Origin of the sequence: Rathayibacter sp. VKM Ac-2879, assembly GCF_015351245.1 — a bacterium.
Lineage (GTDB): Bacteria > Actinomycetota > Actinomycetes > Actinomycetales > Microbacteriaceae > Rathayibacter.
Genome location: NZ_JADKSO010000001.1, coordinates 113873 through 336487 on the forward strand (window position 1 = coordinate 113873; position 222615 = coordinate 336487).

The window sequence follows — 222615 nt, forward strand, 5'->3', positions numbered from 1 at the left end:
AGTGACCACCTGCCACCGCCGAAGGCCCGACTTCGCCGATTCGTCGCCGCTCCCGACGGCGAGGGAGTCGGCGGCCCCGAACAGCAGCGCCGCGCGGCAGGCGTTCTCGACGGCCTGGTAGATGTCCCAGTCGGTCGTGGTGCGCACGCCGACCACTGTGACGTCGAGGAGGGCGCGGGCCTCGGCGAGCATCTCCTCCGTCGGGGGCACGGAGGTGGCGATCACCCCGGTGCCGTCGGGCAGCACGCGCCAGGGCACCCAGCCCGCGCCGATGAGGGTTTCGGCGCCGATCCGGGCGAGCAGCTCGGCGGCAGGCGGCTCCTCGACGAGATCGAGCATCGGGGCGTCCCACTGTTCGGCGAGCGCCGCATACATCTCGCGGCGGGTGACAGCCTGGTCGATGATGAGGTGCCGACCGAGCAGGCCGCCCTCGCGCGCCTGGCGAGCGAGGGCCGTGTCGAGCTGCTCCTGCGTGACGAGGCCGCGGTCGAGGAGGATCTCGCCGACGCGCGCCGTTCGGGTGGTGCCCATGCTCAGCCTCCGAGCCGCTCGTAGATGACGTAGAGACCCTGGCGGAACACCGGGCGGTAGCGCGTGTCGAAGGAGGAGTCGCGCGTGATCGCGTCGTAGACCAGGTCGGCGACTCCCGTCTCGCTGAGCTCGGGGGCGTCGGCGGTCGTCACGAACACCCACTTGTCGTGCGTGTAGGGCGCGGCGAGGGCCTCATCGAAGAGCTCGCCGGCCGAGCGGTTGTCGTACTCGGCCAGCGGGATGCCGATCTCGGGGAGCAGGGCGTTGCCGGCGGCGCTCTCGTCGATGAGGATGCCGCCTCCGTCGTAGTGGTCGTGGAGGAAGCGGGCGGCGGCCGTGGCGCCCGACGCCTCCTTGAGCGCGACATAGCCCGTGGCCTCAGCGATCACGGCGTTGCGGTTGAGGTCCTGCGCCCACCAGGCCGTCTGAGCGGCGAGCAGCGCCACGACCATGCCGAGAGCGGCGACTCCCCAGCGTGGGATGCGCCGCAAGGCGTCGACCAGCACCGCCGCGAGCACCGCCAAGAACGGCAGCACCGAGAGCGCGTAGCGGTTGTTCCACCAGTTCGTGGGCAGGGTGTGGTCGTTGTTCATGTGGGTCTGGCCGAGGTAGAGGCTGAGCAGCGAGAACGCGTAGGAGACGATCATGAGCCAGATCACGAGGGCGTCGTCGGAGATGCCACGACGCCACGCGAGCACGAGGGCGCCGCCGATCCCGAGAGCCACGGTGAGCAGTCCCGAGGTCTCGAGCACGGCCCAGTTGTACGACCAGAGCGTCAGCCCCGCGTTGCCCTGGTAGGCGAGCAGCCCCGCATCGGCCACCGCCTTCTGCAGGTTGGCGGCCGAGTACTGCCCGTTCATGAACTCGAGCGGGTTGGCGTAGACGGCGTAGTTGTAGACGAGCCACCAGAGGATGGCGATCAGCGGGAGGATCCCGAACGCCGCGGCCATCTTGACCGCGTAGACGATCGAGCGTTTGCGCCGCCACGCCACGATCAGGACGACCAGGGTCCCGCCGACCACGAGAACCCAGCCCTCATAGCGTGAGAGGGTCGCGGCGGCGGCAGGAAGCCCCGAGAACACCATCATCTCGCCGGCGCTGAGCGAGCGACGGCTGGTGATCCAGTGCGCCAGCCCCGCGAAGCAAGCGACCATCGTGACGATGAGCACCGGCTCCGTCATCGCGGTCGTGAACGCGTACAGCACGCCCGGATTCGCCAGCACGAGCAGCACCGCGGTGATCCGGCCCGCGCGGAGGTGCCCCACGCGCGCCGAGATCCGGTAGACGCCGCACGCGGTGCCGGCGAGACAGATCATCCCGAGCAGCCCCGCGGCCCAGCCGGTGTGCCAGAGCCAGAGCGACTGGGCGAACGGGATGAGCACGAGGCTCGGGACGGGCAGCCACACCGTGCCGAGCTGGCTGAACCCTGGGGCCTTCGAGTCGACGATGCGCCGCGAGATCGAGAGGTGGCTCTGCGTGTCGGCGTAGGCGAGGTTGATGCCGGAGGAGGTGGTCACCAGGCAGGCGACGAAGCCCACTGTCAGCGCCAGGACGAGCACGACCACCGTGCCGGGAACCTGGCGGCCGGTCACCGGCTCTCCGAGCGCCTCCCACGCACGCCGCCACCAGCGACGGCGGGAGGTGGTGGAGGCGCGGCGCGGCGGCGCGGCGAGCGCGGCGGTCATCGCGGGGTGTCGGGGGAGGGGGAGGTCGGCGGCTGGTCGGCGTCGGCCGCGGGGTCCGCGTCGGCCGCGGGGTCCGCGCCTGGCTCTTCGGCGGCGGCGCGCTCCTGGGCGTCGACGTACGCGGCCACCCGGCGCGAACGCCTCCGTCGTGCCAGCGCGCCGAGCAGGATGAGCCCCCCGATCACCACGACGGCGACCACGAACCAGATCGCCTGGGAGGAGTAGTCGTCCTTCACCTGTGCCTGGGGGGTGATCTCGTTGCTGTCGATCTGCACCGGATCCTTGGCGGCGGAACCGCTGACCGCGAGGTTCCCCGAGAGCACCGTCCATCCTTCTCGGCCTGCGTAGCGGGCGATCGACGCCTGAAGGGCGGACGAGTCGGTCGCGCCCTGATCGGGGCTCCACCCGCCGAGCAGCACGAGGTCGCGGCCATCGGTCGAGAAGGCTTCGAGGGCCGCGTAGGGCGCTTGCGTGCCGACCCCGTAGTCGAGGCGGGAGGAGTCGATCGCGGTGAACGGGGCGAGGCGCAGCGGGGTGCGCAGGGCCTCCGCCTCGTTCTCGCCGGCGCCGACGACCAGGCCCGAGCGGTCCGAGCCGATGAAGTCATCGAGGCCCACGACCGAGACCGCGAGGGGGTGGGAGTCGACCCGCTGCAGCGCCGCAATCAGCTCGCCCGCGCTGCGCAGCGCGTCGGCGCCCGTCGCCGAGGAGCCGAAGGCGACGAGCAGCTCGCCTCCGAACGCCTGCGGGAAGCGCCCGAAGCCGGGTGCGGCCGACTCGCCGCGCACGCCCGTGACGCGGGAGGAGCCTCCGTCGACGAAGAACTCGATCGGCACAGAGTCGGCCGAGCCGATGCACAGGCCGTCGCTCGCCCGCACCGCCGAGAGGCGCACCGAGAGTCCGTTCGAGGAGGCGAGTTGTCCCGTGGGCACCGAGAGTTCGAGGTCGACGGCGGTGTCCGTGCCGAGCACGGTCGAGCCGATCAGGAAATCGTTCCAGTAGACGTTCGCGGTCGCGGTGATGCCCTGCGGGACGGCCGAGTGTGTGCCGAGGAGGTGCAGCGCGACCGACGAGACGGGGCCGCCGAAGGCCGACTGGGTGATGGTGGTGAAGCTGGCGGACGAACCGGTGCTCGAGAGCGCGATCCGATCGGCGCCGAAGTCGGCCAGCGAGTGCTCGAGCGAGCTCGAGGGGATCACCTTCTGCGAGAGACCGGTGGTGGTGGCGCTCGAGGCCAGGCCCGCGTATTCGCTGCCGAGCGCGGCGCCGGCGGGAGCGAGGCCCGCCTCCGCTCCGGTGAGGGTGAGGACCGGCACGCCTCCGTCGTCACTGATCGACGTGACGACATCGCCGTCGCCCGTCTCGAACCGGACGATGCGACCGGTCGCCGCGTCGAGCGCGGGGCGGCCCTCGGTCGCGCTCTGCTCGCTCACGGCGAGGTCGACGCCGGAGGGGTAGCGCGAGGCGAGCGAGGCGGTGGCCGCCAATCCCGCGGCCCGCAGCGCATCGTCGGCGCCGTCGGGCACGACGATCGACACGGCGGTGACGGCGTCGGCGAAGAAGTCGCCCACGGTGGTCGGAGGGGTGGGCGAGCCCTCGCCGATCACGCCAAAGCTCGAGAGGGTGAGCGAGCGGCCGGCGACCTCGCAGAGCGCGCCGGTGCCGGTGGTGCCGCCGGTGAGCTGGAAGCCGAGCGCGAGGACTCCATCGACGACGTCTCCGGCCTGCACCGGGATGTCGAGAGTCGTGGCGGTGCCCTCAGCGCTCAGCACGGTGCGCCCCGAGACGACGACGGAGAGCGAGCCCGCGAGGGCGGCATCGGCGCGGACCGAGGCGAGCACTCGCGTCGGCGTGGTCCCGGCGGCGATGGGGAGGGTGAGGTAGCGGATCGACGCGCCGGCGGTGACGGTGAGGGAGGCGTCGCTCGTCGCGGCCTGCACGACCGCACCGGTCGCCGGGTCGATGACGTCGGCGGCTGCCGCTCCCTGCGCCGAGGCGAGGGCGAGGCCGAGGCACAGCACTCCGGTGACGGCGGCGCTGAACGGACGGAGGAGGGAGGAGTGCATCAGGCGATGCTCCGATCGGCGAACGGGAGCGCCGGGACGATGCCGGGCTCGAAGACCAAGAACCGAACGGTCGCCGCTCCCTCGGCGAGGCCGGGCGAGCGGTACGCAGCGGAGCCCGTTCTCAGCTCAGTCTAAGGAGGCGATCGCGGACGATCCGGTGGTGTGCAATCGGTGTTCCGCCCCCGTTCGAGTGTCAGGACGACCGAACAGGTATCCCTGGACATCGGTCACGCCCAGCTCGCCGAGAATCGCCACGGTGGCGTCGTCCTCTGCTCCTTCGACGATCACGCGGATGCCGACCGCGACCGCGAAACCCTGGAGCGCTCGCACGATCTCTTGCTTGCGCTGCTCCGTCGCGAGGTCGGCGAGGAGCGTGCGATCGAGCTTGAGGATGTCGAGCGGAAAAGTGGCGACGGCCGCGACCGAGGTGCCTTTCGCGCCGTAGTCGTCGAGAGCGATCAGCAGACCGGCGTCGCGCAGGCGCTGAGCCTGATCGCGGAGCGAGTCGTCGGCCTCGTCGACGGAGCGCTCGTTGAGCTCGACGCACACGCGGATCTCCGGGAACCGCTCCGGGAGTCCGGCGAAGTAGCCGCCCAGCCGCTCGACCGCGAGCTGCTCGAGGTCGACGTTGACGGCCATGCAGTCGATGCCCGGCACCCAGGCACGGAAGCTCACCGCGGCGTGCATCGCCTTCTCGACGACCTGCATCGTGAGCTCGTCGAGCAGGCCGAGCTCGCGCACCGCCGACACGAGGGCGGGAGGGTCGATGGAGCCGAGCGCCGGGTCTTCGAGGCGTACGAGCGCCTCGAAGGCCCAGATCCGGCCGGACGAGAGCTCGACCACGGGCTGGAACGCGACATCGAGCGACTCCTCGCGCACCGCCCGGGCGGCGGCCGCCCGAAGCGGGTCCCGGACGACGGAGGTGACGTCGAGAGCGCTCGCCCGCTCGCGCCCGGAGCGGCTCCTCGTCCGCTTGAGCGCGAGCATGCTGCGATCGGCCTCGATCACGATCGTCGACGGGTCCGCCTCCTCGTGCGCCGAGAACGCGACTCCCACGCTCACCACCGGAGCGAGGGTGTCGCCCTCGACGGTCTCGGGCGCACTGATCATCTCGACGAGCAGTTGGGCGCGCCGTCGGGCGTCGTCGGCCGAGCGCAGACCGCGCAGGATCACGACGAACTCGTCACCGCCCACTCGCGCCGCGAACCCGCCGTCCGCGTCGACCGCCTCGCCGAGACGCCTACCGACCATGCGCAGCATCTTGTCGCCGACGTGGTGTCCGCGACCGTCGTTGAGGTCCTTGAAGTCGTCGAGGTCGAGGAACAGCACCGCGATCCCCTCGAACGGACGCCGGTCGCGGTTGGCGACGGCGAGCGCCGACTGGAACGCCCTCCGGTTGGGCAGTCCCGTCAAGGCGTCACGGTCGACGTAGCGGCGCAGCGACTCCACATCGTCGCGCGCGCTCAGGGTGTCGGTGCCCATGTGCGCGAGCGCGTCGAGGATCTGCTCGTCCTCGGTGTCGAACGGCACGGCGCTCATCCGCTGGGAGGCGACGAGGTAGCGGCTCCTGCCACCCGGCAGCAGCAGCGCCGAGCCGATCTCGTTGCCCGAGGCCGGCTCGTCGCGCACCTCGAGCACGTCGGCGGCGATGGAGGTGCGCGCGTGCGCGACCAGCGCCCGCTCCGCCTCCGAGACGCCTCCCCAGGGCAGCTCGAGCGCTGCGTCGAGCACACCCGCCAGCCGGCGCCGCACGCGCCGCACCTCGATCCGCTTCGCGACACTGAACACGAGGGCGCCCGCGACCAGCACGAGCATCGGGCTCTGCTCGAGCCCCGGAGTCGCCGCCATCGCCGGCACGACGGCGCTGTCGAGGAACCACAGCGCGGTGGCGAAGAGCCACAGCAGGAGGAACAGAGCGGCCACACGGCGCGGGACGAGCGCGCCGGTCCCCACCTCCCCGTCGAGGCCCCAGCGCCCCCGCTGGCGCACGAAGTCGACGGCCAGCACGAAGGCCAGGAACGCGGCCGTCGCGAGGAGGAGCGCCACGGGAACCCACACCACCCCGCGCAGAGCGTCGTAGAGGACGAGATACGCGAACGTCGCGAGGGAGCCGAGCCCCGTGATGTAGCCGGCGACCGCCGCGTTGCGCGTCTTCACGAGCTGGACGAGGAGCGTCGCAGCCGTCCAGATCCCGAGGACCCGCAGAGGGTCGGCGTCGGGGGAGACGATCACCACGAGAGCGACGCCGACGCCCGAGAGCGGCATCCCCGAGCGACGCCCCAGCTCGATGCGGAAGGAGGCGGTCAGCGCCACGGCCACGCCGAAGGCGACGACGTACGCCCAGCTCTGCGGAGGCTCCGCGATCAGCAGCACAGCGGAGCGCGCGATCACGGCGAGCGCGACCAGGCTGAGCACACCCGCGAAGACCACATCGAGGACGTCGAGTCCGTGCGAACGCTGCATGGGGGCATGCTAGAGGTCCCCTCGGCCGGCGCCCGCGTGTCCGCTGCTCCCGAGAGGGGGGGAGCCGACGATCTGTGCCGCACCAAGGCCCCTGTTCGGAGGTCGGTGTGAGCGCCTCCGAGAGCCGACCGTGAGCGCATGCCCCTCTTCACCGCCGTCGCCGCAGAGCTCACCCGCCGCAGCCTCTTCGCCACTCCCCTTGGCGCGACCCTGCTCACCTCCTCCCCCGCCCCGTCCGACCCGGTGCCGATGTCGGCCGTCGGCTCCCCCGGCGGTGTCGCCGCGCTCGACGCGACCGGCTCGATCCCCCTCCCGCAACTGCCGGACGAGGTGCTCACCGACACCGGCGAGCGACCCGTCGCCAAGGGCGAGCTGGTCTACAACGTGCACGACTACGGAGCGACCGGCGACGGCACGACCGATGACCTGCCGGCCATCGACGCCGCGATCGACGCAGCCGTCGCCTCGTTCGGAGGCGTCGTCTACTTCCCGCGAGGCATCTACCGCATCGCCGGCTCGATCGGCCGCGCGTCGGGACTCTCGAGCGTCGTCTTCCGCGGCGCAGGCGAGCTCTCGACCCGGGTGCAGTCGCTGACGAACGCTCCCGTCGTCAGCGGCGCTTTCACCTCCTGCCGTCTCGACAATCTGATCCTCGATGCGAACGGCCTGGGCTCGCCCTGCATCTCGGCGCACCTCGACAAGTCGGTGCTCGACTCCCTTCAGCTCTACGGCTGGACCGACTACGGCATGCGCTTGAACGACGGCACCTTCGGCGACCTGGGGCTGCTCAACCGCATCCAGCGCTGCAGCATCGACCAGTGCACGGGGACCGGAATCTGGGCGAGCTACCGGATGATCGACTCCTGGATCGTCGAGAACAACGTCGGCGCCAGCTACGCCGACATCTCGGTCGAGGGCGGCCCGTTGCGCATCCTCGGGAACCATCTCGACGGCTCGCCCCAGCTCAATATCGAGCTCCGCGGCAATCGGAGGATCACGATCGCGAACAACATCATGGAGGGCGCGCGCCGCCAGTCTCTCGTGTACACGATGCCGCCGTGGCTCGACGAGGACCTCGCGCAGATCCAGATCGTGGGCAACGCGATCAGCAACGGAGGAAAAGGCGCGGCGAATACCTACCCCGCCATCCAGATCCTCGGAGTCTCGCCGAGCGCGCGCACCGCCGGCTTCAGCGTCACCGGCAACATCTTCGCCTGCGAGGACGACGGCGCCGGCTGGACGCACTGCGTGGAGGCGGTGAACGCGCGGGCGGTCTCGGTGCTCGGCAACCAGTGGGCGACCGGGCATCTGAGCGCGCACCCGGTGCGCGCCGTGGGCAGCACTGCCTACGAGGTGATCGGGAACCACGGCGACAACGCGGTGACGACGGTCTGACCCGGGGAGCGGAGGTCGGCCGTCGCGCTAGCGTCGAGGCGTGACCCTGCTGCGACGCGAGCTCGACCGGAGCATCCTCCGCCTGGCCGTGCCCGCGCTGGGCGCTCTCGTCGCCGAGCCGCTGTTCCTGCTCACCGACTCGGCGCTGGTCGGGCATCTGGGTGCCGTGCCCCTCGCGGGGCTCGCTCTCGGCGGGGCGGTTCTGCAGACCGTCGTCGGCCTGATGGTCTTCCTCGCCTACAGCACGACGCCCCGCGTCGGACGGGCGCTGGGCGAGGGCGACGAGCGCCGTGCGGTGGCGGCGGGGATCGACGGCGGCTGGCTCGCGCTGCTGCTCGGCGCGGCGATCGCCGTCGTCGGCGCCGCCGTCGCTCCCTCCGTCATCTCGCTGTTCGGGGCGGAGGCGGCGGTCGCGGAGGCGGGCACACGCTACCTCGCGGTCAGCATGGCCGGGATCCCTGCGATGCTCGGCGTCTTCGCGCTCACCGGGCTGCTCCGCGGCTTCCAGGACACCCGCACCCCGCTGGTGATCGCGGCGGCCGGCTTCACGCTGAATGCGGGGCTGAATGCGGCCCTGATCTACGTCGCCGGCCTGGGGATAACCGGGTCGGCTCTGGGGACGGTGCTTGCGCAGTGGGCGATGTTCGCCGCCTACGCGGTCGTCACGCTCCGGCTCGCCCGGCGGGTGGGGGCGCCGGTGCGACCGCATCGCGCGGGGCTGCGCTCCTCGGCCGGGTCAGGCGGGTGGATGCTCGTGCGCACCGCGAGCCTTCGGGCGGCGATCGTGCTCGCCGTCGCGACGGCGACGTCGCTCGGGGCGGAGGAGCTCGGCGCGTTCCAGGTGGCGATGACGCTCTTCTCGACGGTTGCCTTCGCGCTCGACGCTGTGGCGATCGCAGCGCAGGCGCTCCTCGGGCGCCTCCTCGGCGAGGGCGACCACGAGCGAGCGCGTGCCGTGACGAAACGGTGCGTGACCTGGGGAATCGGCGCGGGAATCGTCCTCGGAGCCGTCGTAACCGGACTGAGTGGTGTCTTGCCTCTCGTCTTCACGAGCGATCCGGAGGTGGTGCGTCTGCTGCCCCCGACCCTCGCGGTGGTCGGCCTCACGGCCCCGCTCGGCGGCTTCGTGTTCGTGCTCGACGGCGTGCTGATCGGCGCGGGCGATGGCCGCTATCTCGCACTCAGCGGTCTCGTGAACCTCGCGATCTTCGCCCCGCTGGCCCTTGCGGCGCCGCTCGCGCCGCCCGAGTGGCGCCTCCTCGCCCTGTGGCTGACCTTCGCCGTGGGGTTCCTCGGCGCCCGGGCGCTCACCCTCGGCCTGCGCGTGCGCAGCGACGCGTGGCTGCGCTGAACCTCGTCCCGAGGCCTCTGCGCCTGTGGACAGACCTGGGGACAACTCCGGCTCGCGTCGCGCCTCAGCGCGGCGGCGCGCTCGTGTTGCCGCGGTGGAAGACGGCCTCGAAGCACACCGGCTCGGCCTCGTCGCCCGCGAGCAGCACGATCACCGCTCGCCCCGCCGCACGGCCCTTCTCGACCGCCGGCTGCACCATCGTCGTGAGGTCGTAGCCGCTCGCGAGGCCCGGCACCTGCACCCCGTCGAAGCCGACCACCGAGAGGTCGTCGGGAACCCGCAGCCCGAGCTGCTCGGCCGCGAGCACGACTCCCGCCGCCAGCAAATCGCTCTGCGCGACGATCGCGGTCGGAGGCTCGGCCACCCCGAGCAGCGCCAGGCCCGCGGCGAGACCCTCGTCGACCGCGCTCGCCGCCGCCGTGACCGCCACCACCGGGCCGAAGACGTCGCGCACTCCCCGCAGCCGATCGACCGCCGTGATGCTCGAGCTCGCTTCCCACTCTTCGGGCAGCACTCCGCGCGGACGATCCTTCGCGAACGGGAGCGTGACCGCCGCGACCCGGCGATGGCCCAGTTCGTGCAGGTGCTCGGCCAGCGTGCGGCTCGCCTCCCGGTTGTCGAGCGAGACGACGGCCGCCCCGAGGTCCGAGAGGCCTTCGACCACCACCACCGGCACCCCTCTGCGCTTCAGCACCGCGACGGAGTCGTCGACCGAGGGGCTGCAGCCCACCAGGACCATGGCGTCGACCGGAGCCGTCGCGAGCAGGCCCGAGCCCCCCTCCGTGTCGGTGAGGAGGAGGATGCCGGCGTCGACACCGCCGAGCACGTCGGCGATGCCGTCGAGCATCGCGATCTTGATCGGGTCGCGGAAGGCGTGCAGGACCCGCTCGTCCACGACGACTCCGACGATGCCCGAGCGACCCCGGCGCAGCGACTGCGCACGAGGATCCGGGCCCGCGTAGTCGAGCTCGGCGGCCGCACGTAGCACGCGCTCGCGCGTCTCGGGTGAGATGGGTCCCCCGCTGAAGGCGAGGGAGGCGGTCGACGGCGAGACGCCGGCACGGGCGGCGACGCGCGCGAGGGTCGGTCGCAGAGCCTGGAGGGCATGCGGCGGGCGAGGGTCCGGAGCGTCCACGGCCGGCACGTCGTCAGGCTCTGCGTCCACGGTTTCTCCTCGTCGGGCGACCACGTCGGCGGCCTCGTGGCGCGCGGGCGCCTTGACCGCCTCCGGCGTTCTGGATAGCTTAGACCGACGTCGGTCGAATCGATTCGACCCTCTCTTCGCCCCCGTGCCCCGAGGGAGGAGCGATTGCGTCGCGCCCATCCAGGAAGCCCCGTCATGACCTCCACCACCGCGCTGACCCGCGCCCAGCTCGTCGCCTGGCGCAATGCCGTCTTCACGATCTTCGTGCTCAGCGGGATCTCGATAGCGACCTGGATCTCGCGCACCCCCGCGATCCGCGACGAGCTGCAGCTCACGACAGCGGGAGTCGGGCTGCTCATCCTCGCGATGTCGATCGGGGCGATCGTCGGCCTCGCGCTCTCCACGCCGATCCTGGGAGCGCTCGGCGCGCGCCGCGGGATGGCCGCGGGGCTCGTGGTGAGCGCCTCCGGGCTCGCGATCCTCGGCCTCGCGGCCGACACGGTCGGCGTGCTGCCGCTCGCCTTCGCCGGCATGGTCCTCCTCGGCTTCGGCAATGGTGCCGTCGACGTCATGATGAACGTCGAAGGCGCCGCCAACGAGGCCGCGTTCGGCACCACCCTGCTCCCCCTCTTCCACGCCTTCTTCAGTCTCGGCACGGTCGCGGGCGCGCTGATGGGCGCGGGTGCCTCCGCCCTCGCGATCCCTGTCGCGGCACACCTCGGCGTCGTCGGAGCGATCATCGCCGTCACGGCCGTGGTCGCTATCCGTTTCGTGCCGCTGCGGGAGGAGCTCGACACCTCGGGCGTCTCGGTGGCGCGCCCCCCGGTGCGCGAACGCGTCGCCGCCTCCCTCGGTGTCTGGCGCGACGGGCGACTCGTGCTCATCGGCATCATCATGCTCGGGATGGCCTTCGCGGAGGGCTCGGCGAACGACTGGCTGACCCTCGCGATGGTCGACGGGCATGGCACCGACAAGACCACCGCGGCCATCGTCTTCGGCGTGTTCGTCGCCGCGATGACGATCGGCCGCGTGATCGGCGGCCCCGTGCTCGACCGGTTCGGCCGCGTGCCCGTGCTGCGGGCCTCGGCGCTGCTCGCCGTCGTCGGAATCCTGCTCTTCGTGCTCGGGCCGATCGACGCGCTCGTCATCGTCGGAGCGGTCGCCTGGGGGCTCGGCTGCTCGCTCGGCTTCCCCGTCGGCATGTCCGCCGCGGCGGAGGGACCCCACTCGGCAGCACGCGTCAGCGCGGTCGCCATGCTCGGCTACGTCGCTTTCCTCGTCGGACCTCCCGCGATCGGCTTCCTCGGCGAGCACTTCGGCATCCTGAACGCACTGTTCCTGGTGCTCGCGCTGGTCGTGGTCGCCGGCATCGCCTCCCCGGCCGCTCGCAGCACCCGCCTCGACGCCCGCGACGAGACTGCCGCCGCCTAGACGGCGCCCGCGCCGGAGGACGCGCCGTCTATCCTCGTCGGGTGCGTCTCGTCATCGCGCGCTGCTCCGTCGACTACACCGGCCGTCTCAGCGCCCACCTCCCGCTCGCCACGCGTCTGCTCCTCGTGAAGGCCGATGGCAGTGTCCTCGTGCATTCCGACGGCGGCTCCTACAAGCCGCTCAACTGGATGAGCCCGCCCTGCACCCTCACCACCGCTGTGCCCGACGAAGCGGCCCTGGAGGCAGGCGTGATCGAGCAGTGGACGGTCGCGCATCGCAAGACCGGCGACGCCCTCGTCGTCTCGATCCACGAAGTGCTCCACGATTCAGCCCATGAACTCGGCGTCGATCCCGGCCTCGTGAAAGACGGCGTCGAAGCGCATCTCCAGCGACTGCTCGCCGAACAGATCGACCTTCTCGGAGACGGGCACACGCTCGTTCGTCGGGAGTACATGACCGCCATCGGACCGGTCGACATCCTGGCACGGGATTCCTCCGGCGCCGCGGTCGCCGTCGAGATCAAACGTCGCGGAGAGATCGACGGAGTCGAGCAGCTCACCCGCTATCTGGAGCTGATGAATCGCGATCCGCACCTGTTCCCGGTCACGGGAGTGTTCGCCGCACAGGAGATCAAACCGCAGGCCAGGACGCTGGCTCAGGATCGCGGGATCCGCTGCGTGATACTCGACTACGAGGCGATGCGCGGGGTCGACGATTCTCATACGCGGCTGTTCTGACGGGCCGAGTAAGGGCGCCGTCTCGTCGTCTAGGCCACGACGGGGGAATGCCCGCGACGGACGCTCGATGAGCGCCGACGCGGACGAGGGCCTCGCACCTCTCGCGGACATGCTCCGCGGGGAACCTCGGACTGCGATGGCGGCGTGCGCCGGCATTGCCGAGGCGGGGCGGAGCCCTATCGATTCTCGACAGAGTCGATATCGACAGAGCCCCGAAGTGCGCGAGTGGCGCGAGCCCTCATTTCCCGGTGCGCGCCTTCTCGGCGCGCGAAGGGCCTTAGTGCGCGGCCTGGTACGCCGAGAGAACCTCCGACGGGATCCGACCGCGGTCGGACACCGGGTGGCCGTTGGCGTTTGCCCAGGCACGGACCGCCTTGAGGTGCTTCGGGTCGCTCTTCGGCGCGGCGGCCGAGGTAGCGGCAGCCGGACGCGAGCCGACGCGTCGTGCGCTCGAGACGAACTTCTCGAGAGCCGAGTTCAGTTCGGCGATGTTGGCCGGGCCGAGATCGATCTCGTAATTGGCACCCTCGATGCTGAAGCGGACGGTGCCGCCCTCACTCGAGTCGATAGGCGTTCCGTCGATGTCGTCGACAAGCGTGATCTTCTGAGCCACTTTTCCTCCTGTAGTCATGGGGACTGCAGAAGACATTACTACCTGCGCGAGCGAAGAGGCACCATTCACGGACAGATGTGACGTATTCTTGCCGGATCTTCGGCGATCGCTCGAGCGAATGCCTCCCCGGAGACCGGGTGAATAGCGATTTCTTCGACAAGCGTTGCGTCCGAACGAGCAGAGGATGATGCCTGCCCCTGGCGCGGAAAAGGTCAGAACACTCGCAGAGGATTCCCTGTCGGGTGGCCGTCGAAGGCCTCCACGGCACTTCGGATCCGCTCGTTCTTCCCCGTTCCCCACATCTTCTCCTCCCCCTGCGTCCCGGTGCTCGCGCCCGCTCGGCGTTGGCTAGCGTGGAGGCATGGCACGACGAGGCACTCCCCCCGCACGCCCGCTGCGCCCCGGCCCGTACCGCAACACCGCAGCGCGGGAGGCGCTCGAGGCGCTGGTCGCCGCGCCGAGCGTCGAGCGCATCGAACGCCTCCTGGCGGCGTGCCTCGAGGGCTCACTGGTCGTCGACGTCACCGGCTCTCAGCCGGGACGCGCGCCGCACGTGCGCACGGTGGCGACGACCACGGGCGAGCCCGTCCTCCCGCTCTTCACCTCGACGGACGAGCTTCGCGCCGCGGTGCCGCGCCAGCAGCACCCGCGGGTACAGATGCTGGTGCTGCCCGGGCCCGACGCCTTCGCCCTCATCGACACGGCCGACTTCGTCGCCGTGCAGCTCGATGCGGGATCCATCGCGCAGGTCGTCACACGCCGGTTCGTCGAGGAGGCGCTCGCCCGCAGGAGCCTGCTCGGCGGGCCTCCCGCCGCAGCCGGGGCCGACGCGCCTCCGGCACCCTGACCCGGCGGACCTCACGACCCCCGAACGCCCGTAGAGTGTCAGACCCGACCCTGTCGGGTCGCCCGCCCCACGGAGTTCAGGAGCCGCCATGTCCCACACGACCCCCGCCCCCACGGGCACCGGCGAGCGCTCCCGCACGTGGTCCTGCATCCTGTTCGACCTCGACGGCACGATCACCGACTCCGCTCCTGGCATCACCGCGACGCTCGTCGACACCTTCGTCGAGCTCGGTCGCCCCGTCCCGACGCCGGTCGAGCTGCTCGCCTACGTCGGTCCGCCACTGCTCGACGCCTTCCGCGCCCTCGGAGGCATGAGCGTCGAGGAGGCGCAGGATGCGCTGGTCGTCTACCGCCGGCGCTACAACGCGGGCGGCCTGTTCGACTCCTCCGTCTACCCCGGACTGCCCGAGGTGTTGGCGCGCATCGCCGAAGCCGGCGTGCCGCTGTCGCTCGCGACGTCGAAGCCGGAATCGGCGGCCACGCGCATCCTCGAGCACTACGGGCTCGCGCACTACTTCACGGTGATCTGCGGCGCCTCCGAGGACGAGGTGCGCAGCGCGAAGGCCGATGTCGTCGAGGAGGCTCTGCGCCGACTTCGCGAGCTCGGGGTCGATCTGTCCACGCCGGTCATGGTCGGCGATCGCGAGCACGATGTGCACGGCGCCGCAGCGCACGGAGTGCCGACGATCATGGTCGAGTGGGGCTACGGATCGCCGCTCGAGGCCGTCGGCACGATCGCGCTGGTCTCTGGGGCCGCCGAACTCGCGGATCTCCTGCTCCCCTGACCTGCGTACGATGAGCGCATGACTGGTCTGGGCGTCGTCCTCTCGTTGGTGCTGTTTCTGGGCGGAATCCTCGTCCTCGGCAATTCGTTCCTGCTGCCCGACATCGCGGGGTTCCTCTTCTTCGGCGGCATCGTGATGATCTCGCTCTCGCTCGCCGTCGCGTTCCACCTCCTGCCGAAGTCGCAGTAGTCACCGCGGCACTGCGCGCGACCCGGCTAGCCCAGGGTGCTCGCGTCGAGGTTGATCACGGCGTTGATGTAGACCGCCTCGCCCGCGCCCGCGACCGTCGGATTCATCCGTAGCAGCTGCTGGACGGGGATCCCGAAGCGCTGGGCGATGTCGAAGAACGTGTCCCCCTGCACCACCGTGTAGCTGACGATGTCACCCGCGCCGTTCAGCGTGGGAGTGCCGTTCGCTCCGGGAACGGCACCGCTGTCGCTTGCGAACGCCGTCTGCGGGATGTCCGGAGTCGCGTTCGGCGTGAAGGTCACGGTCGCCTCAGGGACGGGTGCGAAGACCGTGGCCGTGGCCTGGGGCAGCGCCGCGGTGACCGTCGGATCGGGAGTGGGCGTCGCGGGAGCCGAGGCGAAGACGGTGACCGTCACGGTCGGTGCTGGAGCGGGAGCCGCGCACGCCGACAGGCTCGACGCGAGGAGGAGCGCTGCGGCGCCTCCGATGAACCGTGCGCGCATGTCCCCGCCTCTCTGCACCGATCCCCGGGCGTCTCGGAGAACACACTAGGAGACGCAGCAGACCCGAGTGGCCCTTGGTCCTCTCGGGCCGGCGCGCTCAGGCGGGCGGCTCCGACAGGACGCGCAAGCCGCCTCCACTGTTCGCAGCGTCCATCAGGAGCTCCACCCACGTCGGGTTGATCGTGGGCTGCCTGCTCCCGGCGAAGTGGAACTGCAGCGCGATGTTGGGGTTCATCCAGAAGGAATGCCGACCCCGCGCGCCCTCCGGCATCGAATCGAGGGTGAGGCTGAAGCGCTCGTCGCGCCGGAACTTCGCGTAGATCACGATCTGGAGATGGGCGAGGGTCCGGTCCTCGATCTCGATCACAGCCGGCGGCGTGCCGTAGAGGAACTGACCCATGTCTCCACCCTATCCGCGGAGGAGTCAATTACTAGAGAAGCTAGCTAATTCTCCGGATCATCGACGTCCGCGGCGATCTCGTCGACGGCGGCGCTCATCCGGCGGAGGAAGGTGACGACGATCTCGGCCTCGGAGGCGTCCAGATCCTCGGCGATCTCGAGCATCCGACGGTGCATCGCCTGGAGTGTCTCGCGCACCTCCCGGTCGCTGTCGACCGTCGCCTCGACGACGATCCCGCGGCGGTCGGTCGGGTGGGGCTTGCGCACCAGATGGCCGCTCCGCACGAGGCGGTCGATCAGCACGGTCGTCGAGGCCGACGAGATCGAGAGGTGCGTGGCGAGGTCCTTGCCACTGACGAGAGCACCCTCGCGCTGCCGGCGGAGGAGGTACTGGATCGCGACGAGGTCGGTCTCGCCCATCGCCATCTTCTCGCGGGTGCGTCGACGCATCGACATCTCCGAGACGCGGTAGCCGCGCATGGCGCCGAGCACCTCGACGGCGCGCCGAGTGGAGGAGTCGTCGGGGTACCAGTAGCCCCCGCCGCGGGAGGCGGTGGTCTCGGTCATCTCGCCATCCTAGACACTCTCGTGACAAGGCCCTCTAGCCAGGAGAGCCCGCCTACGCTGGACCGGTGACTGCCACCCTCGTCGCGAAGGGCCTCTCGGGAGGCTACGCGCACCGCACCCTGTTCGACAGGCTCGACCTGACGGTCGCTCCCGGAGACGTCGTCGGGGTCGTTGGAGCGAACGGCGCGGGCAAGACGACCCTCCTGCGCATCCTCGCCGGCGACATCCCTGCGCTCGAAGGGAGCGTCGTACTCGCCCCGGGGGACGCCTTCGTGGGATGGCTGCCCCAGGAGCACGAACGCCGCGAGGGCGAGACCGTGGCGGGATACATCGCCCGCCGCAGCGGCTGCGCCGACGCCTCGTCGGAGCTCGACGCCGCCGCCTCCGCGCTCGCCGAGCCCGACCCCGACGGCTCGATCGCCGACCGGTACGCCCTCGCACTCGACCGCTGGCTCGCGAGCGGTGCGGCAGACCTCGACGAGCGGACGCCGATCGTGCTCGCCGAGCTCGGGCTCGCGCACGGCGCAGCGGTCGCCGCCTCCTCCTCGATGACCGCGCTCTCGGGCGGCCAGGCCGCGCGGGTCGGCCTCGCCGCCCTGCTGCTCTCGCGCTTCGACGTCGTGCTGCTCGACGAGCCGACCAACGACCTCGACCTCGACGGGCTCGAACGGCTCGAGGCCTTCGTCCGCGGGCTGCGCGGAGGCGTTGTGCTGGTCAGTCACGACCGGGAGTTCCTCGCCCGCAGCGTCACGCGCGTACTCGAACTCGACCTGGCCCAGGGCACGAACACGGTCTACGGAGGCGGGTACGAGGCATATCTGGAGGAGCGCGACACGGCCCGCCGCCAGCGCCGCGAGAAATACGAGGACTTCGCCGAGCAGAAGGCCGATCTCGTGTCGCGCGCCCGCACTCAGCGCGAATGGTCGAGCCAAGGGGTCCGCAACGCGATGAAGAAGGCGCCCGACAACGACAAGATCCGCCGCAAGGCCTCGGCGGAGTCGAGCGAGAAGCAGGCGCAGAAGGTGCGTCAGATGGAGAGCCGCATCGCACGCCTCGAGGAGGTGGAGGAGCCGCGCAAGGAGTGGCAGCTCGCCTTCACGATCGGCAGCGCGCCCCGCTCGAGCTCGGTCGTCTCGACCCTCAACGCGGCCGTCGCCCGTCGGGGCACGTTCACGCTCGGACCGGTATCGCTCCAGGTCGACGCGGGCGACCGCATCGGCATCGTCGGCCCGAACGGGGCGGGCAAGTCCACGCTGCTCTCGCTGCTCCTCGGCCGCGTCGAACCGGAGGAGGGAGGCGCCGCGCTGGGCGCAAGCGTCGCGATCGGCGAGATCGACCAGGCCCGCGCGATGCTCGCCTCCGATGTGCCGCTCGCCGACGCCTTCGAGGCTCTCGTGCCCGAGTGGCCGACCGCGGAGGTCCGCACGCTGCTGGCGAAGTTCGGGCTGAAAGCCGAGCATGTGAGCCGCCGCGTCGGCGAGCTCTCGCCCGGCGAGCGCACGCGCGCGGCGTTGGCGCTGCTCCAGGCGCGCGGCACGAACCTCCTCGTGCTGGACGAGCCGACGAACCACCTCGACCTGGCCGCGATCGAGCAGCTCGAGCAGGCGCTCGAGGCGTACGAGGGCACGCTGCTGCTGGTCACCCACGACCGGCGGATGCTCGACACCGTGCAGCTGACGCGGCGCTGGTGCGTCGAGGGCGGCGTGGTCACGGAGGAGTAGTTCCGGGGCTTCGACTCCGCGAGACTCGTCGTGCTGACAGGCCGAGCACGACAACGCGCGGGAGTGGCGGAACGAAAACGAGCCGAGATCAGAGCCCCGCGGCTTGCGCCTGCAGAAGCGCGCGCGTGCGGTCGTTGCCCGCGAGGGAGGCTGCCACAGCGAACTCGGCGCGAGCCTCCTCACCCCGCCCCAGCCGCAGCAACAGCTCGGCGCGCACGCTCGGCAGCAGGTGCGACCCCCGCAGGGCGCCGTCGGACGACAGCCGGTCGACGATCAGAAGCGCCGAGGCGGGGCCGGTCGCCATCGACACGGCGACCGCGCGGTTGAGCTCGACGACGGGACTCGGCGCGACCCTCCCCAGCACCTCGTAGAGCAGCACGATCCGCTCCCAGTCGGTCTCGGCGACGCTCGGAGCGACGGCGTGGCACTCGGCGATCGCGGCCTGTAATCCGTAGGCGCCACGACCTCGGCCGACGCGATCGGCGCGGAGGAGCGCCGCCCGCCCGCGCTCGATCTGCGCCCGATCCCAGCGGGTGCGGTCCTGGTCCTCCAACAGCACGGGACTGCCGTCGGGCGCCGTGCGGGCCGCGAAGCGCGAAGCCTGCACCTCCATCAGCGCGAGCAGGCCGAGCACCTCCGGCTCGCGCGGCAGAAGACCCGCCAGCACGCGGCCGAGGCGCAGCGCCTCGTTCGCGACCTCGACACGCAGCCACCGGTCGCCCGACGTGGCGGCGTACCCCTCGGTGAAGATCAGGTAGACGACTCCGAGCACCGCGTCGAGCCGCGCCTTCCACTCCGGGGGATCAGGTACCTCGAACGGCACTCCCGCCGCCGCGAGGGACTTCTTGGCGCGGACGATCCGCTGCTGCACCGTCGCGACGGGAACCAGGAACATCCGCGCGATCGCTTCCGTGCCGAGCCCGCCGACCATGCGCAGCGTGAGCGCGATACTCGCCTCCCTCGACAGCACCGGATGGCATGCGGTGAACACCAGTCGCAGCACGTCGTCGTCGATCGGCTCCCAGGCCTCGTCGATGCCCTGCTCGAGGTCGTGGGCGAGGAGGCGGTACCGCTCGTCGAGCGCGGCCCGCCGCCGCCAGCCGTCGATGGCGCGGCGCTGCGCGACCGCGGTCAGCCAGGCCCCGGGGTTGCGGGGGACCCCCGCCTCCGGCCACTGCCGAAGCGCTTCGACGAGAGCGTCCTGCGCGAGGTCCTCCGCGAGCCCGATGTCGCCCGTGACGCGGGCGAGGGTCGCCACGATGCGTGCGCTCTCGATGCGCCACACCGCGGCGACGCTCGCCCGGATGTCGTCCATCAGTCGCGGGCGGCCTGTTCCTCGCGCCAGCCCGCCTCCTTCTGCACGAACTCGTTGTCGGCGAAGTCGGCGAAGTCGCTCTCGTCCGTGACCCGGCGCACCTCGAGCTTGCTGCCGGGGGCGAGCGGGCAGCGCAGCGCCCACTCCCTCGCCTCCTCCTTCGAGGAGACCTGGATCATCCAGAAGCCGTTGAACAGCTCGTGGGTCTCGCCGTAGGGGCCGTCGGTGACAGCCGGGGGCTCGGAGGCGAAGTCGACGACGAAGCCGGTGGTCGCGACGTCGTCGGCGAGGCCGTCGCCCGCGAGCAGGATGCCGGCCTTCATCATCGACTCGTTGTACTGGCCCATCTTCGTGATGATCTCGTCGAAGGGGATCGCGGCGTACGCCTCTTTGGCAGCGTCGGTCGCGCGCATGATCAGCATGTACTTCATGGGGTTCTCCGTCTGGTCGGTGGGGCGCTCGGTGCGCCCTCCTACTCTGGCGTCGAACGGCGGAGGGCGATATCGACATCCGAGGGCACAGGGGGTGTGTCGGACACGAACGACGACCGCCGCACCTTGCCGGCGTCGTTCCGCAGCGGCTCCCGCACGAGGCGCACCGACCGCAGCCGGCGCTCGCTGCCGAGCCGGGCGTTCACGGAGGCGAGGAGCGCGTCGGCATCGACCGTCGCCTCGCCGATGTCGACGACCGCCTCGATGGCGCGGCCCAGCTCGATGTCGGGCACGCCGAAGGCGACCGCCTCGCGGACCCCGGGGTGAGCCTCAAGAGCGCGCTCGATCTCGACGGGCAAGACGGTGACACCGCCTCGCACGATCAGGTCATCGGCCCGGTCGAGCACCCACAGCCATCCGTCGGCGTCGACGCGGCCCCTATCGCCGAGGGTGTCCCACCCCTCTGGGGTCCGCGACGACGAGCCGCCGAGGTACCGGTACGCGGGCTCGTCGCCGCGATGCATCCAGATACGGCCGGCCTCGCCCGGCCCGGCCTGCGAGCCGTCGTCGCGCAGGATGCGGACCGCCGTGCCTCCGATCGGGCGGCCGACGCTGCCGGGCCGCTCGAGCCATTCGTCGCCGCGGATCATCGTGAGGCCGTTCGACTCGCTGCCGGCGTAGACCTCGAGGACCCGTTCTGCTCCGAGCCAGTCCATCAGCGCCCGCTTGTCTTCGGGAGCGCACGGCGCGCCCAGGTGCAGCACCGCCTCCAGCGAGGAGACATCGGTGCGGGCGCGCAGAGGCGAGCTCAGGAGGCGGCGGATCGTCGTCGGCACGAGCAGCGTCCAGGTCACCCGGTGACACTCGATCGCCTCGAGCACCCGGCTCGCCTCGAACCTCGGCAGAATCACGAGAGTCTGCCCCGTCATCAGCCCGCGAAACGCGTAGGTGAACGTGGCCGAGTGCATCAGAGGGCCGCTCACGAGCTGCACCCCCTCGCGCGGCAGAAACGCGGCGACGGGAGCCTCGGGGTCGAGCAGCGCCGGTCCGCTCGCGAGCACCACCTTCGGTCGACCAGTGCTGCCGGACGAGGTGGGCGCCTTCCACGAGGACGCCCACCGGTCCTCCACGAGAGACTCGGGCACCCGCTGGTCCGGGCGCCAGTCGCCGGCGCGCCACGGCACCCGGTCGGAGGCGGCGCCCACCACGAGCGCGGGCGCAGCGATCTGCTCGACCGCGGCCCGCTCCTCCGCGGACAGCTGCGTCGATACCGGCTGCGGGATCGCACCGGCCTTCCAGATCGCGGCGCAGACGACGACGGCGTCGAGGGAGTTCGGCAACGAGACCGTGACGAGGTCGTCGGTGCCGACGCCGAGATCGCGGTAGGCACGGGCGAGACGGTTGCTCTCGCGGTCGAGCTCGACCGCGGTCAGTGCGCCCTCGTCGGCGAACGCCACGACACGGTCGGGATCCGCCTCGGCGAGGCCCGTCAGAATGCGCGAGATCGAGCGCCGGGTCACGAGTGGAGGCCGGGGTCGGCGCCGAGGAGGCGTCCATAGAACCGCACATGCTGCGCCGCCACGTCGTCCCACGAGTGCGAGAACGCCAGCTCCCGCCCCGCCGCCGAGCCGCCCCCGCCGTCCAGCGCCGCCTCGAGCGCGTCCGCGAAAGACTCCGGATCGCTCCCGTACCGCACCGTGTCGCCGAAGACCTCCCGGATCACCGGCAGCTCGCGTGCCACGACGGGTACCCCCGCGGCGAGCGCCTCCATCGCCGCAAGGCCGAACCCCTCCTTGACCGACACGAAACCCAGGGCGGAGGCCCCCGCGACGAGTGCGGCGAGCCGCTCCTCCGGGATCGTGCCGAGGATCAGCGGATCGGCACCGAGCGACACCGCTCGGCGGTCGAACTCGGCCCTGTAGTCGCGGTAGTCGAAGAGCGTCTCTCCCCCACCGAACACCAGTGCGACGTCGTGCCCGCGATCGCGGAGGATCGCCCACGCCTCCAGCAGGTCGGTGCTGCCCTTGCGCGGCTCGATGCCGCCCAGCGCGAGCACATAGCGGCCGAGCTGCGATCGCCACTGCGAGGTCAGCGGGTCGCTTGCCGCGGCGGCGAACCGGGCCGCGTCCACGCCGTTCGGGATCACGGTGGGCAGACGCCCCCAGCCCTCGCGCACCTCCTCGGCCACCGCCGCCGAGACGCACAGCAGCGCTCGCGGCAGGCGTACCGCCCGGTCGTGGCAGGCGCGCAGTTCGGGAGTCGTGAAGTCGTCGAGATGATGGACGGTGCGCACCGGAGACAGCCCCGCCGTGAGCGCCGCGTTGGCCGAGATGCAGTCCTGCGCGTGCACCACGTCGGCGTCGAGCCCGCGCAGGGCCGCGCCCATGACGGCGATCGAGCGCACGATCCTGGCGCCGACCGCCTCCCCCTCGCGACTCTCGAACGGCACCACCCGGACCGTCACGGTGGGATCGACGGCCCGGAAGAAGGAGGCGTCGCCGTCACGCGCCAGCGTCCACACCTCGACGCCGTGCCCGGCGGCAGCGAGAGCGTCGGCGAGGGCGAGGGTGTGCACCACTCCTCCGCGCGGGCGCGTGGAGTAGGTCAGCAATGCGATCCGCATCTCAGCTCCGGTAGGCGTGGCCCGCGCGGTCGCGGAGGTGGTTCATCGTGCGCCGCGCCCGCGCCACCGAGGCGCCGATGTCGGCGGAGGCGAGCGCGAGCCCGCCCTTCGCCCAGGTCTTCGCGACGATCTCACCGGCCGGGTCGACGACCTTGGCCTGGCCGAGGAACCTCAGTCCGCCGAGCACGCCCGTCTGGTTCGACGAGACGAGGTAGACCTGGTTCTCGGCCGCTCGGGCGCAGTCGTAGAGGTCGAACAGGTGGGCTTGGCGGTCATTGCGGATGCGATCGGAGCGGTCGGTGACGCTCGCGGGCCACGCGCTCAGACACGCGAGCACCTCGGCTCCGTCGAGGGCGAGCGAGCGCGCCGACTCGGGGAACGTCTTATCGAAGTCGATCAGCATGCCGAGCCTCCCGACCGGAGTGTCGAAGGAGGTGAAGTCGGAGCCCGGCAGATACGCCTCCGACTCGCCCAACGGGAGGTGCACCTTGCGGTGGGTGCCGATGACGGCGCCTCCGTGCACGCAGACGGCCGTGTTGTAGCGCAGTTCCCGGCCGCCCTCGTGGGCACGCTCGGCGATCCCGAAGCAGACCGTCATGTCTCCGGCCAGCTCGGCGACCCTCGCCACCTCGGGTCCGTCGAGCTCGACGCTCGGCGGCAGGTCGTCGGGACCCGGGTGGTGCATGTCGAGGAGGTAGCCGCCGAGCGTGGCGTCGGGCAGCACGAGCAGGTCGACGGAGCGATCGCGCGCCTGGGCGATGATGCCGGGGAGCTTGGCGAGGGTGCGCTCGAGATCGCGCCCGAAGTGCGCCGCGACCGCACCCATCACCGTCTCCGCCATGCGCCGAGGCTATCCGGCGAGGTCCGACTCGCGCTCCCGCGTGAAGCGATGCGCTTCCCGCACGCGACGGACCTCCTCCGCGAGATGTGCCGCGTCGCGGGCGATCGCCTCGAAACGACCGGATCCCCAGGTGTGCAGCCAGGGCAGCCCGAGGAACGAGAGCCCCGGGGTGCTCGTGACTCCGCGCTGGTGCGTCGGGTGGCCCGCCCCGTCGAAGACGCCGACCTCGACCCAGCGGTAGTCGGAGCGGAAGCCGACCGCCCAGATCACGCTGGTCACGCCCGCCTCGGCGAGGTCGAGCCGCTCGTTCTCGGCCTCGGGCCGCCAAACGGGCTCGTAGCGGGCCTCGACGGGTGCCTCGATCCCGTGAGCGGCGATGTACCGGTCGATGTCGTCCTTGATCGACTCCGCGACCGAATCGGCGTAGTCGAGCGACGCCTCCGCGGTGGGGGTGAAGCGAAGACGTGCCCCCTCCGCCTCCGCGAGCCGGCCGTAGAGGTGCATGCCCTCCCGGGCGAAGGCTCGCAGATCGATGTCGCGCCCGCCTCCTCGGCCCGTCACGTAGTGGTTCGTCGACTCCCGCTTGGTGAGACCGCCGACCTGGGCGTGGACGGGGACGTCGTAGACGCCCATGTCCTGCAGCCAGGCGACGCAGTCGCGACCGCGGTAGAACCTTGCGACGCGGGGCGCGCTGCCGAGGGCGAGGTGCACGTCGCGGCCGGCGAGGAACAGGTCTTCGGCGATCTGCGCGCCCGACTGCCCGCTGCCCACCACGAGCACGCCACCGGGAGGGAGCGCCTCGGCCGAGCGGTAGTCGGCCGAGTGGAGCTGCACCATGTCGAGCGGGAGGCGGGAGGCGACCGCCGGCAGCACCGGCCGGTGGTAGCCGCCGGTCGCCACGACGACCTGGTCGGCCGTGATGGCACCGGCGCTGGTGACCAGCTCGAAGCCTCCGCCGGCCCTCTCGCGCAGACGGGTGACTTCCACGTGCTCGGCGACGGGAGCGTCGAAGGTGGTGGCGTAGCGCCGCACCCAGGCGTGCACCTCGTCGCGGGTCATGAACCCGTCCGGGTCGGGGCCGTCGTAGGGGTAGCCCGGCAGACGGCACTGCCAGTTGGGCGTGACGAGAGTGAAGGCGTCCCAGCGGCGGTCGATCCAGTCGTGCCCGATCGTGGTGCGCTCGAGGACGACGTGGTCGGTGCCGTCGTCGGTGAGGAGGCGGCTGAGCGAGAGCCCGGCCTGACCGCCTCCGATGATCGCGACCTCGACGTGCCGCCCGGGGCTGATCTCGGCGCTCATCGCGGCACCTCCGGCAGGGGCGGGTCCATCGCCAGCACGCGCACCAGGCCGCCGTCGAAGCGGCGCGAGGTCTCGACGATCTCGCTCTGCTGCTGCATCGCCGAGGTGCAGACGAAGCCGAACCGTTCGCGCACCCGATCGGAGGCGAGGCTCAGGGCCTCGCTCGAGCGCGAGACGAAGTCGGCGACCGGGTACTGCGCTCCGGCCTTGAGGTAGTCGTGCATCACAAGGCTCGGCGAGTAGCAGCGCTCCTCGGAGCCGTCGGGCCAGCGCACGTGGAAGGTCATCTCAGGCATCGACCAGGCCTCCGTTCCAGATGCGGTCGATGTCGTAGGCGTCGGGTCGGCGGTCGCGGAGGTGGAACATCCCGCCGCGCATCGCCTCGAAGGTGCCACGCACATCGATGTCGGCGACGGCCATCCCTGCTCCGAGCAGCGTCGTCGCGAGGATGTTGCCTCCCGGGTCGACCACCTTGGCGTTGCCGACGTACCGCAACGAGCCGAAGGTGCCCGACTGGTTCGACGCGAGCCAGAACACCTGATTGTCGAGGGCCCGCGCGATGTCGAACTGATTGAAGCGGTACGTCCAGCGATCGTCCTGCAGGTTCTCGGCGGTCGCCGTGCGCGCCGCAGGCCAGGCGGAGAGCGAGGCGATGATCTCGGCGCCGTCGAGGGCCATCGAGCGCGCCGCCTCCGGAAACGCCTTGTCGTAGCAGATCTGCAGCCCGACGCGACCGACGGGGGTGTCGAAGGCGCCGTACCCGGGCCCTGCCGAGTACGACATGTGCTCGCCCAGCGGCTGATGCACCTTGCGGTAGCTGCCGTAGACCTGACCGCCATCGAGAAGGGCGGCCGCGTTGTAACGCGTCTCGCCGTCGTCGTCGAGCTCGCAAAAGCCGATGGCGACCATCAGGTCGCCGACGATCTCCTGCACTCGACGCAGCTCCGGTCCGTCGAGCCGGATGGCCGGCGGGAGCGACCGCGACGTGGTCTTGACGGTGTCACCGTGGTTGCCGAGCGAGGAGAGGTATCCGCCGATCGCGGCCTCGGGGAGCACGAGGAACTCGATTCCCCGCTCGCGAGCCTCCTGCGCCAGCGAGGCGATGAGCGCGTAGTTCTGATCGAGGTCGCGAGTGAAGTTCGCCGCGACCGATCCGACGAGGGTCATCGACGCCCCCTACAGGTTGTAGGTGGAGTTGATGATGGCGCCCTTGCGGGCGTAATGGATGAGCGCGTCCTGCACGTCGAGGGGGTGGCAGGGGATGCACCCCTCGATGAGGTCCTCCTCGCGCAGGCCGTGCAGCGCCATGCCGAAGCGACAGACGAAGACGCGGTTGCCCTCGCCGATGAAGGTCTCGATGGCGTTGTTGAGGTTCTGCTCGCCCGGGAATCCGGAGTCGCCGACGGTCGGGAAGCCGCGGGTCGCCATCGCGTTGATGGTGCCGGGTCCGTAGAAGTAGAGAGCCGACTCGTAGCCCTTGCGGGCCGCCCGAGTGGCCTGCAGCACGGCGACGAAGCTGACCGAGGACTCGTGCGCGATGCCGTGGACGAGCGTGAGATAGGACTCCCCCTCCTCGGCCTGATAGTCGGGGAACACCTTGGTCGAGCCGTAGAGATTGCTGCCCTTGGGAAGCGACGGGTGGGCGATCTCGGATCGCGACTTCTCGATGTTGGCGGTGACCTGGTCTTCGATCTCCTGCGAAACGGGCATGTGCTTCCTCCTGGTTGCGGGTACGCCGAATGAGCTCGACGAGCGATGTGCGGAGCTTCCGGGGGCGTTGAGACGACGCGGGATGAGGGCCGCCGGATGCAGCGGTGGTGCCGAGTGGAACGACCTCAGTCAAGCCGATGGTGTGTTTCGAAGTGGTTTCGGGCGGAAGAAGCCTGTGTGACAGCCGTTCCGTAACGAGACCGCTTCGGGCTCGTCATCGACTCGAAACACTCGTGTCGTTGACTCGGGGGCGAGACGAACGCATCGACATCCCGGCCGCGTGCTGCGCGGCCCGTCAGGCCCGCCCTCGGCGAGCCACGAAGGAGTCATCCGTGACCGATCTCGGGATCCCCACGCTCCGCACTCGCGTCGACCTCGCCCTGAAGGGCATCCACGTCGAGGCTCCCGTCCACCGCGAGGCCGGTGCCGGACCGAGCGACGACGGACACGTCGTCCTCGGCGGTCTCGGCGCCGCGATCCCCGTCAACCCGACGAGCCCGTATGTCGTGCGCGGCGACCGGCTGCTCCTCGAGGGCGCCGACATCGGCCTCGACGTCACGCCGGTGCGCCGCCCTCGCTTCTACGATCTCGAGACCGCCGACGGCGTCTCCTACGAGAAGATCGCCCGCCTGCACGGGCGTGACATCCTCGCGACCACCGTCGTGCAGACATGCATGCGCTACGACGAGGCCGAACGCTGTCGCTTCTGCGCCATCGAGGCGTCGCTCGAGGCCGGGTCGACCATCGCGGTGAAGACCCCGGCGCAGCTCGCCGAGGTCGCGGAGGCCGCGGCGCGGCTCGACGGGATACGCCAGATGGTGATGACCACCGGTACCTCCAAGGGGCGCGACCGCGGGGCGACCCATCTCGCGCGCTGCGTCCGTGCGGTGCTCGACGCGGTGCCTGGGCTGCCGATCCAGGTGCAGTGCGAGCCTCCGTCGGACGTGTCGGCGCTGCAGGCCTTGAAGGATGCCGGTGCCGTGTCGATCGGCATCCACGTCGAGTCGATGGACGACGACGTGCGCCGCCGCTGGACCCCCGGCAAGGCGCGGGTGACACTCGACGAGTACCGCTGGGCGTGGCGGGAGGCGGTGCGGATCTTCGGCCGCAACCAGGTCTCGACCTACCTCCTCGTCGGCCTCGGTGAAGACCCGGACGAGCTCGTCGCGAGCGCGCAAGAGCTGATCGAGATGGGCGTGTACCCGTTCGTCGTTCCGTTCCGGCCGCTGCGAGGGACGCTCGCGACCGACGTCGACCATGCGCTGCCTCCGGCCGGCTCGCTGCTCGAGAGCGTCAGCGCGCAGGTCGCTTCGCTGCTCATCGCGGCGGGGATGCTCAGCAGCGGTCAGAGCGCCGGCTGTGCCGCCTGCGGCGCGTGTGGAGTGCTCAAGACGGCTGGTGCGTGATGCAGCTCTCGATCCTCGAGGGGACGCGACGGGCGGCACCCTTCACCGTGACGCTCGCCGGAGAGCGCGAGATCGCGGCCTACCTGGCCTTGCGGCGCGAGGTGTTCGTGGCCGAGCAGGGCTTGTTCGCGGGCAGTGACGCCGACGACTCCGACGACGACCCGCGCCGCCTCGTGCTGGTCGCGGTGACGGCCGAGGGCGACGTGCTCGGAGGCGTGCGGCTCGCGCCGGTCGAACGCGGTCGCGATCTCGGCTGGTGGACGGGCAGCCGGCTCGTCGTGTCCCGCGCGGCCCGCGGTGGCGCGGGCATCGGCGCGGCGCTGGTCCGCGCGGCGTGCGCCGAGGCGGAGACGCGTGGAGTCCTGCGCTTCGAGGCCTCGGTGCAGACGCGCAACGAAGTGCTGTTCCGGCGGCTCGGCTGGGACCGCATCGGCGAGGTGACCGTCGCCGGCGCTCCCCACGTGCGCATGCGATGGCCGATCGACCGCCTCGATCGCGCGGCCAGATCGGCCAAGGCGGCGCTCGGCTCGCTGCTTGCTCCGTTCGCCGCGCGCGGCGGTCTCGGCGGCGCGGGCTTCGTGGGTGATGACGGCGCACCCGTGCCCGGTACCCACCTCATCGCCGTGTGTGACGCGATCGTCCCGTCCATGGTCGAGCGGTATCCAGAATGGGCAGGGTGGTGCTCGGTCCTCGTCAACGTCAACGACCTCACGGCGATGGGGGCGAGCGGAGTCGGGCTGGTCGATGCGATCGGGGCGCGCGACGCCTCCTTCGCCGCCCGCGTCGTGGAGGGAATCGCCTCGGCGGCGCAGGCCTGGGGGCTACCGGTGCTCGGCGGCCATACGCAGCTCGGCGTTCCGGCCGCGCTCAGCGTGACGGGGCTCGGACGCACGGACTCTCCCGTCCCCGGCGCCGCGACGGTCGGCGACGAGCTGTCCGTGACCGCCGATCTCTCCGGTGGCTGGCGGCCCGGCTTCGCCGGGACGCAGTGGGACTCGACCTCGAGGCGTCGCAGCGATGAGCTGCGGGCGATGGCCGACTCCGTGGGTTTCGCGCGGCCCCGGGCGGCGAAGGACGTCAGCATGGCGGGGCTCGTCGGCACGGTCGGCATGCTCGCCGAAGCGAGCGGAGGAGGCGCGGTGCTCGACCTCGCGGCCGTCCCGACTCCGAGGGCCGCAGCAACCGCCGACTGGCTGGCATGCTTCCCGGGCTTCGCGATGATCACCGCCGATCGACCGGGCGAGAGCCGCATGGGAACCCCGATGACGTCGACAGCGGCGGTCGGACGGGTCGTGGCCGAGCCGGGTGTGCGCCTCCGGTGGCCCGACGGCGTCGAGACGGTCGCGATCGCGGGCGCCGTGACAGGCCTCGGCGCGGCCTGACCCGGCAGATCCGTGGGTGGTATCGAAGAGCTACTTCCCCGACCATCACAGCGGCCCAGGGCTCGTGCTCACGGTGCGCTCCTTGCTCTGTACAGGGCGACGCTGATCTCTTCGAGAGTCGCGAATAGCGGTAGCTCCTCCTTCAGGCCGCTCCCCGCCGTCCCACGTAGGGATGAATCACCGGATGCCGTCGCGGCGCAGTTGGACGTCTACCTGGTCGCCCAGGCCCTTGCCGAGGACCTTTCGAAATGCTGCGCGCAGCGGCATCATGTGCACTCCGCCACCCACGGGAAGCATTGTCGCGGCGTACGGGTGGCCGTCCACGGTTCCCTCGACCTTCACGGCCTTGCCTGTTCCGAAGTAATCAGCTGAGCCTGGCATGTGCACGCTGAGCCAGCCGCTGTTGCTGTCCGCGATGATCGGCGCCGAGAAACGGGCCTCTTTGGACTGCGAGTTCGCGTCGTCGTCGGGCATTGTCGTTCTCCTCAGGTCGTCCGGTTGTCGGTCAGTCGCGCGTTGCGAGTTTTTCCATGAAGGCGGGCGCTCCAGTGCCGAGCAGCTCACCTGCCTCGAGTGAGCGGCCAGAAACCGCAAGTAGCAACGTCAGAGCGTTACCTCGGACTTCGAGTCCCGTACCAGACGAGAAGTCGGAGTCGACGGCGACCAGACAAAAGCCTTGTGCGCGCTCTCGGCCGCCCCCCATAGAGACGGATGTCTTGAGCTGGTAGCGCAGGGCCGTGACGACGTGAGCGATCGGGTACTCGCGGTGCAGACCCAGTGGCCGGCGGACGTCCTCGCCGTGCACGATGGCTTCCACGAGACGAGTCGCCGGCGGTGCTGGCGGCGTCTTCGTCTCCCCGACGACCCGATCGAACTCGGCCAGCGTCTCCTCCGGACTCGCTCGACGCTCACGCGCGACCCCAACCGCATTGTCACGATCGAAATCGAACCGCGCCGCTATCAGACGCCGAACGAACCCCACTCGCGTCGTCTTCGCGGCGTCGATGAGGTGAGCGACGACATCATGGATGTCCCACCCCGGGCAGAGAGATTGCTCTGCCCACCGATGCGTCGGCTCCGATGCGAGGTCCGCGCTCAGGGCGCGTCGTTCCTCATGCACAGCCGACCACACCGCAGCCCATTTCTGAGAAGACACACAGCTACAGAACCACACACGTGATCGCCGCGCCTGCCCCACTTCGCGTCGCGGCCGTAACATCCCGCTAGAGAATCTTTTTCAGGTTCGCGGAACTCCTGTCGTGACAAATCCCGCAAACGTGCGGTGGCTGCGCTCCCTCACGTCGCACCGGCAACGCCCGCCGGGTTGCACTCCACGGGTACGCCGGCTCGCGTAGCCCGAGCGTTGCGAGCGCGGTCGCTGCGGCGGTGATCGATCCCACGTCCCCGTGCGCGGAGAATCACGGACGGATTCTTCTGCGACTCTGTCCAACGGATCTCTGGGTCCAACGGATCTCTGGGTGGCCGCGCAGGGGCCGGCGCTGAGGCTGCATCCGGTGTCCACGCCGATCAGCGACGTCGCTGGATTTCTCCCGTTGCGGCCGTGCGGATCTTCACCGGCAAGACCTCCCGCGCAATGGGCTCAGCGACCGGTAGCGCGTCGAGCAGCGCGCGCACCACTGCGGCGGAGCGGTCGGCGGCGTCGTCGACGTGCGCCTCGAACTCGCCCGGAGCGCAGAGGTCCGAGATGCCGCGCACCGAGACGAAGGGCAGCCCGTGCACGTGAGCGGTCTGCGCGAGCGCCACCGACTCCATGTCGGTCGCGAGTGCTCCTGGGAAGTCGCTCCGCACACGCTCGACGTGCGCGCTCGAGACGAAGGTGTCGCTCGAAACGATCAACCCGCGACGCACCGTCACCTCTGACCCGTCGGGCAGGGTCGCCACGAGCCCGTCGACGAGCGCCGGCGCGTACCCCGGGTAGCGAGGCAGCATCCCCGGCACCTGGCCGAGCGCATAGCCGAAGGCGCGAGCGTCGGCGTCGGTCTGGACGTACTCGCCACCCACCACCACGTCGCCCACACGCACCTCGGTGCCGAGACCACCGGCCGTCCCTGCGCTGACGATCAGCGGGGCCGCGTCGCCCGCACGGAGGATCGCGGCGGTCACTCCGCCGGCCGCGTTGATCAGGCCGATCCCGGTGCGCACGAGCAACACCGAACGACCGTCGAGCTCGATCTCCCACTGTCGGGCCTGCCCCACGGTGCGCTGTTCGGAGGCGACGCTCGCGGCGGCGAGGAACGGCGCCGCCTCCTCGTCCATCGCGACCAGCACGATCGCGTCGACGCCCCTCACGCGGTGACCGTCTCCCACTCCGCGCGCCGCGCGAGGAACGCGCGCGCCGCCTCCTGTGCCCCCTCGAGGGAGTGGTTCGCGCCCCAGCCGCACTGGGTCTCGTTCGCGGCGGGGACCTCGTCGGCCTCCGTGATGTCCGCGAGCGTCGCCTCGATCAGATCGAGCACCTCGGCGAGCTCCGGCTCCCCCGAGAGGATCAGGTAGAAGCCGGTCTGGCAGCCCATCGGCGAGAAGTCGACCACGCGGTCGGAGTGGTTGCGCGACTTCTCGGCGAAGAGGTGCTCGAGAGAGTGCACGGTGGGCATCTCGAGGTGGGCGCGGTTGGGCTGGGTGAAGCGCACGTCGTACTTGACGAGGTGATCGCCCGCCGGGAGGGTCTTCGCGTCGGCGAGTCGCACATACGGCGCGGCGACGGTGCGGTGGTCGAGGTTGAACGACTCCACGTTCATGCGCGGCTGATCCACGGTGGTCTCCTTCGCTGAGGTCGCCTCCATTGTCCTCCGCCTGGTCACTCCCCCGGTACGAAGCGGTACCCCATGCCCGCCTCCGTCAAGAGGTAGCGCGGGCGCGCGGGATCGGGCTCGAGCTTCTTGCGCAGCTGCGCGACGTACAGGCGGAGGTACCCCGTGTCGGTCACGTGCGCCGGCCCCCAGATCTCGGCGAGGAGCGAGCGGCGGGTGACGAGCTTGCCCGCATTGCGGATCAGGATCTCGAGCACCTGCCACTCGGTCGGCGTGAGCCGCACGGAGGCGCCGTCGCGCGTCGCGCTCTTGGCCACCAGATCGACCGTCACCTCCCCGATCACCACGAGAGGCTCGCCGTCCGCGGGCTGCACGCGTCGCGACAAAGCACGGATCCGCGCGAGCACCTCGTCCATCGAGAACGGCTTGGTGACGTAGTCGTCGGCGCCCGCATCGAGCGCGCCCACCTTGTCGGCTGCTCCCGTGCGCCCCGACACCACGAGGATCGGCGCGCTCGTCCAGCCGCGCAGACCGTGGATCACCTCGACGCCGTCCAGGCGCGGCATGCCGAGGTCGATCATGTACAGGTCCGGCCGCTCGTCCACCGCGCGGTTGATCGCCTCCGTTCCATCTCCTGCAGTGACCACGTCGTAGCCGCGCGCGGTCAGCGTGATCCGCAGGGCGCGGAGGATCTGCGGGTCGTCGTCGGCGATCAGGATCTTCATGCGTCTCCTCGGGAATCCGTGGCGCGGTCGGGTGCGATCCCCTCGGGGGCGCCGGCCAACGGCAGCGTCACCACCATGGTCAGCCCCCCGCCCGGAGTGTCCTCCGCCTCGAGGGTGCCACCCATCCCCTCCGTGAAGCCCTTCGAGAGCGCGAGGCCCAGCCCGAGCCCGGTGAGGTTGTCGTCGTCGCCGAGCCGCTGGAACGGCACGAAGATCTCGGCACGCCGCTCGGGCGCGACCCCCGGGCCGTGATCGACGATGCGGAGCTGCGCGGAGCCTCCGAAGACGCTGCTCGCCACCCGCACCCGCGTCCCGGCAGGCGCGTAACGCACGGCATTGGCGAGAACGTTCACCACCACGCGCTGCAGCAGCACGGCGTCGGCGAGGAGGGACGGGCCGTCGAGATCGAGGTCGAGGTCGACCTCTGCGGGCCCGAGCCCGAGCTCGTCGAGCGCGGGCAGGACCACGTCCACCGCGTCGAGCGGAGCGAGCGACACGGCGAGCGCCCCCGCCTCCAGCCGTGTCACGTCGAGCAGATCGGTGACGAGCGCGGCGAGCACCGTGAGGCTCTCGTCGGCCGTGGCGAGCAGCTCGTCGCGGTCTCGGTCGCTCCACACGACGTCGGGTGAGCGCAGTCCGCTGACCGCTGCCGTCGCCGCGGCAAGCGGGCGTCGCAGATCGTGGCTCACCGCCGAGAGCAGAGCGCTGCGCACTCGATCGGTCTCGGCGAGCGGCGCCAGCGAACTCGCCGTCTCGCTCAGCGCAGCGTTCTCGAGCACCGAGCCCAGCTGCGCCGCGACCACCTGCAACAGGCGCCGTTCGCTGCCCTCGAGCTCACGGCCGTGCAGCTCCAGCACCGCTCCCTCGCCCACCGCGATCCGCGCGGGCTCCCCGTCAGGACCAGGCTCGCCGTCCGAGGCGATCACCTCGCCGTCGCGGAGCAGCCGCACCCCGGTCAGCCCGAACGCCTCCCGCGAACGTTCGAGGATCACCTGGAGCGCCCCCTGCCCGCGGATGACCCCGCCCGCGATCGTCGCCAACAGCTCCGACTCCGCCCCCGCGCGCTTCGCGGCCCGCGCGCGCCGGGCAGCCCGGTCCACCACGGCGCTCACCAGTGCCGCGTTGAGCACGTACAGCACCAGGGCCAGCGCGTGCAGCGGCTCATCGACGGTGATCGTGTAGAGCGGATGGACGAAGAAGAAGTCGAGGGTGAGCCCCGAGAGCACCGCCGCGAACAGCGCGGGCCAGAGGCCGCCGACCAGCGCGACCAGCACGACGAGCAGTTGGTACGAGAGCACGTCGCTCGTGATCGACTCGTCGCTGCGGAGGCTCGCGAGCAGCACCGTGACCAGCGGGCCGCCCACCAGCGCGAGCGCCCCGCCCAGGAGGCGGCGGCGGCGCGTCAAGGCGCCGTCGCGTCGCGGCAGCACCGCAGTGCGCCCCGCGGCGGAGTGGCTGACGATGTGCACGTCGATGTTGCCGGATTCGCGGATGACGGTCGCCCCGATCCCCGGCGTCAACGCGGAGGCGAGGCGGCTGCGCCGGCTCACGCCGATCACGAGCTGGGTGGCGTTGACCGAGCGAGCGAACTCGACGAGCGTCCGCGGCACGTCTTCGCCGACGACCTGGTGGTACGTGCCGCCGAGGGTCTCGACCAGCGCGCGCTGCGTCTCGAGAACGTGCGGTCGCGGGGTGCGCAACCCGTCCGGGGTCACCACGTGCACGGCGAGCAGCTCGCCCCCGGAGGCGCGTGCCGCGATCCGCGCACCCCGCCTCAGCAGCGTCTCGCCCTCGGGTCCGCCCGTGAGGGTCACGACCACGCGCTCGCGCGCCTCCCAGGTGCTGTCGATCCCGTGTTCGACCCGGTAGTCGCGCAGTGCGCTGTCGACCTCGTCCGCGAGCCAGAGCAGCGCCAGCTCGCGCAACGCGGTGAGGTTGCCGAGACGGAAGTAGTTCGAGAGCGCGGCGTCGATGCGCTCGGGCGGGTAGATCCGCCCGTCGGCGAGACGGTCGCGCAACGCTTGGGGGGCGAGGTCGACGACCTCGATCTGATCGGCCGCGCGGAGGACCGCGTCGGGCACGGTCTCGCGTTGGGGCGCGCCGGTGATCGCATGCACCACGTCGTTGAGCGATTCGATGTGCTGGATGTTGACGGTCGAGAAGACCGTGATCCCGGCGTCGAGGAGCGCGCGGACATCCTCCCAGCGCTTCGCGTTCCGCGAGTCGGGGGCGTTGGTGTGGGCGAGCTCATCGACCAACGCGACCTCGGGACGCCGGGCGAGGACCGCGTCGAGGTCCATCTCTTCGAGGCGCACTCCGCGATGCTCGACAGTGCGGCGGGGGACGACCTCGAGGCTGCCGATCATGGCGGCGGTCGCCGTTCGGCCGTGCGTCTCGACCACCGCCACCACGACGTCGCGGCCTTCCTCGGCCAGGCGGCGACCCTCCTCGAGCATCGTGTACGTCTTGCCGACGCCGGGCGCTGCCCCGAGGAGCACGCGGAGGCGGCCCTTGCTCATGCGGCGGCCCTCACCTTCGGCTCGCGGGACCCGCTCTGGCCCGCGGGAGGCTCCGGAGAGCCGATCGCGAGTCTACGAGCCGGAGGCCGTGCCGAGGCCGTCACAGCCGCGCCAGCGCCAGGTTGAGCTCGAGCACGTCGACCGTCGGCTCGCCCAGGTAGCCGAGCGGCCGCCCCTCGGTGTGCGCCTCGACCAGCGCCCGCACGGCGCCCTCGTCGAGTCCGCGCGCGGCGGCGACCCTCCGCACCTGCAGCAGGGCATAGGCCGGGCTGATGTCGGGGTCGAGCCCCGAGCCGGAGGCGGTGAGGGCGTCTGCGGGCACCGCGGCCGGGTCGACCCCCTCGAAGGCGGCGATCGCGGCACGGCGCTCCTGAATGGTGGCGAGGAGCGTCGGGTTGTCGGGCCCGAGGTTGCTGCCTCCCGAGGAGCCGGCGTCGTAGCCGGCACCGGCGGCGGAGGGTCGCGACTGGAACCACTGCGGGAGCGGCGCGCCGTCGGCGTCGGCGAACGACTGCCCGATGAGCGAGGACCCCACCACCTCGCCGCCGTCACGCAGGAGCGACCCGTTCGCCTGCGCCGGGAAGGCGAGCTGCCCGACTCCCAGAACGGCCAGCGGATACGCCAGGCCCAGCAACGCGGTCAGCGCGATCATCGCGCGCACAGCGACCCCGTACGGACGGACACTCGACATGATCTTCTTCTCTCTCTGATGACTCTGACGTCTGACGGTCCTGACGCGGCCCCGGCGCCTCCGCGAGAGACCAGGGCGTGCACGACACGCCTGTGGGGTAGACCGAGGGCGGTCAGAACCCGGGGATGCCCGCGACCAGCAGGTCGATGAGCTTGATGCCGACGAACGGCGCGATCACGCCGCCCAGGCCGTAGACCAGCAGGTTCCGGCTGAGGATCTGAGCGGCGGCGACGGGACGGTAGGCGACTCCCCGCAGCGCGAGCGGGATGAGCACGACGATCACGAGCGCGTTGAACACGATCGCCGAGAGGATCGCCGAGGCCGGCGAGTGCAGCTGCATGACATTGAGCACCGCGAGCCCCGGGAACACGCCCGCGAACATCGCCGGGATGATCGCGAAGTACTTCGCCACGTCGTTCGCGATCGAGAACGTGGTCAGCGCCCCGCGCGTGATGAGCAGCTGCTTGCCGATCCGCACGATGTCGATGAGCTTCGTCGGGTCGGAGTCGAGGTCGACCATGTTGCCGGCCTCCTTCGCCGCCGAGGTGCCCGTGTTCATCGCCACGCCCACGTCCGCCTGCGCGAGCGCCGGAGCGTCGTTCGTCCCGTCGCCGGTCATCGCGACGAGCGCGCCGCCCTCCTGCTCTCGGCGGATCAGCGCCAGCTTGTCCTCGGGAGTCGCCTCGGCGAGGAAGTCGTCGACGCCCGCCTCCGCCGCGATCGCCTTCGCGGTGAGCGGGTTGTCGCCGGTGATCATGACCGTGCGGATCCCCATCGCCCGCAACTCCGCGAAGCGCCCGGCCAGGCCGTCCTTCACCACGTCCTTCAGGTGCACGACGCCCAGGAGGCGCGCCCCGGCGCGGTCCTTCACCGCGACCACCAGCGGCGTCCCTCCACTGGCCGATACCGCGCCGACGATCCCCTCGAGCCGCGCGACGACCGCCGCGGGCAACGGCCCCTCCTCCTCGACCCAGGAGCGCACGGCCGAGCCGGCGCCCTTGCGGATCGAGGAGCCGTCGGGCAGGTCGAGCCCACTCATCCGGGTCTGCGCCGTGAAGGGCACGACGACCGCAGGTGCCGGCTCGGCAGCGGGGTGCCCCTGGTGCGCGGCGAGGTCGACGATCGAGCGCCCCTCCGGTGTCGGGTCGCTGAGCGAGGAGGCGGCCGCCGCGTCCACGAGGTCGCCGTCGGCCACTCCGTCCAGCGGCACGAAGGCCACCGCCCGGCGGTTGCCGTAGGTGATGGTGCCCGTCTTGTCGAGCAACAGCGTCGTCACGTCGCCCGCCGCCTCCACCGCACGGCCCGACATCGCGAGCACATTGCGCTGCACGAGTCGGTCCATTCCGGCGATGCCGATCGCCGAGAGGAGGGCACCGATGGTCGTGGGGATGAGGCAGACCAGCAGAGCGACCAGCACCGGCACGCTCACGGAGGCGCCGACGGAGGAGGCGATCGGGTTGAGCGTCAGCACGACGATCACGAACACGATCGACAGGCTCGCGAGGAGGATGTCGAGCGCGATCTCGTTCGGCGTCTTCTGCCGTGACGCGCCCTCGACGAGGCCGATCATCCGGTCCACGAACGTCTCGCCCGGCTTCGAGGTGATCCGCACGACGATCCGGTCCGAAAGCACCCGGGTGCCGCCGGTGACCCCGCTGCGGTCGCCTCCGCTATCACGCACCACCGGGGCCGACTCGCCGGTGATGGCCGACTCGTCGAGCGAGGCGATGCCCCAGACGATGTCGCCGTCGCCGGGCACGAGGTCGCCCGCCTCAGCGACCACCACGTCTCCGAGACGCAGATCGGACGAGGGAACCTCGACGAGCCGCGCCGACGCGGCGGAGGGGTCGGCCGCGTCGTAGTCCGCCACGCGGCGGGCAGGAGTGCTGGTGCGGGTGGCGCGGAGGCTCTCGGCCTGCGCCTTCCCGCGCCCCTCGGCCACCGCCTCCGCGAGGTTCGCGAAGACGACGGTCAGCCAGAGCCAGCCCGCGATGGCCGCGGTGAAGCTCACCGGCACCGGCGAGCCGCCAGACGGCTCTGGGCCGCCGAGGAACGGCTCCGCGATGGCGAGCACCGTCGTCAGGGCGGCGCCGACCTCGACCAGCAGCATCACGGGATTGCGCCACAGGAGGCGCGGGTCGAGCTTGCGCAGCGCCCCGGGCAGCGCGGCTGCGAGCTGGCGCGGGCCGAGCGCCGGCTTCGGTGGGCGGGCCGTCGCCGTCGGCGCCTCGGTGAGTGTCATGGTCATGGGAGTCACAGCCCTTCCGCCAGGGGACCCAGCGCGAGTACGGGGAAGTAGGTCAGCGCGGTCACGACGACCGTCACGCCTACGAGGAGGCCGACGAACTGCGGCCGGGAGGTCGGGAGCGTGCCGGCGCTCACAGGCATCGGCGTCTGCGCCGCGAGCGAGCCGGCGAGCGCCAGCACGAGCACGATCGGCAAGAAACGGCCGAGCAGCATCGCGACTCCGAGGGAGGTGTTGAGCCACGGCGTGTTCGCAGCGAGCCCGGCGAAGGCCGATCCGTTGTTGTTCGCGGCGGAGGTGAAGGCGTAGAGCACCTCCGAGAGGCCGTGCAGTCCCGGGTTGGCGATCGACGTGCTCTCGACGTCCTCGCGCACCGCGGGGAGGGCGAAGCTCAGGGCGGTCCCGGCGAGCACGAGCGTCGGCGTCACCAGGATGTACAGGCTTGCGAGCTTGATCTCGCGAGGGCCGAGCTTCTTGCCCAGGTACTCCGGCGTGCGGCCGACGAGCAGCCCGCCGACGAACACCGCCAGGACCGCCAGCACGAGCATCCCGTACAGGCCCGAGCCGACACCGCCTGGGGCGACCTCGCCGAGCATCATGTTCAGCATCGGCATCATCCCGCCGAGTGGGGTGAAGGAGTCGTGCATCGCGTTCACCGCGCCGGTGGACGTGAGCGTGCTCGCCGTGGCGAACAGGGTCGAGCCAGCGATGCCGAAGCGCGTCTCCTTGCCCTCCATCGCCGCTCCCGCGGCCTGCACGGCCGAGCCTCCGCCGGCCGCCTCCAGCGCAGTGAGGGCCGCGAGCGAGACGACGAAGATCGTCGCCATCGCCGCGAGGATCGCGCGGCCCTGGCGGACATCGCCGACCATGCGCCCGAAGGTACGCGGCAGCGAGAACGGGATCGCCAGGATCAGCACGAGCTGCAGCAGATTCACCCACGCCGAGGGGTTCTCGAAAGGGTGCGCGGAGTTGGCGTTGAAGTAGCCTCCGCCGTTGGTGCCGAGCAGCTTGATCGCCTCCTGCGAGGCCACCATCCCGCCGGGGATGCTCTGCGTGCCACCCGCGAGCGTCGTGGCGGTCGACGGGTCGTTCAGGTTCTGGATGACGCCGCCCGCGATCAACACGACCGCGGCCAGGAGCGAGAGGGGCAGGAGGAGGCGGAGCGTCCCGCGCACGAGGTCGACCCAGAAGTTGCCGATCGTGCCGGAGGAGCGCCGCGCGAAGCCGCGGATCAGCGCCACGGCGACCGCGAGACCCACGGCGGCCGAGACGAAGTTCTGCACCGCGAGCCCGCCCACCTGCACCGCGTAGCCGAGGGTGAGCTCGGGCGAGTACGACTGCCAGTTGGTGTTGGTGACGAAGGAGATCGCCGTCGTGAAGGCGAGGCCCTCTGGCACGGCGGGGAGGCCGAGCGAGCCCGGCAGGAACGCCTGGAGGCGCTGCATCCCGTAGAGCAGGAGCACGCCGACCAGCGAGAAGGCGAGCACCGCCCGCACATACGCCCGCCAGCTCTGCTCGCCGTGCGGGTCGACTCCGATGAGGCGGTAGAGGCCGCGTTCGACGGCGAGGTCTCTCGAGGAGGAGTAGAGGCGCGCCATGTAGTCGCCCAGCGGACGGTAGAGCAGCGCGACCGCAAGACCGACGGTCGCGACCTGGAGGACGGCGAGGAGGGCGTCCATCAGAAGCGCTCCGGCCGGATCAGCGCGACGACGAGGTAGACGACCGCGGCGACCGCGAGCGCAGCCGCGAGGGCGTCGAGGACGATCATCGGCCGGCCTCCTTGCTGCGGGGATCGGCGGCGGGCGGGCCGCCGAGCCGTTCCACTCCCTTGGCCGCGAGGCCGAGGAGCAGGAACAGGGCGAGCACGCCGAGGAGGTAGGCGAGGTCGAGCACGGGAGACTCCATCCGGAAACTGACGACGCCCGAGCCGGGCGCCTGCCGAGAAGCGGCACGAGACCCGATGCAACACCCGCCGGAGTCCTGGGACGACGGCCCTCACACTTCTCCTACGCCCCCCGCCCGAGTCCTCACGCTTCTCTCACGGCCGCTCCGACGCGGCGCCGCGGAGGGGCCGGCGCGGCGGGTCCGGGTGGGGCTCGCGGTCGAGGCTGGAACTCGTCGGCGCCGTGGAGCTACCCTGGCGTCGCGCCCTCGCCGCCCGTGCCTGAGCTGCACACGCCACGCCTCGCATCGACGAAAGGACGACCATGGCCGACTGGAACGACACGATCATCGAGGAGTTCCGCGCGAACGGCGGAACGGTGACGACGGCCGGCTTCGGGCGGAATCTCGTCCTCGTCCACCACTTCGGGGCCCGTTCGGGCGAGGAGCGCGTCACGCCTCTGATGGCGTTGCGCCCCTCCGACGACGTCTGGCTGATCGCCGCCTCGGCTGCCGGCGCTCCGAAGCACCCGGCCTGGTTCCACAACCTCGTCGCGCGTCCCGAGATCAGCATCGAGACGCCGGATGACGGCACCGTCGACGTGCGCGCCCGGGTCCTGACCGGCGACGAGCGCGACGCCGGATGGGCGCGCTTCACCGAAGCCTCCGACGGCTTCCGCGAGTACGAGAAGCGCACGACCCGCGTCATCCCCGTCGTCGAGCTCCGCCCCCGCTGACCGCCCGCCCCGCCAACCCCCCGCGAGATGCCACTTATGCACGCGACACGCCGAGGGAGGCGCGCATAAGTGGCATCTCGCGGGGGGCACAGCACCAACGACGAAGCCCCCGACCGGGATCCGATCGGGGGCTGCCTGGTGCGCGAGGGGGGAGTTGAACCCCCACGCCCTTTCGGGCACACGGACCTGAACCGTGCGCGTCTGCCTATTCCGCCACTCGCGCTCACCAACGGCACCACAGCACCGAGGAGAAAGCCTAGCACCCCGGGCCGCAGCGCAGAAACCGCCCCTCACCGGCTCACGCTGCGACAGGCCGGCGCGCGCCGCGACACCGCAGGCCGTCGAACGCGGCGACGGACGCACGCCCCGATCCGACGTGCCGCCGAGCCCCGCCCGACACGGCAAGAGCCGCCGGAAGCCGCGAAAGCCGCCCGGAGGACGACGCATCCAGACCATCCCAGTAACATGCCCGTAGCCGTGCGCGGCGCAGAGACAGGAAGCGGCGACGGACGCGCAGACACCACGATCCGTGCTCGACCGCCGAGAGGGCCCCGACTCCACCGCCGGACGGGCCTCCACCGCCGAAAGAGGGCAGAACGGAAGATCGGAAGACTGTGGGCATACTGGACAACTTCGAGAGGGGACTCGAGCGCGTCGTCAACGGCGCGTTCGCGCGGACCTTCAAGTCGGGGCTGCAGCCGGTCGAGCTCGCGTCCGCCCTCAAGCGCGAACTCGACACCACGGCCGCCGTCGTGTCGCGCGAGCGCATCCTCGTGCCCAATCATCTCGTCCTGCGGATGTCCGCCTCCGACCTCGATCGCATGGAGCGTCTCGGCACCACCCTGATCGACGAGCTGACCACCGTCGCGACCGAGCACGCCACCAAGCAGGGCTTCCGCTTCCCCGGACCGGTCGAGATCACCCTCGCCCTCGACGAGTCGCTCGGCGACGGGATGGTCGAGGTCGACTCCCGCAGCGTGAAGGGCACGGTCGTCTCCACCCCCGTCCTCGACATCGACGGCAAGCGCTACCCCCTCACCGCGTCGCGAACCGTCATCGGCCGCGGGAGCGACGCAGACATCACGGTCGACGACTCCGGTACCTCTCGCAAGCACGTCGAGATCCTCTGGGACGGCACGCGTGCCCAGGTGCGCGACCTCGGGTCGACCAACGGTTCGAAGCTCGACGGCAAGCGCGTGACGCAGGCGCCGCTCGCGCCGGAGCAGACCATCACCATCGGTCGCACGTCGATCGTGTATCGCGTCGTCCAGGGCGCAGCCCCGGCGCGAAACGACCGCCCGTCCGGCAGAGCCGCCGGGCGCTCCTCCGAGGGATTCTGGGACGACCGGCTATGAGCGAGCTCACTCTCTTCCTCCTGCGCATCGCGTTCCTCGCGCTGCTGTGGTTCTTCGTGTTCGGCATCGTCTACGCGCTCCGCACCGATCTGTTCGGCCAGCGGGTGCGCAAGCTGCCCTCGGGTGCGCAGGCCGCCCCCGAGGCACCGTTCGTCACGGCGGCCCAACCCGTCGTTGCGCCGCCGCAGGCCCCCGCGCCCGCCGTAGCCCCCTCTGCCCGCAAGGCGAGGGAGGCACGGGAGGAGCACGCCGGCGCCGGGGCGACCGTCCACACCGCGCAGCGCCTCGTCATCACCTCGGGGCCCAAGCGCGGGACCGAGCTCGAGCTCTCGGGCGAGCCCCTGACGATCGGCCGCTCTTCGGAGTCGACTCTCGTCATCCGCGACGACTACACCTCCACCCATCACGCGCGTCTGCTGCTCTGGAACGACGAGTGGATGGTCCAGGACCTCGACTCCACGAACGGCACGTTCCTCGACGGCAGGCGCGTCGGGGCACCGACCAAGGTCCCGCTCGACACCCCGGTCAAGGTCGGCACGACCACGTTCGAACTGCGGCGGTCGTAGCGCGTGGCCCCCACCCGGGAGAGCGCCCCCGGCACCGGCGCTGCGCGTGAGAGCGCCGCCGTCTCGCACGTCGGCCGCATCCGCTCCAACAACCAGGACTCCGGCTACGCGGGCCGGCAGCTGTTCGTGGTCGCCGACGGCATGGGCGGCCACGCGGGCGGTGACGTCGCCTCCTCCATCGCCATCAAGCGGATCGCCGAGGCCGACCGGGATTACGCGTCCACGTACGAGGCCGAGGAGGAGCTCAAGCGCACGCTCCTCGAGGCGAACGCCCTGCTCGCCGAGGCGGTCGTCGACCACCCCGAGTTGACGGGCATGGGTACCACCGTGAGCGCCATCGCGCGGGTCGGCCAGTCGGTGGCGATCGCACACATCGGCGATTCCCGGATCTACGTGCTCCGCGATGGCAAGCTCGAGCAGGTCACCACCGACCACACCTTCGTGCAGCGCCTCGTCGAGTCGGGCCGCATCACCGAGGAGGAGGCGATGACGCACCCGCGCCGTTCCGTCCTCATGCGGGTGCTCGGCGACGTGCACGCGAATCCCGAGATCGACACGTTGACGCTCGAGACGGAGCCGAACGACCGCTGGCTGATCTGCTCAGACGGGCTGTCCGGGGTGGTCCCGCACGACGAGATCCTCCGTGAGCTCAGCCGCGACGAGTCTGCTCAGCAGGTGGCCGATCGGCTGATCCGCGACAGCCTCGCGCACGGAGCGCCCGACAACGTCACCGTCGTCATCCTCGACGTGCCCGGCGAGGGCGACACCGCACAGATACTGGCTCCCGTGGCGGAGCCGGTGATCGTCGGGTCCGCGGCAGCCGACTCCACGATGGGCGACGACCCGCAGAGCCGCACGCGCATTCCCGGGCTGCGGCTGCATTCGCGCGCGCCCGCCGCGCAGGGGCCCACCCACTTCGAGCCCGCCTCGGAGGACTACCTCGACGAGCTGATCGAGGAGGACCGTCGCCGCCACCTGCGCCGGCGGATCACCTGGCTGGTGGGCCTCTCGCTCGTGCTCATCGTCGGATTCCTCGGGGTGCTGTTCGCGTACGACTGGACCCAGTCCCGCTATTACGTCGGCACCGACGGCAAGACGGTCATCATCTACCAGGGCATCCAGCAGTCGGTCGGCCCCCTCTCGCTCTCGGAGGTGAAGGAGAACACGGGCATCCCCATCGACTCCCTCCGCGAGTATGACGTCGAGCAGCTCGAGCAGACGATCAACGCCGACTCCTATCCCGCCGCCGTCGACATTGTCGAGCGCCTCACCGACGCACAGGGAGCACCGTGACCGACACCGCACGCACCTCCACCCGTCCGGCCGCCGAACGTCCCCGCTTCTTCCGGCAGAAGCTCCGCAACCTCGAGCTCCTGCTGCTGATCGGCGCGTGCCTCATCGACGCCTCGGCGATCGTGCTGGTGCAGCTGGGCGCGCTCGGCGCCGTCGACACGACCCTCGTCTCCCTGGGCGCCGGCCTGTCGGGGCTCGTGCTCGCCGTCCACGTGGTGTTGCGTTTCGTCGCGGCCGAAGCCGACCCCTTCCTCCTCCCGATCGCCACGGTCCTCAACGGGCTCGGCGTGGCCGAGATCTACCGCATCGACATCGCCGACGGCGCGACCGGCTGGGACTCGGTCGCCGTTCGGCAGATCTTCTGGAGCGGTCTCGCCGTCGTGGCGGCGATCGTCGTGCTGCTCGTGATCCGCAACCACCGGGTGCTGTTCCGATACACCTACGTCGCCGGCTTCGCGGCCATCGTCCTCCTTCTCCTTCCCCTGCTGCCCTTCATCGGGAGAGAGGTCAGCGGCGCGCGAGTCTGGATCGGCATCGGCGATGTCGCCAGCTTCCAACCGGGCGAGATCGCCAAGATCGCCCTCGCGGTGTTCTTCGCCGGCTATCTGGTGCGCAACCGCGACTCCCTCTCGATGGTCGGGCGCACCGTGCTCGGGATGCGCTTCCCGCGGCTGCGCGATCTCGGCCCGATCCTCGTGGTCTGGCTCGTCACGATGGGTGTCATCGTGTTCCAGCGCGATCTGGGCACCGCACTGCTCTACTTCGGCCTGTTCCTCGTGATGCTCTACGTCGCGACCGGGCGCACCGGCTGGGTGCTCATCGGCGTCGGTCTCTTCCTCGGCGGTGCGCTCGTCGCCAGTCAGACCCTCGACTACGTCGGCAACCGTTTCGCGAACTGGCTCGATGCGTTCAGTTCCGCCCGCTTCACCGCCGACCCCGGAGGCAGCTATCAGCTCGTGCAGGGCATCTTCGGCCTCGCGCACGGCGGCCTGTTGGGCACGGGGTTCGGCCAGGGGATGCCGGACGTCACGCCGGTCCCGCAGTCCGACTACATCATCGCCAGCCTGGGCGAGGAGCTCGGGCTTGCGGGGCTGTTCGCGATCTTCGGGCTCTACCTCCTGCTCGTGTCGCGCGGCTTCCGCATCGGCTTCGCGGGGCAGGACGACTTCGGGCGTCTGCTGGGCGTCGGTCTCTCGTTCGTCATCGCTCTGCAGTGCTTCATCGTCATCGGAGGCGTCACTCGCGTGATCCCGCTCACGGGCCTCACGACGCCGTTCCTCGCCGCCGGTGGCTCCTCTCTCGTGGCCAACTGGATGATCGTGGCGGTGCTCCTGCGCCTGTCCGACACAGTCCGCAATCAGCCTCGTCTGGTGGTGTGATCCGTCGATGAACCGAGAACTCAAACGCGTGAGCTTCGTCGTCCTGACGATGTTCGTGGCGCTCTTCCTGTCCACGACCACGATCCAGGTGCTTCAAGCCGATGCACTGTCGGACGACTCCCGCAACACCCGTACCCTCTACGAGAGCTTCTCGACCGAGCGCGGAGCGATCCTGGTCGGCGGGCAGCCGATCGCCTCCTCGACGCCGTCGAACGATCTCTACAAGTTCCAGCGGCAGTACGCCGACGGCCCGCTCTACTCGGCCGTCACCGGATACTTCACGCTCAACCAGGGCACGACCGGCATCGAGCGCTCGCTCAACGACTACCTTTCGGGCACGTCCAACTCGCAGTTCTTCAACGAGATCGACAACCTCGTCACGGGTCAAGACCCGAAGGGCGCCTCCGTCGAGCTCTCGATCGACCCGGTGGCGCAGAAGGCCGCATACGACGCGCTCGGCAGCTACACGGGAGCGGTCGTCGTCACGGAGCCGGCGACCGGCCGCATCCTCGCGATGGTCTCGAAGCCCGCCTTCGACCCGAGTTCGCTCGCCTCCCACAACAGCGACGACGTGTTGGCCGCCTACCGGTCCCTCGATGCCGACCCGGCGCAGCCGCTCGTCAACCGCGCCATCGGCGGGACTCTGAACCCTCCGGGCTCTGTCTTCAAGCTCGTGGTGGCCTCGGCGGCGATCGAGTCCGGCCGGTTCACCCCCGACTCGAGCTTCCCCAACGTCGAGGCGTTCACGCTCCCGGGGTCGACGTCGCAGGTCATCAACTCCGGAGGCGGCCTGTGCGGCAGCGGCGACACCGTCACGCTCGCGACCGCGGTCGCCCTCTCGTGCAACGTGCCGATGGCCGAGATGGGTGTGCAGCTGGGCGCCGATGCGATCCGTTCGCAGGCCGAGAAGTTCGGCTTCGACACCGAGATCGACGTCCCGATGTCGGTCGAGGCCAGTACCTACCCCAAGACCCTCGACGATGCCGAGACCGCGCTCACCGCCTTCGGGCAGTTCGAGGTCCGTGCGACGCCGCTGCAGATCGCCATGGTCTCCGCGGCCATCGCCAACGGCGGCGAGGTCATGCAGCCCAACCTGGTCGACGCGATCCGCTCACAAGACCTGAGCGTGCTGCAGCAGTTCCAGAAGAAGTCGCTCGGCCGGGCCATCAGCGCACAGACCGCGGATGCCGTGAAGGCCATGATGGTCGCCAGCGTCCAGAGCGGCGCGGCGACGAATGCAACAATAGGTGGCGTCACAGTGGCCGGTAAGACCGGTACGGCCGAGAACGACGGCGACAACCCTTACACCCTCTGGTTCACCGGATTCGCGCCTGCGCAGGATCCGCAATACGCCATCACCGTGCTCGTGGAGAACGGTGGAGGACTCGGTCAGACCGGGTACGGCAACCTGATTGCCGCACCCATCGGAAAACAGGTACTAGAGGCGGTGCTGAACAAATGAGACCCACGACAGGCCTCACCTTCGGGGGACGCTACGAACTGCAGTCCCGGATCGCCATCGGCGGCATGGGAGAGGTGTGGCAGGCGACGGACCTCGTCATCGGCCGCACGATCGCGATCAAGATCCTGAAGGACGAGTACCTCGGCGACCCGGGCTTCCTCGAGCGCTTCCGCGCCGAGGCCCGCCATGCTGCCCTCGTCAACCACGAGGGGATCGCCAACGTCTACGACTACGGCGAGGAGGATGGCTCCGCGTACCTCGTCATGGAGCTGGTGCCCGGCGAGGCGCTCTCGACCGTGCTCGAGCGTGAGCGCGTGCTCTCGACCGACAAGGTCCTCGACATCGTCGCGCAGACCGCTCTGGCGCTGCACGCCGCACACGCCGCGGGTCTCGTGCATCGCGATGTGAAGCCCGGCAACCTGCTCATCACTCCTGACGGCCGCGTCAAGATCACCGATTTCGGCATCGCGCGCATCGCCGACCAGGTCCCGCTGACGGCGACCGGGCAGGTCATGGGCACGGTCCAGTATCTCTCGCCCGAGCAGGCGAGCGGCCAGCCGGCCTCGCCCGCGACCGACATCTACTCGCTGGGCATCGTCGCGTACGAGTGCCTCGCGGGGCGCCGCCCGTTCACGGGTGAGTCGCAGGTCGCCATCGCGATGGCGCAGATCAACGACACTCCGCCGGAGCTTCCCGTCACCGTCGCGGAGCCGGTGCGCAACCTCGTCTTCTCCTGCATCGCCAAGAAGCCGATCGACCGGCCCGCCACGGCCGCGCACCTCGCTCGCGCCGCGCAAGCGCTACGGGCAGGAGACGTGCGCGGCGCGGCGATCGCGGTCCCCGCCGTCGCGGGAGATCTCGCAGCGACGCAGGCCACGACGGTCCTCCCCTCCCCGGGGGGAGCGACGCAGGCCACGACTCTGCTGCCGTCGAGCACGGCTGTGGCCGCCGCGCCGATCCTCGGCGAGGAGCCGGCGGTCGCCGACGAGCCTCCGCGACGTCGCAGCCCGTGGACGTGGCCGCTGATCGCGCTCATCGTGATCCTCGCGGTCGTCATCGCGGGCACGATCTTCGCGCTCACGACGGGAGGCGAGAGGCAGCCGATCTCGCCCCCGAACACCTCGCAGTCTCCTCGGCCCAGCACCCCCACGCCGGTTCCCACGACGCCTACGCCCACGCCCACGTCGAACACCGTGGTGATCACGGAGTCCGACTACGTCGGGCGGCCCTTCGACGAGGTCGAGGCAGAGCTCAAGGACCTCGGTATGGCGGTGCGCCGCAGCGACGGACCGAGCGCCGCGTCCGGGGACAAGGTCGGCACCGTCGCGGGAGTGAACCCCACGGCGAACGTCGCCAAGGGCACCACCATCGACGTCTCGGTGTACACCGCCGTCGCGACTCCTGATGCGCCCACTGCCGTTCCTACCGTGACCCCTGCCGCCTCCAGCGTTCCTGCGGGAAGCACCTTCACGGTCACGTGGAGCAACTACAACCAGTGCCCGAGCGGCACCTCGGTGACCGGCTATCGGGTGACCGCGTCGGGCGACGGCGCCTCCGTCACGAGCACCAACCCCTCGACCTCGACGACCGCGTCGATCCAGGCGGGCTCCTCGGCCGGCACGATCGAGGTGACCTATACGGTGCTGTGCGGAGAGACGGAGTCGGCGGCCTCGCCGACGCTGTCCGTGACCGTCGCGACCCCGACGCCGACCCCGACGCCGACGCGCTCGAACGGTGCGCCCAGCTCGAGCGGCACGCCGGCGCAATAGAGGCCGCGCATCCCGGTCTGCGGTGTCCCGGGATGCGCCGTGCCCGCCCTCGCGCGCTCCGCGCCGGGAACGCGGGAGGCCCGAAGGTACACTTGCTGTGGCTCTTTGCGGGCCGTGCCACACGAACTACAGGGCGGGAGCGTGCGCGTGACGGAAGAGGGTCGCCTGATCGCGGGACGGTACCAGGTCGGCCCCCGACTCGGTCGCGGCGGGATGTCCGAGGTCTATCTCGGCACCGACACTCGGCTGGGCCGCACGGTCGCGATCAAGGAGCTCAAGCTCTCCCTCTCTTCCGACTCGGCGTTCCGCCTGCGATTCCGACAGGAGGCGCAGGCTGCGTCTCGGATGTCGCACCCGACGATCGTCCGCGTGTTCGACGCCGGCGAAGAGGTCACGGTCGACGACAACGGAGCCGAGTCGCGGCGTCCGTTCATCATCATGGAGCACATCGAGGGTCGTCTCCTCAAGGACATCATCGCGGACGGTCCCGTCGACGTCGACGAGGCCGTCCGCATCACCGAGGGCATCCTCACCGCCCTCGAGTACTCGCACCGGGCGGGAGTCGTGCATCGCGACATCAAACCCGGCAACATCATGCTGACTCCCTCCGGCCAGGTGAAGGTGATGGACTTCGGCATCGCCCGGGCCGTCTCCGACTCTGCCGCGACGGTCGCGCAGACCACGGCGATCCTCGGCACCGCCGCCTACTTCTCGCCCGAGCAGGCCAAGGGCGAGCAGGTCGATGCCAGGAGCGACCTCTACTCGGCCGGGGTCGTGCTCTTCGAACTGCTCACGGGTCGTGCGCCGTTTCGCGGAGACACTCCCGTCGCGGTCGCGTACCAGCACGTCAGCGAGACCCCGCCCGCACCGAGCTCGATTACCCCGGCGGTCTCGCCCGCGCTCGACGCGGTGGTGGCCCGCGCTCTCTCGAAGGACCGTTACGAGCGGTTTCAGGGCGCGGCCGAGTTCCGCGACGATCTGCGCGATGCGGCCGCGGGTCGCCTGCCGGATCATCGGGAGATCGACGAACTGACGACCTCACTGTTCGGCGCGCGCAGCGGCGGGGGCATGAACGACTCCGAGCTCGCGCTGCGGCAGCTCGCCGAGGACAACTCGATCGTGCGGACCCAGCGGCGTCCCCCGATCCTGTGGATCTGGTCGTCGATCGTGGTACTCGCGGTGATCGTAGCCGCCCTGGTGATCTGGGTGCTCACGCTGCAGCCCTCGACCACGCTGCCCACGCAGTCGCGCGAGGTGCCCACGCTGACGTCCGAGAGCTACGAGGCAGCGGAGGCGACGCTCACCGGCCTCGATCTCATCGTGAGCAAGCAAAGCGAGTTCAGCGACTCGGTGCCCGCGGGGCAGGTGACCCGCACCGATCCTGGTCCCGGCACGATCGTGGCGCGCCAGACGACGATTCGCGTCTACGTCTCGCAGGGTATGCAGCCCGTCGCTGTGCCCAAGACGGCCGGCACCCCCCTCGCGGACGCGATCGCGGCGATCACCGGCGCCGGCCTTGTCGAGGGTTCGCAGACCCGACAGAACTCCCCGACGCTGCCGGCCGACGTCGTGATCTCGTCTTCACCCGACGGAGGCGCGCAGGCCGAGCCGCGCAGCTCGGTCGACCTCGTCGTCTCGTCGGGCAAGGTCACGCTGCCCGACCTCGTCGGCCAGTCGCTGAGCACTGCGCTGGCGACCCTCGCCTCCGACAGCCTTCAACTCAAGGGCGTCGAAGCCCCCGATACCCGCTGCGATTCGGTGCGCGCGAACCCGCCGATCACGACGCAGTCGCTGCCCCCGGGAGACGTTCCTCAGGGGTCGACCGTCCAGCTCGGCTACTGCGCGGGCTGATCCTCGTCCTGCGCTTTTCCCGGCAACGAGCGTGAGGCCGGCGCCGTGCGTCTTCAGGCGCGGCGCGCCTGCGCGAGGGCGAAATCGGCGCGCGGAAGAGCCTCGACCACGTGGTCGGGGTGCGCGCCGATGCGTCCACGGATATCGCTGGGCGTGAGTCCTTCGCGGCGCTTCAAGGCACGGCGGAGGTGGTCGGCGGAGGAGAATCCTGAGGCTGCGGCGATCGTGTCGAGCGGCACTTCGCGCGGTCGGCGCCGCAGCAGCTCCACGGCAGTGGCGACCCGAGCCCGCTCGATCTCGCTCGCGACCGTCGTCCCGGCGTCTTCGAAGAGCCGCTGAAGCGACCGGGTCGAGACGTTGACCGCGTCGGCGACGGCCTCGGGAGTGCAGCGCGGTGTGCGGTGTGTGCGGTCGATCACCGTGCGAGCCCTGCCGAGGGCGGCCGCCCGCCCTCCGGTACCGCCCGGCCGGACACTCGCCGCCGCCAGGAAGGCGCTCGTGAGCAGCTGTTTCACGACGTGCGCGAAGTTCGCCACCTCCCACTCGCCCGGGAGCCCCGTTCCCGATTCCGCCGCGAGGGCGAAGGCCGTCGTGAACGCGTAGGCGGCCCGCGTCGAGCGGGCGTCGGGGTCGAGCGCGTAGGCCGGCGCCGTGATGTCGAAGCCGTAGCGACGCATCTCCTCGAGGGACACCGAGACGTGCAGCAGGGTGACCGGGGTCGTCGACTCCGTCGTGAAACTCGTCGTTCCCTGCTGATAGGAGATCGATCCCGGACGCAGGAGGACGGTGCGGTCCGGGGCGACGAGGCGTACGAAGCCATCGATGAGGAAGGTGAAGTTGAGCGCCGACATGTCGTCGGCACCCCATGTCCCACGGACCACGCGGAGCGGGCTGATCGTCATCACGACGGCGCTGAGGTCGCTCGAGCGGAAGCCCGATCCCGTCACCTGCGGCTGCGTACCCGGCTTGACGATGATCCTCGGGCCGAGGGCCTCGAGCTCCCGTATCCCCGAATACTGCCAGCTAACCGACTCAACCACGCGATTCCCCCCGAATGTCGGCAATGCCTCAGCAGGAGCCTCGCTGATGCCCTCCGATTATGCATGGAAAGGTTGCCGCATTCTCCGCCAAAGCTCCGTCAAAACGCGCCACCCGGTCGGGGGGTGTGGAGGAGGTGGGCGTCATGGATGCCCGAAACGGCGGCGATTCCCCCCTTCGGCCGTGAGGGCGGCATCGTATCGATGGCAGGTATCGCGTCCTGTCTGGCACAAAGAAAAGTAACCCGTTTGGGGGTATCTTCTGAGGTGCAGTCCTCACTATCACGAATATGAGTCTCGGCATAACTGCATGAATAGCCGGCCGATATCATCGGCTAATCCGGTGCGTAACTAGAGTGACAATCGCGCCACTCCCTGCTGCACGACAATCGACACCCTTTGTGCTTTTCGACAGTGCTGCATGAGAGCAATCGAGATCCCTTGTGCCTTTCGCACAGTACGGCCCGCCACCCCGGGGCATCGCCGCTGCGTCACCCGCGTGCCGACGCCCGAGCGGTCAGGCTCCGGCCTGTTCGAGCCAGTTCGAGAGGAGGAGGCCGCCTCCCTCGGTCAGCACGGACTCGGGATGGAACTGGACGCCCACGACGGGCGCGCGGCGGTGCCGGAGGCCCATCACCACACCCTCGGAGGTGCGGGCGATGACCTCCAGCTCGTCCGGCAGACTTGCCCGCTCCACCGCGAGGGAGTGGTACCGCATTGCCGCGAAACCCGAGCTGAGTCCGGCGAACAGCGGATCTCCGTCGTGCAGGATCTCGGAGGTGCGACCGTGCATCAGCTCGGGTGCCTGCTCCACCCGCCCACCGAGGGCGTGCGCGATGACCTGATGGCCGAGGCACACCCCGAGCAACGGTCGACCCTCGTCCACGGCGAGCGCGACGAGGGCGAGCGACGTCGCCACCTCCTCCGGACGGCCCGGTCCGGGCGAGAGCAGGATCGCATCGCTCGACCGAGCCGCGGTCACTGCCTCCTCGGCAGAGAGCTCTGCACTCTCGACGACCTCGACCTCTGCGCCTCCGGCACGCAGGAGGGCGACGAGCGAGAAGACGAAACTGTCGTAGTTGTCGACCACCAGAACCCGGGTCACGGCACCCTCAGCCCCTCCCCCACTCTCATGGAGCGACGGTGACGTCCCTGTCGAGCACGAGCGACTGCACCCAGGGGAACACCCATTCTGCGAGCGCGGCGAGCACAGCGGCCACGAGCACCAGCACGATCAGCAACCGCACCCACCAGGGTCCGGGAAGGACCCTCCACAACGCTGCATACACGGTCAGCCCTCCTGCGCGAGTGACGAGGCGATCTCGGCCGGCGGGCCGGCCGAGCGGGGCTGCCACGAGTCGAACACTCCGTACGCGATGATGCGCTCGGCCGTCGAGTAGAGCGGATTGCAGCTCGTGAGCGTGATCAGACGATCCCCGGGCGTCGTGTCCGGGCTCCAGGGCACCGGATCGATGACCTGCACGTCGGTCGGTTGCACGTACTCGAGATTGCGGAACCGGTAGGTGTACCAGCCGTCGGCGGTCTCGACGTAGATCGCGTCGCCTAGCTGCAGCTGATCGATGAGGTGCATCCCCCCGCCGTAGGCGCTGCGGTGTGCGGCGAGAGCGAAGTTGCCCACCTGTCCCGGCATCTGAGTGCCCGGGTAGTGACCGATGCTGCCCTCGTCGAGGACATGGGCCGCGTCCGTCCCCTCGGCGATCGTGCGCACCCAGCCTTCGCCGTAGCGCGGGATGTAGAGGTTGCCGAAGGACGTGTCGAGCGCCGACACCGTCGCCACGACCGGATCGCCAGGGGGTGTCGCGGAAGCGGTCGAGGTGGGAGCGGAGAGCTCGGGAGGGCCCCAGCTCTCCCGCAACTCGGACGCCTGCGTGGTCTGTCGACCGGCGATGACCGCATCGTTCCACCACAGCTGCCAGCCGAGAAAGAGCAGCACCAGAACGCCCGCCGTGATGAGCAGCTCGCCCAGAATGCCGAAGAACGAGACTCGTCGGCGGGGTCGACGGCGCCTCGGTCGAGGCCTCAGCGCAGTCTCGGCGCGGGTCTCTTCGGGCATGCGATGAGTCTAAAGGGGGCGTGTGATCCGGAGGCGGTCCTCTGTCGGAGCTGTGGAGAACCTGTCATCCGCGCCGCAGCGAATCCCGAGCTGGCGTTAAAGCCCTTCTCGTGCGGCCGACGCAGCCCCCGGCGCACCCGACCGGAGCCCACGGCCCGCTACAGTGGTCGGCATGGCACGAGCGACGAAGAGCCCGAAGCCCGAGCGCGACGAAGCCCGGGCAGGCGAGAACGCACCGAATCCGGTCTGGTTCAAGCCGGTGATGTTCGGCTTCATGCTGCTCGGCCTGGCCTGGATCATCGTCTTTTACGTCAGTCAGGGCACCCTCCCGGTGCCCGACCTCGGCAACCTCAACATCCTGATCGGCTTCGGCATCGCCTTCATCGGATTCCTGATGACGACGCGCTGGCGCTGACTCCTCTCGTGAACGACGCTCCGTCCGGCTCGCCGGCGGGGCGTTCGTCGTCGGTGGCGCGCTTGCGTGCCGCCGGGTGCGTCTTCGCCGAGGAGGAGGCAGAGCTTCTCGAGGAGGCCAACAGCGACCCGGCTGCTCTCGAGCGCGCGTTGCACCGACGGGAGGCGGGCGAGCCGCTCGAGCAGATCCTCGGCTGGGTCGCCTTCCGCGGCTTGCGCGTGCCTGTCACCCCCGGCGTTTTCGTCCCCCGGGTGCGCACCGGCTTCGTGGTCGACACCGCCCTCTCTCTCCTCTCTGCGCCACCCTTGTCTGCCCGGAGCACGGTGACGGTCCTCGACCTCTGCTGCGGAACCGGCGCGATCGCCTGTGCGCTCGCCCACGAAGCCCCGCATCTGCGACTCCTCGCAGCCGACCTCTCCCCCACAGCCGTCGCGAGCGCCCGGATCGCTCTCTCCGAACTCGCGACGGTCTTCGAAGGCGATCTCTTCTCCGCTCTGCCCCCGCAGGAAAGGGGCCGCCTCGACCTCATCGTCGTGAACGCGCCCTACGTGCCGACCTCAGCGATCGCGCTGATGCCCCCCGAGGCGCGATTGCACGAGCCGATGCTCACTCTCGACGGAGGTGTCGACGGGCTGGATCTGCATCGCCGCATCGCCCTCGAGGCCGCGGCGTGGCTCGCACCCGGCGGCAGCGTGGTGATCGAGACGAGCGATGACCAGGCAGAGGCCAGCGCCTCCGCGTTCGCCGCGTCTGGTTTCTCAACCCATGTGCGTCGCGACGAGGACCTCGACGCGACGGTGGTCGTCGCCGGAACTACACGCCTGTAATTATCCCCACCTGTGGAAACTCCTGTGGAAAGTGGGCACTTGAGAATGTCAACCCGATCTAGGACCACCAGGACGGCTTGGTTCGAGTCCACGTGGTCTGAGGCGGACGAGTCAGGCTTCCCGTTGGCGAAGCGTGGCGGGAAGAATCGGTTCGTGACGAAAGCGGTCGATGTGTTCCCCGAGGTGCCGGCGCGATCGCCGGACGTGGATGATGATTTCGCGTCGGATGTGCTTCGTGATGACGCGTGGGTGAGTGACTATCTTCCTCACTGGACGACTCCAGAACGGTCGCGGGCGCGTTATGAGCTGACGGGTGCGTCGGGTGTTCGCCTGCTGATCGAGGAGGACCAGCGAGACTGGAGGGAGGAAGACGCGCCGGTGCGCGTGTCCAACCTTCAAACAGGTGTGTTCTCGGGGCCGGTCGGCTCGGCGCGCGGAACTCACCGCCATCGTCCTGATGGCCCGCTGGTCCGAACCGAGACTCCGGAGCGACTGTTGTGGGCGCCGACGTCGGGTCGGGTCGATGTGACAGTTAGCGCAAGCACGGACGAGGGCTGCATGCTCGCGGCATGGCTCGTCGGTGCCGAGAACCTTTCACCGGATCACAGCGGAGAGATCTGCATCTTTGAGATCGACGCGACCGCAATCGCGGTCGACCAGTCGCGGGTCCGGTGCGGAGTGAAAGCGCACGGAGATGTGTCGCTTGTCACGGATATGTCCGAGGTCATCATCCCGCTAGACGCGTCCCTTCCTCATACGTGGTCAGTCGTCCGGGGGCCAGAGGGAACGGTGATCGGCTGCGACGGAAAAGTCGTTAAGCGTTCGCGGTTCGCGCCGGACTACCCGGCGCTTTTGATGCTGGACCTGTTCGAGATCGGACCGCGCTCGCTATCCGCGGGCTATCCGAAATCTGCGACCATCCATGCCGTCCGCGGTTGGGGCGATCCGCAGCCTCAGCGCTAGTAACGATGGGGCGGTCGCGAGTTGCTGTTTCGTGTGGGCGAGGCGGTAGGAGTCGGTGCCGGTTTCGATGATGGTGCCGTTGAAGGTGAGCCGGTCAACAATCGCGGCGCAGAGCCTGGGGTCGGTGAAGGTGCGGGTCCAGCCGGAGACGGACTCGTTCGAGGCGATCGTGCGCCGCCGATGCCGGGTTGGCAGTAGAACGCGTCGAACCCGTAGTGCGAGCGGAATAGCACCCAACGCTCGTTCTCGGTCCGGCATCGGTGCTTACAGTGCAGGCCAACCGCGGCCGCGTACCGAGCCCACCCTCGCGCCTCGTAGACATATGCGCGCCCTCGCCGCTTAAAAGTAGTCCTCATGCCTGCTCATCGGCCCAAATGGAACGATCCGGGGATCGTCACGCCTTGCGCCCGGGCGGGAGCTGACCGCCTGCCACGAAATGATTTACGCCGCCGCCGGCGCAAACTGACCTACCGTTGCTAGAGTCCTACATCATGAATCAGTCCCAAAGTCACGGGCGACGGCGAGCGAACATCATCATTTTGGCGCTACTGCTCGTCATCATCACGGGGTACGCTGTTCGTCTCATCGGCTTAGCCATATTCGCAATCGAAGGTGACGTTCCGGCGGCCTCGTCGCTCCACCTGCCTGACGGAAGCACCGTCGTAAGCCAGACAACTGATTGTGCATCTGGAGGATGTTGGGCAAACATTTCAGTACGGCCTCCGGAGGGAATGAATCCCGACGAGCTGTCTCGCGAAATTGGTACGACACCGCGGGCCCAAATCTCCGGAAACCTATGGGACCCGCGGACGATCAACCTAACATCCGAGTCACGTGGACAACTGCTTCATATCTCAGCGGACTTTTGGATGGTGGAACCAAGTCCGTGAAACACGGCCTGACGATTGCGGTCATTTAGGACGGCGGTGCGCCATCGCCAGCGCATGACTACTACGAGTACATAAAAAACAAACAAACAAAGGATTACTGGGGGAGCTTTGAAAAATTTGGGTAAAGCGGTAGCTACGCGTCGCGTAGTTCTTATAGGCGCTTCATTATCAGCCGCAACTCTTTTTGCGCCGTATAGTCTCTCAGAAGAGTTGCTGAAGGTGCCTACCAACCCTGACGTAGCCAAACTACCCACAGAGTCTATCCCGACTACCACTAATCGATATTTTGGGTCTGATTGGAATCAGGAATACGTAGCTGCTTTCCCGAAATCACTACCTCTCGACACCCAGGTACCCAACAAAGTTCTCGAGTTGAGGTGGGATCCTCGACTCTTCGATCTCCGTAATCCCGCTCTTGTCCGGATTGAAGATGACGTTGTAGACCTTCGATTCGAAACGAATTTGGACGGCTCAGCATCTTTTGTCTTGCCCGACGACGCATCGGAAGTAATCTTTCGAGCGCTTCCGATTAGCCTCTATCCGAATGAAAACCTCGATTCCGTCCAAGCTACAGAACTTACACTCCGAAACAACGAAGGAAGCTACGTGCGGACCTGGGCTGACAGTGCAGTCGGTGTCGACTGTTCCGCTTGGGGTGTAGAGGCTTCTGTAAGCTGGATCAGTCACCTCGGCCAAGTTGTTCCCGCGCTTATAAATCTCGTCAGCATCGGTCCCAATCCCGCGCCTTCCGAGATTGTAATGACGCTCAAGTACTCGGACGTTGGAGGCGAACTAGCGCTCCTGGATACCAGCAAAGGTGAACTTTCATCAGCGGAAAGTTCTCTCGAAGCTGATGCGTCCCAGCCAAGTTCGAATGCCGACGACTCGCCACAACAAAGCCTGCCTGAGCTGGTCAACATCGAGACCAGCACTGGTGAAGGTACCCGCGACGTGACCATACGAACGCTCACAGCACTTGAGCCTGACGCCCGACTCGACCTCGTAAGCCCGGTTCAGCTTTCTGACTCAATGCCCGTAGCGTTCTCCACGTTCGTGCCTCGTCTGGTCGTACAACCCACTCCAAACGCAGTTGGAAGACGGCAGTCAGGACGCGACTCTGTCTACCCCGTGACTAGAGCCGGCTCCCAGGAGAGCACGTACGTCGCCGCACCAAGTGCATAACCAACTTTTCATAAAACTAAATGAAACACCAAAGGAGCTGTAATGGGTGATCCGTGGATTGAAGCAACGCAGCAGTGGTATAAAGACACCTACGAATCGAAGCCTGGTTTCGCCTCGCTGGCGGTCGACGGGCGCACGGGCTGGGACACCATCTATGCTCTTACTCGCGCCCTCCAGCACGAACTCGGCCTTTCAAACCTGTCAGACAACTTTGGGGATAGCACTCTCGCCGCGTTGACCGCCTTCGGCACGATATCCGCCTCGAAGCCGACGCCTGGAACACCTTCCAATATTGTCAAAATTGCTCAGGGGGCGCTGTACTGCAAAGGATATAACTCCGATAATGGCAGTCTCTCCGGCCTATGGGGTACCACAACACGGTCCGCAATGAGTGCCCTGCGAAATGACTTGGGCCTCGGGTCGACGTCGTCGGACCTTCCTCCGAAGCTCTTCAAGTTCCTTCTTACAATGGAGGCAACTACTCTGTTGTCCAACGGGAATACGGTAGTTCGTGACGGACAGCGGGCCATGAACGGCCGATACCAGTTGCGAAGAGACTTCTTTTTTGTTGGCGCAGACGGAGTCTTCCTTCGCGACACACACAAAGCTGTCCTCTTCGCCATTCAATATGAACTGGACATGGTCGACGGAGTCGCGAATGGGAATTTCGGGCCTGGAACTCGCTCGGGTCTCCAGACGAAGGCGAATCTGACAGTTGGGTCCGTCGATTCTACGAAAATATTTGTTCGCCTCTTCCACTTGATGCTCAAGGTAAATGGTTATAACTCAACGTGGTCGGGTACCTACAGTTCTGCGACGGCCACGATGGTCAACTCCTTCCAAGCATTCGTTGGTCTTAGCGTTACGGGAACCGCGAACCTTCAAACCTGGTCGGCGTTACTCGTAAGTACCGGAGACCCGGATCGGCCGGGAACAGGATCGGACTGCGTCACAGCTCTTGATGCTGGAAAACTGTCTACTCTCAGGGCGGCTGGTTATCAGTACTTTGGTCGCTATCTCACGAATACGCCTGACCGCGAACCGGATAAAGCATTACGATACGGCGAACCGGCTGCAATTATTGCCGCCGGCGGCAAATTGTTCCCCATCTTTCAGACCGGGGGAGCAGTACCGTCTCACTTCACTTCCATTCGGGGTGCACAAGTTGCGGAGGAGGCCGCCGCAGCTGCTATTGCTTACAGGATCCCGGCAAACACGATCATCTACTTCACGGTTGACTACGATGCGTACGACTGGGAAGTCACGGATAATATCATCCCTTATTTCCAAGCTGTGAAGACATACTTGAGCACCTTCGGTCGAGCCTTCCGCATCGGAGTATACGGGCCGCGCAACGTGTGCAAGCGGGTCAGTGATGCCGGAATCGCCGTCGCAAGTTTTGTATCAGATATGTCGACTGGCTATAGCGGAAACCTTGGCCAAACGATGCCCACAAACTGGTTCTTCGATCAAGTGCAGACCTTGACCGTGGGCACCTCACCGAACGCGATTGAAATCGACAAAAACATTGTCTCATCTCGCGCGTCTGGCGTGAGTGTCCTAGCAGCGGAAACGAATCTCGGCAATGATCCGCTAGTTCCTTCAGCAAAAATGGATGCCTTCGCCGAGTCGTGCTACCAGCACTGCCTCACATGGGCGGATGAGCCGCCGCAGCGAATCATTATGGCCTCGAATAGGGCGGCACTGAAAGCCAGGATAGCGAACCACGACGCACTGATCACCGCACTAGCGTCGTCACACAAGGTCTACAAAGCGCTGATCTTGACCCCGATGATCTGGGAGGGATCTGTAATCAACCCGGCCGACCCTGTGGCCGACACCGCAGTTCGCGCTTATTATGCGTGGAAGGAAGGGAGAGCACCACAACCCCCAGCTCTCAAGGACGATTCCTCCACTGGAGCCTGCCAAATCTTCGCACGCACAGCGATCTCCGCGAGGAACTGGGCTCGATCGAAGAGTCTCCTGTTAGATCGGGCTTACGACGCAACGAAGTGGCAAGACCTGTGGGAAATATGGCAAAAACTCGCTTCGGATGAGGCCTTCAATATTACGACTGCTCTATACGTGATGATGCAAGAGGCCACAAATCGAACGTCGCTTGCTCACACTGAGTTGCGGAAGCTTACGCCGAGTCAAGTCATGAATACTTTGACTGGCTACAACGGGGCGGATGTGTACGGACGAGATAGAAGCTTTCTTTACTACCATGTCCAGCGCGCCCACCAGGGGTTCCGCGTGTAAACCGCCGATTACTCCACTCGCTCGTGCAGCGCTGCGCTCGGCGTCGAACCGAGCCGACAGCTCGCGCGCCTGCGCATCGCGAGCCATCTCCGCGCGCAGTCGAGCGAACTTCTCCCCCATCTGCATCGCGATCGTCAACGCGATCCGAACGTTCTGACCGACCTGCTGGCCGACCTCATCGTCACTCATGACTTCCTCCCCCTGTGCTTCGTGAATCGTCTAGCGGCCGCGGTCGCCGCGGTCCTGACCGGGCCCATCGCGCAGCTCTCGAGCACGCTTCGCGAGCGTTGCTTCCTCGCTCTCCTTCTCCCGCGGAGTGAGCGTGTTCGGGACGGGGCTACCCATTCCGAAGTTGGCCTCGGAGAGCCGGCGGATGTCTTTCAGCTCCTCGGGGAGCGCCTGCCACTTCTGCTCGTTCTCCGCCGCCCGCTGCATCCCGAAGACTCCTTGGTAGCCGTCGCGAACCTGCGACAGCTGTCGGGTGAGCGTCGACGCGAGCTCGGCCGATCGTCGTGCATCTCCAGCAGCCTTGTGAGGGCGCATGATCGCCCGGCTCGTGACAGCGAGCTGACGAAACAGCAGCAGCTCAGCGGCGGCGGTGTTCCTCATCCCAGCCATCGCGAGGATCAGCGCGGTGGACGATGCGCTGGAGGGCATCCCCCCGCGGGCCGGGGCCGGGACTCGTCCGCGCGCAGGTGCGCCGACCGGGCGAGCGATCGCGCGGCATCCGCGAGCGGCCCGGGCGTCGGTTCCATCCGCCGCGACCATGCCGCATAGGCGCCCGCGGTTTCACGGGCGACGTGCGCCCACGTCGCCCGATCGGAGGGGTCCACCGAGTTGATGTAGTCGTGCAGCCGGCTCATGTCCGCCGCATACGACTCGAACAGCTCCGGCGAGGGCGCGGTGACCTCACGGCCCGGCTTGACGGGCTCGTACCGCCACGGATTCTTGGACGTCGCACGCCACTCCCCCGCAGCCTCCGACGCCTTCGCGGGATCATCCGACCAGCCCTCGCGCAGCCGCGGGAGGGTGAGGTCGCGGGCGAGAGTGCCGCCGCCGTGCCAGCGCACGGGCTCGTCCTTCTCGGGACGCAGCGCCACACTGTAGCCCTGCACGACGTCGTTACGTCCGACCGCGAACCGCGGGCGCACCAGCAGCCCTTCTTGGCGCATCCGGCGCACGAACTCGCCCTCGTTCACGCTGCGTAGCCGGGAACCGATCCGTCGGCTTTCATCCGCGATGTCCCACTTCTTCACCCGCTCGTTCAACTCCGCGAGCGAATCGGCGACCGGCATCGGAAGCAGATGCTGACGGCGGAAACGGCCGATATCGCCCTCGATGCCGCCCTTCTCGTGTGCGCCGTCGATGCCGGGTTGGCGGTAGAACGCGTCAAACCCGTAGTGCGAGCGGAATAGCACCCAACGCTCGTTCTCGGTTCGGCGTCGGTGCGTGCCGTAGAGGACCTCGGTGACCGCGGACGTCAGATTGTCGTAACGGATGTGCCGTGTCGGGATCCCGCCGATCTCCTCGAACACGTCAACGTGCCCTCCAGGAACGCTTCTTGCGCCTGCGTCGGATAGATCCGGTGAACGGCCCGCCCGGAGCTGGAGAGGCGTAGCGCGAACATGTAGCACTTCGTTTTCACCCCGGCGAGGACGACATAGACCTCCCCGAAATCGACCTCCGCCTCCGTGCCCGGAGCGTGTTCCTGCGGCACGAACACGTGCGCTCGGCGGCGCTGATCGATCTCCGGCCGGCGCAACCGCACGTAGTCCCAGACCGTGGAATACGACAGGGCGTCAACACCGTGCTCATCGACAAGACGGGCGAGAACCCGACGAGCCGTGTGCCGCTGCTTCACCGGCGCGTCCACGTCCTCCAGCAGCATCGCATCGATCGCAGCCTTGAACTCCTCCAGCCGCGGCGACACCCGCACCGGGGTTTTCCGCGGCGGCGGTTCCGCCTGCGACAACGCCGTCCGAACCACGCCATACCGGGCAGCCAATGCCCGAATCGATGCGCCCTCCACCCGCGCATCCCGCCGGATCTGTGCGAACAACTCCACCCGAGCCCTCAGCCCTGTGCCCTCCGCCGCTGGCTCCAGGCCAGGTGAGGACAACGGTGAAATGGGCTCGAATGAAACCGTCACACCTACCCGGCGAGTCGCCAGGTGGGCTCAGATCAAGCCGTCACAACGGTCTCGAATCAAGCTGTCACAGACAGGCACTCGAGGCCGCTGAGCCCGGTGGTCTCGGCGGTCCGCCTCCGAGTGACGACAGGACGCGGTCCACAGAGATACCGTCCGCGGCAGGGCGGGGCCCCAGGAGAATCACACGGACGTAGTTCTCCCCAGTGTTAACAACTCTGTGGATAACTTCCTCCCCAGACGGCGGGAGGACCGCTGGGAGCGCCCCGCACGACGCCTGCACGGCTTCCGCGGGTCAGCCCAGGACGTATGCCCCGGCCGTGAGAGCGACAAGACCCACCCCGACCAGACCAATGAGGAGGTTCTGCGTCCTCCGCTGCGAGAGCTGGCGCGTCTTGGTGTAGACGAAGCCGATGAGGGCTCCCGCCACGAGACCGCCGACGTGCGCCTGCCAGGCGACGTTCATCCCTGGGAGGAAGCCGATCACCAGGTTCAAGCCCACCAGGACCAGCAGTTGCGAGGCCTGTCCACCCAAGTGGCGGATGATCACGAGGTACGCACCCATCAGACCGAAGATCGCACCGGAGGCGCCGATCACGGAGGTCAGCGGGTCAGCGAGCAGCAGCACGCCGACCGAGCCCGCGAAGCCGCTGAGCAGGAAGAGCGCCAGGTAGCGTCCCCGCCCGAGCATCCGCTCGAGCACCATCCCGAACACCCACAGCGTGTACATGTTGAGCGCGAGATGGAACGGGATCACGACGAAGAGAGAGGTGCTGTGGAGGAACACCGAGGTGAGCATCCGCCACGGCTCGAATCCCGCACCGAAACCGGGGAGAGTGTAGGCCGGTGCGTACAAGAGCTCGGACAGCACGATGTTCCCGACCACGGGCAGGATCTCGAGCACCCACATGAAGACGCAGAGCGCAATGATCGCGTACGTCACTGTCGGCTGGTCGGCGCGCGTCATCGCGCGCACGCGACTAACGAGCGGGCTGCGCGTCCTCGGGGCGGTGGCCCGCTGCTGTGCCATGTCGTCGGGGCAGATCACGCCGACCGGAGCCTGCGTTTGACACTCGCCGCAGATGGTGCGTCCGCACCGCTGGCAGCGCACGAAACTCTGCCGATCGGGGTGGCGATAGCAGGAGTACGCGCTGCTGGGCGGGACCTGGGTCACGGGCGTGCCTCCGGTGAGAACGAGGGCCGGGCCCTCACGGACCCGGCCCTCGAGTGAGTGGTGGACGAGGCGATCAGGCCTCGGTGATCTCGACGCTCTCGATCACGACGTCATCGAGCGGCTTGTCGCGCCCATCGGTCGGGACCGTCGAGAGCGTCTGCACGAGCTTCTTGGACTCGTCGTCGGCGACCGCGCCGAAGATGGTGTGCTTGCCCTGAAGCCAGGTGGTCGGCGCGACGGTGATGAAGAACTGCGAGCCGTTCGTCCCCCGACCGGCCTGCTTGCCGGCGTTGGCCATCGCGAGGATGTAGGGCTGCGTGAAGTCGAGCTCGGGGTTGATCTCGTCGTCGAACTGGTAGCCCGGTCCCCCGATGCCCTGACCGAGCGGGTCGCCGCCCTGGAGCATGAAGTCCGGGATGACACGGTGGAAGACCGTGCCGTCGTAGAGCGGCTCCGTGGTCTTCGCACCGGTGGCCGGATGCGTCCACTCGATCTCGCCGGTCGCGAGACCGACGAAGTTGCGGACCGTCTTGGGAGCGTGGTTCCCGTAGAGGTTGACGACGATGTCGCCCTTGTTGGTATGGAACGTCGCGACTGCGGTGTGCAAAGGCATGCGGGGATTCTCGCACAGCGCGCATGGTGGGCTCCGCAACACCGCGTGTCAATGCGCTGGGTGCGCGATGCGGACCCCGATCGATGAGTGGCAGTATTGAGGAGTTCGCTGCTCGTAGCCGATGGAGGACCAAGTGGGTCTGTCACGTAAGCACAAGAAGGATCTCAAGCGTCTCCGCAAGAACGCCGAGGCGGTCTGGAGCGAGCAGCAGGAGGTTCTGGCGCATGCCGCCTCCGTTCTCGAGAAGAGCCGCCGCCACGCGACGAAGTACGCCAAGAAAGAGGTCGTGCCGCTCGTCAAGGACACGTATCGCTCGCGCGTGAAGCCGGTGTACGACAGCGGCGTGTCCGCGGTCGAGGGTGGCTACTCCTCCGCCCGCGACGCCTACGCCAAGAAGGTGTTGCCGACGGTGCTCGCGCTGGGCGGCACGGCGGCTGCCGCGTTCGAGGCCGCGAAGGACTCGAAGAACCGCGCCAAGCTCGCCGAGATATCGAAGGCACGCTGGGAGGAACTCACCACTCCCCCGAAAAAGAAGAACACGGCGGGCACCGTTTTCGCGATCGGCGCCGCGCTCGTGGCCGTCGGCGGCATCGGCTACGCCGTATGGCAGACGTTCCGCGCCGACGACGAGCTGTGGGTCGCCGAGGATGAGCCGGAGAGCGCCGCGCAGAACGCGGCATCGACCGCCTCCTGACGCACTCGCCTCCTGACGCTCTGATCGAAGGGTCGGGCCCTTACCGGGTCCGGCCCTTCGGCGTGTCCCCGCGACACCGGGCCAGCTAGGCTGCTGCGGTGGACATCCGGGTCGCCGCCTACGGCGTCATCATCGACGGCGACCGCGTGCTGCTTGCGCACTGGAGTCAAGGACCGTGGGCCGCGTGGACCCTCCCCGGTGGGGGCATCGATCGGGGCGAGGCGCCCGCCGATGCAGCGATTCGCGAGATCTTCGAGGAGACGGGTTACGACGCCGAGCTCGATGCCCTCATCGGAGTCGACTCCCACGTGATTCCGGCGCATCGGCGGAGCGATCCCGACGCGGGTCCGCTTCACGCGATCCGCGTCGTCTACCGCGCGCACGTGGTCGGTGGTCAGCTCACTCACGAGCTCGACGGATCCACCGATGCTGCCGCGTGGTTTCCGCTCGCCGAGGTGGAGGAGCTCGAGCGCGTCGAGCTCGTCGACGCGGCGCTCACGATGAACGAGGCATGGCTCCTCCGATGACACTTCAGCGCGAGTCCGCTCCTCGTCCGGACGGTGACTCCGCTGTGATCGTCGAGCTCTACACCTCCGCCTTCTGCGGCGCCTGCCACGCGGCGCGATCCGTACTCGAGCGGGTGGCCGAACTCGTGCCGTCCGTCGAGATCCGCGAACTCGATGTCGCATTCCGACCGGTCGACGCGGAGGCTGCGGGCATCCGCATGACGCCGACTGTCGTGGTTCGCCGAGGGAACGGGGATGTCGTGTTCCGCGCGGAGGGGGCTCCGTCCCTCCCCCAGGCCCTCGCCGCCCTCGCGCTGGCCATGCCGCCCGTGCCGTAGCGTGACCGGAGACGGCCGGGCGCGGAATCGCTTCGTCATCGCGAGCGGTGGGATCGTGATCGCCTCGCTCTCCGCGCTGATCCTCTCGGGCTGCGCCGCCGACGCCGTGACGGAGGCCACTGTCGGGATCGGGCGCGGCGGTCAGCGGGCCGAGGTCATGGGCGTGGTTGCGGTGTGCTCGGGAGTCGTGGACGGGCTCGACCTCTCGGCCGCCGATACGGCTCCGCTGCCGATCGGTGACCGCCTGCGGCATATCACCCGGTGGGTCTCACCCGATCCGGTGACCGATCTCGGGGAGACTGATCTCGCCGGCCCCACGCGGTGGCCCGCCGACACCGAGATCGAGCAGTTCGGCCTGGGCGTGGACTACTCGCTCGCCCCCTATACGACGAATCGCTCGGTGCTCTCGCGGCCCGTCGTCTTCCGAGCCGAACAGTTCGACACGCTCTCGGTTGGCGAGGTCATCGTCGGAGGCATCCGCGATGGCACGTCCGAGACCCTGTCGATCCGGGAGTTCCTCGGCCGTGCCTGCGAGCCCCGGTGAACGGCGACGCCTTCGAGACGCTGCGAGCCACAAAGCGCGCGTTGAGGGATCGGCGGCTGTCGAGTGATGTGTGGAGCCTAGGAGATTCGAACTCCTGACATCCTGCTTGCAAAGCAGGCGCTCTACCAACTGAGCTAAGGCCCCGGGCCGGCGCCGGACGGATCCTGCGCGAAGAGTCGGACGGCCCGCCACCGCGAGGTGTCGGGCCGTTCGGCACGGGTGGGGGTACCAGGACTTGAACCTGGGACCTCTTCATTATCAGTGAAGCGCTCTAACCGCCTGAGCTATACCCCCGAAATGGCCAGATGAGACTCTACCCGACGTCGCGTCAGAAACCCAATCGGCCGAGACGCGGCTACTGATTGGTGAAGCCGACCAGCAGACCACCGGTGATCTTGACGCTGAGGTTGTACAGCAGCGCCACGATCGCCCCGAGCGCCGTGGTCACGATCGTGTTGAGCACGGCCACGACGATCGCGAAGCCCATCACCTGGGGGAGGGAGATGACCGTGTTGAGATCGAACGCCTCCGCACCCGCGATCTCCTGCACCAGACCGTTCACCTGGTTGAACACGCCGGTCTGCGCGAGCACCGTGTAGACGAGGTAGGTGACCACGATCGTGATGATCGCGAGCGTCAGCCCCAGGAGGAACGAGAGCTTCACCGCCGACCAGAAGTCGACGTAGACCAGCTTCAGACGGACCTGCTTCGCCGCCGGGCTCTTCGCGGACTTCTTGGCGAGCTTCTCGGCGACGGTGCTACTCATCTACTGACCCATCCTCCTCCGACACCGGAGTGGACTCGGCCGGCGCCGCGGCGTCGGGATCCTCGTCCTGGGCGTCGAGATTGCGTTCGGTGTTCTTGGCGAGTGCGATGATGCGATCATCCTCGGCGAATCGTGCGAAGACGACCCCCATCGTGTCGCGACCCTTGGCCGGTACCTCGGCCACGGCAGAGCGTACCACCTTGCCGCTGGCCAGGACCACGAGGACCTCGTCGTCCTCTCCGGTGATGATCGCACCCACCAGGTCGCCCCGCTTCTCTTCGAGCTTGGCGACCTTGATGCCCAGACCGCCGCGCCCTTGCAGGCGGTACTGGTCGACGGCCGTGCGCTTGGCGTATCCGCCCTCGGTGACCACGAAGACGAAGCCCTCGTCGGTGACGACGTTGGCGTCGAGGAGGCGATCCTCGCCGCGGAACGACATGCCCATCACCCCCGACGTCGAGCGGCCCATGGGCCGTAGCGCCTGGTCGGTCGCGGTGAACCTGATCGACATGCCTTTGCGCGAGACGAGCAGCACATCGCTGTCCTCCTCGACGAGGAGCGCCGAGACCAGCTCATCGCCCTCGCGAAGCTTGATCGCGATGATGCCCCCGGAGCGGTTGGTGTCGTACTCGGCCAGGGCCGTCTTCTTCACCAGTCCGTCGCGCGTCGCGAGCACGAGATAACGCGCCGCCTCGTAGTCGCGGATGTCGAGGATCTGCGCGATCTGCTCGCCCGGCTCCAACGCGAGCAGGTTGGCGATGTGCTGCCCCTTGGCATCGCGACTCGCCTCTTGGAGCTCGTAGGTCTTCGCACGGTAGACGCGGCCGGTGTTCGTGAAGAAGAGGAGCCAGTGGTGGGTGGTCGTCACGAAGAAGTGCTCAACGATGTCGTCGGCCTTCAGCTGGGCGCCGCGCACTCCGCGACCGCCGCGGTGTTGTGCCCGGTAGGAGTCGCTGCGGGTGCGCTTGAGATAGCCGCCGCGGGTGACCGTGACCACCATCTCCTCCTCGGGGATGAGGTCCTCGACGCTCATGTCGCCGTCGAAGCCGAAGAGGATCTCGGTGCGCCGGTCGTCGCCGAAGCGATCGACGATCTCGTCGAGCTCCTCCGAGATGATCGTGCGCTGACGAGCGGGGCTCGCGAGGATCGACTTGTAGTCCTCGATCTCGGCCTGGATGCGGTCGTGCTCGTCGATGATCTTCTGACGCTCGAGGGCCGCGAGTCGACGCAGCTGCATGTCGAGGATCGCGCGGGACTGCACCTCGTCGATGTCGAGGAGTTCCATGAGGCCGTCGCGCGCCTCCTCCACGGTCGGGGAGCGGCGAATGAGGGCGATGACCTCGTCGAGCGCGTCGAGCGCCTTGAGGTAGCCGCGCAGGATGTGGATCCGCGCCTCCGCCTCGTCGAGCAGGAACTGGGTGCGGCGGACGATGACCTCGACCTGGTGGTCGACCCACGCGCGGATGAAGCCGTCGAGCGAGAGGGTGCGCGGGATGCCGTCGACGATCGCGAGCATGTTCGCGCCGAAGTTCTCTTGCAGGGGGGTGTGCTTGTAGAGGTTGTTGAGCACGACCTTGGCAACGGCGTCGCGCTTGAGGACGATCACGAGGCGCTGGCCGGTACGACCGGAGGTCTCGTCGCGGATGTCGGCGATGCCCGATACCCGGCCGTCCTTGACCAGCTCCGCGATCTTGATCGCGAGGTTGTCGGGGTTCACCTGGTACGGAAGCTCGGTAACGACAAGGCAGGTACGGCCCTGGATCTCTTCGATCGAGACCACCGCACGCATGGTGATCGAGCCACGCCCCGTGCGGTACGCATCCTGGATGCCGCGGACACCGAGGATCTGCGCGCCGGTCGGGAAATCGGGGCCTTTGATGCGCTGGAGCAAAGCCTCGAGAAGCTCCTCGCGCGTCGCCTCCGGGTTCTCGAGCGCCCACTTGGCGCCGGCCGCGACCTCGCGCAGATTGTGCGGAGGGATGTTCGTGGCCATGCCGACCGCGATGCCGACCGAGCCGTTGACCAGCAGATTGGGGAAGCGGGCCGGAAGGATGGCCGGCTCGCGGGTGCGGCCGTCGTAGTTGTCCTGGAAGTCGACGGTGTTCTTGTCGATGTCGCGGACCATCTCGAGGGCGAGCGGAGCCATCTTGGTCTCGGTGTACCGGGGGGCCGCCGCGCCATCGTTGCCGGGCGAGCCGAAATTGCCCTGCCCGAGCGCGAGCGGGTAGCGGAGGCTCCACGGCTGCACGAGGCGCACGAGCGCGTCGTAGATGGCGGAGTCGCCGTGCGGGTGGAACTGGCCCATCACGTCGCCGACAACACGCGAGCACTTCGAGAAAGCCTTGTCGGGGCGGTATCCGCCGTCGTACATGGCGTAGATCACGCGTCGGTGCACGGGCTTCAAGCCGTCGCGGACCTCGGGGAGCGCGCGCCCGACGATGACGCTCATGGCGTAGTCGAGATACGAACGCTGCATCTCGAGCTGCAGATCGACGGGCTCGATCTTGTCGTGGCCGTGGATCACGACGCCGGTCTCGGTGATGATCTCGTCGCCGTCGGCCGGTCCGGTGGGGGTGTCTGCTTCGTCTGCCATGTCTCTGTCTTCTCAGCTCGTCGCGCGCGGACGCGATCCTTCTCGTCGGGTCATCCGGAGGGTCAGATGTCCAAGAACCGGACGTCCTTCGCGTTCTTCTGGATGAAGGAGCGGCGCGACTCGACGTCCTCGCCCATCAGGGTCGAGAAGACCTCGTCGGCGGCGGCCGCGTCATCGAGGGTGACCTGCAGGAGGGTGCGGGTCGCCGGGTCCATCGTGGTCTCCCACAGCTCCTTGTAGTCCATCTCGCCGAGACCCTTGTAGCGCTGGATCCCGTTCTCCTTGGGTATGCGCTTGTTGGTCGCCACGCCGTGGGCGAGCAGCGCGTCGCGCTCACGGTCGCTGTAGACGTACTCGTGGGGCGAGTTCGACCACTTGAGCCGGTACAGCGGCGGTTGCGCGAGATAGACATAGCCGAGGTCGATCAGCGGACGCATGTACCGAAACAGCAGCGTCAGCAGGAGCGTCGTGATGTGCTGGCCGTCGACGTCGGCGTCGGCCATCAGGATGATCTTGTGGTACCTGGCCTTGTCGGGGTTGAAGTCCTCCCCGATGCCGGCGCCGAACGCGGTGATCATCGCCTGGACCTCGTTGTTGCCGAGCGCCCGGTCGAGCCGCGCCTTCTCGACGTTGAGGATCTTGCCGCGCAAGGGGAGGATGGCCTGCATCTCGGGGTTGCGGCCCTGGGCCGCGGACCCTCCCGCCGAGTCGCCCTCGACGATGAAGATCTCCGAGATCGACGGATCCTTCGACTGGCAGTCTTTGAGCTTGCCCGGCATGCCGCCGCCCTCGAGGAGGCCTTTGCGTCGCGCTGTCTCGCGCGCCTTCCGCGCCGCCATGCGGGCAGTGGCGGCCTGGATCGCCTTGCGGATGATGTCTTTCGCCTGGCTCGGATTGCGATCGAACCAGTCGGCGAGCTGCTCGCCGGCCACGCGCTGGACGAACGCCTTGGCCTCGGTGTTGCCGAGCTTGGTCTTGGTCTGTCCCTCGAACTGCGGCTCGCCGAGCTTGATCGAGACGACGGCGGTGAGCCCCTCGCGGATGTCGTCGCCGGAGAGGTTCTCGTCCTTCTCTTTGAGGAGGTTGTTCGCGCGCGCGTAGCGGTTGACGAGCGTCGTCAGTGCCGCACGGAACCCCTCCTCGTGTGTGCCGCCCTCGTGGGTGTTGATCGTGTTCGCGTAGGTGTGGACGCTCTCGGTGTACGCGGTCGTCCACTGCATCGCGACCTCGAGCGAGATGCGACGCTCGGTGTCCTCTGACTCGAAGTCGATGATCTCCGAGTGCACAAGGTCGGACTTCTTGAGCGAGTTGATGTACTCGACGTAGTCGACGAGGCCCTTCTCGTAGTGGAAGACGTCGCTGCGGGCACCTGAGGTCTCGTCTTCTCCCTCGCCGTCGAACTCGACCTCGTTCTCGTCGGTCAGAGCGATGCGGAGGCCCTTGTTGAGGAAGGCCATCTGCTGGAAACGGGCCCGCAGGGTCTCGTAGTCGAACTCGATGGTCTCGAAGATCTCGGCGTTGGGCCAGAAGGTGATGATCGTGCCGGTCTCGTCCGTGGCTTCGCCCTGCTCGAGGGGGGCATCCGGCACACCGTCGCTGAAGCTCATCCGGTAGGCGGCGCCCTGACGCTTGACCTCGACCTCGAGGCGTGTCGAGAGCGCGTTGACGACGGAGGAGCCGACGCCGTGGAGACCGCCGGAGACCGCATAGCCGCCTCCACCGAACTTGCCGCCCGCGTGCAGCACCGTCAGCACGAGCTCGACGGTCGAGATGCCCTCCGTCGGGTGGACGTCGACGGGGATGCCGCGGCCGTTGTCGGCGACGGTGACGCCTCCGTCGGCGAGCATGACGACCTCGATGTTGTCGCAGTAGCCTGCGAGCGCCTCATCGACCGCGTTGTCGACGATCTCGTAGACCAGATGGTGCAGACCACGGGGGCCTGTCGAGCCGATGTACATGCCGGGGCGTTTACGCACCGCTTCGAGGCCCTCAAGGACCTGAATCTGATTGGCACCGTAGTCGCCGGACGACTTCGTCGACATCCCCTGGGAAGGAGCGGCCGTGCCGTTCTCCTCCTGGTCGATCGTTGCGGGTGACGGGGAGTCGTTCGGCTCGGCTGTCATGGCTGTTGAGTTCTCCTCTGACGGTCCGTCGCGGCGCGCGCGGTGGTCTGGAGACCTCCCACGGGGATGCGTCGCTACGATTCGGCGGCCCTCCATTCTATCGCGTGAGGGGGCGGTCGGAGGCGCTGAGAGGCGATCTGCGGCGCGAAAGATCGCCGGTCGACCGAAAATGCGTCGTCAGCCGTAGGTATCGCGCGGACCACGCCCTGGAATCGACCTGGGGCCCTTTTTCCAGTTCGGGACGTCCGGGCCTTGGAAACGGATCGACGCGATGCCCGCCTGGGGGAAGTTGACGGCGATGTGGTTCATGATCTCGACCCGCATCAGTCGCAGCTGGGTCGTCCACGCCGTCGATTCGCAAGCGACCGTGAGCACGCCGTCCGTCACGCCGACTGGAGTGGAGTGCCTCGCGGTCTCCTCGCCGGCGATCGCGGTCCATGACGCCATCAGATCGCCCTGCGCCAGCGGCGCCGTCCACCCGAGCTTCACGGTGAGGGAGTCGAGGACATCGCCGAGGTCGTGCGGGTCGCGACCCGAGCCGAACGGAGCCGCATCACCCTTCGGCTCGGCGCGCTCGACGGTCTTGCGCACACGGCGCGGACCGTCGGCGCCGAACACCTCCTTGAGGTGACGGTACACACGCGCGGCCTCGGACTCGGGGACGGGGGAGCCGCGGCGCCCGGGGTCAGTCATCGCCCTGCCCCGGCGGATCGTCGCCGTCCACGATCCGACCCGCCTCGATCCGCACGGTGTGCGCCGCGAGCGCCTCGGGAACGTCGTCGAACACGGCCGCGGTGATGAGCACCTGCTCGTAGTCGGCGACGACGGAGGCGAGGCGCTCACGCCTCCGCGCATCGAGCTCCGCAAACACGTCGTCGAGGATGAGCACCGGATCGCCCATGGGGGAGTCTCGACGGAGCAGTTCGGCCGCTCCGAGCTTGAGGGCGAGCGCGAACGACCAGCTCTCGCCGTGACTCGCGTAGCCCTTGGCCGGGAGCTCGTTCAGTTCGAACTGCACGTCGTCGCGATGCGGGCCGACCAGGGAGAGCCCGCGATCGAGCTCCCGGCGACGTACGCCCTCCAAGGCGGAGGCGAAGGCCTCGGCCAGACCTTCTCCGGCCGTCGGCGAGGGGGAGGAGACCTCCACAGGCTCGCCCTCGTCGTCGACCGCGCCCTCGATGCTCAGCCGCGAACGCAGGACCGGTCGCTGGTCGGCTCCCGCCACCGCCTCGTACGCCGAGCGAACGGGACCGCTCAGCTCGCCGATCAGCGACAGACGCGACTGGACGATCTCGGTGCCGAGCGCGATCAGCCGCTCGTCCCAGATGTCGAGCGTGCCGAACTTCGCGGGATCGCGGAGACCGCTGGCCCGGGCCGACTTGAGCAGCGACGTGCGCTGACGCAGCACCCGCTCGTAGTCGGCCTGCACGGCACTCATTCGGGGCGAGCGGAGGACCACGAGCTGGTCGAGGAAACGACGCCTCACCGAGGGGTCGCCTCGGATCAGGAGGAGATCCTCCGGCGCGAAGAGAACGCTCGAGAAGAAGCGGGGCAGCTCGCGCGGCTTGATGCCGCCCCGGTTGATCTGCGCCCGGTTGGGGGAGGAGCGGTTGATCTGCACCTCCGCGAGCAGCTCGCGCTCGCCGTTGCGGAGGCGGGCCCGGACCACTGCGCTGTCCCGGCCGGACCGGATCAGCGCCTGGTCGCTGGAGACGCGGTGCGAGCCGAGGGTCGAGAGGTAGCCGAGCGACTCCACCAGGTTGGTCTTGCCCTGCCCGTTGCGCCCGACGAAGAGGTTGGGCCCCGGGACGAGCTCGACGTCGACCGACTCGTAGTTCCGGAAGTCGCTGAGCGCCAGCTGCGTCACCCGCACGTCGCCACCTCCGTCCCTCTCTCAGCCACGACAGTCCGGTGCGGCCGGAAGCCCGCCACCCCGTGAGAGCATTCCCGCTTCACGGCGGCGACGGGTCGCAGTCCATTCCCGATTCTGCGGAACGCTGCCGCCGTGAGGGCTCCCGACGGCAATCCGAGCCGGAGGACTCAGTCGACCGCTTTGACGGAGTGCCCGCCGAACTGGTTGCGCAGCGCCGCGACCGCCTTCATCGCGGGGGAGTCCTCTTGGCGCGAGACGAAGCGCGCGAAGATGGAGGCGCTGATCGTGGGCACCGGGACGGCGTTGTTGATCGCCTCCTCGATGGTCCAGCGGCCTTCACCCGAGTCCTGCACGTAGCCCTCGATGTTCTTGAAGTCCGGGTCCTGCTCGAGCGCACGGACGAGGAGCTCGAGCAGCCAGGAGCGTACGACCGTGCCGCGCTGCCACGCCTTGAACGTGCCGGTGACGTCCTTGATGATGTCGCTGCGGGTCTCGAGGAGCTCGTAGCCCTCGGCGAACGCTTGCATCAGCGCGTACTCGATGCCGTTGTGGACCATCTTCGCGTAGTGGCCGGCGCCGACCTCGCCGACGTGGACGAAGCCCTCCTCACGGGGACCCTCGGGGCGCAGCGCGTCGAACACCGGCATGGCGTAGTCGACGAGTTCCTTCGGACCGCCGACCATGAGGCCATAGCCGTTCTGGAGGCCCCACACGCCGCCGGACACGCCGGCGTCGATGTAGTGGATGCCCTTGGGCTTCAGCAACGCATCGTGCTTGAAGTCCTCAGTGAAGCGCGAGTTGCCGCCGTCGATGACGAGGTCACCCTCGCTGAGCTTCTCGGAGAGATCCTGGATCACCGAGTCGGTGATCTCGCCCGCCGGCACCATCACCCAGACGATGCGGGGCGCGGGGAGGGCTGCCACCATCTCATCGAGAGAGGCCGCGTCGGAGACGTCAGGGTTGCGGTCGTAACCGGTGACCTCGAGTCCCTTCTCGCGGAGGCGGGAGCGCATGTTGTCGCCCATCTTGCCGAGGCCGACGAGTCCGATGTGCATGGGTGAACCTTCCTGGATTCGATGTCCGGCGGGCGGGCGCTCGTCGGGAGCGTAACGATCGCGGCGCTGCGATCCGAGGGCGGTGCTCAGCGCAGCAGCAGGTTGGGCTGGAGCAGGTAGCGGTAGCTGTCGCTGCCGGGCTGGTCGCGCGAGGTCTGCGCCGTGATGAGAACCGGGCCGGGCTTGTTGGGGTTCTCGGTCTTCGTGAACGAGATGCGTACGAACTCCGAGTGCACCGCGGCCAGCCCGTCGAGAAGGAACTGCGGCTTGAGGGAGACCGTCACATCGTCACCGGTCACGATCGCGTCGATGCTCTCGGAGGCCTGCGCCTGCTCGGATCCGATCGCCTCGAGGGTGAGCCCGTCGCTGCTGAAGCTGAAGCGCAGCGCGGCTTCGCGCTCGAGGACGAGCGAGACTCGGCGGGTGGCCTCGATGAGGTCGCTCGTCGCCATCACCGCGTAGTTGTCGACGGTGCCGGGGAAGAGCCGCTTCACGGGAGGGAAGTTGCCCTTGATCAGGAGCGAGGTGACCGTCTTGCGGTCGGCGGTGAACGCGATCAGCTCGCGCTCGTCGCGCTGGGTGATCGACACGGACACCGTGCCGGAGTGGCCGAAGGTCTTGCCGACCTCCTGCAGGGTGCGTGCAGGGACGAGAGCCGTGAGCGGCTGGGCGGGGGCGGCGTTGTCGCCGTTGTCCCACTCGATCTCGCGCACGGCGACGCGGTAGCGGTCGGTCGCGACGAGTCCGAGGGTGTTCTCGGTGATCTCGAGCTGCACGCCGGTGATCACGGGGGTCACGTCGTCGCGGGAGGCTGCGACAGCGACCTGTGAGATGGCGGCCGAGAACGCCTCAGCGGGCACGAGGCCCGTCGCGGCATCGATCTCGGGGATGCTCGGGTATTCCTCGACGGGCATCTGGAGGAGCGTGAAGTGCGCGGATCCGGCCGAGACCGAGACGCGCGACTCCTCCGTCGCGATGCGGACGGGCGCATTGGGCAGACGATTGGCGATGTCGGCGAGGAGGCGCCCCGACACGAGCACAGTGCCAGTCTCTTCGACGTCGGCCGCGATCTGCGTTTGAGCCGAGACTTCGTAGTCGAAGGAGGAGAGTGTCAGGCCTTCCGCGGTCGCCTCGATGAGGACGCCAGACAGAATCGGCAGAGTCGTGCGCTGCGGCAGCAACTTGACCGCGAACGACACCGCCTCGCTGAAGACATCACGGTTGGCTTGGAACCTCACGAGTACACCCCTGACGAGTCGCGGACGAAGACCGTCGCCCATCGTACCCGCCGGTCTCGTTGCTCTCGGAAGCGTGCGGACCGCGCGCGGGCTCGGACCGCTGTGGGGAGGTTGTCGATCGCCCCTTGTTAAAGAGAGAACTGCGTTAACAGTGTTAACACGTGTGGAAACTGTGGAAAACATCGCGGAGCCCTACGGCCAATGGGGATGGCGGGGGTCCTGCCCTGTGGAGGACGTGTGAGCTCGCTCGTGGACGGCCTGTGGAGGGATCAGGATCGCTCCGCTCTCCTCCACAGCTCGGTGCGCTGCCCGCACAGGTCGAGCGCGGTTGTCCACAGTTATCCACAAGTTCCTCACACTGTGGAATTCGACCGATCCGGGGGTTCAGGCGGCGCCTTCCGGGTGCGGCGAAGAGGGTGCGACGCCCGGAGAGCCCGGTCGGCTGAGGGATGCACCGGCCTCATCGCGTGCGGGGGCCGGCTTGTCGTCGTGGGACCGTCACCCCGAGCAATTGCGACGAGAGGCGCCGGCGACGGAGACAGCGGACTGACTCGCTCCCACTGGACTCCCGTCAGCACAGCACCCTGACCACCGAGAGATCATCCCGCGAGGCAAGAATGAGCAGGCGCGCCTTAGCGGTGAGTCTTGATGCGGGTGGTGAGCTCGGTGACCTGGTTGTAGATGCTCCTGCGCTCCTTCATGAGCTCCGAGATCTTCTTGTTCGCGTACATGACCGTCGTGTGGTCGCGGTTGCCGAACAGCTGTCCGATCTTGGGCAGCGAGAGGTTCGTCAGTTCGCGACACAGATACATCGCGATCTGGCGCGCGGTCGCGACGGCCTGCGAGCGGGAGGAGCCGTAGAGGTCGTCGACCGTGAGCTTGAAGTAGTCGGCGGTGTGATTGATGATGTCGACCGGCGAGATGACGTTGTCCTCGTCGAGCGTGATCAGGTCTTTCAACACGGTCTGCACGAGTGACATGTCGACCGGCGTGCGGTTCAGGCTTGCGAAGGCGGTGACGCGGATGAGAGTCCCCTCGAGCTCGCGGATGTTGCTCGACACCTTCGAGGCCATGAACTCGAGGATGTCGTCGGGGACGAGCAGCTTCTCGCTCACGGCCTTCTTGCGGAGGATCGCGATGCGCGTCTCGAGGTCCGGCGCCTGCACGTCCGTGATGAGACCCCACTCGAAGCGCGAGCGCATCCGGTCCTCGAATCCGGTCAGTGCCTTGGGAGGCAGGTCCGAGGTGATCACGACCTGCTTGTTGTGGTCGTGCAGCTGATTGAAGGTGTGGAAGAACGCCTCCTGCGTCTCGGCCTTCCCCTGCAAGAACTGGATGTCGTCGATCAGGAGGATGTCGACGTTGCGGTAGCGCCCGTGGAAGGCATTGCCCCGGTTGTTCGCGATCGAGTTGATGAAGTCGTTGGTGAACTCCTCGCTCGACACGTAGCGGACGCGGATGCCTGGGTAGAGGCTCATCGCGTAGTGGCCGATGGCGTGGAGGAGGTGGGTCTTGCCGAGCCCCGAGTCGCCGTAGACGAAGAGCGGGTTGTAGGCCTTCGCGGGAGCCTCGGCGACGGCGACGGCGGCCGCGTGCGCGAAGCGGTTGGAGCCTCCGATGACGAAGTTGTCGAAGCTGTACTTCGGGTTGAGCCGGGTGTCGGTTGCCGGAACCGTGCGCAACTCCTCGGTGACGCGGCTTGGCGTGACCGTGGCGGAGGAGCCGGTGATCGGCTCGAACGGGTTCGTCGACTCTCCCGGCGAGGGCGAGCTGAGGGGCTCGTGCTCGATGTCGGGGTTCACTACGAACGCGAAGGTCGAGACGCCGAAGGAGGAGTCGAGGGTGCCGATAGCACTGAGCAACGGTACGCGGACGCGCTGCTCGAGCATGCCGCGGGTGAACTCGTTGGGGACCTCGAGATAGAAGGTGCCCGCCATGATCCCCTTGGGCTCGACGAGCGACACGAATCCGTAGAGGGGCGCGGTGATGCGCTCGTCCTGCGAGAGGGCTCCGAGGATCACGTTCCAGGCGTCGACCATCGACGTGTCGTCTGCCATCTGTCTCCGGTCCTCGGTCGCTGCGGTGTCGCTGTCGGTTAGGTGTGTCTGGGGTTGGCTGGCACGGCCGGAGTCGGCTCGACGCGGTGTTGGGTCCTGCTGCCGGCGGGGGCGCCCGAGCGGTGTCTCCGGGCCGGCCTCTCCACAGGTCTTTCCACCGATCACGGTCGATCGCAGTGTGGGCGCGGGAGGGAGAGCATCCGTCCTGTGGATAACTGCGGCTCAACACGGTAACGAACGGAGCCGATGGGAGACAAATCCACCACAGCGACCGCGGCGTGTCAATGCACCGAACTCTGTGTCTTGACCGCAGAATCAGAGTTTGGCCTGCGGCACATTTGACCGGTGAGGGCGAAGGCCGTAGTTTTAGTCAGTTGACGCCTGCCCGGCGTCCTCTGTGCGGCCCTCGCGGGCCGGGCGAAGTCGGAGTCGGGCACCCCTTCTTCCCGGAGGATCCGGAACCCTCGACCGAGTGGTTCGGTTCGCACCGTGGAACACGTACGTGGAGAACGAATCATGAGCAAGCGAACCTTCCAGCCGAACAACCGCCGTCGCGCCAAGGTGCACGGCTTCCGTCTGCGCATGCGCACCCGCGCCGGCCGCGCCATCCTGAGCGCCCGTCGCGCCAAGGGGCGCACCGAGCTGTCCGCGTAGTACAGAGCGATACCCACCAGCGGTGCTGGCCAGAGCCAATCGCATCGTCCACGGGGGCGAGTACCGGACAGTCGTCCGTCGCGGTGTGCGGTCCACGGGACCGCACACCGTCACGTATGTCCGGAGGTCGGCCGCAGCCACCCCCGCGCGGTTCGGGTTCATCGTCGCCAAGACGGTTGGCTCGGCCGTGACCCGCAACACCGTCCGCCGCAGGCTCAAGGCCGTGGCGTTCGAACTGGTCACACAGCTCGACGTCGGCACCGACATCGTCATCCGTGCCCTGCCGAGCAGTGCGGCGGCCCCCTGGAGCGCCTTGCGCCACGAAGTGGCCGCCGCCGTCCTGCGCTCGCGTGACGCGCGGCTGAGCGGGACCGTCTCGTGACGGCCGTCGTTCCTGGGTCGGTTGGCTCGCTCGCGCGGATCGCGCACACGATTCTGCTCATCCCGCGCAATGCCGGCATTCTGCTGCTGATCGTCTATCGCGCCGTGATCTCGCCGCTGTACGGCGATGTCTGCCGGTACTACCCGTCGTGCTCCTCGTACGCGCTCCAGGCGATCCAACTCCACGGGCTCGCTCTGGGCTCCGTTCTCGGGGTTCGACGGCTCCTCCGCTGCCACCCGTGGGCGGCGGGCGGCATCGACGACGTCCCGACCTCGATTCCCCTGCACCGACCGGCTCCCGGTCGGACCCCTGTCGCTATCACGCGATTCGGGTTCGTCGTGAGTCCTCGAAAGGACTGACCCACTCCATGGACCTCCTCGGTACCATCCTCTTGCCCCTCAAATGGGTGGTCGAGCTGCTCCTCGTCGCCTTCCATCAGCTCCTCACGTTCGCGGGTCTCGAAGCGGCGGCGGGCCTCACGTGGGTCCTCTCCATCGTCGGCCTCGTGCTCGTGATTCGTGCCGCCCTGATCCCGATCTTCGTCAAGCAGATCAAGAGCCAGCGCCGGATGCTCGAAGTCGCTCCGCAGCTGAAGAAGATCCAGGACAAGTACAAGGGCAAGCGCGACCAGCTCTCTCGAGAGGCGATGTCGCGCGAGACCATGGAGCTCTACAAGCGCACGGGCACGAACCCGCTCGCCTCCTGCCTTCCGCTTCTGATCCAGATGCCGATCTTCTTCAGCCTGTTCTCGGTGCTGAACGCCGCGCAGCACAGCCAGCGCGGAGTAGGACCTCTCGACGACACTCTTGCCCGCCAGTTCGGCGAGGCCAATCTCTTCGGCGTCGCCCCCTTGCACCAGTCGATTCAGGGCGCGCTCGCCCAGGGCGGCCAGGAGCTCGTCGTCGTGATCGCGGTGACCATGGTGGTCCTCATGACCGCCTCACAGTTCATCACTCAGCTGCAGATCGTCTCGCGCAACATGTCGCCCGAGGCCAAGGCGTCGCCGACGTTCAAGCAGCAGCGGATCCTGCTCTACATCCTCCCTCTCGTGTTCGCCTTCTCGGGCTTCGCCTTCCCCCTCGGCGTCATGTTCTACTGGCTGACCTCGAACGTGTGGACGATGGTCCAGCAGTTCATCGTGATCCGGAACATGCCTACGCCTGGCAGCGAGGCAGCCAAGGCCCGCGAGGAGCGTCTGCGACGCAAGGGCAAGCTGGTCGAGGAGACGAGCGACGCCGGTGAGGTCCTCCTCGTCGAGAAGAAGGCCTCGCAACGCGCGCAGCCGGTCGGCAAGAACCGCTCCAAGAAGCAAGCCGGAAAGAAGTAGACCCCTCATGACCGATCCGATGCAGACTCTCGACACCACCTCGATCCCCGAGACGGAGACGACAATCGACGACTCGTCCGTCTCTCCCGAGTCCTCGCTCGCCCAGCTGGAGGACGAGGGTGACGTCGCAGCCGACTACATCGAGGAGTTCCTCGACATCTGCGATCTCGATGGAGACATCGACATCGAGGTGCGCAACGGGCGCGTCTACCTCTCGGTGACGGCATCGGGTGACTCGAACCTGCGCGTGCTCTCGAAGCCTGACGCCGTGCAGGCTCTTCAGGAGCTGACGCGCCTCGCCGTGCAGACGAAGACGGGTGCGTTCTCGCGCCTGATCCTCGACATCGGTGGCTCGCGCGACGCGCGCGAGGCCGAGCTGGCTCAGTTGGTCGACCGCGCGATCGAGCGCATCGAGCAGGGTGCGACGTCGGCCTCCCTTCCGCCGATGTCGTCCTACGAGCGCAAGCTGGTGCACGACATGGTGGGGGAGCGCGGCTTCGTCTCCGAATCGCGTGGTGAGGCGCGCGAGCGCCACACCGTCATCACCCGCGGCTGAGCCGTGGAGGCGACACTCGAGCAGGAGCCGACCGCCGCCTCCGTCATCGCCGGCGATCGGCTCCCGTTGCTGCGACGTTTCACCGCTGCTCTCGCCGAGCAGGGTGAGGAGCGTGGCCTGATCGGTCCACTCGAACTCCCGCGACTCTGGACCAGGCACGTGCTCAACAGCGCCCTGGTGGCGCCCCTGCTGCGTCCGGGAGTCGTCGGCGATGTGGGAAGTGGGGCGGGGCTTCCCGGGCTCGTGCTGGCGATCCTGCGGCCCGACGTGCAATTCGTGCTCATCGAGCCGATGGAACGTCGCGTGAGCTGGCTCGACGAGCAGATCCAGGCTCTCGATATTGACAATGTCTCAGTTGTTCGTGCGCGCGCCGAGGAGGTGTCGCTGAGCACGCCGCTCGACCAGGTGACCGCTCGCGCGGTGAGCGCCCTGTCGAAGCTCATTCCCTGGACCGCGCCATTGCTTCGTCCGGGTGGAGAGCTGGTGCTGCTCAAGGGCGTCGGCGCCGAGAGGGAGATCGCGGCGGCCGAGAAGCAGATCCGTCGCTTCCGGCTCTCGCCGCCGGAGGTTCTCGTGCTCGGAGAGGGCGTGCTCTCTGAGGTGACGAGGGTCGTCCGAGCTACAGTGGGATGATCGCCACGACGTCGTCCGTGATCTCCGAATCCGCGACCGTCGACTCCTCGGTGCTGCACGCCCGTCCCACCCGCTGAGCGAAGGTTTCACGTGAAACAATCCGATGCCACCGGCCTGTCCGGAGGATTCGACTCCTCGACGCCGCTTGCCCGCGAGATCGCGGATATGACACGGCGTCGTGCGCTCCTCGCCGCACAGGCGCTACCGAAGCCGGAGTCGACTCGCGTCATCACCATCTCGAATCAGAAGGGTGGGGTGGGCAAGACGACCACGACGGTCAATCTGGCCGCGGGGCTCGCGCGGGGCGATGCGAAGGTGCTCGTCATCGATCTCGATCCGCAGGGCAATGCCTCCACGGCGCTCGGCATCGAACATCGTGCCGAGACCGCGAGCGTCTACGACGTCATCGTGAACGACACCCCGCTCGCCGATGTCGTGCAGAGGAGCCCCGAGTTCCCGACGCTGTACGGTGTTCCGGCGACGATCCACTTGGCCGGCGCCGAGATCGAGCTGGTCTCGCTCGTCGCGCGCGAGCAGCGCCTCCGCCGCGCACTCGATCGCATGCTCGAGTCGATGGCGGAGCCCTTCGACTATGTCTTCATCGATTGCCCGCCATCGCTCGGTCTCCTGACGATCAACGCCTTCGTCGCCGCGCGAGAGGTACTGATCCCGATCCAGTGCGAGTACTACGCGCTGGAGGGCCTCAGTCAGCTCCTGAAGAACATCGACCTGATCGAGCGCCATTTGAACCCGAATCTCGGCGTCTCGACGATTCTCCTGACGATGTTCGACGGGCGCACCAATCTGTCGAACCAGGTGGCGGCCGACGTCCGTGAGCATTTCCCGAAGGAGGTGCTGCGGGCCGTGATTCCGCGCAACGTGCGCATCTCGGAGGCACCGAGCTACGGACAGAGCGTGATCAGCTACGATCCGCAGTCGTCGGGCTCGCTCGCCTACCTGGAGGCGGCGGCGGAGATCGCCCGCCGCGGCGCTCCGAAGATGAGTCAGAACGAAGGAGAGGTGCGCTGATGGCCACGAAACGGACAGGTCTCGGCCGGGGTATCGGTGCCCTCATTCCCACCGGTGACGAGGCTCGGTCTCGGCCGGTCGACGTTTTCTTCCCCGACCAGGTCGGCGATGCGGCGCGTTCGGAGGAGCTGTTGGAGGTCCCCGGCGCGCGACTCGCCCGTCTTCCCCTCACGGAGATCGTGCCCAACGCCGCGCAGCCGCGCTCGGTGTTCGACGAGGACGATCTGGCCGAGCTCGTGCACAGCATCCGTGAGTTCGGCGTGCTGCAGCCCGTCGTCGTGCGTCCCGTCACGGGGCGCAAGGGTGCCAAGTATGAGCTCGTGATGGGAGAACGGCGCTTCCGCGCCTCCAAGGCGGCTGGCCTCACCACCATTCCGGCGGTGGTGAAGGATACGGCCGATGAGAACATGCTTCGTGACGCGCTTCTCGAGAATCTTCACCGCGCGGAGCTGAATCCCCTGGAAGAGGCGTCTGCGTACCAGCAGCTTTTGAGTGACTTCGGCATCACTCAGGAGGCTCTCGCAACGCGCCTGGGACGGTCCCGCCCGCAGATCTCGAACACGCTCCGCCTCCTCCGCCTGCCCACCGAGCTGCAGACGCGCGTCGCTGCGGGGGTGTTGAGCGCTGGACATGCGCGAGCAGTCCTCTCTCTCGACGACGAGGAGCTGATGCGTCGGCTTGCCGACAAGATCGTGAACGAGGATCTTTCCGTGCGCGCTGCCGAGGCCGCCGCTGCTCAGCTGAAGGCTCCTCGGGCGACGAAGCGCGGGGAGCTGGAGGAGGAAGGCGGGCACGCCGGTCACCTCGCCTCGATTGCCGAACATCTGGGAGATCGCCTGAACACGCGAGTGAAGGTGACCTTGGGTGCGCGAAAGGGCCAGGTTGTGATCGACTTCGCGACGATTCGCGACCTCAATCGCATCCTCTCAGAATTGGGAGAGCCGAACGAGGTCTCCCTCGCCCCGTAGCCGTTTCACGTGAAACGGCGCGTCACGGTGTCGCGCTTCCTTGCAGTGCGAACATCGTTGTGGGGGAGTCGGGGTGGGGGTGCGCGCGGTGACGTGGGTGGCCCGCGCCGACTTCTCATCGACGTTTCACGTGAAACGGCATGTTCTCACTGAGCAGAGTGGCAACGTGGGGGAATGCCCCGTACTTCAGCTCCGTCAGTCCCTCGTTGGTTCCTCTCGCTTGTGCCCGTGCGGCCCCCGGATTCGGGTTCGCAGACGTCGACGCAGCCTGGGGTGTCATGGCCCACCGAGCGGAGGACATTCGCGGCAGTATTCCCGCGTGGAGGCGGGCGCTGTTTCCGCCCTCCTGATGTCGTTCAGTGCGCACCCCACAGTGATCGGCGCGCAGTCTGATGGTCGATCATCGGTCACCGTGTGAGCACAGACCGTGTACGCTCATACCGTGTGCGGCCTGACCGAGCAGCTCGTCTGCTGGATCTGCGGCGCGCTTGTCCTTACGCTCCAGAGGCCCGAAAAGCCCTCTCCGCACGAGGAAAGCGGATCACCGATGCGTACGGCGAACGACTCGGAATCGGACCACCACATCAATGGGACGTCTTTCTCCCCTGCGCAAGGCGCGCTTCTCGCCGATGTCTTGACGCCGGACCTCCATCGACCTACTGCGCTAGAGCAAACGGATGCCACTGCCCTGACTTACTCGACAACCACGGGGCGTGGGCCGCGCGGGAGACGGCGATGTCAGCGTTTCACGTGAAACGCTCCGCGTCACTCCGCAGCGGCGAGGCGCGCGAGGGTGGAGTAGACGTCTCCGAGATACCGCCCCGACGCCTCGATCGCCTGCGGCACGAGGGAGGTCTCCGTCATCCCGGGAAGCACATTGGCGTCGAAGAACCAGGGGGTTCCGTCGTCGTCGACGATGAAGTCGATGCGAGAGAGGTGACGGAGGCCGAGAAGCTCGTGAATAGCGACGGCGACACGCGAGACCTCGACAAGAGCTTCCTCCGAGACTCGCGCCGGTGTGTAGAAGCGGGTCTCGCCCGCGTTGTAGCGCGCCTCAAAGGTATAGCGACCAGCAACCGGCTCGATCTCGACGGGCGGCAGCGCGAAGGGACCGTCGCCGAGGTCGAGAACGCCCACGGAGATCTCTGTTCCCTGGACCTGCTGCTCGATGAGCACGACATCGCCGTAGGTGTACGCCTCGACCATCGCGCGGGGGAGCTGCTCCGACTCCGCCACAATGCTGACACCCTGGGCGGAACCGCCCTGCGCGGGCTTCACCACCAGTGGCCCGGGGAGGTGGGTTTCGACCTGGGCGAGGATTCCCGCGGCACCGAGCTCGCGGAAGGCCTCGCGGGGAAGCGTCACCGAGCGCGGGGTGGAGTGGCCCGCGCGCGCGGCCAGCGTCTTCGCGGTCGGCTTGAACCAGGCGAGACGTGCAGCGTCGGTCCGCGACCCGACGTAGGCGAGTCCGGCTGCCTCAAGCAGGCCGAGCAGGGCACCATCTTCACCACTCGCCCCGTGGACGGCGGGCCAGACGACGTCGGGTCGATGGTCGAGCAGGGCACTGAGGAGGGAGGCATCGGGCTCATGGAGAGTGACCCGATGCCCCATCGCCGAGAGGCGGTCGGAGACGCGGCGACCGGAGCGGAGCGACACATCCCGCTCGTGACTGATGCCTCCGCTGATGACGACAATGTCGAGGGGGCGGTCGAGCGCGGAGAAATCGGTCATGACCAGGGCTTTCTTGAATCAGCGAAGCGGGAATGACGAGTCAGGAGATGTTCGGGGGAAGAGCGGCGTCGCGTCGACGGGAGTCGACGGGCGTGAGCGAGCCTGTCCCGGCGAAGGTCGACAGCAGATCGATCTCGCCGTTGACCACCGTGGCCAGGCGCCGGATTCCCTCGCCGATCCGTTCGGGAGTGGGGTAGCAGAACGAGAGTCGAATGTTGCTTCGGCCGTCTCCGTTGCCGTAGAAGGCTGTACCGGGCGTGTACGCCACCAGCTCCTTCACGGCGCGCGGGAGCATCGCCTTCGAGTCGAGTCCCTCGGGGAGGGTCAACCACACGTAGAACCCGCCGTTCGGGTTCGTCCATTCGAGTCCGGGTAGGTGGTTCTGCAGGCCGCGAAGCATCGCCTCCTTGCGCTCCCGATAGACGCCTCGGAAGGTGTCGATCTGTGACCGCCAATCCGCGGTCTCGAGGTACTTCGAGATGACGAGCTGACTGAACGAAGACGGGCTCAGGACGGCCGCCTCGTTCGCGAGGATCAACCGCTCTCGGATGGCGTGCGGCGCCAAGGCCCAGCCAACCCGGAAACCGGGGGCGAGTGTCTTCGAGAAGGTGCCGAGATAGATGACACCGTCCTCCTCGAGCGAGCGCATAGCCTTCGGCGGCACATCATCGAAGTAGAGGAGGCCGTAGGGATTGTCCTCGAGGACGAGGATGCCCTCCGCCTTGCAGATCTCGAGAATCTCGACGCGACGCTCCCAGCTGAGGGTCACGCCCGCCGGGTTGTGGAAGGTTGGGATCGTATAGAGGAACTTGATGGTCTTGCCCGCCGCGCGGACGCGGGCAATGTGCTCGCGCAATGCCTCGGGGATCAGACCGTGCTCGTCCATCGGCACGTGTTCGATCTGTGCCTGGTAGGAGCGGAAGATGACCATCGCCGTCACGTAGCTCGGCCCTTCCGAGAGCACGACATCGCCGGGGTCGAGGAAGAGCTTCGAGACGAGTTCGAGCGCGTGCTGCGACCCGGTGGTCACGACGATGTCGTCGGCGCTAGCCGAGATGCCTTCGAGGGCCATGACGTCGAGGATCTGCTCCCGGAGGACCGGAACTCCCTGGCCCGAGCCGTACTGCAAAGCGACCGGGCCCTGCTCCCGCATGACGGAGTCGATCGCGGCGGAGATGAGGTTCGCGGGAAGGGCGGAGACGAACGGCATGCCTCCCGCGAGCGAGACCACTTCGGGTCGCGAGGCCACGGCGAACAGGGCTCGAACCTCGCTGGCGGCCAGGCCGGCCGTGCGCTCCGCATAGGAGTTGTACCAGGGATCGAGGTTTGTGCCGCGGTTGGTCACGATGGTTCCGCTTCGCTTAGTGGACGGGGGACAGACCGGAGACGAACCGGTTCTGCTCACAGTACCGGCCAGGCCTGGGGGGAGGGGAGGGAGCGGAGCGCCACTCGGTGCGCCGTGGCCCGTTTCACGTGAAACATAACGAAGCCCCCGCACCCTTGGGTGCGAGGGCTTCGAGGAAGACGTCGAGCCTCGAGGATGAACTCAGAGGAAGGCGGCCAGGTCGGCTTCAAGGGCGGGCTTTGGCTTGGCGCCGATGACCGTCTTGACGACCTCACCCTTCTGATAGACCTTCATCGCGGGGATCGACGTGATCTGGTACTTCGCGGCGGTCTGCGGGTTCTCGTCGACGTTGAGCTTGACGATCTCGATCTTCTCGCCGTGCTCGGCCGAGATCTGATCGAGGATCGGAGCGACCATGCGGCACGGGCCACACCACTCGGCCCAGAAGTCGACCAGAACGGTCTTCTCGGAGTCGAGGACATCGGACTGGAACGAGGCGTCGGTGACGCTCTTCGCGGTAGACATGGGTGATTCTCCTTCGTGAGCCGGGATGCGGCTGGGTGGGGGCTGTCGGGGGATGGGGGTCAGCTCGGGATGAGCTCGACGTGGGGAACACCCTCCGTCGTCGAGGTGCCGTCGGCGAGGCCGGCGAGGTAGTGTTCGGCGTCGAGCGCGGCGACCGTTCCCGAGGCGGCGGCGGTCACGGCCTGACGGTAGTTCGGGTCGATGACATCGCCTGCGGCGAAGACACCGGGAACCGAGGTCTGCGACGACCGGCCGACGACGGCGATGGTGCCCTCACTCGTGAGGTCGAGCTTGCCGTGCACGATGTGCGTGCGCGGGTCGTTGCCGATCGCGATGAAGAGGCCGTCGAGCTCGAGGCGCGACTCCGTGCCGTCGACCGTGTTGCGCAGCTTCACGCCGTTGACGTGGCTCTCGCCCGTGATGCCGACGACCTCCGAGTTCCAGAGAAACTCGATCTTCTCGTTGTCGAAGGCGCGCTTCTGCATGACCTTCGAGGCCCGCAGCGAGTCCTTGCGGTGGATGATGTAGACCTTCGCGGCGTGCTTGGTCAGGAAGGTCGCCTCCTCCATTGCGGAGTCGCCCCCGCCGACCACGGCGATGGTCTTGCCCTTGAAGAAGAAGCCGTCGCAGGTCGCGCACCACGAGACGCCGTGACCCGAGAGGCGGTCCTCGTCGTGCAGGCCCAGCTTGCGGTAGGCCGATCCCGTCGCGACGACGACCGACTTGGCCTCAATGCTCTCGCCCGAGCCCAGGTGCACGACCTTGGTCTCACCCTCGAGGTCGAGGGAGGTGACGTCGTCGTAGAAGGTTTCTGCGCCGAACTTCTCGGCCTGCGCCTGCATCGCCATCATCAGCTCGGGACCAAGGATCCCGTCGGGGAAGCCGGGGAAGTTCTCGACCTCCGTGGTGTTCATGAGGTCACCGCCGATCTCGACCGAGGAGGCGACCACGACCGGGTTCAGCTCGGCGCGCGCCGCGTAGATGGCCGCGGTCCAGCCCGCGGGCCCGGATCCGATGATGACGATGTCGCGCACGGCAACTCCTCGAGGTCTGTACGAGCGGTGACGGGCAGGGGATGCGGAGCACCGGCCGACTCGGAGCCGGTCGCTCGATGTTCCGCGGCTCCGAGGGCTACAACACATCCTAGGCGGGGGCTATTCCGTGCGGACTGCCATGTGGAGATGGTGGTCAGGCTGGCGGGAAGCGCACGGAACGACGCCCATGTTTCTTTGCTCTGACCAGGTATTCCTCTGTAGAGACGGGCGCAGGATTCGAGGGCGGGTCGAGCCGGCCGGCTCCGCGGCGCGACACCAGCACCGTGGCCCAGGCGACGGAGGCGAACACCGCGGTCATCACGAGCACGTAGACGACCACCGCGAGGGCTCCTCCTGAGATCACGTGCAGCGTCGCATGACGGGGATCAAGGAACGGATAGGGGTACCAGACCTGCTCGTGCTTGAGCTGGTCGTAGACGAGTGGCGCACGGATCTCGGTGTAAACGAACCACGCGACGGGGAACACGAGGATCCAGGGCACGACCGACCACGACAGGCGACGACGGCCCGGAGCCAGCAACCAGTCGAGCACGAGTGCGAGTGGGGCGACCACGTGCATGACCTCGTTCGTCCACTCCTGGCCGGCACCGCCTCCCGTGACCGCGGTGCCACGTAGGAGCAGGTTGTAGACGACTCCGATCACGACCATGTAGCTGACGGTGGCGGCGCGCAGCCAGGCGAGCCAGCGCGGTTCTGGCAGGGTTCCGCGAGCGAGCACGACCGCGCCGATCGACAGCACGACCACGCTCAGGAGACACGCCTCGACGGTGATGTAGCTGAAGAAGTTGACGGCGAGGGTCGTGCGGTCGCGGAAGCGCGCCTCGACCCAGAAGGAATGGGAGTCGAGGAAGCTCACCGTGGTTGCGGCGAGAACGGCGAGGGCGACCAGCGCCCGCACGACGATGAAGGTTGCGCGCATCAGCGTCCGAGGCGGCGCAGGATCGGCGCGGCCAGCGTCCGCAGCTCGGGCACGCGGAAGAACCACAGGATCGTGACGTAGACGATCGCCATCGCGGTTCCCGCGATGACCATCGAGACGATCGCCGGTGCGAGGCCCGAGAGCGGGAACTCGTCGAGTTCGACGAAGAGGACGACCATCACGCCGCCTCCCACGAGTCCTGCCGGCAGCGCGGCGAGGATGTACTGCACGAAGCGGAGAACGACGGAGCTGCCGCCGGTGCCTCCCAAGCGCTCGCGGAGGAGGAAGCACGCGAGGATCGACTGGACGGCGATCCCCATCGACACCGAGATGGCGACCGCCAGAGCGGTCAGAGCGGGCGGCACGAGGAGCGCGACGAGGCACCCGAGCGCGAAGACGGCGGTCTGCACGAGTGTGTAGAAGAACGGTGTGCGACCGTCGTCGAGAGCGTAGAAAGCGCGCTGCACGATCGCCAGAGTCGAGAACAGGGGCAGGACGACCACATAGGCGACGATGATGCCGGCCATTGGGAGGATCGCGCTCTTGTCCCTCGTGAAGACGGCGGCGAATGGGGCAGCACAGACCACGAGGGCGACGGAAGCGAAGACCAGGAACATCCCCACGATGCGGATCGATGCCGAGACGTCGCTCCGGAACTCCGCCATTCGCCCCGCGGCGGCGTGACCGCTCATCCGGGTGAAATAGGCCGTCGCGACCGAAACGGCAATCACCGAATGCGGCAGCATGAACACCAGCCATGCCTTCTGCAGTGCCGTCGCGGAGGCGTTCGAGCCAGACGCCGCGCTCACCGTCGAGTTCTCGATGAAGCCGGCGAGGACCGTGAGCAGGAGCGCGGCGAAGGTCCAGCCGGCGATGCGACCCGCGCGGCCCAGACCCACACCGCGGACGCGGAAGTCGGGCCGATAGCTCAGCCCGACCCGCCTCCAGAAGAGCGTGAGCAGGAGCGCCTGGAGGGCGACCCCGAGCGTGGCGGAGCCCGCGAGCACTGCGATCATGGCCGGTGTCCACTCGCTCGCCGCACGCCTCCCGAAGGCGTCGTTGCCGAAGAGAGCCTGGAACGCCAGGAGGCCCGAGATGGCGACCACGTTGTTCACGACCGGCGTCCAGGTGAAGGGGCCGAAGGATCCGCGCGCGTTGAGCACCTCGCCGAGGATCGTGTAGAGGCCGTAGAAGAAGACCTGGGGCAGGCACCAGTAGGCGAAGGCGACGGCCAGCTGGAACTGTGCAGGGCCGTATCCCGCGGCGTTCAACCGCACCAGGAAGGGGGCGAGGAGGGTTGCGGCCACGGTGGCCACGAGCAGCACCGCGAAGGCGAGGGTGAGTAGCCGGTTGATGTAGGCCCGGCCGCCGTCGGCATGGAGGCCTGCGCGCACGATCTGCGGGACGAGGACCGCGTTGAGGGCGCCTCCCGCGATGATCGCGTAGATCGTGTTCGGCAGGCCGTTGGCGACGGTGAAGGCGTCGGCGCCCTGACCGATGAGGCCGATGGTCTGGGTGAAGACGATCGACATCACGAAGCCGAGCACCCGCGAGACCATCGTGCCCGAGGCGAGAACCGCGCTCGCGCGCCCGAGGGAGAAGCTAGCCACGCGGAGGGTTCCGTTCGTCGAGGGCGGGCTGGACGGCGAGTGGGGCGTTCGGGTCCTCCTCCTCGACCTCCTCGCCCCGGCGCTTGCGGCGGATGTTGCGAAGAATCCCGACGCCGAACACGAGGACGAGAAGGATGCCGAACGCGAGGGTGCCCACCGTCTCCCAGTCGGCGCGGACACTGGTCCGGATGCTCGTCACGGCACCGACCGGGGTGCCGTCGAGGGCGGTGATCTGCATCCGAAGATCGGTCTCGCCGTTGCCGACGCGCGCCTTCACGGGGATGGCCACGCGACCCTGGGAGCGGGCGTCGATGGAGGTCGGCTCGATCGACGCCTCGTCGATGTCGAGCACGGCGTTCGACGTCGACGCGTCGATCCTGACGGCGACGGGCCACGGAAGGTCGTTGCGCACATAGACGGGGATGCTCGAATCGTGCGAGAGCTGCAAGACGCTGTCCGAGCTCTCGATGCTGACGGAGGAGAGGGTGGAGTCGGCGAGCGCGCGGCTCGTGGTCACCGCGTCGCTCCAGCCGGAGTCATCGCCCTGCCAGGTCACGGCGAGGAGCGCCAGGAGGTCGTTGCGGCGCTTGCCGCTGAGCAACTCGGGCCGCGTGAGCACGGCCGAGAACGCCTCCACCTGTGCCGCAGCGGTCAGCAGCTCGGAGACGTGCTCGAGCCGCTGGGCAGACTCGGGTGAGTCGACCACGGTCACGCCGGAGGTCGCCGGGGCCGCGAGTGCCGAGGAGAGGGTGGTGCCGTGCGCCCAGGGGAGGCTCTCGATGGCGTCGAGAGTCTGCGCCAGCCGGGTGCCGTTGATGGCCGAGCCGCGATCGAGCGCCAGCACGACGTCTGGCGTCTCGTCGTCGCGCTGCACCCGAGCGAGGACAGCGCTGATGGTGGTCATGCTGGCGCGCCATTCGGAGTCGCCCGTGGCGCTCGCCGCGGCGTCCAGCTCGCTCGAGAGAGTGCTGTCGGCGACGATTACGTCGCGACCGGCGACATTCGTCCGCGTGGCCGTCGACACCGTCTCGGGCAGGGCGAGGTTGGCGGATGAGACGACCGTGCGGTTCATGCCGCTCGCCGCATAGGTTTCCAGATCGGCGGCGCGTACCGTGCGATCCGCGGGCCACGCGAGGTTCCCGAGGGCCGCTGACCAATCGAGGGCGACGAGGGAGGCCGTGGTGGGGCGGTCGGGCTGCGCCTGTGCCGGGTCGGTCGGTGCGGCGGTGCTCGCGGGTGCCGCGAAAAGGGAATCGTCGATGCCGTACTCGAAGGAGGTCGGCGTGAGCAGGGTCGACAGGCCCGACTGCGCCTGCGCCGCGACGTCGGCGTCTGCGTAGGGGAGGGGGAATAGCTCGTTGGGTACGGCCTGGAGGCGGTCGAGCCAGGAGCGTGCCGACTCGGGGGCCGAGCCGCCGAGAATCCGGATCGAGGCGAGGATGCGCGGGTCTACTCCGATGGCCACGGCGCGACCGGACACCGCGTCCAGCTGGCGGGAGAGGGTCCCCGACGAGCGGGTGTAATCCTGCAGCGCGTCGGCCGACAGAAGGCCGTCGGCCGTATCGGGGACCGTGAGAGGGACGAGGACGCTGACACCGGTCTCGCGGGTTACAGGCGCGCCGTCGGTCAGCTCGACGGCCGCGCGTGCTGTGGCGACGACTCCGCCCGGACTCGTCACCGTCACGGTGAGAGCGTGGGTGCCGAGCGCCCACGAGGCGGTCGAGAACGGGATCTCGGCGGCGGGCACCGTCAGCCCGAGCTGGGCCGAGCTCGACGGGAGCAGGCGGATGTCGGCTCCCTCACCGATCGGCGAGCCGTCGAAATCGAGGGTGCCGTCGAGCCACGTCTGCAGCTCGGGCCGGGAGTCCAACGTGTCGGTCTCGATGGCGACCTGCACGCGGGCGCCATCGATCTCGGTGGTCGTGCCGTTGCGGACGGAGATCGAGAGCTGGAGATCTTGACCCGAGAGGAGGACTCCGTCGTTCGCGACCCCGACCGTCGCGGTGACCGTCCCGGAGGCGGGGTCGGCAGAATGCGCGACCGAGATCAGAGGTGCTGCCATCGCGGGAGCGGCACCGGCCGGCGCGGCGAGCAGCGCAAGGCAGAGCAGCGCGCCTCCGAGGGGGCGGAGACGGTGCGCGCCCGGACGCCGGAAGGGGCGGTCGGGAAGGATGGGGTCGTGCCGGCGCATCGAACTCACTCGGCCTCCATGCGGGTGATTCTACGGGGACGCCTCCCCGCGCCTGCCGGTGCATCGGCTGGGTGCGGGACGAGAGCGCGGCCAGGCCGCTGGCGCGCTCCGGGCCCCGACACCCCTCGCGACTAAGATCGGCCCAATGCACAGCGTCCAGACCGCCCTCGAGACACTCCGTACTCTTGCGGCGACTCCGGCCGTGGCGCGGCTCGCGGCGGCGTTCGCTACGAGCGGCCACGAGCTCGCGCTGGTCGGCGGTCCGGTCCGCGACGCGTTCCTCGGCCACGGCGTGCACGACCTCGACTTCACCACCTCTGCGCGGCCCGACGACGTCGTGCGGATCGTGGCTCCGATCGCCGAGGCGCACTGGGACATCGGACGCGCCTTCGGCACCATCGGTGCGCGCGTGGCGGGCGAGACGGTCGAGATCACGACCTACCGCAGCGACAGCTACGACGGGGTGAGCCGCAAGCCGGAGGTCGAGTTCGGGGAGTCGCTGGAGGGCGATCTCGTCCGCCGCGACTTCACGGTCAACGCGATGGCGCTTCGGCTCCCCGAGATCGTGCTCGTGGATCCCTCCGGCGGGGTCGAGGATCTGCTGGCGGGTCGTCTGCGCACCCCTTCCGAGGCCGACGTCTCCTTCGGCGACGATCCGCTTCGCATGCTGCGCGCGGCACGCTTCACCTCGCAGCTCGGGTTCCGCACGACCGACGAGGTCGAGTGGGCCATGGCCGAGCTCGCCGGCCGCCTCCTCGACGTGTCGGCCGAGCGGGTGCAGGAGGAGTTGCGCAAACTGCTCTCGACGGCTGCCCCGCGCGCCGGGCTCGAGTTGCTGGTCGACACCGGCCTGGCCGGTTACATCCTCCCGGAACTGCCCGCGCTCCGTCTCGAGCAGGACGAGCACCACCACCACAAGGACGTCTACGTGCACAGCCTGACGGTGCTCGAGCAGGCGATCGCGCTGGAGGCGGAGCGGAACCCGGGAGCGGCGCCGGACGTCACCCTCCGTCTCGCCGCGCTCCTGCACGACATCGGCAAGCCCGCCACGCGGCGGCTCGAACCTGGCGGAACGGTCAGCTTCCACCACCACGATCTGGTCGGGTCGAAACTGGCGGCGAAGCGGATGCGCGCGCTGAAGTTCGACAAGCAGACGACCTCGGACGTCGCACGGCTCATCGAACTGCACCTGAGGTTCTTCGGCTACACCGACGGCGCGTGGAGCGACTCCGCCGTGCGTCGCTACGTCACCGACGCGGGACCTCTGCTCGAGCGGCTCCACATCCTCACCCGTGCAGACGTGACCACTCGGAACAAGCGCAAGGCCGAGCGGCTGGCGCACGCCTACGACGACCTGGAAGCGCGGATCGCCGAGCTCGCCGAGAAGGAGGAGCTCGCGTCCAAGCGGCCCGACCTCGACGGCACACGCATCATGGAGATCCTCGGGTTGCGGCCCGGCCCCGAGGTGGGGGCGGCGTACCGGTTCCTGCTCGAGCTGCGACTCGAGGAGGGACCGCTGGGCGAGGACGTTGCGACGCAGCGGCTCCGCGAGTGGTGGGCGTCGCGCTCCCAGGAGTCAACCGACTGATCGCGAACGAGATCGGCTCCACCAGCATCCCGCAGGTGACTCGTGCCTCGACATCTCGTCGGTCTCGAGATAGTCCCCGTGAAGCGGAGGGTGGCTGGTAGGGTGGGCAAGTTGTCCACGACCAGACGCACTCGCGTCCGCGGGAGTGGGCAGATGCTACATACCCTCCTGTCACGGAAATACCGTGGCCGTTCAGTCCGAAGGAGGTGGGTTAGTGACGCATCAGTACGAACTCATGGTGATCCTGGATCCGGAGATCGATGAGCGCACCGTCGCTCCGAGTCTCGACAAGTTCCTCAACGTCATCCGAACCGATGGGGGAACCATCGACAAGGTCGACGTCTGGGGCCGTCGTCGCCTGGCGTACGAGATCAACAAGAAGTCCGAGGGCATCTACGCCGTCGTCGACTTCACGTCGACCTCGACCGCGGCGAACGAGCTCGACCGTCAGCTGAAGCTGTCCGAGGCCGTCATGCGCACCAAGGTGCTGCGGGCTGAAGAGGGCATCGCCCAGGTCGCGGCCGCCGCGAAGCTCGCCGACGAGAAGGCCGCCCGCAAGGCGGCCAAGGCTCCGGCCGCTCCCAAGGCGTAACGCTCATGGCCGGCGAGACGATCATCACCGTGGTGGGGAATCTCACGTCCGACCCCGAGCTGCGTTACACGCAGAACGGGCTTGCGGTCGCGAACTTCACCATCGCCTCCACGCCGCGCACCTTCGACCGTCAGGCGAACGACTGGAAGGACGGCGAAGCGCTGTTCCTCCGTGCCTCCGTCTGGCGCGAGTTCGCCGAGCACGTCGCCGGGTCGCTGACCAAGGGCAGCCGCGTCATCGCGACCGGCCGCCTCAAGCAGCGCTCCTACGAGACGAAGGAAGGCGAGAAGCGCACCAGCATCGAGCTCGAGATCGACGAGATCGGGCCCTCGCTGCGCTACGCGACCGCACAGGTCACCCGTGCCTCCGGTGGAGCAGCGGGTGGCGGACGCGGCCAGGTCGGCGGCGGCGCTCCTGGCGGTTTCGGCGGAGGCAACCAGGGGGGCTCCGGCAACGCCGGCGGCAACCGCGGTGGCCAGGCCGAAGAGCCGTGGGCGCCCAGCGCTCCGGCCGGTGGCGACGTGTGGAACACGCCGGGCAGCTACAACGACGAGACGCCGTTCTGAGCCTCGGCTCGAACGCTCTCCTCACCTGAATCACGCCTCCCCCACCCCGCGAGAGCTCGCGGGCGGGCAGGGGCGAACCAGAATCTAAGGAAACCACTATGGCTGGAAAGAGCAGCGGCGATCGCCGCAAGCCGATCCGCGGCAAGGGCGCGAAGAACGCGGCCCCCGCGAAGTCGGTCCGCGTGGGCGTCATCGACTACAAGGATGTCGCGACCCTGCGCAAGTTCATCTCGGAGCGCGGCAAGATCCGCGCCCGTCGTATCACCGGCGTCTCCGTGCAGGAGCAGCGCCTCATCGCCCGTGCCGTCAAGAACGCCCGTGAGATGGCGCTCCTGCCCTACGCCGGCAGCGGAAGGTAGGTAACGGTATGTCCAAGGTCATCCTGACCCACGAGGTCGACGGGCTCGGCTCGGCCGGCGATGTCGTCGACGTGAAGAACGGGTACGCCCGCAACTACCTCATCCCGCAGGGCTTCGGCGTCGCGTGGACCCGCGGTGGCGAGAAGCAGGTCGAGCAGATCAAGTCGGCGCGAGCCGCGCGTGAGCACAAGACCATCGAGGAGGCGCAGCACACCAAGCAGGTCCTCGAGGCCAATCGCGTGAAGCTGACGGTCAAGGCAGGCAAGGACGGCCGCCTCTTCGGCTCGGTCAAGACCTCCGATATCGCGAACGCGGTGGCGGCGGCCGGATTCGGCGAGCTCGACAAGCGCAAGATCGTGATCGCGAACGCGATCAAGAACATCGGCGAGCACGAGGCTGTGGTGCGTCTACGCGACGACATCCAGGCCACCGTCAAGCTGCAGGTGGTCGCGGCCAAGTAAAGCCGCGAGAACCGCGAAGGGCGGTGCGTCGGGACTCTCGGGTCCTGGCGCACCGCCCTTCGTCGTCCCGGTTGTCCACAGGTCCATCCACATACACCCTCGCCGGTGCACAACCTTCAATGTGCTCTCGAGACTCTTTTGTGCGGCGTCCTGTGGAGAACGAGAAATGCCTGGTCGGAGTGAAGAAAAAAGTCTTCGAAGGCGTCGATTTCCACAGACCAGTCCACATGTTGCCCACAGTGTGCCGGGCGTTTCCCCGCAGTTCTGCACACCTCTCTCCACAGGACGGTTTGACCGCGGCAGGGGGCGGTACGTAGTGTGGCGCAGCGCCCCGCGAGGGGAGCGGCAAGGCGCTGTGACGCCGCGTGTCGGAGGTCGCTGATAGACCGGGATCGACGGCGGCGGGACCAGCCCGCCCTCCGTTCCGCGAGGCACCCGACAGGAGGAGGCGAAGGCATGACGATCGCGCACCTGGCGGTTCCCGGCTCGGACGGACGCGGAGACTCTCCGCGGACCAACGAGCGGACCCCTCCACACGATCTGCTCGCCGAGCAGTCGGCCCTCGGAGGAATGCTGCTCTCGAAGGACGCGGTCGCCGACGTCGTCGAGAGCGTCAAAGGCACCGATTTCTACATCCCCAAGCACGAGATCGTGTTCGATGCGATCCTCGCCCTCTACTCCCACGGCGAGCCGACCGACGTCATCGCCGTCACCGACGAGCTCACCAAGCAGGGCGAGCTGCAACGGGCCGGCGGTGCCGATTATCTGCACACGCTCACCTCGATGGTGCCGACTGCGGCGAACGCGGGGTACTACGCGTCCATCGTCGCGGAGCGAGCGCTGCTGCGCCGGCTCGTCGAGGCCGGCACCCGCATCGCCCAGATGGGCTATCAGGGCGAAGGCGAGGTGCTCGACCTGGTCAACTCTGCACAGGCCGAGATCTACAACGTCACGGGCTCCGAGACGGCCGAAGACTATGTGCCCCTGACCGAGGCAGTGACGGTCGCGATCGACGAGATCGAAGCGGCCGCTCACAAGGACGGCGCGTTCACGGGTGTGCCGACCGGCTTCGCGGAGCTCGACGACCTCACCAACGGCTTTCACGCCGGCCAGATGATCATCGTCGCGGCCCGTCCCGCGCTCGGAAAGTCGACGCTCGCCCTCGACTTCGCGCGGGCCGCCGCCATCAAGCACCAGATGCCCACGATCTTCTTCTCGCTCGAGATGGGGCGCAGCGAGATCGCCATGCGCCTCCTCTCGGCGGAGGCCTCGGTGCCGCTGCAGCACATGCGCAAGGGCACGGTCGACCAGCGCGACTGGACGACCATCGCCTCCACTCGCGGCCGCATCAACGACGCCCCGCTCTACATCGACGACTCGCCCAACATGACCCTCGTCGAGATCCGTGCGAAGTGCCGTCGGCTCAAGCAGCGCGTCGGGCTCAAGATGGTCGTCATCGACTACCTCCAGCTCATGACGTCGGGCAAGAAGGTCGAGAGTCGCCAGCAGGAGGTGTCGGAGTTCTCGCGCGCGCTCAAGCTGCTCGCGAAGGAGCTCCAGGTTCCCGTCATCGCGCTGTCGCAGCTGAACCGTGGCCCCGAACAGCGCGCCGACAAGCTCCCCGCGATCTCCGATCTTCGCGAGTCGGGCTCGATCGAGCAGGACGCCGACATGGTGATCCTCCTCCACCGCGAGAGCGCCTACGAGAAGGACAACCCTCGGGCCGGCGAGGCCGACCTCATCGTGGCGAAGCACCGCAACGGTCCGACGCGCACGGTGACGGTGGGCTTCCACGGGCACTTCTCGCGGTTCGCAGACATCCCGGCGGTGTGAGTCTCGTGAGTGCTGCTCCTGTCCCCGAGCCCGTCGATGTCCCGCTCGACGGCGGGTCGATCCGCCTCGGGCAGTTCCTGAAGTTCGCGGGCATCCTCTCGGGCGGAGAGGCTAAGGAGGCGGTTGCCGAGGGGCTCGTGACCGTCGACGGCGAGGTCGACCTCCGTCGAGGCCGCCAGTTGGCGGTCGGGGATGTCGTCGGGTTCGACGGGAACCGGTTCCGAGTCGGCGCCTGATCGGCTCACAGCTCGCCGTAGTGTCGGTGAGACACCGCTCAGAGGGCGGTGCTCCGGCGTGTTGGCCGGCGCGTCGGCGCACACTGGCTCCTGACACCCGGGACGACAGGAGATGCGCATGCAGTTGGGTGTTGCGTGTAATACAAGGCTGGTCGAGTCGTTCGCGAAGTACGTCGCGCCCTCCCTGGGCTGGGTTCCGAACTACACGACGACGGGCGCGTAGCTCGACTGTCGGGTCCTCTTGCCGGAGACTCGCACGTCACCTCTCTCCGCGACCGTCTAGCTGAGGCTATGCACGAGTCTGAACACCTCGCAGACCACAGGCATTTTGACGTCGAAGCCGCGCGGACTACTGGAATGCGTGCGCCAAAAGCGCTCGTGCGCCTCGCGCCACTCTTTCAACGAGAGGTCCCCCTCCCCTTCCGCGCGAGCGTGTCGTTCCGTCACCTCGTCGAAAGGTATGACCTCCACTGCGAGCGTCTGAATCACCGCGCGCGGCGCACCGCCACCATCGAGGACGATGCTGAAGTCGCGTTCAGTGGGCAACGACTCCGGGTCAGCCTCGTAGTCCCACAATGATGAAGCTGTCGCCGTCTTCTTCCCCGAAAGGACCAGCTCGAGGAGACGATCTGCTTGTTCCTCGCTAGCGCCGAACGCCCACGCGTCGGGGACTCGTTGCGGAAGTCCGTCAACGATCCTCCGAGAAGAAGCCCAGAAGGCCACGATCGATTCATCGACGCTCATCACGTCACGATATCCGCACGAGTCTTGCCGAGTCGCACCCGCGCGTCGAGCAATTGCTTGCGATCACCTTCCCGAGCCAGCTCGGCATTCACTTCATGAACGTCACTCTGCCGGGAGGGAGCGCGGGGATCGCACCGATCCTCGGGGCGACCGCGAGGACGGCGGAGGACGTCGGCTGCGCGTGGTTCACGATGATGGACCACTACTTCCAGATGGAGCACTTCGCCACGAGCGAGGACCCGATGCTGGAGGGATACACCTCCCTCGGTTTCGTCGCAGCCAAGACGGAGACGCTCCGTCTCGGCCTCCTCGTCACGGGTGTGACCTATCGGCACCCCGGACTGCTGGCGAAGATCGTCACCACGCTCGACGTGCTCTCGGGCGGCCGAGCGATGCTCGGCATCGGAGCGGCCTGGTACGAGCGCGAGCACCTCGGGCTGGGCGTCCCGTACCCGCCCTTGAAGGAGCGGCTCGAGCGGCTCGAGGAGACGCTGCAGATCTGTCTGCAGATGTGGAGCGACGACGATGGCCCGTTCGAGGACGCGCACTACCGGCTCGCCGAGACGCTGAACCACCCCGTGCCGATCCAGCAGCCGCGGCCTCCGATCCTGATCGGAGGTGGTGGTGAGCGCAAGACGCTCCGTCTGGTGGCGCAGTACGGCGACGCCTGCAACCTGTTCGCCACGAGCGCGGACGATGTCGCGCACAAGCTCGACGTCTTGCGCCGTCACTGCGACGAGCTCGGACGCGACTACGGCTCGATCACGAAGACGATCACGGGCGGCGGCGAGCCGATCGCGGATGCGGACGGCGTCGTACGCGCGATGGCGGACTAAGCGGCGATCGGGATCGACCATGTCCAGTTGGCGCCGATGGGGCCGGACCCGGAGGGCTACGTCGCGCGGCTCGGCGAGGGCGTGATCGGGAGGCTCGGTGAACTCTGACGGTCGGTCGAGGTGCATGACGCGTTGCCGGACGCCGGGGCGGAGGTGGTACTTCGGTAGAGGTCCTGCCTCCGAGGCCTGTGGGGTTGATCTGCGCACTTAAATGCCCCCCGAAAGGGTGATTCCCTAGACGGGGGCCTGGAGCGCGACCTAGAGTGCAAGCCACCCAACTTGGGTTTCTGAGTCCACGCTGACGTGGGCAGATCGCGGGCCTCCATGCCGCACGTGTCCGATCGCACCACTCTCCGACGTCGTCGGCAGGCCCGCACGAGAGCGACGGTCGGCGTGGGCGTCGTCCTCGCTGTTCTCGGAGCGGGTCTGCTCTCGCAGGGCGCTGCGCGCGCAGCCACCGCGCCGGACCTCGGGACCGCGGCGTCCTACTCCGTCCTGGCGGCGTCGACGGTGACGAACACCGGACCGACGATAATCCCGCTGAACCTGGGCGTCAGCCCGCTCTCAGCGGTCACCGGATTCCCGCCGGGCGAGGTCGATGGTTCGACCGAGCGCGGGACGGCGCCGGCCGCGCAGGCTCAGAAGGATGTCGGCACCGCCTACGACGACCTGTCGGCGCAGGCGACCACCGCGCAGATCCCGGCCGACATCGGCGGCCTGACCCTCAAGCCCGGCGTGTATACGGCGGATGGACCGGTCGGGATCACCGGCGCGGTCAGCCTCGACGCCGAGGGCGTCAACGAATCGGTCTTCGTGATCCGGGCGGCGTCGACTCTGATCACCGCGTCGGCGAGCTCGGTCGCCCTTATCAATGGAGCCCAGGCCTGCAACGTGTACTGGCAGGTGGGCAGCTCCGCGACGCTCGGGACCGGATCGAGCTTCGCCGGCTCGATCCTCGCCCAGGCATCGATCACGGTCACGACGGGAACGACGGTAGAAGGCCGAGCGCTGGCTCGGACCGGCGCCGTCACGCTCGACTCGAACCTGTTCACGGCGCCGGGTTGTGAGCCGACTGAAGGTGGCGGGCCGACGCCTACGCCGACGGTGACACCCACGGTCACCCCGACTGTGACGCCTACGGTTACGCCGACGGTGACACCCACGGTCACCCCGACTGTGACTCCTACGGTTACGCCGACTGTGACGCCCACGGTTACGCCGACTGTGACTCCTACGGTGACGCCGACTGTGACTCCTACGGTGACGCCGACTGTGACTCCTACGGTGACTCCTACGGTTACGCCGACTGTGACGCCGACGGTTACGCCGACTGTGACGCCGACTGTGACGCCGACTGTGACGCCCACGGTTACTCCGACCGTGACCCCAACCGTGACCCCAACCGTGACCCCAACCGTGACCCCAACCGTGACCCCAACCGTGACCCCTACGGTGACCCCGACTGTGACGCCCACGGTTACTCCGACGGTGACGCCGACCGTGACCCCGACGGTCACTCCGACGGTGACGCCCACGGTGACCCCGACTGTGACGCCGACTGTCACGCCCACGGTGACCCCGACTGTCACTCCCACGGTGACCCCGACGGTCACGCCGACCGTGACCCCGACGGTCACCCCGACCGTGACGCCGACGGCTACTCCGACGAAGACGCCGACGCCGAGCAGCACGCCGACCGCGTCCGCTCCGGCTCCGCTTCCGTCACCGTCAGCGGGCGGTGTCGTGCCGACGGGCGGATCGCACGGACCGCGCGGTCCGCAAGCCGGGCTGGCCTCGACCGGCGTCGACGGGACATCGACGGCGACCGCCGTGGCACTGGCCCTCGTGGCTCTGCTTGCCGGTGGGCTGATGCTGGTCCGACGTCGACGCGGTGACCGCACCGACAGCTGACCGTCGACAACGCGAGCGGTGCGTCGGGACCTCCTCACCGGGGCCCGGCGCACCGCTCAGTCGGTCGGGCGCCGGGCGCCCTCGCTGATCAGGCCTGTGAGACGAAGGCGTGCCCCTCGACCGCACGATCCTGGATGCCCGGCTCGCGTCGTGCAGGGCTTTCGGCCCCGGCCTGTGCGTGTGCCTCGGCGAGCAGCGCGACCGAACGCAGTCGTGCCTCCGTCTGCGGCGACGCAGGGGCGATGATGACCTCGTCGGCGTCGGCCGAGCGGGCGAAGTCGGCGACGTAGTCGGCCACTTCAGCGCCCGTGCCGACCCCGGTGTAGGTGGTCATGCTGGCCACATGCGCACCGATCGGCGCGCTGAGGAGGGCGTCGAGCTCCTCGTCGTCGAAGGTCTGGCCGGCCGAGATCTGGCCGCTCTGGCGCAGCAGCATCAGGAGGCGCGCACGCTTCATCTGCGCGAACTGCTCCTGGGCATCCTCCGCGGTCTCCGCGGCGATGGCGTTCATTCCGGCGATCACGTAAGGCGCGTCGAGCTGCTCGGAGGGGCGGAAACCGCGGCGGTACTCGGCGACGGCCTGGTGCAGTGCGTCCGGGGCGAAGTGCGAGGCGAAGGCGTACGGCAGCCCGAGAGCGGCGGCCAGTTGAGCGCCGAAGAGCGAGGAGCCGAGGAGGTACAGGGGGACGCGCGTGCCGGCCCCCGGAGTGGCGCTGACGCCGGGGACGCGCGACTGGCCCGCGAGGAACGCCTGCAGCTCGAGGACGTCCTGCGGGAAACGCTCCGACGCCTCCGGGCCGCGGCGCAGCGCACGGAAGGTGGCCTGATCGCTGCCGGGAGCGCGGCCGAGACCGAGATCGATCCGGCCGGGATGCAGCGTCTCGAGGGTGCCGAACTGTTCGGCGATCGTGAGCGGCGAGTGGTTGGGGAGCATCACGCCGCCGGAGCCGAGGCGGATGGTCGAGGTGTGCGCCGCGATGTGGGCGATGAGAACCGAGGTCGCGCTCGAGGCGATCGTCGCCATGTTGTGGTGCTCCGCATACCAGACCCGACGGTACCCGCTGCGCTCCGCCTGCTGGGCGAGGTCGACGGAGGCGGCGAAGCTGTCGCGCGCGCTCTCTCCCGGGGCGATGGGGGCGAGGTCCAGGATCGAGAGGGGAAGGGTCATGGTGACGCCAACGTCGGCGGGTGCGGCGGTGTTCCCGCCGCGGCTCACTCCTCGGGGATCTCGCGCCCGAATCGCTCGAGCGTCACCTCCTCCGGCTCGGGGCCGCCACGCACTCCCGTCTCGAGCGCGTCGAGGCGGGTGAGTTCCGATCCCGTCAGCGAGAAGTCGAAGACGTCGATGTTCTCGGCGATGCGCCCCGGATCGGTCGACTTCGGAATGACCTGGCGCCCCTCCTGCAGGTGCCAGCGCAGCATGATCTGCGCGGCCGAGCGCCCGTACTTCTCGGCCAGCTCGAGGATCACCGGCTCGTCGAAGCTGCGGCGGGGCGCGTCACGGTAGGAGGTGATGCCTCCGATCGGCGACCACGCCTGCGTGAGGATGTCGTGCTCGCAGCCGAAGCGCTCGACTCCGCGCTGCTGGAAGAACGGATGCACCTCGATCTGGTTGACGGCGGGAACGACGTCGGTCTCTGCGAGCAGACGGGTCAGGTGGGCGACCATGAAGTTGCTGACGCCGATGGCGCGCACCCGGCCGTCCGCGAGGAGCGTCTCGAGCGCGCGATAGGCGTCCAGGGTCCGCTCGAAGGCGCTGGGGAGCGGCTGGTGGAGGAGGAGCAGGTCGATCCGATCCACACCGAGCTTCGCCGCACTCTTGTCGAAGGCGTGCAGCGTCTGCGCATAGCCGTAGTCGCTGATCCACACTTTGGTCTCGAGGAAGACGTCGTCCCGACCGGCGACGGCGGCGCCCACCTCGCGCTCGTTGCCGTAGGCGGCGGCCGTGTCGACGTGGCGGTAGCCCGCATCGAGGGCTGCGGTGACGGCGGCGACCGTCTCGTCGGGCGGCGTCTGGTAGACGCCGAGTCCGAGGGCCGGGATCTCGACGCCGTTGTGGAGAGTGAAGGTGCTCATCCCGTCACGCTACGCACGCGCGCGGGCCAAGGGGAGGGGCGCGACGGGACTCCCGGCGGGCATCCGGGATGGAGCGCCTCGGGGCGTGCTCCTTATACTGGCCGGGTCGTCGCCGGAGGGGCCGGCAGGGGACGGAGGACGACGATGGCGGAGCGCGGCGTGCGGCACGGACGCCTCCGCCGGCCGTCGGGCACGCGCTGGGTGCTGCAGCTCGTCGCGGCCGTCGCTGCCGTGATCGCCGTGAGCGGCACCTCCCTGGTGGCCATCGCCGCGGCGAACATCGGCGGCAACGTCGCCGACAATGCTGTCGACCTCGGGGTGGTGCCCACCAACCAGGCGCCGCAGCTCGGCGCGATAGAGGGCGCCTTCACCGTGCTCGTGGTCGGCACCGACAACGACGCGGCCCAGGGAGACCAGTACGGCGCGCGTGAGGGTGTGCGCAACGACGTCACCATCGTGCTGCACGTGTCGGCCGACCACTCGAGCGCGACAGTGGTCAGCTTTCCGCGAGACCTGATCGTCGACCGGCCAGAGTGCACCGACCCCGAGACGGGCGTCGTCTCGGAGGCAGAGACGGATGTGTCGCTGAACACCGCGTTCGAGAACGGCGGCCTCGCCTGCGTCAACAACACGATCCAACAGTTCACGGGACTGAGCATCCCCTACGCGGGCTGGGTGTCTTTCAACGGAGTCATCGCGCTCAGCAACGCGGTCGGCGGCGTCCCCATCTGCCTCACCGGCCCGATCCTCGACACGGATTCGGGCCTGGACCTGCCGGCCGGCACGACCACCGTCTCCGGGTCGATGGCGCTCGCGTTCCTCCGCAGCCGGCACGGCGTCGGCGACGAGAGCGATCTCGCGCGCATCTCGTCGCAGCAGCAGTACCTCGCCTCGCTGATGCGGACGATGCGCTCGTCCGACACCCTCTCGGACATCCCGACGCTCTACGGACTGGCGCAGGCGGCGTCGTCGAACGTCCACCTCTCGACGAGCCTGACGAGCCCGGCGACGATGATCTCGCTCGCCCTGGCACTCAAGGACATCGACCTCGCCCGAATGGTGTGTCCTCGGCGACTCCCGAGGCGATCGCGGCACCCGGCCAGACCGCAGCCGACGAAACGTGCGCGGTGCCCGCGGAGTGAGCCTCCTGCCCGCGCGTCAGGCGGGGAGCAGCGCCCCGACACGACGGAGGGCCCGCCCGCGTACGGACGAGCCCTCTGCGCAGGTGCGGCTCAGCCGTTGATCGGCAGCAGGATGCCCTTCACCGTCTCGTCGGTCGCGAGGAACTCCTGGACCGCCGGGTCCTGGAACGCCTGAATGAGCTTCTGTACGTTCGCGGTGTCGCGGTAGCGCGAGCCGATGGTCAGCTGGCCGGCGAAGTCGTCGGGCGCCTGGGGCGCGTAGATCTGCTTCTCGACCGGGATGCCGGCCGCGAGATAGTACTCGGTGTAGCCGACGGCCGCGTCGAGGTCAGGGAGCGCCCGCGACTGTGCCGCGAAGTCGAGCAGCGTGAACTGCAGGTTCTTCGGGTTCGAGGCGATGTCCTCCTGGGTCGCGGTACCGGGCTGCGTGCCCGGCTTGAGCGTGATGAGACCGGCGCTCTGCAGCAGCCAGAGCCCCTGCGCCTCGTTGGCAGGATCGGAGTAGAGCGAGATCGTGCCGCCGTCGGGGATCTGCGAGACGTCGCCGTACTTGTCGCTCCACAGCCCGAAGCCCCAACGGAACACCGGAGTCGCCGCCTCCTCCGCGAAGTCAGGGTTCGCCTCGAGCACCTGGCCGAGCCAGAGCTTGTGCTGATACACGGTCGCCGCCACCTCGCCCTCACTCACGGCGCGGTTGATGGTGTTGCTGTCCGAAAGGCCCTTGAAGGCGACCGAGATGCCATAGCGCGGCGCCACCTCCTTCGCCACGAAGTTCACCAGCGCCTGCTCGGAGGCATTGCCCTCGGCGGTCGCGACGTACAGCGTCGCACCGGCCTGTTCGTTGGCCGAGACAGTGGGCGAGAGCAGCGGGATCGCGATGGCGGTGGCGACGCCGACCACCACGACGGCCGCGCCGGCGATCCACGGCCAGCGGCGCTTCTTCTTGAGTTCGAATCCGAGGTCATCAGGAGTGGACATGGCAGTGCCTTTCGAGCAGTCGCGGACCGAAGCGGCGCGCGGAAGGGAGCGCTCGGGGGAGGCGAGCGCGAAGGGGGAGAAGGGTTAGACAGTGACGGCGACGCGCGGTGCTCGGCCAGAGCGCGCGGCACTCGGCGTGGTTGCCCGCACGAGCGCGTCGCCCGTGAGCTGGACGGCCGCCACGGTTGCGACGAGGATCACGATGGTCGCGAGCATCACCGTGGTGTCGAAGCGCTGGTAGCCGTAGGTGACGGCGACGTAGCCGATCCCGCCGGCGCCGATCGTGCCCGCGATAGCGGAGTACTCGATCATCGCGATCGTGTTGATCGTGAGGCCGCCGATGATCTGCGGGACCGCCTCGCTGAGCTGCGCCGATCGGATGACCTGCAGACGCGAGGCACCGGAGGCGCGCGCCACGCGCGTCAGCGAGAGTGGGACGCTCCGCAGAGCGTTCTCGACGATACGGGTGAAGAAGGCGATCCCCGCGATCGACATGGGCACCACGGCGGCGGGGATCCCGATGTTGGTGCCGGTCAGCAACCGCGTGAACGGCATGATCGACGCCATCAGGATGAGGAACGGGAGCGAGCGTCCGACACTGATCACCCAGCTCACGACCTGGTGCGCAGCACGGTTCTCGAAGAGACCGCCCGGAGCGAGATTGTGCACGGCCGCGCCGAGGGGCACACCCACCAGCACGACGATCGCCATCACGATGCCGACCATGATGAGCGTCTCGCCCAGCGCGGGCAGCACGAGCGCGGGGATGTCGGCGAGCGGGACCTTGTTGTCGAGGTGCAGGATCACGCGGCCACCTCCTCGACGAGGGCGCGGACGCCGACGCGAGCCGGGCGCACCGAGAGGCCCAACGCCTCCGCCGCGCGCGTGAGCAGAGCCTCATCGACCGGGCCGAGCCCGACCGTCGCGTGACCGACGGCCTGGCCGTCGATGGTCTCGATCGCGGCGCCCAGCAGCGCGACCGGCCCGACGGACGCGGCGAGCCGCGTCACCCAGTCGGCAGGAACGTCCGGCCGGGCGTAGCCGACGACCCACTCGTCCACTCCCGCCTCCGCGACCACCGAGGGGCGAACGGGGTTGAGCGCGAGGCCGAGCGGCGAGGAGGCGTCGCGCAGGAGGTCGACGAGCCGTCCCGACTCGACGATGCGCCCCTGATCGAGGCGCGCGACGGAGTCGGCGACCTGGCGGACGGTCTCCATCTCGTGCGTGATGAAGAGGATCGACAGCCCGAGGTCGTCACGGAGCTCCTTGAGGAGTGTCGTGATCGCCGTGGTCGAGGCGGGGTCCAGGCCCGAGGTCGCCTCGTCCGAGAGCAGCACGGAGGGTCGCAACGCGAGCGCGCGTGCAATGCCAACGCGCTGGCGCTGTCCGCCCGACAGCTGGTGCGGGTAGTAACGAGCGCGTTCGGAGAGGCCGACCCGCTCGAGCAGCTCGCCGACGCGGCGGGTGGTCTCGGCCCGGGTGACGCCGAGGTACTCCAGCGGCAGGGCCACGTTCTGCTCGGCAGTCCTGCGGCTGAACAGCCCGTCGGACTGGAACACGGTGCCGATGCGGCGACGGGCGATGCGCAATTCCCGCTCGGAGAGCCGCGAGAGCGCGTCGCCGTTGACGATGACCGAGCCTGAGGTGGGTCGCTCGAGGAGGTTCACGCAGGCGGCGAGCGTGCTCTTGCCTGCGCCGCTGGGGCCGACGACGGCGAAGATCTCACCGGTCGCCACCGAGAAATCGAGTCGATCGAGCACGGTCACGGCGGCGTCGCCGTGACCGTAGACCTTGCTGAGCTGCTCGAGGCGGATCATGAGGGGTCCTTCGGGGAGGGTGGGCGAGAGCGTCGGGGGGTGCGCTCGGCGCCGAGAGGGGGAACGGCTCGGGGGAACGGTGTCGTTCCGATGTCGATGATGGAGTGCGCGCGGATCATCCGTCACCGGGGGCGTCGTTCGACGTAATAGAACGGTCCACGAGCCGCGCCGGTCAGCGGCGAGACTGGAGGCGTGACTCCTGATCCGGTGACCGAGCTTGACATGCTGGCGCGGCGTGCGCTCGCCCTCACCGGCCGCGGCGGCCGCACGATCGTCGCGATCGCCGGAAGCCCCGGCGCCGGGAAGACGACGCTCGCGCGGGCCGTCGTCGCTCGCGCGAACGAGCTCGCGGGCGAGGGTACCGCCGCGTTCGTGCCGATGGACGGATTCCATCTCGCCAACCAGACCCTGGATTCGCTCGGCCGGCGCGACCGCAAGGGCGCTATCGACACCTTCGACGGCTGGGGTTTCCTCGCACTGGTGCGGAGGCTGCGCGTCGAGACCGGGCACGTCGTCTACGTGCCGACCTTCGAGCGGGAGAGAGACGAGCCAGTCGCGGGAGCGCTCGCCGTTCCCCCGCGCGCGTCGCTCGTGGTGCTCGAAGGCAACTACCTCCTGGTCGACGAAGATCCGTGGGCGTTGCTGCGGGCGGAGTTCGACGACGCGTGGTTCTGCTCGACGACCGAGGGCGTGCGGAGTGCGCGGCTGGTAGAGCGGCATGTGAGAGGCGGACGGTCGCCTGCGCAGGCCGCGGCGTGGGCCGCCGAGGTCGACGGCGCGAACGCCGCACTGATCGAGGCAACGCGAGAGCGCGCCGACCTCGTCGTGTCGGGGTCGGTGGCGTGTGAGACGCACAACCTCAGCTGAGACGGGCTCTCGCGCACGATCGTGCGCGACGAGCCTTCTCGGCTGACGTTGTGCGTGCCGCGCGTCACGCGGGGAGCAGTCCGATCACCACGGACATGACGAGAACCGTCACGAGCTCGTGCGTGACGTTGAGCACCGTCAGCGCGACCGGGCGCCCCTCGAAGGCATCGTGGGTGACGAAGCGGGCTGCCGTGAAGCCGGCGAAGAGGAAGAGTCCGGTCACGAGGGCGTTCGCGAACCAGCTGCCGCCGTAGAAGGAGTGCGCGATGTCGACACATCCGGCCAGCACCAGTGCCGTCACGAAGCTCACGACGAGGGTGACGAGGATGGGGACGAGCGCGCTTCGCGCCCGCATGGTCTCGTGGCTCATGCCGATCAGGCGCATCCACAGAGCTCCGAAGACCTTCGGGGTGTACCAGATCGAGCCGACGACCATGGTGGACAGAGTGGCGAGGGCGACGGCCCAGGGGTTGATGTCGGGGACCATGGGGGCCTCAGTGGGCCGCGCGGCGGGTCAGGATCATGTGGATGACGCCCTGCGGAGAGGGGGTCGACTCGATCTCGAAGCGCTCCTCGAGGCCCTCGAGTCCGTCCCATAGGCGCTCGCCGCGGCCCAGGACGATCGGCACGAGCACGATGTGCAGGAAGTCGATGAGGTCGGCCTCAAGGAACTGCCGGACCGTCGCGACGCCTCCTCCGATGCGGACGTCGCGGCCACCGGCCAGCTCACGCGCCTTTTCGAGGGCCGTCGTGGGATCGGCGTCGACGAAGTGGAAGCTCGTGCCCCCCTCCATCTCGAGCACCGGGCGGTGATGGTGGGTGAGGACGACGACCGGCGTGTGGAAGACCGGGTTGTCTCCCCACCAGCCGCGCCACCGCTCGTCCTCCCAGGGGCCGCGGTGCGGACCGAACTTGTTGCGCCCCATGATCTCGGCGCCGATCCCGTCGGCCCACCGGCCCGCGAAGGCTTCGTCGATACCCACGGAGGCGGGCGACTTGCTGGGCAGACCCATCGCGCGGAACGTCGGCGTCGCGAACGCCCAGGACATCAACCGCGAGCCCGCGTGACCGAAGGGGGCATCGATCGTCTGGCCCTCCCCGGCACCGAAGCCGTCGAGGGAGACCGAGAAGTTGTGGACGCGGACGAGGGACATGGCGGCTCCTGGAGGTACTGGCCGCTCAACCGCGCCGGGTCGGTCGAGTGCGGATCCAGGACAGACGATGGCAGAACCCGGCACGGTTGTATACGGCGGCCTCGTCGTGGCGCTCAGAACTTCTCGTGGACGGCTCAGAACTCTTCGTAGTCGTACGGCTCCGGGTCCTGGTCGATGACCGGTCGCGCGATCGTCGCGCGGTTGTTCTTGATGCGCGAGCGGATGTCCTCGACGGCCGCATCGACCGCGTCGCTCGTGCCGTCGACGTCCCGGATGGCGAGCTCGATAGGGACCACGACGAGTTCGCTGCCGGCGTCGAGGGTCATCTTGGCGTCGATGAGCTCACCGGTCTCGGTGAACGCCGGGACGGTGACGGCCTCGGAGTGCTCCTGCCGGTCGATGGCGGTCACCAGGTCGAGGAGAGCCTCGGTGACGGCATCCGTGGTGATGAAGCTTTTCGAGGCGTACGTCAACTGCTGCATCTCCCTACTGTCGCAGCGGGTGGGCGAGGGGATCTCGGGCTTGCGAGGTGCCTGCGTGCTCGGTAGTGGGTGCGGGGACTTTCACATCGACAGTGCCCTCGATGGTGCCGCCGCTCCGAATGCATACCGGGCTCGCCTGTTTCGCCTCCTCTGCGGTGGCCGGTCGGCGAGCACGGATCCTCTGGGAGTGACGAGCGCGACCCGTTCGGGAGCTTCTCCGGATCGAATCCGTGACGAATCGACCGTTCGGTACGTCTGGATCTGTAGCGGACGTTCTGCCCCCTTCCACCGGGAGGTGCGGTGGGCGCCCACGACCGAGAGAAGACCGCGCATGCCCTGCTCACTCCTCCGCCGCGCCGGGTGGACGTCATGAGCGCATCACTGTTCGCCGTCGGGAGTCCCTTCGTGCCAGACGCTGGAGCCGAGCGGCGTTTCGAGGCGGCCGGCACCGATCCCCTCGAGGCGGCGGAGGTGTATTCGGAGGCGTTCGGAGGAGGGTCTTTCACTGTCGCGGGGGCGCGCGACTTCTCGTTCCGCTACGCGTACCGGGGGAGTGAGCGGGTGACGTTGCGCACCGCCGAGTGCTCCGGGCGTTTGGTCGGTGAGGTGCCGCACCTGCGCGAGTACGTCGTCGGCTGGTTCCGGGCGGGTCGGGCGCGGATCGACCTGCGGCCGTTCACCCGGTGGGGAGGCACCGCGCCGTTCGTCTTTCCCACCGAGCGGCAGTTCGGGCTCGAGCTCGAGCCGCATCGGCAGAACCTCATCCACTTCGCGCCGGACTTCCTCGAGGACGTCGCGACCGAGTCCCATCAGGGACCGCGTCAGCCCGTGTCATTCGATCTCGAGGCCGATCCCGATCCCCGCGCGTTCGAGAACTGGCGTGCCGCAGTCTCGGAGGCGACGAGGGCGCTCTCGACGGCCGGAGTCGCTCCGCTGGTGCGCTTCTCGGCCGAGCTCCATCTTGCTCGCGTGCTGCTTCGCCTGTTCCCCTGGCGCGCGTGGGACGTGCCGGACCTGCTGCGCCGTCCCTCCGCCTCCCGCACGCGCGTGGCACTCGACTACCTGCAGCATCACGCGCACGAGCCGATCACTCCCGCGGATGCGGCGCGCGCCGCCGGCCTGCACACCCGTACGTTGCAGCAGGCCACGAGACGCCATCTCGGGGTCTCGCCCTCGGTGTATCTGCGTGAGGTGAGGCTCGACCGCGCGCACCGCGATCTCGTCGCCGGAGACCCGTGTTCGACCACTGTCGCTGCGGTCGCCCGCGAGTGGGGCTTCGGGAACCTCGGCCGGTTCGCCCACACGTACCAGCAGCGTTTCCGCGAGAAGCCGAGCCAGACGCTGCGGCGCTGAGGAGGAGTCTCGGCATCGTCGCGCGGTCTCAGTGCTCGCCGCTCCGAAGTGCCTCTCGGAGCGCCCGGCGCGAACGGAAGCCGGCTTGACGCGCCACTTCTTCCTCGATCGCCGTTGTCGGGGGATGCCGTTGGGCGAGCATCCGTTTCGCGGCCTGAAGGCGCGCGAGCCGGATCTCGCGAAACGGAGTGAGCCCGGCCGCCGAAAAGGCGTCATGAAGAACGCTCAGCGACACCGCCACTCTGTCGGCGAGGGAGGCGACTCCGAAATCGGGGTCGGCGTACTGCGCCTCGATGGCTTGCCGAGATCTCTGGAGTAAGCGATCCCGGGCCGAGGCGGGTGCCGTGAATGGCGTCTGAATCTCGGTGAAGACCGCTGCGACAGCGCTTTCGACGCCGTTCTGGAGGCGGGGCCAGGCCGCTTCCGACACCGTCGCTGCCGAGCTCAACGCCGCCGCCATCATTGCGAGGAGAATGCGCACTGTGCCGAGGCCCTCGGGGATCAGAAGGAGGCCGGGTGGCGGTTCGATGCCCCATCTTTCCGAGAATCCATCGTGGATCGCGACCTCGACGACCCCGTACGGCGCGGCGCTCACCAGTGTGGCGGGCGTGCCGGAGTGAACAACTGCCCCTCCTTTCTCGAGGTTGATTCGCGTACCGCTTTGCTCGATTCCTAGTGCGCCGTCGACGACGATGGAAAGAACCGCCGCGCCCGAAGAAATGGTGCGGGTCATGCGTTCGGCCGTAAGATAGAAACGTTCGAGGGTGAGAGTGCTCAGGGTGACTCGATCGCCATAGACTCGGAGATTCGAGACCGCCGGAAGATGATAACCGCGCGCAGCCAGCCATTCGGCTGCGGCGCCATTCGAAAGCCCGATGCTGACGTCTACCTGCGGCGACGTGAGCGGTCGAGTCATCCTGCGCATCTCCTCCCGGGAGGGAAGTCAAATGTGTCGTTCGGGCTATCGACCCCTTCATGCTAGCCGTGATCTTTCGCGGCTCGACTGAGACGCGGCCGGAGCATAGGCGCCCTCGTTCGGTCCTGATTCCTCCTGGCGAGCGCGACGCTCGGCCACGACGAGATTGTCCGGACGCATCGACGGGAATCTCCTGAGGTCGCGCCGGCGGGTCGAGAGGCGCGATCCGAGCTGTGCACCATACGAGGCGTCCCCGTTTCGACAACAAGGAGTCACAGTGAAAAATCCCGAAAAAAGAGACATCTCGATCTCTACGGGTTGGTCTATTCCTCATGAGAACGGCATCGGCCGCCGCCAGCTGGTCGAAGGTGTGGCCTGGTCTCTTCCCGTGGTCGCCTTTGCTGCGGCGACTCCGGCTGCCGCCGCATCGGGGCAGAAGAGCGTCGACCTTCAGCTGACCTCCGTGCAGTGGAATGCACAAGGAGGGGTTGGGGCCGTTCCTCCCAATGCGACATTCAATGCCGATAACGGGCTCTTTGTCGACGCGGAGGTCGTGAACAACGGCCCGGATTCGATCACGGGCATCACCGTGGCTCTCTCGCTACCTTTCGTGCCCAACCAGATGGATCCGGCGAAGCCCCATTACCCGCAGGCGAGCGCGGGATGGTCGTATCAGACAAGCTATAATCAGGGCTCGGACCGCCGAGTCGTCCAGTTCGTCAATTCAGGGCAGACGCTCGCGCCCGGCCAGCGCGTGACAGTTCGTATTCTCTTTTGGACGACATCGGACCCCGGAGTCACGGTGGACAACATCTTCCCCTACGTGTCTTTCCAGCCCTCCAACAGCGACTACGTCGATTCCAATCCGAACAACAACGGTGGTTCGACGGTCAACTCCTACAACGTGCATACGTGATTCTCGTGACCATCGACACCTGACGATGCGGCCCCCGTCGAGATGATGATCTCGCGGGGGCCGATGCTCGTCGGCGGGGCGGAGATCTTTCGAGGGCTGTGCGGTCAGGCGCGGTCGTGCAGGCTGATCTGGTAGCCGTCCGGGTCGGCGAAGGTGATGGTGCGACCGAAGGGGCCGTCGATCGGCGGCGCGACGATCCGGTGCCCGTCGGCCGCAAGGGCGTCGTGGATGGCCTGCACATCGCTGGCGTGCAGCCAGATCGCGACTCCGATGCCGGGGTGGGGCGCGGAGTCGAGGTCGGTGCCCGGAACGATGTCGCGGAGCGCGAAGGCGATCGGAGTCGTCTCGAAGACGACCGCGTGCGGCGGGCCGGCGGGAGATCGGACGAGGCCGAGGTAGTGCTCGTAGAACGCGCGGGAGGCGTCGAGGTCGCGAACCTGGAGTGAGACGAAGTCGGGGCCGGTCACGGGCATGGGAAGGTCCTCCTAGTGTGTCAGTTTCCTTACACGCAGGAGCCTATGTCAGACTTCTGACATGAGTCAAGGAATCGACCTCGAGACCTCGCTCGGATACCTCCTCAAGGAGGCGTCGAGCGCCCTTCGCGTGTCCCTGGAGGCGGTGCTGCGCCCCCTCGGCATGACCGTTACGCACTACTCCTGCCTCGAACTGCTGGCGCAGTGGCCCGGTCTCTCCAACTCCGAGCTGGCCCGCGGTGCCTTCGTGACGCGACAGTCGATGAACGTGCTCTTGCAGGCCCTCGAGCGCGACGGGTTCGTGACCAGGCCCGCGGCGCCCCCGGTGGGAAAGGCTCTGCCGACGCGACTCACTTCCCGGGGTGAGCAGAGTCTCGCGGAGGCCACGCGCGCGGTCCGCGCCGTCGAAGTGCGGATGCTGCGAGGGCTTTCGCCGGAGGAGCGGTCCGCAGCGGCAGGGATTCTGCGGAGCATGATCCGCTCGCTGCGCGACGACGAGACGGAGTCCTCCCCTGACGTCAGGAGCGCCCCAGCACTCTGATCGGCGCCCCTTCCGCCCACGCGTGCACGCTCTCGTGCGCCTCGGTGTAGAAACGCCGAAGCGTGCCCTCGGTGACGTAGCCCAGGTGGGGCGAGAGCACCGTCCGCGGAGCCGCGCGCCACGGCGAGTCGAGCGGCAGGGGCTCTTCGTCGTACACGTCGAGCGCCGCGCCTCCGATCGTGCCCCGGTGCAGGGCGCCGAGCAGCGCGGGCTCGTCGACGAGAGGCCCTCGGGAGGTGTTCACCAGCACGGCACTCGACCGCATCGAGGCGAGCTCACGCGCTCCGATGAGGCCGCGCGACTCGGCAGTGAGTCGCGCGTGGAGGCTCACGACATCCGAGGTGGCGAGCAGCTCCTCCTTCGACACCACCGAGACACCGAACGAATGGGCGCGCTCGGCATCGAGCCGAGGGGTCCACGCGACCACGTCCATCCCGAAGGCCACACCGACCCGGGCCACCCGGGAGCCGACCGCCCCGAGCCCGAGCAGTCCGAGCCGTCGGCCCTCGAGGTCGCCGCCGACCGTGCTCTGCCAGTCGCCCGACCGCACAGCCGCATCCTCGTGCGGGAGGTGCCGGAGAGCGGCCAGGATGAGTGCCCAGGTCACCTCGGCCGCCCCCGTGGACCCGCCGGTCGCTCCGCTGCTCACGAGGATCCCGTGGCGCGTGGCCGCCGCCACGTCGATGGCGGCGTTGGCGCGCCCGGTCGTCACCAGCAGTCGGAGGTTCGGCAGTGATCCCAGCACCGCCTCATCGAAGCGGGTTCGCTCGCGCATGGCGACGACGACGTCGAAGGGGCGCAGCGCCTCGACCACCGCCTCCGTGCCCGGGAGGTGCCGCGTGAAGACGGTGACCTCGGCACCGCCCGGCAGGTCGTGCCAGTCGGCGTAGTCCGTGGCGACGTCCTGATAGTCGTCGAGGATCGCGATGCGGAGGGTGTGCGTCATGCGAACACTGTGGGGATGAGGACGAGGATCAGCCAGCAGATCGCCGGGGCGATCGCCACCACGATCCCGGCGTTGACGAGGAGCTGGCGGTAGAACTGTCCACGGTCGATGTTCTGCGCGTTCGCGAGGACGAGCGCTCCGTTGGTCGAGAACGGTGAGACGTCGACGACGGTTGCGGCGATCGACAGCGCGGCGACGACTCCGACCACGGGCAGCTCGCCCAACTGCAGCAGGGGCAGCGAGAGCGGGATGATCGCAGCCAGCAGAGCGGTCGATGAGGCGAAGGCAGAGGAGACGCCGATCACGTAGCAGAGCACCAACGCGACGACGAGCGGAGCCCCGATGAGCAGCGCCATGTCGGCCAGGTGGTCGATGGTGCCGAGGTCCTCGAGCATCGCGATGTAGGTGATCATGCCGGCCACGAGCAGCACCGTCGGCCAGCTGATGCCTGCGATCGACCTGCTGGTGTTCTTGAGGTCGGTGAACGAGAGCAGGACGCCGGCCGCGATGGCGACGAAGCTGATCGGCTGGTGTCCGATCAGCACGATGAGGAGGATCGCGACGATCAGCGCGAGCGTCAACAGGCGGGTGCGCGTCAGCGGGATGGTCTCGGTCTGCACGGTGTGGGGTCCGGCCGTGCGGATCGATCCGGTGGCCGTGTACTCGAGGGTGCGCACGCGGGACGCGACCGCGTAGGTCACGACGGTGAGCACCGAGAGGAGGGTGTTGATCCCGAAGCTCGAGAGGAACAGCTGCCACGGGTCGAGTGTCAGGCCGGCGTCCTCGACGATGCCGCGAACGAGGACGCCCGAGACAGACAGGGGGGAGAACGCTCCGGCGTGAGCGCCGTTGATGGTCATGATGCCCATGACGAGCGGGCTCATGCGGGTGCGGCCGGCGAAGCTCATCGCGGCGGGGGCGATCAGGGCGACGGCGGCCGGGCTGAAGGTGCCGAGCGAGGTGAGAAACGCCGCGACGAGGAAGAACACCCACGGGATGAGGTAGACCCGGCCGCGCACGGCCTTGATGCAGGCATTCACCATCAGGTCGATGGTGCCGTTCTGTTTGGCCATGCCGAAGAAATAGGTGACGCCCACGATCGTGAGGACGATCGACGCGGGGAACGCCTCCAGGATCTCTTTGTCGTCATAGCCGAAGGCGATGGCACCGACGAGGAAGGCTCCGATGAAGCCGAGGAAGCCGATATTGATCGGGAACACCGTCGCAATGATGAACATCACGACGAGGCCGATGAGGGGAATGATCTCGATAGACGACACTGTCTTCTCCTGAATGAGTGCTGACGAGAGCGCGTCAGTGCGCGAGGGAGTGGTGGGTGAGCAGTTCGGAGTCGGCGATCCGCCGAGCGGCGCGCTGGAGGAGCACGCGGGTGCCCGTGGCGTCGGACTGCACTTCGCAGCGCAGCGGGCCGCCGAGCGTCCCGAGGCGCACCGCGGTGGTCGAGGGATCGACTCCCGCGTTCGTGAGGACGGAGCCCGCCCCGCCGGCTGCGAGGGCGACGGCGACGGCGCTGGTGAGGCCGATCGTGGGGTGCGGGGCGTTCATCGAGAGCATCCGCACCGAGACGTCGTAGTCGGAGGCGGCGACGCGCTCGCCGAGCGACGTCACGTAGTCGACGGCCGGCCCGACGACTCCGACCTTGGGCACCGCGTCGCCCGCGGTCTCGACGCTGGACGCGAGACCCATCGCGACCGCGGCGTGGGCGCGGATGCGGCGCAGGAGCGGCACGTGGGCGAGCACGTCGACCTCTCCTGCGGCGGGGGTGAGGCCGAGGGCGCTCGCCGCGACGAGCACGACGGGCGCTCCCGCGTCGGCGAGAGTGACCTCGAACTCGCTGCCGTCGACCAGGAGGGTCGACAGCGGCTCGCCGAGCGGCCACAGCGAGCCGGTGGTCGAGCCGGCGGGGTCGACGAAGGCCAGGTCGACGGCGGTGCCGGTGCCTCGCACGCCCGGCACCGAGACGTCGTCGGCCTCGTCGCCGGCCACGCGGGCGACGACCACGGCGGAGGTGTTGAGGTTGCGCATCCGCACGGTCGTATGCCCGGTCTCGCCCCGAGGCAGGCCGAACTGCTGGACGGCCCAGAGGGCGACGGCGGTGGCGCAATTGCCGCAGTTGCTTCCCCATTCGACCACGTGGGCGCCGATGGCGACTTGCGCGAAGAGGTAGTCGACGTCGATGTCGGGCTCGCTGCTGCGAGCGATGATGACGGCCTTGGAGGTGACGGACGTGCCACCTCCCACGCCGTCGAGCTGGCGAGGGTCGTCGGCGCCGAACAGTTCGATGAGCAGCTCGGCCAAGGCGTCGCGGTCGGAGGGGACAGCGTCGCGGTCGAAGAGCCAGCACTTGCTGGTGCCTCCTCGCATGAGGGTGGCGGGAATGCGCACGGTGCCTCCTGAGCGTCGGTGATGGGCTCACGCTACGAAGTCGGAGGCTTCGGCAAAATCTCGAACTGCTAAGGCCACGTGAAGCAGAGCTAAAGTCGAGCATGGCCACGTTCGATCTCGTCACCCTCGATTTGCTCCTCGACATCGTCGAAACCTCGACGCTCACGGGAGGCGCTGCGCGTTCGCGGATGACGACCTCGGCCGCCTCCCAGCGCATCGCTAAGCTCGAAAACCTCATCGGCCAACCCGTGCTCGACAGGCTCCCGCGGGGGGTGCAGCTGACCGAGGCCGGCCGCGTCCTCGCGGAGAAAGCGCGCACGGTGCGGCGCGAGCTGCGGGCTGCCGAGGGCGAGCTGGAGGCGATCCGCGGGCTCGAACGCGGCACCGTGCGGCTGGGTTCCTTCCCCACCGTGAGCGCCTCACTCCTCGCGGATGCGCTCAAGGACGCTCACGCCGCCTGGCCGGGCATCGAGATCCGCGTGCAGTCGGCGCTGCGACCGCAGCTCATCGACATGCTCAGCTCGGGCGAGATCGAGCTCGCCCTGCTCTGGAGTTACGCCTGGACCGAGGAGACGGAGAAGAACCTGGCGCTGCGGCGACTCGTGCAGGACGAGACGATGCTCCTCGTGGCCGCCGAGAGCCCGATCCGCGACGGTGTCTCGCTGCGCAGCCTCGCCAAGAGCCCCTGGATCACCCGCAACGGCGGCCACCCCGCGGCCGACGTGCTCTACCGCAGCTGCGCCCGGGCGCGCCTCAGCCCCGAGGTCGTCTACGAGGCCTACGACTATCAAGAGGTGCAGGCGATGGTCGCCGCGGGGGTCGGCATCGCCATGGCCCCCCGCCTCGCGCTCGCCACCCACCGCGACGACGTGCGCGCTGTCTCGTTCCGCGCTGAGGACGCCATTCCTGCGCGCACGATCTATCTCGCGACGCTCGCCCGTCGTGTCGAGACTCCGGCGATGCGGGCGCTGTCGGAGGCGGTCACCAGCGCCGCGCGCGCCTTCGGGGCGGAGGAGTAGCACGTGGCCGATCGACGCCCGACGCCGATAGGGTCTCGGTGCCCGCCCCCGTCCCCTCAGGAGTTCCGATGATCGCGCCCACCGTCCTGTTCGTCTGCATCCATAACGCCGGCCGCTCGCAGATGGCGGCAGGGTACCTCCGCGCGCTGTCCGGCGGTGCCGTGCAGGTGAGGTCCGGAGGCTCGGAGCCGGGCGACCGCATCAACCCCGTCGCGATCGCGGCGATGGCGGAGGAGGGCATCGACATCTCGGGGGCGGTGCCGCAGCTCATGACGACCGGCCAGGTGCAGGCCTCCGATGTCGTGATCACCATGGGGTGCGGCGACGTCTGCCCGATCTTCCCGGGCAAGCGCTACGAGGACTGGGACCTCGCGGACCCGCAGGGCAAAGATCTCGAGCAGGTCCGCTTCATCCGCGACGACATCAAGCGCCGCGTGGAGGCGCTCATCGCCGAGCTGCTGCCAGCAGCGGGCTGAGCGAGGTCGTCACGGGGTCGGTTTCCTGGTCGTGGCCCCGACGCGTCGTCGTGCACATCTATGTCCTGCCGAAGCAGATCCACGTCTGCTCAGTGGAGCACCAGGTCAGGGTCGGATCGGTGGCGATGAAGGTGATGATCGCCCCCACGACAACGACGGTGAAAATCGCGCTCACGCTGACGGTAGTGATCACCAACCAGCGTCCCCGCGCGCGGCCCGCCCGAATGTCTTGCAGTGCCCTATGTGCGAAGAGAAAAGGGAAGGGAACTGCAAACACCATAACGGCGCCGGCAATCGCAGCTGCACTGACCGGCAGCGCGGCATCGCGCATTCTTGTCTCAACGCGCGCGGCTCTCTTCGCCTTTTTCTCGCCGTCCACCGCCTTCTCCAGAGCAGTATGATACTTCTTCATTGCCTTGTCGAAGACCAGGCCGCGCCTGCCACCCGGTAGGCGAGCCGCGGAAAGAACCGCCGCGACCATGAAAGGGATGGTCACCATGAAAAGCCCGACGGCAAGCATGCCGCGCGCAATCGGCGCGGTATGAATGACCTCCCCAGACTGATCGGCGAGCCCTGGCAGTGCGCTCGCCATCCAGTAGAGCAGGCCAATAAGGCCGAACTGAATCACTATCTCCAGCGCGCCCCATATTCTACCGCCTATAAGGCGGTAAACTATTTCTGAGACTAGGAAGTATGCGAGGAAGCTCACCGTAACGGTCACGAGCAACCGAGCTTCGACGACGAGCGGCGCGGACGTTGGTGCAATCCACCACCCCATGGCGGTCAGACACAGCGGGGTGAACAAGAACATGATGCAGTGCTGGATGACGTGTGCTCGACGGGTCAGCGGCTCCGTGTGGTCGGCGTGAATAATTTCTTGCAGGCGTTGGCGCTTTCTCCTGCTCGCCGCCCAGTCAAGGGCGGGGTTTGGATCATCCTCCGTTCGCATCGCGACCTCCGCAGCGACAGTTGCCAGCGCGAGGCTCAGCACACTGCCGGCAACTGTCCTGAACGGGTCTAGGCGTTCTGGGCCAGCGGCCAGCCCGTAAGTGACCACCGTCATGACGCCGAGTAAGATCGCCGCACAGGTGCACCCGAACGCGAGACGATTCAGGACTCGACGAGAAGCGACCTCACGAGCGATGTGCTCACGCGAGCGGTGGGTCGTTGACGGTGTAAGACCGAACCGGATGGTGAAGATGATGCCGGCCAGCAGTCCGTAGCCCGCCACTGTGGTAGCCCCGCTGAACGGAGTGAGCAGCAGCTTGGGTGGGAAAGAGTCGAACGGCAGCCCGGCCTGCAGCTCTGGGGCTACCGCGAGAACGATCAAGATCGCCGCGCCGAGGGCGACGGCTCCCGCCGCCTTCGCTACCGTTTTAAAAATCTCTCTCAGGTACCGCTCTGATTCATCATGAATAGCGAGCGCATCCTTTTTTGAAAAATTGCCTTCTGTCGCCATATCTCCTATCCATCGCCCCTTCTCTTGAGGCCGCCTCGTCGGCCGGAGTGCTGTCTGCGGACGGTATGAGGTGGAATGGCATCCGGTCAACCGGATATGTGCGGGTGGCGCGCAAGGTGACGGAAATCGGCGCCCCTTCTCAGGTGGAGAGAGCGTGACTGACCCCCCTCAGAGGGTGCACCGCTCGGCGGGGTTCGGCTCAGACTCACCGGTACGAGAACGCTCGGACGGTCTGCAAGGTAGAAGGTGAAGTGGTAGTGCTGATGCTGAGCGAGCTCGAGGAGAGCGGCTGGGAGTCTGGATTCGCGAGCTGGATTGTCTCGGTCGCGAACGTCGTGGTGACGAGCCACGCCACCGAACCCAGAACGGGCAGGAGTACGACCGTGATCTCGCGCGACTCATGCACTCGCGCGCGCCTCCGCCGCGCTCCTCCCTCCGATCCCCGTGCCGGCGGTGCAGCTCGACGCGCCAGCTCATCGATGTCATCCATGCACCGTGAGCCTGTCCGGGTCGCGCCTCGTCGTCATGCGAGGTGCAGAGAGGTTTCGCCGCTCGAGCGCACTGGAAATCCGACGCTCGGCACGGCGTACACGGCGCTCCTTCTGAGCGGGGGTGCGGCCATGATCCCTGAGTCGTTCACGGTCGGAGCGAGAAGAGCTCCAGCTACCCGGTCGGAGCGGAGCCGACTCCTCGGAACACGTTCGGGTAGTCGTCGAGTACCTGCCAACGGTCGATCGGCCAGGTGATGACGACCGCGCGTCCCACGACGTCGCTGATCGGAACGAAGCCCTTTCCGGGCAGCTCCTGATTGCGCGAGGAGTCCTGCGAGTTGTAGCGATTGTCACCCATGACCCAGAGGGAGTTGGCGGGCACCGTGACGTCGAAGGTCACGGCGCCAGCGGGCGCGGTTCCTGCCGGCTCGTGCGTATAGGGCTCGATGATCGGGCTGCCATTGACCTCGATCTGGCCGAGCGGATTGCAGCAGGTCACGTGATCGCCGGGAAGCCCGATGACTCGCTTGATGAGGTGATTGTTGCTGTCCGAGACTCCGAGGCCGATGAAGGTGAGGAAGGCGCCCGTCACCTGCGCGAGGCCGCCCTGCGCCGAGGAGGTCTCCGCCGGGTTCAGCCACCCGCCGGGATCGGAGAACACGACCACATCGCCACGCTGCAGCGGGACCACGGAGGGGACCAGCTCGTTCACGAGGATCCGGTCGTTGATCTGCAGCGTGTTCTCCATCGACCCGGAGGGGATGTAGAAGGAGCGCACGAGAAAGGTCTTCACGAGGAAGGAGACGGTGACCGCGACGAGGACGATGATCAGGATGTCGCGGAGGAAGGTCAGCGAACGGCGACGAAGAGTGGGTCGCGGCCTGAGAACAGGCTCAGTCGTCGGTGAGGTTTTCACGGAGGCCCTTCTGCAGCTGCGAGGAGGCCGTCGCATTCCCGTCGTCCGAACTCCGGCAGCCATCATCCCATGAGGAATTCGATGCTCCCTCGTGCCGCGATGACCCGGTCGGGGACACCCCGTCGTCCTCGCTGCGCACCGAGAAAGGGGGTCGACGCATCGACGTGCGACGACCCCCCGCCATTCGGTCTTCTAGCCGCAGCTGCGCGCTCCGTAGGCGGCGGTCGCCGTGGCCACGACGGTCGCGCCTCCGACCGTCGCCGTCGCGGTGACCGTCGCAGTGCCTGCGGCGAGCTGCGAGGCACGCACCGTGTACGCCGCGGAGGCGCTCGCGCCAGGCTTCACGCCGGCGAACGTCTTCACGCCCTCTGAGGTGCGGATCGAGACGTCCATCGGCACGGTGTCGCCATTCGTGGCGACCACCGTCAGCACGACCTTGCCGGCAAGGCAGCGCGACGAGGCCGCCGCGGTCACCTTCAGCGAGGGCTGCACGGTGACGGTCGCCTGCACCGGCATCCGAGATGCGTCCTGCGCGACTCCCGAGACCGTGAAGGTGCCGGGCGTGGCGTAGGAGGCCGGAGCCACCGCCTCCCACACCACGTCGACCGTGCTCGTCGTGCCGGCGGCAGTGGTGATCGCGGCGCGAGGAAGGACGGGCGCGGTGCCGGCCGTTGTCGTAGCGGTGAGCGGAGCGACCGACGCCACCGCGATTCCGGGGGCGAAGCCCTCGAGCACTTTCTGGTACTCCGCGCGCGTCACCGGGATGACCGTGCCGTGGCGGGGCTTGCCTCCGTCAAGGTTCTGCGGGAGGCCGCTGCGGAGCTTGGCCCCGAGCGGCTGCCACGAGTCGCCGTCGGCGAGGTCGTCCGAGCCGAACGGGATGTAGTGGTTCGGTCCACCGTGGTAGTCGGGCTGGTCGATGAAGAGAAACCAGTCGAGACCGTTCACATCATTGGTGTTGGCGGGGAACACGTTCGGGCCCTCGCCGCTGGTGAACGTCCCTCCGGGCTCGCCGTTGGGAAGCCCGGAGGCGACGCGCTCCTTCACGAGCGTCCACTCGTCGGCCGGACCGGTCGGCCCGGGCAGCGAGCCGCTCTCGGTGGCGAGCAGCTCGGTGCTCTTCTCCTCGCGGAGGGTCATCGACGCCTCGTCCTTCGTGAAGCGGTAGTAGGTGTCGCCGTCCTTCGTGATGGTGGAGTCGATGGTGCCCTTGCCCGCGCCGCGCTGGACGTCGATCCATGGCTTCGCCTCAGAGAAGGTGACGAAGTCGTCGGTCGTCGCGTACATCATCTGGTTATAGGTGACTCCGGTGCGGTCGGCCGCGTTCGCGGTCGGGTACATGTTCGATGCCCAGAACACCACGTAGGTGCCGAGCTCGTCGTCCCAGTACGCCTCGGGCGCCCAGGTGTTGCCCGCGAAGTCGGAGGACACCTTCACGTGGCGCTGTGCCGACCAGGTGACGAGATCGGTCGACTCCCACACCTCGATGTGCTTCGAGCCCGAGATCTGCGCCGTGGTGAAGCCTCCCGCGAGCCCGTCGACCTTGAGGTCGGTGGCGAGCATGAAGAACTTGTCGCCCTCGTGCGAGCGGATGATGAAGGGATCGCGCAGGCCCTGCGTGCCCTGCGTCGACGTGAACACCGGCTGGCCGCCGTTGAGCGTGTTCCAGGCGAGCGCGTCGTTGCCCTGGGAGGCGGCGAGGCTCACGCGCTCGGCGCCGGCTCCCTCGCCCGTGAAGAACGCCCACACGTAGGCCTGGGTGTCGTCGGTGCCGGTCGGCAGTGGCGTGAGACGGAGGGTGATGTCGCGCGAGCGGGTGACCGCTCCGCTCGTCGCGGTCACGCGGACCACCACGTCGGTCGCCGCACTGCCGGCGGCGGGACGCTCGACCGCGAGGGTGCTGGTCGCGGCCGCGCTACCCGCGCGGACCGTCACTCCCGTCGGGCTGACGGCGCTCCAGGTGAGGGTCGAGCCAGCGGCGCCGCGCTGGGGGACCGTGACGTCGGTGCGGATGTCGCCGACGTTCGGGATCGAGATCGCATCGAGGTCGCGCTGCACGGTGTCGCTGTCGGCGAGCTGCGCCGCGACCGTCACCGGATAGTCGACCGAGCGGGTGACGGAGCCGACCGAGTAGCTCGCGGTGAGGGTGACGGACGCGTCGGCCGAGCCCGCGGCCGGCCGAGCGACGACTGCGGAGCCGCCGTTCACCGCGATGGCGGAGGAGTTCGACCGCCAGGCGATCGCGACTCCGCTGCTCGTGGTGGGCAGGGCGAAGTCGGCGGTCGCCTCTGTCGGGATGGTGACCGAGGCGACGGCGCGATCGAGCGCCTGTGAGGAGTAGAGGGCCTTCACGGCGTCGCTGCCGAGGGCGCTGTCATAGACGGCGAAGTCGTCCATGTCGCCGCTCCAGCCCGGGTCGTTGTAGGTCGACCGGGCGATGGAGGCCACGAGCGAGGAGCCGAACGACGACACGGTGCGCGCGATGGCGTTCTGGCCGATCTGGGTGCCGTTGACGTAGACGGTGAGGGTGCCGCTGGTGCCGTCGATCACCGTCGTGTAGAGCGAGAGACCGGTGGGGGTCCGGGCGCCGGCGGTGGCGGTGTTGGTCGCTCCCGGTCCGACCTCGGTGGTCCAAGGGGAACCGGCGTTGGTGGCGTTCGTGACGACCGACTTGACGTAGCCCTGTGGGTTGCTGGGGTTGAGCAGCCAGTAGCCCGACGAGAAAGAGGATCCGGAGGCGACCGGCGCGCCGACGAACGCCGCGGCGACGTTGCCGGATCCCGAGCGGTTCGACAGCCAGGTCGAGAAGGTGAGGTCCTTCTTGCCGACGAGACCTGCGGTGGGGATGTCGAGGTAGGGGGCCGTCGAGGCCGAACCGCCGGGGAGGCTGACCTGTCCGTTGCCGAAAGTGGCGCCCGAGCCGCGCAGGGTGGCGTTGTAGCCGTTGCCGCTCGCGTCCGCGATCGTGGTGCCGGTGGGAGCGGTGTCGAAGGTGTAGTGGAGAAGCGGAGTCGGCGTCGCTCCGAAGGCGGAGTTGGGGACGGTCGCGCCGAGAAGCGCTGTGGCAGCGACGGTGGCGACCGTCAGCGCGGTCCTCACCACCGATCGAGATCGTGTCATGCAGGGAGCCCTCGCGGTCGAATGCGAAGACGCCTCCGCGGACGGAGTCGTGCGCCCTCGCACGGAATGTGAACGTCAACACCGTAAGCGGTAGAGCGCTCCCTGACCAGGGGCTGTGCAGGCCCGTGCGACCAGCCAGACCGGCGGCGCGACTGCCTGATCCGGCAGAGTAAACGGCACGACCTCGGCCCGGAAACCCGCCCACTCGGCGACCCGCGACCCCACGTCGTACCCACACAGCAGAACCAGACTCTGACGAGCGCACCGACTGTCCACTCACCCGACCTACGCGCCCAGCGAAAGATCGAGGCTAACCACAATAGCTGTTTTTGACGTCCGGAATGGTTACATAAACCCCTACTCCCGTACAGAGACCTAAGACAGCGGAAGTAGAGAGGAATGCCACGAGAGCCCCCGCAAACGCACATGCGACCGCGTTGATCCCAGGAAGGGCGCAGATAAGGCCTGCGGAGAGGGCTCCTCCAGAGCTGAGGATGAGCTTAATAGTCGTCGAGGACAGGTGCCACGTCGTCCAGTGTGACAAATGCCCCCACAATTCCCCCCAGCCCTCGGGGAGTGCCTCGGAGTGGTCCTCGCTGAGAGAGAAACCCTGAGATGGGTCTGTGTCGATGTTCAAAATTGTCGGTTGAGCCGGGGCCAAGCGACCGTCCTGAGCCGCGCGAACCTCCTGTTCAATGTCTCGACGAGCCGACTCGTAGTCGACGTCAGGTCCGTCTGGTGTCGGCAGCGATTTCTTTGCTTCTATATAAAGCGACGTCAGCTGGTCGATAGAGATGGTGCCAGCGAGAACGTCGGATTCGAATGTTCCTGCTGCTATCGATCCGCCAAGAGAGTCCGCGCCTGCTGCTGCTTGAGCACTAGCCCGCTGCGCGGGCGTAGCGAGAGGTACGGCGATCACCATCACTGTCAGCGCAAGGGCGACGAGCGGGAGCCGTTTCGCGGGAGTCTGCGTGAAGAAGAGTCTAGACATGGTCGTACCTTTCGCAGTTCGGTCGATAGGTGTCATATCGAGGTCGAGGAAGAGGTGGCCGAAATGGTTATAGAGAGCAGACTTCAGGTCGGGGGCCTCTCGAGTGCGACGCCGCGCCGGCTTCCGAGAAGGGACGCCAGCCACCTGAACCAGCGCGGATGTCTCGTCGATCTGCGTGCGTCCTGTCGCAGACCCTTGGTGCCTCCTCCGCCGTGTCGTAGAGAGTGCGGCGGAGGAGGTAGTCGTCACGAGGGAGCGAGCTCGAAGTTCGGCTGTTCCCGGAACACGTCGGAAATGGGCGTGTAGCCGGCCGTTCCTTGCGCAGGTCCGCCCAGGTTGCCACTTTCCGCAATAATTCCGTAAAGAGTGCCGTCGAGACCGGCGACAGGGCCGCCGGAGTCTCCGGGAATAACATTTCCTTCCGAAGCGTTCCGCATGATGGTCAAACCACGTCCATACCCTTCGATCCAAGGATTCGGATGCCAAGCGCACATGACGCCCGATTGTGCACCGCTGGTGCAGAAGCGCTCGTCATGGCCCGGTGTTCCGATTCTTGGGACCGGATAGCTTTGAGGCGCTCCGTAAGAGTTGTCGAGGAAGATCCGACCAACCGCCTGTGGTACATAAGTCCGAACGATTTGACAATGGACTACGGCGGATCGGGGGTCGCAGACCAGTCCACCTTGCGAACGCGGCGGAATTTGGGCGAGGGCAATGTCCCGATCGCTCGATTTCCAGACGATGACGCCCACCTGGCCGGAGCGCGCAGTGCTTACCGTGTCTCCGACATTGCCGCAATGTGCGGCGATCACGACAAATCGGTTCGCTCTGGTGAAGGATGTCAGATTTGCGAAGGCTCCTCGTGACTTGAGAACGGCTCCTACCGTGCAGTCGTGGTTATGCGGAAGAAGGAGCTCGGAGCCCGCGTTCAGCGGGACTACGGCGCGGAACGCCTGTGCGGCGTTGGCCGAGCTCGAGACTCCGAAGGTTGTGCCGAGACACACTATGGCGCCCACGATCATCAGGGTGGCGCGCTGCTTTCGATGGCTGAGTTTCATGGTTCTCCGATTATGTTCGATTGACGTGAAGATGGGGATGCGGTGGACTGAAGGAGAGGAGTGCAGTGATATTAGTTCGGCTCCGCAATCGTGTAGTAATAAGGAAGCGCTCGAAAGACCCGATCTGACGGTATGTAGGCCATCAGGCCTTGCAGGCGATTAATGCCGCGCTTGACGATTATTCCGTAAAATTGTCCTTGAGTCCCAATGACAGGACCACCTGAATCGCCGACTATGACACCGATTCCGGTTCCGAATGCAGCAGCCGCCTCACCTGGAGAGAATCCATCGGAGGGCGTTCGGACTGGAGTCCAGGAGCAATTCACCCCGGTCGAGCTTCCGCTCGTGCAGAATGTCTCATTGCCGCCCGGAAGCGCGGCAGCACGCATGGGCACGGCCTGCTCGCCGAACCTTTCGTTAAGAAAGACGCGGCCGAGGGCGCGGGGGAAGACCTGTTCTTGAATATGGCATTGGCCTCCATCTGACCCGGGATTGCAGTCAAGATGACGGCGCACAGTGGGTTCCACTCGAACCAAAGCCAGGTCATCGTCGGGCGCCCTCCAGGCCACCTCTCCGATGAGTTGGCCAGCGACCTTCACCTGCGCGTTGGGAAAATCGGCGCAGTGTTTCGCGATCAGCAAGTACCGAACCCCTCGCTGAAACGCCGTGATCCGCGAGAGTAGGGCCGTCGAGCGGAGAACGGCACCCACAGTGCATGTTTGAGTTCCCGGCACGTCGAGTCGAGTTCCAGCGACTATGGGGAGTTGAGTGCGAAGCACTTGAGCATTCGCTGGCGCCGGTTGGAGCCCCACGACCATCAACCCTAGCGCCACTGCGAGTGTCAATTTATGGAAAGGTTTTCTTTTGAAATGCAGGGGCATGAGGGTGCGAGCCTTTCTGTCGAGGCATGGTGAGCATCGTGTTCATCGGCCCCACGTCGGAGCGCGAGCCCGGCATACGTGCAAAGGTCGATCGCACGCTTCTCTCCGTCGGTGCGAGGAGAGCAATTCGCAGAGGAAACGATGTGGGCTGGATGATGCGTGTTCTCGGCGATCCTCCGGCAAGCCCGTCTCGCGGGTTCATTGACCGTTCGTAGGCCTGTCTCAGCCCGGGGAGGAGCCGGCGCTCCTACTGGAGCACCGAGCTGTGCGGAGGTGACGTTCTGGCGGTGGAGCGTTCGGAGTGCGGGCGGTGCGACGGCCCCGCGATGAGACGCAGGGAAGTGAGCTCTCGGAGAACAACGCGTCGCGTGAGGGGCAGAGGGGCTTCTTTCTGATGTCCGAGTGGCTCGAAATCAGCCTGCCCTGACGTTCCCTCGCGCCCGCTGGCAATCCTAGACGATCGTCTGATGAAGCTTACAGGCTTGCTGGAGAGGGGTTCGTTCGCCTCGTCGAGTTGGCGTCCGAGCGACGTGCGCCCTCCCCACAGGTCTTGCTCTGTCCTGTGTGATGGGGTAGTCGCCTCTCGCCCCGTGAAGGAGATCATGAGCATGCTCGACACCGTCACCATCCCTCTCGGGACGCCGATCGCGGCCCAAGCCCTTCGGTATACGGCGATGTACGTGGCCAAGCCCTTCGCCGAGGCGCTGCTGGTCTACCGGGACAACGGCACGTACACGATCCTCTCCCCGGGCGAGGACCACCACGGCTGCTACGTGTCGGTCGCGGACCCCGCGCAGTCCCTTCGACACGTGGCCTTCATGTCGTGGCCGTCAGCGGACTGGGACCGCAACGTCGCCTCCCATACGCTGACCTTCGAGCCCGAGACCGGCGCCTTCACGCAGGAGCTCCGACTGCCCGGACAGCCGATTCCACGCGCCCAGCACGGCTTCGCGGTCCAGGTGGAGCGCCCGGGTGAGATCGAGACGAGCGCGGGGTGGGACACGGCGCGGACTCTCTACGGCGCCGCGTTCGCTGCGGTTGAGCTGCTCGCGCGCCAGAACGCGAGCGCATGACGATCGCTCCGCGATGCCGGCGAGAAACGCGTGCACTGTGGAGCTCTCGAGGAGACTTTCGGTTTAGTCAGGTCGCACGGGCTCCGGTGGACGCACCGCCACGAGCGGTTCGACGTCGGGAACGCCCATTGCTTCGATCACAGGCACCCACAGTGATCGGAGTCGCCACGAGAGGTCGGCGTCCGCGTCGGGACGCCCCGCTGTGACGAGACCGAACGATGCCTCGAGGATCACGTGCTCCGCACCCGCCTCAAGCTTCGCAGGCGACATGCCGGCCCGCGACAGCGCAGCGATCAGCTGGCCACGAACGAAGGGGGCCCAGAGGAAATCCCTCGGGATGTCGAGGTCGGTGTGAAGGAGCTCATGGAGCAGGCGAGCCGCTCCGGCTGCGAGTGGGGTGGAACGAATCTCAAGTCCCGCCACGAGCAGCATGGCCGTCAGTCTTTCTACCCCCGCCGGCTCTTCGAGCGATGCCTCCATCTGCACCCAACGCGCCTGCTGACGCCTGATGACCGCCGTAGCAAGTTCAAACTTAGACGGGAACAAGTGGTAGCCGATTGCGGACTTCGGTTTTCCCATTGCTTGCGCAACTCGTGAGAAGCTGGCGCCTTCGTAGCCGTGCGCGGCAAAAGTAGCACCCGCGGCCTCAATGATGGCGTCACGAGCTGCTTCCATGGCTACTCGTCGTCGATCCATCTCTTCCCACCACCCGTCGCGCAATCATACACGAGCGGCCGGAGGGAACTCGTCCCTTAGCTCTTCTCCGGGGTCGAGACCAATCGAAACCGTCTCGGTCTTCGCGGCGAAGCGAGTCGAGAAGGATCTTGTCGGCGTTGTGCACCCGTCGCGATGCATCGCTCACTCGATTCGAGCACGCGCCAGGCGTGAGTGCGACTGGAGAAATGAGTGAGGCACTCGAGTATCTACGTCAGTACTCGAGTGCCTCACGAGAAATGTTCGTTCAGCGGATCACGGCGAGTGCAGGATTGCGGTGGGGATCCCGCTTCTCTCTAGATCCATGAAGTCTATTCGTGCCAATACTGGACGCGCCCATGTGCCTGAGGGTGACGGAGGTCGTAAGCAGAATAGTTGCGGTAGATCTTGTTGACTTCCATGTCGGTGCAAGGGTCGCCCACCGTTCCGGTGCGGGCAGCGAACTCCTCGCAGGTCACCATGCGGTAGTCGTTCTCGGCCGATGAACCGGTCCACGCATAGCCGTAGTAGGCGGCCATCCAGGCCACCTTCTCTCCGCACGTGTCGCTATTGTCGTTCTTCCACACCTTGGTGACCAGGCCGGTCCCGATGGCTCCACTATTTTGCGCAGAGTTGTAGACACCGCACACACGATATCCGGATTCTGCTTGAGCGCTCAGCGGCACTGCCATGGCACCGAGCCCGCCAAGTGTGCCGACGAGCCCAACGCTAAGAGTCGCTTTCAGGAGTGATGGACGCGTGAGTTTCATAGTGAGCGTTTCCTTTCGCCAATTGTGCACCAAAAAACGCCGCTCGATCCGTGTTTCGGCACGTGATTCGGCGGCGAGGCTGGCGTGAGTCGATGGATCGTGCCAGGCGGGCCTCGCCACGCTATCAGACGATCGTCTAGCGGCTACGTAGTTCGGCTGGAGTATCGAACAGAAAAGCTGAGGTGTCGAACAGAAAAGCCGTCTACACCACGGGGAGGGAACGCCCCATCACCGGCGGCCTCGGGGCTGAGGTGCTCGCAACCGGGGAGGTGACGCGGCCCTCGTGTGCGACGACCGACTCCTCGCCGCGCTGCTCGCACCTCTTTTCGCTGCCGCCTGCATCGCGCTCGACCTGGCGGGGCTGTCGTGGGCGGCGCTGGGTGCGGGCGGCTCCGCCCCTCGATCGTGGTCACCGCCGCACTGAGAGGACTCTCATTGACTATGAGCCAAGGTCGTCGCTAACGTTCGCTAGACGATCGTATAGCTTTTTATCAAAGAATTTGGAGCACCATGCACATCCTCTCTCGCCTCCTGTTTTTGTCGGGGTTATTGGAAAGCGTGTTGTGGCGACATGGTAAACGAAAGAGACGGAGCATTTTTCCCGTTTTCATCGGAGCCGTCGCTGCCGTGTGTGTCATGCTGATGGCGGGGGCTCCTGCGTCGGCTGCCACCATCCCACGAAACCCGGACCGCGCCGTCCTGCCGGTCATCGCCGGGTCCAAAGTAGAAACGCCTGCGGGGTCTTGCACGGTCGGCGCGGTCCTCGTGCCGCGCAGTATATTGTCGCGCGTCACCCCTTATCAGCGGGCTACGCGCTGGATCGTCATCGCGAAACACTGCGCGCCACTGTATGCCACGATACACGTGGGCACTCGTGCCTTGGGTACTGTTTCCTGGCAATCGGAAGGGTCCGATATTGAGCTTGTTCGAGTCTCGCCGGCTGCCGACGGAAATGCCCTCCGATGTGCTCCTCAGCACAGTAATCCTTCCTTCTGCAGCCCGGTTCGGACCTATACTCCGCTGGCTAACGGCCAGGCATTCAACCGTTCGGGAGGAGTGATCAGGCGCGTTCCGATTGCGGGTTCCGCGTCGCCGGGAACCGAGAGATTCTGCACCAGCGGTTGGGCAAGTGGACTACAGTGCGTGTGGAACAGAATAAGCATGCCTCGTGGGATCTCCACCCCGCACCACCACTTGGTCGCGGCGGATGCCGATGAGTCTACGAATCTCGATTTTGGAGACTCCGGCGGTCCGGTGTTGAGCTATTCGAATCAGCTTCTGGGGATAATCTCCGGCAACCTGCCTCATTCGACCATCATGCTTTACACCCCCATCGATCAAGTATTGACTGAGCTGTTCAGTTACCAGTTGGCGCCGTCGTCGTAGCACGTCGCCGGCGGGTCATCGAGGTGTGAAGCGGCGTACGGCACGCCGTGCTCCGCCGCGGACGAGGTGGCACGATGTCCGCATGACCTCCGCGCGGCCCGTCCTGCTTGTCGTCGACGTCGCCGATGGCGGCCGCGAGGATCCCGAGTTCGAGCTCGAGTTGCGGCTTCTCACCGCCGCCATCGTCGAGGCGGCCACGCGAGAGGGATTCGTCGTCGACCGCGTGGCCGCGGCGCAGACCGATCGGGCCGAGCTCGACCGCCGGCTCGACGCGGCCGACGCGGTCGTCATCACAGGTGGGGAGGACGTCGATCCGTCGTGGTACGGCGGCCGTGCCGACGACCCTCACCGCGGACAGTCCTTCCCCGATGCCGATGGCGCGCAGATCGCGGTGGTGCGTCGAGCGGTGACGAGTCGCACTCCGCTCATCGGGATCTGCCGCGGCATGCAGCTCGTCAACGTGGCCCTCGGCGGCGATCTGGTGCAGCACCTTCCGGGCGAGTCGCATGTGGGTCGGTCGACGCCGGGCGAGCACCTCTCGGGGATGGTCGACCACCGCGTGACGATCGACGCGGAGAGCCAGCTGGCGCGCATCCTCGGAGCCGTCGAGCTGGAGGTGCGCAGCTCCCACCATCAGGCGGTCGACCGCCCGGGGGAGGGGCTACGCGTGGTCGCGCGCGCTGAGGACGGCACCGTCGAGGCTGTCGAGCACGAGGAGGCTCCGCTCTGGTGCGTGCAGTGGCACCCAGAGGATGTGGCCTCGCGTGGCACCGTGCTCTCGGATCTCCTTGCGGCCGCGCGGGCCGCGACGCGCGCCTGACGGCTCGCCCGCGGACCGACCAGGGGCCGTCTCATCGAGCGAGAACGGACTCCTCCAGGCGGCGTGCCGCCCGAGAGCGGGAGGGTCGCGGAGGCGCTGTCAGGGTCGCGACGGAGGGTCCGGTGAGCACGCGCAGGGTCGCTCCGCGCCCGAGCAGAGTCGTGTGGATGCCTCGTGCGTCGTGTCCGAGGCGGTCGAGCCTCCAGACCACGAGCACGTCTCCGGTGCGGATCGCCGAGACGCATGCCGCCAGGCCCGGGCGCTGCTGGGCTCGGTTCACGACGAGATCGGAGTGGAGCCGGTCGTTCGGCACCCCCGCGTCGAGGAGTGCCATGCGTTGCTGGGCCGGCAGCGCGGGGTCGTCGAACCGCGAGACGCAGGTGTAACCGATGAGCATGGTCGACTCCGTTTCCGACTCCGGCTCGCACCGGCGTCGCTGATACTCCCCGGACTGTCAGCGCCCCAGTGGAGGGGGTCCACCGCCATCCCGTTCCGTAGCGCCACGGTGCCGCTCCGCGGAACGCCGCCGATGTTCACGGTAACATTGTGCGGCCTCTCGCGCCGCACTTCTTCGCGATCTTCGCGGAGGGTCACCGATCGCGTCCGGTCGAGGCGCAGCGTCCATCGGTCATTCTGTGGAGAGCGATGGCCGCCGAACGGGCACTCGCGCGGGCGCTGCCTACAGCGTTGGCCGCGAAGCGCGCCGTATCCGCCACTTCTCTGCACGGTCCCTGAGCCAGCAGGACGACCGGGCAGCTCGACACGTCCGAATCGTGTGCCACGGATGGTGAGCACCGCGGCCCACACGTCGCGACCCTGTCACAAGGAGAAGACCATGACCACCGTCACCCCCACCAGCAGTGCCACCTCCGCCACGAACGGCACCGCCACCTCGGTAGGCAAGAACACCGTCGCCGATGGCGTGGTCGAGAAGGTCGCCGGCATCGCGGCCCGCGAGGTTCCTGGCGTGCACGACCTCGGCGGCGGAGCGGCGCGCGCCCTCGGCGCCATCCGCAACGCGATCAACGCTCAGGATCGCGGCCAGGGCGTCTCGGTCGAGGTCGGCGAGAAGCAGGTTGCCGCGGACATCACGGTCGTCGCCGAGTACCCCGTCGCGCTGCAGAAGCTCGCCGACAGCGTCCGCTCGGCCGTCTCCGACGCCATCTCGTCCGTCGTCGGCATGGAGGTCGCGGAGGTCAATGTGACCGTGTCCGACGTGTACATCCCCTCGGACGACAATGACGAGGAGACCGAGAGCCGCGTCGAGTGATCGCCCGCGTCGTCGGCTGGCGCGTAGCGTCGTGGGAATGAGCCCCACCGAACTCCTCCGCGCTTACGACGAGCAACTGCGAACCGGTGCAGAGACCCCGAGCGCCGTCTCCGTGACCCGTGAGGGACCGCTGCGGTTGGTGACCTTCGCGGGCGGTCGCGGATTCGTCACCTACCGCGACCTCGCGGAGGCGTCGGCCGACGACATCGCCGCCCTCGTCGCGGCCGCACGCGCGCACTTCGAGGCAGCCCCGTCGATCCGATCGGTCGAGTGGAAGACCCGCGGCCACGACCGCGCGCCCGGCTTGCACGAGGCGCTGCTCGCACACGGCTTCGTTCCCCGCGAGACCGAGTCGATCATGGTCGGGCCACTCTCAGCGCTCGTGCGCGACGCGCCGCTGCCGGAGGGCGCCCGGGTGCGACGCGTCGGCGAAGAGACGGAGGTCCGGGCGATGAGCGCGATGGTCGACGCCGCCTTCGGGGAGGACGTCGACATCGCGCTCGCCGACGCGCTGCTCGCCCGCCTCGCGCGCGGTGACGGCATGGAGCTCTGGGTCGCCGAAGTCGACGGACGGATGGTGGCGGGCGGACGCCTCGAGCCCGTCGCCGGGAGCGACTTCGCGGGGATCTGGGGTGGCGCCACTCTCCCCGACTACCGGGGCCGCGGACTGTACCGTGCGGTGACGACGGCGCGCGCGGCGTCGGCCCTCGAACTCGGCAAATCGCTCGTGCACAGCGACTCGACCGAGTACTCCCGACCGATTCTCGAACGCGCCGGGCTCACGCGGGTATCGACGACCACTCCGTACGTCTGGCGACGGTGACGCGTGCCCCACGGAGGCGGGAGAGTGTCGCCCGCTGCGAAGCAGGGCAGCTGCAGGCCCCGGCCGGGTGGCGGCGTGCGCGCCGGCCCGTCAGGGGGTCGGCGGTACGACCTGGTAGCCGCCCTCGACGGCGCCGTCGGGCCGCAAGGTGATCTGGGTGTAGACGGGCGCGCCGTCCCGCTCCGCGGTGCCGCTCACCCGCAGCGGTTGCCCCGCGAAGAAGGCGTCGATCCCGGCGCAGCTCGCGGCGAGCGTGCCGTCCTGGTGCTCGAGGGCGAGACACACCGTGGTGCCGTCCGGCACGGTGACGAGGAGGCGGTCGTCCTGAGCCGTCATGAAGGCCGGGCTGTAGACGTCGGCGCCGCGCGAGATCAGCGTCAGTCCCTGGGGCAGATCGGTGGTGCGTTGCCAACCGTTGAGCAGGGCGGCGATGCGCGAGGCGGTCGTGCCCGTCGCCGAGGCGCTCGGCGTCGGCACGGCGATGTCGCGCCCGTCGCCGTCGGAGAACAGCGCGGAGGCGCCGAGACCGCCGAGCAGTGCGCCGAGCGCGAGCCCCGTGGCACCGATCGCGAGGACCCGCGGGCGCCGTCGACGTCGGATCGCGGCGGGCGGCTCGGCGGAGACGTCCGGCGCGGAGGCGAAGAGATCCTCCGGTGAGTCCAGGCCCGCCGCCGAAGGCGCCTCGGCGGTGTCCTCGGGCGCCGCGGTGTCCTCGAGCTCGTGCAACCGTCGCAGCGCCTCCCGACGCCCGGCGGGATCTCCATCGTCCGGGCGCGCGAAAGCCGCTCTCTCGAGATCCTTGCGCTCGTCGTCGTCGGCCTGCACGTCGCCAGTATGGCGGCAGCGGCGAGCGCCCACGACCGCAGTGGCCGCGTACGGAGGTCGACGGGGAACCTCGCTTGGCAGGGGGGCGCCTCCACCGCAAGGCCTGGAACCCGCTCTCCGGCCTTCGTACGGTGAGCCGACCGACTCGAGGAGCGACTGGCCGACATGATCCGCACCACTGTGACCATCGAGGGCAAGACCTACGGCCTCTCGCAGGGGACCGATGTCGATGAGCTCAAGCAGTCGGCTACGCGAGCGACCCAGGCCGGCGGTGGCCTCGTCGACTTCGTGATCGTCGGCAACCGGCACGTCACCGTGCTGATCTCGACCGGGGTGCCGGTGATCTTCGAAGAGGTCGTGGTCGCCGACGACGATCGTGACACGGGCGATGTTCAGCATCCGTGGGACGACATCGACTATCTCGACTGATCGCCGATCTCCGGCGGAGAGAGTACGTACGTTCTCTCCGTGAGGTTCCCGCCCGTCGGCCGCACCGAGGTCACTCGCGTGCTGACAGGATGCAGAACTCGTTCCCTTCCGGGTCGCCGAGGACCACCCACGAGCGCTCCCCCTGGCCTACGTCGACGCGGGATGCGCCCCTCGCGAGCAGGCGTGCCACCTCGGCCTCCTGGTCGTCGGGCACGAAGTCCAGGTGCAGTCGGTTCTTCGTGGTCTTGCGCTCCGGCACGTCGAGGAACAGCAGGCTCGGTCCGCGCCCCGAGGGGGCGAGCAGCTCGATCCCGTCCGCGTCCTCGTCGACGATGTCCCACCCGAGAGCCTCCTGCCACCAGTGGCCGAGGCGTCGGAAGTCCATGCAGTCGACGATGATCGCTTCGAGGCGGAGGCTCATGTCCCGACGCTAACGCTCGCGTGGCAGGAGGCGGAACCCCGCCACCGGTCGACGCGCCTGCCGAATCGGCACGGGAAGTGGCGTGATCCGCATCGGCGCGCGATCCTCGACGGGCATCCCGTCCACCCCCTGCGCCCCCTCGAGGAGTCCCATGACCACCGCTCGCGAGCACTGGGAGGCCCGCTACTCCGACTCCGGCCGCGTCTGGTCGGGTCGCCCCAACGCCACTCTCGTCGACCTCGTGGGCGGGCTGACGCCCGGACGTGCGCTCGATCTCGGCGCAGGCGAGGGCGGCGACGTACTCTGGCTCGCCTCCCGCGGCTGGAGGGTCACCGGGCTCGACCTCTCGGAGACGGCGCTCACGCGAGCGAGGGAGGCCGCTGCGAGGCAGGGCCTCGACGTCGCCCTCCGTTACGCCGATCTCGCGGGGGACTGGCCCGTCGCGGGAGACTTCGACCTCGTGACCGCGAGCTTCCTGCATTCGATGGTCGAGCTGCCGCGGATCGACATCCTCCGTCGCGCGGCCGAGCTCGTCGCTCCCGGAGGGCATCTCGCGATCGTCTCTCACGTCGCGCCTCCGCCCGGCGCCCGCGAACACCACCACGGAGCCTCCGAGGCGCCTCTCGAGTTGGCGTCGCCCGAGGAGGAACTCGCCGCCCTCGCCCTCGACGCCCGGTGGATCCCGCTCGTCGTCGAGACTCGGGAGCGGGTCGCTTCCGGTCCCGACGGACACGAGGTGCCGCTGCTCGACGGCGTGCTCCTCGTGCGGCGCTCCGCCACGGACTGAGCGGCGCTCACGCGCCTTTGCGCTCGAACGGGCCGCCTCCGACGTCGCGGACGCTGCGTCCCGCGCGGACGGCATGCCCGCGCAGCACGAGCAGTGCCTCCAGAGGGCTGAGTCCCGACGCCCGCGCCAGGAACGCGGCAGCTGACCACACCTTCCGGTCCGTGAGAAGGTGCTCGCTCCGCGCGACACGGATCTCGCCCTCTGCGGCGGCGGCGAGCACGGCGCGCGCGAGGAGCGTGGCGAGGTGCTCGGCGAGGTCGAGGTCGGGCGGATCGAGCGGTGTGCGGCTCGACAGGGTGACCGCGCCGATGTCGAGCGGCCCGTAGGAGACGGGCAGCGCCGTCAGCGCGCACAGACCGTTCGCGAGGAGGGCGGGCGCGAGATGCGGCCACCGCGCCAACTGCTCCTCGGCGTCGAGCGGAGGGAGGACGGCGAGGTTGCCGAGGGAGGCGTCCCATGCCGGACCCTGCCTTGCTCGTGCCTGCGCGCGGTCGAGCACCGCGGCCGAACGGCTCGTCGCGGCCAGCGTCTCCACGGCGAAGGGAGCCGCGAGCGTGCACACCGCCGCCGCGTCGATCGGCAGCAGCTGAACGAAACGGGCCAGAGCGCCGAGGAGGTCGGTGCTCGTGCCGGAACCCACGCGGGGTCTCCGTCAGCGAGCTTGAAGCGATCTCGTCTGGTCGTTCATGGTGTTCCCCACGTAGGAGGTGCTGCCGGCGAAGCCGAAGCTGTTGCCGCCGAAACCGGTGCTCGAGAAGATCTTCACGGTGCATCCGGAGTACGTCGCGAAGGAGCTGACGCGTCCATACCAGCTCGAGCCGATGTCGCTGACCGATTTGATCGTGCTGCCGTTACACGTCGACCCGCTCGACACCTCGTAGTAGGAGCCGCCGTAGTTCGAGTCGTCGTAGAGGCGTGTGACGACGTAGCTCGCGAGCACGGCGGCAGGGCCTCTCGCGGCGGTACTCGCCGGCCCTTCGATGACGACGACACCGGTCTCGTCGTAGACCTTCGCGTGCAGGTCCTCGTCGACCGGTGCGCAGATCTCGCGATCGAGCTCGATCATGAAGATGCAGTTCTCGGCGGAATCGTCGGCCGCGGCGGCGGGCGCGAGGGCGGTAGAGGGCACGAGGACCCCCGCAAGAAGGAGGAGCGTGGCGCCCACCCCGGCGGCGCGACGGCGCGCCACAAAGTCCCTGTTCGTGGACATGTTTCATCTCCCCAGATGAGTGCGCTCCCGCCTGATAGCGAGAGCGTGCTCAGCATGACGACGCCCGCAGACGAGTGTCAAGTGACGGGCGAATCCCGAGAGATCCGAGGAATGTTGAGACGATCGAGAGGGAGCGGACACCACGAGACATGGGCACTTCATCGGAGGCGATCTCGGCCGAGCAGGCCGCGGCTGCCTCCGGCGACGGCGACGCCGCCCTCGTCGCTCGTGCACGCCACGGTGACCGTGGAGCCTTCGGCCGGCTCTACGACCGTCACGCCGCGACCACCTACCGTTACGCCCTCAGCATCGTCCGCGAGTCGAACGATGCCGAAGACGTCGTCCAGGACGTGTTCCTCACGACCTGGAGCCGCATCAAGGACGTCACCATCGTGGACGCCTCGGCCCTGCCGTGGCTGCTCACGACCGCGCGCTACACGTCCCTGAACCTCCTCCGCAGCAAGACGCGGGCGCGTAACCGCATCGTCGACGCCGACCCGTCGACGCACCCCGACCCCTCCGGCACGCCCGAGGACGAGGTGACCCGTCGCCTCCTGGTCGAGGCGATCGAGGAGGCGGTGGCCGAGCTCTCCGAGATCGACCGGGCGCTGTACTCGCTCTGCATCGAACAGGGCAGCAGCTATGCCGATGCCGCGCAGGCGCTCGGCGCCTCGCACGGAACGGTCCGCAACCGCCTCAGCCGGCTTCGTTCGTCGCTGCGCCGCACGCTCCGCCACGTCGAGACGGGCCGCCCGTCGACGCAGCCGGGCGACACCTCCGAGAAGGAGAGCCGATGAGCATCGATATCGGTCCCACCCCCGAGCAGTTGACCCGGATGCGCTCCGCCATCCTCTCCGACATCGCCGCCCGCAGCCGTGCCACACGCAAGCGCTTCGGGATCATCGGAGTCGTGTTGGTCGTCGCGCTCGGCACGAGCGCCGCGGCGATCGCGGTCGCACGGGCGAGCGTCGACCAGGCGAACACGAGCTTCGACTGCTACTCGGTCGCCGACCTCGGCGCCGATCACGGCACCACCGCCCTGGTCGACGACGATCGCGACGGATTCACCCTCCTCCCGCTCTCTGCGCGCGTCGCTGCGGCGCGTGCAGCGTGCGAGCGGAGCTGGAGCGCCGTCCCCGACGGCGCGCCTTCGGGCCTCGGACCGATCCAGGTCGAGAACCCGACCGTCTGCCTCCTGCCGGATGGCAGGCTCGGCGTCCTGCCCAATGCGCAGGACGTCGCCACCGATTCGTTCTGCGAGAGCCTCGGCGCGAGCGCTCCCGCAGAACCCTCCGACTGATCTGGCGAGGGTGAGCCGTCTGGGGAACGACGGCACACCCGCTTATGGGGAAAAGGGACGGCACCCGTCGCGTTTGGGCTCTGGGGAGAGTGACCCGCGACGGGTGCCGGACCACCGGCCTCGTGTATCAGCACGGATGAACAGCCGGGGGCTCGTCCAGCGTCCCACGGACGGGTGACGGAACCCAAGGTCTGACCGTAGCTTCCGCCGACGCCCCGCTCGTCCTCGTCGACGAGCACCGCCATCGACACGGGCGCGGCCTGGGGGAGTGAGAGGTCAGCCCAGGCGCGAGACGGGGGTGGCTTCGAGGTGGCGCAGGTCTCGCTGGAGGCGCTGCGAGCGCACGTAGCCGCTCAAGGCGTGCTCGCGAGCGGGCGGGACCTCGCTGCCGCCGAGCAGTGCCCGTGCCGTCGTGAGGCGGGCGCGGCGGATCTCGTCGAAGACGGTCGTGCCGTTCTTGGCGAAGGTGCGCTGGAGGGTGCGCTTGGGCACGCCCAGGCGTTCGCAGATCTCTTGCACCGAGAGGCGAGAATCGGCCGACATCGCGGCGATCAGTGCCAGCGCGCGGGTGTAGACGTCTTCGGCCGTGTCGCGCGGAAGCGAGGTGGCGAGCACCGCGCCGGCCAGTTGCTCGACCGCGGCGCGCACGAGGGGGAACGCGGCCGAGTCGGCGTCGAGCGGGGAGCTGAACGTGGCGTTGACGGTCGAAAGCAGGATGCCGCGACTGGCGGCGTCGGCGCCGGTCACGACCGCGCCGCCGTCGTCCGCCTCGAGGAGGCCGAGGAGCGGGCGCTCGAGGGCGATCTCGGTGCGTGCGCTCGGGGTGTCGGTGACGAGAGTGAAGGCGGAGTCGCCGCGCAGGAAGGCGATCTCGCCGGGCGACACCTGCACCTCGACCGCGGAGGGGTCGTCGGGCTGCACGGTGAGGGTGCCCTCGAGGGGGATGAGCAGCCGGATGCCGCCGCACCGCGCATCGCGGTGGAGTCGGGCGGGAGTGTGCCAGATACGGAGGACGTCGACCCCGTCGCTGCTGAGCGTGTCCGCGACGATGCGGAACGCCCCCGCGGGACGGGCGTCGAGCCCGCTCGTCGCCAGCCATGTGGCGGCGGCGGCGTCTCGGCGTGAGACGCCTCGGTCGACGATCGGGCGGCTGGAGTCGGCGATTCCCATCACGGTGAGGTCCTGTCTACGAGAGCGGCCTTCGGGTGCCGCGGTGTTTCTAGAGTGGCGGATCGCGCCCCAGGATGAGAAGTCTTCAGTCCGGATCCTCCGTCGATCAGCGCCAATCGGCCAGGATGCAGGGGCGCGATCGACGGGGTGAACCGCACGAGCGGCATGCGCCTGTCGACGCGGTGGGAGTCGATCCACACCTCGAGTCCCGCCTCGTCGTCGAAGGGGAGGCCGTCGGCGGTCGTGCCCCGCAGGGCCACCGAGTGGCGCAGCAACCGCGGCCTGCGCAGGCGGGCCGCGGTGTGGTGCGCGACGACGACGAATCCGGCTCCCGGCCCGACGCGTTCAGCGCGGCCGACGACCGTCACCGGCTCCTCGTCGTAGTCGAGCTCGGTCCCGCTGCCGTCCGTGAAGGACCCGCGGCACAGCACGAGGTCATGCAGCGGTCGACTCCCGGTGTTGTGGAACTGCATCCAGAACGTGATCACGGCGGCGTCGCGCACGAAGCGGCGGCCCGAGAGGAGCGGTGCCGCTGTGCCGTCGAGCACGAGGCGCGAGCGGAGGGCGACGGGCGTCCCGTGCGCTCTCATGCGGCAGCTGTCGGCTCGGCGGGGGCGACGGCCGAGTCGTGGGGCGCCGGCGGAGGTGTGCCCTGCTGGCGCTCGCGGTGACGCCCTGAGGCGGCGAGATGCAGGAGGCTCGTGGCCGCCACGGCCGTCGCGAGGGCAGCGGCCCAGCTGATGTCGCGCAGATCGAAGAGCAAGAGGAGCGACACCGCTCCCTGCCCCACGGTGATGCTCGCGGCGGCGCTGACGACGGCCAGTGCGAACAGGGCCGCCGAGGCCGCCACGGGAGCCGCCTCCGCGACGATGCCCCGCCCGGTCGGCCGTGCGAAGGTGCGGAGCGCATCGACGACGCCGAGCCCGCAGAGCGCCGCCGCGACGAGTGCGACGAGTGCGAGGGTCGGCCCGGAGACGAACAGTAAAAGGGCGCCCACCACGACGGCGAGGGCGCTCAGGAGTGTCCCGGGGTCGAGGCTCGGTCCTCCGCGTGCGCGGCGCTCTGCCCGCGCGGAGCGCCACGCGCAGCCTCCGCCGACGACGAGCGTGCAGCCGACGAGGAGGGGCAGGACGAGGGAGGCGGTGGGGAGGCTGGCAGGGGGCATGAGAGGACTCCTCCGAGGCGGTCGGCGCGCTGCGCATCTCGATGATCGGGGCTCTGCGGGGAGTGGCGGCAGCCGAGGCGCAAACGTCTCCGCGGGAGGCGCACGAACGCTGTCGCGAGACGACGGGCGCACCTCCCGGGACCATGTCTGGATCGTGCCAAGCCTCTGTTTATAACGCGCCAGACCGTCGTTGTGCCCCGTAGGAGGCGCACCTTGGACTGCACTTCAGCCCTTCCCTCGCGTCGATTCCCGTACGACGCCCAGCGCTCCCGACCCACTGCGCCGCACCACCTGTGAAAGCCGGACCTGCATGACCACGACCTCCGACAGCTGGAACCTCGCCGCGCGCGCGGCGGCTCCCGAACGCTTCAGCGCACTCCCGAGCGCGTCCCTCCGCTCGTCCGCCGCGAGCGGCAGAGCCGCCGCCCTCAGCGACCGGATCGACCGCTCCCTCCTCGCGCTCCACTCGCTGCCGGGCCTCGACGCCCGTGCCATCGCACGCTCCCTCGGAGTCTCGCTGGCCGCCGTCCGCGTCGCGCACTGGATGCACCGACGCTGCTCGATCCGATCCGCCCTCGCCCGCACTCGCGTCGACACGGCCCACCGCTACCTCCACGCGGAGGCGTCGAACCTGCCGCAGCCGCTCCTCATGAGTCGAGCGGCCGAGGTCGCCGGGTTCCCCTCGATCGACGCGATGGACCGTGCTTTCCTCCGCTACCGCCACCGCTCGAGCTACGACGTGATGCTCACCTCGCGCGCGGTGCGTCGCGGCGCCGCGTGACGCCTCCGCTCTCGTAGCCTCGGACGATGGGCGACGCGGAGGTGCGGAACGCGTACGCGGCACGCGCGGACGAGTACACGGCCCTGTTCGGCTCGGTCGACGCGGCCCGGTGCGACGATCGCTCGCTGATTGCGGCGTGGGCCGACGGGCTGCCGCCCAACGAGATGCGCGAGGTGCTGGCCGGGGTGGCCGGCCTCCTCCGGCCGAGCGGCACTCTCCTGATGGGCTTCTTCGAGGGTCCGCGGCAGGAGGTGTTCGCGCACGCTGTGACTCCCGCCTGGTTCCATCCGCTCGACGAGATGCGCTCGCTCGTCACGGCTGCGGGTCTCGACATCGTGCACGCCGCACGCCGCAGCGCTCCGGGCGTGCGCGATCACGGCGAGCTCCTCGCCGTGCGGCGCTGAGGCGCTCGGGCCTGCTACAACCGCTCGCCGCGCCATTCCGTCGGGATGTTCTCGCCGCGGGAGAACGCCTCCTCCTCGCGCTTGCGCAGATCGACGCGGCGGATCTTGCCCGAGATCGTCTTGGGCAGCTCCGCGAACTCGATGCGGCGAACGCGTTCGAACGACGAGAGCAGCTCGCGGGTGTGCGCGAAGATCGCGCCCGCGGTCTCGGAGGTCGGCTCCCAGCCGTCCGCAAGGGTGACGTAGGCCTTCACTACGCTGTGGCGCACGGCGTCCGGAGCCGGGACGACCGCCGACTCGGCGACCGCGGGGTGCTGGAGCAGGACGCTCTCGACCTCGAACGGCGAGATCGTGAAATCGGACGACTTGAAGATGTCGTCGGTGCGACCGACGAAGGTGATCGTGCCGTCGATGGCCCGCACCGCCACGTCTCCGGTGTGGAAGTAGCCGCCAGCCCGCGCGCGCTCGGTGCGCTCGTCATCGCCGTGGTAGCCCGACATGAGAGTCACCGGCTCGACGGAGAGGTCGAGGCAGATCTCGCCGGTCGAGGCCTGCTCGCCCGTGAGCGGATCGACGAGGGCGACGGCGACACCGGGGAGGGGGCGGCCCATCGCTCCAGGCACGATCGGGGCACCGGGCGGGTTCGCGATGATCGCGGTCGTCTCGGTCTGGCCGTAGCCGTCGCGGAGGGTGAGCCCCCACCCGCGTTCGACGGTCGCGATGACCTCGGGGTTGAGCGGCTCTCCGGCCGAGAGGATCTCGGCGAGTGCGCGCGGTTTGGCGCCGAGCTCTGACTGAATCAGCATCCGCCACACGGTCGGCGGCGCGCAGAAGGTGATGACCTCGGCCCGGTCGAGCTGCCTGCGCAGAGCGGTGGGGGAGAAGCGGCTGTAGTTGTAGACGAAGACGGTCGCCTCCGCGTTCCACGGGGCGAAGAAGCAGCTCCAAGCGTGCTTGCCCCAGCCGGGCGAGCTGATCGCCATGTGCACGTCGCCGGGGCGCACGCCGAGCCAGTACATCGTGGTGAGGTGCCCGACGGGGTACGACTTGTGCGTGTGCACGGCCATCTTGGGCGTGGAGGTGGTGCCCGAGGTGAAGTAGATCAGGCACGGGTCGGTCGGGCGCACCACCACGGAGGGACTGATGCCGGTCGCCTCGAGCGAGTCGTCGTAGTCGAGCCAGCCCGCGCGCGCGCCGCCGACGACGATGCGGCCGAAGTCGCCCTCCACCCCGTCGAACTTCCCGGTCTCGGAGGCATCCGCGATGACGTGTGCGACCTGGCCGCGCTCGAGGCGGCTGGCGAGATCGGCGGGAGAGAGGAGGGTCGTGGTGGGAAGGATGACCGCGCCGAGCTTCATGATCGCGAGCATCGCCTCCCAAAGCTCGAGCCGGTTGCCGAGCATGAGCATCACGTGGTCGCCCTGCTCGACGCCCACCGAGTGCAGCCAGGCGGCGACCTCGTCTGAGCGCCAGCGCATCCGGTCGAAGGAGTACTGCTGCTCGGAGCCGTCCTCCTCGACGATCCAGAGCGCGGTGCGCTCGTTGCCGATCGCGATGGCGTCGAACCAGTCGACCGCCCAGTTGAAGGCGTCGCCGACATCGGGCCAGGCGAAGGCGGCGGAGGCGGCAGCGGCGTCGGTGCGGTGCTGCAGCAGGACGTCGCGCGCGGCGCGGAAGCTCCCGGTGGGGTTCATGTGTCTCCGTAGCGGTCGGGCTCCCGCCGGCGCGGGACAACCTCGCCCATTCTCCTCTCGCCGCCCACCCTCCGCCTTTCTCGCGCGAGACTCGCTGATCGGGTCGGGGCCTGGCAGCCGCCGCAGAGTATGGCCCGCTGTCGACCCGTCTCGGGTAGACCGGAGGGACGCCGATGGACAGGAGGAGCCCGATGAAGACCGAGAGAAAGACGAGGTTCGGCGTGATCGGGCTGGTGTCTACGCTCGCGCTCAGCGGGTGCACCTGGTCGGCCGGTACGGCCCCGGAGGGGGCGACGCCGTCGATCGCGGGCTCGCCGACGTCGGCCGTGCAGCCGCTTGGCGCCGTGACGCTCCCCGAGGGAGCCTCCGCCGCTGTGCGGTGGACCGATCAGATCGGCGCGCCCTCGCCGCAGACCGTCTACCTCAGCGGAAACCCGTTGCACATCACGGTCTCGGTCGCATGCGACTCCGAGGACTCCGAGGTGAAAGTGGAGGTCGTGGGGGTCATGACGAGTGGGTCGTCGTGCAGTGCCAGCCCGCGCACGACCCGTAGCGGGACCGGCGGCGGGAACACGGGCACCATGCATGTCAGCGTCGATCAGGCGGCGGAGATCCGGATCACGACGGTTCCTGTTGACGCGCACTGGTCAGGCGCCGTGTCGACCGGAGGCTGAGTCGGCTCCTGCAGGAGGAGAGGGGCGGCGCGTCAGCCGAGAGGGACGCCGAGCGCGGACATGAAGGGCACGGGGTCGACCGCCTCGCCGTCGACGCGCATCTCGAAGTGCAGATGGCAGCCCGTCGAGGCTCCGGTCGACCCTCGCAGAGCGATGACCTCGCCGGCTGTCACGGTGTCGCCGACGCCGACCACCAGTGTGCTGTTGTGCGCATAGCCCGTCTCGATGCCGCCGCCGTTGTCGAGCAGGATCCAGTTGCCGTAGCTGCCCTGAGACGACGCCTCCTCGACCGTGCCGCCTGCCGCGGCGCGCACGGGAGTCCCGCAGGCGCCGGCGAGGTCGGTTCCCTTGTGGAACAGGTTGACGCCTGCCACCGGAGCGTCCGGACGAGGACCGTAGCCATCGCTGATCCGACCCGCGATCGGGAGGACCCACGTGCCGGAGGCGCCGGACGCGGCGGCCGTCGACTCGTCGGCTCCCACGGTGATCGCCGCGAGGGAGGCGGTGGGCACGAGGACCTCGGGCTTCGCCTCCGCAGCGAACGCGTCGCGCGTGACGCTCTGCTGCACCACGCCCGCCGCGACGAAGCTCTGGGGACGGGCGGAGGCGGCGCTCGCCGTGGCCCCGCCGACGGCCGGCTCGGCGGCGTTTCCGACCGCGAAGGCGGGCATCGTCGAGGTGACCGCCAGGCCGGCGACGAGGCTCATCGCGGCGGCGGCGGAGGCGCGAGGCCGCGACCGGCGGCGGCTCGCGCGTCGCTCAGCCTCCTGGCTCGCGCGCAGTGACCGTCGGGAGGGGAGGGCGTCGGTCGAGATCGGGGTTGCGGCGGGGTGTCCCGCGGGGTTCGGGAGGCGGTTGGTTCGGTGCATGCAGAAGGGGATTCCAGGTCGTCCGCCGGGCCGTGAGGGAAGGGGAGGCGGGGTGGTCTGTCGGGCTTACGCGCCGGGCCGGGGAGCCGGGCGACCCTCCAGAATAGGCGCGACCCTCCGCGGGGAGGCTGAGAGAGCGCTCACGAGGCGCGGCGTGTGCACCCGGCTCAGCGGTTCGCAGTGAAGACGAGCAGCGCGATGAGTCCCGCGACGGTCGCGGCGACCCCGGAGCCCAGGCGCCACCACATCCACTTGTCCCGCCGTGGACCGCGCATCGGACGCCGCTGCCCGGCCCGCCCAGAAAAGCCGTTGAAGTTCGGGATGAATGCCATGCACTCCAGAGTGCCGGGCGGCGGCCCGTGATGCACGCCTCGTGCGCGACTCCCAGGCCTTTACTCGCGTGAGCGGCTTCTCGCCACCCGGTGCCGCGCGGCGGTGCGGTGGGTACCGTGGAGGATCACGGGAAACCGAGCGGAGGAGCGGCGGATGGCTCAGGGCGATCAAGCACGAGGCACGGCGGCGCAGGGCAAGGCAGCGCAGAAGCGCGCCAAGAAGGCGCTGAAGAAGGCGGAAAAGTCGGTGCGGGCGGCGCACGAGGCGGTTCGTGACTCGAGCAAGAAACTGCGCAAGCGGGCGAGGAAGCTGGCGGAGCAGACCGAGAAGCTTCGTCGCACCCAGGAACGGGCAGCGCGCAAGGCCGCCGCGGCCGAGAGCGCGTCGTCGACGAAGCCGGTCCCGAGCCTGGATCTCCTGCCCCCGTTGCCGCACTCGACTCCCCGGCCGGAGGCGTCGCCCACCCGGCCCGAGCCCAGCACGCCCGCACCCACCGTGCTCGGGAGTGCCACCGATCCCTCTCGCACGCCCGATCTCACTCCTCCGCTTCCTCGCGCGGCAGCAGAATGAGCGGCGCCGCGAACGCCTATACCTGAAGAAACGCACAGGCTCGAGAACTCCGTCGCGTGTCGAGATGAATAGTCGGTGAATGCCTCCGCCGCCCGCGCCGCGAGAGGCCTTCGTGGAGCAGGATCTCCTTCGTGGATTCCTTCATCCTGCTCGCGCTCGTCGTCGTCACCGCTCTCGCCTTCGACTTCACCAACGGCTTCCATGACACGGCGAACGCGATGGCGACGTCCATCGCCACCGGTGCGCTGAAGCCCAAGGTCGCCGTCGCGCTCTCGGCGTCGCTCAATCTCGTCGGCGCGTTCCTCAGCATCGAGGTCGCGCTGACCGTGACCAATGCGGTCGTGAAGATCCAGGACAAGACCGGCGCCCCCGACCCTGCGCTGCTCGAGAACGGCGGATCGGCGCTCCTGCTGATCGTGCTCGCGGGCCTCATCGGCGGGATCGTCTGGAACCTGCTCACCTGGCTGCTCGGCCTCCCGTCGAGCTCCTCCCACGCGTTGTTCGGCGGTCTGATCGGATCCGCCCTCGCCGGGCTCGGCATCAACGGCGTCAACTGGGCCGGCGACGGCTCGAAGCTCGACGGTGTGGTCGGCAAGGTGATCCTCCCGGCCCTGATGTCGCCCGTCCTCGCGGGAGCGGTCGCCGCGATCGGGACCTGGTTGGTCTTCCGCGTGATCGGGAACCTCGCTGAGAAGAGCCTGCACCGCGGCTTCCGCATCGGCCAGATCGGCAGCGCCTCCCTCGTCTCGCTCGCACACGGGACGAACGACGCGCAGAAGACGATGGGCGTCATCACGCTCGCCCTCATCGCGGCCGGGGGCTGGAGCGACACCGGATCGGTGCCGTTCTGGGTCAAGCTCAGCTGCGCGCTGGCCATCTCGCTCGGTACCTACATCGGTGGCTGGCGCATCATCCGCACCGTCGGGAAGGGCCTCGTCGAGATCGACACCCCCCAGGGCATGGCGGCCGAGAGCGCCTCCGCCGCCGTGATCCTCGCGTCGAGCCACCTCGGCTTCGCTCTCTCGACCACGCACGTCGCGACGGGCTCGATCCTCGGCTCCGGAGTCGGCCGTCCAGGCGCGCAGGTGCGCTGGCGGGTCGCGCTGCGCATGGTGATCGCGTGGGTGATCACGCTGCCCGCCGCCGCCCTCGTCGGTGCCGTGATGTGGTGGGTCGGCCACCTGCTCGGAGGCGCCGGCGGCGGCCTGCTCATGGCCGCGATCCTCGTCGCGGTCTCCGCCGCCATCTACCTCCGATCGCGTCGCGACAGCATCGGGGCGCACAACGTCAACGACGAGTGGCAGGACGCGGCCCGTCCCGCGCCCCAGACCGTCGACGCCTGAGCGAAAGGACCGCCGCCGTGTTCTCCCTCTTCCTCACTGCCGCCGGCCAGGTGGCGCTCGTCGCCGTGCTGCTCGGGGTGGGCCTGCCCGTGCTCTTCGCGCTGGGCGTGCGCTCGTTCGCGGTCGCCGGAGGTGCGCGGCCCGGCTCGCCCGCGAGCGTCCCTGCGCCGCTGCTGCGCATCGTCGGCGTGCTGTGCTTCGCGCTCGTTGTCGCGGCCGTCGTCCTCGGACTGAGCATCATCATCGCGACCGGGCTCGGTCAAGCGGTGAGCTTCGAGCACGTGATCCCGACCTTCGTCCCCAAGGGCTGAGACATGGCCCCGTCCGATCCGATCGCGTCGCGCGAGGGGATCGTCGCCCGCGTCGTCGGCTGGCTGCGCGCCGGGTATCCGACCGGCGTTCCGGAGCAGGACTACGTGCCGTTGCTGGGCCTGCTGCGTCGCAATCTGACGCCGGACGAGTTGGAGCAGGTCGTCGCTCAGCTACTCGACGATGCCGTGACCGCCGATGCGGCGGTCTCGCCCGCACAGATGCGCGAGCGCATCGAGCAACGGCTTCTCGGGCCGGCGCTTCCGGAGGATCTGGTGCGGGTCTCGGCGCGTCTCGCGAGCGCCGGGTGGCCGTTGGCCGGCCCGGGGGCACTCGAGGAGCCGGATTCGCACGCGGGACTCGTGGCTCGCGTGGTGCGCTGGCTGCGCGCCGGGTATCCCGCGGGCCTGCCTGAGGCCGATTTTGTGCCGCTGCTCGCGCTGCTGCGGCGCAGGCTCAGCGACGAGGAGGTCGCGGAGGTGGCCGCGCGCCTCGCGGCCGACGGTGACGTCCCGGCGAGCCGCGTCGACGTGGGGACCGTGATCGCCGGTATCACCTCGGAGCTGCCCTCCGATGACGACATCGAGCGGGTCCGCCGCTCTCTCGTCGCCCTCGGCTGGCAGGACGCCTCCGCGGAGTGAGCGCGCGGAGACCCGCGCCCGACGAGCTCGGCGTCTCGGGGCTGGCGGCCCTGCCGCGAGCACGGCAGGCTGACAGTATGCCCGACGACGCGAAGCAGACCCTCCTCCGTTACCTGCAGGAGGGCCGCGACGCCCTCCTGCAGAAGCTCGACGGACTCGACGACTACGAGCTCCGTCGCCCGCTCGTGCCCACGGGCACGAATCTCCTCGGCCTCGTGAAGCATGTGGCCGGCACGGAGGCGGGCTACCTCGGTGCGGTCTTCGGCCGCCCGTTCCCCGAGCCGTTGCCGTGGATGGAGGCGAGCTCCGAGCCCAACTCGGACATGTGGGCGACGGCGGAGGAATCGCGCGAGGACGTGGTCGCGCTGTACCGCCGCGTCTGGGCCCATTCCGACGCGACCGTCGCCGCACTCGACCTCGATGCTCCCGGCGTCGTGCCGTGGTGGACGCGGCGCGACGTCACTGTGCATCGCATCCTCGTGCACCTGGTCGCCGAGACCCACCGCCACGCCGGACACGCCGACCTCGTGCGCGAGCTGATCGACGGGCGAGTGGGCCTGCGCTCGCCCGGCGACAACCTGCCTCCCGTGCCCGCCGAGTGGTGGCCGGGGTATGTGGCCCGTCTGGAGGCGGTGGCCCGCGCTGTTCGGGACCGGACCTGAGGCGGGAGTCAGGTCGCGAAGCCTCTCCCGTCCTGAGGGGTCAGTCAAGGGGTGGGAACCGCTGACCCGCACGTCCTACCGTCGAGTGGACACAATGTCCGCACCGGCGGGAGGGTGAGATGCAGAAGTTGTACTACGCGAGCGGCTACGTGCTCCTGGGCGACGAGGTATGTTCGGCGCTCGTCGAGTATGCGTCCGCGCTGGCGAACGTGGGGAAGTCGGACCTGGTCGTTGTCCCCTCCCTCTCGGATGAGGGGCTGCGCGGCGAGACTCGCTTCCTGATCGGTCCGGCCAGTCAGCTCTTCACGAGCCCGGCGCTCGACCGCGGAGTCGACCTCGACGACGTCGAGGCGATCGAGTCGATGCTCGAGAAGACGAGGCGCCTTCAGCCCGCGCGACCGACCATCCAACCCCGCGGCGAGGACGACGACACCGACTACCTCTGACTCCGTTACCTCGAGCGCCCACCTTCCAGGGTGGTGCTGGGGTGCTCGCCGAAGCGGTGGGCGTAGGAGGCGGAGAAGCGGCCCAGGTGGGCGAAGCCCCAGCGGCGCGCGGCCTCCGACACGCTGACGACGCCGGTCTCGCCCGCGGTCAGCTCGCGGTGGACGGCGTCGAGCCGGATGCGGCGGAGGTAGTCGACGGCGGTGAGGCCGAGCTCTCGGCGGAACTCGTTCTGCAGCGTGCGCAGCCCCATCCCTGCCGCTTCCGCGATGTCGTCGGTGCTCAGCGCGTGGTGCGCGTGGGCGTACATGTAGTCGATCGCCGCGCGGAGTCGCCCGCCGCGAGGCACCGTGAGGTCGACCGGGTCGCTCAGGGCGACGTGAGGGAAAGTCTCGAGCAGCGCGATGGCGATGGCGCGGTCTGCCTCGCGGCGTAGCAGCGGTGAGGTGTCGGCGTCGTAGAGGACGCGGGCGACGGTCGCGACAGTGGCTGACCAGCGACGCAGCGACTCGCCCTCGGGCCGTGCGGTCGTGTCGAAGAGGAGCGGGCCGGGCTCTGTCCCCTCCGCCTCCGCCGCGACCCCCTCGAGGAAAGAGCCGTCGAAGTGGATGAGGTTCTGCCGGTAGTCGTGGAACTCGAAGGCGCTCGGCCGGTTGTTGACGAAGATCGCGGGCTGTCCGCGCACGAGCGTCACCGGATCGCCGGTCAGATCGGTGGCGCCCTCGCCTGCCGTCAGCCACGAGACGACGTACTCGCCCTCCGTCTGGATGCTGCCCTGCACGGTTCCCGCGAACTGGCTCCCCCGGAGCGTGACGGCGCCGTCGCCCACGGAGGTGTAGCGGTAGGAGAAGTTCTCGCCGGGTTCGACGACGAAGCGCTGGCCGTTGTACGACTCCTCGAACAGAGCGCGAGCCTGCTCGATGTCGCGGCCGCCGACATCGGAGCGCATGACCTGATCGTTCTGCCCGTCCATTGCACTCAGAGTGCCATTCGCGGGCGCCGGAGACCAGCGCTTATCGCCCGGGCTCGCTCAGCGGAGAGACGATTCACGCGGAGAGGCGGGCGGGGGCTCCGGCCGCACGGGTCATGGCGACGACGGTCGGGGCATGAAAGCGGCTCAGGAGCGTGACCGTGTGGCGGGAGCCCGCCTCGACTGCGAGCGAGAAGGTCGCTCCCGAGACCGTCGCCTGCCACGAGCGCACGTCGCCGAGGTCGATACGGGCGGAGGAGGTGGGGCCGCGCAGGAGGAATCCGTCGTCGGTGACGCACAACGAACCGCTCACGCCGTCGACGGTGGAGGAGCACTCGAAGCTCGCGCCCTCCTCCGTCGCGCCCGCGAGGGTGAGGAAGTCGAGGTCGAGGAGAGTCGGATCGCCGTCCTCCGAGGGGAGGAGCGACCGCGGGGGAGCCATGGCGGGTCGGCGGGACGCCCGGCTCAGGCGGCCGTGGTCAGCCCGGAGGACTGGGACTGCTGGGCCGGCTCGGGCGTGAGCCGCAGGCCCCGCCCGCTGTTCGCCTCCTCCATCAGCGCGCGCACCCACTCGGAGTTCACCGCGGGCATGCGACTGCCGTGGAACGAGAACTGCAGCGGGATGGTCGGGTGCAGCCAGAGGGTGTGCCGGCCGGTCCCGTGCGCCGGCGAGGCGTCGAGCTGGAACGCGAACGCCTCGTTGCGCCGGAACTTGTTGATCATCACGATCTGGAGGTGCGCGAGCGCGCGGTCGTCGATCTCGTGAGATGTGGGGGGAGTGCCGTAGAGGAGAGCGCCCATGATGGTGTGCCGCCGTTCTGTAGGGATGCCGCGGTGTCGGTCGCGGTGAGTGAGGTGAGCCCGAGCCGCGAGACGCGGGGCGAGTGGGGGCGAAGGGATTCGGCCTGCTCCGAGCGCCGGTGTCTCTGGCCGGCGCTGCGGGCCGCGACATCGAGCGCTCGGGTCGTCCGTCCGCAGGTGACAGTGAAACTACGCCCCCCGCGTTCGGGGTGCACGCCGGGTATCCACAATACGAAACGGCGCGGGTGGACTCTCGGATGATGCCCGGCGCGCGCTGGCGGCGGCGCCCGCTGACCTCGTCGTCGCCTTCACCTCCGCCCACTGTCCAGAAGTCGTCGCATTCGGGCGCGAATGCGACGACTTCTGGGCCTTCGGTGTGGGCGTCAGATTTCGGTGTGACCCAGCTCGGGGCCGGCCAGGAGGCGGATCTCGGGCTCGGCGAACGCCTCCAGTTCGAGCACCACGACACGATTGCGGCCCGCGTGCGTCACGGGCGCCGGCACGATCAGCGTCCTCTGCGGCCCGCGTCGCCAGTAGCGCCCGAGGAGGAAGCCGTTGACCCAGACGAGGCCCTTGCCCCAGTGCAGGGTGTCGAGGAACAGATCGGCCGGTGCGTCGAGCTCCACGACTCCGGAGGCGAGGCCCGGCCCCGCCGCGAATCCGCTCGCGCTCGGCCCTGCCAGCTCGGGGAGGCACTCCACGGCGAGTGGCCGCGCCGTCCACCCCGTGAGCTCCGCGCCGTCGAGGTGGACGCCTCCGATGAGCCCCTTGTGCTCGCCGATGCGCGTGCCGTAGTTCACCCGGCCCTGGTTCTCGACCAGGATCGCCAGCTCGCCCCGGCCGCTCGGGAGGGTCAGCGCCCGCTCGTGATGATCGCGGGCGAGCACGCCAACGGGCGCCCCGTCGAGCAGCACCGTGGCGCGGTCGCGCACCTCCTCGCCGACGACGAGACGGGCCGGAGCGGCGCCTCCGTCGAGGGTGGTCGTGAAGAGCACGAAGCCGTCGTCGTGCCCGAGATCGTCGAAGCTCGCCATCGCGTCGAGACGCACGGCCTCGCCGAACGCGGAGTCGAGGCCCAGGAGCGCCGGGCCGGCGAGGAGCGGCGCGGCGAGGGCTGGCGCGGGCGCGCGCACGGCAGGTACTTCGGCGGGGACCGGTGCGTAGCGCGCGATCACCTCGCGGAACGCCCAGAACTTCGCCGTCGGGTCGCCGCTCTCGTCGATCGGCGCGTCGTAGTCGTAGCTCGTCGTGATGGCCGCGTAACGGCCCTTGTCGTTGGCGCCGCTGGTGAGGCCGAAGTTGGTGCCTCCGTGGACCATGTAGATGTTGACCGAGCCGCCCACCGCGAGCACGGCGTCGAGCTCGCGAGCCGACGCCTCCGCATCGGTCGTGTGGTGCTGGGTGCCCCAATCGTCGAACCAGCCGCACCAGAACTCCATGCACATCAGCGGTCCCGTGGGCTGGAACTCGCGCAGCGTCGCGAGGCGCTCGGCGGCGCGCGAACCGAACGAGCCGGTCAGGTGCAGTCCAGGGAGGCTGCCGTCGGCGAGCATCTGCGGCGTCGGCTGGTCGATGGTCGTCAGTGGCACCGAGATGCCGCACTCGCGTGTCACGCGGACCAGCTCGGCCAGGTACTCCTTGTCGGACCCGTACGCGCCGTACTCGTTCTCGATCTGCACGAGAACCACCGGGCCGCCGGAGTCGATCTGCCGGGGGGCGACGACCGCGTACACGCGACGGAGGTAGTCGGTCACGGCCGCGAGGTAGTGCGACTCCGAGCGGCGCACTCCCACCTCGGGGTCGCGGAAGAGCCAGGCCGGCAGCGCGCCGTTGTCCCATTCCGCGCAGATGTAGGGGCCGGGCCGCACGATCGCGTGCATGCCCTCGGCGGCGATCAGGTCGAGGAAGCGCCCCAGGTCGAGTCCTGCGTCCTCGCGCCATTCACCCTGGCGCGGCTCGTGGGCGTTCCAGGCGACGTAGGTCTCGATGGTGTTCAAGCCCATCAGGCGCGCCTTGTGGATCCGGTCGGCCCACAGGTCGGGGTGGATCCTGAAGTAGTGCAGCGCTCCCGACAGGATGCGGTGCGGGCGGCCGTCGAGCTCGAAGTCGACGGCCCCGATGGCGAAGCGACTCTCGGGAACGGTGGTCATCTGGATCCCCCTCAGGATCGGTGAGGTGCGGCGAACGAAGCGGGGCCGGCCGGAGATCCGGCCGACCCCGCTGTCAGGGAGTGAGTACTACTCGGAGACCTTGAAGCCCTGCGAGTTGCCGTACTGCACCAGCTTGCTCTGCCAGTCGGCGAGACCCTTGTCGAGGTCCGTGCCGTTGGCGTAGGACTGGCCGACGGTGTCACCGAATACGCTGTTCGCGTACACCTGGAAGGGCAGGTACGACCAGCCGGTACGGACGTCCTTCGACGCCTGGGTGAGCACCTCGTTGATCTTCTGGCCACCGAAGTAGGCCGACTCCATGCCCGTGAAGGCGGGGTCGCTCAGCTCGGCGCTCGTCGACGGGAAGCCGCCGCTCTTGAGGAAGACGTCGATCGACGAGGAGTCGCTGTTCAGCCAGCGGAGGAACGCGGCGGCGAGCGCCGGGTTCTGGCTCTGCTTGGTGACGGACTGGCCGCCTCCACCGTTCTCGGCGCTGACGGCGGTGCCGTCGTAGGTGGGGATGGGCGCGACGGCCCAGTCACCGGAGGCACCGGGGACGCTGGACTCGAGCACGCCGGGCATCCAGGCGCCGGTCACGAGCGAGGCGATCGAGCCGTCGGCCAGACCCTTGTACCACTCGTCGCCCCAGGCGGGGGTGCTCGAGAGCAGCTTCTTCTCGATGAGCTGGTTCCAGACACCGGTCCACTTCTTGGAGCCGGCGTCGGCGAGGTTGACGGTGACGTTGGTGCCGTCGGTGGTGAACGGCTTGCCGCCCGCCTGCCAGATCATGCTGGTCGCGAAGCCCGCGTCGCCGGTGTCGGCGGTGATGTACTTCGACGGGTCGGCGGTGTGCAGCTTCTCGGCTGCGGCGACGTACTCGTCCCACGTCGTGGGGACCGAGATGCCGTACTGGTCGAAGACCTTCTTGTTGTAGAACAGCGCCATGGGGCCGGAGTCCTGCGGAAGGCCGACGAGCTTGCCACCGATGTTCACGCTGCCCCATGTGGAGGCGGAGTACTTGTCCTGCAGGTCGCCCATCCCGTACTGCGAGAGGTCGAGCAGCGAGTCCGACAGGGCGAACTGCGGCATGGCGTAGTACTCGATCTGCACGACGTCAGGGGCGCCGGAGCCGGCCTTGACCGCATTCTCGAGCTTCGTGTACTCGTCCTTGTTGGTGCCGGCGTTGACGAGGTCGACCTGGACCTTGGGGTAGGCCTTCTCGAATGCGGCGACCTGAGCCTCGGCGCTGGGGGTCCAGCTCCAGTAGGTGATCTTTCCGCCGGCCTGGAGGGCGGCGTCGAGGTCGGCGGAGGTGCCGCCGCTCGTGGCGCCGCCACCCGAGGTGGACGAGCAGGCCGCGAGGGATCCTGCGGCCAGCGCCACGGCGGCGGCGACCGTCAGGGTCCGCCTGAGGGCGGAACGGGCGATCTTCATAGTGGTGTTTCCCTTCACTTCTTCGTGCTGCGGGTGCTGCGGATGGTGCGGGGCAGGACGCTCCGACCGGGATGGGTAGTAGGGGGAGGGGCTCAGCCCTTGACGCTGCCGGCGCTCAGGCCGGACTGCCAGAAGCGCTGGAGCCCGAGGAACGCGACGACGATGGGGATGATCGTGAGCAGAGAGCCCGTGATCACGAGGTTGTAGATCGGCTGCGCGCTCACGCCGGTGGCCTGCGCGTTCCACTGGTTGAGCCCGACGGTGAGCGGGTACCACGAGGGGTCGCTCAGCATGATCAGCGGGAGGAAGTAGTTGTTCCAGGTGGCGACGACCGAGAACAGCAGGACGGTCACGATCCCGGGGGCGAGGAGGCGGATCGAGATGGTGAAGAAGGTGCGGAACTCGCCCGCCCCGTCCATCCTCGCCGCTTCGAGCAGCTCGGTCGGAACCGACTCCACCGCGTAGACCCAGACCAGGTAGAGCCCGAACGGGCTGATGAGGGACGGGATGATGATCGCCCACGGCGTGTTGGTGAGGCCGAGCTGGCTGAACATGAGGAACGTCGGAACGGCGAGCGCCGTGCCGGGCACCGCGATCGCGCCGAGCACCACCGCGAACACGGCCTTGCGCCCGGTGAAGCGGAACTTCGCGAGACCATAGCCGGCGAGCGTGGCCAAGAGCGTCGCGCCTCCCGCCCCCACGACGACATAGAGGAGGGTGTTGCCGAGCCAGCGGAGGAAGATGCCGTCGCGGTAGGTGAGCGTGTCGGCGATGTTCTGGAAGAGCACGAAGTCGCCGTCGAACCAGAGGCCGAAGCTCGAGAGCAGCCCGGCCTGCGTCTTCGTCGCGTTGATGACGAGCCAGGCGAGGGGCACGAGGCTGTAAAGGATGAACACCGACATCAGCAGCGTGAACGCGACGGACTTCTTCGGGTTCACCGACGAGCCGCGGCGTGGGCGGGGCGTGCGCGGGGTGGGGGCGCGCCGAGCGGGGGTCGCGAGGGCCATCAGTTCTCCTTCCGCGCGCCACGGAGCTGCACGACGTAGGCGATCACGGCGGTGATCACTCCCATGACGATGGCGACCGTGGCCGACGCGTTGTACTGCTGACCGGCGAAGGACAGGTTGTAGGCGTACATGTTCGGCGTGAAGTAGGTGGTGATGATGTTCGGCGCGAGCGTACGGAGGATGTTGGGCTCGTTGAACAGCTGGAAGCTGCCGATGATCGAGAAGATCGTGGCGATCACGATGGCGCCGCGGAGGGCGGGGAGCTTGATCGAGGTGATGACCCGCATCTGGCCTGCTCCGTCGATCTCGGCGGCCTCGTAGAGCTCGCCAGGGACCGTCTTGAGAGCGGAGTAGAAGATCAGCATGTTGTAGCCGACGAACTCCCACGTGACGATGTTGCCGATGGAGGCGAGGATCCAGTCACGTGAGAACGGCTGGACGGCATCGGAGCCGAGGAGATCGTTCAGGTTGGCGGCGAGACCGAAGTTGTTTCCGTAGATGAAGCCCCACATGAGCACGGCGACGACGGCGGGGACGGCGTAGGGGAGGAACACGACGATGCGGAAGAACCCGGTTCCGTGGAGGCGTCCGCTGTCGATCGCGAGCGCCGCGACGAGCGCGAGCACCAGCATCACCGGCACCTGCACGACCAGGAACAGCAGGACCCGGCCGAAGCCCTCCCAGAAGTTCGGGTCGGTGAAGAGGGCGAGGTAGTTCTCGAAGCCGACGAACGAGTTTCCGCCGATGAGCTGCTCGCGGAAGAGGCTGAGGTAGATCGAGTAGACGACGGGCGCGATGAAGACGAGGACGAAGACCACGAGGAACGGAGCGACGAACGCCAGGCCCTTCCACTCGCTCTTCGCCCGAGACTTCGGGGTGGCGAGAGGAGCCGCTGGAGGCGAGACTTCGCTCAGCGGGACAGGGGGAGACGTCGTCGTCATCGGGATTCCGTTCGGGTCGCACCGGCCCGCCATGTTCACGTCAACATGGCAGAACGACACCGTAGCATGGCGACGTCTCGACCGCGACTGTCGGGCCCGGCGGGATGTCGAGCGATGCGTCATCGAGGCGCGGCCACGCGCTATAAAGGGGGTGACATGGGTATCGACACGAACCGTAGCTCGGGCACTGCACGGCCCCGACGCGGTGTGTCGATGGCCGACGTCGCCCGGCGCGCGAACGTCTCAGGGCAGACCGTCTCGCGGGTGTCCAACGGCAAGCAGAACGTGGACACGGAGACCCGAGAGCGTGTGCTCGAGGCCATGAGAGTCCTGGGCTATCGGCCCAATAGCGCCGCGAGGGCTCTACGCACCGGCCGCTTCCACAGCATCGGCGTGATCATGTTCACGCTCTCCTCCTTCGGCAACATGCGCACCCTCGACGCCATCGCCATCGCGGCGGCCGACGCGGGTTACTCGATCACCCTCATCCCCGTGTCCCACCCCACCCAGGGTGAGGTCTCGGTAGCGTTCCACCGCCTCAGCGAGGAGGCGGTGGACGGCGTGATCATCATCGTCGAGGCGCACCTGCTCGACGAGGCCGACATGGTGCTTCCGCCCGAGCTGCCCGTGGTGGTGGTCGACTCCGCGGGGGGAGAGAAGTATCCGGTCGTCGACACGGACCAGGTCGCCGGAGCGCGCCTGGCGGTGGAGCACCTCCTCGATCTCGGGCACCGAACGGTGTGGCACATCGCGGGGCCTGAACGCTCGTACTCGGCGGAGCGCCGCCGAGACGCGTGGGAGACCACGTTGCGCGCGCGGAACGCGCCGATGCCGGAGGTGCTCGTGGGCGACTGGTCGAGCGACTCCGGCCACCGCCTGGGGCGCCAGCTGGCGGCCGACCCGGAGGTGACCGCCATCTTCGCGGCGAACGACCAGATGGCGCTCGGTGTCCTGCGCGCACTGCACGAGGCCGGTCGCTCCGTGCCGGGCGACGTCAGCGTGGTCGGCTTCGACGACATGCAGGAGTCGGCGAGCTTCTGGCCGCCGCTGACGACGGTCCGGCAGTTCTTCGGCGACACGGGCCGCGGCGCCGTCGACATCCTCCTGCGCGAGCTGGAGTCGGGCGAGCGCTCGGGCGTCACCCTCGTGCCGACGACGCTCGTGGTGCGCGAGAGCACGGGGCCGGCGCGGCGCTGAGCCTCGCGGCCGCACGGAGCGATCCGCAGGCGACCAGGAGGGGGTTTTTCTCGCTTGACGGTGCTTATGCGTCACCCCTTACCGGGGGCCGATTGTTCAGAAGGGCCAGCGCGATACTGTGAGGCTCCTCACCCCCTCATTCCAAGGAGATGCCCATGTCGGTCGGCCTGCTCGCGGTCGTGGATGACATCCTGTCCGCCGCCCTGAAGGCGAGCGCGAAGACCGCCGGCGTCGTGATCGACGACGCGGCCGTGACTCCGCAATACGTGCAGGGACTCACGCCGGCGCGTGAGATCCCGGTGGTGGCGAGGATCGCGCTCGGCAGCCTCTTCAACAAGTTCGTCATCATCATCCCGCTCGCCCTGCTGCTCTCGGCCTTCGCGCCGGGGGTGCTGCCCTACCTGCTCATCGTGGGAGGCACCTTCCTCTGCTTCGAGGGCGCCGAGAAGGTCCTCGACTGGTTCGGCGTGCATCACGACAGCGGCGAGGAGGAGTCTCGGGACGAGAAGAAGCTCGTCTTCGGCGCGATCCGCACCGATCTCATCCTGAGCACCGAGATCATGCTCATCGGGCTCGACTCGCTCGACCCCGATCTCGGCATCTGGCCCACGCTCGGGGCGCTCGCGGTGGTGGCCCTCGGGATGACGCTGCTCGTCTACGGCGCCGTGGCGCTGCTGGTGAAGGTCGACGACGTCGGACTGCGGCTGATGAAGAACGCAGCCCGCGGCGTGCGTCGTGCGGGCGCGCGCATCGTCGCGTCGATGCCCAACGTCTTCCGCGCGATCAGCGTCATCGGCACGCTCGCGATGCTCTGGGTGGGGGGCCACCTCGTCATCGCGAACCTCGCCGAGACCCTCTGGCGCGCTCCCTCCGACCTCGCGCACGCCGTCGCTCACGCCGTGGAGGCCGCCGGGCCTGTCGTCGAGTGGTTCGCCGACACGGCGGTGTCGATGGTCGTCGGCCTCGTGCTCGGGCTGCTCGTCGTCGCGATCGCGAGGGGCGTCTCCGCCCTGCTGCACCGCACTCCGAGCGAGGGCTGAGCGCGCGGGAACAGGTCCCTCAACGACGTGACCGCCCCCGCCCGAGGAGGGCGGAGGCGGTCACGGGGTACAGCGGATCAGCAGCTGCGGGCCGCGTACGACGCGGGGATCACCGAGCTGACGGTCTTGCCGTCAACGGTGCCCGTCGCCGTCACGCTCACCGTGCCGGCCGCCACGGAGGCGGCGCGGGTGGTGAACGCGGCGGTCGCGTTCGATCCCGGGGCGATGCCGGTGAACTGCTTCGAGCCGTAGCTCGAGGCGATCGTCATCCCCACCGGCACGCTCGCCTTGTTGAGCGCGGTCACCGTGAGGGTGACCTTGCCGGCGATGCAGCGGGTCGAGGCGGTGACCGTCACGGCGAGGGCGGCGGGCTTCGTGAGCGTCACCGTGACCTTCGTCGTGGTGGTCTTCGAGCCGTCGGCCGAGGTGACGGCGATGGTCCCCACTCCGTCGGTGCCGGGTTGCGTGACGCGCACGGAGGCCGCCGAGTCGGTGGCGATCGCGGTGATCACCGGCATGCTGTCGCTTTCGACGGTGACCGCATAGTCGGTGCGCGTCGGCGAGAAGCCGCTCACTCCGACGCCGTTCACCCTCAGGGCGCCGAGGGTGCTGACCGCGGCGGGCGAGGCGACCGACTCGAACAGCTTCACCTCCGACACGATGAGGTGCGTGTTCGCGTAGGCGTTCATCACGACGCGGAACGCCTTCGCCGTGACCGGCGCGAACGAGGCGACGAGCGTAGGCGCCGAGCCGTCCGCCGGGGAGGCGAGAGGCTTCGCCGTCTCGTAGCCCGGGACCGAGGTCCAGGTGCCATCCGTGCTCTGGTACTGCAACTGGTAGCTCTGCGCCCAGCTGGTGCCTCCGTCGCGCAGGAACTGCACCGACACCTTCTCGACCTGATGGGTCGAGGGGAAGGCGTAGCTCAGAGTGCTCTGCGCAGCCTTGGCCCCGCTGGTCCAGTTCGACCAGGCCTTGTCGCCGTCGATGCCGTTGCGCGTGCCGTCCGGGCTGTAGCCCGGCTCCGAGAAGGTGGCCGAGGCCACGATGCCCGCATCGGGGTTGAAGTTGCGCAGGGTGCCCGCGGTGACGAGTACGGTGAGCGTGGCGGGCAGCGTGCCGGAGTCGGCGGTCGCCGTGCCCGAGATCGTCACCGAGCCGGGCGCCGAGAGCGAGGCGGTGGTGAGCGGTGTCCAGTCCCAGGTGACCGGCACCGCGAAGGTGCTGGTCGAGGCACCGACCCGGGCGGGGACGGTCGTCGGGGCCGCGGCCTTGACTCCCGCGACGCTCGCGCCGGTGGCAACCGTCAGCGACACCGGGTCGGTTGCGGTCAGTCCGCCGACGTCGACGAGCGCCGTGACCGGGACGCTCTGGCCGAACAGGTCGGTCGCGGTCCCCTTCACCTCGACGCGGCCGGCGGTGCCGTAGACCGAGTCCGCCGGGCGCTGCCAGGTCACGGCGATTGCCGCTCCCGTGCCCCACGCGTACTGCGGGGTGACGGTGGCGGGCAGGGTCGGAGCGACACCGACGGCGGTGCGGACGGCGACCGTCTGCCCGGCGTTCGGAGCCAGGTCGCGGAGCGTCCACGACTGGTTCGTGCCTCCGTTGGAGCCATACACGCCGACCGTCGTGTTCTCGGCACTCGAGGCCGAGTTGACGTCGAGCGACTGCGCGATCGACTCGTTGACCAGCGTGTAGTTCACGCCATCGGTCGTGTTCACGAACCAGCGGGTAGCGGGCATGGTCAGGGCGGAGGCGACCGACACGGAACGCAGCTCGGTCCCGGCGGTCGTCGCGCCGAGGATGCGGCCGTCGCCGTTCTCGAGGACCACCCGGCGGGTGCCCTCACGCTGGCCGACCGGCACCTCGTGCACGGTCCAGCTCTGCTTCGCGGCAGTGGCGGAGTCGGTGGCGAGGGTGGTGATCGTCGTCGCGGCGCCTGAAGGGTTGCCGGTCAGGGCCTTGCCGCTCTGGGTGCCGACGAACTGGTAGCGGTGGCCGTCACGCAGCGCGGGGGCGGAGTCGGCGACTCCCGAGACGCCGTCGATCGAGAAGGACGTGACCGACTTGGCGGGGACCGTGACCGTTGCGGTGCGCGACTGGCGGTCGATGCTCACCGCGGCCTGCTTCACGAGCGCGTTGCCGGTGGGGGCGTCGGCCGAGGATGCCTGGGTGGTCACGTAGGGGGTGACCTGCGCGCCGGAGGCGAGGGTGCCGAAGCGTGACAGGTCGAGCGTGATCGTCTGCGCGGTCGTCGCGTTGTTGGTGTGCACGACCGTCGCGCCGGTGCCGTCGCCGCGGACGGCCGCGGTGCTGGCGGTGTCGTTGGAGGGCATCAGGTGGTCGCCCTCGTGAATGAACTTGGTGAAGTTGCGGATCGTGTTGAACTTCGAGTTCGTCTGCACGCCGCAGACCGGGGCCTTGGTGGAGTCGCCACCCGCGTCGGCGACGCGACGGGCCGACTTCCAGACCTCGGCGCCGTTCTCCTGGTAGGGCTTGCAATCGAGGTCGATGTAGACGGAGCCCCAGTTGAGGTTCTCGCCCTTCGGGCTCATGTTGTAGAGGTCCTCGACGGGCTGCCAGAGCACCCACGCCTTCGGATCGAGCTCGCGGAGGTCGTCCGAGATGCGGCCGGCGATGCCGAGGCCGTTCTCGATGTTGGTCGGGTCGAAGCCCTGCACCCAGTTGCCCTCGATCTCGCTCATCCACAGGTCCTTGTCGGCCTGCTGGGCGAGGTCGCGGACCGCGAGGCGGTCGGCAGTGCCGTACGTGTGCACGTTGAGGCGGTCGACCTGCGCGCGGACGTCGGCGGGGTAGGCGGCCCAGTTCTGCTTGAAGATGCTCGGGTTGGTCTCGTCCATCGCGGCGATGCCGGCGTTGGTGCTCGAGGCTGCGAGAGCGGCGGCGACGTCGGGGATGAGGCTCGCCTGGCGGCTCGGGCCGACGTGCATGCCCTCCTGGCGTCCGCCGGTCGGGACGCCGTTGGTGAGCTGGGTGCCCCAGTAGGGCGTGTTGGGCTCGTTGAACGGGTCGAGGGAGTCGAACGAGATGCCGTACTGGTCCTCGAGATGCGAGGTGACGTTGACGAGGTACTTCGCGAACTGCGCCTCGGCGGCGGGCTTGAGCTGCTCTGCCGACGAGTCGAAGCCTCCCGAGACGTAGCCGCTCTCGGTCATGAAGTAGGGCGCGGAGTTGGCGAACGCCTCCCAGTGCGTGATCTGCTTCTCGGCGGCGAGCTTCTGCACCCACCAGCGCTGCGTCTCGTCGGCGCTCCAGTCGTACGAGGCCGGGTCGTCGGCGTTCCACTTCGACAGCAGCGTGTCGCGGTCGGCGAGGTTCGTCGACGTGCCGCCGTAAGTGGAGGCGCTGCCCGAGGGGTTGGGCTTCCAGTAGCCCTCGACCGCGCCGCCCGGGCGCAGATAGTCCTTCACATCGGAGGCGTTGCCTCCGCCGATGTTGTAGCGCGCGATGTTGAGGTCGAGGCCGTCCTGGCCGAAGACCTTCTGGTAGAGGTCCTCGCGCAGCGCTTCGGGGTAGTTGCCGGTCGCGTTGGCGAACCAGACGAGGCTGGTTCCCCAGCCCTCGAAGGCGTCACCGGCTGCGGCGGGGTTCGGGGTGATGCGGAACGCGTCCGCGGCGGTGGCCGGAGCAGCGGCCGCGGGGATCGCGAGCAGAGCTCCCGTGGCCAGGGCGGCGCTCGTGGCGAGCGCAGCGAGCCTCCTGATAGACATCGACATTGATGCAGTCTCTCTTTCGCCATCGAAATGCAGAGCTGTTCACGTGAACACGCCCTGACGGCCGACTGTACATGTTCACGTCAACAATCGGAACCCGCTCAGCGACCGAGGCCGCCCCTCAGTCGCGGTGCGTCGTCTCGGGGAAGGACTCGGGCTCGCACTGGATCGTGGCGTGCTCGATGTGGTGGCGCTCGCGGAGGATCGCGAGCACCTCCCCGAGCGCGGTCCGGTAGTCGACGTCCGGAGCGACCACGATGTGGCCGCTCGCGCTCTCCATCCCGGAGGTGATGGTCCACACGTGCAGATCGTGCAGTGCCAGGACGCCGGGAACCGCGCACAGGTCGCGCTCGATCGCGGCGAGGTCGACGTGGGCGGGCGCCGACTCCATCAGGATCGCGAGGGCCTGCCGCGTCAGCGTCCACGTGCGCGGGAGGATCAGCAGGCCGATCAGCACGCCGACGATCGGATCGATCCACGCCCACCCGGTGGTCAGCAGCACGATCGCCGCCGCGATCACGCCGACCGAGCCGAGCGCGTCGCCGAGGACCTCGAGCGAGGCTCCGCGGAGGGTGATGCTCTCTTTCGCGCCGACCGCGAGCAGGCGCAGGCTCACCAGGTTCACGAGCAGGCCGACGATCGCGGTGACCAGGAGGGGGGTGCCCGGGACTGCGGGCGGCTCGGCGAAGCGGCGTACCGCCTCCACGATCACGAACCCGGCGACACCGAACAGCAGCAGACCGTTCGCGAGCGCCGCGAGCACTTCGAGGCGGTAGGAGCCGTAGGTGCGACCCGGGGCGGACGGACGCGCGGCGAGGGAGATCGCGGCGAGCGACATCCCGAGCGCGAGCACATCGGTGCCCATGTGTGCGGCGTCCGAGAGCAGGGCGAGAGAGCCCGTGCTCGCGCCCACGACGAACTCCACGACCGTGAACGCGGCTGTGAGTGCGAAGGCGGCGAGGAGCGGGCGTCGATGCCGTCCCGCGGCCGAGCGGGGGGCGCCGTGGCTGTGATCGGATCCCATCGTCGCGCCCTCCTTACAACATCTGCACGTATGCACAGTCTTGCATGAAAGTGCGGCTGCAAGGTGCGGCGAGCCTCGCCGAGGGGCCGCTCAGACCGCGCGGTCCGAGCCCACGGGAGAGGCGTCCCACAGCTCCTCGAGCGGATCCTCGGTGTCGCGTCCGGCGAGCAGCTCGCGCTGCTGCCGCTCCGCCTCCTCCGTCGTGATCTCGCCGAGCCGGACGGAGGCACGGATCGCCGCGGTGCGGCCGCCATCGCGGGTGAGGAACGGGTCCTCAGGGCAAGCGCGGCGTACTCCGTCGCGCGCGTCGAAGGCGTTCGCGACGATGCCGGTGATCGCCGGGGTGCACGCCAGGAGCTCGAGGGCAGCCTCGTCGGCCGCGCGCCACGCGGCTCCGGAGGGGCGCCGTTCGAGGCTCACCGGTCCGTCGGTCGTCATCAGAGTGAGCCGTTCGAGTTGGGGGAGGAGGCGCAAGATGCGCTCCGCGGCGGCGAGTGCCTCGGCGGGCAGCGCCTCGACGGGGCCGGAGTACAGCGGCGCCCAGCTCTCCTCTGGGCGACGTCGGCTCTCGTTCATCGCGTCGTCCTCTCGCTCGATGCCCGGCCGTCACAGAGGGTTTCCGACCGCCTCCGACGACGGTATTGGACGGGGCCGTCCCTGTCAGGACATCCGGCGCGAACCGGACAGGATCACCCCCGCGTTGGGGGACGCGACGGCGGGGATCGGCGCTCCCGGTGGCGCACGCGGTCGTAGAAGATGGGTAAGGCTATGCTTACTTGGACTGCGAGTGGGAGGCGCTTCGCCGCGTTCCCGCCACTCTTACGACGACCTCGGGAGATCTCTGTCCGCGCACTCCCGTCGCCTCCTCGCGCTCACTCTGACGGCGCTCGCCGTCGCCGCGGCCCTCGCGGGATGCGGAGCCTCCGAGCGGGTGACGCCTGTGAGCACCGCCGCAGTGTCGGCGCATGACGCTCTGCCAGACGGATGCCGATCAGTCAACGGTCTCCTGCTCCGGGGTGGATGCGCCTTACAGTCCGAGAGACGTCCGTCCGGCGTGTGCAGCAGGAGCGCTCGGACGGGCGATGACGGGGAAGGGCGGTCGAGATGCCGAGGGACGACGCGACACCGGGGCGGTTCGCCCGATTCGTGAAGTGGGTGAACACGGCCGACGGCTGGGAGCCGGAGTATCTGCGCGGCAAGGTCATCGCCAAGAAGGACGGCGAGTGGATCGTCGCAGTCGACGGCGAGGAGCGCCGCGTGGTCAAGAAGGAGTGGAGCGTCTACCGCTGACGGTGGTGCTCGCGGGAGCGGCGCCCTGATGCGAGAGCGTGCGGATGCCTCCTGTGTTCAGCAGCCCCCTGCGTTCAGGAGCCCCAGCAAGCGCGGAGCAGCGCGGGAACGCGAGGCCAGGGCAGCGCCCCGCACGGCTACTCGAGGAGGAGGGCGTGCCCGTTGATCAGCAGGGTGTCGGCGTCGTTCGCGTCCGGGGAGCCCACGCCGCCGGTCGAGCGGCTCGACCCGTCCACGGAGTCCGAGGTTGCCGCGAGGGCGGGAGTCGCTGCCGCGGCGGTGAAGAGAAGACCGCAAGCAAGTGCGGTGATCACGGTGGTGCGGTTCATCGGCGTCGTCCTTGGCGTCGTAGCGGACCGCTTCCGGTGGAGGCGGCTAACAGGTTCCCTCGAGACTAGGCGGCCGACGCCTCCAGGGGGCTGGGTCGTTCCTATGATCCCGATAAGAGCTGCCAGCATGGCAGAGATCGCGCATGGCCATCGTGAGACGACCCTGCGGGCTGGGGCTTACGACGCGGCATTCCGTTCATAACTCAGGACGGATGCCGTATGCGGCCCGGTGCTGTCGCGGAACCCCGGTCTCCCGACGGCATCCATCCTGAGTTGTGAACGCAGCGGGGGTCAGCGGAGTCGCGCGGGAGGCTCCGCGCGCACCGCCGCGGTCGCCCGAGCGTCCACGATCAGGCTCACGACGAGCCCGACCGCCACGACCGCGATCGCGGCCCACGGGAGCGCGTCGAGCCCGCTCACATCGATCGCCACGCCGCCGACGATTGCGCCTCCGCCGATGCCGATGTTGAACGCCGTCGTCTGCAAGGCCGCGGCGAGGCTCCGCAGCCGGAACGAGGAGACCCGCAACATCCGAGTCTGCAACATTGCCGGGATACCGCCGAACGCGACGTTCCACACCACCGCGGCGACCACCACCGCGGCCGTCGCCCCGGCACCCGCTGCCAGGGCGAGCCCCGCCAACGCCAGCACGACGGCGACGCCCGCCACCATGAACCCCGCACGCGGGAAGCGGTCGGTCGTGAAACCGGCGAGGACGAGACCGACGGCCCCCGCTCCTCCAAAGGCGAAGAGCACCAGCGGCACCGTGTCGGGCGCGAAGGACGCGTTCTCGAGCCACGGCGCGATGTAGGTCGACAGTGTGTTCTGACCGATGAGCACCAGCAGGATCACCAGGCAGACGCCGAGGATGCGGGGAAGAGTGCGGTCTTTGCGGGCGGGGAGGCGGATCTCGCCCGTCTTCACCGGGATGTGATGGTTCACGGCGGGGAGGAACTTCGCGACGACGAGCGCAAGCAGCAGGACGATGCCGCCGAGGATCGCGAAGGTCGGCCGCCAGCCGAATGCGTGGCCGAGAGCCGTGCCGACCGGCACGCCAAGCACGAACGCGGCCGAGCCTCCGCCCGCTGTGATCGCCGTCGCGCGGCCGAGCTGCTCGGGAGCGACGAGGTGCGCGGAGTAGGCGGCGACGACCGCCCAGAACAGGCCGTGCGCGAGTCCACCGAGGATGCGCGCCCCGACGAGGAGGGCGAAGGTGGGCGCGAGGGCGGCGAGCACGTTGGCGACTGCGATCGTGCAGAGCGCGACCAGTACGAGGCTCTTGCGCGAGAAGCGATGGGTGAGCAGAGTCAGCGGAGTCGTGGCGATCACCACGGTCGCCGCGAAGATCGTCACGAGCTGGCCGGTGAGCGGGATGCTCACGCCCAGATCGCGCGACATGTCGGGGATGAGCCCGGTCGGCAGGAACTCGCTCGTGACCGACACGAAGATCGCGCCGGCGATCGTGAGCAGTCCGATCCAGGGGAAGGTGGGGCGTGGAGTGGGGTTCACAGTGTCCTGAGGGAGGGTGCGGTGGGAAGACGGCCATCAAGCCTCGCACGCCTACCCTGCTCGGCGCTCCCTGCCTCCGTATCGTGCGCTCCTCTGCGGCCGGCGCCCGTCAACCCTCTTGGGCGCCAGCCGCTCGCGCGGTGTGCTGGAGGCTCTCACCCCCGAGGAGCACCATGAGCGCCACCACCGTCCTCCCTATCGAGACCTACGCCGACGAGCACGGCTGGCACAACCGCATCGCCCAGGCCGAGGTCCCGTTGAGCCATCACGACTCTCGGGAGGAGGCGGAAGAGGCCGGCATCGAGATCGCGGAGCAGCGCGGCGGCGAGCACATCGTCCTCTGCTGACCTGTAGCGTCCTGTCCCGCCGTCTCGCTCGAGGTGCCAGGGCAGGCTGGCCCGAGCCGCGCCGAAGGCTCCGTCCGCCCGGGTGCACCGAGCTGGCATTTCACGGAGGGTTCGTGTGGCACGGTTGCGACGGTCGGCATCCGACTCCTAGGCTCGGAACCCCGAGGGAGAACGATCGTTCTACCGTTTTCCCCGCCCGCCAAGGAGGACTCATGCCCACTCGTACCGCCCGCACTGCCTGGAACGGCTCCCTCGAGACCGGCGAGGGCCAGGTCGAGCTCTCGAGCTCGAAGATCGGCACTTACGACGTCTCGTTCCCGAAGCGCGCCGCCGACGACGCCAACGGCGCCACCAGCCCCGAGGAGCTCCTCGGGGCCGCCCACTCCGCCTGCTACGCAATGCAGTTCTCGGCCGTCCTCGGCCAGGCCGGCGGCACCGTCGAGGCGCTCGACGTGCGCGCCGAGGTCTCGCTCGGCCCGGACCCCCAGGGCGGCTTCAAGCTGACCGGCATCGCGCTGACCGTCAGCGGCGAGGTCAGCGGCATCGACGAGGCGACGTTCCTCAAGGCTGCCGACGAGGCGAAGGCCACCTGCCCCGTCAGCAAGGCGCTCACGGGGGTCGACATCACGCTCGACGCCACTTTCGAGAGCTGAGCCTCCCCTCTCACGCAGAAGCACCCCCGTCTCACGGGGGTGCTTCTGCGTGTTCGCCGCTGTTCTGCCGAGGCTCCAGCCGCCCGACACGGCTCGTCTCGTTCACTACTCAGGATGAAACGCGATCAGCCGCTGCGGATCCGCATGAACTCGGTCCGCCTGCGGCGTTCATCCTGAATAGTGAACCGAATCAGGCATCCGCGCGGTAGCGGAACCCGGCCCCGAGGTGCTCCTCCGGCAGCCGGTCGCCACGGCCGTGCAACTTCTGGCGCAGGCTGCCCTCGACGTACTCCTCCGGGTATGCCCCGCGGCGCCGCAGCTCCGGCACGATGAACTCGACGACATCCTCGAAGGTGCCCGGCGTGATCGCGTAGGCGAGGTTGAAGCCGTCCACGTCCGTGTCCTCGACCCACTCCTGCAGGTGGTCCGCCACCTCCGAAGGCGAACCGACGATGAACGGACCGAGGCCCCCGATCGCGCCAAGCTTCGCGATGTCGCGCACCTTCCACTCCGAGCCGTCCTCGTTCGCTTCCTGGAAGTTCGCGACCGTCGACTGGATGGCGTTGCTCTTGACGTTGCCGATCGGCTCGTCGAGGTCGTACTGCGAGAGGTCGATGCCCATCCAGCCCGACATGAACACGAGCGCGCCCTCCTCGCTCGCGTACGACAGGTAGTCGCGGTGCTTGGCGTGCGCCGCCTCGCTGGTCTCCGCCGTGATGATCGTCAGCAGGGTGTAGATCTTGGCGGAGTGGCGGTCGCGGCCCGCCGCCTCCAGGGCGTCGCGGATGCGCGAGACCGTCGCCTTCAGGCCCGCCTTCGTCGAGGAGGCGACGAAGATCGCCTCCGCATTGCCTGCCGCGAAGCGGATGCCGCGCGGCGAGGCGCCGGCCTGGTAGATGACGGGCGTGCGCTGCACCGAGGGCTCCGAGAGGTGGATGCCGGGGACGGTGAAGTTCTTCCCGCGATGCCCGATCTCGTGCACTTTCGCCGGGTCGGTGAAGACGCCGGAGTCGCGGTCGCGGATGACCGCGTCGTCCTCCCACGACCCCTCCCACAGCTTGTAGAGCACCTCGAGGTACTCGTCGGCGACGTCGTAGCGGTCGTCGTGCTCGAGCTGGTCCTCGTGGCCCATGTTGCGGGCGGCGCTCGGAAGGTAGCCCGTGACGACGTTCCAGCCGATGCGGCCCTTGGTGAGGTGGTCGAGCGTCGACATGCGGCGCGCGAAAGGGTAGGGGTGCTCGTACGCGGTGCCCGCGGTGATGCCGAACCCGAGGTTCTCGGTGGCGGCCGCCATCGCCGACACCAGGAGGATCGGGTCGTTGACGGGGACCTGCGCGCCGTGGCGGATCGCGGCCTCGTTGGAGCCTCCGTAGACGTCGTAGGTGCCGAGGACGTCGGCGATGAAGATGCCGTCGAAGGTGCCCCGCTCGAGCAGCTTCGCCAGCTCGGTCCAGTACGAGAGGTCTTTGTAGCGCCACGACTGGTCCTGGGGGTGTCGCCACATGCCCGAGGACTGATGGGCGACGCAGTTCATGTCGAAGGCGTTGAAGCGGATCTGGCGGGTCATGCCGATGATCGTGCCCGAGCGATCCTGATGGCGTCCGAGTCTCCGACGCACAACGTCACATTCCGGGCCGGTCAGGCGAGCTCGCGAGCGAGGAAGCGCATGTGTTCGGCGATCTGGAAGGCCTCGCCCCCCTCGTGTCCGTTGAAGGGGTAGACGCGCATCTCGCGCGGTCCCGCATAGCGGTTGTAGGAGGCGTACACCGTCGACGGCGGGCAGATGTCGTCGAGCAGTCCCACCGAGAACATCGACGACGCCAGCGCGTAGGGAGCGAAGGAGGTGCCGTCGAAGTAGGACAGCGTGTCGAACACCCAGTCCTCCGAGCCGCGGTGCGTGCGCAGGTAGCGGGTGATCTCGCCGTAGGGCATCGTGTCGGTCAGCCGGACGGCATGCGCCATGTGGCTGAGGAACGGCACGTCCACGATTGCCGCGCGCGCCGCCGCCGCGTCGCCGAGTACCCCGAGGATGCCCGCGACCGCGAGCGCGATGCCTCCGCCCTGGCTCGCGCCCGAGACGGCGACGCGGCTCGCGTCGACTGCCGGGTGGGCGCGCAGCACGTCGAGGGCGCGCACCGCGTCCGTGAAGACGCGGCGGTAGTAGTGGTCGGCGGGTGACTCGATGCCCAGCGTCATGAAGCCGTTGGCGTGTGGCCCGCTGCCGACGGGGTCGGCGGTCGCGCCGCTGCGCCGCTCGGTGCCTTGGCCGCGGGTGTCCATGATCAGGTGCGCGTAGCCGGCGGCGGCCATGGTGGTCCACTCGTTCAGCTGGCCGCGGCCGCCTCCGTAGCCGATGAAGGTCACGAGCGCCGGGAGGGGGGTCTGTGTGTCGCGGGGCAGGATCAGCCAGCCGCGGATCGGGTGGCCTCCGAAGCCCGAGAAGGTGACGTCGAAGGTGTCGAGGAGGCGGAATCCGGCGTCGACTCGCGCGAATCGCGGCTCGGTGGCGGCGGCGCGCGCCTCGGCGATCGTGTCTCGCCAGAACGTTGCGAACCCTTCTGGTTCGGGGAGCTCGGGGGCGTAGCGCTCGAGGAGGTCGAGGGGGAGGTCGTACTGCGGCATCGCGGTCTCCTTCGCTGGGATCGTTGCCGGGGCGCGCCGACGATCGAGGCTACCCGCCGCGATGCGGGACCTGGATGCGGCGTGGGAGAACGGGTCGCGGAGGAATGCCTCCCCGCCTCGAGCGTTCTCCTGGTGCATGACGATCTACGGAATCATCGGAGCAGGACACATCGGCAGCCAGATCGCGCGAGCGGTCATCGCCCTCGGAGACGAGGTGGTCATCGCGAACTCGCGGGGGCCAGAGACCCTCGGGGATCTCATCGCGGAGCTCGGCCCGAAGGCTCGCGCGGCGACGGCCGACGAGGCGGCGGAGGCGGCCGAGGTCGCGGTCGTGACTGTTCCGCTCGCGGCGCTCGACCGGGTTCCGGTCGAGCCGCTCCGCGGGAAGATCGTGCTCGACACCAACAACTACTACTTCGAGCGCGACGGCCGCATCGAGGCTCTCGACAAGGGTGAGACCACCACGAGTGAGATGCTGCAGCAGCACCTCCCGGAGTCGAAGGTCGTCAAGGCCTTCAACCACATCATGGCCGCCGACATCACGACGACCGGTTCGCCGGCAGGTACCCCCGGCCGGCGCGCGCTGGCGACGTCGAGCGACTACCCGGAGGCGATCCACTTCGTGACCGACCTCTACGACCGGCTGGGCTTCGACACCGTCGCGATCGCTCCGTTGAGCGAGTCGTGGCGCGTCGAGCGCGACCGTCCGGCCTACGTCGTGCGCCAGAACCGCGACGAGCTCGAGGCAAACCTCGCGAAGGCTCCGCGCACGGTGTGAGCCGGGCGCCCTGTGGGCGAGGAGGGGAGCGGTGCCGCGGAGGCGCTGCTCCCTTCTGGGTGACGGGTCCTGTGTCCTGCGAGACGGCGGCCGGAGGCGGTAGGTCCCGAGCGAGTCGGCCCCGCAGCGCTCGCGGCCTGGGATAGTCGAAGGATCACCCACGCACAGAGAGCCCCTTCGGGCTCCGAGAGGAGAGGCCTGCCATGCCCTCAGCACCTCGTCCCGTCCCGCCGCGGACTGCGCTCTCTCGTCGGAGTGTCGTCCTGGGCGGGCTCGCGGTCCTGCCGCTGCTCAGCGCATGCACCTTCGACGGCGGATCGACGGTCGACGGCGGCCAGGAGTCGCCGCGCACTCGCACCGCGGCTCCGAGCGGGCCGGTCGCCCTGGCTCCCGACGCGCTGGCCGCGAGCGCGGCGCTGTTCGTCTCCGCTCCGCTTGTCGTGCTGGTCGAGGACGTCGCGGAGTCGCGATTGCGCGCCGCCCAGGTGAGCATCGCGTGGGGCGTGCCACTGTTCGTCGGCGCAGCCGATACCTCGCCGTCGCCCTCCGGCGCGCCCGCCACTGCCGGCGCGCCCGATGCCCTCGCCGGCGAGTTCCGCAGGCTCGGTGTCTCCCGTGTCGTCGCGATCGGAGACGTCACCGCTCCCCAGGGCGTCGACGTCGTCGTGTCGGCCCCCGACGCCGCGGCGCTCTCCGCTGCGACGGGCGTGAGCGTCGCCGACCTCCCGCTCGCCGACCTCGCCTCGTTCGCCCCGGCCACGCCGTCCTCCGCCCCGTTCGGGGAGGTGCCGCCGCGGGGCGACCCGCTCGGCACGCTCCTGGGCCTGGCCCGCGCGCAGGATGCCGACGTCGCCGCCCTCGCGACTGCCCGCGCCGCCGGCATCCCGGTGACGGTGGTCGACGGCGACGACCTGCTCGCCTCGGGAGCCGCGGTGGCCGCGATCGCCGACGCGAAAGCCTCCTGCACGGTGCTGCTGGGCCCCGCGCTCGCCGCGCAGCCCGAGCCCGCGTGGGCGGTGCGTGCCGCCGGGAGCGGCTGGCAGCTGCCGGGCGGCGGCCAGCGCCTCTTCGGCGGCCACCTCTTCGTCGCGATCTACGGCACTCCGGGCGCTCCCGTGCTCGGTGTCCTCGGCGAGCAGGGCCTGCAGCCGACGATCGCCCGGGCGGAGGCGGTGGCCGAGCCGTACCGCGCACTCACCGGCAAGCAGGTCGTGCCGAGCCTCGAGATCATCGCGACGGTCGCGGCCGGCGATCCCGGTGCCGATGGCGACTACTCCAACGAGCGGGACGTCTCGACACTGCGCCCGTACATCGACGCGGCCGAGAAGGCGGGGATGTACGTCGTTCTCGACCTGCAGTCGGGTCGCACCGACTTCCTCACGCAGGCGAAGCTCTACGCCGAACTGTTGCGGTTGCCGAACGTCGGCCTGGCTCTCGACCCGGAGTGGCGGCTGACGGCCGACGAGAAGCCGCTTGAGCAGATCGGTCGGGTGTCGGCCGCCGAGGTGGACAGCGTGTCGGAGTGGCTGGCCGATCTCGTGCGGAGCGAGGGGCTGCCGCCGAAGATGTTCGTCCTGCACCAGTTCCGCCTCTCGATGCTGCAGGACCGATCGAGCATCCGTCGCGATCGGCCCGAGCTTGAGTTCCTCATCCACGTCGATGGCCAGGGCTCGCAGCCCGACAAGCAGGCGACATGGAACGCGCTGCACGAGGATGCCCCCGCGGGTATCGCGTGGGGGTGGAAGAACTTCTACGACGAGGACACGCCCATGCTGACTCCTGCCGAGACCCTGGCCCAGGTCCGCCCCCTCCCCGACCTCGTCACCTACCAGTAGCGCCCCTCCCCGCCCCCCTCTCCCCTCCGCGAGATGCCACTTATGAGCGCGACACGCCGAGGGATCGCGTCATAAGTGGCATCTCGCGGAGGGGGGCGGGAGGGGGGAGGGAGGGGGCGGGGTCAGCGGGGTGCGATGACGCGCGCCTCGACGTCCTCGAGAGCCTGGCCGCGCGTCTCCGGCACCATCCGCCAGAGGAACGCCAACGCGAGCAGCCCGACGGCACCGAAGAGGAAGAACGTGCCGGTGATCCCCACGCCCGCCACGAGGGTAGGGAAGAACAGCCCCAGCAGCGCGTTCGTGATCCAGTGGCAGAAGATCGCAATGCCCACCCCGATGCCGCGGATGCGCTGCGGGAAGATCTCGGAGAGCATCACCCACGTCGCAATGTTGAGGAACGTCTGCATGCTGCCCACGAAGGCGACCACGAGCACCAGGATCACAAAGGGCCGCGCGGGGTCGCCGACCGGCAGAGCGAGGGATGCCACGCCGATCAACAGGTGCATCGTCGTCGTCAGCGAGTAGCCGAGCAAAAGGGTCGTACGACGGTTCATCGTCTGCATCAGCCGCAGCCCGACCAGCCCGCCGAGCACCGCGATCACACCGGGCGCGATGTTGGCGACGAGGGCGCCGTCGTGGTCGAACCCCGCCTCCTTCAGCACCGACTGGCCGTAATACATGATCGAGTTAATGCCGGTCAGCTGCTGCGCCACCCCGATGCCGATGCCCACCAGCAGGATCCGCAGCGCCCAGCGCTGCCGCAGCACCTGCAGCAGCGGGTGGCGCGGCGCGCGGGAGGCGTCACGCGCGCGGTCGATGCCGGCCGTCTCCTCCTGCGCCTGCTCGGGCGTGCGGATGGTGGACAGCACGGCCAGCGCCTCGTCGCGGCGCCCCTTCTCGAGGAGCCAGCGCGGTGACTCCGGCACGCGTAGCATGCCCACGAGGAGGGCCGCGGCGGGCAGCGCGGCGACGGCGAGCATGATCCGCCAGACGCTGGGAAGTTCGCCCCACACCGTGCCGATGACGGCGTTCGCCACGAAGGCGGCGAGCTGGCCGATGACGATCATCAGCTCGTTGCGCCCGGCGAGCGAGCCGCGGATCTCGGAGGGGGAGATCTCGGAGAGGAAGATCGGCACGACCACGGAGGCCCCGCCGACCGCGAGGCCGAGGATCGCGCGGCCCACGACCATGACGGCGAAGCCCGGCGCGACGACGCACACGATCGCGCCCACCAGGAACAGCACGGCGAGCAGCTGGATCGTGCGGCGCCGACCGATCGCGTCCGCCAGCCGACCGCCGCTGATCGCTCCGACCGCCGCCGCGAACAGCAGCGAGCTGGTGACGACTCCCTCCGTCAGCGGGGTGAGCCCGAGCTCGACCGACATGGGCTCGAGGGCGCCGTTGATGACGCCGGTGTCGTAGCCGAAGAGGAGGCCGCCGAGGGTCGCTATGAGCGCGATCATGCCGAGACGCCGCGAGGGCGCCTCCAGGGAGGTGGTGGTCATGCCGTAAGCCTGGCGGACTCAGCGCGCCGCCGGCGGCAGGACCACCCCACCCGATCGGGGCTCAGGAGCCTTCGGGCTTCACACCCTCAGCCCGCGGGCTCTCGGGGGTCGTGTCCCCGAGGTCCGCGTCGTGGGCGTCCGCGCCCTCCGAGCCCGAACTCCGGGCGCCCTCGCGGAGGCCCTCCTCCTTCGCCTGCTGCACGAGAGCGGCGACGTGGCGACGCGAGCGGCGGCGTCCGGCGAACAGTGCGAGGAGGATCAGCGCGATCCCGAGCAGCACGAGCAGCTGCGGGAGGGGCACGGCCGCGACGGTGAGCGACTGGGTGATCGGCGCCATCGTCGCTTCCTGACCCTCGGGCGCCGCGACAGTGGGGGCGACGGTGAGGTCGGCGCCGACTCCGAAGAGCGGCCAGATGGAGTCGAGCTGTACCGACACCGAGCGGCGGTCGCCCGGCAGGAGCTCCTGTTGCACCCCGTCGGCGGGCGTCAGCGGGACGGAGGCGCCCTGCGCGTTCGCGCTTCCGCCGAGCAGGAGTCGCACGTTGCCCGTGTTGACGACGTCGGCGACGAGCGAGAGAGAGCCGGGCTCGAAGGGGTTCCACGACAGCCGGTAGTCGCTCGCGACGTTCTCGATCGAGAGCGCGGGCGTGAGGTCGCCCTTGACGCGGGTCATCACGCGGAAGCCGATGCGGCTCTCGACCCCGACCGAGGAGCCGCCGGGCGTCTGGTTCGCCGAGCGGACGGAGGCGGCGATGCCGGCGGCGTGGTCGCCCGGCGTCGCGTTCTGGGGCACGGTCACAGTGAAGGGAACGATGCCCGTTCCGCCGGGCTCGACGGTGATCGAGCCGGGTGCCGAGATCCATGTTCCGGCGTCGACCGACTTCTGGTCGGAGGACAGCATGTTGAAGCGGCCCTTGTCGGTGAAGTAGCCGTCGGCCGCGACGATCGAGAAGGTGACGCTCGTGGCGCTGAGATTGCGCACCGCGGCCTGTTGCTCGGCCTTCGTGCCGGGGTCGAGATCGAGCTCGATCCAGGCCCGCTTGTCGGGCGCGCCGTTCGAGGCGGGAGTCACCGACCATGTGATCTTGTCGGCCGCCGACGGTGCGGACGAAGCCGAGGGCGCCGGCGTGGCGCTGGGTGCGGCGGAGGAGACGGGCGCCACGCCGAGGGCGAGGATTCCGACGAGCAGCGCGAGCGCCGCTCTCACTCCTCGTGCTCCGCGAGGGGAGGAGGGGGTGGCGCGAGCGGGTCGCGGCGTCGTCGAAGAGCGCGGGTCAGTCATCAGAACCTCATAGTCGCACGGGGGACGCACGACGCGGCCGGGCGGAAGTCGCCCGGCCGCGTCGCGGTCATGGTAGTCGGGAGGCTCCGCGGGGAGCCTCCACGGGTCACTCGAAGAGCGAGAGGGTAAGCGTCGAGCTGTACGCTCCGGCGTCCACGGTGGGCTCGGTGCGCAGGAACAGGTCGGCGTTCGCGGTCCACGAGCCCTCGGTGGCGATGCCGGCCGAGTCGTTCGTGATCGCGAGGAGCTCCTGGCCCACGAGGCCGACGCCGTTCGGGCCGCCGTCGATGGCGGTGTCGACGACATCGCCCTCGGCGACGAGACCCTGCTCGCCTCCGTCGATGAGCTTCGGGGCCCAGCCGAGGTTCTCGGCGCCGATGGTCTTGCCGTCAGCGCTCGTGAAGTCGCTCGCCGTGCCGAGCACGTACCAGCCGGCGTCGGCGGGGATGTCGGCGGGGTCGCGGGTGTCGGTGACCGTCACCGTGGGGAGGGTGCCGGTGAACTGGCGGATGACGCCGGTCGAGCCGTTCTCGGTCAGGGTGGTGGAGGTGCCGGCGACCGACATCGAGAGCGCACCGGTACCGGTGAGCGGCGCGATGTCGACGTTGACGTTCACGTCGTCGTTGCCGTACTGGGTGTCGGCCATGGCCGTGCCCGCGACTCCGAGGAGGAGGACGCCGCCGGCCAGGCCGGCAGCTCCGCGGATGAGGAGGGAGCGAGTGTTCATGTCGGGTGTTCTCCGTTCTTCGGCCGGCGGCGTCGCCGGCACGTCTGTGTGGGTGTGGGGAGGGTGGTGGTCGTGATCAGCCGCAGCTGAGCGCGGCGTAGGGGGCGGTCGCGGAGGCGGAGGCGGGCTTGCCCGAGACGAAGGCCGTCGCGGTTGCGCTCGCCGAGCCTGCGGGGACGCTCGTCGCCCGGGTGGTGAAGGCGTACGACACGGTCTTGCCCGCGCCCACCTCCGCCACAGTGGTCGACCCGTACGAGGAGCCGATCGCCATCTTGACGGGGAAGGCGTTCGGGTTCGTCGCGGTCATCGTGAGGACGACCTTGCCGGTGATGCACCGTGTGGTCGCCGTCGCCTTGACGGCGATCGCGGGAGCCACGCTGATCGTCTGCGGAGCGACGCTCTGGAGGGTCGGCGTCACCTTCTGCATGAGCCCGGTGGTGGGGTCGAAGGTGAGCTTGTCGATGGTGGTCTCGCGGTGCGTGCCGTCTCCGCCGGGGATGGCGAAGCGGTGGTAGGCGATGTACCAGTCGTCGGTGCCGGGAACGTTGATGATCGAGTTGTGGCCCGTGGCGAGGATGCCGAGCGAGGGGTCCTTCTCGAGGATCACGCCTCGGTAGGTCCACGGTCCGTCGACGCTCGTCGCGGTGGCGTAGCCGACGCGGTAGTTCTCGGAACCGGTGTCGTCGATCGAGTAGGTCAGGTGGTACAGACCCTGGCGGTAGTTGACGAACGATCCCTCGCGGAAGTCGGTCAGCCCGCTGATCGGCTTGATGGTGCCCGGCTTGATGGTGAGCATGTCGTCCGAGAGCTCACCGTAGACCGGCGAGCCGTTGCCCCAGAAGAGGTAGCTCTTGCCCGTGGCCGGATCGGTGAAGGCGTCCGGGTCGATGGCCTGACCGGAGTTGACCGACTCGCCGTTGGTGATCATCGCCGTGGGCTGCGCGGTGAACGGGCCCATCGGGCTGTCGGCTACGGCGACTCCGATGGTCTTCCGGTTCAGCGACGCGTTGTGGCCGCTGAAGTAGAAGTAGTACTTGCCGTTCTTCTGGATGATCGTCGGTGCCCAGGCGTTGCCGACCGCCCACGGGACGTTGCCGTTGGCTCCATCGAGGGTGAGGAAGGGCTTGTCCGAGCGGGTCCAGTCGACGAGGTTCTTCGACGACCAGACGTAGAAGGTGTTGCCTCCCCAGCCGGGCGTGCCGTCGGTGGTCGCGTAGATGTAGTAGGTGTCACCGAAGACCGCGATGTTGGGGTCGGCGTAGTAGCCGGGCAGCACCGGCGACTTCACCTCGATCGCCTTGAAGGTCCAGGTCGTGGTGGCGCCTCCGCCTGCGGGGGTCAGGACGACCGTCTGCGGGGTGGAGAGGTTGCGCACGGTCCCGGAGGCGGGGCTCGCGGTCACGCCGCTCGCCGTCAGGTAGGTCGGCGTGAGGGCGGTCAAGGAGGTGCCGCGCTTCACCGGGAAGGTGACGACGCGGTTGGCGGCGTCGATGATCGGCGCGGTCTTGAGCACGTCTCCCGAGAGCGTCACGTCGGCCAGGGCCGTCGTGTTGCCGGAGGAGTTCAGGACCTCGCTCGAGCTCAGCGCACGGTTGTAGATCGCGAATTCGCGGATCTGGCCGCGGAAGCGGTTGTCCCCGTCGTAGTTCGAGCGGCCGATGTAGTTCGCGGTGGTGACGCCGCCTCCGATGTCCTTCGGCTCGACGGTGACGGTGCCGCTGCCGACCTTCACGCCGTCGAGGAAGATTGTCGCGGTCGAGCCGGCGAGCGTGTAGGTGAGCTGGGCCCAGCGTCCACGCGGCACCGCAGTGCCCTGCGAGACCGTCTGCTCGCTGTTGTAGTCACCCGCGGTGATGCTCGTGCGGTAGCCGTCTCCTGTGGTGAACAGGTAGCCGTTGCCGACGCCGTTGCTGGTGTTGCCGAGGCCGTAGATGAAGTACGGCGTCCGCTGGTTGGGGTCGATCCACACCTCGGTCTGCACCGTGATGTCGGTGATCCCGGCGAGCAGGTTGTCGGGCAGTTTGATGTAGTCGTCGGTGCCGTCGAAGGTGACCGCGCCGTTCTGCGCGGTGGCGCCGGAGACGAGCGTGCCGTTCTGGCCGTTGCCGGAGGCGTCGGTCACGGTGGTGCCGGAGACCTGGTCGAAGGTGTAGCGGAGGATCTCGCCCGCTGCGTTCGCGGTCTTGGGGGCCGGGCCCGCGGTGGCGCTGTAGGCGGCGTTGATGCGCGCCTCCTCGGCGCTCGAGAGGCGCAGGACCGAACCGTGACGGAACGGCGCCGAGAACGAGTACGTGTTCGCTCCGGTGGTGCCGGTCTGGAGGGCGGTGAACTGCAGGCTCGCGAGCGAGTTCGTCACGTAGGCGGAGTAGCCGCCGTTGTCTCCCATCACGACCCAGCGGCCATCGGGCAGCTGGTAGACCGTGAGGCCTTCGATGTGGTCGGAGAGGCCGTGAGCGGTGTCTTCACCGCGGGCGATGACGCGGGTCCACGGGCCGGCGAGGCTCGTCGCGGTGTCGACGACGGTGCGCCAGTCGGAGGTGGAGAAGCGGTAGAAGGTGTTCCCCTCCTTGGCGATCGTCGTGTCGATGATGCTGCCGCCGCTCGCGCCGCCCTGGGGCGGGTTCTCGTCGAGCCAGATCGTCGGGGTGGTGAAGGTCATGAAGTCGCGGGTGGTGGTCACGTAGACGCGCTGCGCGGAGGCGGAGCCGGTCTTCGTCTTGTCGCGTGACGCCCAGTAGACGTAGTACTGGCCGGTCGTGGCGTCCCACATCGCCTCAGGGGCCCAGACGTTGCCCGCGTCGGCGAAGCCGGCGAAGACGAGGCTCTGGTCGCTCCAGTGCACGAGGTCGGTCGAGCGCCAGATGACGAGCTTCTGGCTCGCGTTGGTCTGGTCCCAGGTGCCGCCGGGCGCGGTGCCCTCGGCGTGGAGGTCGGTGCCGAGGATCCAGTACTCGTCGCCGGTGGGGGAGCGCACGAGGTGCGGGTCGCGGACGCCGAGAGTGCCGGCGAGGTTGGCGAGGATGGGCTTGTTGTTGTTGAGCTTCGACCAGTGCAGGCCGTCGTCGCTGGCGCCGAAGTAGATCTTCTCGTAGTCGGTGGTGCCGAAGTGGGTCCAGAGGTAGCTGGCGTCGTAGTTGGTGTCGAGGCCGACCGGAGCCGCGGTCACGGTGAGGGGGATCTGCCGGGTCGCGGTGGTGCCGGGCACGCTCGCGGTGACCGTGACGGTCGAGGTGCTGGCGGGACGCGTGACGACTCCGGTCGTGCTGACCACGGCGGTGTTCGACGAGGACCACGAGACGTCGTAGGCGCCTCCGGCCCGCGTCGGCAGGGTGACGTTGCCGCGGATGTCGCCGGAGTTCGGGATCGAGATCGCGTCGAGCGCCTTCTGCGCGTCGGCGTTCGTGTCTTGAGCGGGGACCTTCGCGGTGAAGGTGCGCGTTTGGGTCGCGGATCCGCGGGACGCGGTCGCGGTGAGCGTCACGGTCGAGGTGCCGGACGCCGGACGCGTGACGGCTCCGCTGTTCGAGATCACCGCGGTGTTGCTCGAGGCCCAGCTGATCGTGGAGCCGTTGGGCCCGGACGTCGGCAGGGTGAGGTTGGCGGTGACGGCGTTGAGGTCGCCGAGGTCGAGTGCAGCGAGGTCGCGAGTGGCGCGAGTGGCGTCGGTCGCCTGGATCGAGGCGACGTCGGACGCGGAGAGCGCCGTGTTGTAGATACGGAAGTCGCGCACCGAGCCGGTGAGGTACTTGTCGGCGTCGTAGACCGAACGGCCGATGTAGTCGGCGGTGGTCGAGCCGTTGCCGAGGGAGCCGGGGGTGATGGTCACGCCGGTCTGCTGGGCGACCTGGGTGCCGTCGAGGTAGAGCTTCGCGGTGTCGCTCGCGTCGTCGAGCGTGTAGGTGAGGGTCTTCCAGACGCCGCGGTCGAGGTTGGCGTTGGAGTTGACCGTCTGCTCGGTCTGCCAGTTGCCGCTCGCGATCGAGGTCTTGTAGCTGTTGCCCGTCGTGTACAGGTAGCCGTTGCCCGCGCCGTTCGTGGTGTTTCCGAGGCCCCAGATGAAGTAGGGGGTGCCCTGGCTCGGGCTGACGAGGACCTCGGTGCTGACGGTGACCGAGGTGAGGCCCGCGAGCACGTTGTCGGGCAGCTTCACGTAGTCGTTGGCCCCGTCGAGCTTGACCCCGGCGCTTCCCTGCGGGGCGGCGCCGTTGACGAGGGTTCCGTTGCGGCCTTTGCCGGAGCTGTCGACCGCGACGGTGCCGCTGGTCTCGTCGAGCGCGTAGCGGAGGACGAGAGAGGAGTCGCTGGGAGCGGCGATGGCCGTCTGGGCCGTGAGGAGGGGCACGGCGAGCGCGATGGCGCTCACGATGACCAGGGGTCTGAGAAGGGGCTTCATCGCACTTGCTCCTAGATCGGCACCATTGCTGAGGGGAGAGGGCCGACAGACGTCGGCAATGTTCACGGTAACACGGTGTTTACGTCACCGTGAAGACCTTAGCCCGGTCACTTCTCAGTCATTTTCTCAGGTTCGGGCATGTGTGGGCGGAATGACGGGCCCGTTTTCTGAGAGCCGCTCAGGCCGCGGCGCGCGCGTTCTCCCTCCACGACGAAGCCCTCCCGTCCACGAGGACGAGAGGGCTCCGACGCTGCCGCGAGGGTCAGGTCTTGCTGCGCGCCATCACCGCGCGCTGGAGGAGCACGAAGATCAGGAGGATGCCTCCGGTGATGATCGTCGTCGCCTCGGGCGGGATGCCGCCGTCTCGGGTGATCAGGACGTTCATGAGGCCGAGCACCAGCGCGCCCACCACCGAGCCGAGCACGAAGCCCACGCCTCCGGTGAGGAGCGTGCCGCCGATGACGGTCGCTGCGATGGCGTCGAGCTCCCAACCGGTACCCGTGATGTTCTGGGCGCTGCCGAGACGTGCCGTGTAGACGACTCCGGCGAGGCCCGCCAGGGTGCCGCTGATCACGTAGATGAGCAGCTTGGTGCGGACGACCGGCAGACCCATGAGGGCGGCCGACTGCTCGGAGCCGCCCATCGCGTACACCGTGCGGCCGAGGCGCGTGCGGTGCAGCACGAAGAACGCGACGGCGACGACGACGACGGCGATGATCACGCCGGGGCTGATCACGAAGTCGTTGACCTTCGGTCCGTCGATGAGCTTGATCGGGGCGGCCAGGCTCAGCACGGCCGAGTCGCCGGGGAGGCGCTCGGGCACGGTGCTCAGCATCGACGCGAGTCCGCGGGCCAGGAACATCATCGCGAGGGTCGCGATGAAGGGCTGGACGTTGAAGTACTGGATGAGGACGCCCGACACGAGGCCGAAGGCCGAGCCGATCACCACCATCAGCACCATGACGAACCACGGGTTCCAGCCGGCGTTGATGAGGAGCACCCCGCTGACGCTGCTGAAGGCGATCACCGCGCCGACCGAGAGGTCGATGCCTCCCGTGAGGATCACGAAGGTGAGGCCCACGGCGAGGATGATCAGGTGCGAGTTGTTGACCAGCAGGTTCGAGATCGTGTTCGCCTGCAGGATGCGGCCGTAGGCGGCCTCACCGTAGAACACCATCGCGAGGAAGATGATCAGGGCGGCCACGGTCGGCAGCTTGTCGAGGTGCTGGCTCAGCCAGCCGCGTGCTCCAGAAGAGCGGTTCGAGCTCGCCGGAGGGGCGGAGCGGGTCATCACGGCGCTCATGCGGGAATCGCCTCTTTCTGCGGGGCGCGGCGACGCGCCTCACGACGGGACTTGAAAGCGGAACGGACCCGCTCCGACTGCAGCAGGCAGAGCGCGACGATGACGATCGCCTTGAAGGCGGGGGTCGCCGACGACGAGACGCCCAGGAACACGACGGTCTTGTCGAGCGTCGCGATCAGGATCGCGCCGACGGCAGCACCGGTGATGTTGAACTTTCCACCGGCGAGCGAGGTGCCTCCGATGACGACCGCGAGGATCGCGTCGAGCTCGAGCTGGTAGCCGGTGCGCGAGACGTCGACGGTCATGACGCTCGCGGTGGCGAAGACGCCCGCGACACCGGCGAGGAGGCCGCTGGCGATGTAGGCGGTCATCAGCAGGCCGCGGCGGTTGATTCCCGCGAGGCGGGCCGCCTTCGGGTCCATTCCGATGGCTTCGATCATGAGGCCCAGCGCGCTGCGGCGGACCAGGATCCCGACGAGGACGACGATCGCGATCGCGATGAGGAACACGACCGGGAGTCCGAAGACGTACCCGTTGGCGATCCAGCGGAACGGCTCGTTCGTCGCGGCGGTGTTCTGGCCGCCCGTGATGACCTTCGCCAGGCCGCGGCCGGCGAGCATCACGACGAGCGTGCTGATGAAGGGTTGGAGGCCCACCACCGACACGAGGATGCCGTTGATGGCACCGAGCACCGCCGAGATGAGCATCGCGATGCCGAACGCGCCGGCAGCGGCTCCGAGGGAGTCGGGGGCGCCGGCGGAGTTCAGGAACTCCATCGACACGGCGCCGGCGACCACCATGATCGAGCCGACCGAGAGGTCGATGCCTCCCGTCGCCACGACGAGGCACATGCCGACGGCGATCATCAGGATCGGCGCGGCGGCGCGGGCGATGTCGATGAGGTTGCCGACAAGGTAGCCCGTGTTGGGGCTCACCGTGACGGACAAGTATCCCGGGTCCTTTGCCACGTTCACGAGGAGGAGCAGCACGATGGCCACGACTCCCCAGAAGTACTGGCGTCGGATCAGCCCGGCCAGGGCGGAGCCCCGAGAGGGCTTCGTGTCGCTGCTCATGATGCGGCCTCCTGCGTGGCGCTCGCGAGGACGACGACGTCCTCGTCGACGACTCCCTCTGCGGCGATGGTAGTGACGATCGACTCCGCAGTCACCGCGGGGCCGTTCAGAATCTCGGCGATCACTCGGTGGTCCTTGAGGACGATGATGCGATCGCTCAGGCGGACCACCTCGTCGAGCTCGGACGAGATGAACACCACGGCGACGCCTTCGCCTGCGAGGGCGACGACCTTCTCCTGGATCTCGGCCTTCGCTCCCACGTCGATGCCGCGAGTGGGCTCGTCGAGGATGAGGATCTCGGGAGCGGTGGCGAGCCAGCGGCCGAGGAGGACCTTCTGCTGGTTGCCGCCGGAGAGCTTGCTGATCGGACGGTCGGGGTCGGCCGGGCGCACGTTGAGCTCGACCAGGTACTTGCCGACGATCTCGTCCTTCTCCTTCTTGGAGAGGGGGCGTGCCCAGCCGCGCTTGGCCTGCACCCCGAGGATGAGGTTCTCGCGGACCGACAGGTCACGGATGATGCCCTCGTCGCGGCGGTTCTCGCTCGAGAACGCGATCTTGTGAGCGAGGCCGGCGGTCGGCGTCGGGACGTCGATCTTCTTGCCGTGCAGCGTGATGTCGCCGGTGTCGGGCTTGTCGACTCCGTAGATCAGGCGCGCGAGCTCCGTGCGGCCGGAGCCCAGCAGGCCGGCGAATCCGACGACTTCGCCGCGGTGCAGCGTGATGTCGGTCGGCTCGATCGAGCCCTTCTTGCCCAGCCCCTTGGCCGAGTAGAGCGGGGCGTCGCGGTAGAGGTGGTCCTGGCTCTCGCGCTCGGAGTCGAGGGAGCGCAGCGCCGCGATGTCCTTGCCGATCATCTTCGAGATGAGCGAGGTGCGGTCGAGCTCGTGCGTGAGGTACTCGCCGACGTAGGTGCCGTTGCGCAGCACCGTCAGGCGGTCGCTGATCGCATAGACCTGGTCGAGGAAGTGAGAGACGAAGAGGATCGCCACACCCTCGGCGCGCAGGCGGCGGATGACGACGAAGAGGTTCTCGACCTCGTTCGCGTCGAGGCTCGAGGTCGGCTCGTCGAGGATGAGGACCTTCGAGTCGCTCACCGTCGAGCGGCTGATCGCGACCAGCTGCTGCATCGCGATGGAAAGCGAGGACAGCGACTGTCGAGTGTTGAGGTGCCCGAGCCCGAGCTTCTCGAGGGCCTTCTTGGCGGCGACGTGGGTCGCCTTCCAGTTGATGCCGAAGGGGCCGCGCACCTCGTAGCCGAGCATGACGTTCTCTCCGATGGAGAGGTTCGTCAGGAGGTTGACCTCCTGGTACACGGTGGAGATGCCCGCGGCCTGTGCGTCAGCGGTGCCGGTGAGACGGCGCGTCTCTCCGTCGACGACGATGTCGCCACTGTCGATGCGGTAGACGCCGGTGAGCGCCTTGATGAGCGTGGACTTGCCCGCGCCGTTCTCTCCCATGAGGGTGTGGACCTCGCCCGGGAACAGGCGGAAGTCGACACCATCGAGGGCTTTCACGCCGGGGAAGCTGATCGAGATGTTCTTCATCTCGACGATCGGAGGCGAATCTGCCATGTCGCGTCGTTCCGTTCTCGAGCGGGGCGCAGCCGAGCGGGTGCGCCTAATGGGTCGGAGCGACCGGGGCCGGGGAGTGGTGCCGGCCCCGGTCGCTCCGGGTGTGGTGTGCTGCCGAGCGATCAGTACTTACGGTCGGGCAGGGCGGTCTTCGCAGCGTCGGGCGAGTCGAAGGTCTTGCTCGGGACGACGATCGACGAGTCGACCTTGTCACCGGCGAGGGTCTTCTTCACGGCGTCGAGCGCGGTCTCGCCGAACAGCGGGTTGTACTCAGCGACGAAGCTGAGCTGACCGTCCGCGAGCGCCTGGAGGGCGTTCTTGGTGCCGTCGATCGTGGCGATCTTGACGTCCTTGCCCGGGGTGAGGCCAGCCTCCTGGACGGCCTGGATGACGCCGAGGCCCATCTCGTCGTTCTGGGCGAAGACCATCTGGACGTCGTTGTTGTTCGACTTCAGAACGGTCTCGAAGACGCTCTTGGCTTCCTCGGTCGACCAGTTCGCGGTCTGCGCACCGATCTTGACGAAGGCGCTGTCCTTGCCGATGACGTCGTCCCAGCCCTCGTTGCGCTCGTTGACGACCGAGACACCGGCGGGGCCCTCAAGCGTGAAGTACTTCGCGCCGTTCGGGAACTCCTTCTTGGCCCAGTCGGCGACCGAGGTGCTGACGGCGATGTTGTCAGGCGCGATGCGGGTGACGTAGAGGTCGGTGTTGTTCGGCTCGATGCCGCGGTCGATCAGGATGACCGGGATGTCGGCCTCCTTGGCGCGCTGGAGCGAGTCCTCCCAGCCGGAGCCTTCGGTCGCCGACAGCAGGATGACGTCGACGCCCTCGTCCACGAACGAGGTGAAGGAGTCGATCTGCGACTTCTGGTCACCGTTGGTGGCGGGAGCGTACTTGAGGTCGAAGCCAGCGTCCTTGGTGAACGTGTCCTCGATGTTGGTCTCGTTCGCCTGGCGCCATGCGCCCTCGGGGCCGACGGCCACGAAGCCGACGGTGATGAGCTTGCCCGGGTCCGTGGTCGAGCCGGAGCCCGAGTCGGAGTCGGCCGAGCAGCCGGCGAGGCCGAATGCGAGCGCGCCGATGGTGGCCAGGCTCAGGAACTGGCCGATACGCCTCGTCTTGGACATAGATCTCCTCCTTGAGATCGCGGGCACAGGGAAGTACCCGAGATGTGTGTGGGCTGAAGCGCCCTGAATGCGGGCCTGGTGGCCCGCGTGCGGTGAGTGCAGGATGATGTGCAGTGGAGCCGACGATGCGGCGCCTGGTGGGAATGTTACCGTGAACAATTCCAGCGATGCAACAGGTTCAGAGCCCCGTCGATAACGATCAGGTTTCGGCCGCTCGGGCAGGATGGCTCCGCGTCCCGGGCTCCTCCCGAGCGCTCTCCAGAGGACACGTCACCACGATTCGTCGGAGTCGGTGGTGTCGGCGGCGATCATCTCGACGATCGTGTCGACGGTGAGGCCGGGCCCGTTGCTGACCTCGCCGATCTTCTCGCGGTCCTTGAACACCACGATGCGATCGCTGAGGCGCACCACCTCCTCTAGCTCCGACGAGATGTAGACGACCGAGACGCCCTCGCGGGCGAGCTGGGCGATGTGCGCCTGGATCTCGACCTTCGACGCCACATCGATGCCGCGCGCGGGCTCGTCCAGCACGAGGAGGCGCGGTCGGGTCGCGAGCCAGCGAGCCAGCACGACCTTCTGCTGGTTGCCGCCCGAGAGGTACTTGACCGGGATATCGGGATCGGCCGGAGAGATGTTGAGCGCCTCGACGTATGTGGCAACCAGAGAGTCGGTCTCGGCGGCCGACAGCGGATGCGCCCAACCGCGCAACGCCTGCAGGCCCAGCACGAGGTTCTCGCGGAGAGACAGGTCGCCGATGATGCCGTCCTCGCGGCGGTTCTCGCTCGAGTGCGCGATGCGGTGCCGCAGACCCGAGACGGGATCCGTGATGTGCGCCGGCTCACCGTCGATCAGCACCTCACCCGAGTCGGGCCTCTCGACGCCGCTGAGCAGCGACGCGAGCTCGGTCCGGCCAGAGCCGCGGAGGCCCGCGAAGCCGACGATCTCGCCGCGGTGCAGCTCCAGATCGGTGGGGCCGACCGCTCCGCGCCTGCCGATGCCCACCGCCCGGTAGACCGCCGGGCCGACGGGCTGCTGACGGTGCTCGCGGCGCTCGGAGCCGATCTGCCGCAACGCGTCGATGTCCTTGCCGATCATCTTCGCGATCAGCTCGGCCCGATCCATGGCCCGGGCCGGGTACTCACCCTCGGTGCAGCCGTCGCGCAGCACCGTCACCCGATCGCTGAGAGTGAGGACCTGCTCGAGGAAGTGCGAGACGAAGAGGATCGCGACGCCCTGGTCGCGGAGCCTCCGCAGCACCGTGAAGAGGCGGGCGACGTCGCCGAGGTCGAGGCTCGAGGTGGGCTCGTCGAGGACGAGGACCCGCGGTCGCCCGACCATCGCGCGGCTGATCGCGACGAGCTGCCGGATCGCGGGGGAGAGCGAGCGCAGCGGCAGGCGAGGATCGAGATCCTCCAGCCCCAGCTCGGCCAGCATCTCGGCGGCCCGCTTGTGCGTGCGCGACCACGAGATGCCCAGGTGCCCGCGGATCTCGTGCCCGATCATCACGTTCTCCCCGATGCTCAGGTTGTCCGTGAGCCGCTCGTCCTGGAACACCGCCGTGATGCCGGCTGCCTTCGCGTCCGCCGGACCCGAGAAGCGGCGAGCGACTCCGTCCAGGAGGATCTCGCCCGCATCGGGCTGGTGGATGCCGGTGAGGGTCTTGATGAGCGTCGACTTGCCGGCGCCGTTCTCGCCCATCAGCCCGTGGATCTCGCCGGGGATCAGACGCAGCCGGGCGTCACGGAGCGCCGGGCCGGAGGAGAAGGACACGCAGATGCCCGTCATCTCGACGACGGGAGCCTCAAGAGGCGGAGTCGTCCGCGAGGGGATCGCCACGTGCCGTCCTCGGTTCGTGAGCGGCGTGCCGTCGGGGACCGGCGCGCCTGGGGCTGCGGGAGATGATACGCGAGCGGCGGCAGGCGGATCATTCCAGGTCGGTCACGCTCGTGGCGGCGCCGTGGAGTCGCGGATCACGAGCTCGGTCGCGATCCGGGTGCGCTGAGGGATCTCCTGCCCGCGGATGCGGGCGTGGATGACCTCGGCGACGGTCGTGCCGAGCTTGTCGAAGTCTTGCCGCACCGTCGTGAGGGGCGGAAGGAAGTGCCGCGCGGTCGGAAGGTCGTCGAAGCCGATGATGCTGACGTCCTGGGGCACGCGGATGCCCTTCTCGAGGAGTCCGTGGATCACTCCGAGCGCCATCTCGTCGTTGGCCACGACCATTGCGGTGAAGTCGGGGACCGACCGCAGGCCCGCCGCGAAGTCGTAGCCGGAGTCGGGCGTCCAGTCGCCGATGACGATCGGGCGCTCGTGCATGCCCCAGGACTTCGCCCTGCTGTGGAACGCGCGTTCCCTGGCCCGGGCGTCGAGCCAGTCGAGCGGGCCGGCCAGGTGCAGGACGTCCCGGTGGCCGAGGCCGGCGAGGTGGTCGACGGCCTGGGTCATCCCGGCCTGCTGGTCGACTGAGACAGTGAGGAAGTTGGGGTCTCTGTCCGACTTGACGACGAGCGTGGGCACGCCGATCTCGACTGTCCGCAGGGTGGCGACGGAGGAGGAGCGGGGCGCGATCACGCAGAGAGCGTCGATCCCGAGTCCCGTGAGGTGCTCGATCGCGTCGACCGGGCTCATGTCGAGGTCGGGGCGGAGGGCGACCGAGGTGATCGAGTAGCCCTTCTCGCGTGCGGCGCGCTCGATGGCGCGCAAAGTGCTGGACGGGCCGAACTCGGCTCCGCTCTCGATCATCACGCCGATGCGGTCGGTGCGCTGGGTGACGAGGGAGCGGGCGGCGATGTTGGGTCGATAGTTGAGTTCGTCGACCGCCTCGAGGACCCTCTTGCGGGTCGACTCCTTGATGTTCGGATGCCCGCTCAGCACCCGCGAGACCGTCATGTGCGAGACGCCCGCCACCGCCGCGACATGGCGGAGGTTGGGTCTATCGACCATCGACGACCTCCTCCGCTCCCCGGGCGGACCACCCGCGCACGCGCCCTCCCGGCGTTGGCGACGCGAAGAAGGCTCGGCGGCCGGGAATCCGTCCAGCATAGTCAGCGGAGCCGTTCTGGCACGCGTGGGGGGCGGACGATCTGCGCTCGGACGACCGGACACGCCGCTCCCGCTACCGGAGCGCAGGGAGGGGAGGCGCGAGCCCGGCGAGGACGCCTCTCTCCTGCACGGGATTGGCCGCCCTGCACTCCGATACGGGTACTGTCGTGAGCCTCATGGCACGCGACAACGAACCTCTCGTCACCCTCACCGATCCGCTCGAAGAGCGCCTGCGCGCCCAGGTCGTCCGCGAGGGGGAGCGGGTGGTCGCCCTTCGCGCCGCGGCCCTTCTCGGCGGTGGCTACGAAGGCGAGTCGTTCCTTCTTACCGTCGGTGGCGAGCACGCCGAGGGCATCCTGAAGGGTGCGCCCTCCCTCTACTGGCCGGAGCTCTGGGGCGCCCGCGCCCTGCTCTACGTCTGGGACGAGCAGGCGGCCGACGCGGTGACCGCCGGCCTGGTAAATCCGGCGTGGCGCGTGCGGGAGATGTGCGCGCGGGTCTGCGCGGAGCGCGTGCTCGGCGGGCAGAAGAGGCTCGCCCGTGTGACGACCGACGAGCACCCCCGCGTGCGTGCGGCCGGGGCGCGGGCGCTCGTCGCCGCGGCGCTCGCGGGCCTCGCCTCCGGACGCGACGAGAAGGGCGAGTTCGCGGCGAGCGTCCAGGCGACGCTCACGACGATGCTGCGCGACCCCGACCGCGAGGTGCGCCGCGTCGCCCAGCAGTCCGCCGACGCCCTCCGGTCGGCTCGCCGCTGATCGGGCCGCCCCCGACGCGATCGAAAGGCCGACCATGACCGCTCCTCCGGCGCCGCTCGCGGGCGTCCGCGTCCTCGAGCTCGGCAACTTCATCGCCGCGCCGACCGCGGGCCGGCTCCTCGCCGACTTCGGCGCTGACGTGATCAAGGTCGAGCGGCCGGAGACCGGCGACGAGCTGCGCAAGTGGCGCCTGCACGAGGGCTCCGAGACCTCGCTCCTCTTTCATACGCTGAATCGCAACAAACGCTCGATCGTCCTCGACCTGCGCACCCCGGAGGGGCGTGACGCGGTGCGCGGCCTCGCCGCCGAGTGCGACGTGGTCCTCGAGAACTTCCGGCCCGGCACTCTCGAGCGCTGGGGAATCGGTCCCGCGGTACTCGACGAGGCGAATCCCGAGATCGTGATCGGGCGTATCTCGGCGTTCGGCCAGACGGGGCCGCTCTCGGCACGACCGGGCTTCGCGGCGGTGGCGGAGGCGATGGGCGGCTTCCGCGAGCTGGTCGGCGACCCCGATCGCCCGCCGGTGCGCGTCGGCGTCTCGATCGGCGACTCCATCGCGGGCCTCTATGCGGGCTACGGCGTGATGATGGCGCTGTTCCAGCGCGAGACGCGTCGCGCCTCCGGACAGGGACCCGCGCCGCTCGTCGAGCGGGTCGTCGATGTCGCCCTCAACGAGGCGATGCTCTCGATGATGGAATCGCTCATCCCCGACTACCAGGCGCATGGAATCGTGCGTGAGCGCGTCGGCGGACGGATGGAGGGGATCGCGCCGACGAACGCCTACGGCTGCGCCGACGGCGCCAGCATCGTCATCGCCGGCAACGCCGACGCGATCTTCCAGCGTCTGATGCGCCTCATCGGCCGCAGCGACCTGGCCGAGGACCCGGGGCTTGCCAGCAACGAGCTCCGCTGGGTTCGCCGCGACGAGCTCGACGCGGCGATCGGCGCGTGGACGGCCGGGCTGAGTGCCTCTGCGGCGCTCGCGATCCTCGACGAGCAGGGTGTCCCCTCCGGCCCGATCTTCACCGCGGCCGACATCAGCGCAAGCGAGCAGTACGCCGCGCGCGGCATGATCCAGCCGTTCGACGTCGAGGACGCGGGCCGCACCCTCGTCGCCGTCGGATTCCCGGGCATCGTCCCGGTGCTCGGCGATCGCTCGCTGCCGATCCGCACGCTCGCGCCCGCCCTGGGCCACGACACCGCGGAGGTGCTGGCGATGCTCAAGCGCACGCCTCCCGAGACCGAGACCCCGGGCGACGGGCGATGAGCGCTCTGACGGCCGCCCGTCTACGCGACGTGACCCTGCGCGACGGCCTGCAGCTGACCGGCAAGCTGCTGTCGACGCCGCGCAAGGTCGAGCTGGCGCGAGCGCTGCTCGCGGCGGGCGTACCCGAGCTCGAGATCGGCTCGATGGCGCGCACCGACCTCGTGCCTCCGATGGCGAACACGCTCGAGGTGATCGCCGCCCTCACTCCCGAGGAGCTCGAGCGTTGCTGGGTGTGGGTCGCGACTCCCCGCCACGTCGAGCGCGCCGCCGCTGCGGGCGCCCGACGGTTCCAGTACTGCTTCTCGGCATCCGACTCGCACAACCGGGCCAACATCGGGCGCTCGACCGAGGCGAGCCTCGACGCGATGCCGGAGGCGGTGGCGTTCGCGCACGATGTCGGCGGGCGGATCCAGCTGTGCATCGCGACGTCGTTCACCTGCCCGTTCGAGGGAGCGGTCGATCCCGACCGGGTGATCGCACTCGCGCAGGATACGCGCGCCGAGGGAGCGGAGGACGTCGTGATCTGCGACACGCTCGGCCAGGCGCACCCCGGCCAAGTCGCCTCCTTGATCGGCCGGGTCGCGGCCGAGACTCCCCGGCGCGAGATCGTCTTCCACGGGCACGACACCTGGGGCTCGGGCGTCGCCAACGCGATCGCGGCCGTGCAGGCCGGCGCGGGCGTCGTCGACGGGGCCCTCGGAGGCCTCGGTGGCTGCCCTTTCGCGCCGGGAGCGAGCGGCAACACGGCAAGCGAGGATCTCCTCTTCGCGCTACGACCGGCATGGCTCACCCCCTCCGCGTTCGCCGCCATCGTCGGTCAGTCGGAGGCGGTGCTCGCCGACCTCGGCGAGCCCAACCGTTCCAGGGCCCGCGAGGGTGCGCGCTCGAACGCGCCCGCCTTCGCGTGGGCCGTGGGCCGCTGAGGCGCCATCCGGCCGCCGGACCACGGAACCTCTCCCGTCGCACCGATGAGCCTCCTTCCTCGGCGTGCCCCGGCCAGGCGTTCGGTGCACCTCGCCAAGCCCTTTACCGGCAGGAGAGGTTCGGCCTGTGAATGAGGCCTTCCTCGCAAGAGGTGTCCGCGGCGACTATTCCGCTTCTCGGGCTCACGACAACGCCTGACACCAGTCGCGGATGTCTTCCACCCGCATGGCTCCTGACCACTGCGGTGCGACCGCTACAGTCAAGGCCGTGATCGTGACTCCTCCCGGCGCCGCACGCGGGATCGTCCTCTTCGGTCCGGGTGCTGGCGGCGACCCCGCTCGATACGACGTGCTCCTCACCGCCGCCGCAGCCGCGGGATTCATCGTCACGGCACCGACACACGAGCGCTTCGACAACAGAACCGTGACGAATGAGCAGATGCAGCAACGTGCTGTCGGATTGGCCGAATCGCTTCGTGAGATAGACCGGCAAGACCTGCCCGTCGTCGCCGCAGGGCACTCCGTCGGAGGATGGGCTGCGCTCTGCCTTGCCGGTGCGCAACCGTGGGGCCGTCACCGTCACCCCATCCCCGTGCCCGTCGAATCCCGGGTGGTGAAAGTCGTTGCCCTTGCGCCGACTGTGGGGTGGTTTCAGGCGCCGGGCGCGCTCGACACTCTCCGCGTTCCGGTCATCGTGCTGGCGGGAGCAGCCGACGCGGTAACGCCGTCGACGACCGCAGAGATCCTCCGCGCTGCCCCCGCTGAGGTCCGCGTGCACACCTACGAGGGCGCCGGGCATCTCGACTTCTTAAGCGCACTCCCGCCGTCCGTCACACCCACCCCTGGTCTCGACCACAAAGCCTTCATCACATCACTCGCTGCCGACTTCGTTGAAGCCCTCAGCGAGAACATCCCCGCCGAACGGGGAGGCGACTAGTGCTCAATCGACGAGGGACCTGCCACTGGTCATGACGTGGTCGCCGGCCGGGTCAGGCAACGCCGTAGTGCGTCAGCGTGAGGCGGCGAAGCGCTCATCCCTTTCCGACGTCGTCGACTGCGCGCGTCCTCGATGGCTCTGGCGTCAGCTGGCGGGGATCGTTCCGGTGAGGAGCAGCCCGGAGAGCACGAGGGCGAGGGCGACCCGGTAGACGACGAAGACACCGAAGCCGTGCCTCGCGACGTAGCGCAGCAGCCACGCGATGGAGGCGTAGGCGACGACGAAGGAGACGGCGGTGGCGACGAGAGTCGGGATCCAGCCGACGCTCGCGCTGACGTCGGAGGCTGCTGTCGCCGCTTCGTACGCGCCGGCGGCGGTGAGAGCGGGAATGGAGAGGTAGAACGCGAACTTCGTCGCGGTCACCCGATCCAGTCCACGGAACAGGCCACCACTGATCGTCGCTCCCGATCGGGAGACGCCGGGGATCAACGCGACGCACTGCACGAGGCCGATGACGATCGCGTCCTTCAGCGTGACCGCACGACGGTCTTTTGTCTCGGAGCCGACGCGTTCGGCGATGAGCATCACGACGCTCCAGCCGAGCAGGGCGGCGACGACGACCCAGAGGTTGCGGAGGCCCCCGCTGATCAGATCTTTCCCGAGGAAGCCGACGACGCCGATGGGGATCGACCCGAGGATGACGTACCAGGCGATCCGATAGTTCGTCCGTCGCCGTTGCGAGGGGTGACGGAGGCCAACGAACCACGCGGTGACGAGTTCGACGATGTCGTTGCGGAAGAAGAGGAGCACGGCGGCGATTGCGCCGACTTGAATGATCGCGGTGAACGCCGTCACGCCGACGTCATCGACCCTCAGGCCTAGGAGCTTCTCGGCGATGGTGAGGTGCCCAGTGCTGGAGACCGGAAGGAACTCGGTCAGCCCCTCGATGATGCCGAGGATGATCGCCTGCAGGATGTCCATCGGGTCCGTTCGTGTCAGAAGTGAGGATCGCGAGGGATCCCGGGAATGCTACTGAGAGTAGGGACTGCGCCGGCTGCGTCGAGGCGCACACCGTGTCGCTTTGTGCATCTTCACCGAGCCCCGAGAAGACCACCGGTTATGCGCGTCGGCGGCGTGTTCCGCTTTTTGTGTATCGGCGCGGATCGTGCGAGTAGGACCGCTCGCGAATGATGGAACCGACCACGAGAGTCGGGTGCCGCGAGTCATGACGCCGGGCGGACCATGCGGATCTCTCTGATGCCGGCTTCGATCTTGACTGTTCCAGTGGGTGTGAAACCGCTCTTTCGATAGAACGCCTGTGCCCGCGGAGCAGGGTCGCCGACCCAGAGCGCTGCGGGCTCGCCAGGATCGATCACCGCGTTCAAGAGAGCCGCGCCTGTTCCGGTTCCGTGGTATTCGGAGGCGACGTAGAGGACGTTCAGGTGCCACGTCCATTCCTCCCCCTCGGTGGGGTTCGACATGGCGATGCCGACGATGACGCCTTCGCGTTCTGCGACGGCGACTCGAATGTCGGCCCATCGCTCGTCTGTCAGAGCACTGATCCAGAATCGTTCCCTGGATTCGAGCAGGTCAGGCGCATCGAGGACGGCGTCTGACACCAGAGTGCCGCGATAGGTCTCGCGCCACGATGCAACGTGCACCGACGCCATCGCTTCCGCATCGGCTGGCCGTGCCGGTCGAACCAAGAAGTCGCGTTCCATGCGCCCACGCTACTCAGCAGGCGGGCACGGAGACTGTCCACGGAAGGGTGCCAGGGACGGAGCCGACCGATGGAGCCTGCGGCGCTCGTGACACTCACGGAGATCCCGGCCCTTGCCCACCGGTTCGCGGGGATGAACGAGGTCTTCGTCGTGCTGGTCGGAGTGATCGTGGCGGGCCGTCGGAGGCCGGCCGACTCGCACCGGTCGCGGCGAACACCCCGACGAGGAACAGGAGCGCTGCGATGACTCCGGACCGGTGCTTGGGATGCAGGAGAGGGCATGGGTACCCTGGTCAGCGGGTGCGGCTTATCGTCGCAGGGTGCGGAAGAAGCAGTAGGAGTCTCTCGCTGAATGGCTGAGCAAAGTGTTCTCATTGACGATCTCACCGGCGCCGTGATCCACGAGGGTCGCGGCGGCACGGTCGCCTTCTCGATCGACGACCGCGAATACGAGATCGATTTGACGGCGGCGAACATCGGCAAGCTACATCGGGCGATGGCGCCGTTCATCGCTGCGGCGCGCGCGTTGTCCTCGACGGCTCCGGAGCGGCGGGTGATCGCGGTCGCGGCCGGAGCGGGCCGCAAATCTCCCGAGATGCTCGCGGCCATCCGCCACTGGGCGCGCCGGCACGGTCACGAGGTGCCTCGATCGGGACGCATCCCGCGCGACGTGCAGGCCGCGTACGACGCCGCGCACTGACGCTCCCGTGCCGACGCGGACGAGTGCCGCGCCGATCGAGGTCCGCTCCCCCAGGGAGGCCGAGCAGAACGGCCGTCCCAGCGACCACTCCGACCACACGCATTCCCGCCGCCCCGAGGACGAGCGGGACGAGCACCCAGCCCTAACCGTCGCGGCCGAGTGCGCCGGGGACGACGAGACCCGTGACGACTGCGGCGGCGCTGAGCCACGCTGCCCGGCCCCGGCCCACTCGGCGGACGAAAGGGGCGACGAACCGACCTCCGGCCAGCAGTCCCACACCCTGCGGTAGCGCCCCGACCCCTCCGAACGCGGGGCCGCACGCCGTCAAGTGCATGACTCCCTGTTGCGCTTCGTGTCCTCGCGCGAGCCACGAGGGGTTCGCCTCCGCCGCATTCTCCTTACTGTCTCGTGATGGGCGTCTGCCCCACGTCCTCGAAGGGCCAGGAGGAGGAGACCATGACCACGAGCAGCACCCCTGCGCGACCCGTCGACGCGCGCGCCGCCTCCGGGGCGCAAGTGCGCCCGCCGCGCAGCTCGACGAAGCCGAACGGCCAGTGGCTGGTCGACGGCACGGCTCCCCTCAACGCGAACGAGGAGTGGAAGCAGGCAGACGGTGGACTCGCGGTGCGCGAACGAATCGAGACCGTCTACGCCGCGGGAGGCTTCGCGTCGATCGATCCGACCGATCTGCACGGCCGCTTCCGCTGGTGGGGGCTCTACACCCAGCGCCGGCCAGGGATCGACGGCGGGCGCACCGCCACCCTCGAGCCCCACGAGCTCGAGGACGAATACTTCATGCTGCGCGTCCGGATCGACGGCGGGCAGCTCACGACACGGCAGCTGCGTGTGATCGGCGAGATCTCGACGGAGTTCGGCCGGGGGAGCGCCGACCTCACCGACCGGCAGAACATCCAGCTGCACTGGATCCGTGTCGAGGACGTTCCCGAGATCTGGCGGCGCCTCGAGGCGGTCGGGTTGGGTACCACCGAGGCGTGCGGAGACGTGCCCCGGGTGATCCTCGGCTCTCCCGTCGCGGGCGTCGCGGCCGACGAGCTGCTCGACCCGACTCCGCAGATCGCGCAGATCACCGAGAGGTTCCTCGGCGACGAGTCGCTCGCGAACTTGCCGCGCAAGTTCAAGTCAGCGATCACCGGGCATCCCAGCCAGGATGTCGTCCACGAGATCAACGACGTCGCGTTCGTGCCGGTCGTGCACCCCGAGCTCGGGGTCGGCTATGACCTGTGGGTCGGGGGCGCGCTCTCGACCGCACCTCGACTGGGCGAACGGCTCGGTGCCTTCGTCGCGCCGGAGCGGGTCGCCGAGACCTGGCACGGCGTCGTGCAGATCTTCCGTGACTACGGCTACCGGCGCCTGCGCAACAAGGCTCGGCTGAAGTTCCTCCTCGCGGAGTGGGGAACCGAGAGGTTCCGCGAGGTGCTCGAGACCGAGTACCTCACCTCGCCGCTGCCCGACGGCCCGGCGCCGGCGGCGCCTACCACCGCGGGCGACCACGTCGGCGTGCACCGCCAGAAAGACGGCCGCTTCTTCGTCGGAGCGAGTCCCCTCGTGGGTCGCGTCTCCGGTCCGGTGCTGACGGCGTTGGCCGAGCTGCTCGAAGAGAACGACTCTTTCCGCCTCCGCACCACACCCCACCAGAAGCTGGTGGTCCTCGACGTGCCGGAGCAGCGGGTGGAGCAGCTCGTCGCCGGCCTCGAGAAGCTCGGGCTCTCGGTCCGACCGAGCGTGTTCCGTCGCGGTGCGATCGCCTGCACCGGGATCGAGTTCTGCAAGCTTGCGATCGTCGAGACGAAGAAGACGGCGTCGCTCGCCGTGGAGCAGCTCGACGAGCGTCTCGGGTCTCTCGAACTGCCGCACCGCCTCAGCCTGCACGTCAATGGCTGCCCCAACTCGTGCGCGCGCATCCAGACAGCCGACATCGGGCTCAAGGGGCAGCTCCTCCCCGACGGAGACGGCGGCCAGACCCCGGGATTCCAGGTGCACCTGGGCGGCGGCCTCGCCTCGCAGGAGAACGGCGAGGCGGCGCTCGGGCGCACGGTCCGCGGTCTCAAGGTGACGGCCGACGGCCTCGCCGACTACGTCGAGCGCTTGGTGCGCCGATTCCTGGTCGAGCGCGATGCAGCGAGCGACGAGACCTTCGCCCGCTGGGCGCACCGAGCCGACGAGGAGGCCCTCCAGTGAGCGTCACCCCTGCCCCCCGCCCCGCAGTGCGGCGCTCCCGTGAGGAGCTGCGGGCGCTCGCCGCACGCGGCGCCGCTGAGCTGCGCAGCGGCACCGACGAGGAGGCGACGCCGGCCGAGGTCGTCGCGTGGGTCGCCGAGAACGTCGCCGTCGGCTCCGTCGCCGTCGCATGCTCCATGGCGGATGCCGCGCTGCCGCACCTGATCGCCGAGCGCTTGCCGGGAGTCGACGTGCTCTTCCTCGACACCGGCTACCACTTCGTCGAGACGCGGGCGACGCGCGACGAGGTCGAGCGCACGCTCGCCGTCCGGGTGATCGACGTGCTGCCCGAGCAGACCGTCGCCGAGCAGGACGCCGAGTTCGGCGCCGCGCTCCATGCCCGCGACGCGGCCCTGTGCTGCGCGCGCCGCAAAGTCGGGCCGCTGAGGGACGCCCTCTCGGGCTACGAGCTGTGGGCGACCGGGGTCCGCCGCGAGGAGGCTCCCACCCGCGCCGCCACTCCGCTCGTGCAGTGGGACGAGCGCAACGGCCTGGTGAAGGTGAACCCTGTCGCGGCCTGGAGCTTCGACGACCTCCTCGACTACGCCGGCACCCATCGCGTGCCGGTGAACCTCCTCGTCTCGAACGGCTACCCCTCGATCGGCTGCGCGCCGTGCACGCAGCCGGTGGCTCCGGGCGAGGATCCCCGCGCCGGCCGATGGGCCGGCCTGGCCAAGACGGAATGTGGACTCCACCTATGACCATCACACCGACGGCCCTCGCGACGACCGTGCTACGCGGCTCCTCTGCGCCCCGACCCTCCACTCTCGACCTCCTGGAGGCGGAGGCGATCCACATCCTCCGGGAGGTCGTCGCCGAGTTCGAGCGCCCTGTGCTGCTGTTCTCCGGCGGCAAAGACTCGGTGGTCGTGCTGACCCTCGCGGCGAAGGCCTTCTCGCCCGGGCGGGTGCCCTTTCCCGTGCTGCACGTCGACACGGGCCACAACTTCCCCGAGGTGCTCGCCTTCCGCGACGAGACCGTCGCGCGGTACGGCCTGCAGGTGAAGGTCGCCCGTGTGCAGGACTGGATCGACGACGGCCGGCTGCGGGAACGCCCCGACGGCACGCGCAACCCTCTGCAGACGCTGCCCCTGCTCGACGCCATCGCCGAGGGCCGCCACGACGTGGTGCTCGGAGGCGCCCGTCGCGACGAGGACAAGGCGCGCGCGAAGGAGCGCATCCTCTCCCTCCGCGACGAGTTCGGCCAGTGGAACCCGCGCACCCAGCGGCCGGAGCTGTGGAGCCTGTACAACGGCCGGCATACTCCCGGCCAGCACGTCCGCGCCTTCCCCATCTCGAACTGGACCGAGCTCGACATCTGGCGCTACATCGAGCGTGAGAGCATCGCGCTGCCCTCGCTCTACTTCGCGCACGCGCGGGAGGTGTTCCGCCGCGACGGGATGTGGCGCGCGGTCGGCGACTCCTCTCCCGCTCGCCCCGACGAGACGGTCGAGACCCGGAGGGTGCGCTATCGCACCGTCGGCGACATGAGCTGCACGGGAGCCGTGGAGTCGGACGCGGCGGACCTCGCCGCGATCGTCGTCGAGGTCGGACGAACCACCGTGACCGAGCGCGGGGCGACCCGTGCCGACGACCGCCTCTCGGAGGCGGCGATGGAAGACCGCAAGAAGGACGGCTACTTCTGATGACGACGACCACTCCTGTCGGCACCCTTGTGCGCTTCGCGACCGCCGGCTCCGTCGACGACGGCAAGTCGACCCTCGTCGGGCGGCTCCTGCACGACTCGAAGGCGATCCTCGCCGACCAGCTCGAACAGGTGACCCGCACCTCCGCCGAGCGTGGATTCGCGCACGGCGACGGCATCGACTTCGCCCTGCTGACCGACGGCTTGCGCGCGGAGCGAGAGCAGGGCATCACGATCGACGTCGCCTACCGCTACTTCGCGACCCCTGCTCGCAGCTTCATCCTCGCCGACTGCCCGGGCCACGTGCAGTACACGCGCAACATGGTCACCGGGGCCACGACCGCCGACGCCGTGGTGGTGCTGATCGACGGACGTAAGGGAGTCCTCGAGCAGACTCGACGCCATCTCGCGGTACTCGCGCTTCTGCGCGTGCCGCACACGATCGTCGCCGTCAACAAGATCGATCTGCTCGACTACTCCGTCGAGGTGTTCGACGCGGTCGCGGCGCAGGTGCGTGCGGTCGCCGACGAGCTCGGCCTCGACGACGTGCACGTGCTGCCCGTCTCGGCGCTCGAGGGGGACAACGTCGTGGAGCGCTCGGCGAACACGCCCTGGTACGACGGTCCCGCCCTGCTCGAACTGCTCGAGTCGCTGCCGACGCAGGACGAGCTCGTGAGCGTCGCACTGCCCTTCCGCCTCCCGGTGCAGCTCGTGCTGCGCCCGCAGGGCGGGCTCGCTCCCGACGTCGACGACCCTGAGCGCTTCCGCGACTACCGCGCGGTCGCGGGCCGGGTCGCCTCCGGGACCGTGCGGCTCGGCGACGAGGTCGAGGTGCTGCCGGCGGGCATCCGCACGACCGTCACCGGGATCCGGGTGGCCGGCCGAGACGTCGAGGGAGCGAGGACCTCGCAGTCCGTCGCGCTCGAGCTCGCCGACGAGGTCGACGCCGCCCGCGGCTCCGTCATCGCCGGAGCGGGCACCGCGCCGGTCGCCCGCCGCGACCTCGAGGCCGACCTCTTCCAGCTCGATGCGCGGCCGCTCACCGCCGGCGCCCGGGTCCTCGTCAAGCACGGCACGGCGACCGTGCAGGCTCTCGTCGACGAGATCGTCGCCCGCCGCGATCTCGACTCCCTCTCAGACGAGCCGGCGGAGGCGCTCGCCGTCAACGACATCGGCCGGGTGCGCCTGCGCCTCGCCTCCGAGCTCCCGCTCGAGCCGTACTCGGTGAACCGGGCGACCGGGTCGTTCCTCGTCATCGACCCCGCCGACGGCGCCACCCTCGCGGCCGGGACCGTTCGGGCCTGACCCCCTTCCTTCTTCCCTCCCTCCCCCTCGACCAGGAGACGACCATGATCCGTCGCACGCACGTCCGCACCACGAAGGCCCTCGCCGCCCTCGCCACGGCCGCTCTGATGCTGACGGGCTGTGCCTCCGCTGCCGCAGCGCCGGCGCCCGCCCAGCAGTTGCGTCTGGGCTATTTCGCGAACGTCACGCACGCGCCCGCGCTGATCGGGGTGCAAGAGGGGCTTTTCGCGAAGGCCCTCGGCGACACCGCGCTGAGCACCGAGGTGTTCACCGCGGGGCCGGCGGCAGTGGAGGCGCTCACCGCGGGCGCCATCGACGCCGCGTACCTCGGCCCGAACCCGTCGATCAACACGTTCATCCAGTCGGGCGGCCAGTCGGCGCGCATCGTCTCGGGTGTCACGACCGGAGGCGCGGCCCTCGTGGTGCGCGACGGCATCGACTCCCCGGCGGATTTCACCGGCACCACCCTCGCCAGCCCGCAGCTCGGCAACACTCAGGACGTGGCGCTGCGCACCTGGCTTGCAGCCAATGGGCACACCGCCGACACCTCGGGCGGAGGCGACGTCAGCGTCACACCGACCGACAACGCGCAGATCGCGACGCTCTTCCAGCAGGGTCGGATCGACGGCGCGTGGGTGCCGGAGCCGTGGGTGTCGCGGCTCGTGCTCGGCGGGGGTGGCCACGTGCTCGTCGATGAGGCCGACCTCTGGCCGCAGGGCGCCTTCCCGACGACCGTGCTCCTCGTGCGCGCCGACTATCTCGCGGCCCACCCCGAGACCGTCCAGAAGCTCGTCCAGGGCAACCTCGACGCGATCGCCTGGCTCGGCGCCCATCCCGATACCGCGGCGACCGAGATCAATGCGCGTCTCCAGGCTGACACGGGCGCTCCGCTGTCGGACGAGGTCATTGCCCGGGCGCTCGAGCACGTGGCGTTCTCGCCCGATCCGCACGCGGAGGTGTTCCAGACACTCGTCGACCATGGCGTCCAGGCGGGAGTGCAGAAGAAAGGCTCGGTCACGGGCCTGTTCGATCTGCGTCTTCTGAACGAGCAGCTCGCGGTCGCGGGGTCGGAGCCGGTGTCGGCCGGCGCCCTCGGTGAAGACGGTCGCTGAGATGGCGACCACGGACATCGCCGAGCGGTCCGCCTCCACCCCGACGGCGTCGTTTACGCCAGCGGCACCCGCCCTGCGCCTCCGCGGCCTCACCAAGCGCTTCGGCGCGGGCGCCGACGTCCTTCAGAGCGTCGACCTGGACGTGCAGGCGGGCGAGTTCGTCTGCCTCATCGGGGCCTCGGGATGCGGGAAGTCGACCCTCCTGAACGTCATCGCCGGGCTGGAGCAGCCGACCTCCGGGACGGTCGAGGTGCCGACCGCGGGCACAGCGGTGATGTTCCAGGAGTCGGCGCTCCTGCCGTGGCTGACCGCCGCCCGCAACGTCGAGCTCGCGCTCGCTGTGCGTGGCGTGCCGCGCCGCGAGCGGCGGGCGCGCGCGCTCGAACTGCTCGACGTGGTCACCCTCGCGGAGGCGTCGGAGCGGCTCCCGCACGAACTCTCGGGCGGGATGCGGCAGCGCGTCGCGCTGGCGCGCGCCCTCGCCCAGGATCGGCCGATCCTGCTCATGGACGAGCCTTTCGCGGCTCTCGACGCCATCACGCGCGATGTGCTCCACGAGGAGCTCGAGCGGGTGTGGCGTGCCTCCGAGCGCACGGTCGTGTTCGTGACCCACAACGTGCGCGAAGCGGTGCGCCTCGGGCAGCGCATCGTGCTGCTGTCCAGCCGTCCCGGGCGGGTGGTCAGGGAATGGAGGATCCCGCAGGCGACGGATCGCCACGTCGACTCGCCCGAGGTCTCCGCTCTCGCTTCCGAGATCACCGACGAGCTGCGGAAGGAGATCCGCCGCAATGCCGCGTGATGTCACCTCCACCGAGCCTCCGTCCCGCGCGCGGGAGGGGGCCGAGGGTCGCCGCGAGAACTGGGCCGATTCGGCGCGCGCGGGGGAGGAGTTCCGTCGTCTCGCCTCCGGGCTCGACCGACTCCAGACCGACGGCGCCGCGCGCGCTGGCCGCTGGCGGGCCGCCGCTGCGCGGGTGGCGCCTCCCGTCGTCTTCCTCCTCCTCGCCGTCACCGCCTGGCAGCTCGCCGTCGTCCTCGCGCGCCCGCGACCCGACGTCACGCCCGGGCCGTTCGACGTGCTCGCCGCGCTCGTCGAGGGCACCGAGTCCGGCCGCGTGCAGCTCGCCGTCGCGACGAGTCTCGAGCGCGGTGTCCTCGGTTTCGTCATCGCGATCGTCGCCGGGACTCTGCTCGGACTTCTCCTGGCCGAGGTCCGCCTGCTCCGCCGGGCGGTCGGGCCGATCGTCTCAGGACTGCAGTCGCTGCCCTCGGTGGCATGGGTGCCTGCCGCGATCCTGTGGTTCGGCCTCTCGGATGCGACGGTCTACTTCGTCATCCTCACCGGCGCCGTCCCCTCGATCGCGAACGGTCTCCTGGCCGGGATCGACCAGGTGCCGCCGCGCCTCCGACAGGTCGGGATCGTGCTCGGCGCCGGACGGGTGCGCCTGGTGACCGACGTCGTTCTGCCCGCCGCGCTGCCGGGCTACGTCTCGGGCCTCAAACAGGGCTGGGCGTTCTCGTGGCGGTCGCTGATGGCGGCCGAGATCATCGCGACCGGAGGCTCGATCGGCTTCGGGCTCGGCGCGCTGCTCGATCAGAGCCGTCAGCTCGCCGACATCGCGGGGGTCTTCGCCGCGATCCTGCTCATTCTCTTCGTGGGCGTGCTCGTCGAGCTGCTGGTCTTCGGCCCGGTGGAGCGGCGCATCCTTCGTCGCCGCGGTCTGGCGCCAGGAGGCGCGCGATGACCGGGCGCGCGGGCTCCGTCGCCCTCGTGGGGGCGGGCCCGGGAGACGCGGGCCTGCTGACCCTGCGCGGCCTCCGCCTTCTGGAGGCTGCGGACGTCGTCGTCGCGGATCGACTCGGTGCCCGAGGTGTCCTCGACGGTCTCGCCGCCGACGGCATCGTCCTGCGTGCCGAGATCGTCGACGTCGGCAAGCTCCCCGGGCACCACGCGGTGCCGCAGGAGGCGATCAATGCCGTGATCGTCGAACTCGCCAGGGCCGGTCGTCGCGTGGTGCGCCTCAAGGGAGGCGACCCGTTCGTCCTCGGTCGAGGCGGCGAGGAGCTCGAGGCGTGCCGCGCTGCCGGCATCGCCGTCGAGGTGGTGTCGGGAGTGACCAGCGCCATCGCGGTGCCGGCCGTTGCAGGCATCCCGCTCACCCATCGCGGAGTCGCCACGGCCTTCACCGTCATCACCGGCCACGAGCAGATCGGCCGCCTCGGCGGTGGACGCGATCACACCGTGGTGCTGCTGATGGCGGTCGGCACGCTCCCGCACGCCGCCCTGACTCTCGCCCAGGGCGACCGCGGGGCCGACTGCCCCGTGGCCGTCGTCGAGGACGGCTACGGCCCTTCGCAACGCGTCACCATCGGCACGCTGTCGTCGATCGCCGCGCAGGCCGCCGCCCGAGGCGTCCGCTCGCCGGCGGTGGTCGTGGTCGGAGATGTCGTCCGCCTCAGCGGATACGCCCCTGCCGAGCTCGCCGCGGGCGAGCGGATGCGCGCGGGACTCACGCCGCATCTCTCCGTCTGACCCCGGTCCCTGTCGTCGCCCTCGCGGCGATCCCCTGTCAGAAAGGTCCTGTCTTCGTGCCCCACTCCTCTGCACCGAGCCCCTCCGCGCAGAACCCTCCCGCGGCGAGCCTCCACGACTTGCGTGTCGCGATCGTGGGAGCAGGACCCGCCGGCGTCTATGCCGGCGACATCCTCTCTTCCTCCGTCGCCGCTGCGGGAGGCTCGGTCGCCATCGACCTCATCGAGTCGCTGCCCGCGCCCTACGGCCTGATCCGATACGGCGTCGCGCCGGATCACCCGCGGATCAAGGGCATCGTGAACTCCCTGCACGAGATGCTCGACTCCGGGGCGATCCGGTTCCTCGGCAACCTCGAGGTCGGCCGCGACATCACGCTCGACGAGCTGCGTCGACGGTACGACGCCGTGGTCCTCGCGACGGGCGCCTCCCGTGACGCCGATCTGCCGATCCCGGGGATCGAGCTGCCCGGGTCCTTCGGCGCGGCCGACTTCGTCGCATGGTTCGACGGGCACCCCGACGTCGCGCGCGACTGGCCGCTCGACGCCTCCGAGGTCGCCGTGCTCGGCAACGGCAACGTCGCGCTCGACGTGGCGCGGATGCTCGCGAAGCACCCGGTCGACCTGCTCAGTACCGAGATCCCCGACACCGTCCACGCTGGGCTCGAGGCCTCGGTCGTCACCGATGTCCACGTTTTCGGCCGTCGCGGCCCGCTCGAGGTCAAGTTCACCCCGATCGAGCTGCGCGAGCTGGGCGAGGTGCCCGACGTCGACATCGTTCTCGCCGACGAGGACTTCGAGGGCCTCGAGGCGGCCGCTGCGTCGAGCAACCAGCTCAAGGTGATCCTGCGCATCTTCGACTCGTGGCGGCGGCGCGGGCTGCGCGGCGCGAGCCGGCGCCTCCACCTGCACTTCTTCCACTCGCCGGTCGCGGTCCTCGGCGAGCGGCGGGTCGAGGGGGTTCGCTTCGAGCGCACGGCGCCCACTGCCGACGGCCGGGTCGTCGGAACCGGGGAGCTGCGCGACATCGCCGTCCAGGCCGTCTACCGCGCCGTCGGCTACTTCGGCGTTCCCGTCGAGGGCGCACCCTTCGAGCCGGCCCGCGGAGTCGTCGGCAACGTGGAGGGGCGCGTCGCGCAGCCCGACGGCTCGCTCGTTCCCGGGCTCTACGCCACCGGGTGGATCAAGCGCGGCCCGGTCGGTCTCATCGGGCACACCAAATCGGACGCGAAGGAGACCATCGCGCATCTCCTCAGCGATGTGGGTGCCGGTGCGCTGCCCGCGCGACTCCTCGACGAGGACGTCCTCGCGGCCGTCTCCGGGAGCGTCGACGTGACGACCTGGCAGGGCTGGCTCGCCCTCGACGCGCACGAGCGCGACCTCGGAGTCAATCACCGTCACACCCGTGAGCGGGTCAAGGTGGTGCCTCGGGATGAGCAGGTCGACATCGCCGGCTCTCGGGCGCTGGTGGGCTCATGACCTACGTGATCGCACTTCCGTGTGTCGATGTGAAGGATCGTGCTTGCATCGATGAGTGTCCGGTGGATTGCATTTATGAGGGGGAGCGTTCCCTCTATATCCATCCTGATGAGTGTGTCGATTGTGGGGCGTGCGAGCCGGTGTGTCCGGTGGAGGCGATCTATTATGAGGATGATCTGCCGGAGCAGTGGGCTGATTATTACAAGGCTAATGTCGAGTTCTTCGACGAGATCGGTTCTCCGGGAGGCGCCGCCAAGGTCGGCGTGATCGCCGCAGACCACCCCGTCATCGCCGCCGTCCCGGAGAGGCCTGGCGCATGAGCGCGACGGCCGTCATCGACGCGCTCATCGTCGGCGGCGGACCGGCCGGGCTCGCCGCCGCGGTGAACCTCGGCCGCGCCCGTTCGACCGTCCTCGTCGTCGACGCTGATCGGCCGCGCAACGCGGCCACGCTGCGCTCGCACGGCTTCCCCACGCGCGACGGGCTCCCTCCGCACGAGATCCGCCGGCTGGCGCGCGCCGAGCTGGAGGCATACCCCGACGTCCGCCTCCTCGTGCGCGCGCGTGTGGCCGCACTGTCGAGCGTCGTCGCGGACGATGGTGCCCGCTTCGTCGCCTCGATCGAGACTCCCGCGGGTGTGGCGACGGTGCGGGCGCGCTCCGTCCTCCTGGCGACCGGGCTGAGTGAGACGCTGCCCGACGTGCCCGGCCTCCGCGGCTTCTACGGGATGTCGCTGTTCAGCTGCGTCGTCTGCGACGGCTGGGAGCTGCGGGACCGTCCGCTCGCCCTGATCGGCGAGACTCCCGATCTTGCCGACCGCGCCCGGCTCGTGGCCCGGTGGAGCGCCCGGCTCACCGTCTTCACCCACGGCTCCGCCGCGATCGACGCCCGGGAGGAGCGTGAGCTCGCTCGCGCGGGGATCGCTGTCGCGCGGGGCAAGATCGCGGCGCTCGAGGGGGACAAGGGCGAGGTGGAGGCGGTCCGACTCGTCGACGGCTCCCGCGTCGAGGTCGGCGGAGGCTTCGTGCGCCCTCTGTGGCGCTCGACCGTCACTTCGATCATCGACTTCCGCCTCGACGTCGACGCCGACGGGCTCGTCCGCGTCGACTCGACCGGTCGCACGAGCGTCAAGGGAGTCTTCGCGGCCGGAGACGTCGCGGGTGGTCCGCAGCAGCTCGTCGTCGCCGCTGGCCAGGGCGCCCGCGTCGCGGCCGTACTCCTGCACGAGCTGGTGGTGGAGCCTCCGCAGCTCACCGCGCCTGCTCTGGTCGGGGTGCCGAGCGGAGGCGCTTCGCGGGCCGTGCGCTGAGGGCGGGAGGCGCGCGCTCTGTGTGAGAGCCAGGGCGTGCCTGTCGATGGCGGCAGCGGGTGGTGGGTCGCGCTCCCATCTTTCTCTCGTGTCGTAGGGGGCGACGTATCATCTCGACATATGGAGAGATTGTCCCGTGTAACGCCGGCCACGATCGACGTCCTGAGGGTGCTCGTCGCGGCCGAGGGCTCGGTGTGGGGACTTCAGATCGTCAAGACGACGGGGCGCCCGAGCGGCAGCGTGTATCCGATTCTCGATCGCCTCGAATCATTGGGGTGGGTGGCCAGCGCGTGGGAGGACGACATGTCTCGGCAGGGGGCCCGGCGCCGCTACTACCGGCTGCACGAACACGCCCACGACCTTGCTGTCGCGGCCGTGGCGACCCTCGAGAACAAGCAAGCGGCGGCGCGCTCGCCCCAGATGCGGCCTGCCGGGCCGGCGGGAGCCTAGGCCGTGCACCGGACAGAGCGCGCGGCCCGAGCCGCCGTGAAGCGTTCCTCCCCGCGCAGAGGGTCGGATCATGGTCGAAACGTGGACGGCCGATCTGGATCACGCCGAGGAGATCGGCGTCGACTGGGGCGACATCGCCCGCGGCGCGGTCGCATTCGTCGTTCGCCGGGGGCCAGCTGCGTGGTGTCGGAGACCGTGGGCCACGGCACTGCTCATCGTCACCGCACTCGTGGCCGCAGTGGCTTTCATCCCCCCGTGGATTCTCTTCCCCAGCGTTGCTCTGGGCCTGCTGGTGTGGCTGATCGCGTCGCCGGCGCGCGCGAGTTCCGAACCTCTGGCAGGACCGGAACCCTTGCGTCTCACGCGATGGTCCTCGGCCAGCTTGTCCGGAATCACAAGAGGTCGGCCGAATCGGTCGCGTCGGCCGAGGCGTTCTCGATCGCTCGGCGGATCGTGGAGGCGCCGACGCTGAGCGTCTCGCTGATCGTCGCCCAGGGCGTCGGCGGAGTCGATACTTGCGTCTGCAGCTGTCCGACGATCGAGACGACGTCCGACATCGACCGGCCGAGGCGATCTGTGTTGTCGCTGAAGGTCTTCACTGCGCCGGCGGAGGAGAGTGCGTCGATCTGCGAGTGCAGATTCTGATCCAGGGTCGAGACGCGGGCGTAGCCGACGATCGCCATCAGCTCGCCGCGCCCTTGAGCTCGACACCGGAGGAAGCCGCAGCGAGCCCGGCTGAGAGCAACGCGGGCGCCTGGTCGTCGGCGATGAGTTGGCGGGAGGTCGCACTGGAACGGTACTGCTCGAAAACGTCGAGATGACCGTTCTGGTTGATTTGATTCAGCCACGAGTTTCGAGCACATGGGCGCGCTCCACCGACCGCAAGAACTCGCGGACCCCAGCCTCAGCCAGTCGACTCGTCAACCGCTGCTCGTAAACGATCAGTTTCGAGCGATTGCGGAAACCTACAACGGGCCGGCCGGCCGGCAGGCAGGCAGGCGCGACAATAAGATGGCACAGCAGTATCATTCGGTCATGATTCCGATTGAGAACCTCCTCGCGTTCGCGATCGCGTCGGTGGTCATCATCGTGATCCCCGGCCCGAGCGTGCTCTTTGTCATCGGCCGCTCGATCGCTCTCGGCCGCCGAGCCGGCGTGCTCAGTGTTATCGGCAATGCGCTCGGCACAGTACCCGCGGTGCTCGCCGTCGCTTTCGGCGTAGGAGCGATCGTCGCTTCCTCGGTAGTGGCTTTCACCGCGATCAAGATCGCGGGCGCGATCTACCTCGTGTACCTCGGCGTGCAAGCTATCCGTCATCGCAACGCACACGTGCAGAGTGCGGAAAGCACCCCGACCTCCGCCCGCAAACTACTCGCGCAGGGATTCATCGTCGGCGTGACCAACCCCAAAACTATCGCGTTCTTTGTCGCCGTGCTCCCGCAATTCGTCGACCCAGCGGCCGGAGCCGTCTGGGCACAACTCCTCCTCCTCGGCATCACCTTCCAGCTCGTGGCGCTTGCGTGCGACAGCGCGTGGGCCCTCGCGGCCGGGACGGCACGACTATGGTTCGCTAAATCGCCGCGCCGAATCTCTACCCTCTCCGGCGCAGGTGGGGTCATGATGATTGGCCTCGGCGGCACACTCGCACTCACGGGCTCCAAGAGCTGAGCCGTCTACGTCGACGTGCTACGAACCGAGCGGCCGAAGCCCTCGGACCGAAACTCCGGCCCGAAACCGAGCGTCCCGTAACCCGGTTTCGATACGACACACGTTTCTGGTCACGCTGAAGCGCGCCCGCGAAGAGCCTCCCGGAATCGATCGTTTTCGGAGCGGGACCAACGAGGGCCGATGCACGGGTCCGATCTGCACGAGTCTGAGGTTGTCCAAGGCGGCGACAACAATTTACGACCAGAGCGATCAACGACGACGGAACACGAGCGACGACGGGCTGGGTTGGCGTGCGCTCTGATACTCACGCCGCGGCTGCCTCCTCGGCGATGCGCTTCGTGAGGTTTTCCAGAGTCCGTGTCTGGAGGAGCCCATGTCCGGGCACCTTGTGGTGCTTGTTGACGAGCTTGCGCAGCTCGATGGCACGTTCGAGGCGCGCGAGCTCAGTAGTGCCGCGCCACGCTTCCGGGCGTTCCGCGAGAGCAGCCACGCTTCCTGCGCGCGAATGCAGGTAGTGCGCCTTGGAATCCTCAAGAGGTCCTTGGATGCTCGTTCCGCAGACGCCGGTGCGGCATCCGATTCGGGATCGGATGTCCGTGTTGGCGAGGAGAGCTTCACCGTGCTTCCTGCCGACGGTGACAGCGAGGCCGGGAAGGTAGATCCCCTCCCAACCGCCGCCGGATTTGGCAGGGTTCCCCTGGTCGTCGAGCTTTTTCGGGGTCCTCTGACGCGAGAGCTTCCCGGCGAAGTCGATGTGTTCGTCCTGCCCAACGCCGACTGAATAGGCGTGGACGTGTCCAAGGGCGTAGGCGACCTGGCCGATATTGCCCGAGCTTCCGAGAGTGACGCGCATGCCGTTCTCGCGAAGACGATCGGCCGCGGCGAAAAGTTTCTTGATCTTCCCTACGCCGTCGTTCTCCCCGTTGAGAGGCGTCATCCGGAAGTCGATTTCGGTGATTCCGGCACGCGCGTACTCCTCGGCGAGCTCCTTGATCACAGGCTCCGGGAGCCGGCTGGAGATCAGAAGCTTCGCGCGGACCGGGCGCTCGCTCTGCAGGCGGGTCTCTTCCGCGAGGGCGACGTTCAGGTTCCCGGAGCGCTCATCGCTGACGAAGAACGCAGGAGGGGTGACGACGGTGGCGAAATCCGGGTGCCCGTCGATGATCCGTGCGACGAGCGTGGAGCGGAGCTTGGGAGAGCTAGCGAGCTCCCCGACGTCCTGGATGTTTCCAGTCCAGCCGGGGAGCTTCCGAGTGGCGCCGATCGCGTCGGGGTAGGCGAGCCGCTCGGTGCGAGGGTCGTAGACCACGCGCAGGCCGGCTTCGCGAGCCGCGTCAGCAGCTGCCTGCTGATGCTTCGCGTAGGTGCTGTGAAGGGTGATGGCTCCCACTCCAGCCGGCGCTGCGCCGAGGAAGTCTTCGACCTTCTGGTGGTCTTGGTGGCTGAGCAGAAACTCAACTGACATCGCACGTCCTCCTCGTTCTCAACTCCCACTACGTGTCACAATAGCCGACAGAGTCAATGACAGAGGAGATGACATCTATGAGCGTGTCACAGAGCGGGGCGCTAGCAGCGAAAGTGTCGACCATCATCGACGGTCTTGGGCTCAGTCAGGCCGAGGTCGGGCAGATCGTCGATGCGTCCGCGCGGTCGATCGCCCGATGGTCCGCGGGCGACGTCGTTCCGCAGCGACTCAATCGGCAGCGGCTCCTTGAGCTCGCATACGTTGCGGAGGCCGTCACTGAGGTGTTGCCGCGGGACCTCGCTAACGTCTGGATGATGTCTCCGAACCGCCTTCTGGACCACAGCAGCCCTGCTGATCGGATCCACGCCGGCGGTTACAAGGACGTCCTGGCGCTGATCGAAGCCCTAGCCGAGGGCGTAGTCGTTTGAGTGGCACCGCGGGTGACGACCTACTCGCGCAGATCGACACACTTCCGCGAACGGCGTGGAGTGGCGAGGTCTACCGCTACACGACAGTGCGCCGTGACCCTCTCTCCGGAGCGGGAGCGCGGCTCAACGGCGGCCGATGGAACCCGCCCGAGATCTTCGCAGCGCTCTACCTCGCCACCCCGGTAGCTGCATGCATGGCGGAACTCGATCGTGCCGCTCAGTCGCAGGGCTTCCCTGCTGAAGCTCTCCTCCGCGCACCCTACAAGCTCCACACCCTGACAGCGACTCAAGTGTCCATCCTTGATCTGACCGACCCACAGACCCTCGAAGCTGTCGGACTCACTCCCGACGACATCAGCAGCGACGAGTGGGAAGCCTGTCAAGCCGTCGGGCACGGCGCCTGGTTCCTGCACTTCGATGGCGTTCTCGCGGAGTCCGCCTCCGGCATCGGCCAGGTCCTCACCCTGTTCGAGTCGAGGCTCGGCGGTGGACAACTCGTCGTGCAGGGCAGTGAAGATCTCACAGTCGGTCGGTACAGAGACCTCCGGATGTAGTTCGCGCGGACTCCCGCCCGATTCCCCCAAGCCCTGGGGGAGTGGTCGCCCCGCCAGCACTGCATCACTGTGCCGTCGCGAGCATCGCAGCGCTGGCCACGATCGTTCTCGCCGGGACATCAGTGCGCATCGCGGGGCGAGCGAACCAGCTCACCGCGCAGGGACACGAGCGGGAACTCCTGGCCCAGACGCGAGCGGACGCGGAGTCTGCACGCCGGCGCCGTATGGAGTTCGTGTCCGAGTTCTACGAGTGGCGGTACCCGACACAGCCTCCGCCGTCGTTCGAAGCATCCAACGTGCTCGCCTTCAACTCCTACGGGAAGCGACGCCTCACCGCGGTCTACAACGCGGCCTCGAGGTACGTCGAGTACGACGCGGCCTCCGTTGTCGTGTGGTGCGAGGCGCGTGATGCTCTCGCGCAAGCAGAGCCGCCCGAAGCTCTGACGAGATCAGACCTCGAGGGCGTGACAACGCGATGGCTGGATTACCCTATTGTAACCGCGGAATCTCTCCGGTCAGAGGCCGACCGGATCGCGATTACCCTCGGCGCCGAGCTCCACGATGAGCAGGGTTCAAGGGACACCGCGACGCTGGAATAGCTGAATCGGCCGTTGGGTGGCGCACACCGCGGATCGTGCAGCTTCGGATGATTGTTGCGTTACAGAGCTGGCCCAGCGTTCTCCGATAGTCGCGATTATGTCAGTTCCTCTCGAGAACGACGGGAACCGACCTCTGCTTGTGGAGCACTTGCTCTGCATTGCAGTCGTTTTGTACGCGGGCTGACCAAAGCTGTGACGTATGCCCCGCAGTCATAGGTCAAGCTCATGCGCGCGAGCGAGAATGTCCGCTGATTGGTAAATACACCGCTTCAGTAGACTGTGCCGCTGCACCAAATGGAGAGGGCAAAACGGAAATATCTTTTGATGTGCCCCTCTCGGATCCGCTCATCATTGAGTTGAATTCTCCATAACGTCCACGCCAGGTTCGCCCATCGAACATTCGGGGCTGGAGTGTCGATACGTACTCCACCTCCGGGCGTCGCTACGTAAGATGTGTCCTCGGCCGACCTCGGTGTCGTCATCCTCTCCGACGCGACGATCGAAGGCGAGGTGAAAATATCCGGATTCTCCCTTCGCGTCCTTGACTGCACTAAAACGACGCTGAGAAATGAGGGCGAGATCAGCCTGAATTTGGACGGTTCAACGGCCTCCGGTCCGGCGCACACCTTGTTTAGGCTTATCTCGGGCCAGCTCGACCTCACCAACGTGAGGGTGGAAACGTACCGAGACACACGATCGTCCGAGAGGCGATGGTCAACAGGTCGGTGGCGAGGGGTGTTGGCGACGCTTCCATTCCTCCGCGAGGATCGCGTAGACCGCGCAGTCGATCCAGGTCTCGCCGCGTCTCTCGCTCGCGAGGAACAGGGCCTCTCGTCGGAGGCCCATCCGTTCCATCGCATGTATGGAGCCGCGGTTGTGAGCTGCGGCGCGACCGACGATGCGGTGGAGGCCGAGTGTTCCGAACGCGACGTCGAGGAGGGCAGAGCCTGCCTCGAGCGAGTAACCCAAACCTGCCGTGTCGGGGTGAAGGAACATGCCGATCTCGCCCTGCTGTCCGTCCGCGGAAAGGATGAGGACGGCATCGCCGACTAGCGCCCTCGACGCTCGAACCTCGATCCCGTAGAAGCGGCGGTGGCCCGGCTCGCGCAGCTCCCCTTCGCCCGCCCGCTCCGCGAGCCACGGCAGGTACTGCCCATCCGCCAGCGGCGAATGCCCGAGGTAGCGGGAGGCGTGCGCGTCGCCTCTGTAGGCCATGACCGCCGGCTCGTCCTCTGCGCTGAGTGGGCGCAGCCGAAGGCGCCGCGTGAGGAGATCGACCCCGGCTTCCATCTGCTCAGGCTAAGGGAAGCGGCAGGCCGGCCACGGAGGCGTAGCCCGGGTGCCGACGGGCGCGGGCACCTCCGCGAACGACTGCCTCAGATAGCCACCGATCACTGAGTGCTGTGGTGCCTTGCTCGCAGGACATCGAGCGCCCATCGGCCGCTCTCGCGGCGACGTCCCACGCGCCGAGTTCGAGCAACTTTCTCTCCCTCTCCACACCGACCGCAACCAGATCGACAGAGGGACGGCAGGCGTGCATGCTCGATGACCGAGGGCCGCGTAGGGGAGGCCGGAGCGCGACGACGAGGAGGGACGACGATGAGTCAGCACGATCACCCAGAGCACCCGGCGCGTGCAGGGCACACCCGGGTGAGCTGGTCGATGGCCGCGCAAGCAACGCTGCACTGCCTGACCGGCTGCGCGATCGGTGAAGTCCTCGGCATGGTCATCGGCACCGCCGCCGGGCTCCGCACTAGCGGCACGATCATCTTGTCGATCGTCCTAGCGTTCGTGTTCGGCTATGCACTGACCATGCGCGGCGTCATCCGTTCCGGTCTGACGATGGGTGCAGCCTTCAAGGTCGCCCTCGCAGCGGACACCGTCTCGATCGCCGTCATGGAGGTCATCGACAACGCCGTCATTGTCGCGATCCCTGGAGCGGTGGACGCTCAGGTGGATGATGGGCTGTTCTGGGGCTCCCTCGCGTTGTCGCTCGCGGTCGCATTCATCGTCACCACCCCGGTAAACCGATGGATGATCGGCAGGGGCCGTGGACATGCAGTCGTTCACACCCACCACTGACCAGTCCCACGAGGTGTGCCCTACTCTCTGCATGTGCATCTAGGTCGGCAGCCACGCGGTCTCGATCCGGAGCACGTCGAGGTGTGTGCGATGCTCGCCGCCACGTTGCGCGCGACGATCATCCGCGTGCCCGGCGCCGCGGAGGACAGCTCCGCGAACGGCGACGCGGCTGATAAGAACCCGGCAAGCCTGTCGCAACACCTCGCGACGCTCCCGCGCGCGCGGACGGTATGCGACCACGAGCAAGACCGCGTCCGCTGCCCTCGTGCTAGGGCGGGGCTCAGGGGGGCGGTTGCGTGAGGGCGGCGCTGAAGAACCGCGGTGTACAGGCGGCGCTGCTCTCCGCAGTGCTCTTCGGTGCTGGCACTCCGTTCGCGAAGCTTCTCCTAGGAGAGGCGAGCCCCTGGATGCTCGCCGGGCTGCTCTACTGCGGATCGGGTCTTGGCCTGACGATACTTCGTCTGATCCGCCGTGCACCTCGCGTGCATCTGGCCAGCGGAGACCTGCTTCCGCTGGCGGGGGCGATCGCAGTCGGCGGTGTTGCCGGCCCGGTCGTGCTGATGCTGGGTTTGGCGACTATGCCAGCGTCGGGGGCGTCGTTGCTGCTCAACGCGGAAGGGCTGTTGACCGCGACGCTTGCGTGGTTCGTCTTCCGGGAGAGCTTCGACCGACGGATCGCGCTGGGGATGGTCGCCATCGTCGCGGGTGCCGTCGTGCTGAGCATCCCCTCGGGAGCGAACCTCGGTTCGCCGTGGCCGTCGTTGACAATCCTCGGTGCGTGCTTGTGCTGGGCATTAGACAACAACCTCACGCGGAAGGTCTCGCTCACTGACGCGAGCTGGATCGCCGCGATCAAGGGCATCGTCGCCGGCCCGGTGAACCTCATCCTCGCGTTCGCACTCGGCGCGACCCTGCCCGCGTGGCCGGTGATCGGCGGCGCGCTGGTCGTCGGGTTCTTCGCCTACGGAATCAGTCTCGCCCTGTTCATCGTCGCCATGCGGCATATCGGCACGGCTCGCGCGGGCGCGTACTACACAATCGCCCCGTTCTTCGGCGCGGTCCTCGCTTTCACGTTCGGCGACCGGATCACGTGGCCTTTCCTGCTCGCCGGGACGCTGATGGCGGTCGGGGTCTGGCTGCACCTGACCGAACGCCACGAGCACGAACACACCCACCAGCACCTGACACACGACCACTGGCACACCCATGACGAGCAGCATCAACACCGTCATGACGAACCCGTTCCCGCCGATACCTGGCATAAGCACGAACACCACCATGAGCGGCTGACTCACACGCACGAGCACTATCCCGATGCACACCACCGCCATCTCCACTGACCGCCTCGGGCCGAGCGGGAGGGCAGAGATCGCTCCGATTGTCGCGGGCGCCACGCGAGGCCCCATCATCGATAGAGCTACCCGCTCGTAGAGATCCGGTGTCTCCTTTACGGCGAAACCCGTCGGATACATTCGTGGCGGTCTTTCTTTTCAGTTCACCACCCCGATCCGCCCTAGCGTGACCGCCCGCTACCGGGCGTCGCCCTCCTTCGGCCGTGCCTCGATGCCGATGTCGACCCAGCGCTCCAACTCGTCGTCGGAGGCGAGCTGTGCTGCCTCGACAGTGAGCCAGCCGCGGCCCATGCTGCGGTTCGGGCCCATCAGCGCCGGGGCGCCTCCCGCCTCGAGCAGCTCGTCGTAGCGCGCCGGATCGACGCGCACCAGGAGGCCGCCGTCGCGACGGGCGGCCACCGCCATCGCGTCGTCGACCATGAACGCGAGGGTGCCGAACATGCGCGTTTCACGGACCTGGTGTGGTCGCGTAGCGAACAAGGCCCGGAGGCGTTCGGCGAGGCCGCTCTGCGCGGCAAGGGTCGGGGTGGTCACGATGTGCCCCTCGGCGCCTCGTTGGCGAGAGAACGTGCAGCCATCGGTATCCCTTCGACTCGAGCTGCCTTCGAGGATACGAACGCGGCCGGCCCCGGGCCAGAGCAGGATCGCTCGACGGCGTCAGGATGCCGGCCGGTGAGGTCGGGTGCGCGGCGATGTCCGCCTCCGATCTGGCCCACGCTCGCGCGTCGTGGTGCAGGGTGACGCTCGCCGTGCGCGACGTCGAAGCAGGGCGCCTGATCGCCGATCGGATCACCGCCGCGACCGGCACCCCGCGGATCGACGTGCGCCCGCTCGTGCTCACCGTCGGTCTCCGGCCGTGGCTGGCGAGGGCCGGAGACGCGCGGATCATCGCCGTATCCTCCTCCGGGCATCTGTTCTCGCCGGTCGTCTTCGACGACGTCAACGTCCGCTTCCGCCCCTACGACCCTCTTCTCGCAGAAGGACGGTCCACGACGGCGGCCATCACTGTTCTGCGTCGCTGCGGCGACCCGGTGGGCGAGCGAGGGGTCTCGGTCAACTCCCTGAACGCGGAGGATGCGGAACGGCTCTGGGACCCGGCGATGCGAGCGACCGGCTGAGGGAGTCGAGGGACGCCGCTCCGAGGTGATCGTGCCGCCCGAAAGCTCCCTGGATGGTGAGCGAGTCCCCTGGCGGTCCTCTCACCGAAAGTTCACCGAAAATGCTTGTTAACGGTAACATTCACGATGCCGCATCCCCGGGTCCCCTCCGTCGCGGCGCCGAAATTCTCAACGACGAGAGGTCCCCATGAGACGACGTATCCCCCTCGCCGCCGCGGCGGTGATGGCGCTGACGGCAGGTCTCCTGTCTGTCGGCCCCACCGCGCAGGCCGCAACCACCACCTCCCTCGATAGCGCGAAGGTCCTCGAGCTTCCGTTCGACGGCTCCCTGGCCGACACCAGCGGCCGCAATACGCCGCTCGGCATGCAGAAGGGCACCGCCTCCTACGGCACGGGCCTGAGCGGCCAGGCCTTCGAGTTCACCGGCTCGAACGCGATCTCGCTGGGCACCTCGGCGGCACTGCAGCCGGCGAACCTCACTGTCTCGTTCTGGTTCAACCCCACCGTCGCGATGACGGGCGAAGAGGTCTTCACCTGGAACAAGACGGCCTACAACTCCGACGGCTGGTACCTCACCTCCGAGGGCGACGGCACTCCGCTCGCGCTCTCGATCGGGCCGGCGGGCGGTCAGCCCTACAAGGTCGCCGTCGACGGCACGCGCTCGAGCTTCTTCCCCACGGGGCAGTGGACGCACGTCGTCGCCACCTACGACAAGAGCACCAAGGCGGTCGCTTTCTACCGCAACGGCGTCAAGCAGCCCAGCTCGATCAAGACCGCTGTCTCGGGTGACGCGACCGGAGTCCTCGGCTCCGAGAGCACCTCGACCAAGACCATCGGCTTCAACGGCCCCCAGTACAACGGCGCGCACCTGCGCGGCCTGATGGACGACTACGCGCTCTACAACGGAGTCGCGACCACGACCGACGTCGTGGCACTGACGAAGGCGCACCTCCCCTCCTTCGACCCGGCCACCGTCGCCAGCGACGACCTCGCCGCCGTCTCGGTGCCCACGAGCACCAGCACCGTCTTCGCGGTGCCCACGAGCGGCGCCAAGGGCTCGACCATCAGCTGGACCTCCTCTGACAGCGCGACCATCTCGATCGCCGCCGACGGAACCGCGACGGTGACTCCGCCGACCGGCTCGGCGAAGAACGTGACCCTCACGGGTTCGGCGACGTACGGCGGCAGCGCCCCGGTCACCAAGGCCTTCGCGGTCCAGGTGCAGCCGACGGGCACGAAGACCTCGACGTATCTCACCGACGCGGGCATGTCGAACGTCGATGTTCAGGACGCCTACCTCGTGAACGGCGAGAACGAGACGGTCCAGTACCTGCTCAGCCTCGACCCCGAGAAGTTCCTCTACTCCTTCTACAAGCAGGCGGGACTCGCCCCGACCACGGACAGCGGCTACGGCGGCTGGGAGCGTGACTCCGGACTCCGTTTCCAGGGTCACTTCTTCGGCCACTACATCTCCGCGGTCTCGCAGGCCTACGCCAACACCACGGACCCGACCACGAAGGCCGCTCTGCTCGCGAAGCTGACCACCTCCGTCAACGGCCTCAAGAAGGTCCAGGACGCCTACGCCGCGAAGGACCCGTCGAACGCGGGCTTCGTCGCTCCGTTCCCGGTGACCGCCCTCCCCTCGGGCGCCGACGGCCTCCTCGTCCCCTTCTACAACCTGCACAAGGTTCTCGCCGGCCTGCTTGACGCGAACGAGTACGGCCCGAGCGACGTCTCGCAGAAGGCTTTGGCCATCGCGGACAGCTTCGGCACCTGGGTCACGAACTGGGCCGGTCGTCAGGCCGACCCGACGCAGATGCTCAACACCGAGTACGGCGGAATGAACGAGGCGCTTTACCGCCTCTTCGACATCACGCACAAGGCGGCGCACAAGCGTGCCGCCGAGTACTTCGACGAGACCGCGCTGTTCCAGAAGCTCGCGAACAACCAGGACATCCTCGACGGACTGCACGCGAACGCCACGATCCCCAAGGTGATCGGTGCGCTCAAGCGCTACACCGTCTTCACGGACGACCCCACGCTCTACGCGATGCTGACCGCGGACGAGAAGGCGAACCTCGACATGTATCGGCGGGCCGCCGAGAACTTCTGGCGCATGGTCGACGAGACGCACACCTACGCGAACGGCGGCAACAGCCAGTCCGAGCACTTCCACGCCCCCGGCACCCTCTACCAGTACGCCACCAACGGAGAGACCTCCGGCTACGGAGAGAACTCCACCTCTGAGGGCTGCAACATCTACAACATGCTCAAGCTCACGCGGGCACTGTTCAAGGTGAGCCAGGACGTCAAGTACGCGGACTTCTACGAAGGCGCCTTCACCAACGGAGTCGTCGCCTCGCAGAACCCCGACACCGGCATGGTGACGTACTTCCAGCCGCAGACCGCGGGCTACTCGAAGGTCTTCGGAACGCCTCTTGACGAGTTCTGGTGCGACCACGGATCGGGAATCGAAAGCTTCACCAAGCTCGGCGACTCGATCTACTTCGAGGGTGACAAGACGGTCTACGTGAACCAGTTCCGCGCCTCGGTGCTGCGCTCGGCCGCGTGGAACCTCAAGCTCACGCAGTCGGGGAGCATCCCCGAGGGCGACACCGCGACCTTCAAGGTCGAGGCGCTCGGCTCCGGAGCAGTGGCGAGCGGCACCACCGTCCGCCTGCGCATCCCGTCGTGGGTCGACGGCACGCCGACCCTGACCGTCAACGGCGCTGCTCGTGACATCTCCACGCTGACCCAGGGCGGCTACGTCGTCGTCCCGGTCGCCGCGGGTGACACCCTCGCCTGGAAGGTCCCGGCGAAGGTCGTGGCCGTCGCCGACACCGAGAACCCCAACTGGACCGCCTTCCGCTACGGCCCCGTGCTGCTGGCGACCGAGCTCAACCGCACGAACGTCAACGCGTCCTACACCGCCGGCGTGCTCGTGCAGATGAGCGTCGCCGACAAGTCGGTCAACAACGACGTCGTCGTCAGCGACACGTCCGCGTGGAAGAACAACATCGTCCAGAACCTGGTCCGCCTGCCCGATGGGGCCGACGGCAACGGACGCACGACGATGCGGTTCGGCATGAAGAACGCCGACGCGGCCTCGCAGGCTCGCGTGTTCCGCCCGTACTACAGCCTGTACAACGCCCGATACGCGACGTACATGACCCTCATCCAGCCCGACTCTCCGGAGGCGCAGGCGCTGATCCGCACCCAGAAGGACCAGCTCCGCATCAAGGAGACGACGATCGACTCCCTGACGTCGTTCGACGACAACAACAGCGAGGCCGACAAGAACTACAAGTTCTCGAAGTCGAGCGTCGGCACGTGGCAGGGCCAGCCCTACCGCGATGCACAGCAGGCGTCGGACGCGTTCTTCCAGTACGACATGATCGTGAACCCGACGCTGCCGAAGAACTTCCTCGGCGTGCGGTACTACGGCGGTGACGCGGGTCGCAACTTCGACATCTACCTCAACGATGTGAAGCTCAAGACCCAGACCATCTCAGGGGCTGGCGGAGCCAACCAGTGGTACGTGCAGTACGACCAGATCCCGCAGACGGTCCTCGACCAGATCGCGGCGAAGGACAGCTACAAGCGCGACCAGAGCGGCAACTACGTGCTCGACGCGAAGGGGAACAAGGTGCCCAAGGTCACCGTGCGCTTCCAGAGCAACGGCACGAGCTTCGTCGGAGGCGTCTACGGGGTCTACACGACCGCCTCGGACACCTACGGGACGAACGCCGAGCTGACCAAGCTCGCCTCCAACGTGGGAACGCTCTCGCCGGCGCTCACCACCGGTGTCCGCAACTACACGCTGACCGTGCCGGCCTCGACGACGAGCGTCTCGCTCGACCT

General features: G+C 68.7%; 213 protein-coding genes, 3 tRNA genes and 2 pseudogenes (2 of these 218 only partly in view). 100 read left to right on the plus strand and 118 right to left on the minus strand.

Annotated features, from left to right (window positions below):
- From ITJ45_RS00525 to ITJ45_RS00540, 4 genes are all read right to left on the minus strand, one after another.
- A protein-coding gene (locus tag ITJ45_RS00525) for a glycosyltransferase (RefSeq protein ID WP_194606900.1) crosses the window boundary here: on the minus strand, positions 1-531 show its start. Its footprint begins 1404 nt before the window's first position; only the first 531 of its 1935 coding nucleotides appear in the window; it begins with the start codon at positions 529-531; the stop codon falls past the left edge of the window.
- Between the two features lie 2 nt (positions 532-533).
- Positions 534-2216: an ArnT family glycosyltransferase gene (locus ITJ45_RS00530; protein ID WP_194606901.1), complete on the minus strand. Its 1683-nt coding sequence runs from the start codon at positions 2214-2216 to the stop codon at positions 534-536.
- Complete coding sequence (locus tag ITJ45_RS00535) at positions 2213-4282, minus strand: hypothetical protein (RefSeq protein WP_194606902.1); 2070 nt, start codon at positions 4280-4282, stop codon at positions 2213-2215. The genes ITJ45_RS00530 and ITJ45_RS00535 overlap by 4 nt, the downstream gene beginning before the upstream one ends.
- Before the next feature lie 126 nt (positions 4283-4408).
- Positions 4409-6745 (minus strand): EAL domain-containing protein, encoded by a 2337-nt coding sequence (locus tag ITJ45_RS00540; RefSeq protein WP_194606903.1) that lies wholly within the window; start codon positions 6743-6745, stop codon positions 4409-4411.
- A gap of 138 nt (positions 6746-6883) precedes the next feature.
- Between ITJ45_RS00540 and ITJ45_RS00545 the strand changes: the two genes are divergently transcribed.
- Positions 6884-8140, plus strand: coding sequence for a glycosyl hydrolase family 28-related protein (locus ITJ45_RS00545; RefSeq protein WP_194606904.1), 1257 nt, complete (start codon positions 6884-6886; stop codon positions 8138-8140).
- Between the two features lie 40 nt (positions 8141-8180).
- Positions 8181-9491 (plus strand): MATE family efflux transporter, encoded by a 1311-nt coding sequence (locus ITJ45_RS00550; protein WP_323742798.1) that lies wholly within the window; start codon positions 8181-8183, stop codon positions 9489-9491.
- A gap of 64 nt (positions 9492-9555) precedes the next feature.
- Here the strand turns inward: ITJ45_RS00550 and ITJ45_RS00555 are convergent, their stop codons facing one another.
- On the minus strand, positions 9556-10656 hold the full coding sequence (locus ITJ45_RS00555; protein ID WP_323742799.1) for a LacI family DNA-binding transcriptional regulator: 1101 nt from the start codon (positions 10654-10656) through the stop codon (positions 9556-9558).
- A 174-nt stretch (positions 10657-10830) separates the two neighbouring features.
- Between ITJ45_RS00555 and ITJ45_RS00560 the strand changes: the two genes are divergently transcribed.
- Both ITJ45_RS00560 and nucS read left to right on the plus strand, forming a co-directional pair.
- Complete coding sequence (locus ITJ45_RS00560) at positions 10831-12066, plus strand: MFS transporter (RefSeq protein ID WP_194606906.1); 1236 nt, start codon at positions 10831-10833, stop codon at positions 12064-12066.
- 41 nt (positions 12067-12107) lie between these two features.
- Positions 12108-12803, plus strand: a complete 696-nt coding sequence (gene nucS / locus ITJ45_RS00565; RefSeq protein WP_194606907.1) for an endonuclease NucS — start codon at positions 12108-12110, stop codon at positions 12801-12803.
- A 277-nt stretch (positions 12804-13080) separates the two neighbouring features.
- On the opposite strand, the gene ITJ45_RS00570 is transcribed toward nucS, so the two are convergent.
- Complete coding sequence (locus ITJ45_RS00570; protein WP_194606908.1) at positions 13081-13416, minus strand: histone-like nucleoid-structuring protein Lsr2; 336 nt, start codon at positions 13414-13416, stop codon at positions 13081-13083.
- Positions 13417-13777: 361 nt separating this feature from the next.
- On the opposite strand from ITJ45_RS00570, the gene ITJ45_RS00575 reads away from it, so the two are divergent.
- The 3 genes from ITJ45_RS00575 (at position 13778) to ITJ45_RS00585 (ending at position 15236) form a co-directional block, all read left to right on the plus strand.
- On the plus strand, positions 13778-14263 hold the full coding sequence (locus ITJ45_RS00575) for an SseB family protein (protein ID WP_194606909.1): 486 nt from the start codon (positions 13778-13780) through the stop codon (positions 14261-14263).
- Positions 14264-14351: 88 nt separating this feature from the next.
- A complete protein-coding gene (locus tag ITJ45_RS00580; RefSeq protein ID WP_194606910.1) occupies positions 14352-15047 on the plus strand; it encodes an HAD hydrolase-like protein in 696 nt (231 codons plus the stop codon).
- A gap of 18 nt (positions 15048-15065) precedes the next feature.
- Entirely contained in the window at positions 15066-15236 is a 171-nt protein-coding gene (locus tag ITJ45_RS00585; protein ID WP_194606911.1) for a hypothetical protein, read from the plus strand.
- A gap of 26 nt (positions 15237-15262) precedes the next feature.
- On the opposite strand, the gene ITJ45_RS00590 is transcribed toward ITJ45_RS00585, so the two are convergent.
- From ITJ45_RS00590 to ITJ45_RS00600, 3 genes are all read right to left on the minus strand, one after another.
- Positions 15263-15739, minus strand: coding sequence for a LysM peptidoglycan-binding domain-containing protein (locus ITJ45_RS00590; RefSeq protein ID WP_194606912.1), 477 nt, complete (start codon positions 15737-15739; stop codon positions 15263-15265).
- Positions 15740-15836: 97 nt separating this feature from the next.
- The gene (locus ITJ45_RS00595) at positions 15837-16139 is read right to left on the minus strand and encodes an ATP-dependent DNA ligase (RefSeq protein ID WP_194606913.1); all 303 of its coding nucleotides are present in this window, start codon (positions 16137-16139) and stop codon (positions 15837-15839) included.
- Positions 16140-16183: 44 nt separating this feature from the next.
- Positions 16184-16705 (minus strand): MarR family winged helix-turn-helix transcriptional regulator, encoded by a 522-nt coding sequence (locus ITJ45_RS00600; protein WP_194606914.1) that lies wholly within the window; start codon positions 16703-16705, stop codon positions 16184-16186.
- A 65-nt stretch (positions 16706-16770) separates the two neighbouring features.
- On the opposite strand from ITJ45_RS00600, the gene ITJ45_RS00605 reads away from it, so the two are divergent.
- The gene (locus tag ITJ45_RS00605) at positions 16771-18426 is read left to right on the plus strand and encodes an ABC-F family ATP-binding cassette domain-containing protein (RefSeq protein WP_194606915.1); all 1656 of its coding nucleotides are present in this window, start codon (positions 16771-16773) and stop codon (positions 18424-18426) included.
- 88 nt (positions 18427-18514) lie between these two features.
- On the opposite strand, the gene ITJ45_RS00610 is transcribed toward ITJ45_RS00605, so the two are convergent.
- From ITJ45_RS00610 to ITJ45_RS00650, 9 genes are read right to left on the minus strand one after another with little or no spacing between them, the layout of a single operon-like run.
- Entirely contained in the window at positions 18515-19741 is a 1227-nt protein-coding gene (locus ITJ45_RS00610) for an RNA polymerase sigma factor (protein WP_194606916.1), read from the minus strand.
- Positions 19741-20172, minus strand: a complete 432-nt coding sequence (locus ITJ45_RS00615) for a YciI family protein (RefSeq protein ID WP_194606917.1) — start codon at positions 20170-20172, stop codon at positions 19741-19743. Before ITJ45_RS00615 ends, ITJ45_RS00610 begins: the two co-directional genes overlap by 1 nt.
- A 41-nt stretch (positions 20173-20213) precedes the next feature.
- Entirely contained in the window at positions 20214-21692 is a 1479-nt protein-coding gene (locus tag ITJ45_RS00620; protein WP_194606918.1) for an AMP-binding protein, read from the minus strand.
- The gene (locus ITJ45_RS00625) at positions 21689-22795 is read right to left on the minus strand and encodes an MSMEG_0565 family glycosyltransferase (RefSeq protein WP_194606919.1); all 1107 of its coding nucleotides are present in this window, start codon (positions 22793-22795) and stop codon (positions 21689-21691) included. Before ITJ45_RS00625 ends, ITJ45_RS00620 begins: the two co-directional genes overlap by 4 nt.
- Position 22796: 1 nt before the next feature.
- Complete coding sequence (locus ITJ45_RS00630; protein WP_194606920.1) at positions 22797-23636, minus strand: carbon-nitrogen hydrolase family protein; 840 nt, start codon at positions 23634-23636, stop codon at positions 22797-22799.
- Positions 23637-23645: 9 nt separating this feature from the next.
- The gene (locus ITJ45_RS00635) at positions 23646-24935 is read right to left on the minus strand and encodes an MSMEG_0569 family flavin-dependent oxidoreductase (protein WP_194606921.1); all 1290 of its coding nucleotides are present in this window, start codon (positions 24933-24935) and stop codon (positions 23646-23648) included.
- Complete coding sequence (locus ITJ45_RS00640) at positions 24932-25231, minus strand: MSMEG_0570 family nitrogen starvation response protein (protein ID WP_194606922.1); 300 nt, start codon at positions 25229-25231, stop codon at positions 24932-24934. Before ITJ45_RS00640 ends, ITJ45_RS00635 begins: the two co-directional genes overlap by 4 nt.
- Positions 25224-26102, minus strand: coding sequence for a carbon-nitrogen hydrolase family protein (locus ITJ45_RS00645; protein WP_194606923.1), 879 nt, complete (start codon positions 26100-26102; stop codon positions 25224-25226). The genes ITJ45_RS00640 and ITJ45_RS00645 overlap by 8 nt, the downstream gene beginning before the upstream one ends.
- A 9-nt stretch (positions 26103-26111) precedes the next feature.
- Positions 26112-26645, minus strand: coding sequence for an MSMEG_0572/Sll0783 family nitrogen starvation response protein (locus ITJ45_RS00650; RefSeq protein ID WP_194606924.1), 534 nt, complete (start codon positions 26643-26645; stop codon positions 26112-26114).
- Positions 26646-26977: 332 nt separating this feature from the next.
- Between ITJ45_RS00650 and ITJ45_RS00655 the strand changes: the two genes are divergently transcribed.
- Positions 26978-28051, plus strand: a complete 1074-nt coding sequence (locus tag ITJ45_RS00655) for an MSMEG_0568 family radical SAM protein (protein WP_323742800.1) — start codon at positions 26978-26980, stop codon at positions 28049-28051.
- Positions 28051-29433: an MSMEG_0567/sll0787 family protein gene (locus ITJ45_RS00660; protein ID WP_194606925.1), complete on the plus strand. Its 1383-nt coding sequence runs from the start codon at positions 28051-28053 to the stop codon at positions 29431-29433. Before ITJ45_RS00655 ends, ITJ45_RS00660 begins: the two co-directional genes overlap by 1 nt.
- A 177-nt stretch (positions 29434-29610) precedes the next feature.
- Here the strand turns inward: ITJ45_RS00660 and ITJ45_RS00665 are convergent, their stop codons facing one another.
- The 11 genes from ITJ45_RS00665 to ITJ45_RS00715 all read right to left on the minus strand — a co-directional run bounded on the left by ITJ45_RS00665 (position 29611) and on the right by ITJ45_RS00715 (position 40289).
- Positions 29611-29907: a DUF1905 domain-containing protein gene (locus ITJ45_RS00665; protein WP_194606926.1), complete on the minus strand. Its 297-nt coding sequence runs from the start codon at positions 29905-29907 to the stop codon at positions 29611-29613.
- A 31-nt stretch (positions 29908-29938) separates the two neighbouring features.
- Positions 29939-30589, minus strand: a complete 651-nt coding sequence (locus ITJ45_RS00670; RefSeq protein WP_323744228.1) for a maleylpyruvate isomerase family mycothiol-dependent enzyme — start codon at positions 30587-30589, stop codon at positions 29939-29941.
- 371 nt (positions 30590-30960) lie between these two features.
- Positions 30961-31743, minus strand: a complete 783-nt coding sequence (mtnN, locus tag ITJ45_RS00675) for a 5'-methylthioadenosine/S-adenosylhomocysteine nucleosidase (RefSeq protein WP_194606928.1) — start codon at positions 31741-31743, stop codon at positions 30961-30963.
- Positions 31740-32192 carry an S-ribosylhomocysteine lyase gene (locus tag ITJ45_RS00680; RefSeq protein WP_194607680.1) on the minus strand — a complete coding sequence of 151 codons (453 nt, stop codon included), beginning with the start codon at positions 32190-32192 and terminating at the stop codon, positions 31740-31742. The genes mtnN and ITJ45_RS00680 overlap by 4 nt, the downstream gene beginning before the upstream one ends.
- A 59-nt stretch (positions 32193-32251) precedes the next feature.
- Positions 32252-32929 carry a response regulator gene (locus tag ITJ45_RS00685; protein ID WP_194606929.1) on the minus strand — a complete coding sequence of 226 codons (678 nt, stop codon included), beginning with the start codon at positions 32927-32929 and terminating at the stop codon, positions 32252-32254.
- On the minus strand, positions 32926-35448 hold the full coding sequence (locus tag ITJ45_RS00690) for a DUF4118 domain-containing protein (RefSeq protein ID WP_194606930.1): 2523 nt from the start codon (positions 35446-35448) through the stop codon (positions 32926-32928). The genes ITJ45_RS00685 and ITJ45_RS00690 overlap by 4 nt, the downstream gene beginning before the upstream one ends.
- 100 nt (positions 35449-35548) lie before the next feature.
- Positions 35549-36139: a potassium-transporting ATPase subunit KdpC gene (kdpC, locus tag ITJ45_RS00695; protein WP_194606931.1), complete on the minus strand. Its 591-nt coding sequence runs from the start codon at positions 36137-36139 to the stop codon at positions 35549-35551.
- Positions 36140-36251: 112 nt separating this feature from the next.
- Positions 36252-38387, minus strand: a complete 2136-nt coding sequence (gene kdpB, locus ITJ45_RS00700) for a potassium-transporting ATPase subunit KdpB (RefSeq protein ID WP_194606932.1) — start codon at positions 38385-38387, stop codon at positions 36252-36254.
- Between the two features lie 5 nt (positions 38388-38392).
- Entirely contained in the window at positions 38393-40063 is a 1671-nt protein-coding gene (gene kdpA / locus ITJ45_RS00705; protein WP_194606933.1) for a potassium-transporting ATPase subunit KdpA, read from the minus strand.
- A complete protein-coding gene (kdpF, locus tag ITJ45_RS00710) occupies positions 40063-40152 on the minus strand; it encodes a K(+)-transporting ATPase subunit F (RefSeq protein WP_194606934.1) in 90 nt (29 codons plus the stop codon). The genes kdpA and kdpF overlap by 1 nt, the downstream gene beginning before the upstream one ends.
- Positions 40149-40289 carry a hypothetical protein gene (locus tag ITJ45_RS00715; RefSeq protein WP_194606935.1) on the minus strand — a complete coding sequence of 47 codons (141 nt, stop codon included), beginning with the start codon at positions 40287-40289 and terminating at the stop codon, positions 40149-40151. Before ITJ45_RS00715 ends, kdpF begins: the two co-directional genes overlap by 4 nt.
- 302 nt (positions 40290-40591) lie before the next feature.
- On the opposite strand from ITJ45_RS00715, the gene ITJ45_RS00720 reads away from it, so the two are divergent.
- A complete protein-coding gene (locus tag ITJ45_RS00720; RefSeq protein WP_194606936.1) occupies positions 40592-41002 on the plus strand; it encodes a nitroreductase/quinone reductase family protein in 411 nt (136 codons plus the stop codon).
- A 136-nt stretch (positions 41003-41138) separates the two neighbouring features.
- Here ITJ45_RS00720 and ITJ45_RS00725 read toward each other — a convergent pair.
- Positions 41139-41225, minus strand: a tRNA-Leu gene (locus ITJ45_RS00725).
- Positions 41226-41616: 391 nt separating this feature from the next.
- Here ITJ45_RS00725 and ITJ45_RS00730 point away from each other — a divergent pair.
- The 7 genes from ITJ45_RS00730 (at position 41617) to pknB (ending at position 50677) form a co-directional block, all read left to right on the plus strand.
- Positions 41617-42357 (plus strand): FhaA domain-containing protein, encoded by a 741-nt coding sequence (locus ITJ45_RS00730; protein WP_194606937.1) that lies wholly within the window; start codon positions 41617-41619, stop codon positions 42355-42357.
- The gene (locus ITJ45_RS00735; protein WP_194606938.1) at positions 42354-42923 is read left to right on the plus strand and encodes an FHA domain-containing protein; all 570 of its coding nucleotides are present in this window, start codon (positions 42354-42356) and stop codon (positions 42921-42923) included. Before ITJ45_RS00730 ends, ITJ45_RS00735 begins: the two co-directional genes overlap by 4 nt.
- 3 nt (positions 42924-42926) lie before the next feature.
- Positions 42927-44216: a Stp1/IreP family PP2C-type Ser/Thr phosphatase gene (locus ITJ45_RS00740; protein ID WP_194606939.1), complete on the plus strand. Its 1290-nt coding sequence runs from the start codon at positions 42927-42929 to the stop codon at positions 44214-44216.
- The gene (locus ITJ45_RS00745) at positions 44213-45595 is read left to right on the plus strand and encodes an FtsW/RodA/SpoVE family cell cycle protein (RefSeq protein ID WP_194606940.1); all 1383 of its coding nucleotides are present in this window, start codon (positions 44213-44215) and stop codon (positions 45593-45595) included. Before ITJ45_RS00740 ends, ITJ45_RS00745 begins: the two co-directional genes overlap by 4 nt.
- 7 nt (positions 45596-45602) lie before the next feature.
- Positions 45603-47057 carry a peptidoglycan D,D-transpeptidase FtsI family protein gene (locus ITJ45_RS00750; RefSeq protein WP_194606941.1) on the plus strand — a complete coding sequence of 485 codons (1455 nt, stop codon included), beginning with the start codon at positions 45603-45605 and terminating at the stop codon, positions 47055-47057.
- Positions 47054-48826 (plus strand): protein kinase domain-containing protein, encoded by a 1773-nt coding sequence (locus ITJ45_RS00755; protein WP_194606942.1) that lies wholly within the window; start codon positions 47054-47056, stop codon positions 48824-48826. Before ITJ45_RS00750 ends, ITJ45_RS00755 begins: the two co-directional genes overlap by 4 nt.
- 141 nt (positions 48827-48967) lie before the next feature.
- Positions 48968-50677: a Stk1 family PASTA domain-containing Ser/Thr kinase gene (pknB, locus tag ITJ45_RS00760; RefSeq protein ID WP_323742801.1), complete on the plus strand. Its 1710-nt coding sequence runs from the start codon at positions 48968-48970 to the stop codon at positions 50675-50677.
- Positions 50678-50730: 53 nt separating this feature from the next.
- Here the strand turns inward: pknB and ITJ45_RS14255 are convergent, their stop codons facing one another.
- The 4 genes from ITJ45_RS14255 to ITJ45_RS00780 form a co-directional block, all read right to left on the minus strand.
- Entirely contained in the window at positions 50731-51717 is a 987-nt protein-coding gene (locus ITJ45_RS14255; protein ID WP_194606943.1) for a helix-turn-helix domain-containing protein, read from the minus strand.
- A gap of 514 nt (positions 51718-52231) precedes the next feature.
- Entirely contained in the window at positions 52232-52819 is a 588-nt protein-coding gene (locus ITJ45_RS00770) for an anthranilate synthase component II (protein ID WP_194606944.1), read from the minus strand.
- Positions 52820-52844: 25 nt separating this feature from the next.
- Positions 52845-53003 (minus strand): hypothetical protein, encoded by a 159-nt coding sequence (locus tag ITJ45_RS00775; RefSeq protein ID WP_194606945.1) that lies wholly within the window; start codon positions 53001-53003, stop codon positions 52845-52847.
- A 2-nt stretch (positions 53004-53005) separates the two neighbouring features.
- Positions 53006-53788, minus strand: coding sequence for a class E sortase (locus tag ITJ45_RS00780; protein ID WP_194606946.1), 783 nt, complete (start codon positions 53786-53788; stop codon positions 53006-53008).
- A 172-nt stretch (positions 53789-53960) separates the two neighbouring features.
- On the opposite strand from ITJ45_RS00780, the gene ITJ45_RS00785 reads away from it, so the two are divergent.
- The 3 genes from ITJ45_RS00785 to ITJ45_RS00795 all read left to right on the plus strand — a co-directional run bounded on the left by ITJ45_RS00785 (position 53961) and on the right by ITJ45_RS00795 (position 55993).
- Entirely contained in the window at positions 53961-54203 is a 243-nt protein-coding gene (locus ITJ45_RS00785; RefSeq protein ID WP_194606947.1) for a cell division protein CrgA, read from the plus strand.
- 8 nt (positions 54204-54211) lie between these two features.
- Positions 54212-55030 (plus strand): putative protein N(5)-glutamine methyltransferase, encoded by an 819-nt coding sequence (locus tag ITJ45_RS00790; RefSeq protein ID WP_194606948.1) that lies wholly within the window; start codon positions 54212-54214, stop codon positions 55028-55030.
- A 153-nt stretch (positions 55031-55183) separates the two neighbouring features.
- On the plus strand, positions 55184-55993 hold the full coding sequence (locus tag ITJ45_RS00795) for a hypothetical protein (protein WP_228493393.1): 810 nt from the start codon (positions 55184-55186) through the stop codon (positions 55991-55993).
- A gap of 12 nt (positions 55994-56005) precedes the next feature.
- Here ITJ45_RS00795 and ITJ45_RS00800 read toward each other — a convergent pair.
- Positions 56006-56161: pseudogene (locus tag ITJ45_RS00800) on the minus strand (ATP-binding protein); the annotation flags it as partial.
- Positions 56162-58107: 1946 nt separating this feature from the next.
- Here ITJ45_RS00800 and ITJ45_RS00805 point away from each other — a divergent pair.
- Positions 58108-60327, plus strand: coding sequence for a glycoside hydrolase domain-containing protein (locus ITJ45_RS00805; RefSeq protein ID WP_194606949.1), 2220 nt, complete (start codon positions 58108-58110; stop codon positions 60325-60327).
- Positions 60328-60546: 219 nt separating this feature from the next.
- Here ITJ45_RS00805 and ITJ45_RS00810 read toward each other — a convergent pair whose 3' ends face one another.
- From ITJ45_RS00810 to ITJ45_RS00825, 4 genes and pseudogenes are all read right to left on the minus strand, one after another.
- Positions 60547-60936, minus strand: a complete 390-nt coding sequence (locus tag ITJ45_RS00810) for a hypothetical protein (protein WP_194606950.1) — start codon at positions 60934-60936, stop codon at positions 60547-60549.
- A 586-nt stretch (positions 60937-61522) separates the two neighbouring features.
- Positions 61523-62404 (minus strand): annotated as a pseudogene (gene istA / locus ITJ45_RS00815) (IS21 family transposase); the annotation flags it as partial.
- A 364-nt stretch (positions 62405-62768) separates the two neighbouring features.
- Complete coding sequence (locus tag ITJ45_RS00820) at positions 62769-63440, minus strand: rhomboid family intramembrane serine protease (protein ID WP_323742802.1); 672 nt, start codon at positions 63438-63440, stop codon at positions 62769-62771.
- Positions 63441-63720: 280 nt separating this feature from the next.
- Positions 63721-64260, minus strand: a complete 540-nt coding sequence (locus ITJ45_RS00825) for a peptidylprolyl isomerase (RefSeq protein WP_194606952.1) — start codon at positions 64258-64260, stop codon at positions 63721-63723.
- A 133-nt stretch (positions 64261-64393) separates the two neighbouring features.
- On the opposite strand from ITJ45_RS00825, the gene ITJ45_RS00830 reads away from it, so the two are divergent.
- From ITJ45_RS00830 to ITJ45_RS00845, 4 genes are all read left to right on the plus strand, one after another.
- Positions 64394-64954, plus strand: coding sequence for a hypothetical protein (locus tag ITJ45_RS00830; RefSeq protein ID WP_194606953.1), 561 nt, complete (start codon positions 64394-64396; stop codon positions 64952-64954).
- A gap of 98 nt (positions 64955-65052) precedes the next feature.
- A complete protein-coding gene (locus tag ITJ45_RS00835) occupies positions 65053-65481 on the plus strand; it encodes an NUDIX hydrolase (RefSeq protein ID WP_194606954.1) in 429 nt (142 codons plus the stop codon).
- On the plus strand, positions 65478-65798 hold the full coding sequence (locus ITJ45_RS00840) for a glutaredoxin family protein (protein WP_194606955.1): 321 nt from the start codon (positions 65478-65480) through the stop codon (positions 65796-65798). The genes ITJ45_RS00835 and ITJ45_RS00840 overlap by 4 nt, the downstream gene beginning before the upstream one ends.
- 1 nt (position 65799) lies before the next feature.
- On the plus strand, positions 65800-66342 hold the full coding sequence (locus ITJ45_RS00845) for a hypothetical protein (RefSeq protein WP_194606956.1): 543 nt from the start codon (positions 65800-65802) through the stop codon (positions 66340-66342).
- Positions 66343-66413: 71 nt separating this feature from the next.
- Here ITJ45_RS00845 and ITJ45_RS00850 read toward each other — a convergent pair.
- From ITJ45_RS00850 to dnaA, 10 genes are all read right to left on the minus strand, one after another.
- Positions 66414-66486: transfer RNA gene (locus ITJ45_RS00850), tRNA-Ala, on the minus strand.
- A gap of 76 nt (positions 66487-66562) precedes the next feature.
- A tRNA-Ile gene (locus ITJ45_RS00855) sits at positions 66563-66636 on the minus strand.
- A 61-nt stretch (positions 66637-66697) separates the two neighbouring features.
- Positions 66698-67108, minus strand: coding sequence for a DUF3566 domain-containing protein (locus ITJ45_RS00860; protein ID WP_194606957.1), 411 nt, complete (start codon positions 67106-67108; stop codon positions 66698-66700).
- Positions 67101-69701 (minus strand): DNA gyrase subunit A, encoded by a 2601-nt coding sequence (gene gyrA, locus ITJ45_RS00865; protein ID WP_194606958.1) that lies wholly within the window; start codon positions 69699-69701, stop codon positions 67101-67103. The genes ITJ45_RS00860 and gyrA overlap by 8 nt, the downstream gene beginning before the upstream one ends.
- A 62-nt stretch (positions 69702-69763) precedes the next feature.
- Positions 69764-71743 (minus strand): DNA topoisomerase (ATP-hydrolyzing) subunit B, encoded by a 1980-nt coding sequence (gene gyrB, locus ITJ45_RS00870; RefSeq protein ID WP_228493451.1) that lies wholly within the window; start codon positions 71741-71743, stop codon positions 69764-69766.
- Positions 71744-72001: 258 nt separating this feature from the next.
- A complete protein-coding gene (locus ITJ45_RS00875; protein ID WP_194606960.1) occupies positions 72002-72517 on the minus strand; it encodes a DUF721 domain-containing protein in 516 nt (171 codons plus the stop codon).
- Positions 72510-73697, minus strand: coding sequence for a DNA replication/repair protein RecF (recF, locus tag ITJ45_RS00880; RefSeq protein ID WP_194606961.1), 1188 nt, complete (start codon positions 73695-73697; stop codon positions 72510-72512). Before recF ends, ITJ45_RS00875 begins: the two co-directional genes overlap by 8 nt.
- Before the next feature lie 167 nt (positions 73698-73864).
- Positions 73865-74842, minus strand: coding sequence for a phosphogluconate dehydrogenase (NAD(+)-dependent, decarboxylating) (gene gnd / locus ITJ45_RS00885; RefSeq protein ID WP_228493453.1), 978 nt, complete (start codon positions 74840-74842; stop codon positions 73865-73867).
- Positions 74839-75990 carry a DNA polymerase III subunit beta gene (gene dnaN / locus ITJ45_RS00890; protein ID WP_194606963.1) on the minus strand — a complete coding sequence of 384 codons (1152 nt, stop codon included), beginning with the start codon at positions 75988-75990 and terminating at the stop codon, positions 74839-74841. The genes gnd and dnaN overlap by 4 nt, the downstream gene beginning before the upstream one ends.
- 632 nt (positions 75991-76622) lie before the next feature.
- Positions 76623-78047: a chromosomal replication initiator protein DnaA gene (gene dnaA / locus ITJ45_RS00895; protein WP_194606964.1), complete on the minus strand. Its 1425-nt coding sequence runs from the start codon at positions 78045-78047 to the stop codon at positions 76623-76625.
- A gap of 516 nt (positions 78048-78563) precedes the next feature.
- Here dnaA and rpmH point away from each other — a divergent pair.
- The 8 genes from rpmH (at position 78564) to ITJ45_RS00935 (ending at position 83596) form a co-directional block, all read left to right on the plus strand.
- Positions 78564-78701 (plus strand): 50S ribosomal protein L34, encoded by a 138-nt coding sequence (gene rpmH, locus ITJ45_RS00900; RefSeq protein WP_027692766.1) that lies wholly within the window; start codon positions 78564-78566, stop codon positions 78699-78701.
- Positions 78702-78723: 22 nt separating this feature from the next.
- Positions 78724-79083, plus strand: a complete 360-nt coding sequence (gene rnpA, locus ITJ45_RS00905) for a ribonuclease P protein component (RefSeq protein WP_194606965.1) — start codon at positions 78724-78726, stop codon at positions 79081-79083.
- Positions 79080-79442, plus strand: coding sequence for a membrane protein insertion efficiency factor YidD (gene yidD / locus ITJ45_RS00910; RefSeq protein ID WP_323742803.1), 363 nt, complete (start codon positions 79080-79082; stop codon positions 79440-79442). The genes rnpA and yidD overlap by 4 nt, the downstream gene beginning before the upstream one ends.
- Positions 79443-79450: 8 nt before the next feature.
- A complete protein-coding gene (gene yidC, locus ITJ45_RS00915) occupies positions 79451-80410 on the plus strand; it encodes a membrane protein insertase YidC (RefSeq protein WP_194606966.1) in 960 nt (319 codons plus the stop codon).
- Between the two features lie 7 nt (positions 80411-80417).
- Positions 80418-80966, plus strand: coding sequence for a protein jag (locus ITJ45_RS00920; protein ID WP_228493395.1), 549 nt, complete (start codon positions 80418-80420; stop codon positions 80964-80966).
- A gap of 3 nt (positions 80967-80969) precedes the next feature.
- The gene (gene rsmG, locus ITJ45_RS00925) at positions 80970-81599 is read left to right on the plus strand and encodes a 16S rRNA (guanine(527)-N(7))-methyltransferase RsmG (protein ID WP_194606967.1); all 630 of its coding nucleotides are present in this window, start codon (positions 80970-80972) and stop codon (positions 81597-81599) included.
- Between the two features lie 165 nt (positions 81600-81764).
- Complete coding sequence (locus ITJ45_RS00930) at positions 81765-82628, plus strand: ParA family protein (RefSeq protein WP_194607685.1); 864 nt, start codon at positions 81765-81767, stop codon at positions 82626-82628.
- Positions 82628-83596: a ParB/RepB/Spo0J family partition protein gene (locus tag ITJ45_RS00935; RefSeq protein WP_194606968.1), complete on the plus strand. Its 969-nt coding sequence runs from the start codon at positions 82628-82630 to the stop codon at positions 83594-83596. Before ITJ45_RS00930 ends, ITJ45_RS00935 begins: the two co-directional genes overlap by 1 nt.
- Positions 83597-84361: 765 nt before the next feature.
- Here ITJ45_RS00935 and ITJ45_RS00940 read toward each other — a convergent pair.
- The 7 genes from ITJ45_RS00940 to ITJ45_RS00970 all read right to left on the minus strand — a co-directional run bounded on the left by ITJ45_RS00940 (position 84362) and on the right by ITJ45_RS00970 (position 92972).
- On the minus strand, positions 84362-85327 hold the full coding sequence (locus tag ITJ45_RS00940; RefSeq protein WP_194606969.1) for a D-alanine--D-alanine ligase family protein: 966 nt from the start codon (positions 85325-85327) through the stop codon (positions 84362-84364).
- A 40-nt stretch (positions 85328-85367) separates the two neighbouring features.
- Positions 85368-86672: a PLP-dependent aminotransferase family protein gene (locus ITJ45_RS00945; protein WP_194606970.1), complete on the minus strand. Its 1305-nt coding sequence runs from the start codon at positions 86670-86672 to the stop codon at positions 85368-85370.
- Positions 86673-86873: 201 nt separating this feature from the next.
- Complete coding sequence (trxA, locus tag ITJ45_RS00950) at positions 86874-87197, minus strand: thioredoxin (protein WP_194606971.1); 324 nt, start codon at positions 87195-87197, stop codon at positions 86874-86876.
- A 59-nt stretch (positions 87198-87256) separates the two neighbouring features.
- Positions 87257-88231 carry a thioredoxin-disulfide reductase gene (gene trxB, locus ITJ45_RS00955; protein ID WP_194606972.1) on the minus strand — a complete coding sequence of 325 codons (975 nt, stop codon included), beginning with the start codon at positions 88229-88231 and terminating at the stop codon, positions 87257-87259.
- A 154-nt stretch (positions 88232-88385) separates the two neighbouring features.
- Entirely contained in the window at positions 88386-89171 is a 786-nt protein-coding gene (locus ITJ45_RS00960; RefSeq protein ID WP_194606973.1) for a Pr6Pr family membrane protein, read from the minus strand.
- Positions 89171-90781, minus strand: coding sequence for a murein biosynthesis integral membrane protein MurJ (murJ, locus tag ITJ45_RS00965; RefSeq protein ID WP_323742804.1), 1611 nt, complete (start codon positions 90779-90781; stop codon positions 89171-89173). The genes ITJ45_RS00960 and murJ overlap by 1 nt, the downstream gene beginning before the upstream one ends.
- Complete coding sequence (locus ITJ45_RS00970; protein WP_228493396.1) at positions 90774-92972, minus strand: DUF6049 family protein; 2199 nt, start codon at positions 92970-92972, stop codon at positions 90774-90776. The genes murJ and ITJ45_RS00970 overlap by 8 nt, the downstream gene beginning before the upstream one ends.
- A gap of 145 nt (positions 92973-93117) precedes the next feature.
- On the opposite strand from ITJ45_RS00970, the gene ITJ45_RS00975 reads away from it, so the two are divergent.
- The 7 genes from ITJ45_RS00975 to ITJ45_RS01005 all read left to right on the plus strand — a co-directional run bounded on the left by ITJ45_RS00975 (position 93118) and on the right by ITJ45_RS01005 (position 98607).
- Complete coding sequence (locus tag ITJ45_RS00975; RefSeq protein WP_194606975.1) at positions 93118-94560, plus strand: CCA tRNA nucleotidyltransferase; 1443 nt, start codon at positions 93118-93120, stop codon at positions 94558-94560.
- Positions 94561-94795: 235 nt separating this feature from the next.
- Positions 94796-95152: a 30S ribosomal protein S6 gene (gene rpsF / locus ITJ45_RS00980; RefSeq protein WP_228493458.1), complete on the plus strand. Its 357-nt coding sequence runs from the start codon at positions 94796-94798 to the stop codon at positions 95150-95152.
- Positions 95153-95157: 5 nt separating this feature from the next.
- A complete protein-coding gene (locus ITJ45_RS00985; RefSeq protein WP_194606977.1) occupies positions 95158-95718 on the plus strand; it encodes a single-stranded DNA-binding protein in 561 nt (186 codons plus the stop codon).
- Positions 95719-95816: 98 nt separating this feature from the next.
- Complete coding sequence (gene rpsR / locus ITJ45_RS00990; RefSeq protein WP_055784551.1) at positions 95817-96077, plus strand: 30S ribosomal protein S18; 261 nt, start codon at positions 95817-95819, stop codon at positions 96075-96077.
- A gap of 8 nt (positions 96078-96085) precedes the next feature.
- The gene (rplI, locus tag ITJ45_RS00995) at positions 96086-96538 is read left to right on the plus strand and encodes a 50S ribosomal protein L9 (RefSeq protein ID WP_194606978.1); all 453 of its coding nucleotides are present in this window, start codon (positions 96086-96088) and stop codon (positions 96536-96538) included.
- A 456-nt stretch (positions 96539-96994) separates the two neighbouring features.
- Positions 96995-98371, plus strand: a complete 1377-nt coding sequence (dnaB, locus tag ITJ45_RS01000; RefSeq protein WP_194606979.1) for a replicative DNA helicase — start codon at positions 96995-96997, stop codon at positions 98369-98371.
- 5 nt (positions 98372-98376) lie between these two features.
- Positions 98377-98607, plus strand: coding sequence for an RNA-binding S4 domain-containing protein (locus ITJ45_RS01005; RefSeq protein WP_194606980.1), 231 nt, complete (start codon positions 98377-98379; stop codon positions 98605-98607).
- A gap of 279 nt (positions 98608-98886) precedes the next feature.
- Here ITJ45_RS01005 and ITJ45_RS01010 read toward each other — a convergent pair whose 3' ends face one another.
- Positions 98887-99351, minus strand: a complete 465-nt coding sequence (locus ITJ45_RS01010) for an ASCH domain-containing protein (protein ID WP_194606982.1) — start codon at positions 99349-99351, stop codon at positions 98887-98889.
- Positions 99352-99404: 53 nt separating this feature from the next.
- Between ITJ45_RS01010 and ITJ45_RS01015 the strand changes: the two genes are divergently transcribed.
- Both ITJ45_RS01015 and ITJ45_RS14380 read left to right on the plus strand, forming a co-directional pair.
- The gene (locus ITJ45_RS01015) at positions 99405-100187 is read left to right on the plus strand and encodes an LLM class F420-dependent oxidoreductase (RefSeq protein WP_323742805.1); all 783 of its coding nucleotides are present in this window, start codon (positions 99405-99407) and stop codon (positions 100185-100187) included.
- 324 nt (positions 100188-100511) lie between these two features.
- Positions 100512-102098: an ice-binding family protein gene (locus ITJ45_RS14380; protein WP_194606983.1), complete on the plus strand. Its 1587-nt coding sequence runs from the start codon at positions 100512-100514 to the stop codon at positions 102096-102098.
- 88 nt (positions 102099-102186) lie between these two features.
- Here the strand turns inward: ITJ45_RS14380 and ITJ45_RS01025 are convergent, their stop codons facing one another.
- Both ITJ45_RS01025 and ITJ45_RS01030 read right to left on the minus strand, forming a co-directional pair.
- The gene (locus ITJ45_RS01025; protein ID WP_194606985.1) at positions 102187-103266 is read right to left on the minus strand and encodes an LLM class flavin-dependent oxidoreductase; all 1080 of its coding nucleotides are present in this window, start codon (positions 103264-103266) and stop codon (positions 102187-102189) included.
- A 44-nt stretch (positions 103267-103310) separates the two neighbouring features.
- A complete protein-coding gene (locus tag ITJ45_RS01030) occupies positions 103311-104174 on the minus strand; it encodes an aldo/keto reductase (protein ID WP_194606987.1) in 864 nt (287 codons plus the stop codon).
- A 144-nt stretch (positions 104175-104318) separates the two neighbouring features.
- On the opposite strand from ITJ45_RS01030, the gene ITJ45_RS01035 reads away from it, so the two are divergent.
- Positions 104319-105491 carry an LCP family protein gene (locus ITJ45_RS01035; protein WP_194606989.1) on the plus strand — a complete coding sequence of 391 codons (1173 nt, stop codon included), beginning with the start codon at positions 104319-104321 and terminating at the stop codon, positions 105489-105491.
- On the opposite strand, the gene ITJ45_RS01040 is transcribed toward ITJ45_RS01035, so the two are convergent.
- From ITJ45_RS01040 to ITJ45_RS01050, 3 genes are all read right to left on the minus strand, one after another.
- Positions 105407-106294 (minus strand): MetQ/NlpA family ABC transporter substrate-binding protein, encoded by an 888-nt coding sequence (locus ITJ45_RS01040; protein WP_194606991.1) that lies wholly within the window; start codon positions 106292-106294, stop codon positions 105407-105409. The genes ITJ45_RS01035 and ITJ45_RS01040 overlap by 85 nt on opposite strands.
- A gap of 84 nt (positions 106295-106378) precedes the next feature.
- Positions 106379-107101: a methionine ABC transporter permease gene (locus tag ITJ45_RS01045; protein ID WP_323742806.1), complete on the minus strand. Its 723-nt coding sequence runs from the start codon at positions 107099-107101 to the stop codon at positions 106379-106381.
- The gene (locus ITJ45_RS01050; protein ID WP_194606993.1) at positions 107098-108111 is read right to left on the minus strand and encodes a methionine ABC transporter ATP-binding protein; all 1014 of its coding nucleotides are present in this window, start codon (positions 108109-108111) and stop codon (positions 107098-107100) included. The genes ITJ45_RS01045 and ITJ45_RS01050 overlap by 4 nt, the downstream gene beginning before the upstream one ends.
- Before the next feature lie 192 nt (positions 108112-108303).
- Between ITJ45_RS01050 and ITJ45_RS01055 the strand changes: the two genes are divergently transcribed.
- A complete protein-coding gene (locus ITJ45_RS01055) occupies positions 108304-108978 on the plus strand; it encodes a nucleoside/nucleotide kinase family protein (RefSeq protein ID WP_416365249.1) in 675 nt (224 codons plus the stop codon).
- Positions 108979-109042: 64 nt separating this feature from the next.
- Here the strand turns inward: ITJ45_RS01055 and ITJ45_RS01060 are convergent, their stop codons facing one another.
- From ITJ45_RS01060 to ITJ45_RS01070, 3 genes are all read right to left on the minus strand, one after another.
- Positions 109043-109465: a DUF1761 domain-containing protein gene (locus ITJ45_RS01060; RefSeq protein WP_194606994.1), complete on the minus strand. Its 423-nt coding sequence runs from the start codon at positions 109463-109465 to the stop codon at positions 109043-109045.
- Between the two features lie 7 nt (positions 109466-109472).
- Positions 109473-110132 carry a dihydrofolate reductase family protein gene (locus ITJ45_RS01065; RefSeq protein WP_194606995.1) on the minus strand — a complete coding sequence of 220 codons (660 nt, stop codon included), beginning with the start codon at positions 110130-110132 and terminating at the stop codon, positions 109473-109475.
- A 134-nt stretch (positions 110133-110266) separates the two neighbouring features.
- Positions 110267-110614 carry a hypothetical protein gene (locus tag ITJ45_RS01070; protein ID WP_194606996.1) on the minus strand — a complete coding sequence of 116 codons (348 nt, stop codon included), beginning with the start codon at positions 110612-110614 and terminating at the stop codon, positions 110267-110269.
- A 369-nt stretch (positions 110615-110983) separates the two neighbouring features.
- Between ITJ45_RS01070 and ITJ45_RS01075 the strand changes: the two genes are divergently transcribed.
- The gene (locus ITJ45_RS01075; RefSeq protein ID WP_194606997.1) at positions 110984-111967 is read left to right on the plus strand and encodes a helix-turn-helix transcriptional regulator; all 984 of its coding nucleotides are present in this window, start codon (positions 110984-110986) and stop codon (positions 111965-111967) included.
- Positions 111968-111995: 28 nt separating this feature from the next.
- Here the strand turns inward: ITJ45_RS01075 and ITJ45_RS01080 are convergent, their stop codons facing one another.
- Positions 111996-112883, minus strand: a complete 888-nt coding sequence (locus tag ITJ45_RS01080) for an AraC family transcriptional regulator (RefSeq protein ID WP_194606998.1) — start codon at positions 112881-112883, stop codon at positions 111996-111998.
- A 277-nt stretch (positions 112884-113160) separates the two neighbouring features.
- On the opposite strand from ITJ45_RS01080, the gene ITJ45_RS01085 reads away from it, so the two are divergent.
- Complete coding sequence (locus ITJ45_RS01085) at positions 113161-113799, plus strand: hypothetical protein (RefSeq protein ID WP_194607000.1); 639 nt, start codon at positions 113161-113163, stop codon at positions 113797-113799.
- A gap of 104 nt (positions 113800-113903) precedes the next feature.
- Here the strand turns inward: ITJ45_RS01085 and ITJ45_RS01090 are convergent, their stop codons facing one another.
- The gene (locus ITJ45_RS01090; protein WP_194607002.1) at positions 113904-114272 is read right to left on the minus strand and encodes a VOC family protein; all 369 of its coding nucleotides are present in this window, start codon (positions 114270-114272) and stop codon (positions 113904-113906) included.
- Positions 114273-114333: 61 nt separating this feature from the next.
- Here ITJ45_RS01090 and ITJ45_RS01095 point away from each other — a divergent pair, with 61 nt between their 5' ends.
- Positions 114334-114813: a MarR family winged helix-turn-helix transcriptional regulator gene (locus ITJ45_RS01095; protein ID WP_194607003.1), complete on the plus strand. Its 480-nt coding sequence runs from the start codon at positions 114334-114336 to the stop codon at positions 114811-114813.
- On the opposite strand, the gene ITJ45_RS01100 is transcribed toward ITJ45_RS01095, so the two are convergent.
- The 3 genes from ITJ45_RS01100 to ITJ45_RS01110 are packed head-to-tail and all read right to left on the minus strand — an operon-like array spanning position 114791 to position 118165.
- Entirely contained in the window at positions 114791-115759 is a 969-nt protein-coding gene (locus tag ITJ45_RS01100; protein WP_194607005.1) for a D-2-hydroxyacid dehydrogenase family protein, read from the minus strand. The genes ITJ45_RS01095 and ITJ45_RS01100 overlap by 23 nt on opposite strands.
- The gene (locus ITJ45_RS01105) at positions 115756-117039 is read right to left on the minus strand and encodes an SLC13 family permease (protein ID WP_194607006.1); all 1284 of its coding nucleotides are present in this window, start codon (positions 117037-117039) and stop codon (positions 115756-115758) included. Before ITJ45_RS01105 ends, ITJ45_RS01100 begins: the two co-directional genes overlap by 4 nt.
- A gap of 34 nt (positions 117040-117073) precedes the next feature.
- Positions 117074-118165 carry a PrpF domain-containing protein gene (locus ITJ45_RS01110; protein ID WP_194607007.1) on the minus strand — a complete coding sequence of 364 codons (1092 nt, stop codon included), beginning with the start codon at positions 118163-118165 and terminating at the stop codon, positions 117074-117076.
- Between the two features lie 101 nt (positions 118166-118266).
- On the opposite strand from ITJ45_RS01110, the gene ITJ45_RS01115 reads away from it, so the two are divergent.
- The gene (locus ITJ45_RS01115; RefSeq protein WP_194607008.1) at positions 118267-119184 is read left to right on the plus strand and encodes a LysR substrate-binding domain-containing protein; all 918 of its coding nucleotides are present in this window, start codon (positions 118267-118269) and stop codon (positions 119182-119184) included.
- A 68-nt stretch (positions 119185-119252) separates the two neighbouring features.
- Positions 119253-119660, plus strand: coding sequence for an arsenate reductase ArsC (locus ITJ45_RS01120; protein WP_194607010.1), 408 nt, complete (start codon positions 119253-119255; stop codon positions 119658-119660).
- Between the two features lie 58 nt (positions 119661-119718).
- On the opposite strand, the gene ITJ45_RS01125 is transcribed toward ITJ45_RS01120, so the two are convergent.
- The 5 genes from ITJ45_RS01125 to ITJ45_RS01140 form a co-directional block, all read right to left on the minus strand.
- Positions 119719-121119 (minus strand): hypothetical protein, encoded by a 1401-nt coding sequence (locus tag ITJ45_RS01125; RefSeq protein ID WP_194607012.1) that lies wholly within the window; start codon positions 121117-121119, stop codon positions 119719-119721.
- 663 nt (positions 121120-121782) lie between these two features.
- Positions 121783-122526 carry a signal peptidase I gene (lepB, locus tag ITJ45_RS01130; protein WP_416365251.1) on the minus strand — a complete coding sequence of 248 codons (744 nt, stop codon included), beginning with the start codon at positions 122524-122526 and terminating at the stop codon, positions 121783-121785.
- Positions 122527-122718: 192 nt separating this feature from the next.
- Positions 122719-125646: an immunoglobulin-like domain-containing protein gene (locus ITJ45_RS01135; protein ID WP_194607014.1), complete on the minus strand. Its 2928-nt coding sequence runs from the start codon at positions 125644-125646 to the stop codon at positions 122719-122721.
- 310 nt (positions 125647-125956) lie between these two features.
- Positions 125957-126637, minus strand: a complete 681-nt coding sequence (locus ITJ45_RS13900) for a hypothetical protein (RefSeq protein WP_194607015.1) — start codon at positions 126635-126637, stop codon at positions 125957-125959.
- Positions 126638-126882: 245 nt separating this feature from the next.
- The gene (locus ITJ45_RS01140) at positions 126883-127695 is read right to left on the minus strand and encodes a hypothetical protein (protein WP_194607016.1); all 813 of its coding nucleotides are present in this window, start codon (positions 127693-127695) and stop codon (positions 126883-126885) included.
- Positions 127696-129178: 1483 nt separating this feature from the next.
- On the opposite strand from ITJ45_RS01140, the gene ITJ45_RS01150 reads away from it, so the two are divergent.
- Positions 129179-129649: a hypothetical protein gene (locus ITJ45_RS01150; protein ID WP_194607017.1), complete on the plus strand. Its 471-nt coding sequence runs from the start codon at positions 129179-129181 to the stop codon at positions 129647-129649.
- Positions 129650-129712: 63 nt separating this feature from the next.
- Here ITJ45_RS01150 and ITJ45_RS01155 read toward each other — a convergent pair whose 3' ends face one another.
- On the minus strand, positions 129713-130324 hold the full coding sequence (locus tag ITJ45_RS01155; protein ID WP_194607018.1) for a helix-turn-helix domain-containing protein: 612 nt from the start codon (positions 130322-130324) through the stop codon (positions 129713-129715).
- Between the two features lie 350 nt (positions 130325-130674).
- The gene (locus ITJ45_RS01160; protein ID WP_194607019.1) at positions 130675-131112 is read right to left on the minus strand and encodes a hypothetical protein; all 438 of its coding nucleotides are present in this window, start codon (positions 131110-131112) and stop codon (positions 130675-130677) included.
- Positions 131113-132273: 1161 nt separating this feature from the next.
- Here ITJ45_RS01160 and ITJ45_RS14385 point away from each other — a divergent pair.
- Both ITJ45_RS14385 and ITJ45_RS01165 read left to right on the plus strand, forming a co-directional pair.
- Positions 132274-132498, plus strand: a complete 225-nt coding sequence (locus tag ITJ45_RS14385) for a trypsin-like serine protease (protein WP_416365253.1) — start codon at positions 132274-132276, stop codon at positions 132496-132498.
- An 82-nt stretch (positions 132499-132580) separates the two neighbouring features.
- Entirely contained in the window at positions 132581-133318 is a 738-nt protein-coding gene (locus ITJ45_RS01165) for a gamma-glutamyl-gamma-aminobutyrate hydrolase family protein (protein ID WP_194607020.1), read from the plus strand.
- A 31-nt stretch (positions 133319-133349) separates the two neighbouring features.
- On the opposite strand, the gene ITJ45_RS01170 is transcribed toward ITJ45_RS01165, so the two are convergent.
- Positions 133350-133715: a recombinase family protein gene (locus ITJ45_RS01170; RefSeq protein WP_194607021.1), complete on the minus strand. Its 366-nt coding sequence runs from the start codon at positions 133713-133715 to the stop codon at positions 133350-133352.
- 438 nt (positions 133716-134153) lie between these two features.
- Between ITJ45_RS01170 and ITJ45_RS01175 the strand changes: the two genes are divergently transcribed.
- Both ITJ45_RS01175 and ITJ45_RS01180 read left to right on the plus strand, forming a co-directional pair.
- Positions 134154-134588: an Asp23/Gls24 family envelope stress response protein gene (locus tag ITJ45_RS01175; RefSeq protein ID WP_194607022.1), complete on the plus strand. Its 435-nt coding sequence runs from the start codon at positions 134154-134156 to the stop codon at positions 134586-134588.
- Positions 134589-134625: 37 nt separating this feature from the next.
- A complete protein-coding gene (locus ITJ45_RS01180) occupies positions 134626-135411 on the plus strand; it encodes a GNAT family N-acetyltransferase (protein WP_194607023.1) in 786 nt (261 codons plus the stop codon).
- Positions 135412-135501: 90 nt separating this feature from the next.
- On the opposite strand, the gene ITJ45_RS01185 is transcribed toward ITJ45_RS01180, so the two are convergent.
- Positions 135502-136236, minus strand: a complete 735-nt coding sequence (locus tag ITJ45_RS01185) for a hypothetical protein (RefSeq protein ID WP_194607024.1) — start codon at positions 136234-136236, stop codon at positions 135502-135504.
- 165 nt (positions 136237-136401) lie between these two features.
- On the opposite strand from ITJ45_RS01185, the gene ITJ45_RS01190 reads away from it, so the two are divergent.
- Positions 136402-136665, plus strand: coding sequence for a hypothetical protein (locus ITJ45_RS01190; protein ID WP_194607025.1), 264 nt, complete (start codon positions 136402-136404; stop codon positions 136663-136665).
- Positions 136666-136735: 70 nt separating this feature from the next.
- Here ITJ45_RS01190 and ITJ45_RS01195 read toward each other — a convergent pair whose 3' ends face one another.
- A complete protein-coding gene (locus ITJ45_RS01195; RefSeq protein ID WP_194607026.1) occupies positions 136736-137086 on the minus strand; it encodes a VOC family protein in 351 nt (116 codons plus the stop codon).
- A gap of 151 nt (positions 137087-137237) precedes the next feature.
- Here ITJ45_RS01195 and ITJ45_RS01200 point away from each other — a divergent pair, with 151 nt between their 5' ends.
- Positions 137238-137873 carry a class I SAM-dependent methyltransferase gene (locus tag ITJ45_RS01200; protein ID WP_194607027.1) on the plus strand — a complete coding sequence of 212 codons (636 nt, stop codon included), beginning with the start codon at positions 137238-137240 and terminating at the stop codon, positions 137871-137873.
- A gap of 7 nt (positions 137874-137880) precedes the next feature.
- On the opposite strand, the gene ITJ45_RS01205 is transcribed toward ITJ45_RS01200, so the two are convergent.
- Positions 137881-138513, minus strand: a complete 633-nt coding sequence (locus ITJ45_RS01205) for a hypothetical protein (protein WP_194607028.1) — start codon at positions 138511-138513, stop codon at positions 137881-137883.
- 12 nt (positions 138514-138525) lie between these two features.
- The gene (locus tag ITJ45_RS01210) at positions 138526-139083 is read right to left on the minus strand and encodes a hypothetical protein (RefSeq protein ID WP_194607029.1); all 558 of its coding nucleotides are present in this window, start codon (positions 139081-139083) and stop codon (positions 138526-138528) included.
- Between the two features lie 149 nt (positions 139084-139232).
- Here ITJ45_RS01210 and ITJ45_RS01215 point away from each other — a divergent pair, with 149 nt between their 5' ends.
- Both ITJ45_RS01215 and ITJ45_RS01220 read left to right on the plus strand, forming a co-directional pair.
- Positions 139233-139880, plus strand: a complete 648-nt coding sequence (locus ITJ45_RS01215; protein ID WP_194607030.1) for an RNA polymerase sigma factor — start codon at positions 139233-139235, stop codon at positions 139878-139880.
- Positions 139877-140383 (plus strand): hypothetical protein, encoded by a 507-nt coding sequence (locus tag ITJ45_RS01220; protein ID WP_194607031.1) that lies wholly within the window; start codon positions 139877-139879, stop codon positions 140381-140383. The genes ITJ45_RS01215 and ITJ45_RS01220 overlap by 4 nt, the downstream gene beginning before the upstream one ends.
- A gap of 276 nt (positions 140384-140659) precedes the next feature.
- On the opposite strand, the gene ITJ45_RS01225 is transcribed toward ITJ45_RS01220, so the two are convergent.
- From ITJ45_RS01225 to ITJ45_RS01235, 3 genes are read right to left on the minus strand one after another with little or no spacing between them, the layout of a single operon-like run.
- Positions 140660-141553, minus strand: coding sequence for a helix-turn-helix domain-containing protein (locus ITJ45_RS01225; RefSeq protein ID WP_228493464.1), 894 nt, complete (start codon positions 141551-141553; stop codon positions 140660-140662).
- Positions 141553-142143, minus strand: a complete 591-nt coding sequence (locus ITJ45_RS01230; protein WP_194607033.1) for a hypothetical protein — start codon at positions 142141-142143, stop codon at positions 141553-141555. Before ITJ45_RS01230 ends, ITJ45_RS01225 begins: the two co-directional genes overlap by 1 nt.
- Positions 142140-142718: a hypothetical protein gene (locus ITJ45_RS01235; RefSeq protein ID WP_194607034.1), complete on the minus strand. Its 579-nt coding sequence runs from the start codon at positions 142716-142718 to the stop codon at positions 142140-142142. The genes ITJ45_RS01230 and ITJ45_RS01235 overlap by 4 nt, the downstream gene beginning before the upstream one ends.
- A gap of 310 nt (positions 142719-143028) precedes the next feature.
- On the opposite strand from ITJ45_RS01235, the gene ITJ45_RS01240 reads away from it, so the two are divergent.
- Positions 143029-143499 (plus strand): hypothetical protein, encoded by a 471-nt coding sequence (locus ITJ45_RS01240; RefSeq protein WP_194607035.1) that lies wholly within the window; start codon positions 143029-143031, stop codon positions 143497-143499.
- Between the two features lie 26 nt (positions 143500-143525).
- Positions 143526-143903, plus strand: coding sequence for a hypothetical protein (locus tag ITJ45_RS01245; protein ID WP_194607036.1), 378 nt, complete (start codon positions 143526-143528; stop codon positions 143901-143903).
- Positions 143904-143917: 14 nt separating this feature from the next.
- On the opposite strand, the gene ITJ45_RS01250 is transcribed toward ITJ45_RS01245, so the two are convergent.
- Positions 143918-145597 carry an AMP-binding protein gene (locus tag ITJ45_RS01250; RefSeq protein WP_194607037.1) on the minus strand — a complete coding sequence of 560 codons (1680 nt, stop codon included), beginning with the start codon at positions 145595-145597 and terminating at the stop codon, positions 143918-143920.
- A 191-nt stretch (positions 145598-145788) separates the two neighbouring features.
- Between ITJ45_RS01250 and ITJ45_RS01255 the strand changes: the two genes are divergently transcribed.
- On the plus strand, positions 145789-146271 hold the full coding sequence (locus ITJ45_RS01255) for a hypothetical protein (protein ID WP_194607038.1): 483 nt from the start codon (positions 145789-145791) through the stop codon (positions 146269-146271).
- A gap of 32 nt (positions 146272-146303) precedes the next feature.
- Here ITJ45_RS01255 and ITJ45_RS01260 read toward each other — a convergent pair whose 3' ends face one another.
- A complete protein-coding gene (locus tag ITJ45_RS01260) occupies positions 146304-147140 on the minus strand; it encodes a M23 family metallopeptidase (protein ID WP_194607039.1) in 837 nt (278 codons plus the stop codon).
- 167 nt (positions 147141-147307) lie between these two features.
- Complete coding sequence (locus ITJ45_RS01265) at positions 147308-147472, minus strand: hypothetical protein (protein WP_194607040.1); 165 nt, start codon at positions 147470-147472, stop codon at positions 147308-147310.
- A 154-nt stretch (positions 147473-147626) separates the two neighbouring features.
- On the opposite strand from ITJ45_RS01265, the gene ITJ45_RS01270 reads away from it, so the two are divergent.
- From ITJ45_RS01270 to ITJ45_RS01295, 6 genes are all read left to right on the plus strand, one after another.
- Positions 147627-148043 (plus strand): hypothetical protein, encoded by a 417-nt coding sequence (locus ITJ45_RS01270; RefSeq protein WP_194607041.1) that lies wholly within the window; start codon positions 147627-147629, stop codon positions 148041-148043.
- 131 nt (positions 148044-148174) lie between these two features.
- On the plus strand, positions 148175-149386 hold the full coding sequence (locus ITJ45_RS01275) for an inorganic phosphate transporter (protein WP_194607042.1): 1212 nt from the start codon (positions 148175-148177) through the stop codon (positions 149384-149386).
- Positions 149387-149403: 17 nt separating this feature from the next.
- Positions 149404-149697: a hypothetical protein gene (locus ITJ45_RS01280; RefSeq protein ID WP_194607043.1), complete on the plus strand. Its 294-nt coding sequence runs from the start codon at positions 149404-149406 to the stop codon at positions 149695-149697.
- Between the two features lie 3 nt (positions 149698-149700).
- The gene (locus ITJ45_RS01285; RefSeq protein ID WP_194607044.1) at positions 149701-150336 is read left to right on the plus strand and encodes a DUF3349 domain-containing protein; all 636 of its coding nucleotides are present in this window, start codon (positions 149701-149703) and stop codon (positions 150334-150336) included.
- Positions 150333-150998 carry a DinB family protein gene (locus ITJ45_RS01290; RefSeq protein WP_416365254.1) on the plus strand — a complete coding sequence of 222 codons (666 nt, stop codon included), beginning with the start codon at positions 150333-150335 and terminating at the stop codon, positions 150996-150998. Before ITJ45_RS01285 ends, ITJ45_RS01290 begins: the two co-directional genes overlap by 4 nt.
- A gap of 119 nt (positions 150999-151117) precedes the next feature.
- Positions 151118-151444: a hypothetical protein gene (locus ITJ45_RS01295; protein WP_194607045.1), complete on the plus strand. Its 327-nt coding sequence runs from the start codon at positions 151118-151120 to the stop codon at positions 151442-151444.
- Positions 151445-151449: 5 nt separating this feature from the next.
- Here ITJ45_RS01295 and ITJ45_RS01300 read toward each other — a convergent pair whose 3' ends face one another.
- The 7 genes from ITJ45_RS01300 to ITJ45_RS01330 form a co-directional block, all read right to left on the minus strand.
- Positions 151450-152415 (minus strand): AraC family transcriptional regulator, encoded by a 966-nt coding sequence (locus ITJ45_RS01300; protein ID WP_194607046.1) that lies wholly within the window; start codon positions 152413-152415, stop codon positions 151450-151452.
- 73 nt (positions 152416-152488) lie between these two features.
- A complete protein-coding gene (locus tag ITJ45_RS01305) occupies positions 152489-152854 on the minus strand; it encodes a hypothetical protein (protein WP_194607047.1) in 366 nt (121 codons plus the stop codon).
- Between the two features lie 23 nt (positions 152855-152877).
- A complete protein-coding gene (locus ITJ45_RS01310) occupies positions 152878-153213 on the minus strand; it encodes an ATP-dependent DNA ligase (protein ID WP_194607048.1) in 336 nt (111 codons plus the stop codon).
- A gap of 383 nt (positions 153214-153596) precedes the next feature.
- On the minus strand, positions 153597-155363 hold the full coding sequence (locus ITJ45_RS01315; RefSeq protein ID WP_194607049.1) for a glycoside hydrolase family 35 protein: 1767 nt from the start codon (positions 155361-155363) through the stop codon (positions 153597-153599).
- A gap of 87 nt (positions 155364-155450) precedes the next feature.
- Positions 155451-156797 (minus strand): ABC transporter substrate-binding protein, encoded by a 1347-nt coding sequence (locus ITJ45_RS01320; RefSeq protein ID WP_194607050.1) that lies wholly within the window; start codon positions 156795-156797, stop codon positions 155451-155453.
- 92 nt (positions 156798-156889) lie between these two features.
- Positions 156890-157804: a carbohydrate ABC transporter permease gene (locus ITJ45_RS01325; RefSeq protein ID WP_194607051.1), complete on the minus strand. Its 915-nt coding sequence runs from the start codon at positions 157802-157804 to the stop codon at positions 156890-156892.
- Positions 157804-158745: a carbohydrate ABC transporter permease gene (locus tag ITJ45_RS01330; protein WP_194607052.1), complete on the minus strand. Its 942-nt coding sequence runs from the start codon at positions 158743-158745 to the stop codon at positions 157804-157806. Before ITJ45_RS01330 ends, ITJ45_RS01325 begins: the two co-directional genes overlap by 1 nt.
- Positions 158746-158901: 156 nt before the next feature.
- Between ITJ45_RS01330 and ITJ45_RS01335 the strand changes: the two genes are divergently transcribed.
- Positions 158902-159942 carry a LacI family DNA-binding transcriptional regulator gene (locus tag ITJ45_RS01335; RefSeq protein WP_194607053.1) on the plus strand — a complete coding sequence of 347 codons (1041 nt, stop codon included), beginning with the start codon at positions 158902-158904 and terminating at the stop codon, positions 159940-159942.
- Between the two features lie 155 nt (positions 159943-160097).
- The gene (locus ITJ45_RS01340; RefSeq protein WP_194607054.1) at positions 160098-160982 is read left to right on the plus strand and encodes a DUF808 family protein; all 885 of its coding nucleotides are present in this window, start codon (positions 160098-160100) and stop codon (positions 160980-160982) included.
- Positions 160983-161059: 77 nt separating this feature from the next.
- On the opposite strand, the gene ITJ45_RS01345 is transcribed toward ITJ45_RS01340, so the two are convergent.
- From ITJ45_RS01345 to ITJ45_RS01355, 3 genes are all read right to left on the minus strand, one after another.
- Complete coding sequence (locus ITJ45_RS01345; RefSeq protein WP_228493398.1) at positions 161060-164716, minus strand: Ig-like domain-containing protein; 3657 nt, start codon at positions 164714-164716, stop codon at positions 161060-161062.
- Positions 164717-164834: 118 nt separating this feature from the next.
- Positions 164835-165737, minus strand: coding sequence for a cation diffusion facilitator family transporter (locus tag ITJ45_RS01350; RefSeq protein WP_194607055.1), 903 nt, complete (start codon positions 165735-165737; stop codon positions 164835-164837).
- Between the two features lie 90 nt (positions 165738-165827).
- The gene (locus tag ITJ45_RS01355; protein ID WP_194607056.1) at positions 165828-166313 is read right to left on the minus strand and encodes a hypothetical protein; all 486 of its coding nucleotides are present in this window, start codon (positions 166311-166313) and stop codon (positions 165828-165830) included.
- A 528-nt stretch (positions 166314-166841) separates the two neighbouring features.
- Here ITJ45_RS01355 and ITJ45_RS01360 point away from each other — a divergent pair.
- A complete protein-coding gene (locus tag ITJ45_RS01360; RefSeq protein WP_194607057.1) occupies positions 166842-167027 on the plus strand; it encodes a hypothetical protein in 186 nt (61 codons plus the stop codon).
- A 137-nt stretch (positions 167028-167164) separates the two neighbouring features.
- On the opposite strand, the gene ITJ45_RS01365 is transcribed toward ITJ45_RS01360, so the two are convergent.
- Both ITJ45_RS01365 and ITJ45_RS01370 read right to left on the minus strand, forming a co-directional pair.
- A complete protein-coding gene (locus ITJ45_RS01365; protein ID WP_194607058.1) occupies positions 167165-167356 on the minus strand; it encodes a hypothetical protein in 192 nt (63 codons plus the stop codon).
- 291 nt (positions 167357-167647) lie between these two features.
- The gene (locus tag ITJ45_RS01370; RefSeq protein WP_194607059.1) at positions 167648-168865 is read right to left on the minus strand and encodes an MFS transporter; all 1218 of its coding nucleotides are present in this window, start codon (positions 168863-168865) and stop codon (positions 167648-167650) included.
- Between the two features lie 173 nt (positions 168866-169038).
- On the opposite strand from ITJ45_RS01370, the gene ITJ45_RS01375 reads away from it, so the two are divergent.
- Both ITJ45_RS01375 and ITJ45_RS01380 read left to right on the plus strand, forming a co-directional pair.
- A complete protein-coding gene (locus ITJ45_RS01375; RefSeq protein WP_194607060.1) occupies positions 169039-169212 on the plus strand; it encodes a DUF2188 domain-containing protein in 174 nt (57 codons plus the stop codon).
- Between the two features lie 212 nt (positions 169213-169424).
- Positions 169425-169865 (plus strand): OsmC family peroxiredoxin, encoded by a 441-nt coding sequence (locus ITJ45_RS01380; protein ID WP_194607061.1) that lies wholly within the window; start codon positions 169425-169427, stop codon positions 169863-169865.
- Positions 169866-170055: 190 nt separating this feature from the next.
- On the opposite strand, the gene ITJ45_RS01385 is transcribed toward ITJ45_RS01380, so the two are convergent.
- Positions 170056-171432, minus strand: coding sequence for an LLM class flavin-dependent oxidoreductase (locus ITJ45_RS01385; protein WP_194607062.1), 1377 nt, complete (start codon positions 171430-171432; stop codon positions 170056-170058).
- Between the two features lie 71 nt (positions 171433-171503).
- Positions 171504-172487 (minus strand): acetylxylan esterase, encoded by a 984-nt coding sequence (locus ITJ45_RS01390; RefSeq protein WP_194607063.1) that lies wholly within the window; start codon positions 172485-172487, stop codon positions 171504-171506.
- 136 nt (positions 172488-172623) lie between these two features.
- Here ITJ45_RS01390 and ITJ45_RS01395 point away from each other — a divergent pair, with 136 nt between their 5' ends.
- On the plus strand, positions 172624-173265 hold the full coding sequence (locus ITJ45_RS01395) for an NADPH-dependent F420 reductase (RefSeq protein WP_194607064.1): 642 nt from the start codon (positions 172624-172626) through the stop codon (positions 173263-173265).
- Between the two features lie 203 nt (positions 173266-173468).
- Positions 173469-175100 (plus strand): hypothetical protein, encoded by a 1632-nt coding sequence (locus ITJ45_RS01400; RefSeq protein ID WP_194607065.1) that lies wholly within the window; start codon positions 173469-173471, stop codon positions 175098-175100.
- Positions 175101-175222: 122 nt separating this feature from the next.
- Here ITJ45_RS01400 and ITJ45_RS01405 read toward each other — a convergent pair whose 3' ends face one another.
- The 10 genes from ITJ45_RS01405 to ITJ45_RS01450 form a co-directional block, all read right to left on the minus strand.
- Entirely contained in the window at positions 175223-176605 is a 1383-nt protein-coding gene (locus tag ITJ45_RS01405; protein ID WP_194607066.1) for a sugar porter family MFS transporter, read from the minus strand.
- Positions 176606-176666: 61 nt separating this feature from the next.
- The gene (locus ITJ45_RS01410) at positions 176667-177812 is read right to left on the minus strand and encodes a WxL protein peptidoglycan domain-containing protein (RefSeq protein WP_194607067.1); all 1146 of its coding nucleotides are present in this window, start codon (positions 177810-177812) and stop codon (positions 176667-176669) included.
- A 181-nt stretch (positions 177813-177993) separates the two neighbouring features.
- Positions 177994-178614 (minus strand): hypothetical protein, encoded by a 621-nt coding sequence (locus ITJ45_RS01415; protein WP_194607068.1) that lies wholly within the window; start codon positions 178612-178614, stop codon positions 177994-177996.
- A gap of 76 nt (positions 178615-178690) precedes the next feature.
- Positions 178691-183007: a family 43 glycosylhydrolase gene (locus ITJ45_RS01420; protein ID WP_194607069.1), complete on the minus strand. Its 4317-nt coding sequence runs from the start codon at positions 183005-183007 to the stop codon at positions 178691-178693.
- 262 nt (positions 183008-183269) lie between these two features.
- Positions 183270-184310 (minus strand): ABC transporter permease subunit, encoded by a 1041-nt coding sequence (locus ITJ45_RS01425; RefSeq protein ID WP_228493400.1) that lies wholly within the window; start codon positions 184308-184310, stop codon positions 183270-183272.
- The gene (locus tag ITJ45_RS01430; RefSeq protein WP_194607070.1) at positions 184307-185383 is read right to left on the minus strand and encodes an ABC transporter permease; all 1077 of its coding nucleotides are present in this window, start codon (positions 185381-185383) and stop codon (positions 184307-184309) included. Before ITJ45_RS01430 ends, ITJ45_RS01425 begins: the two co-directional genes overlap by 4 nt.
- Positions 185380-186954, minus strand: coding sequence for a sugar ABC transporter ATP-binding protein (locus ITJ45_RS01435; protein ID WP_194607071.1), 1575 nt, complete (start codon positions 186952-186954; stop codon positions 185380-185382). The genes ITJ45_RS01430 and ITJ45_RS01435 overlap by 4 nt, the downstream gene beginning before the upstream one ends.
- A 122-nt stretch (positions 186955-187076) precedes the next feature.
- Positions 187077-188081: an ABC transporter substrate-binding protein gene (locus tag ITJ45_RS01440; RefSeq protein WP_194607072.1), complete on the minus strand. Its 1005-nt coding sequence runs from the start codon at positions 188079-188081 to the stop codon at positions 187077-187079.
- Positions 188082-188351: 270 nt separating this feature from the next.
- Positions 188352-189917 (minus strand): sugar ABC transporter ATP-binding protein, encoded by a 1566-nt coding sequence (locus tag ITJ45_RS01445; protein ID WP_323742807.1) that lies wholly within the window; start codon positions 189915-189917, stop codon positions 188352-188354.
- A 102-nt stretch (positions 189918-190019) separates the two neighbouring features.
- Positions 190020-191021, minus strand: coding sequence for a LacI family DNA-binding transcriptional regulator (locus tag ITJ45_RS01450; RefSeq protein WP_194607073.1), 1002 nt, complete (start codon positions 191019-191021; stop codon positions 190020-190022).
- Between the two features lie 275 nt (positions 191022-191296).
- Between ITJ45_RS01450 and ITJ45_RS01455 the strand changes: the two genes are divergently transcribed.
- The 4 genes from ITJ45_RS01455 (at position 191297) to ITJ45_RS01470 (ending at position 195002) form a co-directional block, all read left to right on the plus strand.
- Positions 191297-191875 carry a HEAT repeat domain-containing protein gene (locus tag ITJ45_RS01455; RefSeq protein ID WP_228493401.1) on the plus strand — a complete coding sequence of 193 codons (579 nt, stop codon included), beginning with the start codon at positions 191297-191299 and terminating at the stop codon, positions 191873-191875.
- A 34-nt stretch (positions 191876-191909) separates the two neighbouring features.
- Positions 191910-193142 (plus strand): CaiB/BaiF CoA transferase family protein, encoded by a 1233-nt coding sequence (locus tag ITJ45_RS01460; RefSeq protein ID WP_194607074.1) that lies wholly within the window; start codon positions 191910-191912, stop codon positions 193140-193142.
- A complete protein-coding gene (locus ITJ45_RS01465; RefSeq protein ID WP_194607075.1) occupies positions 193139-194065 on the plus strand; it encodes a hydroxymethylglutaryl-CoA lyase in 927 nt (308 codons plus the stop codon). The genes ITJ45_RS01460 and ITJ45_RS01465 overlap by 4 nt, the downstream gene beginning before the upstream one ends.
- A 268-nt stretch (positions 194066-194333) precedes the next feature.
- Positions 194334-195002, plus strand: coding sequence for an alpha/beta fold hydrolase (locus tag ITJ45_RS01470; RefSeq protein ID WP_194607076.1), 669 nt, complete (start codon positions 194334-194336; stop codon positions 195000-195002).
- A 144-nt stretch (positions 195003-195146) separates the two neighbouring features.
- Here ITJ45_RS01470 and ITJ45_RS01475 read toward each other — a convergent pair whose 3' ends face one another.
- Both ITJ45_RS01475 and ITJ45_RS01480 read right to left on the minus strand, forming a co-directional pair.
- A complete protein-coding gene (locus ITJ45_RS01475; RefSeq protein WP_194607077.1) occupies positions 195147-195983 on the minus strand; it encodes an undecaprenyl-diphosphate phosphatase in 837 nt (278 codons plus the stop codon).
- A gap of 242 nt (positions 195984-196225) precedes the next feature.
- Positions 196226-196723 carry a GNAT family N-acetyltransferase gene (locus tag ITJ45_RS01480; RefSeq protein ID WP_228493402.1) on the minus strand — a complete coding sequence of 166 codons (498 nt, stop codon included), beginning with the start codon at positions 196721-196723 and terminating at the stop codon, positions 196226-196228.
- Between the two features lie 351 nt (positions 196724-197074).
- Here ITJ45_RS01480 and ITJ45_RS01485 point away from each other — a divergent pair, with 351 nt between their 5' ends.
- From ITJ45_RS01485 to ITJ45_RS01545, 13 genes are all read left to right on the plus strand, one after another.
- A complete protein-coding gene (locus ITJ45_RS01485; RefSeq protein WP_194607078.1) occupies positions 197075-197422 on the plus strand; it encodes a histone-like nucleoid-structuring protein Lsr2 in 348 nt (115 codons plus the stop codon).
- 456 nt (positions 197423-197878) lie between these two features.
- A complete protein-coding gene (locus tag ITJ45_RS01490; protein WP_194607079.1) occupies positions 197879-199621 on the plus strand; it encodes a nitrite/sulfite reductase in 1743 nt (580 codons plus the stop codon).
- Positions 199618-200361: a phosphoadenylyl-sulfate reductase gene (locus ITJ45_RS01495; RefSeq protein ID WP_194607080.1), complete on the plus strand. Its 744-nt coding sequence runs from the start codon at positions 199618-199620 to the stop codon at positions 200359-200361. Before ITJ45_RS01490 ends, ITJ45_RS01495 begins: the two co-directional genes overlap by 4 nt.
- Positions 200358-201305 carry a sulfate adenylyltransferase subunit CysD gene (gene cysD / locus ITJ45_RS01500; RefSeq protein WP_194607081.1) on the plus strand — a complete coding sequence of 316 codons (948 nt, stop codon included), beginning with the start codon at positions 200358-200360 and terminating at the stop codon, positions 201303-201305. The genes ITJ45_RS01495 and cysD overlap by 4 nt, the downstream gene beginning before the upstream one ends.
- Positions 201305-202609, plus strand: a complete 1305-nt coding sequence (locus tag ITJ45_RS01505; RefSeq protein WP_194607082.1) for a sulfate adenylyltransferase subunit 1 — start codon at positions 201305-201307, stop codon at positions 202607-202609. Before cysD ends, ITJ45_RS01505 begins: the two co-directional genes overlap by 1 nt.
- Before the next feature lie 44 nt (positions 202610-202653).
- Positions 202654-203721, plus strand: a complete 1068-nt coding sequence (locus tag ITJ45_RS01510; protein WP_194607083.1) for an ABC transporter substrate-binding protein — start codon at positions 202654-202656, stop codon at positions 203719-203721.
- Position 203722: 1 nt separating this feature from the next.
- The gene (locus tag ITJ45_RS01515) at positions 203723-204520 is read left to right on the plus strand and encodes an ABC transporter ATP-binding protein (RefSeq protein ID WP_194607084.1); all 798 of its coding nucleotides are present in this window, start codon (positions 203723-203725) and stop codon (positions 204518-204520) included.
- Positions 204510-205466 (plus strand): ABC transporter permease, encoded by a 957-nt coding sequence (locus ITJ45_RS01520; protein ID WP_194607085.1) that lies wholly within the window; start codon positions 204510-204512, stop codon positions 205464-205466. Before ITJ45_RS01515 ends, ITJ45_RS01520 begins: the two co-directional genes overlap by 11 nt.
- Positions 205463-206254 carry a uroporphyrinogen-III C-methyltransferase gene (cobA, locus tag ITJ45_RS01525; RefSeq protein ID WP_194607086.1) on the plus strand — a complete coding sequence of 264 codons (792 nt, stop codon included), beginning with the start codon at positions 205463-205465 and terminating at the stop codon, positions 206252-206254. The genes ITJ45_RS01520 and cobA overlap by 4 nt, the downstream gene beginning before the upstream one ends.
- 119 nt (positions 206255-206373) lie before the next feature.
- Positions 206374-207729 (plus strand): FAD-dependent oxidoreductase, encoded by a 1356-nt coding sequence (locus ITJ45_RS01530; protein ID WP_228493469.1) that lies wholly within the window; start codon positions 206374-206376, stop codon positions 207727-207729.
- Positions 207726-208049 carry a ferredoxin gene (gene fdxA, locus ITJ45_RS01535; protein WP_194607088.1) on the plus strand — a complete coding sequence of 108 codons (324 nt, stop codon included), beginning with the start codon at positions 207726-207728 and terminating at the stop codon, positions 208047-208049. Before ITJ45_RS01530 ends, fdxA begins: the two co-directional genes overlap by 4 nt.
- Positions 208046-209038 (plus strand): NAD(P)/FAD-dependent oxidoreductase, encoded by a 993-nt coding sequence (locus tag ITJ45_RS01540; protein ID WP_194607089.1) that lies wholly within the window; start codon positions 208046-208048, stop codon positions 209036-209038. The genes fdxA and ITJ45_RS01540 overlap by 4 nt, the downstream gene beginning before the upstream one ends.
- A gap of 120 nt (positions 209039-209158) precedes the next feature.
- A complete protein-coding gene (locus tag ITJ45_RS01545) occupies positions 209159-209488 on the plus strand; it encodes a PadR family transcriptional regulator (RefSeq protein WP_194607090.1) in 330 nt (109 codons plus the stop codon).
- A 392-nt stretch (positions 209489-209880) separates the two neighbouring features.
- Here ITJ45_RS01545 and ITJ45_RS01550 read toward each other — a convergent pair whose 3' ends face one another.
- Complete coding sequence (locus ITJ45_RS01550) at positions 209881-210171, minus strand: hypothetical protein (RefSeq protein ID WP_194607091.1); 291 nt, start codon at positions 210169-210171, stop codon at positions 209881-209883.
- 352 nt (positions 210172-210523) lie between these two features.
- On the opposite strand from ITJ45_RS01550, the gene ITJ45_RS01555 reads away from it, so the two are divergent.
- Positions 210524-211156 (plus strand): LysE family translocator, encoded by a 633-nt coding sequence (locus tag ITJ45_RS01555; protein ID WP_194607696.1) that lies wholly within the window; start codon positions 210524-210526, stop codon positions 211154-211156.
- Positions 211157-211460: 304 nt separating this feature from the next.
- On the opposite strand, the gene ITJ45_RS01560 is transcribed toward ITJ45_RS01555, so the two are convergent.
- Complete coding sequence (locus tag ITJ45_RS01560) at positions 211461-212621, minus strand: hypothetical protein (protein ID WP_194607092.1); 1161 nt, start codon at positions 212619-212621, stop codon at positions 211461-211463.
- Between the two features lie 113 nt (positions 212622-212734).
- Between ITJ45_RS01560 and ITJ45_RS01565 the strand changes: the two genes are divergently transcribed.
- The 3 genes from ITJ45_RS01565 to ITJ45_RS01575 all read left to right on the plus strand — a co-directional run bounded on the left by ITJ45_RS01565 (position 212735) and on the right by ITJ45_RS01575 (position 214202).
- The gene (locus tag ITJ45_RS01565) at positions 212735-213049 is read left to right on the plus strand and encodes an antitoxin Xre/MbcA/ParS toxin-binding domain-containing protein (protein ID WP_323742808.1); all 315 of its coding nucleotides are present in this window, start codon (positions 212735-212737) and stop codon (positions 213047-213049) included.
- Positions 213046-213603 carry an RES family NAD+ phosphorylase gene (locus tag ITJ45_RS01570; protein ID WP_194607094.1) on the plus strand — a complete coding sequence of 186 codons (558 nt, stop codon included), beginning with the start codon at positions 213046-213048 and terminating at the stop codon, positions 213601-213603. The genes ITJ45_RS01565 and ITJ45_RS01570 overlap by 4 nt, the downstream gene beginning before the upstream one ends.
- Before the next feature lie 233 nt (positions 213604-213836).
- Positions 213837-214202 carry a hypothetical protein gene (locus tag ITJ45_RS01575; RefSeq protein ID WP_194607095.1) on the plus strand — a complete coding sequence of 122 codons (366 nt, stop codon included), beginning with the start codon at positions 213837-213839 and terminating at the stop codon, positions 214200-214202.
- Between the two features lie 714 nt (positions 214203-214916).
- On the opposite strand, the gene ITJ45_RS01580 is transcribed toward ITJ45_RS01575, so the two are convergent.
- The gene (locus ITJ45_RS01580) at positions 214917-215492 is read right to left on the minus strand and encodes a GNAT family N-acetyltransferase (RefSeq protein WP_194607096.1); all 576 of its coding nucleotides are present in this window, start codon (positions 215490-215492) and stop codon (positions 214917-214919) included.
- 309 nt (positions 215493-215801) lie between these two features.
- On the opposite strand from ITJ45_RS01580, the gene ITJ45_RS01585 reads away from it, so the two are divergent.
- Positions 215802-216284 (plus strand): DUF4396 domain-containing protein, encoded by a 483-nt coding sequence (locus ITJ45_RS01585; RefSeq protein WP_194607097.1) that lies wholly within the window; start codon positions 215802-215804, stop codon positions 216282-216284.
- 296 nt (positions 216285-216580) lie between these two features.
- The gene (locus ITJ45_RS01590) at positions 216581-217624 is read left to right on the plus strand and encodes a DMT family transporter (RefSeq protein WP_194607098.1); all 1044 of its coding nucleotides are present in this window, start codon (positions 216581-216583) and stop codon (positions 217622-217624) included.
- A gap of 189 nt (positions 217625-217813) precedes the next feature.
- Here ITJ45_RS01590 and ITJ45_RS01595 read toward each other — a convergent pair whose 3' ends face one another.
- Positions 217814-218170: a TfoX/Sxy family protein gene (locus tag ITJ45_RS01595; protein ID WP_323742809.1), complete on the minus strand. Its 357-nt coding sequence runs from the start codon at positions 218168-218170 to the stop codon at positions 217814-217816.
- A gap of 158 nt (positions 218171-218328) precedes the next feature.
- Between ITJ45_RS01595 and ITJ45_RS01600 the strand changes: the two genes are divergently transcribed.
- On the plus strand, positions 218329-218754 hold the full coding sequence (locus ITJ45_RS01600; RefSeq protein WP_194607099.1) for a hypothetical protein: 426 nt from the start codon (positions 218329-218331) through the stop codon (positions 218752-218754).
- Positions 218755-218941: 187 nt separating this feature from the next.
- On the plus strand, positions 218942-222615 hold the 5' portion of the coding sequence (locus ITJ45_RS01605; protein ID WP_194607100.1) for a beta-L-arabinofuranosidase domain-containing protein. 466 nt of this gene lie beyond the right edge of the window; 3674 of the gene's 4140 nt are visible here — the first part of the coding sequence; it begins with the start codon at positions 218942-218944; its stop codon lies off the right edge, out of view.

Excerpts from the sequence above, each read along its gene's own strand:
- ITJ45_RS01435 (WP_194607071.1), bottom strand. The coding sequence starts at position 186,954 with ATGGCAGATTCGCCTCCGATCGTCGAGATGAAGAACATCTCGATCAGC.
- ITJ45_RS13900 (WP_194607015.1), bottom strand. The coding sequence starts at position 126,637 with ATGTCTAGACTCTTCTTCACGCAGACTCCCGCGAAACGGCTCCCGCTC.
- ITJ45_RS00535 (WP_194606902.1), bottom strand. The coding sequence starts at position 4,282 with ATGCACTCCTCCCTCCTCCGTCCGTTCAGCGCCGCCGTCACCGGAGTG.
- ITJ45_RS01250 (WP_194607037.1), bottom strand. The coding sequence starts at position 145,597 with ATGAACCCCACCGGGAGCTTCCGCGCCGCGCGCGACGTCCTGCTGCAG.
- ITJ45_RS00720 (WP_194606936.1), top strand. The coding sequence starts at position 40,592 with ATGGCCGACTGGAACGACACGATCATCGAGGAGTTCCGCGCGAACGGC.
- ITJ45_RS01365 (WP_194607058.1), bottom strand. The coding sequence starts at position 167,356 with ATGAACCGCACCACCGTGATCACCGCACTTGCTTGCGGTCTTCTCTTC.
- ITJ45_RS01195 (WP_194607026.1), bottom strand. The coding sequence starts at position 137,086 with ATGAGCCTCCGCCTCGAAGCGATCATCGTCGACTGCATGGACTTCCGA.
- ITJ45_RS00645 (WP_194606923.1), bottom strand. The coding sequence starts at position 26,102 with ATGACCCTCGTCGGATCGGTCGCGGCGAACTTCACTCGCGACCTCGAT.
- ITJ45_RS01555 (WP_194607696.1), top strand. The coding sequence starts at position 210,524 with ATGATTCCGATTGAGAACCTCCTCGCGTTCGCGATCGCGTCGGTGGTC.
- ITJ45_RS01415 (WP_194607068.1), bottom strand. The coding sequence starts at position 178,614 with ATGAACACTCGCTCCCTCCTCATCCGCGGAGCTGCCGGCCTGGCCGGC.
- ITJ45_RS01115 (WP_194607008.1), top strand. The coding sequence starts at position 118,267 with ATGGCCACGTTCGATCTCGTCACCCTCGATTTGCTCCTCGACATCGTC.
- ITJ45_RS01245 (WP_194607036.1), top strand. The coding sequence starts at position 143,526 with ATGGGCGACGCGGAGGTGCGGAACGCGTACGCGGCACGCGCGGACGAG.
- kdpC (WP_194606931.1), bottom strand. The coding sequence starts at position 36,139 with ATGTCGAGTGTCCGTCCGTACGGGGTCGCTGTGCGCGCGATGATCGCG.
- ITJ45_RS00755 (WP_194606942.1), top strand. The coding sequence starts at position 47,054 with ATGAGACCCACGACAGGCCTCACCTTCGGGGGACGCTACGAACTGCAG.
- ITJ45_RS01175 (WP_194607022.1), top strand. The coding sequence starts at position 134,154 with ATGACCACCGTCACCCCCACCAGCAGTGCCACCTCCGCCACGAACGGC.
- ITJ45_RS01010 (WP_194606982.1), bottom strand. The coding sequence starts at position 99,351 with ATGAGCGTCGATGAATCGATCGTGGCCTTCTGGGCTTCTTCTCGGAGG.
- ITJ45_RS01405 (WP_194607066.1), bottom strand. The coding sequence starts at position 176,605 with ATGACCACCACCTCCCTGGAGGCGCCCTCGCGGCGTCTCGGCATGATC.
- ITJ45_RS00985 (WP_194606977.1), top strand. The coding sequence starts at position 95,158 with ATGGCCGGCGAGACGATCATCACCGTGGTGGGGAATCTCACGTCCGAC.
- ITJ45_RS01400 (WP_194607065.1), top strand. The coding sequence starts at position 173,469 with ATGCCCTCAGCACCTCGTCCCGTCCCGCCGCGGACTGCGCTCTCTCGT.
- ITJ45_RS01510 (WP_194607083.1), top strand. The coding sequence starts at position 202,654 with ATGATCCGTCGCACGCACGTCCGCACCACGAAGGCCCTCGCCGCCCTC.
- ITJ45_RS00610 (WP_194606916.1), bottom strand. The coding sequence starts at position 19,741 with ATGGACGACATCCGGGCGAGCGTCGCCGCGGTGTGGCGCATCGAGAGC.
- ITJ45_RS01305 (WP_194607047.1), bottom strand. The coding sequence starts at position 152,854 with ATGGCTCCCCCGCGGTCGCTCCTCCCCTCGGAGGACGGCGATCCGACT.
- ITJ45_RS01210 (WP_194607029.1), bottom strand. The coding sequence starts at position 139,083 with ATGTCCACGAACAGGGACTTTGTGGCGCGCCGTCGCGCCGCCGGGGTG.
- ITJ45_RS01220 (WP_194607031.1), top strand. The coding sequence starts at position 139,877 with ATGAGCATCGATATCGGTCCCACCCCCGAGCAGTTGACCCGGATGCGC.
- rplI (WP_194606978.1), top strand. The coding sequence starts at position 96,086 with ATGTCCAAGGTCATCCTGACCCACGAGGTCGACGGGCTCGGCTCGGCC.
- ITJ45_RS01075 (WP_194606997.1), top strand. The coding sequence starts at position 110,984 with ATGAGCGCATCACTGTTCGCCGTCGGGAGTCCCTTCGTGCCAGACGCT.
- ITJ45_RS01330 (WP_194607052.1), bottom strand. The coding sequence starts at position 158,745 with ATGACGACGACGTCTCCCCCTGTCCCGCTGAGCGAAGTCTCGCCTCCA.
- ITJ45_RS01230 (WP_194607033.1), bottom strand. The coding sequence starts at position 142,143 with ATGAGAGCGCACGGGACGCCCGTCGCCCTCCGCTCGCGCCTCGTGCTC.
- ITJ45_RS01295 (WP_194607045.1), top strand. The coding sequence starts at position 151,118 with ATGCAGAAGTTGTACTACGCGAGCGGCTACGTGCTCCTGGGCGACGAG.
- ITJ45_RS01340 (WP_194607054.1), top strand. The coding sequence starts at position 160,098 with ATGTCGGTCGGCCTGCTCGCGGTCGTGGATGACATCCTGTCCGCCGCC.
- ITJ45_RS01260 (WP_194607039.1), bottom strand. The coding sequence starts at position 147,140 with ATGCACCGAACCAACCGCCTCCCGAACCCCGCGGGACACCCCGCCGCA.
- ITJ45_RS01505 (WP_194607082.1), top strand. The coding sequence starts at position 201,305 with ATGACGACGACCACTCCTGTCGGCACCCTTGTGCGCTTCGCGACCGCC.
- ITJ45_RS01425 (WP_228493400.1), bottom strand. The coding sequence starts at position 184,310 with ATGAGCGCCGTGATGACCCGCTCCGCCCCTCCGGCGAGCTCGAACCGC.
- ITJ45_RS00580 (WP_194606910.1), top strand. The coding sequence starts at position 14,352 with ATGTCCCACACGACCCCCGCCCCCACGGGCACCGGCGAGCGCTCCCGC.
- ITJ45_RS01345 (WP_228493398.1), bottom strand. The coding sequence starts at position 164,716 with ATGTCGATGTCTATCAGGAGGCTCGCTGCGCTCGCCACGAGCGCCGCC.
- ITJ45_RS00650 (WP_194606924.1), bottom strand. The coding sequence starts at position 26,645 with ATGCCCGTTTCGCAGGAGATCGAAGACCAGGTCACCGCCAACATCGAG.
- ITJ45_RS01450 (WP_194607073.1), bottom strand. The coding sequence starts at position 191,021 with ATGGTCGATAGACCCAACCTCCGCCATGTCGCGGCGGTGGCGGGCGTC.
- ITJ45_RS01515 (WP_194607084.1), top strand. The coding sequence starts at position 203,723 with ATGGCGACCACGGACATCGCCGAGCGGTCCGCCTCCACCCCGACGGCG.
- ITJ45_RS00595 (WP_194606913.1), bottom strand. The coding sequence starts at position 16,139 with ATGGGTCAGTTCCTCTACGGCACGCCGCCGGCTGTGATCGAGATCGAG.
- ITJ45_RS01155 (WP_194607018.1), bottom strand. The coding sequence starts at position 130,324 with ATGGAAGCAGCTCGTGACGCCATCATTGAGGCCGCGGGTGCTACTTTT.
- ITJ45_RS01265 (WP_194607040.1), bottom strand. The coding sequence starts at position 147,472 with ATGGCATTCATCCCGAACTTCAACGGCTTTTCTGGGCGGGCCGGGCAG.
- ITJ45_RS01030 (WP_194606987.1), bottom strand. The coding sequence starts at position 104,174 with ATGAGCACCTTCACTCTCCACAACGGCGTCGAGATCCCGGCCCTCGGA.
- ITJ45_RS01170 (WP_194607021.1), bottom strand. The coding sequence starts at position 133,715 with ATGCTCATCGGTTACACCTGCGTCTCGCGGTTCGACGACCCCGCGCTG.
- ITJ45_RS01395 (WP_194607064.1), top strand. The coding sequence starts at position 172,624 with ATGACGATCTACGGAATCATCGGAGCAGGACACATCGGCAGCCAGATC.
- ITJ45_RS00615 (WP_194606917.1), bottom strand. The coding sequence starts at position 20,172 with ATGAAGTACATGCTGATCATGCGCGCGACCGACGCTGCCAAAGAGGCG.
- ITJ45_RS01270 (WP_194607041.1), top strand. The coding sequence starts at position 147,627 with ATGGCTCAGGGCGATCAAGCACGAGGCACGGCGGCGCAGGGCAAGGCA.
- ITJ45_RS00640 (WP_194606922.1), bottom strand. The coding sequence starts at position 25,231 with ATGCCTGAGATGACCTTCCACGTGCGCTGGCCCGACGGCTCCGAGGAG.
- ITJ45_RS01240 (WP_194607035.1), top strand. The coding sequence starts at position 143,029 with ATGACCACGACCTCCGACAGCTGGAACCTCGCCGCGCGCGCGGCGGCT.
- dnaA (WP_194606964.1), bottom strand. The coding sequence starts at position 78,047 with ATGGCAGACGACACGTCGATGGTCGACGCCTGGAACGTGATCCTCGGA.
- ITJ45_RS00685 (WP_194606929.1), bottom strand. The coding sequence starts at position 32,929 with ATGAAGATCCTGATCGCCGACGACGACCCGCAGATCCTCCGCGCCCTG.
- ITJ45_RS01285 (WP_194607044.1), top strand. The coding sequence starts at position 149,701 with ATGGCCCCGTCCGATCCGATCGCGTCGCGCGAGGGGATCGTCGCCCGC.
- ITJ45_RS01485 (WP_194607078.1), top strand. The coding sequence starts at position 197,075 with ATGGCTGAGCAAAGTGTTCTCATTGACGATCTCACCGGCGCCGTGATC.
- ITJ45_RS00785 (WP_194606947.1), top strand. The coding sequence starts at position 53,961 with ATGGCACGAGCGACGAAGAGCCCGAAGCCCGAGCGCGACGAAGCCCGG.
- ITJ45_RS01375 (WP_194607060.1), top strand. The coding sequence starts at position 169,039 with ATGAGCGCCACCACCGTCCTCCCTATCGAGACCTACGCCGACGAGCAC.
- ITJ45_RS00625 (WP_194606919.1), bottom strand. The coding sequence starts at position 22,795 with ATGCGGATCGCATTGCTGACCTACTCCACGCGCCCGCGCGGAGGAGTG.
- cobA (WP_194607086.1), top strand. The coding sequence starts at position 205,463 with ATGACCGGGCGCGCGGGCTCCGTCGCCCTCGTGGGGGCGGGCCCGGGA.
- ITJ45_RS01165 (WP_194607020.1), top strand. The coding sequence starts at position 132,581 with ATGACCTCCGCGCGGCCCGTCCTGCTTGTCGTCGACGTCGCCGATGGC.
- ITJ45_RS01550 (WP_194607091.1), bottom strand. The coding sequence starts at position 210,171 with ATGGCGATCGTCGGCTACGCCCGCGTCTCGACCCTGGATCAGAATCTG.
- ITJ45_RS00920 (WP_228493395.1), top strand. The coding sequence starts at position 80,418 with ATGACCGATCCGATGCAGACTCTCGACACCACCTCGATCCCCGAGACG.
- ITJ45_RS01035 (WP_194606989.1), top strand. The coding sequence starts at position 104,319 with ATGGCGGAGCGCGGCGTGCGGCACGGACGCCTCCGCCGGCCGTCGGGC.
- ITJ45_RS00820 (WP_323742802.1), bottom strand. The coding sequence starts at position 63,440 with ATGACGCGCGCCGACCAGCCGACAGTGACGTACGCGATCATTGCGCTC.
- ITJ45_RS00805 (WP_194606949.1), top strand. The coding sequence starts at position 58,108 with ATGGGTGATCCGTGGATTGAAGCAACGCAGCAGTGGTATAAAGACACC.
- ITJ45_RS01255 (WP_194607038.1), top strand. The coding sequence starts at position 145,789 with ATGAAGACCGAGAGAAAGACGAGGTTCGGCGTGATCGGGCTGGTGTCT.
- ITJ45_RS01385 (WP_194607062.1), bottom strand. The coding sequence starts at position 171,432 with ATGACCCGCCAGATCCGCTTCAACGCCTTCGACATGAACTGCGTCGCC.
- ITJ45_RS01080 (WP_194606998.1), bottom strand. The coding sequence starts at position 112,883 with ATGACTCGACCGCTCACGTCGCCGCAGGTAGACGTCAGCATCGGGCTT.
- ITJ45_RS01455 (WP_228493401.1), top strand. The coding sequence starts at position 191,297 with ATGGCACGCGACAACGAACCTCTCGTCACCCTCACCGATCCGCTCGAA.
- ITJ45_RS01580 (WP_194607096.1), bottom strand. The coding sequence starts at position 215,492 with ATGGAAGCCGGGGTCGATCTCCTCACGCGGCGCCTTCGGCTGCGCCCA.
- ITJ45_RS00810 (WP_194606950.1), bottom strand. The coding sequence starts at position 60,936 with ATGAGGAACACCGCCGCCGCTGAGCTGCTGCTGTTTCGTCAGCTCGCT.
- ITJ45_RS00840 (WP_194606955.1), top strand. The coding sequence starts at position 65,478 with ATGACACTTCAGCGCGAGTCCGCTCCTCGTCCGGACGGTGACTCCGCT.
- fdxA (WP_194607088.1), top strand. The coding sequence starts at position 207,726 with ATGACCTACGTGATCGCACTTCCGTGTGTCGATGTGAAGGATCGTGCT.
- ITJ45_RS01325 (WP_194607051.1), bottom strand. The coding sequence starts at position 157,804 with ATGGCCCTCGCGACCCCCGCTCGGCGCGCCCCCACCCCGCGCACGCCC.
- ITJ45_RS01320 (WP_194607050.1), bottom strand. The coding sequence starts at position 156,797 with ATGAAGATCGCCCGTTCCGCCCTCAGGCGGACCCTGACGGTCGCCGCC.
- ITJ45_RS00690 (WP_194606930.1), bottom strand. The coding sequence starts at position 35,448 with ATGAGCAAGGGCCGCCTCCGCGTGCTCCTCGGGGCAGCGCCCGGCGTC.
- ITJ45_RS01430 (WP_194607070.1), bottom strand. The coding sequence starts at position 185,383 with ATGAGCAGCGACACGAAGCCCTCTCGGGGCTCCGCCCTGGCCGGGCTG.
- ITJ45_RS00970 (WP_228493396.1), bottom strand. The coding sequence starts at position 92,972 with ATGCGCCGGCACGACCCCATCCTTCCCGACCGCCCCTTCCGGCGTCCG.
- kdpF (WP_194606934.1), bottom strand. The coding sequence starts at position 40,152 with ATGATCGTCCTCGACGCCCTCGCGGCTGCGCTCGCGGTCGCCGCGGTC.
- ITJ45_RS00665 (WP_194606926.1), bottom strand. The coding sequence starts at position 29,907 with ATGCCCGACGACGACGCGAACTCGCAGTCCAAAGAGGCCCGTTTCTCG.
- ITJ45_RS14385 (WP_416365253.1), top strand. The coding sequence starts at position 132,274 with ATGCCTCGTGGGATCTCCACCCCGCACCACCACTTGGTCGCGGCGGAT.
- ITJ45_RS01420 (WP_194607069.1), bottom strand. The coding sequence starts at position 183,007 with ATGAAGCCCCTTCTCAGACCCCTGGTCATCGTGAGCGCCATCGCGCTC.
- ITJ45_RS14380 (WP_194606983.1), top strand. The coding sequence starts at position 100,512 with ATGCCGCACGTGTCCGATCGCACCACTCTCCGACGTCGTCGGCAGGCC.
- ITJ45_RS00960 (WP_194606973.1), bottom strand. The coding sequence starts at position 89,171 with ATGCGCGCAACCTTCATCGTCGTGCGGGCGCTGGTCGCCCTCGCCGTT.
- ITJ45_RS01025 (WP_194606985.1), bottom strand. The coding sequence starts at position 103,266 with ATGACCCTTCCCCTCTCGATCCTGGACCTCGCCCCCATCGCCCCGGGA.
- dnaB (WP_194606979.1), top strand. The coding sequence starts at position 96,995 with ATGACGATCGCGCACCTGGCGGTTCCCGGCTCGGACGGACGCGGAGAC.
- kdpB (WP_194606932.1), bottom strand. The coding sequence starts at position 38,387 with ATGACCATGACACTCACCGAGGCGCCGACGGCGACGGCCCGCCCACCG.
- ITJ45_RS01070 (WP_194606996.1), bottom strand. The coding sequence starts at position 110,614 with ATGCAGCAGTTGACGTACGCCTCGAAAAGCTTCATCACCACGGATGCC.
- ITJ45_RS01560 (WP_194607092.1), bottom strand. The coding sequence starts at position 212,621 with ATGTCAGTTGAGTTTCTGCTCAGCCACCAAGACCACCAGAAGGTCGAA.
- ITJ45_RS01095 (WP_194607003.1), top strand. The coding sequence starts at position 114,334 with ATGAGTCAAGGAATCGACCTCGAGACCTCGCTCGGATACCTCCTCAAG.
- ITJ45_RS00590 (WP_194606912.1), bottom strand. The coding sequence starts at position 15,739 with ATGCGCGCACGGTTCATCGGAGGCGCCGCAGCGCTCCTCCTCGCGTCG.
- ITJ45_RS01490 (WP_194607079.1), top strand. The coding sequence starts at position 197,879 with ATGACCACGAGCAGCACCCCTGCGCGACCCGTCGACGCGCGCGCCGCC.
- ITJ45_RS01545 (WP_194607090.1), top strand. The coding sequence starts at position 209,159 with ATGGAGAGATTGTCCCGTGTAACGCCGGCCACGATCGACGTCCTGAGG.
- ITJ45_RS00630 (WP_194606920.1), bottom strand. The coding sequence starts at position 23,636 with ATGGCGGAGACGGTGATGGGTGCGGTCGCGGCGCACTTCGGGCGCGAT.
- ITJ45_RS00735 (WP_194606938.1), top strand. The coding sequence starts at position 42,354 with ATGAGCGAGCTCACTCTCTTCCTCCTGCGCATCGCGTTCCTCGCGCTG.
- kdpA (WP_194606933.1), bottom strand. The coding sequence starts at position 40,063 with ATGGACGCCCTCCTCGCCGTCCTCCAGGTCGCGACCGTCGGTCTTGCG.
- ITJ45_RS00560 (WP_194606906.1), top strand. The coding sequence starts at position 10,831 with ATGACCTCCACCACCGCGCTGACCCGCGCCCAGCTCGTCGCCTGGCGC.
- ITJ45_RS01360 (WP_194607057.1), top strand. The coding sequence starts at position 166,842 with ATGCCGAGGGACGACGCGACACCGGGGCGGTTCGCCCGATTCGTGAAG.
- ITJ45_RS00540 (WP_194606903.1), bottom strand. The coding sequence starts at position 6,745 with ATGCAGCGTTCGCACGGACTCGACGTCCTCGATGTGGTCTTCGCGGGT.
- cysD (WP_194607081.1), top strand. The coding sequence starts at position 200,358 with ATGACCATCACACCGACGGCCCTCGCGACGACCGTGCTACGCGGCTCC.
- yidC (WP_194606966.1), top strand. The coding sequence starts at position 79,451 with ATGGACCTCCTCGGTACCATCCTCTTGCCCCTCAAATGGGTGGTCGAG.
- ITJ45_RS01460 (WP_194607074.1), top strand. The coding sequence starts at position 191,910 with ATGACCGCTCCTCCGGCGCCGCTCGCGGGCGTCCGCGTCCTCGAGCTC.
- rpsF (WP_228493458.1), top strand. The coding sequence starts at position 94,796 with ATGGTGATCCTGGATCCGGAGATCGATGAGCGCACCGTCGCTCCGAGT.
- ITJ45_RS01465 (WP_194607075.1), top strand. The coding sequence starts at position 193,139 with ATGAGCGCTCTGACGGCCGCCCGTCTACGCGACGTGACCCTGCGCGAC.
- ITJ45_RS00575 (WP_194606909.1), top strand. The coding sequence starts at position 13,778 with ATGGCACGACGAGGCACTCCCCCCGCACGCCCGCTGCGCCCCGGCCCG.
- ITJ45_RS00860 (WP_194606957.1), bottom strand. The coding sequence starts at position 67,108 with ATGAGTAGCACCGTCGCCGAGAAGCTCGCCAAGAAGTCCGCGAAGAGC.
- ITJ45_RS00975 (WP_194606975.1), top strand. The coding sequence starts at position 93,118 with ATGCACAGCGTCCAGACCGCCCTCGAGACACTCCGTACTCTTGCGGCG.
- ITJ45_RS01190 (WP_194607025.1), top strand. The coding sequence starts at position 136,402 with ATGATCCGCACCACTGTGACCATCGAGGGCAAGACCTACGGCCTCTCG.
- ITJ45_RS01135 (WP_194607014.1), bottom strand. The coding sequence starts at position 125,646 with ATGACACGATCTCGATCGGTGGTGAGGACCGCGCTGACGGTCGCCACC.
- ITJ45_RS01585 (WP_194607097.1), top strand. The coding sequence starts at position 215,802 with ATGAGTCAGCACGATCACCCAGAGCACCCGGCGCGTGCAGGGCACACC.
- ITJ45_RS00780 (WP_194606946.1), bottom strand. The coding sequence starts at position 53,788 with ATGCCCGAAGAGACCCGCGCCGAGACTGCGCTGAGGCCTCGACCGAGG.
- rpmH (WP_027692766.1), top strand. The coding sequence starts at position 78,564 with ATGAGCAAGCGAACCTTCCAGCCGAACAACCGCCGTCGCGCCAAGGTG.
- rpsR (WP_055784551.1), top strand. The coding sequence starts at position 95,817 with ATGGCTGGAAAGAGCAGCGGCGATCGCCGCAAGCCGATCCGCGGCAAG.
- ITJ45_RS01350 (WP_194607055.1), bottom strand. The coding sequence starts at position 165,737 with ATGGGATCCGATCACAGCCACGGCGCCCCCCGCTCGGCCGCGGGACGG.
- ITJ45_RS00635 (WP_194606921.1), bottom strand. The coding sequence starts at position 24,935 with ATGAGCGCCGAGATCAGCCCCGGGCGGCACGTCGAGGTCGCGATCATC.
- ITJ45_RS01065 (WP_194606995.1), bottom strand. The coding sequence starts at position 110,132 with ATGTCCCTCGTCCGCGTCCACAACTTCTCGGTCTCCCTCGACGGCTTC.
- ITJ45_RS01060 (WP_194606994.1), bottom strand. The coding sequence starts at position 109,465 with ATGGTCCCCGACATCAACCCCTGGGCCGTCGCCCTCGCCACTCTGTCC.
- ITJ45_RS01140 (WP_194607016.1), bottom strand. The coding sequence starts at position 127,695 with ATGAAACTCAGCCATCGAAAGCAGCGCGCCACCCTGATGATCGTGGGC.
- ITJ45_RS00930 (WP_194607685.1), top strand. The coding sequence starts at position 81,765 with ATGACACGGCGTCGTGCGCTCCTCGCCGCACAGGCGCTACCGAAGCCG.
- ITJ45_RS00680 (WP_194607680.1), bottom strand. The coding sequence starts at position 32,192 with ATGAACGTGGAGTCGTTCAACCTCGACCACCGCACCGTCGCCGCGCCG.
- ITJ45_RS00875 (WP_194606960.1), bottom strand. The coding sequence starts at position 72,517 with ATGACTGACCCCGGGCGCCGCGGCTCCCCCGTCCCCGAGTCCGAGGCC.
- ITJ45_RS01600 (WP_194607099.1), top strand. The coding sequence starts at position 218,329 with ATGTCCGCCTCCGATCTGGCCCACGCTCGCGCGTCGTGGTGCAGGGTG.
- ITJ45_RS01390 (WP_194607063.1), bottom strand. The coding sequence starts at position 172,487 with ATGCCGCAGTACGACCTCCCCCTCGACCTCCTCGAGCGCTACGCCCCC.
- ITJ45_RS00825 (WP_194606952.1), bottom strand. The coding sequence starts at position 64,260 with ATGCCTTTGCACACCGCAGTCGCGACGTTCCATACCAACAAGGGCGAC.
- ITJ45_RS00715 (WP_194606935.1), bottom strand. The coding sequence starts at position 40,289 with ATGGAGTCTCCCGTGCTCGACCTCGCCTACCTCCTCGGCGTGCTCGCC.
- ITJ45_RS01355 (WP_194607056.1), bottom strand. The coding sequence starts at position 166,313 with ATGAACGAGAGCCGACGTCGCCCAGAGGAGAGCTGGGCGCCGCTGTAC.
- ITJ45_RS00530 (WP_194606901.1), bottom strand. The coding sequence starts at position 2,216 with ATGACCGCCGCGCTCGCCGCGCCGCCGCGCCGCGCCTCCACCACCTCC.
- ITJ45_RS01160 (WP_194607019.1), bottom strand. The coding sequence starts at position 131,112 with ATGAAACTCACGCGTCCATCACTCCTGAAAGCGACTCTTAGCGTTGGG.
- ITJ45_RS01125 (WP_194607012.1), bottom strand. The coding sequence starts at position 121,119 with ATGGCGACAGAAGGCAATTTTTCAAAAAAGGATGCGCTCGCTATTCAT.
- ITJ45_RS00545 (WP_194606904.1), top strand. The coding sequence starts at position 6,884 with ATGCCCCTCTTCACCGCCGTCGCCGCAGAGCTCACCCGCCGCAGCCTC.
- ITJ45_RS01120 (WP_194607010.1), top strand. The coding sequence starts at position 119,253 with ATGATCGCGCCCACCGTCCTGTTCGTCTGCATCCATAACGCCGGCCGC.
- ITJ45_RS01200 (WP_194607027.1), top strand. The coding sequence starts at position 137,238 with ATGACCACCGCTCGCGAGCACTGGGAGGCCCGCTACTCCGACTCCGGC.
- ITJ45_RS01215 (WP_194607030.1), top strand. The coding sequence starts at position 139,233 with ATGGGCACTTCATCGGAGGCGATCTCGGCCGAGCAGGCCGCGGCTGCC.
- ITJ45_RS00660 (WP_194606925.1), top strand. The coding sequence starts at position 28,051 with ATGCAGCTCTCGATCCTCGAGGGGACGCGACGGGCGGCACCCTTCACC.
- ITJ45_RS01335 (WP_194607053.1), top strand. The coding sequence starts at position 158,902 with ATGGGTATCGACACGAACCGTAGCTCGGGCACTGCACGGCCCCGACGC.
- ITJ45_RS01440 (WP_194607072.1), bottom strand. The coding sequence starts at position 188,081 with ATGTCCAAGACGAGGCGTATCGGCCAGTTCCTGAGCCTGGCCACCATC.
- ITJ45_RS01235 (WP_194607034.1), bottom strand. The coding sequence starts at position 142,718 with ATGCCCCCTGCCAGCCTCCCCACCGCCTCCCTCGTCCTGCCCCTCCTC.
- ITJ45_RS01090 (WP_194607002.1), bottom strand. The coding sequence starts at position 114,272 with ATGCCCGTGACCGGCCCCGACTTCGTCTCACTCCAGGTTCGCGACCTC.
- ITJ45_RS00600 (WP_194606914.1), bottom strand. The coding sequence starts at position 16,705 with ATGACCGAGACCACCGCCTCCCGCGGCGGGGGCTACTGGTACCCCGAC.
- ITJ45_RS01300 (WP_194607046.1), bottom strand. The coding sequence starts at position 152,415 with ATGGACGGGCAGAACGATCAGGTCATGCGCTCCGATGTCGGCGGCCGC.
- ITJ45_RS01520 (WP_194607085.1), top strand. The coding sequence starts at position 204,510 with ATGCCGCGTGATGTCACCTCCACCGAGCCTCCGTCCCGCGCGCGGGAG.
- ITJ45_RS01180 (WP_194607023.1), top strand. The coding sequence starts at position 134,626 with ATGAGCCCCACCGAACTCCTCCGCGCTTACGACGAGCAACTGCGAACC.
- gyrA (WP_194606958.1), bottom strand. The coding sequence starts at position 69,701 with ATGGCAGACGAAGCAGACACCCCCACCGGACCGGCCGACGGCGACGAG.
- ITJ45_RS00940 (WP_194606969.1), bottom strand. The coding sequence starts at position 85,327 with ATGACCGATTTCTCCGCGCTCGACCGCCCCCTCGACATTGTCGTCATC.
- ITJ45_RS01050 (WP_194606993.1), bottom strand. The coding sequence starts at position 108,111 with ATGATCCGCCTCGAGCAGCTCAGCAAGGTCTACGGTCACGGCGACGCC.
- ITJ45_RS01310 (WP_194607048.1), bottom strand. The coding sequence starts at position 153,213 with ATGGGCGCTCTCCTCTACGGCACTCCCCCCACATCTCACGAGATCGAC.
- trxA (WP_194606971.1), bottom strand. The coding sequence starts at position 87,197 with ATGTCTACCGCGAAGAGCGTCACCGACGCCTCGTTCCAGTCCGATGTC.
- ITJ45_RS01480 (WP_228493402.1), bottom strand. The coding sequence starts at position 196,723 with ATGGAACGCGACTTCTTGGTTCGACCGGCACGGCCAGCCGATGCGGAA.
- ITJ45_RS01100 (WP_194607005.1), bottom strand. The coding sequence starts at position 115,759 with ATGACGCACACCCTCCGCATCGCGATCCTCGACGACTATCAGGACGTC.
- ITJ45_RS01225 (WP_228493464.1), bottom strand. The coding sequence starts at position 141,553 with ATGGGAATCGCCGACTCCAGCCGCCCGATCGTCGACCGAGGCGTCTCA.
- ITJ45_RS01380 (WP_194607061.1), top strand. The coding sequence starts at position 169,425 with ATGCCCACTCGTACCGCCCGCACTGCCTGGAACGGCTCCCTCGAGACC.
- ITJ45_RS01150 (WP_194607017.1), top strand. The coding sequence starts at position 129,179 with ATGAGCATGCTCGACACCGTCACCATCCCTCTCGGGACGCCGATCGCG.
- ITJ45_RS01040 (WP_194606991.1), bottom strand. The coding sequence starts at position 106,294 with ATGTCCACTCCTGATGACCTCGGATTCGAACTCAAGAAGAAGCGCCGC.
- ITJ45_RS00935 (WP_194606968.1), top strand. The coding sequence starts at position 82,628 with ATGGCCACGAAACGGACAGGTCTCGGCCGGGGTATCGGTGCCCTCATT.
- gyrB (WP_228493451.1), bottom strand. The coding sequence starts at position 71,743 with ATGTCGACGAAGTCGTCCGGCGACTACGGTGCCAATCAGATTCAGGTC.
- ITJ45_RS00585 (WP_194606911.1), top strand. The coding sequence starts at position 15,066 with ATGACTGGTCTGGGCGTCGTCCTCTCGTTGGTGCTGTTTCTGGGCGGA.
- ITJ45_RS01315 (WP_194607049.1), bottom strand. The coding sequence starts at position 155,363 with ATGACCACCGTTCCCGAGAGTCGCTTCGCCATCGGGGCCGTCGACTTC.
- ITJ45_RS01475 (WP_194607077.1), bottom strand. The coding sequence starts at position 195,983 with ATGGACATCCTGCAGGCGATCATCCTCGGCATCATCGAGGGGCTGACC.
- ITJ45_RS01540 (WP_194607089.1), top strand. The coding sequence starts at position 208,046 with ATGAGCGCGACGGCCGTCATCGACGCGCTCATCGTCGGCGGCGGACCG.
- ITJ45_RS00750 (WP_194606941.1), top strand. The coding sequence starts at position 45,603 with ATGAACCGAGAACTCAAACGCGTGAGCTTCGTCGTCCTGACGATGTTC.